General features: G+C 36.4%; 246 protein-coding genes, 3 pseudogenes and 1 riboswitch (1 of these 250 cut by a window edge). Of the genes and pseudogenes, 74 read left to right on the plus strand and 175 right to left on the minus strand.

All coding sequences use genetic code 11. From position 1 onward, the window contains the following. Window positions 1-319: 319 nt before the first annotated feature. Window positions 320-1,219: a DMT family transporter gene (locus ABH968_RS02260; RefSeq protein ID WP_370042180.1), complete on the minus strand. Its 900-nt coding sequence runs from the start codon at window positions 1,217-1,219 to the stop codon at window positions 320-322. Window positions 1,220-1,575: 356 nt separating this feature from the next. Between ABH968_RS02260 and ABH968_RS02265 the strand changes: the two genes are divergently transcribed. From ABH968_RS02265 to ABH968_RS02275, 3 genes are read left to right on the plus strand one after another with little or no spacing between them, the layout of a single operon-like run. Next, window positions 1,576-1,806: a hypothetical protein gene (locus tag ABH968_RS02265; protein ID WP_370042181.1), complete on the plus strand. Its 231-nt coding sequence runs from the start codon at window positions 1,576-1,578 to the stop codon at window positions 1,804-1,806. 54 nt (window positions 1,807-1,860) lie between these two features. Then, entirely contained in the window at window positions 1,861-2,577 is a 717-nt protein-coding gene (locus ABH968_RS02270; RefSeq protein ID WP_370042183.1) for an MgtC/SapB family protein, read from the plus strand. A gap of 15 nt (window positions 2,578-2,592) precedes the next feature. Continuing rightward, on the plus strand, window positions 2,593-3,585 hold the full coding sequence (locus ABH968_RS02275; protein WP_370042185.1) for a cation diffusion facilitator family transporter: 993 nt from the start codon (window positions 2,593-2,595) through the stop codon (window positions 3,583-3,585). A 73-nt stretch (window positions 3,586-3,658) separates the two neighbouring features. Here ABH968_RS02275 and ABH968_RS02280 read toward each other — a convergent pair whose 3' ends face one another. The 6 genes from ABH968_RS02280 to ABH968_RS02305 all read right to left on the minus strand — a co-directional run bounded on the left by ABH968_RS02280 (window position 3,659) and on the right by ABH968_RS02305 (window position 15,072). Then, window positions 3,659-4,396, minus strand: coding sequence for a hypothetical protein (locus ABH968_RS02280; RefSeq protein ID WP_370042187.1), 738 nt, complete (start codon window positions 4,394-4,396; stop codon window positions 3,659-3,661). Window positions 4,397-4,558: 162 nt separating this feature from the next. Then, window positions 4,559-5,722 (minus strand): iron-containing alcohol dehydrogenase, encoded by a 1,164-nt coding sequence (locus tag ABH968_RS02285; protein WP_370042189.1) that lies wholly within the window; start codon window positions 5,720-5,722, stop codon window positions 4,559-4,561. 66 nt (window positions 5,723-5,788) lie between these two features. After that, window positions 5,789-6,898 (minus strand): response regulator, encoded by a 1,110-nt coding sequence (locus tag ABH968_RS02290; protein WP_370042191.1) that lies wholly within the window; start codon window positions 6,896-6,898, stop codon window positions 5,789-5,791. Beyond that, the gene (locus tag ABH968_RS02295) at window positions 6,895-9,960 is read right to left on the minus strand and encodes a sensor histidine kinase (protein WP_370042193.1); all 3,066 of its coding nucleotides are present in this window, start codon (window positions 9,958-9,960) and stop codon (window positions 6,895-6,897) included. The genes ABH968_RS02290 and ABH968_RS02295 overlap by 4 nt, the downstream gene beginning before the upstream one ends. Window positions 9,961-10,098: 138 nt before the next feature. Further along, entirely contained in the window at window positions 10,099-10,296 is a 198-nt protein-coding gene (locus ABH968_RS02300; protein ID WP_370042195.1) for an S-layer homology domain-containing protein, read from the minus strand. A gap of 186 nt (window positions 10,297-10,482) precedes the next feature. After that, complete coding sequence (locus ABH968_RS02305) at window positions 10,483-15,072, minus strand: DUF8202 domain-containing protein (protein WP_370042197.1); 4,590 nt, start codon at window positions 15,070-15,072, stop codon at window positions 10,483-10,485. A gap of 243 nt (window positions 15,073-15,315) precedes the next feature. Between ABH968_RS02305 and ABH968_RS02310 the strand changes: the two genes are divergently transcribed. Beyond that, the gene (locus ABH968_RS02310; protein ID WP_370042199.1) at window positions 15,316-15,498 is read left to right on the plus strand and encodes a hypothetical protein; all 183 of its coding nucleotides are present in this window, start codon (window positions 15,316-15,318) and stop codon (window positions 15,496-15,498) included. A 215-nt stretch (window positions 15,499-15,713) separates the two neighbouring features. On the opposite strand, the gene ABH968_RS02315 is transcribed toward ABH968_RS02310, so the two are convergent. The 3 genes from ABH968_RS02315 to pruA all read right to left on the minus strand — a co-directional run bounded on the left by ABH968_RS02315 (window position 15,714) and on the right by pruA (window position 20,045). Continuing rightward, window positions 15,714-16,958 (minus strand): Glu/Leu/Phe/Val family dehydrogenase, encoded by a 1,245-nt coding sequence (locus ABH968_RS02315; protein WP_370042201.1) that lies wholly within the window; start codon window positions 16,956-16,958, stop codon window positions 15,714-15,716. Window positions 16,959-17,041: 83 nt separating this feature from the next. Next, entirely contained in the window at window positions 17,042-18,235 is a 1,194-nt protein-coding gene (locus ABH968_RS02320; protein WP_370042203.1) for an ornithine--oxo-acid transaminase, read from the minus strand. 265 nt (window positions 18,236-18,500) lie between these two features. Further along, on the minus strand, window positions 18,501-20,045 hold the full coding sequence (gene pruA, locus ABH968_RS02325) for an L-glutamate gamma-semialdehyde dehydrogenase (protein ID WP_370042205.1): 1,545 nt from the start codon (window positions 20,043-20,045) through the stop codon (window positions 18,501-18,503). A 145-nt stretch (window positions 20,046-20,190) separates the two neighbouring features. Between pruA and ABH968_RS02330 the strand changes: the two genes are divergently transcribed. After that, the gene (locus ABH968_RS02330) at window positions 20,191-21,498 is read left to right on the plus strand and encodes an AAA-type ATPase lid domain-containing protein (RefSeq protein ID WP_370042207.1); all 1,308 of its coding nucleotides are present in this window, start codon (window positions 20,191-20,193) and stop codon (window positions 21,496-21,498) included. A gap of 259 nt (window positions 21,499-21,757) precedes the next feature. On the opposite strand, the gene yugI is transcribed toward ABH968_RS02330, so the two are convergent. The 3 genes from yugI to ABH968_RS02345 form a co-directional block, all read right to left on the minus strand. Further along, on the minus strand, window positions 21,758-22,135 hold the full coding sequence (gene yugI / locus ABH968_RS02335; protein ID WP_370042209.1) for a S1 domain-containing post-transcriptional regulator GSP13: 378 nt from the start codon (window positions 22,133-22,135) through the stop codon (window positions 21,758-21,760). An 84-nt stretch (window positions 22,136-22,219) separates the two neighbouring features. Next, complete coding sequence (locus ABH968_RS02340) at window positions 22,220-23,872, minus strand: hypothetical protein (RefSeq protein WP_370042211.1); 1,653 nt, start codon at window positions 23,870-23,872, stop codon at window positions 22,220-22,222. After that, window positions 23,865-24,413, minus strand: a complete 549-nt coding sequence (locus tag ABH968_RS02345; RefSeq protein WP_370042213.1) for an RNA polymerase sigma factor — start codon at window positions 24,411-24,413, stop codon at window positions 23,865-23,867. The genes ABH968_RS02340 and ABH968_RS02345 overlap by 8 nt, the downstream gene beginning before the upstream one ends. A 228-nt stretch (window positions 24,414-24,641) precedes the next feature. Here ABH968_RS02345 and ABH968_RS02350 point away from each other — a divergent pair, with 228 nt between their 5' ends. Further along, on the plus strand, window positions 24,642-25,976 hold the full coding sequence (locus ABH968_RS02350) for a sodium-dependent transporter (RefSeq protein ID WP_370042215.1): 1,335 nt from the start codon (window positions 24,642-24,644) through the stop codon (window positions 25,974-25,976). Between the two features lie 356 nt (window positions 25,977-26,332). Here ABH968_RS02350 and ABH968_RS02355 read toward each other — a convergent pair whose 3' ends face one another. Beyond that, window positions 26,333-26,593, minus strand: a complete 261-nt coding sequence (locus tag ABH968_RS02355; protein ID WP_082337499.1) for a DUF1871 family protein — start codon at window positions 26,591-26,593, stop codon at window positions 26,333-26,335. A 72-nt stretch (window positions 26,594-26,665) separates the two neighbouring features. On the opposite strand from ABH968_RS02355, the gene ABH968_RS02360 reads away from it, so the two are divergent. Beyond that, window positions 26,666-27,838, plus strand: coding sequence for a MalY/PatB family protein (locus ABH968_RS02360; RefSeq protein WP_370042217.1), 1,173 nt, complete (start codon window positions 26,666-26,668; stop codon window positions 27,836-27,838). Between the two features lie 69 nt (window positions 27,839-27,907). Here ABH968_RS02360 and ABH968_RS02365 read toward each other — a convergent pair. Further along, window positions 27,908-28,153: pseudogene (locus ABH968_RS02365) on the minus strand (IS3 family transposase); the annotation flags it as partial. Window positions 28,154-28,236: 83 nt separating this feature from the next. Here ABH968_RS02365 and ABH968_RS02370 point away from each other — a divergent pair. Beyond that, a complete protein-coding gene (locus ABH968_RS02370) occupies window positions 28,237-29,022 on the plus strand; it encodes a MerR family transcriptional regulator (protein ID WP_370042219.1) in 786 nt (261 codons plus the stop codon). A 58-nt stretch (window positions 29,023-29,080) separates the two neighbouring features. Beyond that, window positions 29,081-29,836 carry an SDR family NAD(P)-dependent oxidoreductase gene (locus tag ABH968_RS02375; protein WP_370042221.1) on the plus strand — a complete coding sequence of 252 codons (756 nt, stop codon included), beginning with the start codon at window positions 29,081-29,083 and terminating at the stop codon, window positions 29,834-29,836. 237 nt (window positions 29,837-30,073) lie between these two features. On the opposite strand, the gene ABH968_RS02380 is transcribed toward ABH968_RS02375, so the two are convergent. The 3 genes from ABH968_RS02380 to ABH968_RS02390 all read right to left on the minus strand — a co-directional run bounded on the left by ABH968_RS02380 (window position 30,074) and on the right by ABH968_RS02390 (window position 31,222). Beyond that, window positions 30,074-30,286, minus strand: coding sequence for a hypothetical protein (locus ABH968_RS02380; RefSeq protein WP_370042223.1), 213 nt, complete (start codon window positions 30,284-30,286; stop codon window positions 30,074-30,076). Window positions 30,287-30,308: 22 nt separating this feature from the next. Continuing rightward, window positions 30,309-30,896, minus strand: a complete 588-nt coding sequence (locus ABH968_RS02385) for a peptidylprolyl isomerase (protein ID WP_370042225.1) — start codon at window positions 30,894-30,896, stop codon at window positions 30,309-30,311. Window positions 30,897-31,027: 131 nt separating this feature from the next. Then, window positions 31,028-31,222 (minus strand): hypothetical protein, encoded by a 195-nt coding sequence (locus ABH968_RS02390; RefSeq protein WP_370042227.1) that lies wholly within the window; start codon window positions 31,220-31,222, stop codon window positions 31,028-31,030. A 101-nt stretch (window positions 31,223-31,323) separates the two neighbouring features. Between ABH968_RS02390 and ABH968_RS02395 the strand changes: the two genes are divergently transcribed. Both ABH968_RS02395 and ABH968_RS02400 read left to right on the plus strand, forming a co-directional pair. Then, window positions 31,324-32,031 carry a hypothetical protein gene (locus ABH968_RS02395; RefSeq protein ID WP_370042229.1) on the plus strand — a complete coding sequence of 236 codons (708 nt, stop codon included), beginning with the start codon at window positions 31,324-31,326 and terminating at the stop codon, window positions 32,029-32,031. Between the two features lie 187 nt (window positions 32,032-32,218). Further along, window positions 32,219-34,069 (plus strand): transglycosylase domain-containing protein, encoded by a 1,851-nt coding sequence (locus tag ABH968_RS02400; protein ID WP_370042231.1) that lies wholly within the window; start codon window positions 32,219-32,221, stop codon window positions 34,067-34,069. Window positions 34,070-34,179: 110 nt separating this feature from the next. Here ABH968_RS02400 and ABH968_RS02405 read toward each other — a convergent pair whose 3' ends face one another. After that, window positions 34,180-34,743 carry a DUF5366 family protein gene (locus ABH968_RS02405; RefSeq protein ID WP_370042232.1) on the minus strand — a complete coding sequence of 188 codons (564 nt, stop codon included), beginning with the start codon at window positions 34,741-34,743 and terminating at the stop codon, window positions 34,180-34,182. Window positions 34,744-34,895: 152 nt separating this feature from the next. Here ABH968_RS02405 and ABH968_RS02410 point away from each other — a divergent pair, with 152 nt between their 5' ends. Genes ABH968_RS02410 through mnhG form a run of 7 tightly spaced genes read left to right on the plus strand, consistent with a single transcriptional unit; the run spans window position 34,896 to window position 40,654 of the window. Continuing rightward, entirely contained in the window at window positions 34,896-37,310 is a 2,415-nt protein-coding gene (locus ABH968_RS02410; protein WP_370042233.1) for a Na+/H+ antiporter subunit A, read from the plus strand. Then, window positions 37,297-37,719, plus strand: coding sequence for a Na(+)/H(+) antiporter subunit B (locus ABH968_RS02415; protein ID WP_049669152.1), 423 nt, complete (start codon window positions 37,297-37,299; stop codon window positions 37,717-37,719). The genes ABH968_RS02410 and ABH968_RS02415 overlap by 14 nt, the downstream gene beginning before the upstream one ends. Continuing rightward, on the plus strand, window positions 37,719-38,060 hold the full coding sequence (locus ABH968_RS02420; RefSeq protein WP_142510534.1) for a Na(+)/H(+) antiporter subunit C: 342 nt from the start codon (window positions 37,719-37,721) through the stop codon (window positions 38,058-38,060). The genes ABH968_RS02415 and ABH968_RS02420 overlap by 1 nt, the downstream gene beginning before the upstream one ends. Then, on the plus strand, window positions 38,053-39,540 hold the full coding sequence (locus ABH968_RS02425; RefSeq protein WP_370042235.1) for a Na+/H+ antiporter subunit D: 1,488 nt from the start codon (window positions 38,053-38,055) through the stop codon (window positions 39,538-39,540). The genes ABH968_RS02420 and ABH968_RS02425 overlap by 8 nt, the downstream gene beginning before the upstream one ends. Window positions 39,541-39,544: 4 nt before the next feature. After that, window positions 39,545-40,024, plus strand: coding sequence for a Na+/H+ antiporter subunit E (locus ABH968_RS02430; protein ID WP_370042236.1), 480 nt, complete (start codon window positions 39,545-39,547; stop codon window positions 40,022-40,024). Next, complete coding sequence (locus ABH968_RS02435; protein WP_142510536.1) at window positions 40,021-40,302, plus strand: Na(+)/H(+) antiporter subunit F1; 282 nt, start codon at window positions 40,021-40,023, stop codon at window positions 40,300-40,302. Before ABH968_RS02430 ends, ABH968_RS02435 begins: the two co-directional genes overlap by 4 nt. Beyond that, complete coding sequence (gene mnhG, locus ABH968_RS02440; RefSeq protein WP_370042238.1) at window positions 40,286-40,654, plus strand: monovalent cation/H(+) antiporter subunit G; 369 nt, start codon at window positions 40,286-40,288, stop codon at window positions 40,652-40,654. Before ABH968_RS02435 ends, mnhG begins: the two co-directional genes overlap by 17 nt. A 48-nt stretch (window positions 40,655-40,702) precedes the next feature. Here mnhG and ABH968_RS02445 read toward each other — a convergent pair whose 3' ends face one another. From ABH968_RS02445 to sat, 3 genes are all read right to left on the minus strand, one after another. Continuing rightward, window positions 40,703-41,056: a GNAT family N-acetyltransferase gene (locus tag ABH968_RS02445; RefSeq protein ID WP_370042239.1), complete on the minus strand. Its 354-nt coding sequence runs from the start codon at window positions 41,054-41,056 to the stop codon at window positions 40,703-40,705. 203 nt (window positions 41,057-41,259) lie between these two features. Beyond that, window positions 41,260-41,856 (minus strand): adenylyl-sulfate kinase, encoded by a 597-nt coding sequence (cysC, locus tag ABH968_RS02450; RefSeq protein ID WP_370042241.1) that lies wholly within the window; start codon window positions 41,854-41,856, stop codon window positions 41,260-41,262. After that, window positions 41,853-42,992, minus strand: coding sequence for a sulfate adenylyltransferase (gene sat, locus ABH968_RS02455; RefSeq protein WP_370042243.1), 1,140 nt, complete (start codon window positions 42,990-42,992; stop codon window positions 41,853-41,855). Before sat ends, cysC begins: the two co-directional genes overlap by 4 nt. A 101-nt stretch (window positions 42,993-43,093) precedes the next feature. On the opposite strand from sat, the gene ABH968_RS02460 reads away from it, so the two are divergent. Further along, a complete protein-coding gene (locus ABH968_RS02460) occupies window positions 43,094-43,336 on the plus strand; it encodes a hypothetical protein (RefSeq protein WP_370042245.1) in 243 nt (80 codons plus the stop codon). Between the two features lie 37 nt (window positions 43,337-43,373). Here ABH968_RS02460 and ABH968_RS02465 read toward each other — a convergent pair whose 3' ends face one another. Continuing rightward, window positions 43,374-44,438, minus strand: coding sequence for a sulfate permease (locus ABH968_RS02465; RefSeq protein ID WP_370042247.1), 1,065 nt, complete (start codon window positions 44,436-44,438; stop codon window positions 43,374-43,376). A gap of 12 nt (window positions 44,439-44,450) precedes the next feature. Next, window positions 44,451-45,152 carry a phosphoadenylyl-sulfate reductase gene (locus ABH968_RS02470; RefSeq protein WP_370042249.1) on the minus strand — a complete coding sequence of 234 codons (702 nt, stop codon included), beginning with the start codon at window positions 45,150-45,152 and terminating at the stop codon, window positions 44,451-44,453. A gap of 569 nt (window positions 45,153-45,721) precedes the next feature. On the opposite strand from ABH968_RS02470, the gene ABH968_RS02475 reads away from it, so the two are divergent. The 4 genes from ABH968_RS02475 to ABH968_RS02490 are packed head-to-tail and all read left to right on the plus strand — an operon-like array spanning window position 45,722 to window position 49,592. Next, window positions 45,722-46,774 carry a sulfate ABC transporter substrate-binding protein gene (locus tag ABH968_RS02475; RefSeq protein ID WP_370042251.1) on the plus strand — a complete coding sequence of 351 codons (1,053 nt, stop codon included), beginning with the start codon at window positions 45,722-45,724 and terminating at the stop codon, window positions 46,772-46,774. 12 nt (window positions 46,775-46,786) lie between these two features. Beyond that, window positions 46,787-47,620 (plus strand): sulfate ABC transporter permease subunit CysT, encoded by an 834-nt coding sequence (gene cysT, locus ABH968_RS02480; protein ID WP_370042253.1) that lies wholly within the window; start codon window positions 46,787-46,789, stop codon window positions 47,618-47,620. Between the two features lie 9 nt (window positions 47,621-47,629). Then, entirely contained in the window at window positions 47,630-48,505 is an 876-nt protein-coding gene (gene cysW / locus ABH968_RS02485) for a sulfate ABC transporter permease subunit CysW (RefSeq protein ID WP_370042255.1), read from the plus strand. Between the two features lie 16 nt (window positions 48,506-48,521). Further along, window positions 48,522-49,592, plus strand: coding sequence for a sulfate/molybdate ABC transporter ATP-binding protein (locus ABH968_RS02490; protein WP_370042256.1), 1,071 nt, complete (start codon window positions 48,522-48,524; stop codon window positions 49,590-49,592). Between the two features lie 452 nt (window positions 49,593-50,044). On the opposite strand, the gene cysI is transcribed toward ABH968_RS02490, so the two are convergent. The 7 genes from cysI to ABH968_RS02525 all read right to left on the minus strand — a co-directional run bounded on the left by cysI (window position 50,045) and on the right by ABH968_RS02525 (window position 58,082). Further along, complete coding sequence (gene cysI / locus ABH968_RS02495) at window positions 50,045-51,766, minus strand: assimilatory sulfite reductase (NADPH) hemoprotein subunit (RefSeq protein WP_370042258.1); 1,722 nt, start codon at window positions 51,764-51,766, stop codon at window positions 50,045-50,047. A 385-nt stretch (window positions 51,767-52,151) separates the two neighbouring features. Further along, entirely contained in the window at window positions 52,152-53,933 is a 1,782-nt protein-coding gene (locus ABH968_RS02500) for an assimilatory sulfite reductase (NADPH) flavoprotein subunit (RefSeq protein ID WP_370042260.1), read from the minus strand. Between the two features lie 74 nt (window positions 53,934-54,007). Continuing rightward, window positions 54,008-54,157 carry a YezD family protein gene (locus tag ABH968_RS02505; RefSeq protein ID WP_370042262.1) on the minus strand — a complete coding sequence of 50 codons (150 nt, stop codon included), beginning with the start codon at window positions 54,155-54,157 and terminating at the stop codon, window positions 54,008-54,010. Beyond that, the gene (locus ABH968_RS02510; protein ID WP_370042264.1) at window positions 54,157-54,897 is read right to left on the minus strand and encodes a sirohydrochlorin chelatase; all 741 of its coding nucleotides are present in this window, start codon (window positions 54,895-54,897) and stop codon (window positions 54,157-54,159) included. Before ABH968_RS02510 ends, ABH968_RS02505 begins: the two co-directional genes overlap by 1 nt. 12 nt (window positions 54,898-54,909) lie before the next feature. Beyond that, complete coding sequence (cobA, locus tag ABH968_RS02515) at window positions 54,910-55,686, minus strand: uroporphyrinogen-III C-methyltransferase (protein WP_370042265.1); 777 nt, start codon at window positions 55,684-55,686, stop codon at window positions 54,910-54,912. A 594-nt stretch (window positions 55,687-56,280) separates the two neighbouring features. Then, window positions 56,281-56,505 carry a hypothetical protein gene (locus tag ABH968_RS02520; RefSeq protein WP_370042267.1) on the minus strand — a complete coding sequence of 75 codons (225 nt, stop codon included), beginning with the start codon at window positions 56,503-56,505 and terminating at the stop codon, window positions 56,281-56,283. A 68-nt stretch (window positions 56,506-56,573) separates the two neighbouring features. Further along, window positions 56,574-58,082 carry a leucyl aminopeptidase gene (locus ABH968_RS02525; RefSeq protein WP_370042269.1) on the minus strand — a complete coding sequence of 503 codons (1,509 nt, stop codon included), beginning with the start codon at window positions 58,080-58,082 and terminating at the stop codon, window positions 56,574-56,576. Window positions 58,083-58,196: 114 nt separating this feature from the next. On the opposite strand from ABH968_RS02525, the gene ABH968_RS02530 reads away from it, so the two are divergent. After that, window positions 58,197-58,679 carry a divergent PAP2 family protein gene (locus tag ABH968_RS02530; RefSeq protein ID WP_370042271.1) on the plus strand — a complete coding sequence of 161 codons (483 nt, stop codon included), beginning with the start codon at window positions 58,197-58,199 and terminating at the stop codon, window positions 58,677-58,679. A 359-nt stretch (window positions 58,680-59,038) separates the two neighbouring features. Here ABH968_RS02530 and ABH968_RS02535 read toward each other — a convergent pair whose 3' ends face one another. The 5 genes from ABH968_RS02535 to ABH968_RS02555 all read right to left on the minus strand — a co-directional run bounded on the left by ABH968_RS02535 (window position 59,039) and on the right by ABH968_RS02555 (window position 64,623). Continuing rightward, window positions 59,039-59,368: a YuiB family protein gene (locus tag ABH968_RS02535; protein ID WP_370042273.1), complete on the minus strand. Its 330-nt coding sequence runs from the start codon at window positions 59,366-59,368 to the stop codon at window positions 59,039-59,041. Between the two features lie 319 nt (window positions 59,369-59,687). Continuing rightward, the gene (cstA, locus tag ABH968_RS02540; RefSeq protein WP_370042275.1) at window positions 59,688-61,481 is read right to left on the minus strand and encodes a carbon starvation protein CstA; all 1,794 of its coding nucleotides are present in this window, start codon (window positions 61,479-61,481) and stop codon (window positions 59,688-59,690) included. 118 nt (window positions 61,482-61,599) lie between these two features. Further along, window positions 61,600-62,346, minus strand: coding sequence for a LytR/AlgR family response regulator transcription factor (locus tag ABH968_RS02545; RefSeq protein WP_370042277.1), 747 nt, complete (start codon window positions 62,344-62,346; stop codon window positions 61,600-61,602). A 4-nt stretch (window positions 62,347-62,350) separates the two neighbouring features. Beyond that, the gene (locus ABH968_RS02550; protein ID WP_370042664.1) at window positions 62,351-64,102 is read right to left on the minus strand and encodes a LytS/YhcK type 5TM receptor domain-containing protein; all 1,752 of its coding nucleotides are present in this window, start codon (window positions 64,100-64,102) and stop codon (window positions 62,351-62,353) included. A 23-nt stretch (window positions 64,103-64,125) separates the two neighbouring features. After that, window positions 64,126-64,623, minus strand: coding sequence for an NUDIX hydrolase (locus tag ABH968_RS02555; protein ID WP_370042279.1), 498 nt, complete (start codon window positions 64,621-64,623; stop codon window positions 64,126-64,128). 176 nt (window positions 64,624-64,799) lie between these two features. On the opposite strand from ABH968_RS02555, the gene ABH968_RS02560 reads away from it, so the two are divergent. Beyond that, a complete protein-coding gene (locus tag ABH968_RS02560; protein ID WP_370042280.1) occupies window positions 64,800-65,303 on the plus strand; it encodes a hypothetical protein in 504 nt (167 codons plus the stop codon). Between the two features lie 287 nt (window positions 65,304-65,590). On the opposite strand, the gene ABH968_RS02565 is transcribed toward ABH968_RS02560, so the two are convergent. Next, window positions 65,591-66,034 (minus strand): MarR family winged helix-turn-helix transcriptional regulator, encoded by a 444-nt coding sequence (locus tag ABH968_RS02565; RefSeq protein WP_370042282.1) that lies wholly within the window; start codon window positions 66,032-66,034, stop codon window positions 65,591-65,593. Between the two features lie 144 nt (window positions 66,035-66,178). On the opposite strand from ABH968_RS02565, the gene ABH968_RS02570 reads away from it, so the two are divergent. Further along, window positions 66,179-66,670 (plus strand): CarD family transcriptional regulator, encoded by a 492-nt coding sequence (locus tag ABH968_RS02570; RefSeq protein WP_053484201.1) that lies wholly within the window; start codon window positions 66,179-66,181, stop codon window positions 66,668-66,670. Window positions 66,671-66,728: 58 nt separating this feature from the next. Here ABH968_RS02570 and ABH968_RS02575 read toward each other — a convergent pair whose 3' ends face one another. Both ABH968_RS02575 and ABH968_RS02580 read right to left on the minus strand, forming a co-directional pair. Continuing rightward, complete coding sequence (locus ABH968_RS02575) at window positions 66,729-66,902, minus strand: hypothetical protein (RefSeq protein WP_370042284.1); 174 nt, start codon at window positions 66,900-66,902, stop codon at window positions 66,729-66,731. A gap of 10 nt (window positions 66,903-66,912) precedes the next feature. Continuing rightward, a complete protein-coding gene (locus ABH968_RS02580; RefSeq protein WP_370042666.1) occupies window positions 66,913-67,023 on the minus strand; it encodes an NUDIX domain-containing protein in 111 nt (36 codons plus the stop codon). A gap of 435 nt (window positions 67,024-67,458) precedes the next feature. On the opposite strand from ABH968_RS02580, the gene ABH968_RS02585 reads away from it, so the two are divergent. Both ABH968_RS02585 and ABH968_RS02590 read left to right on the plus strand, forming a co-directional pair. Then, window positions 67,459-67,980 carry a GNAT family N-acetyltransferase gene (locus tag ABH968_RS02585; protein WP_370042286.1) on the plus strand — a complete coding sequence of 174 codons (522 nt, stop codon included), beginning with the start codon at window positions 67,459-67,461 and terminating at the stop codon, window positions 67,978-67,980. A 261-nt stretch (window positions 67,981-68,241) separates the two neighbouring features. After that, window positions 68,242-68,412 (plus strand): hypothetical protein, encoded by a 171-nt coding sequence (locus ABH968_RS02590; RefSeq protein WP_370042288.1) that lies wholly within the window; start codon window positions 68,242-68,244, stop codon window positions 68,410-68,412. Window positions 68,413-68,806: 394 nt separating this feature from the next. On the opposite strand, the gene ABH968_RS02595 is transcribed toward ABH968_RS02590, so the two are convergent. Beyond that, on the minus strand, window positions 68,807-69,178 hold the full coding sequence (locus ABH968_RS02595) for a HesB/IscA family protein (protein WP_370042289.1): 372 nt from the start codon (window positions 69,176-69,178) through the stop codon (window positions 68,807-68,809). 185 nt (window positions 69,179-69,363) lie between these two features. Here ABH968_RS02595 and ABH968_RS02600 point away from each other — a divergent pair, with 185 nt between their 5' ends. Continuing rightward, window positions 69,364-70,056: a DUF2225 domain-containing protein gene (locus ABH968_RS02600; protein WP_370042291.1), complete on the plus strand. Its 693-nt coding sequence runs from the start codon at window positions 69,364-69,366 to the stop codon at window positions 70,054-70,056. Between the two features lie 49 nt (window positions 70,057-70,105). Here the strand turns inward: ABH968_RS02600 and ABH968_RS02605 are convergent, their stop codons facing one another. Then, window positions 70,106-70,342, minus strand: coding sequence for a NifU family protein (locus ABH968_RS02605; RefSeq protein WP_370042293.1), 237 nt, complete (start codon window positions 70,340-70,342; stop codon window positions 70,106-70,108). Between the two features lie 83 nt (window positions 70,343-70,425). Between ABH968_RS02605 and ABH968_RS02610 the strand changes: the two genes are divergently transcribed. Continuing rightward, on the plus strand, window positions 70,426-70,761 hold the full coding sequence (locus ABH968_RS02610) for a YuzD family protein (RefSeq protein WP_370042295.1): 336 nt from the start codon (window positions 70,426-70,428) through the stop codon (window positions 70,759-70,761). A gap of 226 nt (window positions 70,762-70,987) precedes the next feature. Here the strand turns inward: ABH968_RS02610 and ABH968_RS02615 are convergent, their stop codons facing one another. Then, on the minus strand, window positions 70,988-72,052 hold the full coding sequence (locus ABH968_RS02615; RefSeq protein WP_370042297.1) for an NAD(P)/FAD-dependent oxidoreductase: 1,065 nt from the start codon (window positions 72,050-72,052) through the stop codon (window positions 70,988-70,990). A gap of 341 nt (window positions 72,053-72,393) precedes the next feature. Between ABH968_RS02615 and ABH968_RS02620 the strand changes: the two genes are divergently transcribed. Continuing rightward, window positions 72,394-72,630 (plus strand): YuzB family protein, encoded by a 237-nt coding sequence (locus ABH968_RS02620; protein ID WP_053484208.1) that lies wholly within the window; start codon window positions 72,394-72,396, stop codon window positions 72,628-72,630. Window positions 72,631-72,816: 186 nt separating this feature from the next. Here the strand turns inward: ABH968_RS02620 and ABH968_RS02625 are convergent, their stop codons facing one another. Next, window positions 72,817-73,569 carry a TIGR01457 family HAD-type hydrolase gene (locus ABH968_RS02625; protein WP_370042299.1) on the minus strand — a complete coding sequence of 251 codons (753 nt, stop codon included), beginning with the start codon at window positions 73,567-73,569 and terminating at the stop codon, window positions 72,817-72,819. Beyond that, window positions 73,566-74,018, minus strand: a complete 453-nt coding sequence (locus ABH968_RS02630; protein ID WP_370042300.1) for a DUF86 domain-containing protein — start codon at window positions 74,016-74,018, stop codon at window positions 73,566-73,568. Before ABH968_RS02630 ends, ABH968_RS02625 begins: the two co-directional genes overlap by 4 nt. A gap of 88 nt (window positions 74,019-74,106) precedes the next feature. Between ABH968_RS02630 and ABH968_RS02635 the strand changes: the two genes are divergently transcribed. Further along, entirely contained in the window at window positions 74,107-74,373 is a 267-nt protein-coding gene (locus tag ABH968_RS02635; RefSeq protein WP_370042302.1) for a DUF3055 domain-containing protein, read from the plus strand. A 174-nt stretch (window positions 74,374-74,547) separates the two neighbouring features. On the opposite strand, the gene ABH968_RS02640 is transcribed toward ABH968_RS02635, so the two are convergent. The 9 genes from ABH968_RS02640 to ABH968_RS02680 form a co-directional block, all read right to left on the minus strand. After that, window positions 74,548-74,742: a hypothetical protein gene (locus ABH968_RS02640; protein ID WP_370042304.1), complete on the minus strand. Its 195-nt coding sequence runs from the start codon at window positions 74,740-74,742 to the stop codon at window positions 74,548-74,550. A 63-nt stretch (window positions 74,743-74,805) separates the two neighbouring features. Beyond that, window positions 74,806-75,333, minus strand: a complete 528-nt coding sequence (locus ABH968_RS02645; protein ID WP_370042305.1) for a D-glycero-alpha-D-manno-heptose-1,7-bisphosphate 7-phosphatase — start codon at window positions 75,331-75,333, stop codon at window positions 74,806-74,808. Window positions 75,334-75,702: 369 nt separating this feature from the next. Then, window positions 75,703-76,056, minus strand: coding sequence for a YutD family protein (locus ABH968_RS02650; protein WP_370042307.1), 354 nt, complete (start codon window positions 76,054-76,056; stop codon window positions 75,703-75,705). 32 nt (window positions 76,057-76,088) lie between these two features. Continuing rightward, on the minus strand, window positions 76,089-77,012 hold the full coding sequence (gene lipA, locus ABH968_RS02655; protein WP_370042308.1) for a lipoyl synthase: 924 nt from the start codon (window positions 77,010-77,012) through the stop codon (window positions 76,089-76,091). A gap of 444 nt (window positions 77,013-77,456) precedes the next feature. Then, the gene (gene yunB / locus ABH968_RS02660) at window positions 77,457-78,245 is read right to left on the minus strand and encodes a sporulation protein YunB (RefSeq protein ID WP_370042310.1); all 789 of its coding nucleotides are present in this window, start codon (window positions 78,243-78,245) and stop codon (window positions 77,457-77,459) included. 43 nt (window positions 78,246-78,288) lie between these two features. Beyond that, window positions 78,289-79,398: an HD-GYP domain-containing protein gene (locus ABH968_RS02665; protein ID WP_370042312.1), complete on the minus strand. Its 1,110-nt coding sequence runs from the start codon at window positions 79,396-79,398 to the stop codon at window positions 78,289-78,291. A 38-nt stretch (window positions 79,399-79,436) separates the two neighbouring features. Next, window positions 79,437-80,804 carry a bifunctional metallophosphatase/5'-nucleotidase gene (locus ABH968_RS02670; protein WP_370042314.1) on the minus strand — a complete coding sequence of 456 codons (1,368 nt, stop codon included), beginning with the start codon at window positions 80,802-80,804 and terminating at the stop codon, window positions 79,437-79,439. Between the two features lie 97 nt (window positions 80,805-80,901). Continuing rightward, window positions 80,902-81,723, minus strand: a complete 822-nt coding sequence (locus ABH968_RS02675) for a sulfite exporter TauE/SafE family protein (RefSeq protein WP_370042315.1) — start codon at window positions 81,721-81,723, stop codon at window positions 80,902-80,904. Next, window positions 81,723-82,580, minus strand: coding sequence for a DUF72 domain-containing protein (locus tag ABH968_RS02680; protein WP_370042316.1), 858 nt, complete (start codon window positions 82,578-82,580; stop codon window positions 81,723-81,725). The genes ABH968_RS02675 and ABH968_RS02680 overlap by 1 nt, the downstream gene beginning before the upstream one ends. Window positions 82,581-82,951: 371 nt before the next feature. On the opposite strand from ABH968_RS02680, the gene ABH968_RS02685 reads away from it, so the two are divergent. After that, on the plus strand, window positions 82,952-83,776 hold the full coding sequence (locus ABH968_RS02685) for a GNAT family N-acetyltransferase (protein WP_370042318.1): 825 nt from the start codon (window positions 82,952-82,954) through the stop codon (window positions 83,774-83,776). Between the two features lie 65 nt (window positions 83,777-83,841). On the opposite strand, the gene ABH968_RS02690 is transcribed toward ABH968_RS02685, so the two are convergent. The 4 genes from ABH968_RS02690 to ABH968_RS02705 all read right to left on the minus strand — a co-directional run bounded on the left by ABH968_RS02690 (window position 83,842) and on the right by ABH968_RS02705 (window position 86,844). Then, window positions 83,842-84,444, minus strand: a complete 603-nt coding sequence (locus tag ABH968_RS02690; RefSeq protein WP_370042319.1) for a nitroreductase family protein — start codon at window positions 84,442-84,444, stop codon at window positions 83,842-83,844. Between the two features lie 91 nt (window positions 84,445-84,535). Further along, window positions 84,536-85,138 (minus strand): DsbA family oxidoreductase, encoded by a 603-nt coding sequence (locus ABH968_RS02695; protein ID WP_370042321.1) that lies wholly within the window; start codon window positions 85,136-85,138, stop codon window positions 84,536-84,538. 89 nt (window positions 85,139-85,227) lie between these two features. Further along, window positions 85,228-85,665 (minus strand): Rrf2 family transcriptional regulator, encoded by a 438-nt coding sequence (locus tag ABH968_RS02700; RefSeq protein WP_370042667.1) that lies wholly within the window; start codon window positions 85,663-85,665, stop codon window positions 85,228-85,230. Between the two features lie 120 nt (window positions 85,666-85,785). Next, window positions 85,786-86,844, minus strand: a complete 1,059-nt coding sequence (locus tag ABH968_RS02705) for an alpha/beta hydrolase (protein WP_370042323.1) — start codon at window positions 86,842-86,844, stop codon at window positions 85,786-85,788. Between the two features lie 1,226 nt (window positions 86,845-88,070). Between ABH968_RS02705 and ABH968_RS02710 the strand changes: the two genes are divergently transcribed. After that, complete coding sequence (locus ABH968_RS02710; protein ID WP_370042325.1) at window positions 88,071-88,940, plus strand: ferritin-like domain-containing protein; 870 nt, start codon at window positions 88,071-88,073, stop codon at window positions 88,938-88,940. A 90-nt stretch (window positions 88,941-89,030) separates the two neighbouring features. Here ABH968_RS02710 and ABH968_RS02715 read toward each other — a convergent pair whose 3' ends face one another. From ABH968_RS02715 to sufC, 6 genes are all read right to left on the minus strand, one after another. Beyond that, entirely contained in the window at window positions 89,031-90,389 is a 1,359-nt protein-coding gene (locus tag ABH968_RS02715) for a lytic polysaccharide monooxygenase (RefSeq protein WP_370042327.1), read from the minus strand. Between the two features lie 418 nt (window positions 90,390-90,807). Next, a complete protein-coding gene (sufB, locus tag ABH968_RS02720; protein ID WP_049669101.1) occupies window positions 90,808-92,205 on the minus strand; it encodes a Fe-S cluster assembly protein SufB in 1,398 nt (465 codons plus the stop codon). Between the two features lie 103 nt (window positions 92,206-92,308). After that, entirely contained in the window at window positions 92,309-92,737 is a 429-nt protein-coding gene (sufU, locus tag ABH968_RS02725) for a Fe-S cluster assembly sulfur transfer protein SufU (protein WP_370042329.1), read from the minus strand. Next, window positions 92,727-93,956, minus strand: a complete 1,230-nt coding sequence (locus ABH968_RS02730) for a cysteine desulfurase (protein ID WP_370042331.1) — start codon at window positions 93,954-93,956, stop codon at window positions 92,727-92,729. The genes sufU and ABH968_RS02730 overlap by 11 nt, the downstream gene beginning before the upstream one ends. Beyond that, window positions 93,956-95,263 carry a Fe-S cluster assembly protein SufD gene (gene sufD / locus ABH968_RS02735; protein ID WP_370042332.1) on the minus strand — a complete coding sequence of 436 codons (1,308 nt, stop codon included), beginning with the start codon at window positions 95,261-95,263 and terminating at the stop codon, window positions 93,956-93,958. The genes ABH968_RS02730 and sufD overlap by 1 nt, the downstream gene beginning before the upstream one ends. 18 nt (window positions 95,264-95,281) lie before the next feature. Next, window positions 95,282-96,061 (minus strand): Fe-S cluster assembly ATPase SufC, encoded by a 780-nt coding sequence (sufC, locus tag ABH968_RS02740; protein ID WP_370042333.1) that lies wholly within the window; start codon window positions 96,059-96,061, stop codon window positions 95,282-95,284. An 847-nt stretch (window positions 96,062-96,908) separates the two neighbouring features. On the opposite strand from sufC, the gene gltC reads away from it, so the two are divergent. Beyond that, a complete protein-coding gene (gene gltC, locus ABH968_RS02745) occupies window positions 96,909-97,811 on the plus strand; it encodes a glutamate biosynthesis transcriptional regulator GltC (protein ID WP_370042335.1) in 903 nt (300 codons plus the stop codon). A gap of 340 nt (window positions 97,812-98,151) precedes the next feature. Here the strand turns inward: gltC and ABH968_RS02750 are convergent, their stop codons facing one another. From ABH968_RS02750 to ABH968_RS02845, 20 genes are all read right to left on the minus strand, one after another. Further along, window positions 98,152-99,198: a glycosyl hydrolase family 18 protein gene (locus ABH968_RS02750; RefSeq protein ID WP_370042337.1), complete on the minus strand. Its 1,047-nt coding sequence runs from the start codon at window positions 99,196-99,198 to the stop codon at window positions 98,152-98,154. A gap of 22 nt (window positions 99,199-99,220) precedes the next feature. Further along, the gene (locus tag ABH968_RS02755) at window positions 99,221-100,972 is read right to left on the minus strand and encodes a polysaccharide deacetylase family protein (protein WP_370042339.1); all 1,752 of its coding nucleotides are present in this window, start codon (window positions 100,970-100,972) and stop codon (window positions 99,221-99,223) included. Continuing rightward, complete coding sequence (locus ABH968_RS02760; RefSeq protein ID WP_370042341.1) at window positions 100,969-102,834, minus strand: glycosyltransferase; 1,866 nt, start codon at window positions 102,832-102,834, stop codon at window positions 100,969-100,971. Before ABH968_RS02760 ends, ABH968_RS02755 begins: the two co-directional genes overlap by 4 nt. Before the next feature lie 5 nt (window positions 102,835-102,839). Next, a complete protein-coding gene (locus ABH968_RS02765; RefSeq protein WP_370042342.1) occupies window positions 102,840-104,276 on the minus strand; it encodes a polysaccharide deacetylase family protein in 1,437 nt (478 codons plus the stop codon). An 11-nt stretch (window positions 104,277-104,287) separates the two neighbouring features. Next, on the minus strand, window positions 104,288-105,613 hold the full coding sequence (locus tag ABH968_RS02770) for a nucleotide sugar dehydrogenase (RefSeq protein WP_370042343.1): 1,326 nt from the start codon (window positions 105,611-105,613) through the stop codon (window positions 104,288-104,290). Between the two features lie 650 nt (window positions 105,614-106,263). After that, complete coding sequence (locus tag ABH968_RS02775; protein WP_370042344.1) at window positions 106,264-107,427, minus strand: dicarboxylate/amino acid:cation symporter; 1,164 nt, start codon at window positions 107,425-107,427, stop codon at window positions 106,264-106,266. Window positions 107,428-107,929: 502 nt separating this feature from the next. Then, window positions 107,930-111,109: a hypothetical protein gene (locus tag ABH968_RS02780; RefSeq protein ID WP_370042345.1), complete on the minus strand. Its 3,180-nt coding sequence runs from the start codon at window positions 111,107-111,109 to the stop codon at window positions 107,930-107,932. After that, window positions 111,106-112,530 (minus strand): glycosyltransferase family 2 protein, encoded by a 1,425-nt coding sequence (locus tag ABH968_RS02785; protein WP_370042347.1) that lies wholly within the window; start codon window positions 112,528-112,530, stop codon window positions 111,106-111,108. The genes ABH968_RS02780 and ABH968_RS02785 overlap by 4 nt, the downstream gene beginning before the upstream one ends. Further along, window positions 112,527-113,573 carry a HEAT repeat domain-containing protein gene (locus ABH968_RS02790; RefSeq protein ID WP_370042349.1) on the minus strand — a complete coding sequence of 349 codons (1,047 nt, stop codon included), beginning with the start codon at window positions 113,571-113,573 and terminating at the stop codon, window positions 112,527-112,529. The genes ABH968_RS02785 and ABH968_RS02790 overlap by 4 nt, the downstream gene beginning before the upstream one ends. Continuing rightward, window positions 113,570-114,454 carry a response regulator gene (locus ABH968_RS02795; RefSeq protein WP_370042351.1) on the minus strand — a complete coding sequence of 295 codons (885 nt, stop codon included), beginning with the start codon at window positions 114,452-114,454 and terminating at the stop codon, window positions 113,570-113,572. Before ABH968_RS02795 ends, ABH968_RS02790 begins: the two co-directional genes overlap by 4 nt. 417 nt (window positions 114,455-114,871) lie before the next feature. After that, the gene (locus ABH968_RS02800; protein ID WP_370042353.1) at window positions 114,872-115,720 is read right to left on the minus strand and encodes a MetQ/NlpA family ABC transporter substrate-binding protein; all 849 of its coding nucleotides are present in this window, start codon (window positions 115,718-115,720) and stop codon (window positions 114,872-114,874) included. 117 nt (window positions 115,721-115,837) lie between these two features. Next, entirely contained in the window at window positions 115,838-116,506 is a 669-nt protein-coding gene (locus ABH968_RS02805) for a methionine ABC transporter permease (RefSeq protein WP_370042355.1), read from the minus strand. Continuing rightward, on the minus strand, window positions 116,496-117,524 hold the full coding sequence (locus ABH968_RS02810) for a methionine ABC transporter ATP-binding protein (RefSeq protein ID WP_370042669.1): 1,029 nt from the start codon (window positions 117,522-117,524) through the stop codon (window positions 116,496-116,498). The genes ABH968_RS02805 and ABH968_RS02810 overlap by 11 nt, the downstream gene beginning before the upstream one ends. 82 nt (window positions 117,525-117,606) lie before the next feature. Continuing rightward, window positions 117,607-117,711, minus strand: a riboswitch (SAM riboswitch). A gap of 65 nt (window positions 117,712-117,776) precedes the next feature. Beyond that, window positions 117,777-118,079, minus strand: a complete 303-nt coding sequence (locus ABH968_RS02815; protein WP_370042671.1) for a thioredoxin family protein — start codon at window positions 118,077-118,079, stop codon at window positions 117,777-117,779. Between the two features lie 16 nt (window positions 118,080-118,095). Further along, a complete protein-coding gene (locus ABH968_RS02820) occupies window positions 118,096-118,437 on the minus strand; it encodes a toprim domain-containing protein (protein ID WP_370042357.1) in 342 nt (113 codons plus the stop codon). Between the two features lie 186 nt (window positions 118,438-118,623). Then, complete coding sequence (gcvH, locus tag ABH968_RS02825) at window positions 118,624-119,004, minus strand: glycine cleavage system protein GcvH (RefSeq protein ID WP_370042359.1); 381 nt, start codon at window positions 119,002-119,004, stop codon at window positions 118,624-118,626. An 80-nt stretch (window positions 119,005-119,084) separates the two neighbouring features. Then, window positions 119,085-119,441 (minus strand): arsenate reductase family protein, encoded by a 357-nt coding sequence (locus tag ABH968_RS02830; protein WP_370042360.1) that lies wholly within the window; start codon window positions 119,439-119,441, stop codon window positions 119,085-119,087. Between the two features lie 698 nt (window positions 119,442-120,139). After that, window positions 120,140-121,924 carry an acyl-CoA dehydrogenase family protein gene (locus tag ABH968_RS02835; RefSeq protein ID WP_370042362.1) on the minus strand — a complete coding sequence of 595 codons (1,785 nt, stop codon included), beginning with the start codon at window positions 121,922-121,924 and terminating at the stop codon, window positions 120,140-120,142. A gap of 120 nt (window positions 121,925-122,044) precedes the next feature. Continuing rightward, complete coding sequence (locus ABH968_RS02840) at window positions 122,045-123,217, minus strand: acetyl-CoA C-acetyltransferase (protein ID WP_370042364.1); 1,173 nt, start codon at window positions 123,215-123,217, stop codon at window positions 122,045-122,047. Between the two features lie 50 nt (window positions 123,218-123,267). Further along, window positions 123,268-125,649: a 3-hydroxyacyl-CoA dehydrogenase/enoyl-CoA hydratase family protein gene (locus ABH968_RS02845; RefSeq protein WP_370042365.1), complete on the minus strand. Its 2,382-nt coding sequence runs from the start codon at window positions 125,647-125,649 to the stop codon at window positions 123,268-123,270. A 365-nt stretch (window positions 125,650-126,014) separates the two neighbouring features. Between ABH968_RS02845 and ABH968_RS02850 the strand changes: the two genes are divergently transcribed. Beyond that, window positions 126,015-126,359, plus strand: a complete 345-nt coding sequence (locus ABH968_RS02850) for a thioredoxin family protein (RefSeq protein WP_370042673.1) — start codon at window positions 126,015-126,017, stop codon at window positions 126,357-126,359. Window positions 126,360-126,509: 150 nt separating this feature from the next. Continuing rightward, window positions 126,510-127,013, plus strand: a complete 504-nt coding sequence (locus ABH968_RS02855) for a C39 family peptidase (RefSeq protein ID WP_370042675.1) — start codon at window positions 126,510-126,512, stop codon at window positions 127,011-127,013. Between the two features lie 55 nt (window positions 127,014-127,068). Here ABH968_RS02855 and spoIIP read toward each other — a convergent pair whose 3' ends face one another. From spoIIP to ABH968_RS02905, 10 genes are all read right to left on the minus strand, one after another. Further along, window positions 127,069-127,980 carry a stage II sporulation protein P gene (gene spoIIP, locus ABH968_RS02860; protein ID WP_370042367.1) on the minus strand — a complete coding sequence of 304 codons (912 nt, stop codon included), beginning with the start codon at window positions 127,978-127,980 and terminating at the stop codon, window positions 127,069-127,071. Beyond that, a complete protein-coding gene (locus ABH968_RS02865) occupies window positions 127,970-128,509 on the minus strand; it encodes an RNA polymerase sigma factor (protein ID WP_370042368.1) in 540 nt (179 codons plus the stop codon). The genes spoIIP and ABH968_RS02865 overlap by 11 nt, the downstream gene beginning before the upstream one ends. Window positions 128,510-128,975: 466 nt before the next feature. After that, a complete protein-coding gene (locus ABH968_RS02870; RefSeq protein WP_370042370.1) occupies window positions 128,976-129,863 on the minus strand; it encodes a 5'-3' exonuclease in 888 nt (295 codons plus the stop codon). Between the two features lie 134 nt (window positions 129,864-129,997). Then, a complete protein-coding gene (locus ABH968_RS02875) occupies window positions 129,998-130,987 on the minus strand; it encodes an agmatinase family protein (RefSeq protein WP_370042372.1) in 990 nt (329 codons plus the stop codon). A 369-nt stretch (window positions 130,988-131,356) separates the two neighbouring features. Continuing rightward, on the minus strand, window positions 131,357-132,382 hold the full coding sequence (locus ABH968_RS02880; RefSeq protein ID WP_370042373.1) for a polysaccharide deacetylase family protein: 1,026 nt from the start codon (window positions 132,380-132,382) through the stop codon (window positions 131,357-131,359). Next, on the minus strand, window positions 132,370-133,116 hold the full coding sequence (locus ABH968_RS02885) for a hypothetical protein (RefSeq protein WP_370042375.1): 747 nt from the start codon (window positions 133,114-133,116) through the stop codon (window positions 132,370-132,372). Before ABH968_RS02885 ends, ABH968_RS02880 begins: the two co-directional genes overlap by 13 nt. After that, a complete protein-coding gene (locus ABH968_RS02890) occupies window positions 133,097-134,770 on the minus strand; it encodes a GNAT family N-acetyltransferase (protein ID WP_370042376.1) in 1,674 nt (557 codons plus the stop codon). Before ABH968_RS02890 ends, ABH968_RS02885 begins: the two co-directional genes overlap by 20 nt. A 1-nt stretch (window position 134,771) precedes the next feature. Continuing rightward, the gene (locus ABH968_RS02895; protein WP_370042378.1) at window positions 134,772-135,866 is read right to left on the minus strand and encodes a glycosyltransferase family 4 protein; all 1,095 of its coding nucleotides are present in this window, start codon (window positions 135,864-135,866) and stop codon (window positions 134,772-134,774) included. A gap of 47 nt (window positions 135,867-135,913) precedes the next feature. Beyond that, on the minus strand, window positions 135,914-136,549 hold the full coding sequence (locus ABH968_RS02900) for a sugar transferase (RefSeq protein ID WP_370042380.1): 636 nt from the start codon (window positions 136,547-136,549) through the stop codon (window positions 135,914-135,916). Between the two features lie 232 nt (window positions 136,550-136,781). Then, window positions 136,782-137,225 carry an SACOL1771 family peroxiredoxin gene (locus tag ABH968_RS02905; protein ID WP_370042382.1) on the minus strand — a complete coding sequence of 148 codons (444 nt, stop codon included), beginning with the start codon at window positions 137,223-137,225 and terminating at the stop codon, window positions 136,782-136,784. 601 nt (window positions 137,226-137,826) lie between these two features. On the opposite strand from ABH968_RS02905, the gene ABH968_RS02910 reads away from it, so the two are divergent. Further along, window positions 137,827-138,534 carry an NUMOD4 domain-containing protein gene (locus tag ABH968_RS02910; protein WP_370042384.1) on the plus strand — a complete coding sequence of 236 codons (708 nt, stop codon included), beginning with the start codon at window positions 137,827-137,829 and terminating at the stop codon, window positions 138,532-138,534. 120 nt (window positions 138,535-138,654) lie between these two features. On the opposite strand, the gene ABH968_RS02915 is transcribed toward ABH968_RS02910, so the two are convergent. Next, on the minus strand, window positions 138,655-140,352 hold the full coding sequence (locus tag ABH968_RS02915) for a GNAT family N-acetyltransferase (protein WP_370042385.1): 1,698 nt from the start codon (window positions 140,350-140,352) through the stop codon (window positions 138,655-138,657). A gap of 301 nt (window positions 140,353-140,653) precedes the next feature. Next, window positions 140,654-142,342, minus strand: coding sequence for an FAD-binding protein (locus ABH968_RS02920; protein ID WP_370042387.1), 1,689 nt, complete (start codon window positions 142,340-142,342; stop codon window positions 140,654-140,656). 459 nt (window positions 142,343-142,801) lie between these two features. Between ABH968_RS02920 and ABH968_RS02925 the strand changes: the two genes are divergently transcribed. Then, entirely contained in the window at window positions 142,802-143,488 is a 687-nt protein-coding gene (locus ABH968_RS02925) for a ZIP family metal transporter (RefSeq protein ID WP_370042676.1), read from the plus strand. Between the two features lie 41 nt (window positions 143,489-143,529). Here the strand turns inward: ABH968_RS02925 and ABH968_RS02930 are convergent, their stop codons facing one another. After that, window positions 143,530-144,546 carry an S-layer homology domain-containing protein gene (locus tag ABH968_RS02930; RefSeq protein WP_370042389.1) on the minus strand — a complete coding sequence of 339 codons (1,017 nt, stop codon included), beginning with the start codon at window positions 144,544-144,546 and terminating at the stop codon, window positions 143,530-143,532. Window positions 144,547-145,011: 465 nt separating this feature from the next. On the opposite strand from ABH968_RS02930, the gene ABH968_RS02935 reads away from it, so the two are divergent. Together ABH968_RS02935 and ABH968_RS02940 are read left to right on the plus strand one after the other, a co-directional pair. After that, window positions 145,012-145,665 (plus strand): hypothetical protein, encoded by a 654-nt coding sequence (locus ABH968_RS02935; RefSeq protein WP_370042391.1) that lies wholly within the window; start codon window positions 145,012-145,014, stop codon window positions 145,663-145,665. A gap of 1,260 nt (window positions 145,666-146,925) precedes the next feature. Then, complete coding sequence (locus tag ABH968_RS02940; RefSeq protein WP_370042393.1) at window positions 146,926-147,825, plus strand: 3-hydroxyacyl-CoA dehydrogenase; 900 nt, start codon at window positions 146,926-146,928, stop codon at window positions 147,823-147,825. A gap of 378 nt (window positions 147,826-148,203) precedes the next feature. Here the strand turns inward: ABH968_RS02940 and ABH968_RS02945 are convergent, their stop codons facing one another. Then, window positions 148,204-148,404, minus strand: a complete 201-nt coding sequence (locus ABH968_RS02945; RefSeq protein WP_370042395.1) for a hypothetical protein — start codon at window positions 148,402-148,404, stop codon at window positions 148,204-148,206. A gap of 3 nt (window positions 148,405-148,407) precedes the next feature. After that, window positions 148,408-148,998 (minus strand): sigma-70 family RNA polymerase sigma factor, encoded by a 591-nt coding sequence (locus ABH968_RS02950; RefSeq protein WP_370042397.1) that lies wholly within the window; start codon window positions 148,996-148,998, stop codon window positions 148,408-148,410. Between the two features lie 343 nt (window positions 148,999-149,341). On the opposite strand from ABH968_RS02950, the gene ABH968_RS02955 reads away from it, so the two are divergent. The 3 genes from ABH968_RS02955 to ABH968_RS02965 all read left to right on the plus strand — a co-directional run bounded on the left by ABH968_RS02955 (window position 149,342) and on the right by ABH968_RS02965 (window position 150,304). Continuing rightward, window positions 149,342-149,515, plus strand: a complete 174-nt coding sequence (locus ABH968_RS02955) for a YvrJ family protein (protein ID WP_370042399.1) — start codon at window positions 149,342-149,344, stop codon at window positions 149,513-149,515. 144 nt (window positions 149,516-149,659) lie between these two features. Beyond that, window positions 149,660-149,881: a hypothetical protein gene (locus ABH968_RS02960; protein ID WP_370042401.1), complete on the plus strand. Its 222-nt coding sequence runs from the start codon at window positions 149,660-149,662 to the stop codon at window positions 149,879-149,881. A gap of 144 nt (window positions 149,882-150,025) precedes the next feature. Next, on the plus strand, window positions 150,026-150,304 hold the full coding sequence (locus ABH968_RS02965; protein WP_370042402.1) for a hypothetical protein: 279 nt from the start codon (window positions 150,026-150,028) through the stop codon (window positions 150,302-150,304). A gap of 139 nt (window positions 150,305-150,443) precedes the next feature. Here ABH968_RS02965 and ABH968_RS02970 read toward each other — a convergent pair whose 3' ends face one another. After that, window positions 150,444-150,941 (minus strand): GNAT family N-acetyltransferase, encoded by a 498-nt coding sequence (locus ABH968_RS02970; RefSeq protein ID WP_370042404.1) that lies wholly within the window; start codon window positions 150,939-150,941, stop codon window positions 150,444-150,446. A gap of 117 nt (window positions 150,942-151,058) precedes the next feature. On the opposite strand from ABH968_RS02970, the gene ABH968_RS02975 reads away from it, so the two are divergent. Together ABH968_RS02975 and ABH968_RS02980 are read left to right on the plus strand one after the other, a co-directional pair. Next, window positions 151,059-151,619, plus strand: coding sequence for a DinB family protein (locus ABH968_RS02975; RefSeq protein ID WP_370042406.1), 561 nt, complete (start codon window positions 151,059-151,061; stop codon window positions 151,617-151,619). Between the two features lie 77 nt (window positions 151,620-151,696). Next, window positions 151,697-152,032: a CHY zinc finger protein gene (locus ABH968_RS02980; protein WP_370042408.1), complete on the plus strand. Its 336-nt coding sequence runs from the start codon at window positions 151,697-151,699 to the stop codon at window positions 152,030-152,032. Between the two features lie 63 nt (window positions 152,033-152,095). On the opposite strand, the gene ABH968_RS02985 is transcribed toward ABH968_RS02980, so the two are convergent. Beyond that, a complete protein-coding gene (locus ABH968_RS02985; protein ID WP_370042410.1) occupies window positions 152,096-153,289 on the minus strand; it encodes an alpha/beta hydrolase fold domain-containing protein in 1,194 nt (397 codons plus the stop codon). A 638-nt stretch (window positions 153,290-153,927) separates the two neighbouring features. Here ABH968_RS02985 and ABH968_RS02990 point away from each other — a divergent pair. After that, window positions 153,928-154,224, plus strand: a complete 297-nt coding sequence (locus ABH968_RS02990; protein WP_370042411.1) for a hypothetical protein — start codon at window positions 153,928-153,930, stop codon at window positions 154,222-154,224. Between the two features lie 506 nt (window positions 154,225-154,730). Here ABH968_RS02990 and ABH968_RS02995 read toward each other — a convergent pair. From ABH968_RS02995 to ABH968_RS03005, 3 genes are all read right to left on the minus strand, one after another. Next, window positions 154,731-155,141: a UPF0158 family protein gene (locus tag ABH968_RS02995; protein WP_370042412.1), complete on the minus strand. Its 411-nt coding sequence runs from the start codon at window positions 155,139-155,141 to the stop codon at window positions 154,731-154,733. A gap of 188 nt (window positions 155,142-155,329) precedes the next feature. Further along, complete coding sequence (locus ABH968_RS03000; RefSeq protein ID WP_370042413.1) at window positions 155,330-155,623, minus strand: hypothetical protein; 294 nt, start codon at window positions 155,621-155,623, stop codon at window positions 155,330-155,332. A gap of 104 nt (window positions 155,624-155,727) precedes the next feature. After that, complete coding sequence (locus ABH968_RS03005; RefSeq protein WP_370042678.1) at window positions 155,728-156,576, minus strand: pyridoxamine kinase; 849 nt, start codon at window positions 156,574-156,576, stop codon at window positions 155,728-155,730. A 191-nt stretch (window positions 156,577-156,767) separates the two neighbouring features. Between ABH968_RS03005 and ABH968_RS03010 the strand changes: the two genes are divergently transcribed. The 3 genes from ABH968_RS03010 to ABH968_RS03020 all read left to right on the plus strand — a co-directional run bounded on the left by ABH968_RS03010 (window position 156,768) and on the right by ABH968_RS03020 (window position 158,455). Beyond that, window positions 156,768-157,319, plus strand: a complete 552-nt coding sequence (locus tag ABH968_RS03010; protein ID WP_370042415.1) for an ECF transporter S component — start codon at window positions 156,768-156,770, stop codon at window positions 157,317-157,319. 292 nt (window positions 157,320-157,611) lie between these two features. Further along, the gene (locus tag ABH968_RS03015; RefSeq protein ID WP_370042416.1) at window positions 157,612-157,812 is read left to right on the plus strand and encodes a hypothetical protein; all 201 of its coding nucleotides are present in this window, start codon (window positions 157,612-157,614) and stop codon (window positions 157,810-157,812) included. Between the two features lie 202 nt (window positions 157,813-158,014). Further along, a complete protein-coding gene (locus ABH968_RS03020; protein ID WP_370042418.1) occupies window positions 158,015-158,455 on the plus strand; it encodes a cell wall hydrolase in 441 nt (146 codons plus the stop codon). A gap of 139 nt (window positions 158,456-158,594) precedes the next feature. On the opposite strand, the gene ABH968_RS03025 is transcribed toward ABH968_RS03020, so the two are convergent. The 4 genes and pseudogenes from ABH968_RS03025 to pdxR form a co-directional block, all read right to left on the minus strand. Beyond that, entirely contained in the window at window positions 158,595-159,128 is a 534-nt protein-coding gene (locus ABH968_RS03025; RefSeq protein WP_370042419.1) for a helix-turn-helix domain-containing protein, read from the minus strand. 69 nt (window positions 159,129-159,197) lie between these two features. Beyond that, window positions 159,198-159,737, minus strand: a pseudogene (locus ABH968_RS03030) (hypothetical protein); the annotation flags it as partial. Between the two features lie 60 nt (window positions 159,738-159,797). Beyond that, on the minus strand, window positions 159,798-160,442 hold the full coding sequence (gene deoC, locus ABH968_RS03035; RefSeq protein ID WP_370042421.1) for a deoxyribose-phosphate aldolase: 645 nt from the start codon (window positions 160,440-160,442) through the stop codon (window positions 159,798-159,800). A gap of 578 nt (window positions 160,443-161,020) precedes the next feature. Continuing rightward, entirely contained in the window at window positions 161,021-162,451 is a 1,431-nt protein-coding gene (gene pdxR, locus ABH968_RS03040) for a MocR-like pyridoxine biosynthesis transcription factor PdxR (RefSeq protein WP_370042423.1), read from the minus strand. Between the two features lie 417 nt (window positions 162,452-162,868). Between pdxR and qoxA the strand changes: the two genes are divergently transcribed. The 4 genes from qoxA (at window position 162,869) to qoxD (ending at window position 166,659) form a co-directional block, all read left to right on the plus strand. After that, entirely contained in the window at window positions 162,869-163,708 is an 840-nt protein-coding gene (gene qoxA, locus ABH968_RS03045) for a cytochrome aa3 quinol oxidase subunit II (protein WP_370042425.1), read from the plus strand. A gap of 122 nt (window positions 163,709-163,830) precedes the next feature. Beyond that, the gene (gene qoxB, locus ABH968_RS03050) at window positions 163,831-165,777 is read left to right on the plus strand and encodes a cytochrome aa3 quinol oxidase subunit I (RefSeq protein WP_370042427.1); all 1,947 of its coding nucleotides are present in this window, start codon (window positions 163,831-163,833) and stop codon (window positions 165,775-165,777) included. After that, window positions 165,777-166,373 carry a cytochrome aa3 quinol oxidase subunit III gene (gene qoxC, locus ABH968_RS03055; protein WP_370042428.1) on the plus strand — a complete coding sequence of 199 codons (597 nt, stop codon included), beginning with the start codon at window positions 165,777-165,779 and terminating at the stop codon, window positions 166,371-166,373. Before qoxB ends, qoxC begins: the two co-directional genes overlap by 1 nt. A gap of 1 nt (window position 166,374) precedes the next feature. Beyond that, complete coding sequence (gene qoxD / locus ABH968_RS03060) at window positions 166,375-166,659, plus strand: cytochrome aa3 quinol oxidase subunit IV (RefSeq protein WP_370042430.1); 285 nt, start codon at window positions 166,375-166,377, stop codon at window positions 166,657-166,659. A gap of 148 nt (window positions 166,660-166,807) precedes the next feature. On the opposite strand, the gene ABH968_RS03065 is transcribed toward qoxD, so the two are convergent. After that, entirely contained in the window at window positions 166,808-168,274 is a 1,467-nt protein-coding gene (locus ABH968_RS03065; protein ID WP_370042432.1) for a DUF7309 domain-containing protein, read from the minus strand. A 1,011-nt stretch (window positions 168,275-169,285) separates the two neighbouring features. On the opposite strand from ABH968_RS03065, the gene ABH968_RS03070 reads away from it, so the two are divergent. The 7 genes from ABH968_RS03070 (at window position 169,286) to ABH968_RS03100 (ending at window position 173,447) form a co-directional block, all read left to right on the plus strand. Next, a complete protein-coding gene (locus ABH968_RS03070) occupies window positions 169,286-169,567 on the plus strand; it encodes a hypothetical protein (protein WP_370042434.1) in 282 nt (93 codons plus the stop codon). A 372-nt stretch (window positions 169,568-169,939) separates the two neighbouring features. After that, complete coding sequence (locus ABH968_RS03075; RefSeq protein ID WP_370042436.1) at window positions 169,940-170,242, plus strand: hypothetical protein; 303 nt, start codon at window positions 169,940-169,942, stop codon at window positions 170,240-170,242. A 180-nt stretch (window positions 170,243-170,422) separates the two neighbouring features. Next, window positions 170,423-170,686, plus strand: coding sequence for a hypothetical protein (locus tag ABH968_RS03080; protein ID WP_370042438.1), 264 nt, complete (start codon window positions 170,423-170,425; stop codon window positions 170,684-170,686). Window positions 170,687-170,982: 296 nt separating this feature from the next. After that, window positions 170,983-171,495 carry an SMI1/KNR4 family protein gene (locus ABH968_RS03085; RefSeq protein WP_370042440.1) on the plus strand — a complete coding sequence of 171 codons (513 nt, stop codon included), beginning with the start codon at window positions 170,983-170,985 and terminating at the stop codon, window positions 171,493-171,495. Window positions 171,496-171,603: 108 nt separating this feature from the next. Beyond that, window positions 171,604-172,116 (plus strand): SMI1/KNR4 family protein, encoded by a 513-nt coding sequence (locus tag ABH968_RS03090; RefSeq protein ID WP_370042442.1) that lies wholly within the window; start codon window positions 171,604-171,606, stop codon window positions 172,114-172,116. Window positions 172,117-172,532: 416 nt separating this feature from the next. Next, window positions 172,533-172,976 carry a winged helix-turn-helix domain-containing protein gene (locus ABH968_RS03095; RefSeq protein ID WP_370042443.1) on the plus strand — a complete coding sequence of 148 codons (444 nt, stop codon included), beginning with the start codon at window positions 172,533-172,535 and terminating at the stop codon, window positions 172,974-172,976. A 3-nt stretch (window positions 172,977-172,979) separates the two neighbouring features. Next, window positions 172,980-173,447: a restriction endonuclease gene (locus ABH968_RS03100; RefSeq protein WP_370042445.1), complete on the plus strand. Its 468-nt coding sequence runs from the start codon at window positions 172,980-172,982 to the stop codon at window positions 173,445-173,447. 167 nt (window positions 173,448-173,614) lie between these two features. On the opposite strand, the gene ABH968_RS03105 is transcribed toward ABH968_RS03100, so the two are convergent. Both ABH968_RS03105 and ABH968_RS03110 read right to left on the minus strand, forming a co-directional pair. Further along, window positions 173,615-174,916: a hypothetical protein gene (locus ABH968_RS03105; protein ID WP_370042447.1), complete on the minus strand. Its 1,302-nt coding sequence runs from the start codon at window positions 174,914-174,916 to the stop codon at window positions 173,615-173,617. A gap of 111 nt (window positions 174,917-175,027) precedes the next feature. After that, entirely contained in the window at window positions 175,028-176,392 is a 1,365-nt protein-coding gene (locus ABH968_RS03110; protein WP_370042449.1) for an MrcB family domain-containing protein, read from the minus strand. A gap of 776 nt (window positions 176,393-177,168) precedes the next feature. On the opposite strand from ABH968_RS03110, the gene ABH968_RS03115 reads away from it, so the two are divergent. Next, window positions 177,169-178,629 (plus strand): hypothetical protein, encoded by a 1,461-nt coding sequence (locus ABH968_RS03115; protein ID WP_370042451.1) that lies wholly within the window; start codon window positions 177,169-177,171, stop codon window positions 178,627-178,629. Window positions 178,630-179,264: 635 nt separating this feature from the next. Here the strand turns inward: ABH968_RS03115 and ABH968_RS03120 are convergent. The 4 genes from ABH968_RS03120 to ABH968_RS03135 form a co-directional block, all read right to left on the minus strand. After that, complete coding sequence (locus ABH968_RS03120) at window positions 179,265-179,531, minus strand: hypothetical protein (RefSeq protein WP_370042453.1); 267 nt, start codon at window positions 179,529-179,531, stop codon at window positions 179,265-179,267. A 287-nt stretch (window positions 179,532-179,818) separates the two neighbouring features. Continuing rightward, window positions 179,819-180,082 (minus strand): NAD-dependent epimerase/dehydratase family protein, encoded by a 264-nt coding sequence (locus tag ABH968_RS03125; protein WP_370042455.1) that lies wholly within the window; start codon window positions 180,080-180,082, stop codon window positions 179,819-179,821. Between the two features lie 371 nt (window positions 180,083-180,453). Beyond that, complete coding sequence (locus ABH968_RS03130) at window positions 180,454-181,368, minus strand: hypothetical protein (protein WP_370042457.1); 915 nt, start codon at window positions 181,366-181,368, stop codon at window positions 180,454-180,456. Between the two features lie 10 nt (window positions 181,369-181,378). After that, the gene (locus ABH968_RS03135; protein ID WP_370042459.1) at window positions 181,379-181,756 is read right to left on the minus strand and encodes an AHH domain-containing protein; all 378 of its coding nucleotides are present in this window, start codon (window positions 181,754-181,756) and stop codon (window positions 181,379-181,381) included. A gap of 48 nt (window positions 181,757-181,804) precedes the next feature. Here ABH968_RS03135 and ABH968_RS03140 point away from each other — a divergent pair. The 5 genes and pseudogenes from ABH968_RS03140 to ABH968_RS03160 form a co-directional block, all read left to right on the plus strand. Continuing rightward, window positions 181,805-181,981, plus strand: a pseudogene (locus ABH968_RS03140) (IS5/IS1182 family transposase); the annotation flags it as partial. 125 nt (window positions 181,982-182,106) lie between these two features. Next, a complete protein-coding gene (locus ABH968_RS03145; RefSeq protein ID WP_370042461.1) occupies window positions 182,107-183,036 on the plus strand; it encodes a helix-turn-helix transcriptional regulator in 930 nt (309 codons plus the stop codon). 91 nt (window positions 183,037-183,127) lie between these two features. Then, window positions 183,128-184,060 (plus strand): alpha/beta fold hydrolase, encoded by a 933-nt coding sequence (locus ABH968_RS03150; protein WP_370042463.1) that lies wholly within the window; start codon window positions 183,128-183,130, stop codon window positions 184,058-184,060. Next, complete coding sequence (locus ABH968_RS03155) at window positions 184,057-184,614, plus strand: YdeI/OmpD-associated family protein (RefSeq protein ID WP_370042465.1); 558 nt, start codon at window positions 184,057-184,059, stop codon at window positions 184,612-184,614. The genes ABH968_RS03150 and ABH968_RS03155 overlap by 4 nt, the downstream gene beginning before the upstream one ends. A 449-nt stretch (window positions 184,615-185,063) precedes the next feature. Next, window positions 185,064-185,261 carry a glycerate kinase gene (locus tag ABH968_RS03160; protein ID WP_370042680.1) on the plus strand — a complete coding sequence of 66 codons (198 nt, stop codon included), beginning with the start codon at window positions 185,064-185,066 and terminating at the stop codon, window positions 185,259-185,261. Here the strand turns inward: ABH968_RS03160 and ABH968_RS03165 are convergent. Next, a complete protein-coding gene (locus ABH968_RS03165; RefSeq protein WP_370042467.1) occupies window positions 185,250-185,576 on the minus strand; it encodes an IS3 family transposase in 327 nt (108 codons plus the stop codon). The genes ABH968_RS03160 and ABH968_RS03165 overlap by 12 nt on opposite strands. 1,407 nt (window positions 185,577-186,983) lie before the next feature. Between ABH968_RS03165 and ABH968_RS03170 the strand changes: the two genes are divergently transcribed. The 3 genes from ABH968_RS03170 to ABH968_RS03180 are packed head-to-tail and all read left to right on the plus strand — an operon-like array spanning window position 186,984 to window position 188,257. Beyond that, window positions 186,984-187,409 carry a DUF6941 family protein gene (locus tag ABH968_RS03170; RefSeq protein ID WP_370042469.1) on the plus strand — a complete coding sequence of 142 codons (426 nt, stop codon included), beginning with the start codon at window positions 186,984-186,986 and terminating at the stop codon, window positions 187,407-187,409. A gap of 17 nt (window positions 187,410-187,426) precedes the next feature. Further along, window positions 187,427-187,978: a hypothetical protein gene (locus tag ABH968_RS03175; RefSeq protein WP_370042470.1), complete on the plus strand. Its 552-nt coding sequence runs from the start codon at window positions 187,427-187,429 to the stop codon at window positions 187,976-187,978. A 3-nt stretch (window positions 187,979-187,981) separates the two neighbouring features. Continuing rightward, entirely contained in the window at window positions 187,982-188,257 is a 276-nt protein-coding gene (locus ABH968_RS03180; protein WP_370042472.1) for a hypothetical protein, read from the plus strand. 64 nt (window positions 188,258-188,321) lie between these two features. On the opposite strand, the gene ABH968_RS03185 is transcribed toward ABH968_RS03180, so the two are convergent. The 3 genes from ABH968_RS03185 to ABH968_RS03195 all read right to left on the minus strand — a co-directional run bounded on the left by ABH968_RS03185 (window position 188,322) and on the right by ABH968_RS03195 (window position 189,663). Beyond that, a complete protein-coding gene (locus tag ABH968_RS03185; protein ID WP_370042474.1) occupies window positions 188,322-188,462 on the minus strand; it encodes a hypothetical protein in 141 nt (46 codons plus the stop codon). A gap of 16 nt (window positions 188,463-188,478) precedes the next feature. Beyond that, entirely contained in the window at window positions 188,479-189,372 is an 894-nt protein-coding gene (locus ABH968_RS03190; protein ID WP_370042475.1) for a helix-turn-helix domain-containing protein, read from the minus strand. A 66-nt stretch (window positions 189,373-189,438) separates the two neighbouring features. Continuing rightward, on the minus strand, window positions 189,439-189,663 hold the full coding sequence (locus ABH968_RS03195; protein ID WP_370042477.1) for a hypothetical protein: 225 nt from the start codon (window positions 189,661-189,663) through the stop codon (window positions 189,439-189,441). A gap of 170 nt (window positions 189,664-189,833) precedes the next feature. Between ABH968_RS03195 and ABH968_RS03200 the strand changes: the two genes are divergently transcribed. The 3 genes from ABH968_RS03200 to ABH968_RS03210 all read left to right on the plus strand — a co-directional run bounded on the left by ABH968_RS03200 (window position 189,834) and on the right by ABH968_RS03210 (window position 191,212). Next, complete coding sequence (locus ABH968_RS03200) at window positions 189,834-190,040, plus strand: helix-turn-helix domain-containing protein (RefSeq protein WP_370042478.1); 207 nt, start codon at window positions 189,834-189,836, stop codon at window positions 190,038-190,040. A gap of 212 nt (window positions 190,041-190,252) precedes the next feature. Further along, window positions 190,253-190,891: a hypothetical protein gene (locus tag ABH968_RS03205; protein WP_370042479.1), complete on the plus strand. Its 639-nt coding sequence runs from the start codon at window positions 190,253-190,255 to the stop codon at window positions 190,889-190,891. A 105-nt stretch (window positions 190,892-190,996) separates the two neighbouring features. Continuing rightward, complete coding sequence (locus tag ABH968_RS03210) at window positions 190,997-191,212, plus strand: hypothetical protein (protein WP_370042480.1); 216 nt, start codon at window positions 190,997-190,999, stop codon at window positions 191,210-191,212. Between the two features lie 460 nt (window positions 191,213-191,672). Here the strand turns inward: ABH968_RS03210 and ABH968_RS03215 are convergent, their stop codons facing one another. From ABH968_RS03215 to ABH968_RS03225, 3 genes are all read right to left on the minus strand, one after another. Then, a complete protein-coding gene (locus tag ABH968_RS03215; protein WP_370042482.1) occupies window positions 191,673-192,014 on the minus strand; it encodes a YhjD family protein in 342 nt (113 codons plus the stop codon). Continuing rightward, entirely contained in the window at window positions 192,011-192,232 is a 222-nt protein-coding gene (locus ABH968_RS03220) for a WYL domain-containing protein (RefSeq protein WP_370042483.1), read from the minus strand. The genes ABH968_RS03215 and ABH968_RS03220 overlap by 4 nt, the downstream gene beginning before the upstream one ends. Window positions 192,233-192,371: 139 nt before the next feature. After that, window positions 192,372-192,851, minus strand: a complete 480-nt coding sequence (locus ABH968_RS03225) for a PH domain-containing protein (protein WP_370042485.1) — start codon at window positions 192,849-192,851, stop codon at window positions 192,372-192,374. Window positions 192,852-193,517: 666 nt separating this feature from the next. Here ABH968_RS03225 and ABH968_RS03230 point away from each other — a divergent pair. After that, the gene (locus tag ABH968_RS03230; protein WP_370042486.1) at window positions 193,518-194,396 is read left to right on the plus strand and encodes a hypothetical protein; all 879 of its coding nucleotides are present in this window, start codon (window positions 193,518-193,520) and stop codon (window positions 194,394-194,396) included. A gap of 94 nt (window positions 194,397-194,490) precedes the next feature. Here ABH968_RS03230 and ABH968_RS03235 read toward each other — a convergent pair whose 3' ends face one another. The 54 genes from ABH968_RS03235 to ABH968_RS03500 all read right to left on the minus strand — a co-directional run. Continuing rightward, window positions 194,491-195,165 (minus strand): M15 family metallopeptidase, encoded by a 675-nt coding sequence (locus ABH968_RS03235; protein WP_370042488.1) that lies wholly within the window; start codon window positions 195,163-195,165, stop codon window positions 194,491-194,493. After that, complete coding sequence (locus ABH968_RS03240) at window positions 195,162-195,566, minus strand: phage holin family protein (protein ID WP_370042490.1); 405 nt, start codon at window positions 195,564-195,566, stop codon at window positions 195,162-195,164. The genes ABH968_RS03235 and ABH968_RS03240 overlap by 4 nt, the downstream gene beginning before the upstream one ends. A gap of 78 nt (window positions 195,567-195,644) precedes the next feature. Then, window positions 195,645-195,848 (minus strand): hypothetical protein, encoded by a 204-nt coding sequence (locus ABH968_RS03245; protein ID WP_370042492.1) that lies wholly within the window; start codon window positions 195,846-195,848, stop codon window positions 195,645-195,647. An 84-nt stretch (window positions 195,849-195,932) separates the two neighbouring features. Continuing rightward, window positions 195,933-196,070: an XkdX family protein gene (locus ABH968_RS03250; protein ID WP_370042494.1), complete on the minus strand. Its 138-nt coding sequence runs from the start codon at window positions 196,068-196,070 to the stop codon at window positions 195,933-195,935. Next, on the minus strand, window positions 196,067-196,297 hold the full coding sequence (locus ABH968_RS03255) for an SH3 domain-containing protein (RefSeq protein WP_370042496.1): 231 nt from the start codon (window positions 196,295-196,297) through the stop codon (window positions 196,067-196,069). The genes ABH968_RS03250 and ABH968_RS03255 overlap by 4 nt, the downstream gene beginning before the upstream one ends. Beyond that, window positions 196,297-198,831, minus strand: coding sequence for a fibronectin type III domain-containing protein (locus ABH968_RS03260; RefSeq protein ID WP_370042497.1), 2,535 nt, complete (start codon window positions 198,829-198,831; stop codon window positions 196,297-196,299). Before ABH968_RS03260 ends, ABH968_RS03255 begins: the two co-directional genes overlap by 1 nt. A gap of 1 nt (window position 198,832) precedes the next feature. Beyond that, the gene (locus ABH968_RS03265; protein ID WP_370042499.1) at window positions 198,833-199,477 is read right to left on the minus strand and encodes a hypothetical protein; all 645 of its coding nucleotides are present in this window, start codon (window positions 199,475-199,477) and stop codon (window positions 198,833-198,835) included. Beyond that, window positions 199,474-199,776, minus strand: coding sequence for a hypothetical protein (locus ABH968_RS03270; RefSeq protein ID WP_370042500.1), 303 nt, complete (start codon window positions 199,774-199,776; stop codon window positions 199,474-199,476). The genes ABH968_RS03265 and ABH968_RS03270 overlap by 4 nt, the downstream gene beginning before the upstream one ends. Continuing rightward, window positions 199,770-200,456: a phage tail protein I gene (locus ABH968_RS03275; protein WP_370042502.1), complete on the minus strand. Its 687-nt coding sequence runs from the start codon at window positions 200,454-200,456 to the stop codon at window positions 199,770-199,772. The genes ABH968_RS03270 and ABH968_RS03275 overlap by 7 nt, the downstream gene beginning before the upstream one ends. Continuing rightward, on the minus strand, window positions 200,449-201,564 hold the full coding sequence (locus ABH968_RS03280) for a baseplate assembly protein (protein WP_370042504.1): 1,116 nt from the start codon (window positions 201,562-201,564) through the stop codon (window positions 200,449-200,451). Before ABH968_RS03280 ends, ABH968_RS03275 begins: the two co-directional genes overlap by 8 nt. Further along, window positions 201,548-201,856, minus strand: a complete 309-nt coding sequence (locus ABH968_RS03285) for a hypothetical protein (protein ID WP_370042505.1) — start codon at window positions 201,854-201,856, stop codon at window positions 201,548-201,550. The genes ABH968_RS03280 and ABH968_RS03285 overlap by 17 nt, the downstream gene beginning before the upstream one ends. A 5-nt stretch (window positions 201,857-201,861) precedes the next feature. Further along, window positions 201,862-202,527 (minus strand): phage tail protein, encoded by a 666-nt coding sequence (locus ABH968_RS03290; protein WP_370042506.1) that lies wholly within the window; start codon window positions 202,525-202,527, stop codon window positions 201,862-201,864. Between the two features lie 12 nt (window positions 202,528-202,539). Next, the gene (locus ABH968_RS03295; protein ID WP_370042508.1) at window positions 202,540-202,851 is read right to left on the minus strand and encodes a PAAR domain-containing protein; all 312 of its coding nucleotides are present in this window, start codon (window positions 202,849-202,851) and stop codon (window positions 202,540-202,542) included. A gap of 15 nt (window positions 202,852-202,866) precedes the next feature. Then, on the minus strand, window positions 202,867-203,235 hold the full coding sequence (locus ABH968_RS03300; RefSeq protein WP_370042510.1) for a hypothetical protein: 369 nt from the start codon (window positions 203,233-203,235) through the stop codon (window positions 202,867-202,869). Next, window positions 203,236-204,246, minus strand: a complete 1,011-nt coding sequence (locus ABH968_RS03305; protein ID WP_370042512.1) for a phage late control D family protein — start codon at window positions 204,244-204,246, stop codon at window positions 203,236-203,238. A gap of 8 nt (window positions 204,247-204,254) precedes the next feature. After that, window positions 204,255-204,470 (minus strand): tail protein X, encoded by a 216-nt coding sequence (locus ABH968_RS03310; protein WP_370042514.1) that lies wholly within the window; start codon window positions 204,468-204,470, stop codon window positions 204,255-204,257. Next, the gene (locus tag ABH968_RS03315) at window positions 204,463-207,303 is read right to left on the minus strand and encodes a phage tail tape measure protein (RefSeq protein ID WP_370042515.1); all 2,841 of its coding nucleotides are present in this window, start codon (window positions 207,301-207,303) and stop codon (window positions 204,463-204,465) included. Before ABH968_RS03315 ends, ABH968_RS03310 begins: the two co-directional genes overlap by 8 nt. A 150-nt stretch (window positions 207,304-207,453) precedes the next feature. Beyond that, the gene (locus ABH968_RS03320) at window positions 207,454-207,807 is read right to left on the minus strand and encodes a hypothetical protein (RefSeq protein WP_370042517.1); all 354 of its coding nucleotides are present in this window, start codon (window positions 207,805-207,807) and stop codon (window positions 207,454-207,456) included. Between the two features lie 21 nt (window positions 207,808-207,828). Further along, window positions 207,829-208,347, minus strand: a complete 519-nt coding sequence (locus ABH968_RS03325; protein WP_370042519.1) for a phage major tail tube protein — start codon at window positions 208,345-208,347, stop codon at window positions 207,829-207,831. Window positions 208,348-208,360: 13 nt separating this feature from the next. After that, window positions 208,361-209,800, minus strand: a complete 1,440-nt coding sequence (locus ABH968_RS03330; RefSeq protein WP_370042521.1) for a phage tail sheath family protein — start codon at window positions 209,798-209,800, stop codon at window positions 208,361-208,363. A 2-nt stretch (window positions 209,801-209,802) separates the two neighbouring features. Beyond that, window positions 209,803-210,108: a hypothetical protein gene (locus ABH968_RS03335; protein ID WP_370042523.1), complete on the minus strand. Its 306-nt coding sequence runs from the start codon at window positions 210,106-210,108 to the stop codon at window positions 209,803-209,805. Further along, window positions 210,092-210,586: a hypothetical protein gene (locus tag ABH968_RS03340; protein ID WP_370042524.1), complete on the minus strand. Its 495-nt coding sequence runs from the start codon at window positions 210,584-210,586 to the stop codon at window positions 210,092-210,094. Before ABH968_RS03340 ends, ABH968_RS03335 begins: the two co-directional genes overlap by 17 nt. A 3-nt stretch (window positions 210,587-210,589) precedes the next feature. Next, window positions 210,590-211,138 carry a phage tail protein gene (locus ABH968_RS03345; RefSeq protein WP_370042525.1) on the minus strand — a complete coding sequence of 183 codons (549 nt, stop codon included), beginning with the start codon at window positions 211,136-211,138 and terminating at the stop codon, window positions 210,590-210,592. A gap of 8 nt (window positions 211,139-211,146) precedes the next feature. Beyond that, on the minus strand, window positions 211,147-211,476 hold the full coding sequence (locus ABH968_RS03350; protein ID WP_370042526.1) for a hypothetical protein: 330 nt from the start codon (window positions 211,474-211,476) through the stop codon (window positions 211,147-211,149). A gap of 14 nt (window positions 211,477-211,490) precedes the next feature. Continuing rightward, window positions 211,491-211,859: a hypothetical protein gene (locus tag ABH968_RS03355; protein ID WP_370042528.1), complete on the minus strand. Its 369-nt coding sequence runs from the start codon at window positions 211,857-211,859 to the stop codon at window positions 211,491-211,493. A 10-nt stretch (window positions 211,860-211,869) separates the two neighbouring features. Then, window positions 211,870-212,934 (minus strand): major capsid protein, encoded by a 1,065-nt coding sequence (locus tag ABH968_RS03360; RefSeq protein WP_370042529.1) that lies wholly within the window; start codon window positions 212,932-212,934, stop codon window positions 211,870-211,872. Between the two features lie 12 nt (window positions 212,935-212,946). After that, a complete protein-coding gene (locus ABH968_RS03365) occupies window positions 212,947-213,318 on the minus strand; it encodes a head decoration protein (RefSeq protein ID WP_370042531.1) in 372 nt (123 codons plus the stop codon). Then, entirely contained in the window at window positions 213,318-214,379 is a 1,062-nt protein-coding gene (locus ABH968_RS03370) for a head maturation protease, ClpP-related (protein ID WP_370042532.1), read from the minus strand. The genes ABH968_RS03365 and ABH968_RS03370 overlap by 1 nt, the downstream gene beginning before the upstream one ends. After that, entirely contained in the window at window positions 214,379-215,959 is a 1,581-nt protein-coding gene (locus tag ABH968_RS03375) for a phage portal protein (protein WP_370042534.1), read from the minus strand. Before ABH968_RS03375 ends, ABH968_RS03370 begins: the two co-directional genes overlap by 1 nt. Before the next feature lie 17 nt (window positions 215,960-215,976). Then, complete coding sequence (locus ABH968_RS03380) at window positions 215,977-216,210, minus strand: DUF6148 family protein (RefSeq protein WP_370042536.1); 234 nt, start codon at window positions 216,208-216,210, stop codon at window positions 215,977-215,979. Beyond that, window positions 216,210-218,009 (minus strand): phage terminase large subunit family protein, encoded by a 1,800-nt coding sequence (locus ABH968_RS03385; protein WP_370042537.1) that lies wholly within the window; start codon window positions 218,007-218,009, stop codon window positions 216,210-216,212. Before ABH968_RS03385 ends, ABH968_RS03380 begins: the two co-directional genes overlap by 1 nt. Window position 218,010: 1 nt before the next feature. Beyond that, window positions 218,011-218,520, minus strand: a complete 510-nt coding sequence (locus ABH968_RS03390; protein WP_370042539.1) for a hypothetical protein — start codon at window positions 218,518-218,520, stop codon at window positions 218,011-218,013. Between the two features lie 218 nt (window positions 218,521-218,738). Next, window positions 218,739-218,870: a hypothetical protein gene (locus ABH968_RS03395; RefSeq protein ID WP_370042540.1), complete on the minus strand. Its 132-nt coding sequence runs from the start codon at window positions 218,868-218,870 to the stop codon at window positions 218,739-218,741. 70 nt (window positions 218,871-218,940) lie between these two features. Beyond that, complete coding sequence (locus tag ABH968_RS03400) at window positions 218,941-219,147, minus strand: hypothetical protein (RefSeq protein ID WP_370042542.1); 207 nt, start codon at window positions 219,145-219,147, stop codon at window positions 218,941-218,943. Between the two features lie 3 nt (window positions 219,148-219,150). Beyond that, window positions 219,151-219,585 carry a hypothetical protein gene (locus ABH968_RS03405; protein WP_370042544.1) on the minus strand — a complete coding sequence of 145 codons (435 nt, stop codon included), beginning with the start codon at window positions 219,583-219,585 and terminating at the stop codon, window positions 219,151-219,153. Window positions 219,586-219,688: 103 nt separating this feature from the next. After that, window positions 219,689-219,883 (minus strand): hypothetical protein, encoded by a 195-nt coding sequence (locus ABH968_RS03410; protein WP_370042546.1) that lies wholly within the window; start codon window positions 219,881-219,883, stop codon window positions 219,689-219,691. Between the two features lie 122 nt (window positions 219,884-220,005). Beyond that, complete coding sequence (locus tag ABH968_RS03415; protein WP_370042548.1) at window positions 220,006-220,530, minus strand: hypothetical protein; 525 nt, start codon at window positions 220,528-220,530, stop codon at window positions 220,006-220,008. Window positions 220,531-221,026: 496 nt separating this feature from the next. Beyond that, complete coding sequence (locus tag ABH968_RS03420; protein ID WP_370042550.1) at window positions 221,027-221,467, minus strand: ArpU family phage packaging/lysis transcriptional regulator; 441 nt, start codon at window positions 221,465-221,467, stop codon at window positions 221,027-221,029. 57 nt (window positions 221,468-221,524) lie between these two features. Continuing rightward, the gene (locus tag ABH968_RS03425; protein ID WP_370042552.1) at window positions 221,525-221,974 is read right to left on the minus strand and encodes a hypothetical protein; all 450 of its coding nucleotides are present in this window, start codon (window positions 221,972-221,974) and stop codon (window positions 221,525-221,527) included. Beyond that, entirely contained in the window at window positions 221,967-222,545 is a 579-nt protein-coding gene (locus ABH968_RS03430; RefSeq protein WP_370042553.1) for a hypothetical protein, read from the minus strand. Before ABH968_RS03430 ends, ABH968_RS03425 begins: the two co-directional genes overlap by 8 nt. 21 nt (window positions 222,546-222,566) lie before the next feature. Next, the gene (locus ABH968_RS03435) at window positions 222,567-222,920 is read right to left on the minus strand and encodes a DUF7448 domain-containing protein (protein ID WP_370042555.1); all 354 of its coding nucleotides are present in this window, start codon (window positions 222,918-222,920) and stop codon (window positions 222,567-222,569) included. A gap of 49 nt (window positions 222,921-222,969) precedes the next feature. Beyond that, window positions 222,970-223,647: a hypothetical protein gene (locus ABH968_RS03440; RefSeq protein ID WP_370042556.1), complete on the minus strand. Its 678-nt coding sequence runs from the start codon at window positions 223,645-223,647 to the stop codon at window positions 222,970-222,972. Between the two features lie 36 nt (window positions 223,648-223,683). Further along, window positions 223,684-223,857 carry a DNA strand exchange inhibitor protein gene (locus tag ABH968_RS03445; protein WP_370042558.1) on the minus strand — a complete coding sequence of 58 codons (174 nt, stop codon included), beginning with the start codon at window positions 223,855-223,857 and terminating at the stop codon, window positions 223,684-223,686. A 21-nt stretch (window positions 223,858-223,878) separates the two neighbouring features. Next, complete coding sequence (locus tag ABH968_RS03450) at window positions 223,879-224,073, minus strand: hypothetical protein (protein WP_370042559.1); 195 nt, start codon at window positions 224,071-224,073, stop codon at window positions 223,879-223,881. A 32-nt stretch (window positions 224,074-224,105) separates the two neighbouring features. Next, complete coding sequence (locus tag ABH968_RS03455) at window positions 224,106-225,389, minus strand: replicative DNA helicase (RefSeq protein ID WP_370042561.1); 1,284 nt, start codon at window positions 225,387-225,389, stop codon at window positions 224,106-224,108. Beyond that, window positions 225,367-226,143 carry a replication protein gene (locus tag ABH968_RS03460; protein ID WP_370042562.1) on the minus strand — a complete coding sequence of 259 codons (777 nt, stop codon included), beginning with the start codon at window positions 226,141-226,143 and terminating at the stop codon, window positions 225,367-225,369. The genes ABH968_RS03455 and ABH968_RS03460 overlap by 23 nt, the downstream gene beginning before the upstream one ends. A gap of 15 nt (window positions 226,144-226,158) precedes the next feature. Further along, window positions 226,159-226,383: a hypothetical protein gene (locus ABH968_RS03465; RefSeq protein ID WP_370042564.1), complete on the minus strand. Its 225-nt coding sequence runs from the start codon at window positions 226,381-226,383 to the stop codon at window positions 226,159-226,161. Further along, window positions 226,383-227,126 carry an MBL fold metallo-hydrolase gene (locus tag ABH968_RS03470; RefSeq protein WP_370042566.1) on the minus strand — a complete coding sequence of 248 codons (744 nt, stop codon included), beginning with the start codon at window positions 227,124-227,126 and terminating at the stop codon, window positions 226,383-226,385. The genes ABH968_RS03465 and ABH968_RS03470 overlap by 1 nt, the downstream gene beginning before the upstream one ends. Next, window positions 227,116-227,349 (minus strand): hypothetical protein, encoded by a 234-nt coding sequence (locus ABH968_RS03475; RefSeq protein WP_370042567.1) that lies wholly within the window; start codon window positions 227,347-227,349, stop codon window positions 227,116-227,118. Before ABH968_RS03475 ends, ABH968_RS03470 begins: the two co-directional genes overlap by 11 nt. Window positions 227,350-227,494: 145 nt before the next feature. Beyond that, entirely contained in the window at window positions 227,495-228,373 is an 879-nt protein-coding gene (locus tag ABH968_RS03480; RefSeq protein ID WP_370042569.1) for a RecT family recombinase, read from the minus strand. Window positions 228,374-228,375: 2 nt separating this feature from the next. Next, the gene (locus ABH968_RS03485) at window positions 228,376-228,570 is read right to left on the minus strand and encodes a hypothetical protein (RefSeq protein WP_370042571.1); all 195 of its coding nucleotides are present in this window, start codon (window positions 228,568-228,570) and stop codon (window positions 228,376-228,378) included. Window positions 228,571-228,589: 19 nt separating this feature from the next. Next, window positions 228,590-228,925: a hypothetical protein gene (locus ABH968_RS03490; RefSeq protein WP_370042573.1), complete on the minus strand. Its 336-nt coding sequence runs from the start codon at window positions 228,923-228,925 to the stop codon at window positions 228,590-228,592. Beyond that, the gene (locus ABH968_RS03495) at window positions 228,926-230,440 is read right to left on the minus strand and encodes an AAA family ATPase (RefSeq protein WP_370042575.1); all 1,515 of its coding nucleotides are present in this window, start codon (window positions 230,438-230,440) and stop codon (window positions 228,926-228,928) included. A 15-nt stretch (window positions 230,441-230,455) separates the two neighbouring features. Further along, window positions 230,456-230,686 carry the 3' portion of a transition state genes transcriptional regulator AbrB gene (locus tag ABH968_RS03500; RefSeq protein WP_370042577.1) on the minus strand. It continues 42 nt past the right edge of the window, so 231 of the gene's 273 nt are visible here — the last part of the coding sequence; the start codon falls outside the window, past its right edge; the stop codon is at window positions 230,456-230,458.

The following is a 230,686-nucleotide window of genomic DNA, read 5'->3' on the forward strand; positions in this document are numbered from 1 at the left end:
TTCGTCCTGAGCCAGGATCAAACTCTCCATAAAAAGAAATTTGATTAGCTCAAATTGTTTTGCTGGCATCATGTTTGATGTCCAAAATTTTGTTTCGTTCACCAACTCAAGGTTAGCTACTAAAAACTTTATTGATTACGTTTTGCTTGTTCAGTTTTCAAGGTTCATTTCGCCGCTGTTGTTTTCAGCAACTCTATTATCATAACTTGCATTCAACAAGAAGTCAAAAACTTTTTTAAAATCTTTTTTTCAAAATCTTTTTTTCAGTCGTCCTTCTTGTTAAGGACAAGTAATAATATATAATATAGCATTTTAAAAATCAAGCTTTTTTTGAAAAAAACTTAAAAATCTTTTTCTCATCAACTACAAATAAGAGAATTCCTACTATAACAATGAATCCACCAATAATTTGTGTGGCTATTAAATACTCTTTAAAAATTAAAAGAGCTAAAATGGCCGCGCCAATTGGTTCAAATAATATCGCAATGGAGACTACATTTGTACTAACGTATTTAATAGACCAATTAAATAGAGTATGACCAAATAAATTAGGAACTATCGCTAATAAAATAAACCATATCCAGTCCATAGCAGAATAAGGACCGAACGATTCCCCCTTAATAAGAACATAGATCAATAATGTAATTGTACTAACAGCATAAACAATCATCGTATATGTCACAAGAGATAATCTTTTCCGTACATCTTGTCCAAATAAAAAGTAAGCTGTAACGAGTGCGCACGCGACAAGAGCAAGCATGTCTCCATAAAATGCAGTACCGCTAAGTTTAAAATCTCCCCAACTAATTAAAATACTACCGACAATAGCAACAACTCCTGCAAAAATGGTTTTTAGAGTAATCTTCTCTTTAAAGAAAAAATATGTACCTATAAATGCAAACAATGGCTGTAATGTAACCAAAACTGTAGAACTTGCTACTGAAGTGTAATTGAGCGATTCAAACCACAAAATAAAATGGAAGGCTAAAAATATGCCTGCAACAGAAGAAAATAGCCAATCACGTATTCTTAATTCCTTTATCTCGTTAGTGTACTTCCAAAAAAACAGAGGCGCCATTATTAACACTGAAAAGAACATACGGTAAAACGCAATAACCCCTGCTTCTGCGTTTGCTAATTTTACAAATATGGCGGATAGGGATACAGAAATTACGCCAATAAAAATAGGAATGTATGGATGAATTTTTGGTTTCTCCATTAAATCCAACCTCCAATAATCAATTTTGCCACGGCATAATTACGTCTGAATTCGACTTTGCGCTCAGGCCTGCAGGTCTTTTTTGCGCGAAAGCGTAGCGGCAGCGGCAGATGTTTTTTGTGCGAAAGCGTAGCGGCAACAACAGGGTTTTGTCTGTGCGAAAGCGAAGCCTCAGCAACAACATGTTTTGTCTGTGCGAAAGCGAAGCCTCAGCAACAACATGATGCAGGTCAGTTAGCCGTTATCTCATGGATGCGATGATTTTAGGCTAACATCCTTTAAGGACTCCTTTCCAGTTCTGTGACATCTGCCGGAGGTTTTAACTTATACCCGCATTCATCTCACGAGCTATAGAGATGAGAGACTTCTGGACTTGTCGCTATGCTTTCGATACAAAAACATTTGTAGCTGACACTTCGCTTTCGCTACCAAAAACAATTGTAGCTGACACTTCGCTTTCGCTACCAAAAACATTTGTAGCTGACGCTTCGCTTTCGCTACAGAAAACATTTGCTTTCAAGAAGTTAAAAATACTTATACTTCATTACTATCGTGATGTACAATACAACAAAGTAATGTACATATAATAATGACACCTTGCATATCTCTTAGCAATACGAAATATCAGTGGAGGGTTGCGTATGGAAACCTTGGAAAATATGATTACATATGAAGTTGGCATAAAATTAGTAATTGCAGCCACATTAAGTTTAGTAATCGGCATCGAAAGGGAATTAAAAAAGAAGCCTGTAGGATTAAAAACGAGCTTAGTTATTGCTACATTTAGCTGTTTATTAACTATTATTTCGATTGAAACTGCCTACTCAACACCCCCTAGGTCAGGAATCAATATTACAATGGACCCCCTTCGCTTGGCTGCTCAAATTGTTAGTGGAATTGGATTTCTTGGAGCAGGTGTTATTTTAAGACGGGGAAATGATAGTATCTCAGGTTTAACAACTGCAGCAATGATTTGGGGAGCTGCAGGGATAGGAATTGCTGTTGGCGCAGGCTTCTATATAGATGCTACATTAGCTGTTATTATCATCGTCTTCGGAATTGAGGTTTTATCGCCTTTTCTAATGAAAATAGGGCCAAAAAGAATTCGTATGCGAGAAATATCATTGAAAGTTCAGATTAACAATGATGAAAATAGTGAATCCTTTTTGCAATTCCTAAAGGAAAATAATATTATTATCGAAAACATACGCATTCTAGATGTTCCGAATCATGATCATGTTTTTCACGAATTAGATTTACGCTTATCATTAATAATCTCTGATAACTTACTGTCATTTTATCGTTCATTACGAGCACTGCCCTATATAGAAAAAATCGAAATGGAAATTTTAAATTAGTTGGAGGATTCTTTTGTGTCAGAAATATTGAAACTATTAAAGAACGGTAATAAACCTTCCCTGTTGGCAGCGGGTGTCAATGCCTTTTTAGGAATTATTAAAGGGGCTGCCTTCTTCTTTACAGGTAATATTGCCATGTTTGCAGAAATGATGCACTCTCTAGGGGATGCAGCAAACCAATTATTCGTTTATATCGGCTCAGCGCTTTCGAAAAAAGCACCGACAAAACAATTTCCTGGAGGCTTTGGCCGAATTGTAAATTTAGTTTGCCTTTTTGCTGTTATTATTGTAGCTATCCTTTCTTATGAAACGGTAAAAGAAGGCTTGCATCATTTTATGCATCCTGCCGGAGAATCTAAAGGAATGCTCATTGCACTTGGCGTATTATTTATCGGTTTTGTTTTAGAGGGATCAGTTCTTGCAAAGGCTGCCGTAGAAATACTACATGAAGCCGGTCAGGAAAAAGCTGGAATAACATCAATTCCTAAAGCTTTTGGCTTTTTGCATCGTGCAAAACCAGCAACAAAATTAGTATTTATGGAAGACTTAGTTGCTACAGGAGGGAATGTCTTGGCCTTCGCTGCAATTTTAATCGCACACTTTACAGGCTGGACAAGAATCGAAGGACTTGTTTCAATGATTATTGGCTGTATGATGTTCTATGTAGTAGCAAAAGTTTTCCTTGATAATGCACGTGGAGTTATTGGTGAAACAGATGAAGAAATGCTGAATCATATTGCACATCTTGTTATGGATGACCCAAACATTAAAGATATCGTTCGCTTAGAGGTCATTAAAGAAGGTGAATTTTTACATGTGGAATTAGTTGCTGAAGCTGATCCCAACCTATCACTCGCTTTTCTGGATGATGTACGCGATCATTTAACAGAGGTCATTTTAAGTCAAAAGGGCGTATCCAAAGTGGCCATTTTATTTGATGAGGATGATGGAAAAATAAATTGGGTACATGTTGGCGAAAGACCTGAAAACTCAACATTCAAACAATAACATCATTATCCTAAATATTTTTTCTAAATAAGATAAATAGCCAATTGCCTTATTTCAGGCAGTTGGCTATTTTTTATACCAGCATGAGATGACTTGGTTCTTGTTTAATTGTATCTTCTATTAAGCAATCTAGAATCTCTTCATTATTTACAAAAACATGATCTGTTATCATAAAAGTTAATAACATTTTTAATGCGATCATCTTTTTTATACCTTGCTGTTGAATAACGATTTTTGAGAATTTTAATGTTGCCAATCGATTAGCTAATGCATATTCTTCTGCATTTGTAATCTCTCTTCCATCTGGATAGCAACCTAATATGAAATTACCAGCATAAGAATCTTTCAATACTTTAGGATGCATAGATTGGTAATGTACCTCTGTAATTGACTCATCATTATTCATCATTTGATGAGTCACCAAATAATGTTTTAAAGCACCTTTTAAATCAATCGCAATAGCTGTATCTGCTAGTATTGTTCGATAATAAACTAGCACTATTTCAGCATCCCCTAAATAAGGTTTCGCTTCTACTACGATTTCCCCAGAAGGACGTACAAAAACTTGTACATTTGCTTTATTTACACCATCTGTAAAGGCAATATTCGTTTGGCCACATTGTAAGCTTTTTAAAAATATACTTTGATCAACGATATATCCTGTGACAATTTGGTCATTCTCAACTTGCAGTGATTTCGTTTCAATCCCCAATACTTCTATACAATTTTGCATTTTATAAACATGCTGCTGAAATGACGTCTTTATGCAATCCGATGTGACATCGCGATCTTCAAGCATTTGTTTCAACATTTGCTCCCTCTCCATCCTAGTTTATTATTATCTTTATTTTAATAAACATAGCTGAACAAAATCTGAACAATTCTACAATTAACGAGAACATTCGACAAAGAGCTAGTTATTGGCACAACAAAAAAACATGAGACCACAACGCGTAGCCTCATGTTTTTTACATTAAAGTGAGTTTTGCAAAATAGTTCGCACATCTTCTTCCTGCAATTTGTTGAAATTTCCAAAGGGTCCATTTTGCATAGCATGCTCTACAATTTGATGGAATTTTGAATCGTCAATTTCATAATCTGCTAGGCGACTTGGAGCTCCCAGTGAAGACCAGAATGCCGATAAACGATCAATTCCTTCGTATGCAACCTCTTCTGGGGACTTCCCTGTTGCGTCAACACCGAAAACGCGTGTTGCAATGCCTGCAAAACGCTCTGGATTTACGGGTACACTTAGACGCATCCAATGTGGTTGTAATATTGCTAAACCACCTGCGTGCGGAATATCGTACACTGCAGATACAGCGTGCTCAATATTATGTGACGCCCAATCACCGCGAGAGCCAATTGATAAGAATCCATTTAACCCAATTGTTCCAGCTAATAAAATCGTTTCACGCAACGGAATATTCTCTAAATCTTCTATCAATTTAGGTGCTGTCGCAATGACAGTTCTTAATACTCCTTCACACATTTCATCTGTAATCGGTGTATTCGTCGTATTATGAAAATATTGTTCAATTACATGCGACATCATATCAACCATACCGTAAACTGTATGATTTTTTGGTACTGTCACTGTATACGCTGGATTTAAAATCGAAAATTTCGGGAATACAGCAGGGCTACCCCAGCTTAGTTTTTCCTCAGTAGCCGCATTTGTAATAACAGAGCCTGAGTTCATTTCGGAGCCTGTTGCAGCTAGCGTTAATACCGTTCCAAGCGGTAAAGCGTCCTGCACAAATACTTTACGCTTTACAATATCCCAAGCATCGCCATCATATTTTGCACCAGCGGCTATTAACTTAGAACAGTCAATTACGGAACCGCCACCAACAGCTAGTACTAGATCAATTCCTTCTTTTTTACAAAGATCAATACCAAGTCTTGCTGTTTCTACACGCGGGTTTGGCTCAATACCGCTTAGTTCAAATATTGTTTTATCCGCTTCTTGTAACTTCTCGATGACAGCATCGTATACACCATTGTTCTTAATGCTGCCTCCACCATAAACAACTAACACCTTTTTACCATGCAGAGCTAACTCATTTGATAGCTTTTCCAGTGCATTTTCACCAAAATGTAACTTCACTGGATTATAAAATGTAAATGAATCCATTCAATTCACCCCTTTCTACTTGGATTTTCTCATATTTCTGTTGATGAAAGCAAAGAATAAAGATCCCTAAACATGAATCATGTAAGCATTATAAATACTAAGAATTTTCTCTGGTACTGAAATACCAATTTCCGATAATTTTTCTTGTATCCTCTCATAGCACTTTATACAATCCTGTTTTTTGTTTTGCCCAATTAAAAATTCTAGTAGTAGAAACATATAGTTTTCGTTAAACTCATCTAGCTCTAGCATCTTTTGTAAACAGTTTAATTTTAGTAATGAATTAATAGAAATTGTAGTAGTAATATACATTTCGAGTACATGTAAGATCCCTTGCTTTAAGCGCAGCTGGGTTTGAATAGACCAAGAGTACTCCTCCTCCGCTAAAAAATCACCTTCATAGCAATTTAAAAGCTGCTGGATGGATATTTCATCATGCCTTTTCTGCTCTAGCAAATAAATAAATCTATCATAATCACTAGCAATTTCCACATTTAATTGATAATGATTATTGACCAATCGAATTGGATCTTGAATACCTTTTTCTTTAAGGTGCTTCCTTAATTGGTAAATAGACGTATGTAAGTTACTGGCCGCCTTCTCAAATTCTAAATCTGGCCAGAGCTCCTCTATTATGACAACGTTTAACATAGGCTTTTTTTGATGAAACCATAAATATAAAAATAGTTCTCGCACTTTCCTAGTACGCCACTTCATAACCTCATGCTGGGCATCCAATAAATAAAAGCTTCCAAATGTATGTGCATATAAGAGATGTTCTTTTTTTACTTTTGCTACATCTTCTTGTAATTGCAACTTCTGCTGCGCTTTGATCAACGCCTTTATGAGCCGCTTCTCATGAACAGGTTTTAACAAATAATCCGTTGCCTCTACATCAAATGCATCCACTGCAAATTGGGCATGTGCTGTAACAAATATTATTTGTGTAGATGATGATTTCCCTTTTAATTGTTTTGCTACCTGTAAGCCATGTACATCAATCATTTCTATATCTAGAAAAACAACATCAATAGATTCTTTTTCTAGAAAAATCAGGGCATCGGCTGCATTCGTAAATATTCCTTTAATAGAAATCTGAAATTGTGTAAGTCGATTTAACTTGAAACGTAAAACATCAATAGCCATTTTTTCATCATCTATGATAATAATATTCATGCTCCATCACCCTTCGGTAATAATATTAGAATAGTTGTCCCCTTTCCTTCCTCACTATTTAAACGAAGGCTCGCATTTTTCATTAATTTAAATTTTTTTAACGGATTTGTAAAACCAATACGCGAACTTTCTTCATTAATTAATTGTTGTAACTTTTTAGCGGGTATACCTACCCCATTATCTTGTATTTTAATCCGAACAAATTGTCCTTCTCTCTGGACACTTACTTCAATTGTACCTCCTTCTGGCTTTTTGGAAATACCATGAAAAACGGCATTTTCCACTAAAGGCTGTAGCGACAATGCTGGAATCATAAGTTGTATAGATTCATCAATATCATATTTGACAGTTAAACGATTACCAAAACGCATCTTTTCAATATAAAGATATGCTTTTACGAGTTCCAATTCTTCTTCAATCAACACCATACTGTTACGATAATGAACATTGAGCTTTGCACGGAAGTAAGTTGCTAGGCAGTATAGTGCTTCCCTTGTATTATCCATATCGGAATAGCTCAATCCAATAATTGTATTGAGTGTATTATAGACAAAATGAGGGGTCACTTGCGCATATAAATAATTCATCTCAACTTCGATTGCATCTATTGATGATTGTCGAACCGCTAATAATGATTCTATTCGTATAAGCAATTCATCCGTTGCTACAGGCTTTCGTAAATAATCATTCGCTCCTACTTGCAAGGTTAGCACTAAATCAGAATGTTTCATAATAGCAGTTAAAACAATGATTGGTAGTTCTAACATGTCATATTGCTTGCGCACTTGCTTACATAATTCATAGCCCGACATACCTTCCATCATTAAGTCGACTAGCATACAATCCACTTGATTCGTTTTGATGTAGTCGATAGCGTCAAAGCCATTATCAACACCAATCACTGTATAGCCCTTTAGTGCTAATACATCCGCTAAAACCTTTATATTGACATGATCATCATCTACTACAAGTATTTTTTTATCGTTTCCATTATGAATCAACGGTAGCTCAAGCTGTAATATTTTGGATGCGTTGGTACGTGAGGCGATTGCGAATGAGTTTTCAATACCCACTTGCTCTTCTGTTGCAAGAGGCATTGTGAATGTAAAGGTTGTTCCTTCTCCTAAAGTACTTTTCACATAAATATCACCATTTAATTTATCTACAATATTTTTTGCAATGCTTAATCCTATTCCAAGGCCCTCCTTCTGATGATTATTTTTCACTTGATAAAACGAATTAAAAATGCGTTCTAAATCCTGAGCAGGAATCCCTTTTCCGGTATCGCTTACCTCGATGACCATATATTTCTCTTGTTGATAGGCAGTTACAGTAATTTCTCCAATTTCGGTATGCTGGATAGCATTGTGTAACAGATTGTACAACACCTGCTTAAAGCGCAATTCATCTGTCAGCATGGGCGGCAATGTCAAATCTACTTCAACGAGTAATCGTACGTGACTATTAGTAGACATTACACTGCGAATTTCTGCTACTACTTCATTAATCACCGTTATTGCCACTGTACGAGGAGAGACACGTATTTCGCCAGACATATAATTGGATGAAAACAGTAAATCCTCTACTAAATAGCCTAAACGCTGCGTAACATTATGAATTAAAATCACTTGCTCCTGTTGGGTACGCTTCAATGGCCCCTCAGCACCTTCCATTAGTGATTTTGATAAATTCAAAATCCCATTTAACGGTGTGCGCAATTCATGGGAGGTTTTCAGTAAAAATTCATCCTTCATTTGATTGTGTACTAATAGCTCTTTTGATAATGTCTGTGCATCCGTAAAGGCCTGATTCATACGATAGTTTAGGAGTAAAGTGAAGCCAACTAATGTACAACCCAAAAATACCAATTTACTATACTCATTAGGTACTTCTGTTAAAAAATTAATGATTACTAATAACGCATAACAGCAACCTCCTGCAAAAATGATTAATATATATCGTGCACCTTCTAGTTTTTTCAAGATAACACGGATTAATATCAATTGAGTGTAGCCAGTTAACAAAATAATCAAAGCTACATATGTAACTTGTCGAATAATCATTGCTTGTGCAGTCATTTCACTTGTATCGATATAAAATGGATTATAAATACCATATAGAAAAAAAACGCAACCTAGTGAAATAACAATTGTATTGACAATTTTTTTATTCGCCACTTGTGGATACATAGTATAAAGAAAAAGTATTTGACAAATATCTATTAGAGGGATGACACCGAGCTGTAAACGTGACTGAGAAAAGGTTTCCTCTATAGGAAAAACTTGAAAGAAAATCTTGTGATTAGTAAAGGACGACTGAAAACCTATCAGTAACATATAAAGTCCGAAAAACAATTCTTCTTTCCTTTTACGACTTTGTCCATAGATAGTCAGATAAATGATGCCAAAAACGATATATCCAAAAATCACCAATACATCAATCAACCTCTTGTGATCGTAGAAATTCTGTATGTTCTCCCTTGTTCCAAATTCAACAGGATAAATAATTCCCGCTGTTGGATATTTATTGTAGCTAGCTACTTGTATTAATATATCAAGCTCTTGCTCCTTACTTTCCCCAATGACAATAAATGTATCATCGTTTTCTGATTGAAAGCTCGAGAAAGATGTACTTGGATTTCCTTTTCCCCCAACGTTGATACCATTAATGAAAACACGACTAGATGAGTGAATGTAGCGAAAAAACAAACCATACTGCCCTTCTGCAGGCACCTTTACTACGAGATGATATGTACCAACAAGAGGACCTTTTTCATTGAATTGAAAATAATCCTCCCATTTATCAGGAACTTTCATAGATATACGTCGCTCTTCGAAATCATCTAATGACTGTTGAGGCGATATCATAACATTTGGATAAAAAGACCAATCCCCATTGAGCTTAATGGTGTTATTATTTTCAAGTTGCTCATTTGAAACAACCGTCATTCCCTGTTTCACAATGCTGTCATTATTTTCTAAAAAATGATGCCTATTCCCTATCACAAAAACTATGGCAAATAGCATGAAGATACTAAACACTATTACAAAATCTTTTTTCATTATTATGTTCCTACCATTGTTTGATTTATTTATATACATTCGATTGCTTAGTCATTTATTTTAATTTTTTATGTAATGTTTTCTATTATAAAATATTTGAATAAATTCTGAACAATAATTGGGAAGCTATTTAATAGTTTACCCATTCACAAAGCCACGTTCAAACAATTCATTAACATATTCATAGTAGTCAGAGGTTGTTTTGACATCCGTAAATACTTCCTCATTTGCGGCTTTTGCCATGTTTGATGCCACAACAGTAATTGCACTTGTAGCCATAGTTGTAGCCATAGCTGCTTTAAATAGTTTGTCGTAAAGTGCTGTGCTATTTTTCATCTTTATGTTCTCCCCTTCACTAAATATCGGCTTCATGATTTTCCTATTTAGTCTATTAGGGATGCCTGAACAGAATCTGAACAGATCTTTTAAAAATATCAATTTATTACCAAAAAACTCTTTTCAACCAATAAATAACTGAAAAACAGGCTAAAAAATACTTAGCCTGTAATTGCCCATACTTATTCAATTAATCTGCTCTTGCCCCTCTTCATCGATGAAATATGCATGAGGTTTTGCAGCCTCTTCAATTTCGTTAAACGCCCAGTGAGATGCCTTTACATCTGGGAAGCTTGGTGTTGTCACGCCATGTAGTGGCCCGCGTTCAAACATACGGTTCATCATCACCACGGCTTGGGCACGTGTTAAGTGCTCATCTGGTGCGAAACTTCTGTCTTCGCGACCGTTAATAATGCCTGCATTACGATTCGCTTCAATAATCCATTGCGCCCAGTGGCCTTTTGTATCATTGAATGTAATTGCTACATTTTCTTCGATATGCAGCTGCTTATAGTTCGCTACCACCGTTGCCATTTGCGCACGTGTGATATTCTCACTAGCGCGGAAGTTGCCATTCACATCCCCATTCATAATACCGTGCTCTTTGACAAAGGCAATTGCGCCAGCTGCGAAATGATTACTTGGAATATCCTTGAATGGTGCCTTGCTAACTGCTTGGCCATCTGTATAGCCTAAGATACGCGCAATCATCGTTGCCACTTGGGCACGTGTCACGTTTTTCTCCGGACCAAATGTACCATTAGGGAAGCCTTTAATGTATGCTTCATGGTGGTGAATAGCTTGCTCTTCTTTCTTTTCTACCTGAATAATCGTAAATGTACTGAACTTATCCACTGTGAAACGTAGGCCAAGCTCACCCTTCGCCATTGTCACGACTTCAGGGAATACAACTTTTTTCTCGCCATCCGAATGTTCAATAAAGACTGCTAATTGGTCTAGGAATGCTTGTCGCTCAGCTGCCGCCGGTGGCACATTAACACCTTTCAATGGAAGTGTCACTTGTACTGGTCGACTTGGCATATTCGTTTCAATCGTCATTGGACGAGCTACGACACGTACATTATTGCTTTGCAGTGTTTCACGGACAACCTTCTCCACTCTTGCGCGTTCTTCAATCGCCTTACGCTCACTTTCCTTTTTCACAGGTACTAAACGGAAGTAGAAATTATCATTCACACCGTCCATTGAGCTGAGTGGAATTGCAATCAGTCCATTCTCTGTAGCAAATTCTAATGATAAACCATTGTCATGTAGTAATTGTAGAGATTGTTTCGGTATTTCTATCGTTACTTTATCTACTTCATCATTGACATCCGGAATGACGATACGAACAATGTTATTGCCAATTCGTTTCGCTTTTTCTACAGCTTCCTTCGAGTTCGCTTCTGTTAATACCACAAAATCTGTAATTTTACCGTTGGCATGTTTTGTGCGCTCAATTTCCACGGTTGTTTTTTCCAGTGGGTTTTCGCCATCAATTTCTAATGCCACTTGGATTTTCGTTGTAGTTGTACCAGGTTCAGTCGTTGTTGGTGGTGTTGGAGCTGTCGTCCATGTATCTCCGCCACCGCCTGAGCCTGATGACGAGTCAGCGGCACGATAAACCGTAATTGTATATTGTTTGACTCCTGTACCATCTTGAACCGTAATAACCACGGTATTTGCACCGACTTGGAGTGGAACAAGACCATTTGTCACAACTTGTCCATTCACGTTCATCGTCACTGTAGCACCTGAATTGCTTGGTAGTGCTGTAAATGTTAGTTGAGACGTTGCGTAATTCACATTCATTGTGTAATTTGTGACTTCTGATGAGAAGTTTGGACTTAATGCACCTGTTGATGGTGTTAGTGTGCCTAGACCTGATGTTGGTTGTGTAGGTTTCTTTACAAGTGCATTCTGTGCTACTGTTAATGCTTGTAGGGCATCGTCTATTTCTGTTTGCGTAGCGCTTCCTTTTGTCAATATAGCTATCGCGTCATTTAACGCTTTTTGGTAGTTTGACCAGCTTTCTGGTGTATAGCTACCTGCCGATAAGTTCGTTGATTCATTTACTTTGGCTTGCAATGCCGTTTTATCTACTGTAGGAGCAGTCGGGGCATCTATTAATGCACAACGCGCTGCAACTAATTTTTCCCAAGCTGCATTCACTTCTTCTTGGGTTGCTTCTGGATCATTGAATACATCTTGAGCATCTTTTTTTGCCGTTTCAAATGCAGACCAACTATCTTGCGTATAATTCAACTCGCTAAATCCAGTGGCAATTGTAAGCTCTTTTTGCAGATTCGTTTTATCAACTGTTTTATCCGGATCTACAAACTCCAATGCATCATGTTTTGCTTTTAAAGCATTGTAAGCTGCTTCTATGTCAGCTTGTGTTGCATTTGGATTATCCAATACAGCTTTTGCTGCACTCAATGCTGGCTCTAAGTTATTCCAACTTTCAGGAGTATAATCTTCTTTTGTTAAGCCTTCGACAATCTCCACTCGAGTCGCTAAAAGTGATTTATCTGGCGCATCGACTGTTAAAAGTTTTGATACTATGCCAGATGTATGATCATTAATTTCGGCTGTATACTCGACATTGTATATGCCGTTAGGTATATCTTTGTTCGGTGTGATGCTCCAGTTTCCATGTTCATCTGCTGTTGTTGTTAACGTTATGTTATCAGAAATTTTGATTTTTACTGTTGCACCTGGTGTTGCTGTTCCAGTAAATGTTGGTTTACCTGTACTCACCACTTCTGTTGGTGCTGTTACTCCCACTGTTGGATTTGGTACTGCTGTATCTACTGTCATATTTACCGTTTGTTTTGCTATCTTGTCGTCTTTTTTTGCCTCGACTTCGATTATGTAGTCGCCATCTACTAAGTCAATGCTTGGCGTGAATGCCCAATTACCACTTCCGTCAACCGTCGCATTCCCACTCGCATTTGGTACTTCATTGCCGTCTTTATCTTTAATCACAACTTTCACCGTTGCGTCTTTATCTACTGTTCCTTTAATGTCAGGTTTTTTAGTGCTCACTTTACCAGTTGGCTCCGTGATTTGTAGAGATGGTAAGGCAGTGTTTTTCATAGTTTCTTCAAAGCTATTTACCGGTACACCATTTGTACCTGTTAATTTCCCTTGTCCGTCATACTCTACTTTTACGGATTTACCAGTGGTATCTGTCCCTGGTAATGTAATCAGTAATTGCTTTGGATCAGCTGGATTTACTTTCACATCGGCATCAGTTAATGTAATTGTTTCAGTACCTACTGTCACTGTAAATCCACTTGCTTCAGGTGCAGTTAATTTGATGTCTTTATCAAATGTCACGATAATTTGATTTTGATTCGCTGTGATTTCTTCCACTTTCACACTTAGTGGTGCTGGTGCATCCGCTGTAAACGTGAAATATTGACCATTAGCTAATGTTGCTTTTGCAGCATAATGAGGTGCGCCATTTAAAGTAATCTCTGTTAATGTATATTCAGTTGCTAGTGCAAAATCTGTATCGCTGTTCCCTACTCGTAATGTTGCGTTTTCTGGAAGAGCACTCTTTGGAATGGCAATTTCTACTTCACCCACACTTCCTGTATTTTGTACTTTCCAAATACGTTCAGCATGATTTTTGTTAGTAGTGCCGATTTGCTTTGTGAACACTAGATCCTTGCCGTTATCGGCCCAAATCAAATATTGTCCATCTGTAAGCGTACCTTGATTAGTCAAATTTGTAGCTGTAAGTGCATCAACACCAATTGCAACCTGTGTACCTTCGTTAATGCTTCGGCTTTGCTTTTGCTCAAGTTCCTCTGCATCGTCACGACCGACACCAGCGATATTTTGTTGATACTTGGTGTTTGCATCCCACACAACCGTGTTATTCGTCGCAATGTAATTGTTAGTACCACCATTTAACGTAATCCCATATTTTACTGCTAAATACGTTTCAATTTTAGCAGCATCTGCACTTGTTTCCCCATCATACAAAATAACCTCTGCCACATCAGCATTGAGACCTGAGAAGTTACTACCAGAAGCTCCAGGTCCAGTAGCCCCAATAACAGGTGTAAATGTAATTGGTTTAATTGTAATTGTTGGTTGACCTACAGTAGTCAGCTGTCCATTTATTCTTGCTAATGCCTTTGTGCCATCATCATTCATTTCATAGTTTGCCATTTGGAATATTTTTCTGTTAGCAGGTCCAAAAGAGCGCCATGTAGAGTTTGCACCTGTCCCTACTGCGAAATAGTTTCCACCGCTTCCACCCCCACCTAAAATCTGAGTACCGTACTGGATTATTTCCGTAGAACCAACAAGTGCCCCTGCAGTCCCAGCTTCAGGCCATTTATAAACCGCATATCCAGACTGGAAAGTAATCTGTTTATCTCCTACTAATTTAGCAGATTGATTATAGTGAGCTGCTCCACTTGGGTTATCAAATTTTACACTTGGGTTAAAGTTCACACCATTTACGTTATACTTCGGTGTTCTCGCTTCTTGTCCTGTTGGAATATCAAGTGTAAAATTCACTGGTGCTACAGATCGATCGACCCAATGTGTTAAATTCCCAGCACGTTCTTTTACACCTTCATTTGATTTCAACCATAGTACTGGTTGTGTACTTACACCACCTGGACTCACAGGATCCGCTGCTTGCGCTTTTTTAGGCAATCCTGTCAGCGAAACACTACTTGTCATAAGTGTAAGTGAAAGCATAACAGTAAGTGAACGCTTCCACCATTTTTTCTGTTTCGTTATGATACGCATCCTTTTTCCTCCCACCTATTTAAATTCTGTTGTTTTCCATTAAATACTTTCTCCCTTTCAAATTTTTAACATCGTCATACTTCAATTTACTATAGTCTTCCTGAACAAAATCTGAACAGTTAGTTCTATCCATCTATACATTAGTTCCATCCACCTACACACAAATTTTATCCATATGTTTAGATTTTGTTTAGGTAGTCATTGTATAGTAGAGACAGTACATAAAATAAAGGAATCTTGCTTATGATTTTGTTAAATATTGTAATTGTTTGGTTTGTTGTTATTTTCGGTGGATTAGGGTTATTGAAATATATGCTTATACAAAAGGAGCGGAAAGAAAGAAAAGTGATGTTAGAAAAGCGGCTGGAGCATCTTATCCAAACGAATAAATACAAATCGCCCCAAGAAAAAAACGAGTCATCCTAATGATATAGGAGTGACTCGTTTTGTATTTATCTATTGAATCAATTATGCCTCGGCATAATTGCGTCCGGAATCGGCTTTGTGCTTAGGCCTGCATGATGCAGGTCAGTTAGCCGTTATCGCATGGATGTGATGATTTTAAGCTAACATCCTTTATGAATCCTTTCCGATTTCCGTGACATCTGCCGGAGGCTTTAACTTCTTTCAGCAGAAAGAAGTTAAACCCATCCACGGAAGCGTGAAGCTTCTGCAGTGCGGCGAACACCTACCATATACGCTGCTAAGCGCATGTTAATGTTACGTGTTGTCGCTGTTGTATAAACGTTTTCAAATGCATCAACCATTTTTTTGTATAGACGTTCTTCAACTTCTTCTTCTGTCCAGTAATAACCTTGGTTATTTTGTACCCATTCGAAGTAAGAAACTGTTACACCACCAGCAGATGCTAATACGTCTGGTACAAGTAAAATACCACGATTAGTTAAAATTCTAGTTGCTTCAGCAGTTGTTGGTCCGTTTGCTGCTTCTACTACGATGTTTGCTTTAATGTTGTTTGCATTGTCAGCAGTAATTTGGTTTTCAATAGCAGCTGGCACTAGAATATCACAATCAAGTTCTAGTAATTCTTTGTTTGAAATTGTGTTTTCAAATAATGTCGTTACCGTACCGAAGCTATCGCGACGATCTAATAAGTAGTCGATATCTAAACCTTCAGGATCATGTAGTGCACCATAAGCATCTGAAATACCGATTACTTTTGCACCTAAATCATGCATGAATTTCGCAAGGAAGCTACCTGCGTTACCGAAGCCTTGAATAACAACGCGCGCACCTTTAATATCAATGCCACGTTTTTTCGCTGCTTCTTGGATAACGATTGTTACACCTTGTGCAGTCGCACGGTCGCGACCTTGAGAACCACCAAGCACTAGTGGCTTACCTGTGATGAAACCTGGTGAGTTGAATTCGTCCATACGGCTGTATTCATCCATCATCCAAGCCATAATTTGTGCATTCGTAAATACGTCTGGAGCAGGAATATCTTTTGTTGGTCCTACGATTTGACTAACTGCACGTACATATCCACGGCTTAAACGTTCAATTTCATCCATAGACATTTGACGAGGGTCACAGATGACACCGCCTTTACCACCACCATAAGGTAGATCAACGATACCACATTTCAATGTCATCCACATTGAAAGCGCTTTAACTTCCTCCTCAGATACAGCCGGATGGAAACGTACCCCACCTTTAGTTGGTCCTACAGCATCATTATGTTGTGCACGGTAACCAGTAAATACTTTTGTTGTACCATCATCCATTTTCACTGGAATGCGTACTTGTAGCATGCGAAGCGGTTCTTTTAATAATTCATACATAGCTTCGTCATAGCCAAGTCTATTTAGAGCCTCTTGAATAACTTCTTGAGTTGATGTGAACAGATTTAAGTTTTCAGACATATTAAATCGCCTCTTTGTTTTTTTTAATGATAGTATATCGGCATCATTGTAACATACTTCCGAATTAAAATGTGAACATTTTGTTAAAGATTAAATACTTTTTCAATTTGTTCGATTGACCAATCTAAATCTTCTTGTGAAATTACAAGTGGTGGCGCAAATCGAATGACTGTATCATGTGTTTCTTTACATAATAAGCCTAATTCTTTAAGCTTTTCACAGTATGGACGTGCTGCCTCTGTTAATTCCATTCCGATAAATAAACCACGACCACGAACGTCTTTAATGACTGGGTTATTAATTTCTTTTAATTTCCCTTTAAAGTATTCACCAAGTTCGTGTGAACGCTCTGCTAATTTTTCATCTAGTAATACTTTAATTGAAGCAATAGATACAGCACATGCTAACGGATTACCGCCGAAAGTTGAACCGTGTGATCCTGGATTGAACACACCTAAGATTTCACGATTTGCAGCTACACAAGAAATCGGGAATACACCGCCGCCTAAAGCTTTACCTAAGATGTACATATCAGGCTCTACTTCTTCCCAATCACATGCGAACATTTTACCTGTACGTGCTAAACCAGCTTGTATTTCATCTGCAATGAATAAAACATTGTTTTCACGGCATAGCTCGCGAGCAGCTTTTAAGAAGCCTTCTGTTGGAATGACAATACCAGCTTCACCTTGGATTGGTTCAATTAAAAACGCTGCTGTATTTGGAGTAATTGCAGCTTTTAATGCTTCCAGATTACCGTAATCTACTAACTTAACATTCGGTAACATTGGACCGAAGCCACGACGATATTCTTCGTCAGATGATAAAGATACAGCAAGCATTGTACGACCATGGAAGTTACCATTACATGCAATGATTTCTGCCTTGCCATCCTCTACACCTTTTACATCATATGCCCAACGACGAGCTGCTTTAAATGCAGTTTCTACCGCTTCGGCACCTGTATTCATCGGTAATACCATTTGTTTATTCGTTAATTTCCCAACTAGCTCATACCATTCACCAAGGTTTTCGCTATAAAATGCACGAGAAGTTAATGTTACTTTATCAGCTTGTTCTTTTAACGCAGCGATAATTTTTGGATGACGATGTCCCTGATTCACAGCAGAGTAAGCTGATAGCATATCTAAGTATTTGTTACCTTCTGGATCTTTTACCCAAGCACCTTCAGCCTCTGAAATAACGATTGGTAGCGGGTGATAGTTTGCAGCATCAAAATTTTGAGTTTGTTCAATAACTTGATCTGTTTTTGTCATATAGTATTCTCTCCTTACTTTCATGATGAAAAATCTTTGGAAGACTATGCTTCTCTATAAGTAAAATCAATAGAATGATTTCAGCATTTTCTGAATATAAAAAGCAAGAATCTGCTCACTACTCCTAGGTAAGCCGCCTCGACATTAGCGCCTGCGGTTCTTGCCGGACTCACTTTACCAGGAGGAGTCTCGCAGATTCTCTTATCATTTATGCCTCAGCAAAATTGCGTCCGGAAGCATAACTTCTTCAGTCAACCTAAAGAAGTTATAGCATTTCAGAAGTTGTTTTTGCTTGCATGTGAAGTTGTAGATAGTCAGGGCCACCTGCTTTTGAGTCTGTACCTGACATATTGAAGCCGCCGAATGGTTGGTAACCTACGATTGCACCAGTACAGCCACGGTTGAAGTATAAGTTACCTACATGGAAATCTTCACGTGCTTTTTCTAAGTTCATACGATTATTTGTAATAACTGCACCAGTTAAACCGTATTCAGTATCATTTGCAATATCAATTGCCTGATCGAAATCTTTAGCTTTTGTAATGGCTACAACCGGGCCAAAAATTTCTTCTTTCATAACTCGTGCAGAAGGATCTACGTCTGCAAATACTGTTGGTTGGATGAAGTAACCAACTGAATCATCAGCTGTACCACCTGCAACAAGGCGACCTTCTCCTTTACCAATTTCAATGTACTCTGTCACTTTATTGAATGCTGCTTGGTCAATAACTGTTGCCATGAAGTTTTTGAAGTCTGATGGATCACCAACTGTTAACGTGTTAGTAAGCTCAATTACACGATTAACAACTGTGTCATAGACATCTTCAACGATAATAGCACGAGAACATGCTGAACATTTTTGACCAGAGAAGCCAAATGCTGATTTTACGATAGATTGTGCTGCAAGCTCAAGATCTGCTTCTTTATCAACAACGATTGTATCTTTACCGCCCATTTCAGCGATAACACGTTTAATCCAAATTTGACCGTCATTTAATACAGATGCACGTTGGTTAATACGTAAGCCTACATCACGAGATCCTGTGAAGCTGATGAAGCGTGTTTTTGGATGATCAACTAAGTAGTCACCTACTTCTGCACCAGAACCTGGTACAAAGTTCACAGCACCTGCTGGAAGACCAGCTTGCTCTAGTACTTCGATAAATTTATAAGCAACTACAGGTGTTGTTGAAGCTGGCTTTAATAATACAGTGTTACCTGTTACTAAAGCTGCCACCGTTGTCCCTGCCATAATTGCGAATGGGAAGTTCCATGGTGAAATGACAATACCAATACCTAGTGGAATATAGTCATAACGGTTGTATTCACCAGGACGGCTTTCTACAGGTTGACCTTCTTTAACACGTAGCATTTGACGACCATAGTATTCTAAGAAATCAATTGCTTCTGCAGTATCTGCATCAGCTTCAGCCCACGGTTTACCTGCTTCTTTTGTTAAAAGTGCAGAGAATTCGTGTTTACGACGACGAATAATTGCCGCTGCTTTGAATAGTACGTCTGCACGAATAGCTGGATCTACTTTTTTCCAAGTTTTAAATGTTTCGTCTGCAGCTTGCATCGCTTTTTCAGCTAGTTCTTTGTTTGCTTTTGATACGCGACCAATTACTTCTGTTTTCTTTGCAGGATTATATGAAACGATTTTATCTTCTGTCGTAATACGTTCGCCACCGATAATAAGTGGGTAGTCTTGACCTAAATAACCTTCTACTTTATTTAATGCTTCTAAATATGCGTTGTAATTTGCCTCTTGAGTAAAATCTGTGAATGGTTCGTGTTTGTATGAAATCATACTTTATCCTCCCTCGTGAGATGTGTTTTAAGTGTGCAAAAAACATTGACGCAAAATATCTTTGCGTTTAGAATATTCTTACACTTATTATAATGCAAAATTTCGTTGCATATTTCAAGTAAAAAATTTTTGAGGTGCACATTTTATGAAAAATTTTGAACCCTTACTCCCTTTTTATGAGTTTATTGCAACAAATGTAACTGTTGGTATTCATGCTGTAGACCTTTCTGGCAAAACAATTATTTATAATACAAAGATGAAAGAAATTGAAGGATTTCATTTTGATGAATTAGCAGATCGTTCTGTTATTGAAATGTTTTCCTTTCGCCAGCATGAAAGTACTTTAATGCGTGTATTACAAACAGGCAAAAAAGAAATTAATGTAAAACAAACTTATTGGAATAAAAATGGTCATGAAATTACAACTATTAATGATACTTTTCCACTTTTGGTTGAAAATAAACTAATTGGAGCGATTGAATTTGCTCGTGACATTACATCACTCGAAAAGCTAGTTTATCAGCCTCTTCGTCGATATGGTGAACCTTTAACATTCGATATGATAACAGCTGTTTCCGAATCGATGCGACAAGTTATCACAAATGCAAAAAAAGCAGCAGCTGTGAAATTGCCAGTATTATTAATTGGTGAATCTGGTACAGGCAAGGATTTAGTAGCAGAGGGTATACATCATGCAGCTTCGACTGACTCTGAAGCATTTGTAACCCTAATGAGTCGTCGCTCTGCTCAATCTGTTTTAGATAAATTACAGGAGCTCTTACAGGATGACAAGGCATACACTTTTTTCTTTGAACGCATTGATTTTTTAAGTCTAGACATTCAAGAGCAATTATTAGAGGTATTACAGTCTCTTCCACAGTCTAAATACATGCTTATTGGCAGTGTAGGAAGTGATCCCATTACTTTGATCGCAGAAAAGAAACTTTCAAAATCACTGTATTATTTCTTTGCCACAATGGCCATTTCCATTCCTAATTTAACAGATCGAAAAGAAGATATTCTTCCATTCGTAGATGATTACTTTAACCGCCATCAAGAACGATTTGCTTCAAATGTCGCGGAACTAGCACCTGATGTACAGGATTTATTTTTGCAATATGATTGGCCAGGAAATTTAAAGGAGCTTGAGCTATTACTAGATGAAACTATGTCGTTTATGACCACTGAATCAACAGTTACCTCAGATTTATTACCAATGCATTTCCGCTTCAAGGTACAGCAGCAAGACACAACCAATCATGAGCCGGAATTCTTTATGTTCCAGCAACAAAATGATGTTATGCCGCTCGATGCTTATTTACGTGAAGCCGAATCATATTATGTGCAAAACGTATTAAATTTATATGAAGGCAATATTACAAAGACTGCTAATGCACTTGGTATGAGTCGTCAAAATCTACAATATCGAATTCGAAAAATAAAAAATCAATAACTTTATCTATAATTGAATACAAAAAAAAAACGAGGATACCTTTCAAATTAGAAAGTATCCTCGTTTTTTTATCCAGCATTAACAGGCAGTAATTTCAGTAATTTATCTGTACCGAAAACGAAGCGTCAGGTACAAGACTCCCACCTCAATATTCAGCAAAAGCAAAGAAATTAGATAAAATAACTGCCTGTAAATGCCCGATTGGTGAAGACTAATAATCAGTGGGAATAACGAATCCCCCACTGATTAAAGTTTCACTTTATTGTCCTGACTGCTCGATCCAGTCCTGTAATTTAGATTTTAGGGAATTAAAACCATTCGCATCCGATTCATCTACACGGTCTTGCAATGATTTTCGTGGTAGTGCATCTTTTTTACGTAATGTTGCTGGGCGCTCTTGCAAAGCTCGAATCGATAAACTAATTTTTTCGGCATCTTCATCGATTTCTAGTATCTTCACTTCTACCTCTTGCCCAACTGACAAAAATTCACTAACGTCCTTTACAAAGCCGTAAGTAATTTCGGAAATATGTACAAGGCCTTGTGTATCTTCATCAAGCGCAACAAATGCACCATACGGCTGTATACCTGTAACTTTTCCGCTCAACACGTCCCCTAATTCATATTTTTGTCCCATAACCTTTGCCCACTTTCTTTTTGTTTGCTACGTAAATTCACCATAAATTATAACATACGTGTATTAGTGGGGCAAAAAATCTCCTTATTTGTTAATAGCACTAATTAGGTAATGCGTCCCGCCATTCTCAGTTATTACAGAGGTTAATTTAAAGGATAATTGCTGTCCAATTTCTCCATGCGCCACACTTTTTACAGTGGCTCTAATATGAAGTGACGAACCCTCTATTTCATGAAGAGATTTAAAATTCCCCATCCCATCAAACTGAACAACTTTATCTATATCCAAATCATCAGTTAATAGTCTTTGAGCTACTTCTCGATCACCAACCCCATGAGCATATAAAAATAAACTAACGATATTTATTGGATTTAATGTGTCAATAATTGTATCGTCCCTCGTCTCAACATACGAATTGTAAAGAGATTTAGTTTGCTCAATCCAATCAGGATTAATTGCTATACTTGTTGTCCCATCCTCCGTCTGCATATACGTGTCTTCTCGCGCATATAAAATTCCCATCCATATATCATATGTTGTTAACTGTTCTAGAGTTTTGGATTGTCCAGTTTGCTTTATTTCATCTAGTATTAATTGAGCTGTTTTGCGTATTGCCTCACCATATTCCCCATTCGCAATAAACGTTAATAAATCCATGTATTCAGGCTTGTATTGCCCAGTTTTTGTACGAATTGGATTGGTGTCAGTCCCTTTAAAAATGGCAAGCCATGTATTTTCAAACTCTCCCTTTAATACGTTAAAATTATCCTTGTCTGTAGAAATATCCGCTACAAGTGTTTTTTCATAGAGCCGTAGAATAGTTGCAGAATCCTCTATAGAATAGAGTAAATCCCCACCAACAAGTAATGAGCCTGTAGCCAAGTATTTAAAATATCCTAATACATTTGGGTGAAGACGTTCAATATATTCGGGTGCGTCTTTCCCGAATACAGGATTTGGTCGAAAACTATAACTTTGTCCATTATATTGCAATTCCAAATATTGCTTTTCAGCCGAAGCAATTAATTTATTTAGGTCTGCAGGGGGACTTTTCGTTTTTTGTGATAATACTTTTTCATACGGAGCAAGCTTATTAGAATAATAGCGTGCAATTTCTTCTACCGAGTTAGAAAATATACTATAAAAGTGATAAGATTCTTCAAATGACATAGAATCTGCGTAAGTTTCGATACTCTGTATTCGCTCACGTGGTGTTTGTAGATTATCCAATATACCGGATTCTACTCCTTTTATATATTTATCATTTGCGTTCTGTATTTCTAAAATCAACTGTTTTCTTTTAGAAAAAGTGTACAATTCATTTTCTGCACTTTGGACTATTTCACTAAACTCTTTCTCTGGTATGTCGAGCTCTTTACGCATTTGTTCACGTTTTTCTTGATATTTTTTTGTAAAATTTGAAAGCCATTCGTCATATTCTTTTTCTTTTTGTTGTTCTAGTTCTTGTTCAGCAGTTTGAACAAACGTCGACGGATTCATAACATACGACGAAACAAAGATACTTAGTAAAAGTACACTTGCAATGCTTGCTATCCAGACAGCTGGCTTTTGCCATCTTGAAGGGGGCTTTTTTGTTGTTACTGTTTCTTGCGCTTGCTGTGTTGCATTTTCTGCCTCGATTTGTGCGAAAACGGCTTCTGGATCTAGCTGTGATTCCATGCGATCATAGGATTTTTTTAGAAGCTCCATTCGTTTTTCAAATTGTCTATCATCCATTTTCAACACTCCCCTCCTGCATTAACACCACTTTGAGCTTCTCCTTTGCACGTAATATACGAACTTTGACAGTTGATAACGAAATATTTAGTACCTCGGCTATCTCCTCATACTTTAATTCATGGAAGTAAAATAATATAAGAGGATAACGATATTTTTCATCCAGTTCTTTAATAGCATTATGTAATAGCCTATCTTCCTCAAAATTAAGGACATGCTTTTCTGCTGAAGATGAGGGCATTTGTTGCTGAGCACTTAGCCTTTCTTCCTTTGCTTGCTCTCGTTGTTCTTTGCGATAATAATCACGCGTTGCATTCAATGTGATTTTATAGAGCCATGTCGTAAAACGATCCTGCTTAAATTGATGTAAAAAACGATAGAGCTTCACAAATACCTCTTGTGAAACATCTGCTAAATCATTACTATGAACGCCGCATTGAAAAGCAAATTTTTCAACTGTGCGTTGATGTATTCGGATTAGCTCTATATAGGCGTCTTTGTCTCCTTGCTGAGCCCGTTCTATTAATTCAGTTTCTGTCACAGTCATCCCCCCTTGCACATGTAACGAATCATCCCTCCTAATTGTTACATATTTAAATGAATTTTACTTTTTTTATAATAACTCCGAACACTAATTACGTCGCTAAAATTACTTCCGTTGCACAAACGAAATTATTTTAGAATATCTATAAATCATTTTCTGAAATTTGCTTGTGTTACGGGAATATTGCGGTAAAATGAAACTTTAGTATAAGGAGGATTTATTTTCGTGTCTTCGAGAGATCAATTTACATCTAAAATTGGGTTTATTTTAGCTGCCGCTGGAAGTGCTATAGGGTTAGGAGCTATTTGGAAGTTTCCTTACATGGCGGGTACTAACGGCGGAAGTGTCTTTATTTTATTATTCATTCTATGTACATTTTTCATCGGTTTGCCGGTGTTAATTGCAGAATTTATGATTGGACGTCGCGGGCAAAAGGATGCCGTCACGTCGTTCAAGGAACAAGCACCTGGAAAACCATGGTACTTAATAGGATGGGGTGGCATGATTATTGCCGGTCTAATACTTTCATTCTACAGTGTTGTTGGTGGCTGGATTCTAAGCTATTTGGGCCGCTCCATAACATTCCATCTCAATAGTTCAAATGGTAATTATGCTGATTTATTCAGTAACATCATTTCAAGCCCATTTGAAGCAGTGCTTGTACAAGGGTTATTTATGTTGTTAACTGTAGTAATTGTATCAGCAGGTATTAAAGGCGGTATTGAAAAAGCTAGTACATGGATGATGCCACTGTTATTCATCTTTTTCATCGTATTAGTTATACGCTCTTTAACATTGGACGGTGCAATGGAAGGCATCAAATTTATGTTCGTCCCTGATTGGTCCTATTTAAATGCGGAAACATTTTTAAAGGCACTTGGACAAGCTTTCTTCTCGCTAAGTGTCGGGATCGCGGTAATGATCACATATGCTTCCTATCTATCGAAGTCAGAAAAGATTGGAAATTCAGCCATCAATGTTGCATCGATGAATATCATTATTTCTTTACTTGCAGGTCTAGTAATTTTCCCAGCAGTGTTCGCACTTGGTTATACACCTGATCAAGGTCCTGGCCTCGTATTTATTATTTTACCTGCTGTTTTTGAACAATTACCTCTTGGCGGACTGTTCTTAACGATTTTCTTTGTACTCTTACTATTTGCAACAGTTACTTCTTCCATTTCCATGTTAGAAATTGTCGTGGCTATCGCAATTGGAGATAAGCCTGAAAAGCGTAAAAAAATCGCTTGGATTGGCGGTATTATTATTTTTATCGTTGGTATTCCAAGTGCACTATCATTCGGCATCTTATCTGATGTGAAAATTTTAGATCGCTCTATTTTCGACTTTGTAGACTTTTTGACCAATAGTATTGGTATGCCAATTGGTGCCTTATTGATTTCTATCTTTGCAGGCTATTATTATACAAAGGACATTTCTCGTAAGGAGCTTGCAACATCTAGTCTGATGTTCAATATTTGGTACATTTTAATTCGTTATGTTTCTCCGATAGCGATATTAATTATTTTTATTCAGGGAATTTTACCGTTGTTTAAATAAAAAAAACGAGGTTGTCTCAAAATTGAATGACAACCTCGTTTTCTATAGAAAAGCAAAAGCATTATTGAGTCCGGATTCGGCTTTGTGCTTAGGCCAACATGATGTTTTTTGCGCGAAAGCGTAGTGCTAACGCAGCGGCAGCAAAAGGTTTTATCTGTGCGAAAGCGAAGCGTCAGCAACAAAGTGTTTTATCTGTGCGAAAGCGAAGCGTCAGCAACAAGGTGTTTTATCTGTGCGAAAGCAAAGCGATAGCGGCAACAACATGATGTTGGTCACTCAGTCGTTGCCACAGTACGTGGCGTTCTTAGACTGAGTTCCTCTATTTTAAAGGATGTTTGGACACCCGCTAAAAGAAGTTAAATAATGCATTTTGCTTCAAATTTTATCGCAATAAGTTTGTAAGAAATAGCCACACAATCTTCATATGGTATCCATTCTTCAAACGAATGCTCATATGTTTCTTGAATAACCTTTGCAAGAGTAGATGGATCATCAATACCTTGCAATGCTGCTACAACATCTGCAGTTTCAGTATCATAATGATCTGGACCTAAGTGGAATGGATCCCACTCCTCTAGCAGGTGTACGGCTGCTTGATTCATTTTTATATTTTCCAAAATACTCACCTATTATCCTTTTATCATACTCGTATGATACCATAGTAAATAAAAAAGAAAAGAGTGATTTGCTTGTCTATTTTCGATCAAACTATTAAACGTTGTTGTACAAACTCGGTAAAATGGGACGCAATGGAAAACGTCTATGGGCTACAAGATGCTTCAGACATACTTCCAATGTGGGTAGCTGATATGGATTTTGCTGCTCCAGTAGCCGTATCAAAAGCGCTACAAGAGCATGCTGAAAAGACTGTTTTCGGCTATAGCTTTGTTAGCGATGAAGCCGTGCAGGCGATCGTAGACTGGCAAAATGCTCATCATGATTGGCACATTGACAAAGAATCAATTGTTTTCTGTAACGGTGTTGTTGCTGCTTTAGCGGAAAGTATCAAAGCACTGACAAATCAAGGAGATAAAGTACTTATTTCCTCACCTGTCTACCCTCCATTCTATAACATCCCGAAAAGTAATGGTCGAGAGATTGTTAATTGTCCTCTAGTAGAAAAAGATGGGACATTTGTCTATGACTTTGAAGCCTTTGAACAAGCACTTGCTCAAAACGTGAAAGCCTACATATTGTGTAATCCTCATAATCCAGGAGGCTATGTATGGGATGAAGCTACATTAAAGGAAATCGTACGACTATGTGCAAAATATGATGTAGTGATTATTTCCGATGAAATTCATTCGGATTTAATGTTAGATGGCTCAAAACATACACCATTAGCAAAAATCGCTGGTGACGAAATTGATCGTATTATTACATGCATGGCACCGACAAAAACATTTAATCTAGCTGGTATTCAAGTTGCTTATATGATTGTGACAGATAAGAAAAAGCGTATGCTACTAGAAGCAGTTCATATGGCTAGTGGGCAAGGCTCATTAAATACCTTTGCTTCTGTTGCACTTCAGGCTGCCTATACAGAGGGTTCCCCATGGTTAAATGACATGCTTGCTTACATTTCAAATAATATGGACTATGTGATTGCTGAATTAGGTCAATTACCTGGTATCCATATTAAAAAACCTCAGGGCACTTATTTACTTTGGATTGATTATCGAGAATTAGGACTTGATGAACAAGAAATCATGAAACGCTTGCTGGAAAATGGCAAACTTGCATTAGAGCCAGGGACAAAATATGGCGAAGAGGGTTGTGGCTTCCTACGTATGAACGTCGCTTGCTCATTTGACACAGTAAAAGATGGTGTTCAGCGCTTTAAGCAAGCACTACAGCAATAGAAAGTAAATAGTGAAGGATATCTCAAGTTTTTTAAAATGTACCCTTTGTAAAGGACATTTATAAAAAGGTTAGGCAACTTTTTGAAGCTGCTGTCTGTATTTTGCAGACGGTAGCTTTTTTAAATTCCATTGCCCTCGATAATGATTGTAATAAATCATATAACTCTTAATTTCTTTCTTTACTTCTTCTAACGTTTCACATGCTCTAATAGTTGTTTCATCTTTAAAATGCCCAAAGAATGATTCTTGTGGCGCATTATCCCAACAGTTTCCTCGACGTGACATGGACTGTCCTAAGCCAATTTTCTTCACTAAGTCTTAGAATCCACATAGTTTGAACTTAAATTCTATAATAGATATTATAAATCCAAATAAGATAGATAGTAGGTGATTCATTAGTGAATAATAATTTGCTTCTGATAAAGGATTTTAGCAAGTTGACGGGCTTATCACGAAAAGCTTTGTATCTGTATGATGAACATAATATTTTGAACCCTGCGTTTATTCATCCAAATAATGATTATCGATATTATGACAAGAATCAGTTACTAACTGCTAAACGAATTAATTTATTAAAACAAGCAGGGTTTGGCTTAAATGAAATCAGTAAAATCATCCATAGAAAGTTATCAGATTATGAAATAAATAATTTGATAGAAGAAAAGCTTCAATTGGAAATGAATAAGATAAAAGATGCAAATCAAAGAATAAATAAATTAAAAGACCTGAATCCAGCAATTATGATTTTAAATAATGAAGTCCAAAAAGAGTATTTAGAATCATTGTTTGTATATGAATATGAATTATTGCCAAACGAAAATATATGTGTAGCGCTGAATAACATCGAGGAATTAGTTAGCGGACTTAATATTAAAAAGACTGAAAAAATCATCAAATATAAACTGATAGATAATAAAATTCGCCCTATTCGTATCGCCTTACAATTGGAAAATCACGAATTGAATCAATTGGGAATCACAAGTTATTTTGGTTTTCAAACGCAAAAGTTTTTCTATGAAATTGATCCTTATCAAGAAGAATCAGTATTAAAAATAATTGAGATCATGAAAAATAACGAAATAGAATTATCCGAACCATATATTTATGAACGTATATTGAACCCGGACGATTATCTATATTCCTCCAAACGCCTTTCGGAATTTATTTTTCCGTCTAAGTATTAAGTAATTGACCTTCCCCTTAGGTTAACCCTTACACTCTCTTTAAAGGGAGGAATAATACATGAAAAAAAATGATTACGCATTGGTAACAGGAGCTTCTAGAGGTATAGGAAAGGCAATCGCAATCCAACTTGCAAATGATGGATTCAATTTATTATTACATTATAATCAAAATGCTGAAAAAGTTAATCAAGTCAAAGCAGAAATTGAATCAATTGGCAGACAAGCACATTTAATTCAAGGTGATTTCAATTCCAGTGAAGGGATTAAAGAATTTATCGAGAAAATCAAAAATTTGATAATCCAAGATACTAATGTATCATTGCATACAATTGTTCACAATGCCGGACATGCTACATCAAATGGATTTGGAGACGTGGACTATGATGAGTTCGATCGACTATTTAATGCAAATGTTAAAGCACCATATTTTATCACACAATCTTTAATCGGATTTATCGAATCCAATGGTAGGATAATAAATCTATCATCGGGTGTTACACGTATCGCGTTTCCACATATGATGGTATACAGTATGACAAAAGGCGCAATTAATACAATGACGTTTACACTAGCAAAAGAATTGGGTGAAAAAGGAATTACGATTAATTCCATAATGCCTGGTATCATTGATACGGATTCAACTGCTAACTGGCTGCATACTGAAGAAGGTCAAGAAAATGCAAAGAATATGAGTGCTTTAAAAAGAGAAGGACAACCCGAAGAAATTGCAAATGTTGTTTCATTTCTAGCAAGTGAAAAAGCGAGTTTTATTACTGGGCATAATATGGATGTAACTGGTGGAAGTCATCTGTAGTTAGGTAAATGGTTTAACTAGAGACCTGATTCATTTAGAGATTAAAATCATTAATTTTAAGTGTAATAAGTATTAAAAACATGCTCTTAAGATTTGTTCTCATAACAAGGTTAATATCGTTATTTAGTCAAACTTTATTACAAAGCTAGTGTTTTGCATGAGGTTCATGAGAAAGTATGATGCCCCGCAGTCCTTAATGGCTGCGAGGCATCTGGCTTTCCACGAAAAGCGTGTTTTTTAAATATTATGCTGATTGTTTGTATTATTTTTCTCTGAAAGAATACGTGCTTCGATTTCCTTTGATTTCATTTCTTGTTTCTTAGAAATCTTACGGAAAACAGTAAATACAACAATACATAAAATAAGCATGATTAAAAATTCAAAAGCTGCAGGAATATAGCCTGATTTATCTTCAGGGAAATATAAAAATTGATACATTAAATGTTTCATGTTTTACACGTCCTTACAATTATTATTCAAAAACTGTAATTGACTCGATTTTCACATCTTCTAATGGTTTATCGCGTAAGTCTTTTTCTACGTCTGCAAGTTTGTCTACAATGTCCATTCCTTCAACAACATGACCAAATACTGTATGTTTATGATCTAACCAAGGAGTTCCACCATTTTGAGCATATGCTTCAATAATTTCTTCTGGGAAGCCAGCACCTTGTAATTGGCGAAGCATATCACTTGGAAGGTGCTTCATTTGTACGATAAAGAATTGTGAACCATTTGTATTTGGACCCGCATTTGCCATTGAAAGGGCACCGCGAAGATTAAATACTTTATCAGAGAACTCATCTTCGAAAGAGTTACCCCAAATTGATTCGCCGCCCATACCTGTACCAGTTGGGTCACCACCTTGAATCATAAAGTCTTGGATCACACGGTGGAAAATGATGCCGTCATAGTATCCTGATTTTGCATGGCCTAAGAAGTTTTCAACCGTTTTTGGTGCATGCTCTGGGAATAATTTAATTTTGATGGCACCTAATGTTGTTTTCATTTCTACAAGTACTTCGCCTTCTAGTACTTCTGTTGTTAATTGTGGAAACATTGAAGTCTCTCCTTTAAATGTAAAATTTCAGTTTCAATGAAAATGATAATAATATCATTTCTGACCTTATTTTAGTCTAACATACTTCTTACTGGTTTTCTTCACCAAAGTATTGACGATTTTTTGCACTTTTAATTTTTGGGCTTATCACCATACCAAGGGGGTGATTTCCGTTCCGGCTGGGCGCTTTCCTGTAGGCGTCCGATGAGCCGCTTGGGCCAATAAGTGTTTTTTGCGCGAAAGCGGAGCGGCAGCGGCAACAGTACGATGTTGATCACGAAGGCGTTATCACAGTACTGTTCTTCGGTTAAGAAATATTCTTTCATATTAACCCCCTTAGTATATTTTTTATGATTGTTCATATATCCCCTTGATTGATAATAAAAATGGATTACATGGATAATAATAGAAAAACGGAGGAATTGAAATGAAATTCATACAAAAAATAAGTGTAATCGGACTGTCGGTATGTATGTTGAGTATCGTATTTTCATCTGCCAGCATGGCAACAAAAATCGTTACAGAAGAGCACCTGAATTCAGTAAATAATAAAAATAAAAAAGAAGTTCATTATTACAAAAACGACTCCGCCAAAATATTAGCACAAGAAACAAAAACGGTACTGATTAAAACAGTAAGAGAAGATAAATCATTATTAGAGAAAAAAACAAAAGAATTTGAAGAAAAAATGAAAATGGAACAAATAGCCTTTATTGAAGAGGAATTGAAAAAAGCAACAACGCTTCAAGATGTAGAAAAAGTAAAAAGTGAAGCAGCCAACTTATTAAAAAAAGAAAAAGAATTGTTTAAAGCAGAAAGTGAAAAATATGTAAAAACAAAGATTGATACGGAAAAAGTGAACTTTGCGATGATTTCAAGTTCATATAAGACGGTTAGAGATGACTTTTTCACCTTTAACAAACACGGATTCTATTACTATGATGTAGATAAAAATGAATTTGTTCCAAACGATAAAGTAAATAAAACAGAAGAAGTAAAAGAATTTGAAAAAAAACACAAAGAAGATACAAAAGTAAAAGATAATCCAATCAACACCTTAATCCTGTTCATTCTCCTTGGATTGTTATGTATAATTCCTCTTTTCATAAGTAACAGACAAAAAAACAAAGCGTAAGCTTTGTTGATGCTATTAGCCTTCGTACCTCTGCCTGCTCGCTCCAGGGTCTCGGGCCAACACGATGTTGGTCACGAACTTCATGGCAAAATTATTTGATGAAAACAAATAGGTCGGAACGCGTATTTGGAAACTATCCAAATTATGTTATTCTGTTGAGTGACTCATATTTAGAGTGGAGGCACACATGAAAAAGGCTTTTGGTTTTTTTATCATTTTACTATCCTTACCTGTCCTTTGGTGGATTACTACAAACATTAGGACAGAAATCAATATGGCACAAGCGCATGAGGAGCAAATTGCTAGCGCTATTCATTTACCGGAAGTACAGCCACAGCTTCCAGTAACACTTATTGATCAAAATGACAAAACATTTAGCGAGGAATATGTCGAATGGCGGCAACCTTTAACATTACAGGAAATCCCAAAAATTGCCCAGGAAATTTTCATCGCAAGTGAGGACGCTCATTTTTATGAGCATATCGGTTTTGACTTCAGTGCTATCATCCGTGCAGTTGTTGCTAACTCAAGCACAAATTCATCTTCTCAAGGTGCTAGCACCATTACACAGCAGCTCGTTCGTATGCGTTATTTATCCGATGAAAAAACATATGAACGAAAATTAACAGAGATTTTTTACTCCTATGAGCTTGAGAAAGAATTTGATAAAGACGCGATATTAACGATGTATCTAAATGAAGCCTATTTTAGCAATCAAGTTTATGGAATCGGTGGAGCAGCTACCTATTATTTTCAGAAACCACTCCAAGAATTATCTATAGCTGAAATTGCATTTATTGCTGCCATTCCAAATAACCCCTCACTGTATAATCCTTTAAAAAAATTTGATAAAACAAAGGCGAGACAGGAGCGGCTATTAGATACACTAGCAGCAAGTGGCGCTATAACAAAAGAAGATGCCATTACATATAAAGCTGAAACGATAACGTTACATGTAAAGAATAAAGCGCAAAGCTACCCAATGTACAGCACTTACGTCTTACAAGAGCTTAGATGGTTAGTTGCAGAAAAAGAAGGTTATTCAGATCGACTTGCAAATACACAAAACGAGGAAGAGAAGAAAAAAATCAAAACGCAGCTAGACAATCGACTCAATACATTATTTCAAAACGGATTAACGATTTATACCGCGCTAAATCCAGACAAACAAGCACATGATGAAAAGAAAATGACTGCAATTCTAGGTTCAGGAAAATTACAAGCCGCCGGAGCAGTTATTGATAATAAAACCCGTGAAGTTGTTAGTCTTTATGCTGGAAAAAACTATGAAAAGTTTGGTTATCATCGCGCCTTTCAAGGTACGCGTCAACCAGGCTCTGCATTTAAGCCGTTAGCGGTATATGCTCCTTTCTTTGAAACGACAGCACACACACCTGATTCTATTGTTAGTGGTGGCAGTTATTGTGTCGGTTCATTTTGTCCACAAAACTATGGAGGCTTTAAATATGGTGATGTACCAATTCGAGTAGCATTTCGATATAGCTATAATACTTCGGCTCTCCGTCTCTTTAACACAGTCGGAATTGAAACTGCCTTTAGTTACTTAGATCGCTTTCACTTCCGCTCTATCGTGGCAAAAGACCATATTTATGCTACCTCTTTGGGAGGATTAACGTATGGTGTTACAGCACTTGAGCTAGCAGACGCCTATACAAGTTTTATAGACGGCTCATACGTACTGGCCCATAGCATCCGTAAAGTTACAGCAGCTGATGGAACGGAGCTTTACAGCTGGGATTCAGAACGCGATCAAATTTGGTTACCGAAAACCGTTAAGTATATGCGTTCGATGCTTGCAGATGTTGTTACTAAAGGTACAGGACAAGGCGTTTATAGTAGAAGTAACTATGTCGGTGCCAAAACGGGAACAACTAACAACTATCGTGACTACTGGCTCGCTGGATTAAATGATGAATACACTGCAGCAGTATGGCTTGGCTACGATAAGCCACAATCTATGGAGAGTTTAGAAGCGTATAAGATTCATCACAAGCTATTTAATGTTTTACTGGAATAAAGTAAACCAAAAGGAGCAACCCTAGAGTGAAGAATTTCACTCAGGGCTGCTCCTTTCATTGTTTAACGTTACTATGTAATTTAATAAATACGTAATGTAAACCTCGGCGTTTAATGAGCAAACGGTAAGCTTGCTAAGATGCCATTATACAATTTTAAAACAACATAAACTAATAGAGATAATAGAATAGTCCACATAAAAAGTTCAAATACTAATAAGCCAATCGTTCCACCCATCGACATAAAATGACTCATTTTGTAGATAAGGTAAATAAAGTAGATAAAAACGGTTAAGACAAAAATACCTACTAAAACGTAAATAAATTGAATAGCAAAGGCTGAACATATTGCACCAACCAATAAAATAATATATCCGCCTCGTGCTTGATTAACTGTCGCACCATCATTATCCTTGGAGAAAAATAACATTCCTAGCTCATGAATAGTTTCCCCTACTAATTTTAATGCTGAAAATAGCATAAAAAAGATCCCAGCAAAGACAATTAGCAAAAAAATACGGAGCTCGAAATCGGATAAAAACTCCCGCATGCCGGAATACACACCGATTGCATGGAAAACTTGCAACGATTCACTTACAGCATACATCCCAAATGTCAAACTAAACAATAAAATCGTAATTAATGGTAGATAACCATAAATATAAGGGTTCTTCATAAAATTTTTTCCTCTATTATTATTGATAACTTCCTATTTATAATATAGCCAAAATTCTTCCACTATCGCAAGCTAAATCCTATGGGTGCATATGCATTCATACAAGAAGTGCGTTATAATTAACATACTTATCTGCATAAAGGAGGATTTTTTTGTTACAAGTACTTTATATTTTCATTCCAATGCTTGCTGCAATATTTGTGCCATTTTTATATAAAAGCATTAAAAATATTCACACAGGCTGGTTTGTTCTTGCAGTACCTGCTACACTCGCGATTATTTACGCATCATATATCGCAAAAGTAGCAGATGGTAAAGTATTTCTTCAAGAGCTTCCTTGGATTCCATCGCTTGATATTTCCGTCGTTTCTTATTTAGATGGACTTAGCTTGCTATTCTCATTGCTGATTACTGGAATTGGCTCATTGGTCGTACTTTACTCTATTTTTTACTTAGACAAACATAAAGAAAAATTACATAATTTTTATGTTTACTTATTACTATTTATGACCGCAATGCTCGGAATAGTACAGTCAGATCATTTAATTACTCTGTACTTCTTTTGGGAGCTAACATCAATTTCATCATTTTTACTGATCGGCTACTGGTATTCTCGTGATGCCTCTCGCTTTGGTGCACTTAAATCAATGATGATTACAGTCGGTGGCGGCTTAATGATGTTAGGAGGATTCATTCTTCTTTATTTAATGGGAGGAACGTATTCAATCCGTGAACTTATTGTCATAGCACCTAATTTAGTGCAGCATCCGTTGTTCACTTGGTCGCTCGTTTTAATACTTCTAGGAGCATTTACAAAATCTGCCCAATTCCCATTCTACATTTGGTTACCAGATGCAATGGAAGCGCCAACACCGGTTAGTGCATACCTACACTCTGCAACAATGGTAAAGGCAGGTATTTATTTAGTTGCACGCTTTACACCGATTTTCGCCGTTTCTGAGCTTTGGATATGGCTCGTTACAGGCGTAGGTATCTTAACGCTGTTCTGGGGTTCGTTCTTTGCAGTGAAGCAAACAGATTTAAAAGGAATTCTTGCTTTCTCTACAGTGAGTCAGCTTGGACTTATTATGTCATTGCTCGGCGCTAGTGCTTTAGCGTTTCATGGCAATGGGGCAACAGATACTATTAAATTTGCTGCCTTTGCGGCGATCTTCCACCTGATCAACCATGCAACATTTAAAGGAAGCCTATTCATGATTGCAGGAATTGTCGATCATGAAACTGGTACACGTGATATTCGTAAACTCGGTGGCTTAATGAGTATTATGCCGCTTAGCTTTACAGTAGCGGCAATCGGAAGCTTATCAATGGCTGGTCTACCGCCATTTAACGGCTTCTTAAGTAAGGAAATGTTTTTAACTGCAATGCTTGCACTGCAAAATTTTGAATTTTCTGGCTTTGATACATGGGGAGCACTCTTCCCGATTGTTGCTTGGATTGCTAGTATATTTACATTTGTCTATAGCTTTTATTTTGTTTTCAGAACATTTACTGGTAAATATAAACCAGAAAAATTACCTCATAAACCACACGAGGCACCGATTGGCATGCTAATTTCGCCGATGATTTTAGCAGCATTAGTCGTAACAATATTCTTTATTCCGAACCTAGTTGGGGATACTTTTGTAAAGCCAGCAGTACAAGCTATTCAGCCATTCTTATACGATTCACCAAAGGATATTGATATTCATGTGGCTGCTTGGCATGGTGAAATTACACCTGAATTACTCATGACATTTGGCATAGTACTTGTTGGAGTTCTATTGTTTGTAGCGTTACCGAAATGGCAGGGTATATATCAAAAATTCCCACGAGCTTTAACGTTAAATAATGCATACGACAAGATTATGCTCGGACTAGATGTTGGGTTAAATCGTGTATCACGTCTTTATATGACAGGCTCTATGCGTCACTACCTGCTGTATATGTTTAGTAGCATTGCGGCGATTGTCATCGGTTCTTTATTTGTGAAGAATGCTTTTACAGTCTCCTTCCAAGACACTGCACCTATTCGTCCTTACGAAATCATTTTAGTTGTGGTGTTAGTCATTGGAACAGCCCTTACTATTTTGGCAAAGTCACGTTTAACAGCCATTATAGGCCTTGGTGCTGTGGGCTACACAGTAGCATTATTCTTCGTTATCTTTAATGCTCCTGATTTAGCATTAACACAGCTTGTCATTGAAACGATTTCTGTTGCGCTATTTTTACTAGCATTTTATCATCTGCCTAAGCTTGGAAAACGAGAAGAGCGCATGAGATTCCAATTAAATCGCGCGATTGTTTCCATTGCAGTCGGTGTTATGGTTACGCTTTTAGCACTGTCCGCACATTCGCAAAAATTGATTCCAACTATTTCGAAGTATTATGAGGAAACAGTTTATTCAAAGGCCGGCGGTGGAAACATTGTCAATGTGATCTTAGTAGACTACCGTGGTTTTGATACATTATTTGAAATTACAGTGTTAGCTATTGCTGGAATGGCCATTTTAGCAATGATAAAGCTACGCATGAATAGAAAGGAGAAATCGCATGAAAACAAATGATGTCATTATACAATTTACAACAAAAATTGTATTCTTCATTATTTTCTTCTTCTCCATTCATATTTTTCTTGCTGGTCATTACACACCTGGAGGCGGCTTTGTTGGCGGGCTTTTAACATCGAGTGCGATCGTGCTCTTAGTCCTTGCCTTTGATTTAAATACGGTTCGTAAGGTTTTACCTATAAATTATACGTATTTAACAGCAATTGGCTTACTACTAGCCCTTGCAACAGCCGCTTTCCCAATGTTTGTAGGTAAACCGTTTTTCACACATTTCTTTGATTATTTCGATTTACCGCTTCTAGGCAAACAGTCATTACACACGGCTATGCTTTTTGATAGCGGTGTCTATTTGGTTGTTGTCGGCGTTACGATGACCATTATTCAAACGATTGGGGAGGATGAATAATGGAAATAATGATGGCGTTTGTCATAGGCTTTTTATTTATGGCAGCGGTTTATTTAATCTTATCCAAAAGCTTATTGCGTATTATTATCGGGACAGGCCTTTTAAGTCATGGCGCTCATCTTCTCATTTTAACGATGGGCGGGCTAGGTGGAGAGGCACCACCTGTTTTAAAGGAAGGGGCAAAAACTTTTGCAGATCCATTACCACAGGCGCTTATTTTAACAGCGATTGTTATTAGTTTTGGGGTAACAGCTTTCTTCCTTGTACTTGCTTACCGTTCTTATCAGGAGCTCGAGACAGATGATATAAGCTTAATGAGAGGAAGTGATGAGGATGAATAACTTCCTTCTACTACCCATTATCATTCCGTTTTTCTTCGGCATGATTTTGATGTTTGGGCAAAAAAACTTAAAATACCAGCGTTCATTCGCATTACTTGGTATAGGGCTCGCACTTATATCAGCAATTTCACTGCTTTTAAAGGTGAAAAATGACGGTATCCAAAAGGTGACATTCGGAGACTGGCCTGTGCCATATGGTATTACAATGGTTTCTGATATGGTGTCCGCACTGCTTGTCACAACAACGCTGCTTATTGCCCTCTTTGTTGTTTGGTATGGCTTTAGTTCCATCACAAAGGAACGTGAACGCTTCTTCTATTATCCTGGAATTATGTTTATTTTAACTGGGGTTAACGGGGCATTTACGACAGGCGATATTTTTAACCTTTTCGTGTTCTTCGAGGTATTGTTAATGGCCTCTTATTTGCTCATTGTTCTTGGGGGCGAAAAAGGGCAGCTTAAAGGTTCCATTAAATATATTTTAATTAATGTTATTTCATCTGCATTATTTGTTATTACAGTTGCCTATCTTTACTCTGTAGTAGGTACATTAAACATGGCAGATATTGCAGTAAAGATTGCAGAAATCAATCAGCCAGGTATCGTTACTGTTATAGCTGTACTATTTTTAATGGTATTTGGGTTAAAAGCGGCTATTTTCCCGCTATACTTCTGGCTTCCAACTTCTTATGCAGCAGCACCTATACCAGTACTAACGCTATTTGGCGCACTACTAACAAAGGTTGGTATTTACGCAATTACTCGAACGTATACATTGTTCTTTGTTCATGATTTATCGTATACACATGATCTACTGATGGCATTAGCAGTTGCAACAATTATTGCGGGCTGTATTGGTGCACTTGCCTATCATGATGTGAAGCTCATCATTATCTATAATATTGTCATTGCTGTAGGGGTTATTTTATTCGGCGTATCTCAAATGAATGAAACCTCCCTAAAAGGTGCAATGTTCTATTTAATTCATGACATGCTTATAAAAGCAGCGCTCTTTATGTTAATAGGTATAGTCATCTACATTACGGGCACATCTGATTTACGTAAAATGGGCGGTCTTATGAATAAATATCCCGCTCTCGGTTGGTGCTATTTAATTGCAGCATTTGGTTTAGCAGGGATTCCTCCACTTAGTGGCTTCGTTGGAAAGCTGTTAATTGTACAGGGAGGTTTTGAAGCAGGTAGTAAATGGAGCAGTATTTTTATTTTAGCTTCGTCTCTTCTCGTTTTATTGTCTGTTATTCGTATTTTCCTTTATGCCTTTTGGGGTGAAGAAAAAGAAACAACGGGTACTGTCGATAAAAAAGTCTACAATACACTATTTGTGCCTACCGTGCTTTTAGTGCTCATTACTGTAGCGTATGGTGTAGGCTCTGAATGGATTACTCCATTTATGGACGATGCGGCAAAACTATTAAGTGATCCATCTATTTATATAGATGCTGTAATGAAGGAGGATTAGAGATATGGCATTTCAAATTATTTTAAATGTTGTACTTGCCTTCGTTTGGATGTTCCTTTCTTCAAATTACACAGCAACTGGCTTTATCGTTGGGTTCATTCTCGGTATTATATTGCTCATTATTATGCGTAGGTTTTTTACTACCCGTCTTTACGTCTACCGCATATGGGCAATCATTAAACTGACGTTACTCTTTTTAAAGGAGCTAGTGTTAGCGAATATACAAGTTCTTCAAGTGGTCTTAAAGCCTAAGTTGGATATGCAGCCTGCATTCTTTGCCTACCCGACTGTTTTAACACAAGAATGGGAAATTACTTTATTATCGAGTCTTATTACGTTAACACCTGGTACAGTAGTAGTGCATGTATCAGATGATGCAAAAACTTTGTATGTACATGCTATCGATATGAGTGATGTCGATGAAGCGATTACAGCAATTCGAGATTCATTTGAGAAAGCGATTTTGGAGGTGAGTAAATCATGACAACGTTTATTATTGCTTCGATTGTAGTGATTTGCTTATCAATGATTGCAGTCATTTATCGAATGGTTAAAGGACCTTCTGCATCCGATCGTGTGGTAGCATTGGATTCATTGGGTGTGTCAGTAATCTCGCTCATTGGACTGTTTTCAGTACTGGTTGAAACAAGCTTCTTCCTGGAGATTATATTATTGTTAGCGATTTTATCGTTTATCGGTACTGTTGCTTTCTCTAAATTCATAGAGAAAGGAGATATCATTAAACGTGACAATTCTCGCTAATAGTTTAGTTATCTTTTTCATTTCTGTAGGGGTGCTATTTATAGTCGTGACAGCCATTGGTCTTGTCCGTTTACCTGATTTGTACACACGTGCGCACGCTGCTTCAAAGAGTGCAACGCTCGGTGTCATGTGCATACTCATTGGTGTATTCTTTCACTTTTGGCTGATTGAAGATCACTTTAATCCCCGCATTTTGCTCGGTATACTGTTCCTGTTCATCACAGGTCCTGTTGGTGGGCATATTATGACTCGTTCCTCATACATCGCTGGCGTAAAACCTTGGAAAGGCACAATACACGACGAGCTGGGACCTGAAATTGAGCGGATGAAAAAAGAACAAGGCATTAAATAACTTTTCAAAAATAGTTGGCCAATGAATAAACTTCATTGGCCACCTTTTTTAATTATTTGATAGCATAAAAAATTCCTTCTCTAAACCAATGCCTTCCCAAAAGTTTAGTGCTAAGTCATTTTCTAAATCTACATAGACATTTACTACAGTAGTATCATGTTCGTCATTAAACCAATTCACTAAATGATCTACTAGACGTTTAGCAACCTTCTGTCTTCTATATACTGGTACTACATAAACTTCGTCTATTTGACCGTAGTTCATATCGTAAATAAAATCCTTTTTGATCGATGCCAATCCAAAACCAATCATTTCATTATTTTCATTCCATAGTTCCAATATTTCATTTAATAATTTCTGGTTTACAACATCCTCAGTTAATAGTTGAATATGTATGCTCATTTCTTTCATCTCCTATAACGTTTGATGATTTAATCATCTCACAATATATGGAATCACTCTATAATAAACAGGTAAATCTACCAATTAATTATACTTCGGCATAATTGTTGCTGTCTCTTCGCTTTCGGTACAAAAAACATTCGCTGAAAGAAGTTAAAAAAATCTGCTCATCATAAGTAAGCAGATTCTTTAAGAAAACAGATTTAGTATATATATCCTTTTAAAGTTAATATGTCTGTGAGCTGTTCTACGCATTCTTCGATAGAATGGCGTTCTGTGTCTAAAATAATTTCTGGGTTTTCCGGTTCTTCATAGGGTGCACTAATCCCAGTAAAGTTTGGAATTTCCGCATTACGTGCTTTTTTATAAAGACCTTTTGGATCACGCTTTTCACATGTTTCAACAGAACACTTCACATAGACCTCTATAAATTCCCCTGCTTCTACAAGCTCACGGACAACTTGACGATCTTCACGGTAAGGTGAAATAAAAGCAGTTAGAACAATTTGTCCATTTTCCACAAAAAGCTTAGATACCTCTCCAATACGTCGTATATTTTCCTTACGGCTTGTTTCGTCGAATCCTAAATCCTTATTTAAGCCATGGCGAACATTATCCCCATCTAAGACAAATGCTTGATTGCCCCGCTCAAAGAGTCGGCGCGCGAAGGCATTCGCTGCAGAAGATTTTCCTGATGCTGATAAACCAGTGAACCATAAAATAAAGCTTTGATGCTTGTTTTGTGTACGACGCTCCTCTTTCGTAATGGACGCTTCATGCCAAACGATGTTTGAACTCACTTTAAAACCTCCTTACGCATCCCTTTAATTAGTACATCCACAACCTCTTTACGACTAAATGTACTTGGTGGTACTTCGCCATTACGTAACATTTCACGAACCTTAGTACCCGATAAAATAACATGTGCTGAGCTATCATGTGCACAAGTTTTCGTCGTTGCCATGCCTTCACATATGTTGCAATAGAAGCTATGCTCAAATTTTAAAGGAACAATTCCTAATTCATCTTCCGTAAATTGTTCAAAGATTTTTTGTGCATCGTATGTGCCATAGTAATCACCAACACCTGCATGGTCACGCCCAACGATAAAATGCGTACAGCCATAATTTTTTCGTACAAGTGCATGGAAGATAGCTTCCTTTGGCCCTGCATAACGCATTGCAGCTGGAAACACGCCTAATTGCACGCGATTTTCAGGATAATAATTTTGTAGTAAAACTTCGTAACTATCCATGCGAATTGTAGCTGAAACATCGTCTGACTTCGTTTCACCAACTAGCGGATTTAAAAATAATCCATCAATTGTTTCAAGTGCAGCCTTTTGAATATATTCATGTGCTCGATGCACAGGATTCCGTGTTTGGAAGCCAACAATTGTTTTCCAACCCTTTTCAGCAAAAAGCTTTCGTGTTTCAAGCGGATCGAATGAATAGGCAGGAAACTTTTGCTCTAGACGTTTTACTAATGTAATTTTTCCACCCACATAAATACTTGGACGTTCAAGCAACTTTTTAACACCTGGATGCTGTAAATCCTCCGTGCCGTATATTAACAATGCCTCTTTCCGTTTATTTGGCTCATAAATATCGGCAACTTCAATAACACCATAAACAGCATCACCGTATACTAGTTTTGCCTCATCACCAGGCTGCAATGTTGCCGCTACATCCTTTGCTACAGGTAATGTAATCGGAATACTCCATACCACGCCTGACGCTAAACGTGTATGTTCAACAACGGATTTATAATCTTCCTGCGTTAAAAAGCCTTCAATCGGACTATAACCACCGATAGCAATTAACTCTAAATCACTCAATGCAATGGCATCAAGCTCAATAACTTTATTTATATGCGTTACATCCTTCTCTGGATTAAAGGCTTGCACTAATAGTCCACCATGTGGTTGTAAACTCATCAAAATCTCCTCCTAGTTTTATAGAATTACTCAGTTTTATATTTAAGTGTATTTGCCTATTTTATTGATTTTTCGTCTTAGGCAAATTGAGGCTTCTGCAATTGACTGGCTTCCTTTCAAAAGTGATCGGGTACTTCTCTGATTTGAGCGGCTTCCTTTCAAAAGTGATCAGGTTCTTCTCTGATTTGATCGGCTTCCTTTCAAAAGTGATCGGCTACTCCTCTGATTTGATCGGCTTCCTTTCAAAAGTGATCGGGTACTCCTCTGATTTGATCGGCTTCCTTTCAAAAGTGATCGGGTACTCCTCTGATTTGATCGGCTTCCTTTCAAAAGTGATCGGGTAAACCTCTAATTTGATCGGATTTCCCCTAAACCAGGTATTTAAATTCCTTCACCCGCATCGTATATTGAGCGCTCTTCTTCACGCATTGTTCGCATTAAGCTAATGACACCCAGTGTTCCAACAATAATACTGCCAATTAATACGATGGCATAGAAATCTTTCTCTAAAAATAGCTGTACTAAAAAATAAGAGATGGCTAAAGAAAGGATTGGCGAGACAATCCAAATACGGATTATTTTTTTCACAATATGCTTATGGAAAATTTGTTTCCCGTCTTTGGCCATCCCCATTCCGATAATCGAAGAGGATGTTACTTGTGTTAAAGGAACAGGAAGCCCAAAGATAGAGCTTATACTGACTAGGAGTGCACCTGTACTCGATATTAGTATCCCTTCTGCCTTCTCAAAGCGCATAATTTTTTTACCGTTTGTTTCAAGCACTCGTTTTCCTAGTAGCATCGCGCCAAGCGCCACAAATGCCCCACCAAGCAATATTCCAGTTGTTACACTCATCATTCCTGCACCAACAAGAGGTCCAACTGCATTTGCAACGTTATTCATCCCTGCTGAAAAGGCTTCGAAAAATCCAGCAAACACAAGGAGAATCGTTAATATTGGATGATCTTTTAACAAGCCCTTGACTCGTAATTTATACAGCCACTTCCCAAAGACAAATGCAATGACAAACGCTATGATTGGCACTATTACCCAAAATGATGCGATGACAAGCAATGATTTAATATATAGCGCTTTATAGGCAATCCCTACACCTACAACTGCTCCGACTGTCACTTCACTCGTCGATAATGGAATACCTAAAAGATTAGCGATAAATAGTGAGCTGGTCGCAGAAATTAAAATAATTATGACAATCTTTACTGTTATGTACTCCTTTGGCATTATACCGGAGCTAATTGTTTTTACTACCTCCCCACCCCCAAGAACTGCCCCTGTAAAAACACCCACTGAGCAAATGAGCAGTGCTTGCCAAGCTTTTTTGATGGCACCTACTCCGTAAGCGACACCCATTGAGGCTGCCGCTCCACTAGCACCAATATTCATCGCAAAAAATAAACTAATCGCTATTGCTACATATTCAAGCATGGCAAAACTCCTTTACTCATGTAATCCACACTCAGTTTTACCAGACCCCTGCCATCTGCCTGAACGTAAATCATCCATTGTAAATGCTGGTTTTGTACAATGCTCGCAGCCAATGCTTGGATAGCCTTTATCATGCAATGGATTGTACGGCAAATTATGCTTTGAAACATACCGCCAGACATCCTTCCATGTCCAATGAATGAGTGGACAAATTTTAATAGATTTAAATTTATCGTCAGGATTGATAAAGTTCATATTTTGTCGGGTTGGTGATTGTTCACGACGCAAGCCTGAAATCCAAGCCTTTGCTCCCGCTAACGCTTCATGTAACGGCACAATCTTGCGAATTTCACAGCATTTATTTGGATTAGACTTCCATAATTCATCACCAAATTCAGTTGCTTGTTGTTCGAGTGTAAGTGCTGGTTTTTGCATAATAATGTTAAGCTGCGGATATTTTTCTTTTACTTTATCAATCGTTTCATATGTTTCCTTAAAATGAACATCTGTATCTAAAAAGATAATCGTAGCATTAGGCTTCACCTTTGAAATAAGGTCAATCAAGACAATTCCCTCAATCCCAAAGCTACATGCATAGACGATATCCTCACCATATTCAGCATAACTCCACTGTAAAACCTCTAGTGCAGCCTTATATGTTTCGTCTACCTGAAAATTCAATGTTGGCTCATGCCAAGTTGCATATGTTAGCATATAATCCTCCTCATAACGAAAAAGAGGCGTTCTAACGAAAGACATATATAGACATGTCTTTGTTAAAACGCCTCTAGTTTGACTAGCCAGCTTATATTTAATGATTGTTCAGTATTGCCTACATCGTTCTACAATCATTTTTCTTATTACCCAATATATACTAAAGTACACCTAGTAGTCAACTAGGTTTTCAAAAAAATTCAATTCAATGAGTCCAAATTTTTTATACTGTCTTCGATGATATTAATATCCTGGCCAAAAACAATATTTTTTAACTTCTTTCAGCGGGTGTACAAACATCCGCTGAAATAGAGGAACTCAGTCTAAGAACGCCACGTCCTGTGGCAATTTATCTGCGCGAAAGCGAAGCGTCAGCGGCAATTATGCCGAGGCATAATTGATTTCCTTGTTGACTAATAGGAAATATATGTTTAATGTATAACTAAGCTTTGAACTAACCAATATAAAATGCTGATCAGAGGATCTGAAGGCCATCTACTTATGACGATTATAAATCGTACTGGTAGGTGGCCTTTTGTATTCTCTAGAAAAAAAAGGAGCGATATTTTATGAAAAAAAGGAAACATTTTTTCCAATCGTTAGTACTTATATCTGCATTAACACTGACATTAACAGGTTGTGGTAGCAGTTCTTCTGAAAAAGATACAGGTGCTCAGGATACCAAAAAATCTGTGGAATTATTAAATGTATCTTATGATCCAACACGTGAGCTTTACGATGAATTCAACAAAGATTTCATAAAAAAATGGAAGGATGAAACCGGTCAGGATGTAACTATAAAACAGTCACATGGTGGCTCTGGTAAACAAGGTCGAGCTGTAATCGATGGTCTGAAGGCTGATGTTGTGACACTAGCACTAGCCTACGATATTGATGAGATAGCACAAGCTCGAAATCTATTAAATAAAGATTGGCAAAAAGAATTTGAAAACAACTCTACGCCTTATACATCAACTATTGTCTTTTTAGTACGCATGGGCAATCCAAAGGGTATTAAAGACTGGGATGATTTAATTAAAGATGATGTATCTGTCATCACACCAAATCCAAAAACATCTGGTGGTGCACGGTGGAATTATTTAGCTGCTTGGGCCTATGCGGGGAAATTATATAACAATGATGAGGCAAAAATAAAGGATTTTATGAAAGCTTTATATAGCAATGTGGAGGTGCTGGATTCTGGTGCACGCGGCGCTACAACAACTTTTGTTGAACGTAAAATTGGTGACGTTTTAATTGCATGGGAAAATGAAGCCTATTTATCGCTTAATGAATTGGGTGATGATGAGTTTGACATCATTACACCTTCTTTAAGTATTTTAGCTGAGCCACCTGTGGCAATCGTTGACAAAATCGTTGATAAAAAAGGTACACGCGAAGTAGCAGAGGCTTATTTAAAGCATTTATATAGTGAGCGTGGTCAAGAAATTGCTGCAAAAAATTACTATCGACCACGAAATGAAAAAATTCTAGCAAAATATCAAGAGCAATTCCCAAAACTTGAACTCGTTTCAATCGATGATTTCGGTGGTTGGGCAGAAGCACAAGCAAAACATTTTAAAGATGGTGGTACATTCGACGAAATTTATGTACCTCAATAAGGAGGCCCTATCATGAGTAGTTTAACTGTTAATAAGAAAACACGCCGCATTATCCCTGGCTTCCACCTTTCTCTTGGCTATACCATGTTATATGTTAGCTTGCTAGTCTTATTGCCACTATCGATGATTATTATTCATACAATGTCCTTAAGCTGGGCAGAGTTTATTGATATTGTGACCGACCCTCGTGCTGTTGCTTCCTATAAGGTAAGCTTCAGTACAGCGCTCGCTGCTGGTTTATTAAATGTTATTTTTGGCACAATCATTGCTTGGGTGCTTGTGCGCTATAGCTTTCCCTTTAAACGAATCATCGATGGGCTTGTCGATTTACCATTTGCTTTACCAACCGCTGTAGCAGGCATTGCCTTAACATCACTCTATGCACCAAATGGTTGGATTGGTCAATTTTTCAATTTTAAAATTGCCTTTACGCCTCTTGGCATCATTATTGCACTGACATTTATCGGGCTACCTTTTGTCGTTCGTACTGTGCAGCCTGTCTTACAAAATATTAGTGCTGAGGTTGAGGAGGCCTCTGCTAGCCTTGGTGCAACTCGTTTACAAACCTTTCGTAAAGTGATTTTACCAGAGCTTGCTCCTGCCATTTTAACAGGTTTTTCATTAGCCTTTGCCCGTGCACTGGGAGAATATGGTTCTGTTGTTTTTATTGCTGGGAATATGCCGATGAAGACTGAAATTACACCATTAATTATTATGACTAAGCTCGAGCAATATGACTACGCTGGTGCAACCGCTATTGCAGTAGTAATGCTTGTCACGTCCTTCATCCTATTATTTAGCATTAATTTCATACAATGGCTGGCAAATCGTCGCTTTGTACATTAGGAGGTATTTATGGAACAGTCTACATTTATTCAGCAAGTTGCTCTTGAAAAAAATAATGCCGTGACAAAGTCTGCTGCCTTACAAGAGCCACGCTTTGTCCGATACACGCTAACATTTATAGCGCTAGCTTTTTTAGCATTTTTCATTGTGCTCCCACTAGTATCCATTTTTTTCACAGCCTTTCAAAAAGGAGTAGATGTATATGTTGCAGCTATCACACATCCAGATGCCTTGGCTGCTATCAAGTTAACCTTAACAGTCGTCGCAATTGCAGTACCATTAAACGCAATCTTTGGCGTTATGGCTGCTTGGGCTTTAACAAAGTTCAACTTTAAAGGGAAAAATCTATTACTTACAATCGTCGACCTTCCTTTTGCAGTATCTCCAGTTATTGCAGGTTTAGTGTTTATTTTATTATTTGGCTCACAGGGACTATTTGGAGATTGGCTATTTGAACATGACATTAACATTGTTTTTGCGCTACCTGGTATTGTCCTCGCTACCATTTTTGTAACGTTGCCCTTTGTTGCACGGGAGCTCATTCCTCTTATGCAGACACAAGGAACCTCTGAGGAGGAGGCGTCCATTTCACTTGGTGCCAATGGTTTTAAAACATTTTGGCATGTGACATTGCCAAATATCAAGTGGGGCTTATTATACGGCCTTATTCTATGTAATGCTCGGGCAATCGGTGAATTTGGTGCAGTTTCTGTTGTATCAGGGCATATTCGTGGCATGACAAATACAATGCCCCTTCATATTGAAATTTTATACAATGAGTACCAATTTGCAGCAGCCTTCGCAGTTGCTTCACTGATGAGCGTGATTGCCATTATTACACTTATCGTTAAAGATATTGTTGCTTGGAAATCAAAATCTGTTTAAAGGAGACATTGCCCATATGAGCATTCAAATTAAAAATGTATCGAAAAAATTCGGTTCCTTTCAAGCTTTAGAAGATGTTTCTCTTCATATTCAATCAGGGGAACTGGTTGCCCTTCTCGGTCCATCTGGTTCTGGCAAAACCTCATTATTACGCGTTATTGCGGGGCTCGAAACCTCTGATGTTGGCGAGATTTTATTTGACAACCAATCAATTACAGAGCGCCATCCAAAGGAACGAAATGTAGGCTTTGTGTTCCAACATTATGCACTTTTTCGCCATATGACAGTTTTTGATAATGTCGCATATGGCCTTAAAGTACGTCCTCGTAAAACAAGACCATCTAAATTAGAAATAAAGGACAAAGTGATGGAGCTTCTACGACTCGTCAAACTAGAAAATTTTTCCGACCGTTACCCAACACAACTTTCCGGTGGGCAACGTCAGCGTGTGGCCCTTGCTAGAGCACTCGCTGTAGAACCTAAAGTGCTTTTATTAGATGAACCTTTTGGAGCACTGGATGCTAAAGTGCGCAAGGAATTGCGTCGTTGGCTACGAAAGCTTCACAATGATTTTCATATTACAAGCATTTTTGTCACACACGATCAGGAAGAGGCACTTGATGTTGCAGACCGAATTGTCGTGATGAATAACGGCAAGATAGAGCAAATTGGTAGCCCAGATGACGTATACACAAACCCAAAGAGTCCTTTTGTTTATGATTTTTTAGGTAATGTGAATCTCTTTAAAGGACGGTTACATAATGGTAAGCTTATGCATGGTGAATTAGCGATTGATGTACCTGACGTACAGGAACATACAGAGGATCATGCAGTAGGCTATGTACGTCCCCATGATATTCATATTGAGAAAACTAACGTACCTGGCACCGTCCCCGTCAAAGTAAGCCATATTCACTTGCTCGGACCTATCGTGCAGATTGAGCTACGTCGTGAAGATATAGATGAATTTTTAGAGGCCGAACTGACTAAAGAACAATTTACTAATCTTCAACTTAAGTTTGGTGACCATGTGTTTGTCAAACCAAAGCAATTAAAAGTCTTTATCCCCGAGGATTTTTCCATTTAAAAAAGCCGTGTAGCAAATTTCTGCTACACGGCTCTTAGTATTGAAAAACAAAATGATCAAGGAAATATTGTGAAATGTTCTGCCGCTTTAAATGATGATGATTTCCGTTCTAGGCTACTAGTCACACAACTAACATCTTGTTGCTGACGCTTCGCTTTTGCACAAAAAACACCTTACTGAAGTTCCGTTTTATCATTATAAATTAGAGTGACACGCCAGAAGATACACACTATGTTAAGTGGTTGATTGGAGTGGAGACTGGGCGACTCCTTGGGGATCAGCGTCACAGATGAGACCCTGCAGCGAAGCGAAGCGGCTCATCGGACGCCCCCAGGAAAGCGCCCAGTCGGAACGGAAATCAACCCCTCATTTTGCCGAAGACCCAGACTTTATTTAATAGGACACAACAACATAAGCCCTGTAGCAAAGAAATTTGCTACAGGGCTACTATTTTATTTATGATGAAAATCTCGTCCGTCGTGAACAGCTGTTACATAACCAGCACGAATAACAAAATCACCGAAATGCTCTCCCTCTAAACGTTCCTTCGCATAGTGTAGAAGGATTGGACGAAGCTCCGCTAAAATCTCCTCTTCACCTATATTCTCACGATATATTTTATTAAGGCGATCACCAGTAAAGCTCGCTCCTAAATACATATTATATTTCCCTGGACCTTTACCGATAAAGCCAATCTCAGCCATTGCTGCACGGGAACAACCATTTGGACAGCCTGACATGCGAATAACAATTTCTGTATCGTTTAAGCCTGCTTCATCAATGATTGTTTCAATTTTTGTAATAAGAGAAGGCAGGTAACGCTCCGCTTCTGCCATAGCTAAACCACACGTTGGTAACGATACGCAAGCAATTGAATTACGACGCAATGCAGAATAGCGTGCACCATCTGTCAGCTCATATTGCTCAATAATAGCAGCGATTTTTTTCTTCTTTTGCGGCGTTACATTACTAATCATTAAATTTTGGTTTGGCGTTAAGCGGAAATCACCCGTATGCACCTTCGCAATTTCACGTAATCCCGTTAGAAGCTCATAATTTTCAAAGTCCTTAATACGACCATTTTGAATAAATAATGTATAATGCCATTGGCCTTCTGCACCTTTAATCCAACCAAACTCATCACCTGTTCGATTAAAGGTAAATGGACGAGCCTCTTGAATATCCCAGCCTAGACGACGCGCTAGTTCTTCGTTAAACCATTCAAGTCCTCTTGCATCAATTGTATATTTAAAACGTGCATTTTTACGAACTGAACGATTTCCATAATCGCGCTGAATCGTAATAATTTTCTCCGCTGTTTCCAGTAGTTTATCAGGTGTGATAAAGCCAATTATACGAGCAAGCTGTGGGTATGTTTCATGATCGCCATGTGTCATGCCCATTCCTCCGCCAACTGCTACGTTAAAGCCTACTAGCTTATCCTCCTCAACAATTGCAATAAGTCCTATATCTTGTGAGAATACGTCCACATCATTACTTGGCGGAACAGCAATACCAATTTTAAATTTACGCGGCAAATATTGCGCACCATATATAGGTTCAATTTCTTCATCCTGAGTGTCAACTACCTTTTCACCATCTAGCCATAGTTCATGGTAAGCTCGGGTTCTAGGTAGTAAATGCTCACTTAATTTTGCTGACCAATTATAGATTTCCTCATGTAATGCGGATTGGTTGGGATTCACATTACACATGACATTACGATTCACATCTCCGCAGGCAGCAAGAGAATCTAATAACACCTCATTAATTTCCTGCATATATTTTTTGACGTTCCATTTTAAAATACCGTGTACTTGGAATGCCTGACGTGTCGTTAATTTTAAGGAGCCGTTACCATACTTTCTCGCCATTTCATCCATTACTAGCCATTGTGCTGGAGTAGCTGCTCCGCCCGGTGTACGTACACGCACCATAAATTGATAGGCAGGCTCAAGCTTTTGACGCTGACGTTCATTACGAAGATCACGGTCGTCTTGTAAGTAACTACCATGAAACTTCATTAGACGGTTATCATCCTCTGGAATACCTGAGCTTAATGGATTATTCATCGTACGCTCTAATGTTCCTCGCAGATAATTACTGTCGGTTTTAATACGCTCTACATCACTAGGCTTCCCTGGTTGTGGAGGTAGAATAATTTTCCCTGTCATTTGTTTATCGCTCCTTTAATCAATTATGCCTCGGCATAATTGCGCCCGGAATCGGCTTTGTGCTTAGGCCTGCACGAGGGCCGACACGATGTCGGTCATTTCGGTAATGCCACAGGACATGGCGTTTTTACCGATGCAGGTCAGTTAGCCGTTATCGCATGGATGCGATGATTTTAGGCTAACATCCTATGTGAATTCCTTTCCGATTCCGTGACATCCGCCGGAGGCTTTAGGGCAACACGATGTTGGTCACTCAGTCGTTGCCACAGGACGTGGCAACGACTGAGTTCCTCTATTTCAGCCGATGTTTGGACACCCGCTGAAAAGTGACTTGAAACTGCATTCATCGCTTCGCTTTCGCAACATAAGACATTCCTGAAAGAAGTTAATAAACGTCACGTTGATAGCGTTTCTGCTGTTTTAACTCATTGACAAAGGCTTTAGCTTCCTCTGGCGTTTTTTGTCCCTGTTGTTCAATAACGCGAAGTATTGTTGCATCAACATCAGCAGCCATCGATTTTTCATCGCCACAGACGTAAATGACAGCTCCTTGCTCTAGCCATTCATAAAAGGCGACAGCATTTTCCTCAATTTTATGTTGAACATATATTTTTCTATCTGTATCACGCGAGAAGGCGACATACATTTGACTGAGTGTGCCTGAGGCAAGCCAACGCTGCCAATCCGTTTGATAAAGAAAGTCTGTGACAAAATGTTGATCACCAAAAATTAGCCACGCTTTTCCTACAACGCCTAATTCCTCACGCTCCTCCAAAAATGCACGATATGGTGCGACACCTGTACCAGCACCAATCATAATAATTGGTATATCCTCATGCTCTGGCAATCTAAAGTTCGGATTTTTATGAACATATATCGGTAATGTATCTCCAATTTGAATACGTTCTGCTACACTTCCGGAGCAAACACCAAGACGTTGTCGTCCATTCGTCTCATAGCTTACTTTCCCAATTGTTAAATGTACTTCTTCACTATTTGCCTTTTGACTACTAGCAATGGAATATAGACGTGCTGGAATTTTACGTAGTAAACCTACAAATTGCTGCGCATCCCATATAAATGGTGCAAAGTCATGCACAACGTCAAGTAAATCTCTTCCTTTTGCATAGTCCTTCCAGGAATTAGAGTCTTCAAGTAGCTTTGTAAATCCCTGATGGACCGTATAGGCACCAATTTTTTGTAACAACGGCTTTGACAGTACTGTAATTTCTAGCTTTTTTTGTAATGCATCCTTTAATGGTAGCGTTTCTTCGAAGACGTTTACATCAGTTTGTGGATCAAACTGTAACGCTGTGATTAAAGCATCTACTAGCTTCTCATCATTATCTGGTTGAATACCGATACTATCTCCTGGTTCGAAATGGAAACCTGCACCTTCGATGGATAATTCAATATGGCGTGTTTCTTTGTTTGATCCGCAGCCGTTTAAATTAATGTTTTCAAGTATTTCTGCATAAAAAGGATTTTTACGAGAATATGTAGTGCCTCCTTGTGCTAACTGATTTTGTGTAGTCGATGTAGCAGCAATATCGGTCTGTTGCAACAACTCCTGCTGAACAGCAGAGAACCATTGTGCTGCCGTATCATCATAATCTACATCACAATCTGTGCGAGGGACGATTAGAGTTGCCCCTAATTTTGCAAACTGCTCATCAAAATCCTTTCCTGTTTTACAGAAAAATTCATAAGAACTATCTCCTAAGGCTAGAACCGAATAATGAAGATGCTCTAACTTAGGAGCACGCTTGCTATGCAAAAATTCGTAGAACTGTATCGCTTGATCAGGCGGATCCCCTTCCCCATGCGTGCTAACAATGAGCAAAAGATTCGTTACCTTTTTTAAATTATTTGGTTTAAACGTGGCTAACGATGAAATGGTTACGTCCACATCGTTATCTTTCAAGGCTGAGGCATATTTTTCAGCTAATCCCTGGCTATTGCCTGTTTGTGAACCATATAAAATCGTCACTGTCTTGGTGATTGTTATTGGCGTTACTTCTTCGACAACAGAATCAATAGTTGCTAGTGGTGCACTTAAATAGCCGTTTAACCACACCCTCTGTTCTCCTGTTAGTTTAGGAAGCAGCTCATTTAACAGCTTTACCTGCTCCTCATTAAATGGACTATTTACTACTTGCAGTTTCAATCTTGCCACCTCACGTATTCGTATCATTTTCTACTCTTGCTAATTTGTCTGACAAAAACAATTGCTGAAAAACGTTATCGAAGTCGTATTTTTTCCTTCTTTTCAATTTGGACCACATAGGAATTTTGCACAATCAATGTAATCGATCCGTGGTTCACAGTATTTAAAATTTGGCGAACATTATCTAATGCTAGATTTACATTTTCAGTCCTTTTATCTATCATTACAAAACACCTTCCTTAGTAAATCTTAATAATTGATAAATACGTTCCACTAAAACTTTCCTTACATTGTCGTCATAGCCTAAACTTTCACATAACATAACGTTCTTATTCTCATAATCTTGTAATCGCCTTGTTATGCTTTGGCGCAAAATCCCAGTAAACAACAAATACGGCACTATAAATACTTGATTGGTCCTATTCTTCTCTTGCTGTAGCCACTCTTCAAACGTAGGACCCATTCCATATAAAAAACATATATCTACTGCTTCATAAGCATATTTATCACGTAATCTGGCCGCAATTTTGGCTAAATCACTCTTTACTTCAGGATCACTACTCCCACGACCTATAAGTAAAACACTTGCATTGCTAAAAGTTATCCTTGCCTCTAAAATTCTAGTCTGTAGTGTATCAATTAATAGTTCATGGACACCAAGTGGTTCACCGTATGTAAATCGCACTTGTGGATGCTGTTTTTTTGCTTGATCAATCTCTCTTGGAATATCGTGCTTTGCATGCTGAGCAGCTAGCAATAAAATAGGCACGATGGCTATAGCTGTAGCCCCTCGGTTAATACAGCTTGCTATACCTTCAGCAATTGTTGGCGTCGCGAGTTCTAAAAAACTAATTTCTTGAATCGGTATTTCAATCTCCTGTTGTACGCTCTTTAGAAAGGTTACGGCTTGCTCTACTCCTGCCTTTACTCTACTTCCATGAGCGATATATAAAATGGCTTGCATGAATCCACATCCTTACACAGAAATTTCTGCTAACTGTGGCTGTGGAATGTTTTGCTCGAACCATTGAATTGTTTCCCTCAAAGTCACAACTTTTCCTACTACAATTATGCTTGGATTTTGAATATTTTCTCGCTGCATTAGTTCTTCAATATTAGCTAAAGTACCTGTGATTGTTTTTTGTTGAGAAAATGTACCCCAATGAATGAGTGCTATTGGTGTTTCTTTATCACGCCCATACTTAAGCAGTTGCTGACGGATATAGGGAAGGTTACCAACCCCCATATAAATAGCAATCGTATCAATTCCTTTTGCTAGACTTTCCCATTGGATGGCATCATCCTTGCCCTCTCTCATATGTCCAGTAACCACTGCAAAACTTGAGCTTAAGTCACGATGTGTAACAGGAATCCCTGCATAGGCAGGAGCTGCTATCCCTGAAGTAATGCCAGGCACAATTTCAAATGGAATATTATGCTGAGCTAGCACCTCTGCTTCCTCAGCCCCCCTTCCAAACACGAAGGGGTCGCCTCCCTTTAATCTCGTCACGATCAATCCTTGCTGTGCATAGCTGACAAGTGATTGATTAATTTGCTCTTGAATCATGGCGTGCTGCTGAGGTAGCTTACCGCAAAAGATAAGCTTTGCCTCCCTCTTAGCATAGGATAGTAGATTCTTATTAATGAGTCTGTCATACAGGATGACATCAGCACATTCGATACACCGTAATCCTTTTACCGTGATAAGATCAACATCGCCAGGCCCAGCACCCACTATAAAAACTTTTCCCATTTGATTTCACTCCCTCTCGTCTTTCCCTAGAGATAAAAAAGACTCAAATCATTCATAGGCAGAGCAATGTCTGTGAATAATTTGAGCCTCTAGTTTGCTAGTCAGCTACGTATTTAATTCTTAGTAATATAATAAGAATAATATATAATATAGTATATTCTGTCAACAGTTTATTTAGTGCCTAGAAAATGATTTTTATTTACTTTAACCTACTAAAGAAAAAACCAGGTGTCACTTGCTGACATCTGGTTTTTTTGAGATCTATCTTGTTTGAAATCAATTATGCCTCGGCATAATTGCGTCCGGAATCGGCTTTGTGCTTAGGCCTGCACGATGCAGGTCAGTTAGCCGTTATCGCATGGATGCGATGGTTTTAGGCTAACATCCCCTAAGAACTCCTTTACGATTCCGTGACATCCGCCGGAGGCTTTAGGCCAACACGATGTTGGTCACTCAGTCGTTGCCACAGGACGTGGCGTTCTTAGACTGAGTTCCTCTATTTCAGCAGGTGTTTGGACACCCACTGAAAAAGTAACTTAAACTCCCGCATTCATCTCATTACCTATAGAGGTGGGAGACTTCTGCTGAATTAAGTTAAAATCTACGAGGACCTCTAAATGGTGGACCTGGTCTGAAACCTGGTCTGAAACCCGGTCCGAAAAACGGTGGTCTGAAAAACGGCGGTCCGAAAAACGGTGGTCTGAAAAATGGTGGTCCGAAAAATGGTGGTCCAAAAAATGGCGGCCCGAAAAATGGCGGTCGGAAAAACGGCCCACCTACTGGCATAAAGCCTCCTGGAAAACCTCCGAAGAATGTCATAAGCTTCCTCCCTTTTTTTATTCTATCTTATGTAGGAGGATGCATTTATCACATGTCTATTGCCTATTCTATTTTTCTTCTCCCAAACGTTGCACAAAATTTGCTAGTGTACTTACCATTACTCCTGTACCACCTTTTGGACCTAGGTCATGTGCAGCAATCGCATCTGATGTTCCTGCTATATCTAGGTGAATCCATGGTGTGTCACCAACGAACTCCCCAACGAAGCCTCCACCAAAGATCATATGTCCATCACGACCAGGAGAGTTATTTAAATCAGCGACATCTGATTTACGAATTCGTTTTTTATCATTTTCTGTTAAAGGCATGCGCCACACAAATTCATCAGTCTCCTGTGCAGCTTCCATGAAAGCAGCAAAGAATTCATCATCATTTGAAAGGGCACCTGTTTTATCCATACCAAGTGCTGTAATTACTCCACCCGTTAACGTTGCAACATCGATCAGGGAAGTAGCTCCTTGTTGTTTAGCATATGTAGTAGCGTCTGCTAATACTAAACGTCCTTCCGCATCGGTATTTAAAACTTCTACTGTCTTACCACTATATGTCGTAATGACATCATCTGGCTTAAATGCTGTGCCAGATACCATATTATCGGTAGAACCAATAACTGCAACGACATTTTTATTAGGGCGTAATTCACCGATGATTTTCATGGCACCTAGCACTGCTGCCGCACCGCCCATATCACCCTTCATGCCTACCATTGCATCTTTTGGCTTTAAGGAGTAGCCACCTGTATCATACGTAACCCCTTTGCCGACAAGGCCAATTGGATCTTCAAAGTCTTCAGTCGCTTTATATTTTAATGTTATTAAACGAGGTTCTTCATGGGAGCCTTGATTGACACATAAAATACCACCCATACCAAGTTCCTCTATTTGTGCTTTATCTAAAATTTCCACTTCAAAATCGTACTCGACTGCTAGGGACTCTGCGTAATTAGCTAAGTCTGTCGCTGTCAGTAAGTTTGGTGGTAAATTAATTAAGCTACGTGCTTCATTTACTGCATTTGCATAAATAGCGCCAACTTCAAAGCTTGCTACCACTTCATCTAAATCATCAGCAGTCGTCACAAGATGAACAGCGTCAATACGTTTATCTATTTCATTTGATGTTGTTTTGTAATGAGGAATTGAATAATAACCAAGACTTGTTCCTTCACCAGCTAAAAATGCAACATCTGTTACTGTAATCGACTCTGTCGTAAACGATTCAAGCCAAATTGAATATTCTTTAACCTTTAACGCTCTTAGTTCCTTGCCAACCAATCCAAATGCTGCACGAACATCGCCTTCTGTTAAGTTTTTACGCTCATCTAAACCAATAAATAAAATGCGTTTAAGACTTGCGTGGTCCTTCAAGAATGGCAATTTCGTCATATTTTTTAGCTCAGTTGATACATCCCCTGTACCAATCCACGCATCAAGGGATTCTCCATAAAATGATGAAAAGCTTGCCCAATCCTGCACTTGCTCACGATGTTTAGAGACTCCTACTACTAACACTTCAGTAGAAATCGTTTCATATGTTTTTGCTTCTTTTACAATATGCATGTTAAATTCCTCCATTCAATATTCTATTATACCTAAGTTTCAGAAAACGCGTAATATTTGGCTTTTAGAAAATAATGAATGTTATAATAAAAGCAATTATAAGTGAAGGTTGTGATGATTATGAGTTTACTTCAAAATACCCCTTTACTCGTTGCCCTTTTTGCAGTTCTCTTTGCACAATTTGTAAAAATCCCTATTCATTTTTTAATGACAAAAAAGATTAACTGGGGATTATTTACTTCCACCGGGGGTATGCCGAGTTCACACTCCGCTTCCGTAACAGGACTAACAACCTCTATTGCCTATGAAACAGGATTAGATTCCCCAATTTTTGCCGTAGCCGCTATGTTTTCATTTATCGTTATGTATGATGCGAGTGGAGTACGCTTTCAGGCAGGTCAACATGCAGCCGTATTAAATCAACTGCGTAAGGACTTTCAAACATTGCTTCATGATTTGAAAAAATGGCCACAATTGGATGGGCAAGAAAAAATGGAAGAGCTAAAAACGTTGCTAGGCCATAAACGGAGCGAGGTATTTTTTGGGGCATTAACTGGCATTTTTATCGCCATCATCACATACCAATTTATTTTGTGAAATATAGACACATCCTCATGTTGAGGCTGTGTTTTTTTATTTATCGGAAAACTTTTGTGATTTATCGGAAAGATTTCACGGTTTATCGGAAACTTTTGTGATTTTATCGGAAGCTTTTCTAGATTTATCGGAAACATGCATAAAAAAATCAGTATTCCTCTCTTCATCGAAAGAAGAATACTGAAAGAAGATCAATTATGCCTCGGCATAATTGCGTCCGGAATCGGCTTTGTGCTTGCACAAAGAACTCCTTTACGATTCCCTGACATCCGCCGGAGGCTTTAACTTATTTCAGCTGATGTTTGGACATCTGTACCTGTCGCTACGCTTTCGGTACAAAAGACACCTGCTGAAAGAAGTTAAAACATTCGATAACCACTTTTACGCAAATAAATCATGACAATTCCCGCAACAATTGAACCGGCAAAGCCACCAGATAAGATTGAGATATCTACTAAATGCAGTGCTTGCAACTTATCTAAAAGTGCTGGGAATGCGTAACCTGGCTTGAAAATATAATCAAAAAAGCTTACATCATCGACAATAAAGATAACAACAATTGGATACACTATCGCCATTAACCATGTCATTCGCAGAAGCATATTCAATAAAAATCCAATACCAAAGAACATGATGAAAAATAACAAAATTGAAATGATTAACTGTACTAATGAAACTGGACCATCCATGTATGTATAACCTCCGTTTTCCTCTCATTAGTTTACATGATTACTACAACGCTTTCAATGAACATATCCTTGATTTCGCTTGTTCGTCATATTTAGGAAACTCAAGTAAAATCAATTATGCCTCGGCATAATTGCGTCCGGGATCAGCTTTGTACCTAGGCCTGCAGATGTTTTTTGCGCGAAAGCGTAGCGTCAGCGGCAGATGTTTTTTGTGCGAAAGAGTAGCGTCAGCAGCGGATGTTTGGACACCCACTGAAATAAGTTAAAAAACTATTGAAAACTAGTATACGACTAATTTTCAATAGTTTCTCGCTTTTCATTATGAAGCTGTTTGTGATAATAAAAACTTTGGTGACTTCCAAAGCTCTGCCCATTTTTTAAAGGCCGTTATGACGATTATTAAGCCTAAAACTAACATAATGACTGACAATACACCATTTAACACATTGTAACCAGCAGCCGCTGTATTCCAATAAACATTTTTAATCATCCAATAGCCTGCTGCATTTACTGTGACATATAAATATGCTAATGGGATAAAGCATGTTAAGGCGTAGATTCGCTTATCTGCAACTCTTAATACTATTGTTACACCACACACTAAACCGATTGTCGCCATTAACTGATTCGAAACGCCAAATAATACCCAAATCGAACTGATATCGCCTGAATACAATAAATAGCCCCACATAAAGCATGCAAGTGCACTTGCAAAGATTGTACCTGGAAGCCAATTTGTACGCTTCAACGGCTTGTATACATTGCCACCAAAATCTTGAATTAAATAGCGCGCTACACGTGTCCCAGCATCAATAGCCGTTAAAATAAAGACCGCTTCAAACATGATAACGAATTGATAGAAATAAGAAGACAGTTCAGCAAACCAAGGAATCCCCGTGAAAATATCAGTCATTCCAACTGCTAGCGTTACAGCTCCACCTGTACGCCCTTCTAAATCCATCCCAATACTTTCGGCTAATGCATGTAAATGAACCGGCTCCATTCCTAATGTAGCAAAGACTGCTGGGGCTGAATTAATCGCAAAATAATCTGCAGGATGAAGGGCCGTTGCTGCAATTAAAGCCATTACCCCTACTAAAGATTCTACGAGCATAGCACCAAAACCAACTACGCGAATATCTTCCCAACGATCAATCATTTTCGGAGTTGTCCCAGATCCTACAAAAGCATGGAAGCCAGATATAGCCCCACAGGCAATCGTGATGGACACGAATGGCCATACTGGACCAGCAATCACTGGGCCACCACCATGAATAAATTCTGTAATTGGTGGGAATTGAATGATTGGGTTAACGAAAAAGACCCCGATGATTAACGCAATAAATACGCCAATTTTCATGAAACTACTTAAATAATCACGCGGCGCTAATAAGAGCCAAACAGGTAAAGCCGCCGCAAAGAATGCATAGATAGGTAGAATAATAGCTAAAGTGTTACGGTCAAACGTTAAAAAATCACCAAATGCTGTCCCTTGAATCATCGGTCCAATAAACACACCAACCATTAACAAAATAAAGCCAACTGTCGATGTAACAAGTAAATTCCCAGTTTTACGATAGGCAATACCAACAAGCATCGCTATCGGAACAGTGATCCCTACCGCAAAAGTTCCCCATGGATTTCGTTCCAACGCACCAAGGACAACCATCGATAGCCCGGCCATTGTAATTGTAATAATGAAAAGCATTGCAAGGCCTGTACAGAATCCTGCAACAGGACCTAATTCCTTTTTCATTACCTCTGATAACGACTTCCCACCATGACGCATAGAAGCGAATAACACAACTGCATCATGTACAGCACCACCGATTACTGCACCAATTAACAGCCAAAGGAGCCCTGGCAAATACCCAAATTGTGCAGCTAAAATAGGTCCGACTAACGGTCCAGCTGCTGCAATCGCTGCAAAATGATGCCCAAATGTTACCCATTTATTCGTCGGAACATAGTCTTTACCATCCTCCATAGCGTGTGCTGGGGTGGGCGTATCATCTTTTATCTTAAGTACCTTCTTTGTGAAAAATATGCCATACAAACGATAGCTAATCATCAGTACACAAATGGAACCTATTACAATTGTAATAGCATTCATGTTATCACTCCTTTTACTTTTTCCACATCATAGCAAAAGAATAAAACAATTATTCATAAAATTCACCGAAATGTCAGAATTTTAAGTTGAAAGGGTGTTTTCTACTGTTGAAATGCAGTTATTTTGATAGCTGAAAGATCTTGCGCACATCCTTCATATAAAGCCTGCTGACAGGTATCGAATGTCTGTTATGCAAAATCAAATTGTATTTAGCGCTGCTCCAAGGCTCCAGCTCTTCGATATGTTCTAAATTGACGATAAATGCCCGATGGACACGCACAAAACCTTTTAAAGTGAGTTTTTTCTCCAAAGTAGCTAACGACTCTGAAGCAAAATATCTCCCTTTCTCAGTGACAACAATCGTCTTACTATCTTCAGATGTACAATATAAAATTTCCTGAATTTTAATAAGTAAAATTCGATCATTCACATAAACTGTCAATTTATCAAGCTTGTCCAACTGTAAATGCTTTAATTTTTCTATCGTTTTAGTCTGTGTTGCTCTTCTTTTGGCCACTAGTTTTTCAACTGCACGTTGCACACGCTCTTGCTCAAACGGTTTCAAAATATAATCAAAAGCGTTCACTTCGAATGCCTGTAGTGCATACTCATCATAAGCAGTAGCAAAAATAATTTCAGATTTAAGTATGCTTTGTTGTAGCTGTTTTGCCAATTCAAGGCCATTATTTACGCCTAGCTGAATATCTAAAAACACACAATCGATCTGCTCAAACTGTGGATCCAACAGTATTTCCTCCAGATCCTCCGATTCACCAATGATCTGAACTAGCTTTGTTTGCTCCAATAAATATCGCAATTCAGCCCTTGCTAACGGTTCATCATCTACAATATAGACATTTAACATTTCTCTACTCCCATCTTGTGGCTTTTAACGGCAGCTGGATCATAATTTTCGTGCCAACATCCAACGTACTTGAAATGTGAAAATCTGCCTCAGTTCCATAAATTTCATGAATACGCTGATAAATATTCCATAAAGCTGTCCCCGTTCCTTGCTCGGATTGCATGATCGTTTTGCCAAGCTGCTTAACCTGCTCTTTTCTCATCCCACAGCCATTATCCTCTGTTGACAGCAATAGCTTATTATTAATTCGCTGTACCTTAACGTCAATTTTGCCTTCCTTACGATTTTTAAAGGCATGATAAATGGCATTTTCAACAAGTGGCTGTAAGGTAAATGGGGGAATTTGTACGTCAAAAAGTGATTCATCCAAGTGAAATTGCACATCATAGCGATTCGGAAACCTTGTTTGTTCAATCGACAAATAAGCCTCCACATGGTCAATTTCATTTTTTAACGGAATCAGCATTTGACGAGCGCCCTGCAAATTACTCCTGAAAAATGTACTAAGCTTTATCAATAATGCTCTAGCCCCATCAGCATCCGTTCGGATCAAACTTGAAATAGTATTGAGACTATTAAAAAAGAAATGAGGATGTACCTGTGCTTGTAGCGCTTTAATTTCGGCATCCTTTAATAGCTTTCTTTGCTGCTCAATTTCAGCATATTCAAGCTGCGAAGAAAATAGTCGACTGAGGCCCTCAGCAAGTTCCTTTTTAGCCCCTGTTAACGAAGAAACATTGATAAAATATAGCTTTAAGGTACCAACCGTTTTATGCTGTACTTTTAATGGTAAGACAATCGCAGCACTTAACGGACAATCTTCATGTGGACAATTGATTTCTTTTGCGGACGTCGCTGTAATAATGCGCCCTTCTACTAATACTCGCTTCGTTAAAGCCGTCATTATTTCTTGATGGATGACATGATGATCCTCGCCTACTCCTACATGTGCTAAGATTCCATTTGTATCAGTAATCGCGACTGCATCAACCTTAATCTCTCTTTTAATAATCTCCGCAACCGTTCGGCAGGATTCTTCACTTAACCCTTTACGAAAATGGTCTATTGTTTGTTGAGCAATAGAAAAGGCTTGGTGTGTTTGTAATGCTTTTGTGCGCTCTTCCTCATCAATAAAAGTTTTAATAATAATGAAAAATATTAAAATCCCAAAGGCATTCATAAAAATCATCGGTAGCGCAATTAATGAAACTAATTGCAAAGCTTGTTCAAATGGTTTTGCCACTAGTAAAATAACAATCATTTGTAAAGTCTCTGCACAAATTCCGATGATAACAGCCTTTTTATAGGAGAAGGTTTGACGTATTTTTAATTGCTTACTTAAACCACCTGTAATGAATCCTGCTAGTATTGTTGAAACACCACAGGCAACCGCTGTAAAACCGCCAAGGGTAATACGATGAATCCCTGCAATAATCCCTACGCAAACACCTACAAGTGGCCCACCGAAAATTCCGGCAATTGCTACGCCAATTAGCCTCGTATTCGCAATGGCCTCCTCTGCATTTATAGTGCTTTGTATCATTTGATTTAAAGGATAAATGGACCCACTTTCAATTTTTATCCCTGTATAGCTGCTAACTATACTTAAAGCACTAAAAATAATAATAAGCCAAACTTTTTCCTTAACCCCTTGATCCTGAAAGAGCACTCCCCGAAAGAGGCGCCATCTTGACATTAAAAAGGCAAACACAATGATTAGCCCTACTCGCTCTAACATAAACAAAAATAGCTCCATCATCGGTCCCCTCCTCTGTCATTTTATTTTTTAAAGAACAATTTATAAGAGGAATAACCAAAGACATCTCCTGGATTAATCCCTTCAATCCCCTCTAATTGGTGCTTTTCAAATTGGTTAGATGCCATTTCCTTTAACATCACTGATGTCATTTCATCCTGTGCGAGCTCTTTAGGATACATCCACTGCGCTTCTAATAATTCATTCTCCTGAATGCAAATCTTCTGCTGCTCATCTTTCATCCGACAATAAAATATCGCCATATTATCACTAATATCACCACGAATCACACCCGTTCGAAAACCAATTAAGCCTGATACGTAGCAATCAATACCCGTTTCTTCCTTTAATTCGCGAACAACAGCTTCATCTACTGTTTCACCAGCATTGACAAAACCAGCTGGCAATGACCATCTTCCCTTTAATCCGCTATATGCCTTTTTGACAACTAGCCATTGTCCTAACTCATTTACAGTTACCCCTGCAACACCTAACCAAACTTTTCCTCTATCTTTTTTCATCATCTTCACCTCTATATCACTATTATAACGGCTTTTCCGTATACAGAAGTATTAATTCAGAATTTTATGGTTACTTCTCACTCTCAAACATAAAATATGCATGTACTCCAATTTTGTAAATATGTTATACCGGTTAAAATACATAATATTCACTCTATTTAAAGGATGGAAGTTTTATGTTAAACGAATTATCACCTAATGGGAAGCTTTTTATTTTTGCGATAGCTTTGCTTTTACTATCACCCATCATTGTTTTCATGTTGCCATTTACGATTTCCCAAACATTTTATTTTAGTAGAGATAATATCGTGCTGATCACTCCAATAAGCAACTTCACTATGCTTTTCCTAGCAATTACACTAATTATTTTAACGTTGATCATACTTGGTTTCAAAAGAAATAAATACACCTATTTGATTACGATTATAACAATCGTGAGCGGTCTGGTTTTAGGCTATTTTTCTCTTTTAAGTTATATCGCTATACAGAATACACAAATTGTTTTCAAAGAATATCTCCATAAAACTACATATGAATGGCAGGATATTAAGGAAGCCATTTATGAGTATGAAACAGGTACAGTAGGCACTTATTATTTCCAAACGAAAAATAACGAAAAGTTTGTCATTGAAGAAAACGGACAATTTGGTTTTGGTCCAGAGGAGAAAAGTGCTATTTAATGAAAATAGCGCTATATTTATAGAACGTGAGAAGGTAAAGTAACGATTATCAATTATGCCCCGGCATAATTGCGTCCGGAATCGGCTTTGTGCTAGCACAAAGAACTCCCTTCCGATTCCGTGACATCCGCCGGAGGCTTTAACTTCTTTCAGCAGGTGTCTTTTGCTGAAAGAAGTTAAAAAAAAAAGCCACTTTCGAGTAGAACGAAAGTGGCTTAAGACAGTACCCTACCTTTTCATGTTATAAGCTGTGTTCCAAACATTTTCCTTACCTAAACAACGACTACTTACGCTTCCAGCTGCTCCATATCCCAATTAAGCTTTAATATATTTTTTAATCGGTTGACCTGATCTTCTCCAATTGTATTGACCAGTTGTTTTTCTATTTCTGCTTTACAATATTGATTTTTTTCAAAGCAATCTTCACCAAATTCAGTCATACGAATAGCTTTATGTTTTTTACTATGTTCGACACTCGTAACTGTCACCAACCCTTTAACTTCCAAACTCTTTATTATTTTATGGGTTGCTTGTCTTGAAAATTTAACATTTTTAGCTACATCTGAAATCGTAAGTTGTTTTTTATAAATTATACCCAAAATATACCATTCCGAATTTGATATATAAATATCGTTATGCTTATTCCACTTCTCTTCAGCAAGTCTTCGAAGTAGTTCGTGACGCTCGCTCAACAAATCAATGACATCTCGATTCTGCAATTCGTCCTTCAACTAGTTCACCTTCATTTCCTATTTTTCGTTATTAATATACAAAAAACAGCAGCAATCGTCAACTAAGTTGACAAAAACCTTTTAATTGCTTACAATTAATTTAGTCAACTAAGTTGACAATATAGTTTGTTGGAGGGAATATACATGTACAATGTTGGCGATGTAGTCATTTATTCATCACATGGACTTTGTTCTATTGAAGATATTTGTGAACAAACCTTTAACGACATTACAAAAACATATTACGTTTTACAACCACTAAATGAACCACAATTAGTCATTCGTACCCCTATTGACAATTCAAAAAAACAGCTTAGAAACATCATTAAAAAAGAAGAAGCACTCAATATTTTACACTCATTCACATCACCTGGCGTGGAATGGATTGAACAAAGCACTCATCGATTGAGATTTCATCTAGAAATAATTAAATCCGGTAATCGCCAAAAACAAGCAAATCTTTTAAACACATTGTTACGAAAAAAGCTCGAATATAGTGCGATTGAAAAAAAATTCCCTAACCAAGAAGAGAAATTACTGCAATCTTTACAAGATACTATCTTTTCAGAGTTTTCCATAGCTCTTAATAAATCTTCCGATGAAATTTATGATTATGTATTAACACAACTTCACTAATTGTGAATTGGTTGTACATTAATAAGTCACGATTAAAGAAATCGTGGCTTATCTCATATTAAAAAGAAATATAAAAAGGTTCTGCTCCATAGTTTAAGCAATGTAATAATTCATGTTTTAAATCTTCATTATCTATTAATAACCATGCCTCTTTAACATCAAAAAAGCCGACCTCTAAACTTTCACAGCTCGTTTGTAATTCCCCGCCAATAGGAATTCCTAACCACCACATATTACAAACACTATTTTTTATTTCTTGTGAAACACCGTAAAAATTTTAGATTTTCGATTTCACTTCCAGTTTCCTCTTTTACTTCCCTGATAACTGTGTCTTTAATTGTTTCATGATTAATGACTGCCTGTTACGGTTATTAGACACGCTCGTATCGCTTCGAGGTACGGTCAATTTATCTTGTTACACATTTTCCATTTTCCTCCCAACTCAAACTCTACTATGTTATGATTTCTTTATGGATAGCATTTTAAGTTAAGGCTGTTTTCGTAAAGATTGTTGCTCTTCAACTCCCATGAAAGAACTTAATCATCTTTCATTTTCTGTGGTGAAGAGCTGATTTTTGCGCTTCATGGATGGCTAACGACGCAGTTTAGTTGAAGAGTGTGTTCAACAATCGGGCCATTTTGCGGAACAAGGATTAGAAATCACAGGGGAAAAAGAGTTAGCATTGTTGAATATTTTGTGTACCCTATTTTGAGAATTATGGAAATGATATTTGGAATGTTTTAGGCCATGTGTGAAAGTGGCTTGTCTTAGGAGAGGAGATAAAAAAATGATTGAATTACGAAAAATAACCGGGGATAACATAGATGAAGTAATAGCACTTGAAGTTGGAGAAAACCAGAAAGACTTTATACAAACTACTAACCTCAGAAGCTTTGCAGACGCTCATATGTTGAACGCAGACGGGATACCAGCGACTCCCATTGCCATTTATGCCGATGGAGTTGCGGTTGGATTTTTGATGTATATTTATGATACGTTGGATCATGAATCATTTGAGAATGAAGTTTTTTACGGGAAGAAGAGCTATTTTATATGGCATATTATGATTGAAAAGAGTTATCAGGGGAAAGGATATGGCAAACTTGCCTTTGAAAAAATGTTGATGGATATTGAAAATATGCCATATGGGGAAGCAGATTATGTAACCCTCTTTTATCGAACAAGTAATGTCATAGCTAAAACATTATACGCTTCATTTGGTTTCGTAGATACAGGAATCATTCAGGATAATTCGATGTTGGCGATTAAAAATCTAGATGGGAAAATAACAGAATCCTTAGTAGAATAGGATCTCTCGGAAAGAAATGTAAGCTATCAACGTCCCGTCCCATAATAAACACAAATATCCAGAAGAAAAAAACGATTTTGTTAACTCTGTCTTAGCAAAAATATAATATTTATACCACAATCGGGCGCGATTGTTTAATAAGCGTCGCTGTTCTTCCTAAGCTAACGGGGTGCTTTAGTTAAAGAAGATAGCCAAACGAGAAGCAACAATCTTTGAGAAAACAGCCTAAGTTAATTAAGAAATGGCAGGTGGATTTAAGTTATGAATAGTTTAAATACAGGAGATATTATATTTAGCTTTATCTCGATTTTTGGATTGTTATTTTACATAGTTCCAATTATTTTTATAATTTGGTTTGCTATTACTACAACTAAGCAATTAAAAATGCAAACAAAATTATTAGAAGAAATCAAAGAAAATTTAAATCAATAACAAGGGCTATTATCCCCTAATTCAACAACGAGAGAATTGCCCTCACACATCAATCTAGGGACTTGTGCGTAAAATTACACGCAAGCCCTTTTTGCGCTCTCACAACGGCTCCCTGCTTTCTCAGCATAAAAGCCTATAGCCTGTCTTTCTTAATCTTTGGCTATTCCTCCCCCATTGCCATTTTACCAATTGCCGTACGTTTCTTCTTTTTCAAAACCATACAAAAAAGCCTCCTCAATTCGTTATGTTTACACAACATACAAATCAAAAAGGCTTGGTATCTATAACCCTAAACTGATGTATTTGGGGTTGTGTTCACTCATTTCAAGGATTGTGTACACACCATTTTCTACTGTTATTTACAATCCCTTATCAACTTTCTTGATGAAAGTCATTAGTCACAAATCTCAGGTGTACCTTCACGTTTGGCTGTTTTGAAAGACGTGCCACAGCCGCATGATGCGATCGCATTTGGATTGTCGATCGTGAAGCCACCACCCATTAGTGATTGCTTATAGTCAATTTTTGTCCCCATTATAATCGGCGCATCTTCACGGGAAACAAGAATTGTTAAACCATGCTGTACATCTTCAAAATCATCTTCTTTTTTCTCTTTATCAAAATGCATACCATATGATAGGCCACTGCATCCGCCACCATTAACAACTACACGTAAGAATGAACCTTGCTCTTCATTGTGCTCCATCATTCCATTAATATGAAAGATAGCCGCTTCAGTAACTTCAATTATTTGCTTACTTGTCATCCCAATCACCTTCCTTCTTACTTATTATCATATCAATTTTGACTATTGTATGACAAACATTCAGCTTCAAAAGTGTTTTTAGTGAAAATTCTAATATTTTTCACATTTTTAGTATTTTTTATCCATGTTTATAAAATTCACATTGGTATAATAGTTATAATATGTTGATGAAAGAGGTATAAAATATGGAGATTTCACCTTATTACGAAAAAAAAATTCAATGTCTTAATTGCAAAAAAGAATTTCCAACATTAAAAGTACGCTCTAAATTCATAAAAGTAGATCATACAGAAACAGACTTTCATCCTATCTATGCAGACGGTGTAAATGCCCTTTATTATAATGTATTTGTTTGTGAGCATTGTGGATTTTCATTTACAGAAGACTTTTCAAAGTATTTTGCCCCTGGCACGCAAGATGAAATTCGCACGCAAATTACAGAAAAATGGGTACACCATGATTTTAAGGGAGAACGTACTGTATTCCAAGCGATACAAGCTTATAAATTAGCGTTCCTTTGCGGTACGATTAAAAAAGAAAAATTTGTCGCTATAGCTGGGCTTACATTACGTCTTGCATGGCTATATCGTTCATTAAATAACGATGGCCAAGAGCAACGTTTTATGACAATGGCCCGAGATTACTATATGGATTCTTATTCAAATGAGGATTACGGCTCAACGCAAATGTCAGATATTCGAATTATGTATATGATTGCTGAACTATCACGACGTATCGGTGATTTAGAAAATGCTACACGCTTCTTTTCAAAGGTCATTGAAAAGCAAAGTATTGGTGGAGAAGCGAAGATCATTGATATGGCTAAGGAACAATGGGCTATTATTCGAGAAGAAAAAGAACACGCTCGCCATGTTTAAGAAAAAAAGTTCTAGCCTAAATTAATCAGCTAGAACTTTTTTAGTCGTTTTAGAATACTTGCTCTACTTCAATAACACCTGGTACTTCTTCTAATAATGCGCGTTCGATACCAGCTTTAAGTGTAATTGTTGAACTTGGGCAACTACCACATGCACCTAATAAACGTAATTTTACAATGCCGTCTTCTACATCTACTAATTCACAGTCTCCACCGTCACGTAGTAAGAATGGGCGTAATTTATCTAATACCTCTTGAACTTGATCGTTAATTGTTACTTCTGCCATTTGTCTCGACTCCTTTCCTTATAATGATTATAATGTTAGCAACAGAAAAAATCCAATATAGAATCACGAGGAGTGGAAATGGAATGGGACAAACGAAACCAAAGATTGAAATTTACGGAACAGCGGTAATCTGCGCGAGTTGTGTCAATGCACCATCTTCAAAGGATACATATGAGTGGCTACAAGCAGCCATCGATCGAAAATATCCAAACCAAGGGTATGATATTCGCTATATCGATATTGAAGGACCAATTGAGAATGAGCGCGATCAAGATTATGCTACACGCATTCAAGAAGATGAATTTTTTTATCCACTTGTTCTATTAAATGATGAAGTAGTGGGCGAAGGCTATGTGCAATTAAAGCCTGTATTTACTGCACTTGAAAATTTAGGTTTCATACCTGACGAAACTGTTTAACTTATTTCAGCGGCTGTCCAAACATCCGCTGAAATAGAGGAACTCAGTCTAAGAACGCCACGTCCTGTGGCATTACCGAAATGACCGACATCGTGTCGGCCCTCGTGCAGGCCTAAGCACAAAGCCGATTCCGGACGCAATTATGCCGAGGCATAATTGCTAGAAAAACTTAGGGATTGCTTCAAAATTAAATTTGAAGCAATCCCTTTTCAACTAACACATCTAATTAATCATTTTGACGTTTGTAGTACCATAATAATCCTGATTTCATCAAGCGTGCGATACGTCCTGTTACTGTTGTATCTGCTAAATATACAAAGCCTTGTTTTTTACCAAGAGCTCCCATGAAACCTTTTAATTTGATATCAGGCATTTTCTCAGGTAAGTTTTCGCCTTTCCAACGCATGCGAAGTACTTTTACGATTTGTTCTGCTTGTTCCTCTGCTAACTGAGCAGTTGGAGGTAATTCTGAAGCAGCACAGTCGCCTACAACATATACATTCTCGTCATCAAGAAGATTAAAATATTGTGTTACAAGTGGACGACCTTGTTTATCTTTCTCCACTTCCAAATCGCGGACAATTTTGACAGGCTGCACACCAGCAGTCCAAACTACAGAATCGAGTGCAATTTCTTCTTCGTGATTGCAAATTTTACCTTGTTCAATTTTTGTAATATTTGAATTGGCAATGACTTCAACATTATGTTTTACAAACCAGTCTTTTACATATTTACTTAGCTTTTCTGGGAAGTCCTTCAGAATACGAGGACCACGGTCGAATAGCTTTATTTTTAAATCTGATCGGCTTTCACGTAACTCACTTGCAAGCTCAATACCACTTAAGCCAGCTCCTACAATTCCGACTGTAGAGCCTGCTGGTAAACCACAAAGTGCTTGGAATGTTGAACGTGATTTCGCCATTGTCTGAATGCTATATGTGTACTCCTCTGCACCTGGTACACCATGATATTTATCCTCACAGCCAAGACCAATTGCTAAATCATCATATTCAATACGTTGTCCATCTTCTAAAATGACTACCTTATCGGTACGATCAATTTCAACAACTTCTCCATATACAGCCGATAAACGTTCATGCTCTGGAAAGCTTACACGAATTTCTTTATCTGTTGCAGTCCCTGCTGCTAATGCGTAAAATTCTGTTTTTAAACTATGGAAAGGGGCTCTGTCTACTAACACGATTTCTGTGTCTAATGGAACGTTTGGTAATAATCGAAGCATGAGACGCATATTGCCGTAGCCGCCACCTAAAAGTACTAATTTTCCCATAATAGTCTCCTTTTATATCTCTTATATTAATTGTTCACAAAGTATCCACAAACGAGTATAACCGATTGTGAGAAGTTTCACAATATCAGAATGCAATTTTGTGAAAGATTTCACAAAATGAATGATAACTTGCTTTTTTCGAACGATTTTTGAATCACTTGGACTTCGATAAATTGTCGTTATTGTTCGAATTTTCCTTAAATATCGTTTTCTTCTCTTCACTTTTGTAAAGTTAATGCGCCCTACTTTACTACTTAGTATCTGCTTTTATCTCATGATCAACTCAAATCATTGACGAATGTTTTAAAAGCGAGTAGCATTACTTTGGTGAGGTGACATGTATGAATCCAATGGTTGAATTTTGTATAAGTAATTTGGCGAATGGCTCTCAAAAAACTTATGAAATACTAGAGCGCGATCCGAACATCGACGTTTTGGAATATGGCTGTCTCAGTTACTGTACAAAATGTTCTGAATCGTTTTATGCAGTCGTCAATGGTGAATTAGTTGAGGCTGATTCTCCTGAAGAGTTGACGAAAGCCATTTATCAATTTATCGAAGAAAATCCGTTATGGTAATAAAGGCGTAATAGCTCGTTCATATAATGATAAAACGCTTACTATACTAAATTTGAACATATAAAAAGGATGTTATGCCAAAAAAATCGACATAAGCATCCTTTTTTTATTTGTGAATTATTCAATTATGCCTCGGCATAATTGCGTCCGGAGGCTTTAACTACTTTTAGCTTTTGCTGAAAGTAGTTAAATTAAGGCTTCCACCATATAGGTAGGTTGCTGCGCCTTATCAAGTACAACCTTTGTTGGTGTAACACCTGTATTTACATGGATTGTGTCACAGCCAAAACGAATCCCACACATAATGTCTGTGTCATAATTATCGCCAATCATCACCATTTCATCTTTCGTAAAGCCATGCTCTGTCGCAATGACTTCAAGCATTGCAGGTGATGGTTTACCAATATAGATTGGCTCAACGTCTGCAACCTCACCTACTAATCGGGCAAACGACCCATTACCTGGTAGAAATCCATGTTCTGTCGGGAATTTAATATCTTGATTCGTTGCTATAAACGTCGCACCATTTTGCACAGCAACTGTCGCCTTCGCAAGTGCCATATAATCTAGATTTCGATCGATCCCCATAACAAATACCTCTGGCTCATCCTCGGTAGGTTCAATGCCTTCATTAAATAACGCTTTACGAATACCATCAGAACCTAACATGGCTACTTTTTTGCCAGGGAAATTCAGGGCTACATATTTCGCTGTAACTAATGCACTAGAGTAAATATGCTCTAATGGTGCATTCACACCTATAGCGCTTAAAGCTTCCTGCAGCTGCTCTCTTGTCTTAGAAGAATTATTTGTTACGTAAAATGGCTCGATTCCTGCTTGTTGTAACCGATGAATAAAAGTAACCGCAGAAGGAATGCCTTCCTTTCCACGGTACACTGTACCATCTAGATCAAAGCAATATGCCTTGTAGGTTTTCATTGATGATCCTCTGGCAAAAATGCTGAAACAGGGCCAAGTTCATTTGTTAAATAACTATTCACAGCTGGTGAAAATTGCTTTAACGCTGGTAAAGTCGTTGTTAACACATTTACAACTTCCTGAACATCTACATCTGTAAATTCACGAACAAGCATTTTACGTAAGCCAACTACTTCTTTTAACGGTGCTTCCATTTCAGTAGATACGACTTTTTCATCGATTAAAATATCAATTATATCCTCATAGCTTCCTGGATCACGCATAATGAAGCCGTCAATCATTAAATTTCCTACATCCATCATTGACTCCATCACATTGTGACCAATTCGCTCGATTGCTAATTTCTTAATATCATTTTCTAGCCAGCTATCTTCTGACTCTAAAATAGCTAATAGTCCATCTAAGTACTGTAAATTTTTTGTGATTTTATTACGATCTACAAAATACACAAGGAAAGCCCCCATTCAAATCTTTAAAAGTTGATAGTCATTTCTCTTCTATAGTACCATATCTATAGGACTGGAAGGAGATTAAAAGATGGAACGTTTTTTTTTATATGATGATGTAGAAGATACGAAAACACGCTTTGTTAGTTTTGCTGGGGACAAGTTACGTTATGATTTGGCCATTTTGCAATCGGGTCGTTTCTTTGGAAAAGTGCTTGTCATGGATATCCAATTTGGACGCTTTGCTATAATTGGTCCAGATGATGTAGAAGAGCCTGGCTATCTTGAACACGTATACAATCGCACAGAGGAAGATACTGTCGAACTACGTGAATATTTACGTGAAATATTAAATTAACACCCTTCAAATTGGGTGTTACAGACTACCATGATCACAAATAAGAATGTAATACAAAAAAATTCCGCTTTTCTGCAGACATAGGAATATACTTTGCGTACTGTTCAACAGAAGGATGGCGGAATTTTTTTGTAAGTATCTTAAGTATCAAGTATGCCTCGACGGATCGTGCCCCTACTTTTCATTATTTAATTTAGCAGGATTATCCTTATTGTGAGGCTTGTCTTTGTTTTCATTGTCGTTTTGTTTTTTGGCTTGTTGATTTTGCCCAATTACTGCTAAGTCATCAACACTAATATCAAAGCCAAATCCATATTCTTCTCGATCTAACGATTTTTTATTTTCTTTAGTCAAATTAATCACCTCCAATAAATAAATTATCCTTTTTCACATAATTTATACGCTTTGTCACCTACCTCAACAATACTAGCGTTATGCTGTTGCATCCTTAATAATCCAGTCAGCAGCACTAATTAAATCTGGAAAAACCGCATCTGCCAGTGGATCTTTCTCACCTAAAAATACTCCCTTAGTTCCTGCTCGTTTGCCTGCTATGATATCTGTATCCGTATCTCCCACCATGTAGGATTTTGCCAAGTCTATATTATATTTTTCACCCAGATCAACAATTAACTTACTATTAGGTTTACGGCAGGCACAGCCCGACTTTGGTTTATGGGGACAATATACGACTTCATGAATAGTGGCCCCTTCCTTCTTCAATTCTTTTACCATATGCTCATGTATTTTTTGTAGCTGCGTTTCTTTCATATACCCCAATCCAACGCCGCCTTGATTGGTTACTACAAATATATAGTCGAAGTATTTATTCAATTTTTTTATAGCTTTCGGAACATGCGGCAGGAAATAGAGCTCCTTTGGTTTATTTACAAATTTAACGCGATCCGTTAATACTTCATTGATGACCCCATCACGATCCAAAAATACAGCTTTTTTCATCTAAACAACACACACCTTTAATATAAAATAAGTAGGTTAGTATAATAGCCAAATATACAGGTTCATCTCCATAGTGTGAGGTTGATTTCCGTTCCGGCTGGGCGCTTTCCTGGGGGCGTCCGATGAGCCGCTTCACTCGCGATGCTCGCTCCAGGGTCTCATCTGTGACGCTGATCCCCAAGGAGTCGCCCAGCCTCCACTCCAATCAACTTATATCAATGGAATATGTTTTATCAGTGTCATCCCAACTTTGGTGAAAAGCCAAAAATAAAACAATTTTTTGCATTCACTTTTATTATTACCAAATTTTAAAAACCTATCACTACAAAGTAAAAACCTGATGCAAATTTCGCATCAGGTTTTAAAAGTTTATTCTGCTATTTGTTCATCCTCAACAAGCTTTGTCACTTCATGATCTTCATTTACTTCAGCTTCTAGCTGTTGAGTAGATTTACCGGATTTGCGCAAGACGAAATATGCACAGCCAAAATTACAATACTCGTATAAGTAATCTTGTAGTGTACTAATCTTCGTATCGAAAGAGGCTTTCTGATTTTTATCGTCAAAAAAGCCTTTTAAGCGTAATTGATTATAGCCCCAGTCTCCCACAATATAATCATATCTGGCTAAAATATCTGAGTATCGTTCCTTGAATACTTCCTCTTGAAAAGCTTCTTTGTAATCTTCAATAAGCTCGTATTCATATCCTTCAATATTGATCAAAGTGACACCAACTTCCATTTCAACATTTGCTTTTACAGTTCTGCTTGTAATTGACGTGCTTTTGTTGCTTCATTAACTTGTTCATCAGCATGATAGCTACTACGTACAAGTGGTCCTGCTTCACAATGATTAAATCCTTTTTCCATTGCGATTTTACGCAGTTTACCAAACTCTATTGGAGAATAATACTTTTTGACAGTTAAATGCTTTTTCGTTGGCTGTAAGTATTGACCAATTGTCATAATATCTACGTCATTTGCTCGTAAATCATCCATAACTTCTAAAATTTCTTCATGTGTTTCTCCTAAGCCTATCATTAAAGATGACTTTGTAGGGATGTCTGGCTGCATTTCTTTTGCCAAACGAAGAAACTCTAATGAACGCTCATATTTTGCGCGTGCACGTACTCTCGGCGTTAAGCGACGTACCGTTTCAATATTATGATTTAAAATATCTGGCTTCGCATCCATTAAAATTTGAAGGTTCTCTTTCAGACCACCTAAATCGGACGGTAAAACTTCAATCGATGTAAACGGACTTTTACGACGAATCGCACGCACTGTTTCAGCTAATACTTGCGCACCGCCATCCTTTAAGTCATCACGCGCTACCATTGTAATAACAACGTGCTTTAAGTTCATAATTGCTACAGAATCTGCTACGCGTTCTGGCTCAGCTAAGTCTAATTCATTTGGTAAGCCTGTTTTAACAGCACAGAAACGGCAAGCACGAGTACACACAGATCCAAGAATCATCATTGTTGCTGTACGTCGTTCACCCCAGCATTCATGAATATTAGGACAGCGTGCTTCCTCACATACCGTATGCAGATTTTTTTCACGCATGAGCTTCTTTAGCCCTTTATATTCATCATTTGTGTTTAATTTAATTTTTAGCCAATCTGGTTTTCTTAAATATTCTTCTTTTTCCTTACTCGTAGGTTTACAAGATGTCATACGGATATCGCCCCTATCAAATATATGCAGTTTTTCTATTACTATCTTCACTGTTGTCAATGTAACATAATAAATGAACTCCAACAACTATCATAATCAATTTTGCCTCGGCAAAATTGCGTCCGGAATCGGCTTTGTGCTTTGGCCTGCACGAGGGCCGACACGATGTCGGTCATTTCGGTAATGCCACAGGACGTGGCGTTTTTACCGATGCAGGTCAGTTAGCCGTTATCGCATGGAAGCGATGATCTTAGGCTAACATCCCCTAAGAACTCCTTTTCGATTCCGTGACATCCGCCGGAGGCTTTAGGCCAACAGATGTTTATTGCCACAGGACGTGACGTTCTTAGACTGAGTTCCTCTATTTCAGCGGGTGTTTGGAAACCCGTACCTGTCGCTACGCTTTCGGTACAAAAGATATTCGCTGAAAGAAGGCAAACATTTCTACTTTTTAGGAGAGACAGGTATTTGAATTGAAGGTACCTCTGAACTACCATTTGAATAAACATCTGGAACTGCCCCCCTTACTAAGCCCATTGCCACCGGAATATCCTGAGTAACTGTTGTTGTTTTACTAGCAAATGGGACAATAATTTGAACATTTACCTCTATATGAATCCCTACCGACATATATGCGCTATTAATACCAAATTCTTCTATTGAAGAAGTAACTTCACTATGCACATTGCCAATGACATGAAAGCGTATTGGAATTTTAGGTCCTAAATTCCCAATTAAAGGGATATTAGCCGCCTGACTCAATGGCATATAAAAAACTACCCCATTACCTTCATTAATCTTGTTATAATCATATTCAACATTATCAACATTTGGCAAATGCGACAACTCCCCTTGCTCTGCCTGCTCTAAATACAATTTTACTTGATTGACTGTTTCAGTTCGAACTCGATTAATCGTTTCTGTATTAATTTTCAAATCAGCATGGTTGCCAGGAGATACTTCTACAAGAACATCATTAACATCCATAACACTTGATGTACGAGAATCAATCGCTTTACTCACAACGGAGGATGCAATCTTACCCGTTTGTATTTCAGCATAATCTAAGTAGGTCGGCATAAGCTTCGCATTTAAATAATAAATAAATAAAAAAACACCGCCAATAATGCATACAACTACTAGGGTTAAACGATTCAACCGTTTTCCCTGTTTTCTATAGTTACCATTATTACTATATGATCGTAATTTCATCCTTTTTCGAGGGAAAAACAAAAAATCTCCTCCTGTTCCATAACGTATGAACAGGAGGAGATTTTTATTCGATTTTCGATGGTACAACATAATCCGCTTCAACGCTTTCAATTGTTGCGGTTGGGTAGTCCACTAAATTAATTTCATATGTAGCTGCTAATAATTGATTTTGCTCCTCAAAAATACGAATCCACGGTAATGCTGCATTCAATGTATTTTGTCTTGATACAATACCTCGGCGTCCATCCGATAATTTTAAAATAACACCGTTAGGATAATGTACAACAGACCTTTTCAATGCTTTCACAATACGTGCATCATATATAGTTCCAGAGCCTGCTTCTACGATTGCTAGGCCCTGAGAAGGTAGCATTTTTTCACGATAGACACGACTTGTAGTCACTGCATCAAAGACATCTGCTACACCGATAATTTTTGCAAACGGATGGATTTCAAAATCAACTAAGCCCCGTGGATAGCCACTCCCATCAATCCGTTCATGATGTTGGAAGGCACAATGTGCAACAATCAATGATATGGAATGTAAATTGCGTAACAAATCAAAACCATAACGAGTATGCTGCTTCATCGTTTCAAATTCCTCACACGTTAGGCGCCCAGGTTTTGTCAGGATCTCTTTTGGTACCATAAGCTTCCCTATGTCATGTAACAAAGCGCCAATCCCAATTAAACGTAAATCCTCAGCTGAGTATCCAAGCTCTTTAGCAATCGCTATCGAATAAAGAGTAACTTGAAAGGAGTGTTGATATAAATATTCATCAAATAAATACGCATCTGTTAGTATTGTTAGAATTTCATCATTGCCACTAACTGCCGACAGTAACTCATCTACAATTGAGACAATTGCTTTTGATTGTTGGTCAAGCACATAAGAGGCATTTACTGGATTTAAACCATTGATTGATTGGAAAGAATCTTTAATGGTTGAAATTGCTTTATTTCGAATAACAGCTGGCACTGTTTCCTGTACCTCAATACCCTTAGAAATTTCATCGTCAATATATAAATAATGCGTATTTAATTGTTGAAGTCTTTGTATGATACGTTCATTAATGACAACATCTTTCTTTAAAAGAGGGTGTCCCGCCTCATTCCAAATAGTTCTTGCTAATACCATTCCTTCTTTTAATACATCGATTGAAATTAATCGCATGACCTTTTCCCCAATCCGTTCTAAAAGCATTTTATCTACTATTGCTGAAAGAATTTTTGCCCATAATCTATCATAATGTTTCGTAAAAATTCTGGTAGAATATATTTTTTCTTAGCATATTTAAAGCTTGGATAAAAATAACCAAACGTAAACAAATCAAGTGTTACTAATCTATAAATACGATCGTTATCTGCAAGCTTCCCATTAATAAGTAATTGGCGATCTTCATTCATTGAAAAGCCATAAGTTAACATCTTCCCAAAGATAACGCCTCTAAACCCTAATCCCTTTAGCTCAATATAGGGCCATTCTTCATTTTTAGATTGCTGAAAAATTTCTTTCATTTCAGCAACTGATAATTCAATCGTACATAAATTTATAGGATGTGGGAAAATTCTATGCAAATCTAGTGCCGTCACTGTTCCCTTAGGTAAACCATCTAAAAAAATTCCCGCGTTAAATAACGCACAATCCGCTCCACTTTTCTCTAAAATGGCCCGCGCAAACAAATCGGATAATTGTGAATAATGGAACCATTCCTTATTGTACGATTTTTTCGTAGTGAATACTGGAGTATCAAGTAATTGTTTGCCTTCTTTTTCTAAAGACTGAACGATTTCATTTTCATTTTTAACCGTAGGCAAATCTTTATTATGAATTAAAGTATCCTTTTTTTCAACAATTTTCCTAGATCTTTTATCATATTCTAACAAAAGATGGCCAGTATATTGTCCAAATTTCCCTCCACCTGTTAATAAAACGCCATTAATTAGCTTTCCATTTGGAAGAACATGGTGTGTATGTGAACCGAATATAACATCTATTTCTGGACATTCCTCAGCTAAAAGCTCATCCTCTGTTATTCCTAAATGAGACAAACAAACAATAATATCTACTTCTTTACGAAGCTGATATGCTAAGCGAATAAGTGTGCTTCGTGCCACGTCTATCTCCCAATTTAATTCCTTGTAATAAATTTCAAACATAGCAGTTGCTGCAATAACCGCAACCTTTGTACCATAAGCAGTCGTTAACACAACATATGGCTTCATCCACGCTGGATTTGTTCCATGTGAAGCATTTACATTGGCAACTACTACGTCAAAAGCTGCTTCATCATATAGATGGTACAGCTCCTCATGGGACAATGTTATCCCTTCATTATTACCAAGTGTCACTACGTCGTAGCCAGCTTCATTCAATAACCTCACATTGCCCTTACCTACTGTTGCTTCTGTATAAATATTTGAACGATCTAAATGATCGCCGACATCAAATAAATAGCTTGTTTCTCCTATGGTTGTTAGCTTAGAACGCATTTCTTTCACATAACTTTGCATTCGTGGCCAATACTTAAAATGACTGTGCAAATCATTCGTGTGAAAAATATGAATTTTTTCCAGCAATTAAGCCACCTCTTCTTTAAAATAGCTTCTATGTCTGTAGAAGACTTGCTATCAAAGTCCCTTTACTTTTCGAACCTATAGACATCTAAAATCAATATTACAATAAAGCTTCGATAATGGAACGAATTCCTAATAATAATAAAATAACTCGAAGTGCTACTACAAGAGTATCTGATTTAATTCTTTTATTTAATGCTGCCCCCAACTTTGCTCCAATATAAGCTCCTGGAATAACCGGAATCGTAAAGAGCCATGGTACATGTCCTAAATAAATATGGCTCGCTGAATTGACTATCGACGATAAAAAAACCATGAACATCGATGTTGCCACTGCAACGTGTGGTGGGAATAAAAATAAAATAATCATGGCAGGCACGATCATCGAGCCTCCACCGATACCAAATAATCCAGAGGCAAAGCCAATGGCAAATGTTAATGCGATGGCAAACCAAATTGGATACCCATAGACAAAGGTATTTCCTTCTTTATCTTCGAATTTCAATCGCATACCATTTTTTACAAACCATTCTACAGGTTTCAATCGATCACGTACAAGTAATATCGTCGCCAAAATGATTAGTAAAATACCAAAATACAAATTAAATGATGGTAAATCTAGCCCCTTATTTACCCATGCGCCCAACATTGTTCCAGGAATACTTCCTATAAAAAATATCCAACCGCTTTTATAATCAACTGTTTTAGATTTCATATAGCTTAACGTAGAGGCAAGTCCAGTAAAAATCATCATGACAACAGATAAACCAACTACTTTTTGAGGTGTGATATCTGGAATCATCCCTAGATTTAACCCAACGTATAATGTTGCTGGGACTAAGATAATTCCTCCACCAAGCCCAACTAATGAGCCAATTAATCCAGATAATAATGCAATAATGACTAAAACAAAAAATTCCATTATAGTTCCCCTTCAAACATGTTTAATTGTTTAGGTGCTAACCCTACATCTTTAATCGCTAAAATTCCTTGTAACTCCTTTGCATTTTTCGCAGCATGAAGTCCTGAATTATTATTAAATAATACATACAGGTCCTGTACTTCTGATTGGAGATGTTTCAAATGCTGTCCAAGCTGCTGCAATTCTTCACTATTATAATCATATAAAAAGCGAACCTTCCGCCAGTTTTCGGCATTACCAGTATTGCGCCATCCATGAATGTTACGTCCATGAATACGTACGAGTGCCTTATCCGCAGTAACAGTAGGATAAAATGGTATAGAACCTACGCCAGCCTGTGGTTCATCACAAATTGTATGAATGAATTGATGTTCTCGTAAAAAATCCATTGTTTGCTGCACTACATTGTCCGCATACCAAGTCTGATTGCGAAACTCAATCGCTACGTCAAAGCCCTTGAGCTGTTGTCTAATATACAAAAGATATTGTACATTTTTTGCCTGACAATCAAACCATGGCGGGAATTGTGCTAGTACCATTGCTAGCTTCCCATGACGTTTAAATTCACTGGCACATTCGATAAAGGCATTAAACATGTCATTCTTCGAGTCAAACGGTATGTCACCACGTAAATGACCAGTCATTCCCTGATAGGTCTTCACAACAAAACGAAAATTTCCGGGTGTATCCTCACACCATTTCCGTACATTTTCTTTAGAAGGTATGGCATAAAAAGAAGTATCTACTTCAACCGTTAAAAAATGACCTGTATAATCGAATAATTTGTCCTTTGAGGCAGTCACTTCACTATAAAGCGAAGGATGATCACCCCAACCAGTTAATCCAACTATAATCATGTGACTCCCTCCTCTATGTACATTTATCATAGCACACACCTTCTAATGAAATATGAACGTATCGTAAAAAACATAGCTCATAAACAAGGTAAATATGAATATTACTATTATTTACCTTTATAATGAAATGTAGGATTATCATCAAAACGTGGGGTTGATTTCCGTTCCGGCTGGGCGCTTTCCTGGGGGCGTCCGATGAGCCGCTTCACTCGCGATGCTCGCTCCAGGGTCTCATCTGTGACGCTGATCCCCAAGGAGTCACCCAGCCTCCACTCCAATCAACCTAAGCACATGGTATACGTTTTAATAAATGTCATTCCAAACTTTTAGTCAAAATATAGCAAAATTAATGCGAAAGGATAGTGATATAAATGATTACTGAGCTACAGCAAAATGAATCTTACAGGTGTAAAGAGCTGTTGAATAAGCAAGGCCAATTAGAAGTTCAAGCAGTTGTAGAGGGAGTAAATCCTGGACGAATATTTGTGGATAGTTTCGACACACCACGTACAGCACTTATTTGGTTAGGCAACAACGATGGATTTTTATTTATAGGGAATGAAAATAATGAACAGTTTAATAATCAAATAAATGATTTTATTGATCAGGTAATTGTACCAGAAGCGAAAAAAGTGGGATTGCATTACTTTGAAGGCATTGGTAACCATCCGAAGTGGAATCAAACGATTGAAAAAATATTTAAACATCGTGAACTTGTTAGTTGGAAGCAAAGAGTATATAAGCTTCATAAAGAAAACTATAAAGCAAATAATGAGCTAGATATTAAAGAAGGCTATACTGTTTTAAAAATCGATAACACTCTGTTTGAAGATAACACCATTAAAAATCCCGCATTTTTACAGTCTAAAATATTATCGTGTTGGTCTTCAGTTGAGTGTTTCTTGAATAAAGGAATTGGGTACTGTGTCGTTTACGATCATCACATTGTTAGTCTTTGTTTTTCAGGCTTTGTTGTTGAAAATGTCCACTGTATAGATATTGAAACATTAGAAGCTTACCAAGGAAATAAATTAGCTCAAAAGTTAGCTCACCATTTTGTAAAAAATTGTTTAGCACAAGATTCGATTCCATATTGGGATTGTATGGACTCAAACAAACCATCTATCGCTGTAGCAGAAAATATAGGATTTACTAATGTTTTTAACTATGTAGGATACGAGTTTTCATTTAACTAATAAGGTGAAACCCCGTTAAGTGAATCATGTCCACTTAACGGGGTTTCATTGTAGTTAGATGTTAATTAATAAAACTTCACTACATCTTCAAAATGTAAAGAAGTTTTTTCTCCTGGTTGTTCATCTGGTTCACCGAATGGCATTTGAGCTACAAGGCTCCATTCTGCAGGAATATTCCAAGTTTGTTTAACTTCTTCGTCAATAATTGGATTATAGTGTTGAAGAGATGCGCCAATTCCTTCAGTAGTTAAAGACATCCATGTTGCATATTGTAACATTGCATTTCCTTGATGAGACCAGAATGGGAATTGCTCTTTATAAGAAGGAGCGTTTTCTTGCATTTGTTTGATTGTAGCTTGGTCTTCAAAGAACAAGATTGTTCCTACGCCATCTTTAAAGCCTAGTAAACGCTCTTCTGTTGCAGCAAAATTTTCTGCTGGAACACGTGCGCGCAATGTTTCTTTAACAATGTTCCAAAACTTTTCGTGTTCATTATCCATTAAAACTACTACACGTCCACTTTGCATATTAAATGAAGATGGTGCATGTACACTGATTTTTAATAGCTCTTCAATTTTTTCTTTTGTAATTGCTTCGTTCTTTTTCACCTTACGGATTGAACGACGATTAATAATTGCTTCTTTTAGATTAGTTGTTGTTACTGACATTTGTATTTCCTCCAAATATTAATTATTTATATACATAGACTTTTACATGCAGCTTCATTTTATACGCTACTGATTAAATCTAGTATTTACGTTACTTATTTTTTAATTGCTGATCGATGACTTGTGCTATTCTTTCTTTACTAGCTAATCCTTGGATCATTTCATCACCAATAATTAGTGTAGGAACAGCAGTAATATTTGCTTCTTCATATGCATGCTTTAAAGCCTCTTGATGTGCTTCACGATATTTACCTGAAAGCAAGGCTTCTTTGAATTCTTCTTTTGGCAAACCTACCTCATTCGCTAATTGAGTTAACACTTCGACATCCTCAATATTTTGTTCCTCCTGGAAAAACGCTGTGAAAACTCTATGATGAAATTCATTACCTTTTCCATATACTTTAGCGAATTGATATCCTTCAAAAGCTGAATTTGTATAAGGATGTGGAGATACACGCGGTAATCGCATATCAATCCCTAGCTTTTTGGCTGTAGGGAGAATATAGGAATCCCACGATCCCAATTTAGCAGGCTCTTTCCAAGGATCAATTTTTGGATATGGTTTAGGTCTTAATTCAAACGGCATCCATTCTATTTCAATATCCTTTTCTTTTGCAATTTCATCTAATGGCCCTTTCCCTAAAAAACAGAAAGGGCAAATAAAATCCGAATATGCTTTTATTTTAAGAGTCATCCAATAAAACCTCCATTTCTCTTTTTCGTTGTAACCATTTCAGTTACAACTAAGTCAAATAAATAATGCATTCAGTTAAAAGAATGCATTTATTGTGATTGTTGAATTTCATGGATTAAAGATGTAATCACGTGTTCCATAGTAATGTTAGCCAATACTTGCTCCATTGCTTCTTGTGCTTGCACTAAAATTAGTTCTAACACAGCCTGTATATTTGCACCTATAGGGCAATCAGGATTTGGATTTTCATGTAGATGAAATAACTGATCTTCTTCTACAACTTCTACTGAACGAAAAACCTCTAGTAAAGTGATAGCATCTAAATCTTTTACTAAAGAAGCTCCACCTGTTCCCCTGCGCACTTGCACGATACCTGCCTTTTTAAGATAGGATAATATTTTCCTAATCACTACTGGATTTGTATTTACGCTTTCTGCCATAAATTCCGATGTGCAAATGGTCGATGGATTTTGTTTGATGATTGATAAAATATGGACAGCGATTGTAAAACGACTGCTAATTTTAATCTTCATCACCTCCAGCTGTAACCATTATAGTTACAACTAGAAAATAAGTCAACTTGTTTTTATAAAAACATCAGACATGTTGACTATTCAACATGTCTGAGAAATATATTATTTCGGTGTTCACTCGCTAGATGAAGTAACTTCCTTCAGAAACTCCCTTGTTTGCTTTAGGCTACTTATGCTAGCGGGGGAAGCCATATCAAACTGATAGCCATGACCTACCTTCATCTCAGCAGGATCGAAAAACAGAGAGTTGACCAAAACATCTTTTTCTTTAAGTACATCTACGAAAGTTCTTGCTTGTGATTCAAACGAATTCGTATTGCCATCGGTCACAAATGCTGGTGGAAAATCTTTTGTGACGTACTTTGATAGATTTAAAACATCTAATTCCGAGTTGTTCATCCAGTATTTATCGCCCAAAATACCCCAGCCCATACGTTTGAGTATAAATTGGTACGAAGACATTATCTCACCATCCTGAAATTCTGTGATATCGTATGGAGCGCTGTATAACAATAATCCTTTGATTGTGTTGGTCGGCATCAGTTGTGGAATTTCCACTAGCTTTGCATATTCAGTATTGGATTGGATTAGGGCAAATTCTCCCGCCAAAAAAGCACCCGCTGAGGAACCAGCTAAAATCACTCGTGATGGGTCCAAGGGATATTTCGAAGCCAAGTGCTGCAAATAAGACCATACTTCCCCGACTTGTTTCGTCTGATCAAACAAAGTTGCTCCAGGCGCTAACTCGTAGTTCATGGATACCACAGCGTAACCATCAGTGGCCAAAGCTCTTGAATAGTTTGCGGCCATAAACTTATCGCCCGTAATGAAGCCTCCTCCGTGGATAAAGAGGATAACGGGCAGCGGCTTTGAATCGTCTTGAGGGAGATAAAGGTCGAGTTTATTTTCCTGATACTTGGATGGATATGAGATGTCCGAGATCACCTGAGCTTGCGCCATGAGCGCAGGTAAATCGGATGGATCGGAGCCAAAATTTTCAGGATTATTCTTGCTAGCCAGTAGTTGCATCACCCAAATCGTCGGCTGCGGCGTCCAAATGGCAAAGGCCGATGTGATCAGAATAATAGCAAAAAAAGCCATCAGTATAAGCTTAGTTAATTTGAGAATTTGCTTTTTTCCTAATCGTTGACGGGATTCTTGTATCTGCGACATAGATAATGCTCCTTTATAGTATTTTTGTCTACTATACTACATATTTATTATTTTGCAATTTTCAGATTTTTGAACAAAGAATTCAAAGTTATAAAAAAACGCCATAAACATTAATGTAGTAGGATTTCCAACTACCTTCTATTGAAGTTTATCAATTTATGGCAAAATATATGAAAACATTGATAAATAAGCAGGATAAAAATATACATTTTTAACCAAAAATACAAATAGATTTAAACAGACGGCCAAAAAGTGAGCTTCCCGAACGTTTCGGCGACTCCCCCTTTCTTTATGATGTTCTATCCGTCTATTCGATGGTTCTATCAGGTGGTGAAAAGCAACGTTTATCACTGGTGCGCTCATTTTTAAAAGATTCTCGAATTTTAGTAGTTCGATGAAAAGAAGAAATTAGGAACTGCCTGAAGAATGGTTTATAAATACTGAAAAATAATTTGTTTCATTTGTTCTCTTAGTTAACGATACTCCTTTTTATTTAGATACTTAAGTCTTGTTGAATTAACACCCAACCTAGGCAACACAAGAAATGACTTTGCACAATTACCTATACACAAAGCATAAGATAAGTTGATGGATCAATTTTGCCTCGACATAATTGCGTCCGGAATCGGCTTTGTGCTTAGACCTGCAGATGTTTTTTGTGCGAAAGCGCAGTGTTAACGTAGCGGCAGCAACATGAGGGCCGACACGATGTCGGTCATTTCGGTAATGCCACAGGACGTGGCGTTTTTACCGATGCAGGTCAGTTAGCCGTTATCGCATGGATGCGATGATTTTAGGCTAACATCCTTTAAGAACTCCTTTCCGATTCCGTGACATCCGCCGCAGGCTTTAGGCCAACAAATGTTTTTTGCGCGAAAGCGAAGCGTCAGCGGCAGATGTTTTTTGCGCGAAAGCGTAGTGCTAACGCAGCGTCAGCAACGTGTTTTGTCTGTGCGAAAGCGAAGCGACAGCAAAAGGGTTTTATCTGCGCGAAAGCGAAGCGGCAGCGGCAACAGCACGAAGTTGGTCACTCAGTCGTTGCCACAGGACGTGGCGTTTTTAGACTGAGTTCCCCTATTTCAGCAGGTGTTTGGACACTCGCTGAAAGAAGCTTAAATCCGCATTCATCTCACCACCTATAGAGGTGGGAGACTTCTGTACCTTTCGCTACGCTTTCGGTACAAAGAACATTTTGCTGAAATAAGTTAAACAAAAGGAGGACAATGATGTATCCAAATCAATACTATTATCATTATGCTCCACAGCATAATAGTACTTATCCTATTCCAAATGATGCTCAACTTGCAAATGATATCCAGAAGGCAATTAATGCTGAGTATAGTGCTGTTGCTTGTTATGAAAAGTTAGCTAAGATGGCGCCTACTGAGGATGAAAAGAATAGAATACTTGAGATTCAAAAGGATGAACTACGCCATCTCGAGGAATTTAGCAAAATTTATACGAATTCAACAGGAAGAAAGCCTTCTTATCAAATAATTGAGGAATGCCCGGACAACTATAGGGCCGGAATCGAATTTGCTTTTAAAGATGAACAAGAAACTGTTGATTCTTATTTAGATATAGCAGATAAAGCATATGATTTGATGATTAAAGAAAGATTTCGACGTGCAGCAGCGGACGAGCAAAATCACGCTGTATGGTTTTTGTTTTTTTTTTCAAAAAGCCCGGACATAACACATAAGCAAACTCAAAATTACGGTCATCCAGATCTATTACATCCTCCTACATTGACATCTCCTCAATTGTTGGGTGAAAACTTGACTCAATCAATTTTTGATAATTTTCTAGGAAACTTTAACTTAATTAATCATACATTTGGGCATATAAATGCTTTATTACCGTTTTTCGGACATAATTGGGTACCGTTTTCTAATGATGAATCGCAGTTATTCGTAACAAACTCAGAAAACAATAAAATAGCTTATGTGACTAGGAGTCGTAGGGAAAAAGACAATATTTCTATGTATGAATCGTTTATGGCATTTAATATTCCTACTGATAATTTTCCAACCGTTTTTACTCAACTTTATAACGACTCTTTGAACCACCAAAATAACATTAGGTACTTACCTTGAAGAGCAAAAGAAGGAGACGAATTTTAAAGTTCGTCTCCTTCAATCTAAACGCTCCGTACTCTTGCTTTTCCCACAGGAGTCTACGCAAATTTATTTAATTTCTTTCCATAAAGACAATGCGAATATCCAATTTGGATCTCCATATCCTTGATAGCTTTGAACAGCTTCATATATTTTACCTTGGTGCTCTACTTTATCACCTTTTGTGTATGCCTTGATTGGACTCCATTGTTCATAAGACGACCCTTGCTCTTTTGTAGTTACAGTGAAAATGGAACTTTTAATAGATTCATTTCCAGCTGTATCAACTGCAGTGACTGCATACTTATAAGTTGTATTTGATTGAAGATTCTTGTCCATAAAGGATGTAGTTTTCGATGTTCCAACTACAGTCATTTGTCCTACTGATGTCCCTCGATAGATAACATAATGGTCAACTGCTACATTATCCTCTGATGCACTCCACATTAAGTCCACACTTGAGGATGTTACGCCCATCGTGTGCAGTGCAGTTGGTTGCGTTGGTGCTTCTGTATCTGGAACTGCAATCATTGTCTCTACAGCTATAGACTCACTTTCTTTAGAAACATTTCCAGCTGCATCCACTGCCTTTACTGTATATGTATATTTTGTATTCGCTTTTAAATTTTTATCTGTGAATGTAGTTCCCGGTACATTTCCAACTACTTTACCATCACGGAAAACTTGATATTCTTTTACACCCACATTGTCCGTAGAAGGATTCCATTTTAGCTCAGCACTGTTAGAAGTAACTTTCGTTGCTTGTAATCCATTTGGTTGAGATGGAGCTTCCTTATCTACATCCACATTATTCACCAAATTAACATCAATTACATTATAGAAAGCATTTGCAGTATTCGATACATCCCAAACAGCTAAAATAACGTGGTAGCCACTACGATCAGTTGGTACGTTAATTGTATGAGTTAGATTAGTTGATGCTTCAGTACCGTTATGTTCAACAGTTCCAATTGGCTCAAGATCAGCACGGGTTAATGGCTTATTAGGATCCCATCCCTTTTTCGTAATATAATAGTGCCATTTACTTGTTAAATGCGACTGAGTGTACTTCCATGTAAAGGTATTTGGTCCTCCTGTAATCGTATTCTTAAACCAGCGATTTACGGATTGTTGATCTAGGATGCCATCAAACTGACCTCCTGCAGATGCAATTTTACCATCAACTGGTCCACCTTGTGGAAATCCTTTTTTGGCCTCTAAGCTCTGTGGCTCATACATAACCCTTCCACAACTCAAGTTAAGCGCGCCATAACTTTGGCTACATAAAGCAGCACGGCTAGCTGGTTTTTCAACAAACCCATGTGCAGATGCATTTGGTGCCATTGCAATCCCCATGATTCCCGCTGCTAATATGGCAGCACTTAATCCCTTTTTACGTTTACTTAATTTTGTGAATTTAGTGTTCATTTAAGTAGTCTCCTTATCACTGAAAATGTATTTCTACTGTATGATAGCTATGGATTAAAAATTAAGCAAACTATGTATAAATATGATAAAAGTCGCATTACATTGTTATGTTTTTTTGCAAAAGGTGTATATTAATAGCGCTAAATATAATAAACATCTTATAATTATGTGCCTTTTCACTTAAAAGAGATATAGATTTTAATAAAGTGTTCATAAAATATTCAAATTAAAATTTGTCGATTTATGATCTTCTCCATATTTTTTTATTCCTCGTAGAATAGGTCTTTAAGCTATTACAACAACATCTGCATAAAAAAAATCGAGCGCAATGCACTCGATTTGTATAAAAGGAATTTGTGGGCAATAAGGGTTTTTGGCCTTAGAGCAAAACCCTTATTTACCAACGTTTATCGGCGTATTATCCGATTGAACCTTCCATTTCAAACTTGATAAGGCGGTTCATTTCTACTGCGTATTCCATTGGTAATTCTTTTGTGAATGGCTCGATGAAGCCCATTACGATCATTTCTGTCGCTTCTTCTTCAGAAATACCACGAGACATTAAGTAGAATAATTGTTCCTCTGATACTTTTGAAACTTTCGCTTCATGCTCTAAAGAAACATTATCATTTAAGATTTCGTTGTATGGAATTGTATCTGAAGTAGATTGGTTGTCCATGATTAACGTATCACATTCAATGTTAGAACGTGCACCACTTGCTTTAGGGCCGAAACGAACTTGACCCATATACGTTACCTTACCACCTTGTTTTGCAATCGATTTAGAAACGATTGTTGAAGATGTGTTTGGTGCCATATGAATCATTTTCGCACCTGCGTGTTGGTGTTGCCCTTTACCTGCTAATGCGATTGATAATGTCATACCACGAGCGCCTTCACCTTTAAGGATACAAGCTGGATATTTCATTGTTAACTTAGAACCGATGTTACCATCGATCCATTCCATTGTACCGTTTTCTTCAACAACTGTACGTTTTGTTACTAAGTTGTAAACGTTGTTTGCCCAGTTTTGGATCGTTGTATAACGGCAGTATGCATCTTTACGTACAACAATTTCTACTACTGCTGAGTGTAAAGAGTTTGTCGTATAAACAGGAGCTGTACAACCTTCAACGTAGTGTACGTGAGCGCCTTCATCTACAATAATTAACGTACGTTCGAATTGACCCATGTTTTCAGAGTTAATACGGAAGTAAGCTTGTAATGGCGTTTCTACTTTTACACCTGGTGGTACATAGATGAATGATCCACCTGACCAAACAGCTGAGTTTAGCGCAGCGAATTTGTTGTCAGTGTAAGGAATCACTTTGCCCCAGTATTGTTTGAAAATATCTTCGTTTTCACGTAAAGCTGAGTCAGTATCTTTGAACACAATACCAAGGTCTTCAAGGTCTTTTTTCATGTTATGATAAACAACCTCAGATTCGTACTGAGCAGATACACCTGCCAGGTATTTTTGCTCTGCTTCTGGAATACCTAATTTATCAAAAGTAGCTTTAATTTCATCAGGTACTTCATCCCAAGATTTTTGTGTAGCTTCTGATGGTTTTACGTAATACGTAATTTCATCAAAATCTAAATCTCCTAGGTCGCCACCCCATTGCGGCATTGGTTTCGTATAGAAAGTTTCAAGTGCTTTTAAGCGGTATTCAAGCATCCACTCTGGCTCTTGTTTCATATTAGAAATTTCACGGACGATTTCTTCAGTTAAACCACGTTTTGAACGGAAAATTGATACGTCCTTGTCATGGAATCCGTATTTGTAATCGCCAATATCAGGCATTTTTTTAGCCATCGTTTCTCCTCCGTTCATGCATTATTGTTATTTTGTTTAAAGCTCACAATCTTACTTTGAGTGAAAGCACACATCGTAGCTTTCACTCAAAATTAGGATTTATTTATTGCTTTACACCTTTTTCCATCGCTTTCCAAGCTAATGTCGCACATTTAATACGTGCAGGGAATTGAGAAACACCTTGCAGTGCCTCAACATCCTCAAGGTCATATTTCTCGCTATAGTCTTCGCCCATCATCATTTTAGAGAAAATTTCAGCAAGCTCTAATGCTTCCTCAACCTTTTTCCCTTTAATGAGCTGCGTCATCATGGAAGCAGAAGACATCGAAATCGAACAGCCTTCACCGTCAAACTTCGCATCCTCGACAATACCGTCAGTCACTTTTAGCGTTAAGTGAATACGGTCTCCACAAGTCGGATTGTTCATATCGATCGTTACAGCATCGTCTTCAATAGATCCTTTATTACGAGGATTTTTATAATGATCCATAATGACTGAACGATATAGTTGATCTAAATTATTAAAAGACATCGCCAAAATACTCCTTCGCAGAACGTAACCCTGCAACTAGGCGGTCAATATCTTCCTCTGTGTTATACAGATAGAAGCTTGCACGCGCTGTCGCTACTTGTTGAAGACATTTCATTAGCGGCTGTGCACAATGATGTCCTGCACGAACAGCAATACCGTTCATATCAAGAACCGTTGCCACATCATGTGGATGTACATCGTCTAAGTTAAACGTTACAAGGCCACAACGCTTCATTGGGTCACGTGGGCCGAAAATTTTAAGTCCGTCAATTGTTTCAAGCTGATCCATCGCGTAGCCTGCAAGCTTATGCTCATGCTCCGCAATGTTATCTAGCCCAATTTCAGTTAAGAAATCAATAGCGGCTCCTAAACCTACTGCACCTGCAATAATAGGAGTTCCACCTTCAAATTTCCACGGTAGTTCTTTCCACGTTGAATCGTAAAGTCCAACAAAGTCAATCATTTCGCCACCAAATTCAATTGGCTCCATCTTTTCAAGGTGTTCCTTTTTACCATATAGTACACCTATTCCAGTTGGTCCGCACATTTTATGACCTGAGAACCCTAAGAAATCTACATCCAAATCTTGTACATCGATTTTCATATGTGGTGCTGCTTGTGCACCATCCGCTACCATTACAGCACCGTTCGCATGCGCGATTTGAGCGATTTCTTTAATTGGGTTAATCGTTCCAAGGACGTTTGACGCCATTGACACCGACACAATTTTTGTTTTAGGTGTAATTGTCGCACGAACCTTTTCTAAGTTAAGTGTGCCATCCGCTTCAAGCTCAATATATTTCAGCGTTGCATTTTTTTCCTTCGCTAGTTGTTGCCAAGGAATAATATTAGAGTGGTGCTCCATATGAGTAATGACAATTTCATCACCTTCAGCAACATTAGCACGACCATAACTTGCTGCTACTGTATTTAAAGCAGTTGTAGTACCGCGAGTAAAAATAATTTCTTGTGTTGATGTAGCATTAATAAAATTACGAACCTTTTCACGTGCACCCTCATATTTGTCAGTAGCACGATTACCTAATGTATGCACACCACGGTGAACATTAGAATTATCGAATTCATAATAATGTTTCATCGCTTCAATCACTTGAATAGGTTTTTGAGAAGTTGCTGCGCTATCAAGGTAAACAAGCTTATGACCGTTTACTTCCTGATTTAAAATTGGGAAATAGCTTTTAATGTCTTTATTCATCATTAGCGAACTTTCCTTTCAATAACCTCCGTCAGTTGCTTTTGTACGCCTTCGATTGGTAATTGCGTAACAACTGGCGCAAGGAATCCATGGATAACAAGGCGCTCTGCTTCTGCTTTCGAGATACCACGACTCATTAAGTAGTAAAGTTGTAGTGGATCCACTCGACCAACAGATGCTGCGTGTCCTGCTGTTACATCGTCTTCATCGATTAATAGAATTGGGTTTGCATCGCCACGAGCTTTTTCAGAAAGCATTAACACACGTGATTCCTGCTGTGCATCCGCTTTTGTCGCACCGTGTTCGATGTAGCCAATACCGTTAAAGATTGATTGTGCTGCGTCTTTCATTACACCATGCTTTAAGATATGACCATTTGAGTTCTTACCCCAGTGACGAACTTCAGTAGTAAAGTTAAGTTTTTGTTCACCGCGACCAACAACTACTGTTTTTGTATCAGCATGAGAACCGTCACCGATTAGATGTGTAATGTTTTCAGAAATAGTATCTGAATCATTCATTAAGCCAAGAGCCCAATCTACTTTCGCATCACGAGCTAGACGTGCACGACGATTTACATAAGTAGTATATCCTTTCGCAAGCACATCAACCGCACCATAAGTAACTTGTGCATTGTCTTGAACTACTACTTCTGCAATAATATTTGCTTGACCTTTTGCTTCTTCAACTGTTGAAATATAAGTTTCAACATATGTTACAGCTGAATTTGCTTCAGCAACAACTAACACGTGGTTATATAATGAAGCTTCTGCGTTATCATTTAAGAATACTACTTGAAGCGGCTGTTCGATAATGACATTTTTAGGTACGTATACGAACACACCACCGTTAACAAGTGCCGCATGAAGCGCTGTTAATTTATGCTCATCAACTTTTACAGCTTCTGTCATAAAGTACTTTTTAACAAGGTCGCCATGTTCACGAACCGCTGTTAAAATATCTGTAAAAATAACACCTTTATCAGCTAGTTCTTGTGATGTTTTAATGAAAGCTGGTGTGTTATTGCGTTGAATATAAAGATTTTCTTGTGCCTCAAAATCAATTAAACCTTTTGCTTCTTCTGGTAATGCATCCAGTGAAACGAATCCTTCACTGTCAACTGTGTGAGTTGGGAAATTTACAAAATCCCATTTTGTAATATTTGTTCTGTCTGGTTTTGGCAAATCTAAACCAGTTACTTTGTCTAGTGCTGCCGCGCGAAGTTCTGTAAACCAAGCCGGTTCTCCATTCGCTTCTGAGAACGAGCGCACGTCCTGTACTGTTACAGGCAAGTTAAGTTCCACTGTCATGCTAGTTCGTCCTCCCTCTTATGCTTGTTGTTCTTCAGTTTCTTCTTCGATACCTAATTCTTTTTTAATCCAGTCATAGCCTTCAGCTTCTAAACGTTGTGCTAATTCTTCGCCACCTGATTTAACAACACGACCTTGCATCATTACGTGTACATGGTCTGGTGTAATGTAGTTAAGTAGGCGTTGGTAGTGAGTAATCATTAAGCAGCCGAATCCTTCTCCACGCAATGCATTGATTCCTTTTGAAACAACTTTAAGTGCGTCAATATCAAGACCAGAGTCAATTTCATCTAAAATTGCGAAAGTAGGTTTAATCATCATTAATTGAAGAATTTCGTTACGTTTTTTTTCACCGCCAGAGAAACCTTCATTTAAATAACGTTGTGCCATATCCTCATGCATTTCAAGGAATTCCATGTTTTTATCTAATTCACGGATAAATTTCATTAGAGAAATTTCATCGCCCTCTTCACGGCGTGCATTAATAGCTGAGCGTAAGAAATCAGCATTTGTTACACCAGCGATTTCAGAAGGATATTGCATTGCTAGGAATAAACCTGCCTGAGCACGCTCGTCCACTTCCATTTCAAGTACATTTTCGCCATCAAGTTCTACTGTACCAGAAGTTACTTCATATTTAGGGTGACCCATGATTGCAGAAGCTAGTGTTGATTTACCTGTTCCGTTTGGTCCCATGATTGCATGAATTTCATTTGTATTAATTGTAAGGTTTACGCCTTTTAAAATCTCTTTCCCATCGATTTCAACGTGAAGATCTTTAATAACTAAAGTTGACATGAAAATACCTCCATAGTGTGTTCAGTGAATGGTGTACCATTCCTTAATTATCATCATTCTAATCTTAACTGAAAATCGTTCTCTATGCAAACCATTTCAATCACTTTCATTTTTCTCTGAAACAATCCTTAATAACAAAGAGTTTGTAAGCATTTTCAGATTATTGCTAATCGTTATTGACAATGAGAATCAACTTTCCTCATTTTCAATGAATTAAAACTAATTGAGAATGAATTTCATCTACCTACATAGTGAAAACCCCGCAGAAAGCGCTAATTGTAGCGGTTTTGTGACAGAAACGTATAATTAACAATACCAATACTATAACCTTTTTTATTAGAATGGAATCAAATAAAGGAAAGAAATTGAGTAGGTAAGATTTTATTTGAATTGTATTTTGCTTATTACCCAAATTTAGGATGACATTAATTAATTAAAAAGTATGCCATGCAAATAAGTTGATTGGAGTGGAGGCTGGGCGACTCCTCGGGGATCAGCGTCACAGATGAGACCCTGCAGCGAGCAAACAGAGGAACGAAGGCTAAAAGCATCACGTCCTGCGATAACGCCTTCGTGACCAACATCGTGTTGGCCCAAGCGGCTCATCGGACGCCCCCAGGAAGCTCTGCTCTGCGCGAAAGCGAAGCGTCAGCGGCAAATGTTTTATCTGTGCGAAAGCGAAGCGGCAGCAACAAAGCGCCCAGACGGAACGGAAATCAACCCCACGTTATGATGATTAGCCTTAATTGATTTAGACACCTGTTTTATTTCAATCATTTTCATCTTAAATAGTATATAATTGGGGTATAATCAATCGTATTTTTCGATTAATAGAGGTGAATATCTAGTGGAGTTACGTCAATTACGTTATTTTGTTGAAGTTGCTGAGCGGGAACACATTTCAGAAGCTGCCGAACATCTTCATGTTGCTCAATCTGCAATAAGCCGACAAATTGCTAATTTAGAAAATGAATTAGGCACACCACTTTTTGAACGTGTAGGACGAAATGTTAAATTGACACCGATTGGAAAAATATTTCTCGAGCACACAATTACCGCTTTAAAAGCCTTTGATTTTGCCGCAAAGCAAGTTGAAGAATATTTAAATCCTGCTAAAGGTACGATAAAAATCGGTTTTCCAACGAGCTTGGCTAGCTATGTATTGCCAACTGTTATTTCAGCCTTTAAGCGTGAATATCCGGATTTGCAATTCCAGCTCCGTCAAGGCTCCTATCGTTTTTTAATTGATGCAGTCAAAAATCGCGAGTTAAATTTAGCTTTTTTAGGCCCTCTTCCACCAAAGGACGAATCGATTCATTCAACAATATTATTTACTGAAAATATCGCTGCATTACTGCCAGCAAAACATCCATTAGCCAAAAGGGAAAGTATTCAGCTTGCCGATTTACGTAACGATTTATTTGTGTTATTCCCAGATGGATACATATTACATAAAGTAGCTATGGATGCATGTCGAGCTGCCGGCTTCTCGCCAAACGTCATCTCTGAAGGGGAAGACTTAGATGCACTTAAGGGTCTTGTCGCTGCAGGCATTGGGGTCAGCTTATTACCAGAAAGCTCACTGTATGATTCAGCAGCCCGCTTCACCGTAAAGGTACCAATTAAATCACCTGCGATTCCAAGAACAGTCGGTATTATTTCACCTGTAAACCGTGAAATTGCACCATCAGAAAAAATATTTTTAGACTTCGTTACAAATTTCTTTTCACGTCTTTCTCAATTCCAATAAAAAAAATCGCCGTAGCTGGCGATTTTTTTTGGCTTAAGGTGAGTCTATCCGTCAGATTGGTGGTTCTATCCACGACTTTGGCTGTTCTATCCATCATTTTGACGTTTCTATCCACGACTTTGGCTGTTCTTTCCGTCGCTTTGTCGTTTCTTTCCGTCGCTCTGATTTCCATCCGTCACTTTGGCTCTTCTTTCCGTCACTTCGGCGCTTCTTTCCGTCGCTCTGGTTTCCATCCGTCACCTTGGCTCTTCTTTCCGTCGCTTCGGCTCTTCTTTCCGTCGCTCTGATGTTTCTACCACAACTTTAGCTGCTCTATCCGGCGCTCCAGCAATCCTATCCGTCACTCCTCTGATTGTTCGTTAATCCATTGTAACGTTTTTGAGCCTAGACCTCCGGCGCGCCATAAAACAACCTCATTGTAGCGTCTCTTTTGCACGTACGCTGTCCATTTTTCAAGTGTTTCCTGATCGGCGTACCAAACTTCATGCTTAACATTTTGTTCATCTAAATACGTGAAATATGCAGCACCACTTGCTTGATCGCGATATTTAACCACTTTCGTTTTGTTTAGTAATTCCTCTGCCTCTACTTCCGTTAAAGCAACCGTTTTGCCTTGATTTACCCATTGGAATCCGCCAGTTGCAAAAGCAATCGCTAATTTTTGATTAGACTTCCTAATTTTTTTTGTTAAGTCACTTAAAAATGAAAAGGTTGCCTTTGCACCTGGACCACTATGATATCCGTGCACATTATAAGCCATCACTGTATATTTAGGTCCATTTGGCAATTTAACATTAAATGGGAAACTAGACTCTAGTACGACATGTAATGAAATATCCTTTTTTGATAGCTGTTCATAAAGTTCCTCTAAGAAATGTACGTACTTAGGGAGATCCTCTTTAGCAATCTTTTCATAATCAATTTCGATACCATTCACATTGTATCGTTCAACAACCTGCATAATATTATCGATATGTCGCTGCCTTGATGACGCATCTTGAAACAATCGATGCAATAACGTACTATCCTTCTGAACTGATGGGGCGTTATCTGTAACATAATCGTTAATTAACGTGAGTATAACATGATGTGATTCATTAAATTGTTGCTGTGTTTGTTTCAACATTTCTATCGTGTCTTCACTTAATAATAATTGGTCATTCTCATTAAAATAAGCACCAAAAACGCGAATGTCTTGTAAGCCCTGTTGTGAACTTTCCACATCCTCGATGGCAGATTTGTTTTGCCATTCAGGTAACCAAATAGACAATTGAAGTTTGGCTTTGTTCTTCAACCCTTCTCTAGCCTTAACAGGTGCTTCTATGCTATTACTACAAGCTGTGATAATTAGTATTGCTAGACAGATAAACAAAAAAAATTTTTTCACTTGAATTTAGTCCCCCCCCGTTTTAGAAGGTTTCAATAAAGAAATCAACAACGTTATTAAATAAAGTCATTGTTTTGTGCTTTACTTTATCGAAATTCGTGTATTGGTTAGTAAAAAGCGTATGATCGTTAACATCTGTAATCAAAATATCTTCGATGAATGTATCATAAATATCATCTGCATACTGTTCATGCGATGTTTCTTTTTTGCTGAACAACGCACCAAATCCAATTTGAGATCCTTGAATGTCAGGATTTACTTGAATTGTCTTGGATAATACCTTATCTACATCTATCTTTATTTTATCCTTATTGACAGAAATGTTAAATACTCTTGTTTTTGTTAGGTTTCGTGGATACTCTTCCTCGTCAATTCTAGAGCCTTTTTGCGTATCCTGGTAATCGTATACGGTAGCCTTATTAAATGCATACTCTTCTTCATTCCACTTTATTTCATTTAACAGGAAACGCTCCTTCTCAACTACGCTTGATTCCGGTGATTTTTCAGAAACAACAATCTCATTATCTATTAATGCCACCCGAATATAGCTATTATTTTTTTCATCATAGTTTAAATAAATAGATTGTTGTCCAACGACATTCCCTTTAAAAGCAAAGTTTATATTATATTGCTTTGGGAGAGTTTCCTTCAATATTACCCGACCTTCACTGGAAGGTGCTGATGTTATAGTAATCTCATTATTTTGAAATTCTGCTGCACCATTCATTACTGACCATTCTTTTGCCCTTTGATGATCTCCGACTTCAAATTCTACATTTTGCTTACTAGCTTGGCGGATTTTCATCATCACATGATTGGTAGACCAATAGGGGGATACTTGTAATCTGCTTAAGTTGTAGCGATCAGCATCCGCATCATTATATGCCCCTAGCTCCAAATTGAAATGCATTTTAAATATATCCTTAATTTCTTTATTATTCGCACTTTCAACTAATGAATCCATATTATTAAAAAGTGAGTTGGCATGCATAATAGCATAGGCCTTAGGAACTTCTCCTAATTCCTCCTTATAAATATCATGCATTAGCTTGTAATCTTTTTGGACACGTTTTTCCATTTCTTGTCGCGTTTCACTTGGAATCATGTATTGATTGCGAATGAAGTCCATTAAATAATGATTATAATATTCGATAGTCGTTTTATCCGGCACATTATTTTCATCTACTATACCTAACGACTGTCCTTTATCGTTATAAATATTAATATATGTCAGGCGGTACCCATTAGAGCCCAACTCCCAATAGCCACTTTTTTCCATAAGCGATAAGTCTTTCGGCTTTAAAAATTTGTTGTCCCGTGTATCCATTTTATTGGCATACGTAAACATGGTAGCTTTATAATTTAGATCCTCCATGATGTTTTGAGCAAATATACTAGAATCTGTGCGTCCATCTTCAAATGATAAATACAACGCCTTTTCCGGCAATGGTTTGTTTTTCTGATAAAAATCTAAAATATCCTGCTGAGTAATTGTTTTATAGCCTTGACTTTCAAGCAGTTCTAGTTGTTTTCTCAAACTCTCTTTAGATACATATTTAGGAGATTCACCCCTGCTCACACCAAAATATGATAATGCGATGAAACCATCTTTATTTACTAAAGGAATCGTTTCTTCTACTCTTTTTTCTGTTAAAAATACTACACGTATTAAAATAACAGCTAAAAATATAACGATAATCGTTTGAACAATGGATCGTATTATTTTCCTTCGATTCTTTTTAGCTGAATTTAATACAACATTTTTTTCACTCATTCCTTCTCACCCATTTTTCTAATTTTTAGAATCGAAATTCGGGATTTTCGTAATTTTTGTTTTTCTAATTTCTTTTCTTTGGCTATGACATCTTGAGGTGTTTCTCTCGTACCCCACGTTGATTTCCAAAATGTAACCCATGCAACAGGCATTTGCCACAGCAAAATAAATTCATAGAAAAGTACAAAGATAAAACCAAATGCCCACAATTTACTTTTTCTAAAGAAAAGATGGGCCAAGCTCATTAACATTGCCATCAATAACAATCCCATTAAAAATGTAGTTGGAAAAATGCCATGCATAATTGGCACATAAACTAAATTGTAAACAACAACAATGGGGGCTGCTATTGGTACGATTAAACCTATAATGAAGAAAAGAAACATAAAAGGTTCCTTCTTCCACATAAATAAAAATGCTCGTAACGATTCGCGTAGCCATGATCGTTTCCATCTCATTTGTTGAGATAAAAAGACTTTTGTGTCTGATGGAACAATTGTAGAACATACAGCATTGTCCTGATATCCCGTTCGATGTGTTTTCAAAATATAGTTTGTCATACTACGGTCATCCCCGAATGTCGCAGGCTGTCCAAGAAATTTTTGGTTTAACCATGCTGTCTCGTTCTTCAAAATAAGCTCTTTTCGATAACATGCTAAAGGACCAGATAAACAAGTTACTGTATCAAACCAAGATTCAGCAGCTTTCATGATTCGAAAGGCTATATAATAGCGAACTGTTTGCAATTTTGTCAGAGCATTTGTAAACTTATTTTCAACCTCTGTTCTTCCAGCCACACCGCCCATTTTAGGATCTTGGAAAGGCTGCACTATATTTCGAATAGCATGAGGTTCTAAAAAACTATCTGAATCTACGAAAACGACTAAATCGTGTTTAGCAAGATGTACTCCTGCCACTAAAGCCTCACGTTTCCCTCCATTTTGAGGTAGCTTATGGAAGCTTAAGCGATTCTTTGTTTTAAATCGCTCACCCTCGCTATGAATAAGGTCAATCATTTCCTTTGATTTTTCCTCAGTTCTATCTGTCGAATAATCATCTACAACAATAACCTCTAATTTGTCTACAGGATAATACTGATTAATACAGCTTAAAATTGTTCTATGAATCCATTCTTCTTCGTTAAACACTGGAATAATAATAGAAACGCCCGGTTCAAATTTAGGATTTATCGGTACATTCCTATAGAAAATACCGAATAAATATCGACTTAAAAGAAATGTTGCAGCAATAATACTATATAGATATAAGAATTTATTGAATCTGAAATAAATAACACTTTCAGCCCGCATTAACATAACGATTAAAGAAACTACCAATAAAAATATACTTGCCATAAAGATTGATAGTCCCCAGCGTTTTTTTGTCATATAGTCATTTAAAGGCTGTAAAAATTCACATGCATAATAATATCGAGTTTCTCCATCTACTTCTTTTATAAAGTGACGAACAATTTTCGCTTTTACCTTTACTCTAGATTCGTAGCCCTCCGGCATCGCACCACCAGGTATGGTGAATTTCATCGTGATAATTTTATCTATTAAAAAATTTTCAGGACTATTTGAATAGACAAGGATACCTGTTACTGAAATATCCTCTGCGTAATGTTTTTCCTTAACCTTTTGCCTAGCTCTTTTAATTTGTACTTCAAAATTGGTTTCATAGCGTAAACTTAACAGCTGTAAACGGTATATTTCATTGACATCTGTAGGATCGATTTCCTCTTTTTGATACGAAGCACCTCGACGATTAACGAGACTTCGTACATTTTCTGGGTCAGGAATATTCGATAAAATGCGTCGATCAGAGCGTGGTATCGTTAAAATCTCTTTTTTCTTATTCATGATTATCAATTCACTTTCTTATTTGAATCTTCTTCAATCCAAGTCGACATTTTCGCAAAACTATACCCATCTTTTTGTAGCTTTTCAATGATTAATGGCAATGCTTCAACTGTTTTTGTACCATCTAAAATATGCATAACAATTACCTTTCCTGGAGCTACTCTAGTCATCACACGATTATAAATATCTCGAGGGGTATATTCTAATTTCCAATCGAACGATGCAATATCGTACATAGCAATCAATTTGACACCTGTAGCGGTAATAATTTTCGCTGATTCTTCATCAATTGTCCCTTTATGAGGTCTGAAATATAGCAAAGGCTCTTCCTGTAAGGCATATGTTAGAGCCCTATGTGCCATCACGACATCCTTTTGGAGTTCTTCCGGTGTCATTTTCGTAACATCAAGATGATTGTAGGAATGGCTTGCAACTTCATGTCCTCTCTCAACCATTAATCGTGCTAATTGCGGATCCTTTTTCACACCTTTGCCAATTAAAAAGAATGTGGATTTAACATGATACTTATCGAGAACATCCAAAATCTCTTTAATTCTCTCCTCACTTGCCCAATCATCAAAGGTTAATGCAATTTCTTTTTTGGAAGTATTTTTACGATAGAACATATTTGGTTTAACATTTTCATAATCCGGATTCATTTTAATAGCATCATAGCCTTCAATTTCCTCTAAAGATTTTCCTAAATATTGTTCATCTAATATGTCTGTTAATGTAGAGAAAACATATCCTTTTTCTTTCCCTAATTGAGACAATAGTGGTACAACATCAATAATCGCAGGATTAATGTACGTGTTTAAATGAATGACAGATCCACTATTGATAAAGCGATGAATATAATCCATTATTTCCTCAGCACTTTGCATATTTCGATCTTTAGGATTAATGGAAGATTCTACGACTCCCTTCATATTGAGCGTTTTAGTTGCTAAACGCATATTGTCAGTTGAATCACCAGAACGACTACGAACGAATTTTGGTGTATAACCTAGATGCTCTTCAAAAACTTGATTGGCTAAGTAAATTTCTTTATATGTTTCTTCATAATTTAAATCAGTCATTTCAGGAAACGTTAACGTACCATTTTCTACTTCATGACCTTTAGCTAAAACGTCCTTCACTAACTCAGGATCTTGCGCCACTCGCGTACCTTCTACAAAAAATGTTGCCTTCATGTTAAATTGTTCTAATACCTTTAGTAATTTCTGCATTGTTTCATTGTCTGCAAGTCCATTAAAAGTTAATGCTACCTTTGGACTAAGAATGCTTGGGTGTCTATAAATTTCACTCATCGTTCCATCCGGTTCCTTTATGTCAATTGCTGAATCAACTGGTTTAACCTGATTAGTTTGAGCGGACGATTGACATCCAGCTAAAAACAAAATGAATAATAGACTACATAATTTTAGTCGCCTCGTGTTCACAGAATCCCCCTCTATAATTTGTGATATTTTTCATTTTCAAACAAATAATGGGTATTACGTGTGTCAAAAATTAAAGCAGCATGTTGATCAATCAATGAATAATCAATAGTTGTATGATTCGTTAAAATGACTACAGCATCCGCTTTTTGAATTAATTCTTTTGTAAGTGAAACTGTGTTAAACATGTCATTACCAACTGTAAATGTTTCAATAAATGGATCAATAACTTTTAGACCACACTGCTTTTCTTTTAATTTATCAATGACATGTAATGCTGGCGATTCCCGAAAATCATTAATATTTGGCTTATAGGAAACTCCAATCACTACAATTTCTGCCTCATCTATCTCTTTTTCATGTGCATTTAAATAATTTTCTAATCTTTCAACTACAAAGCTTGGCATAGAATCATTAATTTTATCTGCCGTCTCAATTAATGTTGCTGAAACACCATGCTGCTGGCCAGCCCATAATAAATATTTAGGGTCTACTGGTATGCAATGACCACCTACCCCAGGGCCCGGTGTAAATGGCATAAAACCATAAGGCTTTGTCGAAGCCGCTTCAATAACTTCCCACACATCGATATTCATTTTATGGCAAACCTGACTTAATTCATTGACAAGGGCAATATTAATTTGTCGAAACGTATTTTCTAGTAACTTTTCCATTTCAGCAATCTTTGGACCTGTTACAGCAAACACATCTGTATTGATCACTGTTTCATAAAAAAGCTTGGAAACTTCTAAACAAGTTGCTGATATTCCACCAACTACTTTAGGTGTATTCGAAACTGAAAAATTTAAATTTCCAGGGTCCACACGTTCAGGAGAATATGCTAAAAATATATCTTGCCCAATAACGAAGTTACCTTTTTCTAGGATTGGTTGAACTACTTCTTCTGTTGTTCCAGGGTAAGTTGTACTTTCAAGAATAATTAAAGTATTCGAGGACATATTCTGTTCGATTGCATTAGCTGCATCAACAATATACGAGATATTAGGTGTTCCATCTGAAGTCGTAGGCGTCGGTACACAAATAATAATGATATCTACATGTACAAGTTTAGAAAAATCACTTGTCGGCTCAAATTTCTGTTCATTAACTGCTTTCTCGATGATTGCATTAGACATATCAGCAATATAGCTATCACCACTTTTTAATTTAGTAATTTTTTTATTGTCTTTATCGAAACCAATTACTCCAAAACCTTTATTGACGATTTCCAAGGCTAGCGGGAGCCCCACATAACCAAGTCCAACAACTCCAATCGTGGCACTCCTTGTTTTAATTTTTTTTGATAAAGATAATATCGGTGACTCAATTTTTGTTCCCATAAGCAATTACTCCTTGTCTAAGTTATTTTAAATTCAAAGACTACTTCTACAATTGCTATTTCTTTTACGCTTCATTTTTTGTATATGAATTCCACTCATTCTTGCACACATATAGTACTAAATTTAACTAAACATTTTCTAAACAAATTCCATACAAAACGAAAAAATAACTATCTTATCGCACTTTTTTCTAACTAAATCTCTAATTCACTTCTTTAGAACTATATTTTTTTCGATAATTCCCTACATAAACATGAAATTTTATTAAATTTTAGTAAGCACAAACTGTAATTATTTGTAACAAAAAAAATTACACTATTCTTTTTAAAGCTATTTAATTAACTATTAAATCCATGAGAAACGCTTTATTATCAAAACTTGGAAAGTAGCACTCTCTCATTAATCTTTAAGAAAACTCCAACATCTGTATACTCGGTTAGCAACTAACATCCTAAGCAAAAAAAAATCGCCATAGCAGGCGATTTTTTTGCTTAGATGATTCTATCCATCAGATTGGCTGTTCTATCCGTCGCTTTGACGGTTCTATCCACGACTTTGACTCTGTTCTATCCGTCACTTTGACGTTTCTATCCACGACTTTGGCTGTTCTAACCACGACTTTGACGTTTCTATCCACGACTCTGCCTGTATTAACTAGTTTTTCTGTTGAAACGATCGACAATCATAGCTAGTGCGCCATCTCCAGTTACATTTGTAGCTGTACCAAAGCTATCTTGCGCTAAGTACAGTGCTATCATAAGTGCAACCATTGTTTCATCGAAGCCGAGCATTGTTTGTAGTAAACCAATTGCTGCCATAACTCCCCCTCCTGGGACACCTGGTGCAGCAACCATCGTAATACCTAGCATAAAAATAAAGCCTATATATTGTGCAAAGCCTATATCCATACCGTTCATCATCATAACACCTAAAGAGCATGTCACAATTGTAATCGTACTACCCGATAAATGAATCGTAGCAAACAGTGGGATTGTAAAATTCGTTACTTTTTCAGAAGCTCCTGTTTTTTGCGCTTGTCGCAATGTAACTGGAATAGCTGCCGCTGAGGATTGTGTGCCCAAAGCTGTAAAATATGCAGGTAGCATAGTTCGAAGCAATATGAGTGGATTTTTCTTATTTAAAATTCCCGCAGTTGTGTACTGTATTAGCAATATTACCCAATGCATCACGATTATTAATGCGAAGACAATCGCGAACACAGATAAGATTTTTGCTACTTGACCACCAAATGTCATGTTCAAGAAGATACCGAAAATATGGAATGGTAAAAGTGGAATAATAACAAATGAAATTAACTTTTCAATGATTACATTAAACTCTTCAAAACCACGTTTCATAACATCACTTTGAATGGCAGTCATACCAATCCCTACGATAAATGCAAAAATTAATGCTGCCATGACATCCATTATTGGAGGCATTTCAACTTTAAAGAATGCCTGTGCTAAAAATTCCTCAGGGTTTTTCATGCTTTCCATAGCACCATTTGAAATGAAATTAGGCAACACATTGCGCGCTACAAAAAAGGCGAGTATACCTGCAATGATTGTTGAGAAATAAGCAAAGAATGTTGCTAAACCTAATAATTTTCCTGAGCCTTTCCCAAGCTGAGCAATGCCCGGAGCAATAAATGCAATAATAATAAGTGGTACAACAAATTTCAAAAAATTACCGAATAAGCCATTGAATGTTGCAAATATACGTACAAATGGCTCTGGCATAAAGTTTCCGAGTATTACCGCTAACAAAATAGCGACAATAATTTTTGCCAATAGACCAAATTTAAGTTTCATTATTTTTGTCCTCCTTAAAAATACAACTGTCTTTCCAGAATGTAATATTAGTAATTTAACATAAACAGTCGAGAGAATATACAGTTCGCGAAATAGGCGGAATTGCAAAACTCTTTTTTATTTTCTAATACAGAGACTCGTCACTATAACGTGTGGTTGGTTTCCGTTCCTACTGGGCGCTTTCCTGGGGGCGTCGGGCTAACACGATGTTAGTCACGAAGGCGTTATCACAGGACGTGATGCTTTTAGCCTTCGTTCCCCTATCCGCTGCGCTCCAGGGTCTCGGGCCAACACGATGTTGGTCACGAAGGCGTTATCACAGGATGTGATGGTTTTAGCCTTCGTTCCTCTATCGCTAATCCCCAAGGAGTCGCCCAGTCTCCACTCCAATCAACTTATATAAGTGGCAAACGTTTTAACACATCCATAACTTTTGGGGATGAGCCAAAAAAAAAAACAAAAAACTTAGAATAGGCAAAAACTCACCTATCCTAAGCTCCATTTAATACGCTTTAAATAATTTTTGTAAAATATAATATGATTGTTTTAAACGCTCTTCATATTTAGGAGTTTGCCATTTTTCCCAAGAATAAGCTGAAAGAGCAGGCAAGACATGGCCGTTTGTCTCTGGTAGAGATTTTACCACACTGCCCTCTTTATCTACAAAGACAGCACCAATATAAATATTATCGACTTTAGACGAAGTTTCCTTTCCATCCTTATATAAATCTCCCATAAACTCACGCTGACTTGGATCTTTTGCTTGGATTAGTAGCCAAGGAATTCGTAGCTCAATAACATTATCATCCGTCCATGTATAGTCTACTAACGAATTATAGTCTTTTGCTTTTGGATTGGCATTCCCTTGAAGAAGCTTCCCTGTTTCATAAAAACTAAAGTCGGTAGTAATGTTTTGCTCTGGTAAGAATAGCTGTTTATTTAACACATAGTTAATCGGTGCAAACTTACCGCTGTTTTTTGTAGGAACTGCCATACGAGGCGGAATCATATTTAAATTATGACCGTAAAAATAATCATAGAAATCATAGTATTCATCTATGACAACTCGAGAGTCTCCACTTTTATTTAATTCAACTATAAAATCTACACCATTTGAAAACGTCATATCTTTTATTGATGTTGCCGAAGTATTTCCCTGATTTGGTACTACATCAAGTAAAATATGAGGTGAAGCTTTTTCTAAAACATCACTTTTTAATTTGAAATACAAATATTTTTCATCGTAATCGACAGCAAAATCGGTGGAAGCAGAAGGTGAGGTATTGTACATTTGTGTACCTTTCCACTCCTTTGTATCGCCGTCTACTTTTACTTTAAATCTATCAAAGCTTAGTACGCCAAATTGTTGTTCGTTCGTTTGTGCATTGGACCAAAATGGTCGACGATTTGGATCATCGTAATCCATCGTATTCCACGTTCGCTTAAACCACTCGTCCTGCCATGTAAAGATAAGACCTCCTAGCAAGCCTTCATGCATAATATCTTCATATAAATGTTGAAGTGTTTCACCCTGCTGTTGTTCGGACATATGCCCCTGATTCCAGCCGTAAACATTTTCATGTGTCATACCACGCGCTGCAGGAATTCCAAATTCCGCAATAAGAACAGGCATACGATGAGCTTGATGTAAGTCTTTTAAATATCCTGCATAACTATTTTTATTGCCCCGGAAATCTTTATAATTTAAATATTTTTGGTCGAAGTTAAAGAAGTCAGGATAATATGGATAAACATGATAGGAAGCAAATTGTCCTGGTGCCTGCATCTCACCTTTTGTATAGATGACATTTGGATTGACTCCTACCAAATCTTCATCTTTAGAAGGTTCAGATGGATGGTCTAGTAAGTCGGTTGTTACCCAGTTTGTGAAACTCATTGGACGGATCCAATTGTATTTATCCTTCTCATAAACAGTAATAAGATCCATTTGCTCCGCTAACCAATGCTCAAATGGTGCAGCATTTTTCGTTTCAAAATACTTCCCATTGTATTCGCCTATATTAGCGTGTTTTTCGTTCGTACCGACAACCATATGCGGATACCATTCGATTCCAAGTACCCAGCCAATAACATATTTTGAAACGTCAACATCATATAATCCTGATGCATGTCCTGCTACTGGTTTCACATAAGTATTACCGTGGATGACATCTACCATGCGCTTCATTTCACTTTGGAAATCCTTTAAAGTAGCTTCATCATAGGCATCTAGTGAATCAGCCAAGCCTTCCTCATTAATCCATACACCATGCAATACATACAGTGGTTTATCTGGATTTTCTTCATTGTATTTAGCAAGTGCCCGATAAAAACCTGGTGGGTGTAATGTATATACACGAATCGTATTGGCATTCATCTCAGCAATTTGACGGAACCATCGATAATACTCTTCTTCGGTAATAGCGGCCTCACCAGGGAATGCTCCCGGTTTACCCATACCAATATTAACGCCCTTAAAAACTAGTGGCTCCCATTTTCCATCGCGTAAGACTTCAAACGACTCGCCCTTAGTACGTGCATTATAATTTAATTTTTCATGATTAACGTTGTCATGAACCTCTTTTTGCTCAAACGTTTCGAAAATTTTATGCATGGCTGGTATATAAATCGACCAGTAAAATGAACTATCAGCATACTTCTCAGCGTATTTATAAATAGTCGGTAATCCCTTTATTTTGTAAAGAGACGGAACACGTGACATATCGTTAAAGTCTCCAGCAAAATAATAGCTTGTCGTGTAGCGTTTATCCTGTGAAACGATAGCCGTAAATTGCTGTGGAATATCGTTGTCCTTTAATAGTTTTGCCCCATCTTTTGTTAAGTCCCATTTATAATTAGCGAGTGCATCCTCCGCATATTTAGGTGTGATAATATCAAACCAATAGCCATACTCTGCACTAGCAGAGGTATTAAAGAATTTTTTTCCTTCTTCAGTAAATTGCACCTGAATGCCCTCTGTTTTTACATGCTTGTCCATTTCTAGCACAATAAGCTTTTCTGTATTTTCATTAAATAGAAGAAAGCCGCCGCCCTTATATGGCCAATTATCACCATGTTCATCTATAACCCATTGTGGAATTTCTGAGTTTTTATGATAATCAAGTTCATCAAAATAACGCCCAATCCATCCAGACCATGAAATTCCTAAATAATCCTGTAGTTCTTTTCTAACTGCCTCTGATGTGGGTGACGCAAAAGTATTGTATTCAGCAATTAGCATACTTTTCTTGTTGCTTGCTAAACGAGCTACTATAGACTGCCATTCATCCATTTCTAAGCCGCCGACAATTTTTTCTGAGCGTTTACCTAGACGCTTTTCTTCATTTAAATCATCCTTATAAACACCATACGTATCTGCCAAATAAATAACATCATAATTACTATAGTCAGTCGGAAACTTTTTTTCTGACACTTTTTTCGTTTGATCATTCGGAATCGTACCATAGTAATTTTTTTGTACATCATATGGATGATGATCGATTGTATATTTATAATGGTTTAAAAACCAGTTCACACCTAAATGCTCTCGATATGTTTCATTCGGAACCGTTTTATCTAAGATCGCGACGTTCAGCGGTTTTTCAGCGCTCAAATACCACCATGCAATAGGTGTGAGTATGAGAATTAGAATAGCTATAACCCCTATATATATTCGCTTCATATACTTTTCTCCTTTTCAGCGATGCCGACACGCTTCATATTACCCCAATCGCTTTTTCTTAGTACAAACCGAACTAATCCCTCACAGCGCCATAAAAGAGTGAGTGGTCGATACCAAAAAATTTCAGTAAATGCTAAAAGTATCATCCGTAATAGCTCTCTCTTTCTCGGATAAGTATTCATGGTCCATGCTTCGAATAGAATAGATGCTACTGAAAAAATAACGCCATAAATGACGAAGAGCAGCAACAGTATTATTGCCACTTCATAATAGATTTTCCCTAAGAAAAATGCTACAACAATATAAATATAACCACCTAGCTCAACAATTGGTCCTAGGCATTCTACAAGCCAAAAATAAGGAAATGCAATAAACCCTATCAAGCCATATTTCGGATTAAACGTCATCGTTTTATGCTTCCAAAGACTTTCAAATAATCCTTGATGCCAACGTCTACGTTGATTTCGCAATACCCCTAATGTCTGAGGTGCTTCGGTCCAGCACACAGGATCTGGTACAAATTCAATACGTTTCTTTTCTTTTTTCTTTCTTATCAAACGGTGAATATTCACGACAAGCTCCATGTCTTCTCCGATAATATTCGTCGAGTAACCGCCCGCTTCTACAGCCCATTCCTTCGAAAAGACACTAAATGCTCCGGAAATAATAAGCACAAGATTGAATTTACTTAAAGCTATGCGTCCCATTAAAAAAGCTCGCAAATATTCTATTATTTGCATGATTACTAAGTAGTTATTTGGTAAGTGTGTCTCAGTAACGGAACCAAGCTGCATTTTCGCTCCATTGGCTATTCGAATATTTCCTCCTGCCGCAATCACTTCACCATCAGATAAAATAATCGGCTTCATCACACGAAGCAATGATTTTTCATCTAAGATTGAATCACCATCAATAGAGCAGAAATAAGGATATTGCGATACATTAATACCTACATTTAATGCATCTGCCTTCCCACCATTTTCTTTATCTACTAAAATGCAATTCTTATAAATTTCAGATTCATAAATTTGTTTAACTTCTTTTGTAGGGATATTTGCACGAACAATTTTATCAACGGGCTTCATTCGGAAATGCTCGATAACGGTTTGTAGGGTAGTGTCAGTAGAACCATCGTTAATAATGATAATTTCCGTTTGCGGATATCGTAAATTCAACAATGAATAGACTGTATCTACAACTCCAACCTCTTCATTGTAAGCAGGGACTAATAAGGATACTGGTTTTGAGTAAAAGGCATCGATATGAGCATCATCATACTCTGAGGGATCTAATTTATAGCGTTTTCGCAAATCTAGCATAGCAATTACAAACATTGCGCAATATGAAATAATAACAAACAACATATAAAACAGAATAACGCAACCAAAGAACCACATACAATAATCTAAAAATACTTTCATTTGTTCCCCTGCTTTCTGACTACTGTTTCCTGCGCCATTTCAATTGCATATTGGTCGTTTGAGGACTCCATAAATTGCTGTAATTTTGCAATTCCTTCTCTATTTTCTGCAATTGTTTTAGCTGCCTGTGAGCGTACCCACCAATTTTCATCTTCAAGTAGCTGTTCTAAATAAGCATAGGTATAGTTTAGTGGCACATGCTTAAAGATTTTTGCAACCATTAATCTTACTTCCCACATATCAGATGTCACAAATGGAACATAAGGATCGATTTCATCAATTACACCAATTTCATAAAGACCCTTTAATGCTCTTATTTTTATTTCTGGAATCTCATGGGTTAATAGCTGCTTTAACTTATCTATATACTGCATATTTCTTTTTACAGCCGCAGTGTCAATTACAGCGAATTGGATATTTTTCGTCCAGCTGTCAAAGTCTTCAAATAATCGAATAAATACGTCATCCTCTAACAATACAAATAATCTTCTATATTCGCTTTCAGAATAATGAACGCACGATTCTTTCATTTTTTCGATAAACAATTCTGGTTGGAAGAGAGAGTATATTTTTAACAGCTGAAAATATTCTTCTTCCGAAATTTTGGTTTTCTCGAATTGTTGACAAGTATCTAATAAATCCTCTATCCGCAAATCAGCAATACGATATAAAGCATTCATCCTAATGCTCCAACGTTTACTTGCTAAATCTTTTTCATAAAACCGTTTTAAATAGAGATTAGAAAACTCTTTGATTTTATGTTCAACTTTGTCATTCATTATATTTTTCAAATACGATGAAAAGATTATTTCTATAGCTGCTACTTGAGCTCTTTTGCGGGGTACAAGCACCATAGAGAAAATTTCATCGTTGATTAAATAGTTGTACCAATGCTGTGAATAGTTTTCTAAAAAAATATCACGCGTTTCTGCAAAACGAATCTCCCGCTGGCGCTGAAAAAGTAGATATATCGTAAATATAAATAGAACTACTAATAAAACAACGATGACCGTAAAAAGAAAAGAAATCGACAGCTTAATCATAGCCAAAACCTCGCAAAAGTTCGCCTAATTTTTGCTTCTAACAAACGTAAATTAAATGGTTTTACGATATATTCGTCGACGCCACCTTCATAAGCATTCAGTGTCGCCCCTTCAGAGTTTCGTTCTGACATCATATAAATGATGAATTTTTTCTCATTCGGCATTTCTCGCAAAATGTGCAAAATTTCTAAGCCATTTTTACGTGGTAAAATATCGTTCATTACAACTAAATGCATATGGCCAGTTTTATAGCTATCAGACTGTAAAAAACTATAGCCATCTTCATAGGTAGCCACGTCTAAAGTAAAGTGAGGAATGTCTAAGTGATTGATCGTTGTTTCTAGCACTTTTCTAAAAATTGCATTTTGTTCAATAATGCTTACCTTTACTTGCTCCGTTGGTTGTACACTATAATCTGTAACCTGTTCTATTGACCAAGTCGGCTGTTCGTCATCTGCTAGTTTTTGCTTATTTTCGTCTAACAAAGTTTCAAAGGTGACGCTATTATTTCTTATTTCAGTAATGGAGGCTTTTAACGTTATTTGCTGAAATTCCCTTTCTTGCTTTAGAATTGCAAAAATCCGTTTTAAAAACGCCTTTACCTCTACTTCACTACTTTGCAGAAAAAATATTCCCCAATGCACGCCATCTGCTAATTGGAAAAGTAAATCTGTTTTTCGTATTTTTGATTTTAGAAAAGATGAAATTTGATCATTCACTTGATTACGTTCTATATCAATTACTTGTGAGGAATTAGCTAATTTAAAAAAGACTGCAGTCATTGTTAAACGTGAGCGAATAACACTCTCACGCAAAATTTCAAAATAACCCTTCACCTCATGCTCCTGCATGATGTCTTCTGCAATGATTAATTTATTCATTGGTGTTCACTCCAGTTGATGTAAGAGGTTTTTCATTCTCTTTCATTATTTTTCTATCATTCTCTTGATTTATAAACACAACAACTATAGTAATAAAGATGACTTAACAATATCTATACAAAATTTATGGTAAATCGACCACTTTAAAATATTATTATATTTTTGCTGTAAACTACAGAATAATAACTCTTTTGTTAAAAAGTTATATTTTTCTGATAAAAGATAGCCTTTTAAGTCGACGTTTTACCATAACAGGTGTTTGGACACCTGCTGAAAGAAGTTAAAGCCAAGCCCGCGGAAACTACCAACTCGGAGTGTAAATCAACCTTTGTTTATCGATACAAATTATTTATATTTTTCTTTTGATGACAAAATAAAAGGGTATGTAAGCTTTGACACTTACATACCCTTTTTGAATTATTTAACTGGTACAACTGAGCCTTTCCATTCTTCAATAATGAAGTCTTGGATTTCTTTAGATTTTAATACTTCTATTAATTTTTTAATTTCTGATTTTGTTTCATCACCAGCACGTACAGCGATAATGTTTACATACGGAGATTCTTTATCTTCAAGAGAAATAGAATCTTCCATTGGATTTAGTCCGTTGTCGATTGCGTAGTTAGAATTGATAAGAACTGCATCACCTTCATTATTTTCATACATTTGTACAAGCATTTCAGGAGCTGTATTTGCATCGAATTTGAAGTTTTTTGGATTATCTTCAATATCTTTAAGTTCAGCAGATGTTTTATCTACTCCATCCTTAAGTTTAATTAAGCCCTTAGCTTCTAATAATGAAAGCATACGCCCGTGGTCTGCAACAGAGTTAGAAAGTAAAATTGTTGCACCCTTTGGTAAATCCTCAAGAGATTTATATTTTTTAGAGTAGATACCGATTGGCTCAATGTGAATACCACCAGCGTTTACAAAATCATAACCCTTTTCTTTAATTTCCTTCTCTAAATAAGGGATGTGTTGGAAGTAGTTTGCATCAAGTTCGCCAGATTCTAAATCTTGGTTTGGTAATACATAGTCTTGATATGTTTCAATTTTAAGATCGATACCTTCTTTAGCTAAAATTGGTTTTGCTTTTTCCAGAATAACCGCATGAGGTGTATTCGAAGCACCTACTGTTAACGTTACGTTTTCTTTACTATCACCAGATGATGAGTTTGAGCTTGTATCTTCTTTTTTACCAGCACCACAAGCGGCTAAAGCTAGTACTAATACTGATAAAAATAATCCTGCTAATAACTTCTTCATTTTATTACTCTCCCTTTTTACTTATTTAAATATGTTAGCGGTATAAAACCGAGATAACCTCTTAGATGTTCGTAGCGAGATACTCTTTTTGTCACTACAATTTTTATTAGCCCCTCTTTAGCGTTTATCTGTTTTGATCGTAATCATGTCGCCAATCCATTGAATAATAAATACTACTATTAAGATTAATATAGTCGCCATTAAAGTTACATCTTGGCGATTACGTTGGAAACCATCTAAGAATGCTAAGTTTCCTAGACCACCTGCACCGATAATACCTGCCATCGCAGTATAACCGACAAGTGCTACAGCTGTTACAGTAAGACCAGAAATAAGCGCTGGTAACGATTCTGGAATTAATACTTTCCAAATAATCGTTGACGTTTTGGCACCCATTGAACGAGCTGCTTCAATAACACCTTTATCAATTTCACGTAAAGCAATTAATACCATTCGTGCATAGAATGGTGCAGCTCCAATAATTAGTGCTGGTAAAGCCGCATCTGCGCCACGAATTGTGCCAAGTAAAAATTTCGTAAATGGAATTAATAAAATAATCAAAACGATAAATGGAATCGAACGGAAAATGTTAACGATTGATCCTGTTAAAAAGTTCACAATTTTATTGGCCCATAGTTGGTTGGGACTTGATAAAAACAATAAGATTCCAATTACTAATCCAAGTATAAATGTGATGACCGTAGAAATTGTTGTCATGTACAACGTTTCATACGTAGCGTCCCACATTTTTTCCCAGTCGACATTCGGAAAAAGACTAGTTAGCATTTGTAATCACCTCCGTTTGTACTTCGACTGTATTTAAGTAGCTCAGTGCAGCAGCAACATTTTCCTCTGAGCCAACAATTTGTACAACAAGTGTACCGTACGCTCCATTTTTCGTTTGCGAAATATTACCATGTACAATACTTACTTCTACATCAAACTGTTTCACAAGATGTGAAATGACAGGCTGCTCTGTTTTTTCTCCTACAAAGATTAGCTTAACAAGTTGTCCATTAGGGTAATTTGCTTTAATTTGTGCCACAGTTTCTTGTGTTTCCTTCGTATCTGTAATTTGAGAAACGAATTTTTTCGTAATGGCAGCTTGTGGAGCTTGGAATACTTGTAATACTTCACCACGTTCTACAATTTCTCCAGCTTCCATAACCGCTACACGATGACAAATTTTGCGAATAACGTGCATTTCATGTGTGATTAACACAATCGTTAGACCTAATCGTTCGTTAATATCGACAAGGAGATCAAGGATAGCATCTGTTGTCTCCGGATCGAGTGCGGATGTTGCCTCATCACATAACAATACCTCTGGATTATTAGCAAGCGCACGAGCGATACCTACACGTTGCTTTTGTCCCCCTGAAAGTTGTGATGGATATGCTTTAGCGCGCCCTTCTAAGCCAACTAAAGTTATTAATTCTTTCACATGTGCTTCACGTTTTGCCTTTGGAACACCTGCGATTTCTAGGGGGAAAGCGATGTTTTCTTCAACAGTTCTAGACCAAAGTAAATTGAAATGCTGGAAAATCATACTAACCTTTTGTCTAGCATCTCTGAGCTTTTGCCCCTTTATGGATGAAAATGCTTGATTGTTAACCGTCACCGTACCAGATGTAGGCTTTTCTAAACCGTTTAACAAGCGAATCATTGTACTTTTACCAGCGCCACTATAGCCGATAATGCCAAAAATTTCACCTTTATTGATAGAAAGGTTGACGTCTTTGACTGCAGTTAATTCGCCATTCGCGGTTTTGTATTTCTTCGTAATATTTTGAAGCTGAATCATAGCGAATTCTCCTTTTCTCATATAAAAAACCCCTTCACTTATAGACAAGTAGAAGGGGTCACGTAATATACGCTAAACCGTTCTCTCATCTTTCAAAGATAAATCTTTGGGTGATTTGGCACCTTTTCACGATTGTGATGGTTGCCGGGCTTCATAGGGCACTTCCCTCCGCCGCTCTTTATAAGAGTTCGATATATTTAATTGTTTTTTTAATATATTTGTTACTTTACCACGCGAGTAAAGTTCAGTCAATTAATTTTTTAATAATTCGTATAAATATGGTACGGATTGGAAGGCATAAACCTTTTCTGTCACTTTTCCGCCTTCACATACGAGTAAACATGGTACACTTTCGATTTTATGATCAAAAGCTATTTGCTCTATAAAATTAATATTCGCTTTACCAACCTGTAGCTGTGGCAGCAATTGCTCAATAACCATCATCATTTTCGATGCAACTGCACACGTTCCACACATAGGCGTATATAAATAAAAGGCAGCCTTTTCACCTGACAGGACAACCGCGTCCCACTGCTCTTTTGACCATTCTTCCATCATTTTTCACGCAACCTTACAAAATATATTCATTATGGATTGAGAAATGTGCACGAAGCAATATCGCCGCTAACACTTTCCTCGGAGTTGTCTCAACTTCCTTATATGTTGGCATCGTACGTAAATGCTCAGCCTCTGGATAATGTCTGTCCATTAATGCTCGTAGTTTATCACCCGATGTATCTGCATCAAAAAACGTATAAAGCTCACAACCCTCGTATGGATCAAGTAGCTCTTCTAATTGATGCACACCAATTGTACCATTCGTACAAAGTATTTTAACATCTTCATTTAAAATAGGTTCAATTTGAAGCTTATCCGATCGACCTTCGACAATTAAGCATTTTCCCTCGACCATCACGCCACCCCCATTTAGACATATCCCTTATAATCCATTATATCAATAAACTTTATCGTTGATACAGTTAGACACCTATTGATAAAGGAATATACTTACATTCACCTCACTTACTATAGGAGCAGGATGAATGAAGATAATAAAAAACGTCGGTAGTTTCCGACGTTTTTCTAATACAGGCTTGTCTTATTCAGCAATCATTTCTTCGTATTGCTCAGCTGTCATAAGCTTTTCAACTTCTGATGCATCAGCAGGCTCTACAACGACCATCCATGCTTTTTCATATGGTGATTCATTAACGAATTCTGGGCTATCTTCTAAATCTGCATTTACTTCAACTACTGTACCTGAGATTGGTGCGTATAATTCAGAAACTGTTTTTACAGATTCTACGCTACCGAATGGATCATCAGTTTTGATTTCGTCGCCAACTTGTGGAAGCTCAACGAAAACGATATCTCCAAGTTCAGATTGTGCGAAATGAGAAATACCGATACGTACTTTACCATCTTCTACTTTTACCCATTCGTGCTCTTCAGAGTAACGTAAGTCTTTAGGTGTGCTCATGCAAAAAACCCCTCCATAAATATGTAATATATTCATTTTCAGTGTGCCATACTTCTTCCATAAAAACAAGATTAAAAGCGTTATTTCCAAGCTTGCTCAAAATCTGATTCTTTAAACCCTAAAGTAACTTTTTTTCCATCGGTTACAATCGGACGTTTAATCAACATACCATCTGACGCAAGCAGTTCAAGCTGCTCCTCTTCAGTCATTTCTGCAAGTTTATCCTTCAAGCCAAGCTCTCGATATTTCATACCAGAAGTATTAAAAAATTTCTTTAACGGTTGTCCACTAGCTTGCCATAAGTTTGATAATTCGTCCTTTGTAGGCGGTTGTTCGACAATGTGTACCTCTTCGTATGAAACCCCATTGTCATTTAGCCATTTTTGAGCTTTTTTGCAAGTAGTACATTTCGGATATTGAATAAATTGAATCGTCATTTATAGGCTCCTCTACTATCATTTTAGGACACTACATTTTCGTGTCCCCCTCATTTTCTGTAGTATACCATCATAACCGTTGCGAACCAAAATGAAACAATATTATTCCATAGCGTGGGGTTGATTTCCGTTCCGGCTGGGCGCTTTCCTGGGGGCGTCCGATGAGCCGCTTCACTCGCGTTGCTCGCTCCAGGGTCTCGGGCCAACAGATGTTTTTTGCGCGAAAGCAAAGCGGCAGCAGCACCGATGTTGGTCACGAAGGCGTTATCACAGGATGTGATGATTTTAGCCTTCGTTCCTCTATTGCTGATCCCCAAGGAGTCGCCCAGCCCCCACTCCAATCAACCAATTCATATAGCGTGTTTCTTACATGTTTCTCTGATTTTGAGTAATAAAATCAAACTTTAGCAACCAGTGTTTTTTGGTACGAAAGCAAAGCGGCAGCCACAACAGATGTACAATCGCCGACACTATTCTGATTGATTATGATGAGTAGCCCCAGCGTTCTCCTTTGACATACTTAAAATTTATTAAAGTTCTACGATATTGTTGATTGGAGTGGAAGGCTACTCGACTCCCGTGGGAAAGCGAGTAGCCTGGAACGGAAATCATCCCCCTCATTTTGCAAGAGCTATACTTTTATTTTCAACAAAAAACCTAGCTATCACATCTCGGATAGCTAGGTTAAGTTTGCTATATTAAACTATATATTTTTCTGCTTCAATTAATTTAACAGAAGCTTCGCGTTTCTTCGCGATTAAGTTGTATGGGTTGTTGCGAGTTAACTTACGTAGTGCAGACAATGTCATGCGTGCAGCATCGCCGTCTGCTGAAGCAAGAATCGTATCTTTTGCTTCTTTTTCAATTTCTGCAAATGCTTCTTGGCAGAAGATTTGAGTGTATAGTAATTTTTGATGAGCTTTTTCAGCACCGTCACGAGCAATCGCTTTTTCTGTACGCAATACAGCTGATTCCATAGCGAATAGTTGGTTTGCGATATTTGCAATATTCACCAATACTTCTTGCTCTTGATCAAGCTTCGCGCCGTAGCGTTGTGCTGCTAAACCTGCTGCTAATACAGCAATTTTCTTCGCATTTTTCACAAGATATTTTTCCTGTGCTAGAGGCTCTGTGCCTACATCTTCAGGCATTAGCATCAGAAGCTCCTGTTGTAAATTTTGAGCGACTTGAAGTAATGGCAATTCACCTTTTAATGCTTTCTTCATAAATGTACCTGGTACAATCATGCGGTTAATTTCATTAGTACCTTCAAAAATACGATTAATACGAGAATCACGATAAATACGCTCTACTTCGTATTCAGCCATAAAGCCGTAACCACCGTGTAATTGAACCGCTTCATCTGCAATGTAATCTAAAGTCTCAGAACCAAATACTTTAGCAATAGAACATTCAATAGCATACTCAGCAATTGCACCAGCAATCACTTTTCCTTGCTTTTGCTCTTCTGGGCTTAGCTGACTTAAACGGTCTTCAAATAAACCAACTGTACGATAGTTTAATGACTCAGACGCATATAATTGTGAAGCCATTGTCGATAATTTTTCTTTTGTTAGATTGAAATCAGACAGCTTCGTTTTAAACTGCTGACGTTGGTTTGTGTATTGAATGGCTAACTCTAATGCACGCTTCGAGCCACCAATTGTTCCAACCCCTAATTTATAGCGACCGATATTTAAAATATTAAAAGCAATAACGTGTCCGCGACCTACTTCACCTAAAAGGTTTTCTACAGGTACTTCTGCATCTTCAAGGATTAATGTACGTGTCGATGAAGATTTGATACCCATTTTTTTCTCTTCTGCGCCAACCGAAACGCCATTGAAGGCACGCTCTACGATGAATGCTGAGAATTTATCGCCATCAATTTTTGCATAGACAACAAATACATCTGCAAAGCCTGCATTTGTAATCCATTGCTTTTCACCATTTAAAATATAATGTGTCCCTGCATCATTTAACTTTGCAGTTGTTTTTGCACCTAATGCATCAGAACCTGAACCTGGCTCAGTTAATGCGTAAGCAGCAATTAATTCACCTGACGCAAGCTTGGGTAAATACTTTTGCTTTTGCTCTTCATTTCCGAAAAGTACGATTGGTAAAGAACCAATACCTACGTGTGCACCATGCGTAATAGAGAAGCCACCAGCAACTGACATTTTTTCTGCGATTAATGCAGAAGAAACTTTGTCTAACCCTAGACCTTCATATTCTTCAGGTACATCTGCGCTTAGTAAGCCGAGCTCACCTGCACTTTTTAGTAGACGAACCGAATGCTCAAATTCATGGTGTTCTAAATTTTCAACGACTGGTAACACTTCATTTGCTACATACTCTTCAGTTGTTTTAGCAATCATTTTATGCTCATCTGTGAAATCTTCTGGTGTAAATACACGATCTAATTCCACATCTTCAATAATAAATCCGCCGCCTTTAATGAAATCCGTTGTTTTTTCTGTCATTCTAAATTCCTCCCTATATATCTATTGTTAATAGCTTTTATCCCCAATATATAGAAAAGCTTGAAGCACTGTGTTCGGAGGCAACCGAAAACGCTGCACTCCAAGCTGATCTAGCAAAAATTATAGAATTTCAAATACTCCTGCAGCACCCATTCCGCCGCCAATACACATTGTCACGACACCATATTTCTTACCTTGACGCTTCAATTCATGGATAAGCTTTAATGTTAAAATGGCTCCAGTTGCACCAAGTGGGTGACCTACGGCAATTGCTCCACCATTGACATTTACTTTGTTTTGGTCGATGCCTAAATGACGTACGACCTGTAAAGATTGTGACGCAAATGCTTCGTTAATTTCCCATAAATCAATGTCATCAATTGCTAACCCGGCAATTTCAAGTGCTTTTGGTACTGCCACGATTGGTCCAATACCCATCACTTCCGGAGGTACACCACCAACTGCAAAGCCTAAAAACTTCGCCATTGGTGTAAGCCCTTGCTTTTCTGCTTCCTCACGATCCATCACAAGTACTGCTGCTGCACCATCAGAAGTTTGAGAGGCATTACCAGCTGTAACACTACCCTTTACATGGAAGGCTGGACGAAGCTTCGCTAAACCTTCTACAGATGCACCTGGACGTACACCTTCATCCATGCTAAACGTGAATTTTTTCACCTGTGGTTTGTTGTTATCGTCTACATAATGCTGTTCCACTTCGATTGGTACGATTTCATCATTGAATTTACCTTCTTTAATCGCTTTTTCTGCAAGCTCATGTGAACGCACAGCAAATGCATCCTGATCTTCTCTACTTACATTGTATTGACGTGCCACTTCCTCAGCTGTATGCCCCATCCCCATATAATATTGGGGCGCAGTTTCTGCTAGCGTTGGATTTAAACGAGGTGTATTGCCAACCATTGGCACCATACTCATCGACTCGACTCCACCAGCAAGAATCGCCTTAGAATGTCCTAGCATAATACGCTCTGCTGCAAAAGCGATTGCTTGTAAACCTGATGAACAGAATCTATTAATTGTCAGCGCTGGCGTTGTATCTGGTAATCCAGCAAGCGCTCCAATATTACGTGCTACGTTCATGCCTTGCTCAGCTTCAGGCATTGCACACCCTAAAATTAAATCGTCAATCGGACCTTCATAGCCCGCTCTTTTTAATGTTTCTTTGACAACAACCGCTCCAAAATCATCTGGTCTAACTGTTGCTAAAGAACCCTTTTTTGCTTTTCCAATCGGAGTTCGTGCTCCTGCTACAATAACGGCTTCACGCATCGTATTAATCCCCCTTTGTTTCATGTGCAAGTATGGTCACAGTCTTGAAATTAGTTACGCAGTGGTTTTCCCTTTAAAAGCATGTGCTGCATTCTTTGTTGAGACAACGGATCTGCAACTAAGCTTAGGAACGCCTCACGCTCAAGGTTTAATAGGTACTGTTCATCTACTAATGTGCCATATGGAACTTTACCACCAGCAATGACATACGCTAATTTTTTAGCGATTTTTAAATCGTGTTCACTAATATAGCCTGATTCAAACATTCCTTGCGCACCGATTAGTAGTGTACCGTAGCCTGATGCACCGACTACAGGAACTTTCGTAGGTACAGGTGCTTGATAGCCTGCCTCATAAAGCGCTAGTGCAGCTTGTTTTGCATCATATAGTTGGTGATCTGGGTTAACAGAAATCCCGTCAGCAAAGTTCAAGAAGTTATTTTCACGTGCTTCTTCGCCAGATGTTGCAACTTTTGCCATCGCAACTGTTTCAAATACTTTATTAGCAATATGTTGATAGTCTACCTCAACGCCATTTGGTAACCCTTTGATGAATTTTTGGTATAGTGCCTTATTACCGCCGCCGCCAGGAATTAATCCTACGCCGACTTCTACTAAGCCCATATACGTTTCCATCGTTGCTTGAATATGTGCAGCTGGTAAACAAACCTCTGCTCCTCCACCAAGTGTCATAGCGAAAGGTGCTGCCACAACAGGCTTGCGAGAATATTTAATCTTTTGCATTGCATCTTGGAATGCTTTAATAACGAAATCTAGCTCAAAAATATTATCATCCTGTGCTTCTACTAAAATCATTCCTAGATTCGCACCAACACAGAAGTTTTTCCCTTGGTTACCGATGACTAAGCCTTTATAGTTAGCTTCTACTTCATCGACTGCAAAGTTAATCATTTGAATAATGTCTAAGCCAATTGCATTTGATTGGGAATGGAATTCAAGTAATGCAATTCCGTCACCTAAATCTATTAAGCTAGCACCTGTATTTGATTTGATAACACCGTGCTTTTTCTTATAGCGTTTTAAGTTAATTTCCTTTTCATTAACTGGCACTTTTACATATTCAGAGCCATTATAATAGGCTAGGTCGCCGTCAATTTCCGAATAGAAAGTTTCAAAGCCGCTTGCTAACATATCTTTTACAAATGCCGGCACTTCACGACCCTCAGCCTCCATTTTAGCTACAGACTCTTTCACGCCAATTGCATCCCATATTTCAAATGGACCTTGCTGCCAGCCGAAGCCCCATTTCATAGCATTGTCAATCGCAACAATATCATCAGCAATTTCACCGTGTAGCTGTGCAGAGTAAATGAGTGTCGGAGCGAAGATACCCCATAATAACTCTCCTGTACGATCTTTTGCATATGTTAATGCTTTCACTTTATTTGCTAATCCACGAGTTTGTTTTGCCATTTCAATAGAAGGTGTTTTTAATTTTTTTGCTGGGCTATACTCTAGTGTGCCTGGATCAATTTCAAGGATCTCTTTACCTTGCTTTAAGAAGAACCCTTGACCTGATTTTGCTCCTAGCCAGCCGTTTGCAACCATTTTCTGTAGGAATTCTGGTACTGCAAATACTTGCTGCTCTTCACCAGTTGTTTGATCATAAACGTTTTTCGCTACATGGATAAATGTATCTAAACCAACAACATCCAACGTTCGGAAGGTTGCAGATTTTGGACGACCGATTAATGGACCTGTTACAGAATCCACCTCACCAACTGAATAGCCCTTCATCATTTCTTGTAAAGTAATTAGTAAACCGTACGTTCCGATACGGTTGGCAATGAAGTTTGGTGTATCCTTAGCAAGTACAACGCCTTTTCCAAGCACATCTTCGCCAAATGTTTTCATAAAGTTTACAACCTCTGGCGCTGTTGTGTTTGCCGGAATGACTTCAAGTAATTTTAAATAGCGTGGCGGGTTGAAAAAGTGAGTTCCAAGGAAATGCTTTTGAAAATCTTCTGAACGTCCTTCTGCCATTGCATCGATACTTATGCCAGAGGTGTTTGAACTAATAATTGTGCCAGGCTTACGTACAGCATCAACTTTTTCATATAGGTTTTGTTTAATCGCTAAATTTTCAACGACAACTTCTATAATCCAATCTACATCTTTTAATTTCTCTAAATCGTCCTCAAAGTTACCAACCGTTAGTAGTGATAAATTTTTCTTAGAAGTAAGTGGTGCTGGCTTTTGCTTTAATAGCTTTTGAAGAGCTCCGTTGACGATACGATTTCTTACAGCAGGATGCTCTAAGGAAAGACCCTTCGCTTCTTCCTCTTTTGTTAGTTCCTTCGGCGCAATGTCTAATAATAATGTTGGAATACCGATGTTTGCTAAATGTGCTGCAATTCCAGAGCCCATTACCCCAGAACCTAGAACAGCTGCTTTTTTAATGTTGTAAGTCACAAGCAATTCCCCCTTATTCTCCCATTGAATGAATAGCCATTCATTTTTTGACCAAAAAAATATCAAGTTTGCCTTAGCGTATTTTTGTCCAGATAATTTTAGGCATAATCTGTGACATACGACTGAGGCTTATCTCCGTCCAGCTACCATTGTAGTTTTTGAGGTAAATATTTTCCGCTGAATGAAGATAAAACTACTTTTTCTGTTTTTAGTGTAGATTATTTTGTTTAATTTAGCAATCATTTTCCTCCAATTATTTTTGCAATATATAACTTTTTTTGTTTTTTACGAGCGAAAATAAGACAATAAGTAGATATCGATTATTCCAAACAGAAAACTTTCAGGTTGCGAGAAAAATGTGTAGAATGGAAAGCAAGGAGAGTGAAATACTTATGAAAACAATTACAACTGCTGAACAATTTAATGAACTGATCTCTGGTGATCAAAAAGTTCTAGTGAAATTTTACGCTGGATGGTGCCCAGACTGCACACGCATGAATATGTTCATCGATCCAATTATCGAAGAGTACAACCAATTTGACTGGTACGAACTTAACCGCGATGAGCTTCCAGAAATTGCGGACAAATATGATGTAATGGGTATTCCAAGCCTACTAATTTTCCAAAACGGTGAAAAATTAGCACACTTACATAGTGCTAATGCTAAATCACCTCAACAAGTTACAGAATTCTTATCTGCTCAACAATAATTAGCTAGGCTAAAATAGCAAAGTTAATGTAGAAGAGTTACTAATCTGTGGCGAAAGCGAAGCGTCAGCCGCAAGTTACAAAATTCTTATCTGCAAAAACAGAGCTGCATTTCTTTTGGAAATGCAGCTCTTTTTAGAAAGGAGATTATGATGCGCCAGCCATTGTCGCTACTTGGAAAGTCCCAATATGATGCAGCCATTTCACCAAACTATCGTAATTCTGCATGTGGACCTACAACTGTACACGTAATCTTAAACTATTTTGAAGATCAAGCTCCTTCGGTAAATGTGCTTTATAAACTTCTCGGTGGCACGAAAATCGGATTATTCAAATGGCGTCTAATTCGCAATCTTCGCCGGCTACGTCCGACATGGAATATTCGCGATTGTACATTAAAGGAGGCTATGCAGGAAATCGATGCAGGTCGCCCTGTTGCCATACGCTTTGACCGCTATTTTAGCTTAAATTGGTGCGATAAAAAATCTGCCTTCGCCTATCATTGGGTGCCTCTCATTGGCTATGAAATACGAAATGATGAGTTATTGTTAATGTTCCATGATAATGGCGGTCCTAATCGTGAAAGTAAAATTCGAACGGCTCCTTTTAAAGATAATGAGAAAGTATTGAGCTTCGTAAAAATTACACCGAACTAAGTTAGGACGTGCCTGCAATGTTAGACACGCTCTTTTTTCATCAATAATTCAAGGCTTATTTACTGTTCTCAAGAATATCTTTTAGAATTTGTGCAAAAACATCTATTGTTCTATACGTTTCTTCCAGCGTATTTTCTATACCTCCAACTTCTAATAATACTGAATTATCGTGGAGATCTTGATTATAGGTATTTTGGGGATCGACCCCTTTTTCTATTACACCTATTGATAGTCCTGGATATAATTCTTCTAGTTGTTCATGAAGCTGAGTGGCAAATGTTTTATTCGTTTCATAGTTTCCACTCGTTTTTGATACGACAAATTTAATTCTTGCGTATTCTATCCCTTTAATTTCAATTGTGGAATCTCGTCTTTTTATAGAATCTCGATGTATATCAAAAACCATGTGAATACTGTCATTTTCAGCTAAAACTTTTTGTAAATTTTCCCGTGACACTTTATATGAATCCGGAAAATATAAACCTCTTCTTGCTAAGATTCCGGCTATATCAGTCTCATCATGTATCGAATTAATTTGCATTTCTTTTAATGCCCTACTTAACTCTTTACCTATCAATGTTACATTTTTAGTATCACTATACGGCGGCTGCTCTCTATACGCCTGCTGTTCAGGAAGCTCCGGGAAAAATGATTCCCTGTTATGTGATTGATAAATATATACCACAGGTTTCTTTTCTTCCATTGCATAAGACAATGACGCCCCTCCATCACTATGGGCTACCTCTGAAACTGTGCCACTTCCATTTAAGGAGATTAACCATGAAAAAATAAATGCACAAACTAAAACACTACTTGTAATCACAGAGAATTTTGTGAAGATTCTTTTTTTACCCATGCTTCGTGCTCGTTGTCTAAGAGTACTCTCAGTTGCAGAAACAAATTCCTTTCTAGGATGTTGAGGGTACATTTCTTTCAACATATCAAATAAGTCTTTTTCATTTTGCATTTGTCAAAACCCCCTCTATTTCAATATTCAGTTTTCTTTTAAGCTCTTTTAGGGCTCTGTGATAATCAACTTTTACTTTCGCCACACTACATTGAAGAATTTCCGAAGTCTCGTTTATGGAAAATTCATTAATACCTCGAAGAATGACTACTGCTCTGTAATTAGGTTTTAATTTAGCAATAGCTTCATGAATAAATTGTTTTAATTCTGTTACCTCAAATTCCTCATCAGGCTTCTTTTCATTCGAAGATAACTGATTAAAAAAACCGTCCTTAAATAGTGAGGCAAACCTTTTCTTTCTGTAGTGATCTATTGCTACATGTTTTGCGATTGAAAAAATCCATGTTTTTAAATGATAGTTGCCATTAAAATTCGATAACCCTTTTAATACCCGAATGAATACTTCTTGGGTCAAATCTTCAGCATCATTTTGATTTCCCGTAAAACAAACAAGAAATCTATAAACGTCTAAGTAATACAAATTGTAGATTTCAACTATTCTTGATTCTAAGTTATTTGAATCAATCAAGCTTTCCCCTCCTTTTACTTATTTGCTTATAATTCGTTTGAGGTTAGGAAAAGGTTACAAAAATGTATAAAGGTTCATCACCATAACGTGTGGTTGATTTCTGTTCCGACTGGGCGCTTTCCTGGGGGCGTCCGATGAGCCGCTTCACTCGCGTTGCTCGCTCCAGGGTCTCACCTGTGACGCTGATCCCCAAGGAGTCGCCCAGTCTCCACTCCAATCAACCTATATACATGAATACGTTTTAACAATGTCATCCCCAACTTATGGTGATGTGCCATTAAAAAAGCAGAGCATATTTCTATACTCTGCGTTGACGACCATGATGTTTGTTAATCAATTATGCCTCGGCATAATTGCGTCCGGAATCGGCTTTGTGCTTGCACAAAGAACTCCTTTCCAATTTCCGTGACATCCGCCGGAGGCTTTAACTTCTTTCAGCGGATGTTTGGACACCCGCTGAAAGAAGTTAAATAAGAGAATACAGTGAGCGTGCCTGCTTGGCGATTAATGTGTAGCCGCGTTCTTCTATTTCTTTGAACATTTGAGGCTCGTAATTAGGTAATACTAGGCTCGATAATTCTGCTTCGATTGGTACGTTCGTTTGAATTGTTGCAAGCTCGTGTGACAATTTTAGCATATCTAGATTCTCTTTAATTTTCGTGCGTTGACCAGGCTTTAATTCGTCTAATGACGTAAGAACTTTTTCGATAGAACCATATGTTTGAATTAACGTAAGTGCCTGCTTTGGTCCAATTCCCTTAACACCCGGGTAACCGTCACTCGTATCCCCCATAAAAGCTTTGACCTGTGCAAATTGAATAGGTTCGATGCCATATTCCTCTTGAAAGCGTGTATGCGTATAAACGTCATACTCTGTGTAGCCTTTTTTCGTAAAAGCAATTTCCGCGGACGGTCTTAAAAGCTGCAGTAAATCCTTGTCTCCACTAATTACTGTAATGTCTGCCTCATCCTGAAATTTTGTAACCATTGAGCCAATTAAATCATCTGCCTCCATCCCTTTAACACCGAAATTTTGCCAGCCAATTTGTTGAGATAAATTTTTCGCCATATCAAATTGTGGTAGCATTTCCTCTGGTGGTGCTGGACGATTAGCTTTATAGCCATCAAATAATTCGTTACGGAATGTATGTGCACCCATATCCCAACAAACAGCAAGATGGGTCGGCTTCATAATAGATTGTGCCGTCAATACATGACGCACAAATCCTTGGGCACCATTAGAAGGTGTCCCGTCCGTAAGGCGAATATAATGCCCCATCGCAGCAGACGCAAAAAATGAACGGAATAATAGCGCCATACCATCAACAATTAATAGTTTTGGTTTTGTTGTCATAATAAATAATCCTCTCTATAACAATACAATGATGTATTCATCATAATATATTAAGCATTGTTCTATTATAGCAAACTATCATCAAACTTCATTGTAAATATATACAAGCCATCATTCCACGTCTCATTGTATAATTATCTACTTATAGCGTTGCCTTTCTTTGAAATACGATTGCGGTAATCCAGTCGAATACCTGTTAGCCATTGTAAAAATGCTGTCACGCCCATCTTTACTGTTTCAGGGCGTAGGTCCCCCTCCTTTGGATCGGCGTAGACAAAGTCAATATGGCGGACCCCTTCATTTTCTCCAATGAGTTTTAGGATATCAAATAATTCATAGGCGGTTAATCCACCTGGTGATGCTGCAGGTACATCTGGGGCGAATATAATATCGAGTGCATCCAAATCTACTGATACATAAATACGATCCACCTCATACATAAGCTGACGAAGCATTTCGCGAATTGTTAATTGTATGCCATCACGACGCATCTGCTTTAACGTAATCATATGAATCCCTTGTTCTTTCGCGTAGTGAATCATTTCTGGCGAATTAAAAAAGCCATGTAACCCGACATTATAAACATGTTTCCCCTCTACAATCTCCGCTGCAATGAGCTGCTGTATTGGAGAATCCATAGCTAAACCAATTTCCTCCTGATTGCGGGCATCCAAATGCGTATCAATTTGAATAATCCCTATTCGCTCCTTTGGAAAAGCATTCTTTATCCCTTTTAGGGAGCAAGCTGTAATCGCATGATCTCCACCTATAAGACAGGTGAAGCTTTTAGAATATGCGGTGCTTAAGCTTTCTGCCGCAGCTTCTACAGCTGACTCAGAAAGCATTCTATCCGTCTCGTGGATGGCTACATCACCTACATCAACGACTGCCAACGAGCGCAAATCTACTTGCTCATCTAAATTATAGGATTGAAAGCTTGGCCAAGCCTTTCGAAATGCTGTTGGATACAACGCTTTTTGGGAGGGTTTACTAGCATACGATAATAAAGCACCATACAAAATAATATCTACATCATTTGGAAGTGGATTTTCTTTTTGCTTAATCCATTGATGCATAGCTGAACCATTTTCTTGCTTATACTGCCATTCTGGTTGAATAAACATGTTAACCGACCACCTTCATGCTATTTTTCTATAACTACTATAACGTAGGGTTGATTTCCGTTCCGACTGGGCGCTTTGTTGCTGTCGCTTCGCTTTCGCACAGAGCAAAGCTTCCTGGGGGCGTCCGATGAGCCGGATCGAAGTAAATTGCCCTATACTACTTTATTGTTCCTATAAATATACCTAGAGAAATATCTTCCACATTAATAGTACCATTAGTACATACATTTTCGTCAAAGTCCGGTATTTTCCCTCTTAATTTCTTAAAAAAACCACATACTCCATTTACCCCTTTAAACACAAAAAGTAGCAAACTAGGCAATTTTCTAGTTCGCTACTTTTTGTGGGTTTTGTTCACCCCTCTGATTATTAGTCTTCACCAATCGGGCTTTTGCGGGATAGAGTTTGGCAAAGCTCTGCGACCTCGTGCATCGTATAGCTTCGAAAATTATATTGATTACGTAATTCCTGATAATACTGTAAAAGTTCCTCAAGCATAGCTAAATTTTTTTCAATGTTCTTGCCAAAATTATGGGGGTGCCACCATAAATGATAAAAAGCTTTAGACCTTGCAGCTGCATGCATTCCCTCTTTAATACGTTTGATCTTTAAGCCTTCAAAAAATCGTAATGGACTACAATAGGGTCTTAAAAATGCACTTGAACGAATGTTAATAAAAGAATCCATTTGCATTTCTTCAAGCGTTACAAGATGATTTCCTGTTACATTAACATAGGTATCCAGCCATTTTTTTGCACCTAATAGACGACCTTTTTTCGTGAATTTTTGAGGATCGTACAACGGATGTTTTTCATTTCCTCGATAACATACAAATCCTACGTCCTGACATGCTGAGAAATATGCTTCGTTCACTTGATTACGCGGAAATACAATCGATTTCATCGGTGCGATATTTTCTTCACAAATCATTGCAGTAGCATGTAAATCTGCACGAAAATTTGCTTCAGTTTGTCCATTTTCTAAACAGTAAAAATGTGAAAACGTATGACTTCCTATTTCTTGATGTGGCGTACATTTAATCTTCTCAATTAAAGATTTGCCGAAATGTAAGAGATCCTCCTGCTCATTTTCTCCTACTTTTGCAAGTTGTGTATGAGCTGCATAGTGCATGTTTTTATATTTTATTGGGATACCTCTTAAATAGTGAGCCATTTCTGCTTTTGTATCTGCAAACAATAGACCCACTGTGGCCCAAGTCGCATGAATGCCATATAATTCAAACAACTCTAGTATTTTAGGCAACGCTTCACGTACGCCATATAAATTTTTATTGTATTGTCCGTACTTAAATACATCGTGGACACCCCAATTTAGCTCAAAATCCAATGATATGACAAGACCTCCACGATTTACTTCAATTACTACTTCCTCCATTTTTGCACGCCCAGTAACAGTGCACGTATTTTTGATTGGGTAATGTAGCCGGAGTATACATCGACAACTTGTCCACCGAAGCCTTGCTTAAATGCACGAACATTTTGATCATCTGTCAGTTTCCCCATATCATATAAAACAAAGCCTTGCTCCTTTAAATGCAATAAATTGTGCCAAAGTAAGAATCGATTTGCATAACGAACTGGTCTTTTTAAATGCTCTGGCATCGATTGTGAATGACAAGTCGCTACATAATAGGACATCGCTTTATTAGCGTATACAATATCGAGTCTATAGCATAGTGTTTGTCCACAAATACTGCGAATCTCAGACAACCATAGCGCTCCTTTATTTTTTAAGAGCGTAATAGCTTCCATTTGAGACTTACTAATTAGCTCGAGTTTTTTCCTTTTTGCGAAGTTATTATAAAACTGTTGAAAGGCTCGTAAATTTTCATCTGATGGTTCTTTATAAATAAAAACTTGATAGGACTCTTTTTGTGCACGACGAAGAATTTTTCGATTACTTTCTGAAAGAGCAAGATACAATGACGATTCACTATCTGTAAGGTGAATATGAACCGTTTCACTTTTGACAAGCTTACGGCTCGGTACAAGTGAATTTGTATATCCAATAACCTTCATTGATTTTCTAACATTTGCTGGCTTCTCTACAAAATAAAAATGCTGCATTGCGATATTCCATCGCTTACTTTTAATGGACAGAATGAACATCGCCCCCACTCTCTGTGTATTTTTCTACATGATTTCGCTCATAACGAGCACATTTAAAATGTTTCATTCGAGAAATACGTTTATAGCCTAGCTGCAATAATCGTTTACGCTTTCGCCATTGCCAAAAGCTTGCAGTAACCCAAAGTGTTTGTGCAGGTTTCATTTTTTGGAAAAAGGCTGTGATAATATCGATATTTTTATAAGCATCATAGGTTAAAAAATATGTCTGCTTTGGCAATGCTTCAACAATTTGCAATTCATCTACACGCCAGTTCATCGCATGTAACGCAAACGCAGGCTTATTCGTTGCTGCAAAAGAATCTTTATAAATGGTGTATCCCTTATAAAATAAAGAAATAACCTCTTCCTCATCGAGTTGCATCGCCTCCTGTATCGACAGCTCCTCAAACAAATCTCCTACAGGTCGATGCGGTGTAACACTATCTGACGGGGATAATTCATACAAATCCACTTGCTTAAAACGAATAAATTTTTCTACGAATAGTTGTCCATATTCTAGCCAATCTTTTACTTTTCCATACTTTACTAAGTAACGTAATTGACCTAAAGTATTGCGTTTCCATTCCACGACACGATGATTGCCTTTTAAAAATTCCTTGAGTCGTTCCTTCAGTGTAAAACGACCCGCCAATAGCTTTGCACGCTTCGTTCCACTGCTTACGAGCATACGCCTTGTAAAATCAATATTAGAGCGCCAATCGAACTTATACGGCTCATAGCCAATACTCATATCGAACAAGTGATAGTTTTCTGAATAAGTTCGTTTGATGATTTCCTGATTCACTAATCTACCCGGTCCAAATATATTAAATGTCGGCTCATGGGCAAGTGCATAAGTTACATAACGTCCTCGACAGCATATTCCGTAGGTGAAGGCAATCCATTGGTCTTCAAAAACAAGTGCATCTACCTCCACTTGTAATGCCTCCCCTTTAAGGAGCGCTAACCGTTCGAAAAAATCCTTTTTCTTACCTTTCGTAAAATCACTTGTGTCTATCTTTTTTGCCCATCGTCGATCAAATAATCTAAACATTTGCCAAAGCTCGCCTTGCGAAGGGATTTTCCTCATTAATGAGCCTAATTTTCGTAGCTTCCGTTCTCTTCTATCTACACCATGCATTTTTCTACGTTGATTGAAATAGTTATGGAAATCTATTTCGTGAAAGGCAAGATACGGAGTCACTACACGAAAAATACTCGGGCGTAACTGCCTTTCAACAAAATATTGCTCAATGACCTTTGTAGAGTCTTTGCTTTCCAATAATCCATGAAACGAAAATAGTAGATGTTTATACTTTTCAATGAGCTGATCAAAAACAAAGTTCGTAGCGGGCAACAGCCATTCTTTTTTCGCTACAACACCTGAATAATTCGCAATATTTTCTCCCGCAAAGGCATAAATTCGTACTCCCCATCGAAGTCGAACTAAAAAGGGGAAAAAGGCAATAATAGTACCTTTTTCTTCAACAGCATAGAGCTCAACACGCTCTCTTCGCCCAACAATTTGCCACCAGTTATAAAACCAAGCAAATTCTATAAATGGATTATCATTGACCTCCGCTGCTAAAATTTCATCCCAAATATCCTTATACCACATAAGCTCATCATCAGTTCGAATGCGAATTAATTGCAAATTAATCACCTTTCTTAGCCGACTTTAATACAGCCTGTTCGTAGACAAATAAAGTTTTCTGATACATTGGTAGAAACGTAAAATTCCTTAAAAAGCGACGTTCACTTGCGTCCCCCATTTTTTGACGTAAGCTCTCATCCATTAACAATTGTTTAAGCCTTTTCTTTAGTCGATCTTTATCATCTCGATTAATTAAAAATCCATTCTCATTATCAGAAACTAATTCATTGACACCACCTACATTCGTGGCGATAATTGGAAGTCCCGCTCGCATTGCTTCAATAATGGAAATCGGTAAGCCCTCCCAATCTGATAACAAGACAAATAAATGACTTTCCTCAAGTAAAGATGTGACATCTAATTGATTGCCCAAAAATGAGACACGATCCGTTAAGCCTTTATCGGCAACGAATTTTTCCAAACTAGGACGAAATGAGCCATCACCTATCAATTGCAGGCGCCAAGGTACATCAGAAAGCTCCGCTAAAGTCTCTAGCAATAAATCCTGTCTTTTTGGCACTTCAAAACGAGCAACCATCACAATTAATGGATGCTCCTCATTCTCTTTAATAGGTGCTTCTCGCTTCTCTATTTGGTCGATGCCATTATGAATCGTCAACATTTTATGAGCAGGAGCAATTTTTTTCGTTAATGCTAGCTTGCGATCATATTCAGATACCGTAATAATTTTAGCTGTTAGCGGCTGAACCGATTTTTCCATTCGACTATACAGCCTCTTTTTTTTATGCGGTACGCCTTCTGTAAAACTCCAACTATGGGCCGTAAAAACAGTTGGAATGCTTAAAATCCTACCAACTACACGACCAATTGCGCCCGCCTTCGATGAATGTGCTGCAATAATATCTGGTTGTATTTTTTTAAATGAAGCTCTTAATTGCCAAAAGGTTTGTAAATCCTTTTTTAGGTGAATCGCTCGCTGCATGGCTGGGATACTGATCACATCAATTTTTTCTTCTTGAAAGCGCCACAGTGAAGGATCATAAAGGCCTGTTACAATGGTTACCTCGTGCCCATCTTGCTTTAATTTTATAGCAAGTGCCTCCACATGCTTTTGCGCTCCGCCAATTTTATCCATACGTGTAATAAGCTGAACGATCTTCAGTACCTAACACTCCTTAATTTTTAATAAGCACCTGTTCTCGCTAACACTACGTAAAGTGTTTTGATGATAATCTTAAAATCCATCCAAATGGAATGATTATCAACGTATTCTAGGTCATATGAAATTTTTTGCCCGTGAGAAATATTAGAGCGGCCGTTAATTTGAGCAAGCCCTGTTAAACCTGGCTTTACTTCTAAACGTCGTGCCTGTAAAGTGTTATAAGCATTTGTGATGGTTGGAACTTCTGGTCGTGGTCCAACAATACTCATATCTCCTTTTAAGACGTTAATGAGCTGTGGAATTTCATCAATACTTAACTTCCGAAGAACGGCCCCAACCTTCGTGATTCTTATATCCTGTTCAGTTTTAAAAAAATAATCATCCGGAATTCCATCTGCACACATAGTAGGCATATTCACTGGAACTGCCTGTATGGTCATTGTCCGTAGCTTCCAAATAACAAAGCGCTGATGATCCTGTCCAGTACGGATTTGTTTAAAAAAAACAGGGCGGCCTGTGCCAATAAGAAGAATGAGGAATACTACCAACATAAGAGGAATGGTTATGAAAAGTAATAGGAGTGCCCCCGCAATATCAAAAATTCTTTTTCCGTACTGACTATAAAATTTAATAGTCTGAGCTGACTGCCCGTGCAATACATCATCCTTTGCATTTTTTTAGCACTTAATTTTATATATTCATTTGGGACATTTATAGAACTACTTTTGATAAAGCAATTTCATAATAATATGTAAAAAAAGAGGCATATCTCCATAACAAATGTCGCCCCTAACTTTTAGTGATGAGTCAAAAAAGGAGTTATTTCAAAATCATTTTTGAATAACTCCCAATATTATTATATTCAGCCATTAATGGAAATGTTCCTTTTTACCCTTGTATAATTTGCACATCGCATGTAATTTGAACATTTCCTTTTAATGCCTTACTAATCATACACGTTTGTTCTGCCTTCTCAGCTAGTCGATCAATTCTTTTTTGTTCTCGCTCAGATAAATTTTGTACAACAATTCTTGGCTTATGTACGATTTTCTCATAAGTAAAAACACCATTCGTGACATCAACAAAACCTTCAGCTTGCATAGACAAATCCAACACAGCAATCTTCGAATTTTCAAGTAACGTAGCCAATGTAATCAAATAACAAGTTGCTGCCGCTCCAAGCAGCATTTCATCAGGATTTGTCCCAATCCCTGGTCCATTCATTTCTTGGGGAATAGAAATTTTCGTATTTAGATTGTCCGCAACAATATTCCCCGTCCCATTTCTCCCCTCCGACCATTGTAAATTCATACTAAATAAATGTTGAACCATAATTAAACCCTCCTTTTGATTATGTGGTTATGGATTAGAGCGGTTGCCTGGCGACCTGAGCAGTTCTGCACCATATCCGAGCAGTTTTCGGGGCTACCCGAACAGTTCTCCACCCTACCTGATCAGTTTTCGGGGTTACCTGAGCGGTTCTACGCTCTACCCGATCAGTTTCATGGTTACCCGATGAGTTCTCCACCCTAGCCGATCAGTTTTCAAGGTTCCTGAGCGACTCTACGAACTACCTGATAAGTTTTCGAGGTTACCCGAGCAACTCTTCGCACTACCTGAGCAGTTTTTGAGGTTACCTGAGCAGTTCTACGCTCTACCCGATCATTCCTCAGTCGGAACGGAAATCAACCCCAAGTTATGGCGATGAGGCATTTACCATGAAAAACAATTAGTACTTACAAAATTAAATAATACTTTAATTTTACCATTTTGAAATTTAAAAAATTGATATGTTTATATAGTTAAAAAACACCTTTCTTCCCACGGCATAAAGAATTATCAATGCAATAATGAAACAACAATTATTTAAGAAAAACAGGAAAACTGATTTTATGGTAGAATAGAAAAAACAATTCTTTAGGAGATTTTAAAAATGATTTTAACAAAGCAACAAGCAATACAAGCACTTAAAAAGAATAAATTTATCGGTTTTACTATTAAAACAGGAAATATTATTATAAAAAAAATGAATAAAACCGATTATAATATTTTCGTATTTGAAGAGGGCAAAGATAAACCAGTGCGCTATGTAGGTTCTATTATGAACGTGATGTCGACAATGAGCGACAAAGCTTCTAATAAGGATTTTGTCATTGTGGAGACTCTAAATAAAGATGAGGCTAAATCTGTAGAGAAAGATGCAGTCAAAGAAGTAGCTGAATCTGTAGAGAAAAATGCAGTCAAAGAAGTAGCTGAGTCTGTAGAGAAAAATGAAACGAAAGAAGCTGCTAAGCCTGTAGAAAAAGATGCAGTCAAAGAAGCAAAGAAAGAAAAAGCAGAAAAAACAGCTGACTTCGATGAAGAAAGACGTGCCATTTCAGGTTACGAGGGCTTATATGATGTTACAGCGAGCGGTCGAATCATTACAGTGCGCGAAAATCGTCCATTAGCTCGATGCAACGATGAATATGGTTTCCATATTGTTCGACTAACAAAAGAAGGTACTGCTTCAAGTCACAATGTATTTGAACTTTGGAAGCAGGCATACCCAGAACTTGAACAAACTAATTTTAAAGGTGCCTTAAAAGCAAAATATGGTACAGGCTGCAAGCTAACTGATAAACCAGGTGTACACTTTTAATTTCTTTCAGCAGATCTCTTTTGTCCCGAAAGCGTAGCGACAGGTACAGGTGTCCAAACATCCGCTAAAAGAAATTGACATAAAAAATCCTCAGCGTCACTTTATAGACGCTGGGGATTTTTAAGTAAACATTGGTAAAAGCGCTAATTGCCATAGATGGTCAATATTTTGCCCTTGTGATTGAAGGTATTTTAACCAATTGTTTTCTTGGCGATATACCTTTTTCTTGTTAAATAATTGAATTATTTTTATTCTCTCTACCTTTTTAAATCCTAACTTTACTAGCTTTCTACGTCTTTTTCCTTCATACCAATGAACGGATGTACAGACGGCTCTTCCTTCCTCCTGCACTTTAGCAACGATATCGGACAATTGACAATTATTTTCTTTAATGTAGGAAACATCAGATCGAAGTTTGTGTGTGAATCCAATTTCTTCTTCATATAATAGTTGATCATGTCTTAAAAAAGCTATTTCGTTCGCGCTATTTCTAAAGATCCGATAGCCCTTATGATAGTTTGAAACATAATTAGCACGCCCCCTATATGTCATCACGTCCTGAATAAACATTTCATTAAAACTGGATGAATTTTGACCTTGATCTTTCTCGGAAACATAAATATCAAAAATATGAACAGCTATCAAACGATTAATTCCCTTTTTGAAAGAATGAAACCAATCCTTTAGACGAGCATTTTTTAAAAAATAGCGTAGTTCCCCTAATCGATCTCGTTTCAATTTTACGAGCTGATGATTATTCGTTAACTGACCTTTCAATCTGTCCCGCAAAATTATTATCAGTCGTAAAATACGTTCTCTTTTACCTTTTGTACTCATCACAAATCTTCTTGAAAAATCAATATCTGTATACCACTCAAACTTGTAGGGCTCATAACCACTGCCAAAATCATAGAAACGATAGTTCGAAGCATGTGCTTTGAGCATATTTTCTCGTTCTATTAAACGACCGGGTCCAAACATATTGAAATCAGGTTCATGTCCCATCGCTTGACAAAAGTTTCGATCTCTACAGCAAATATCGATAGTAAAGCCAATCCAATATCCCTCAAATTGGAGACTATCTACTTCTACTCGTAACGCGTTACTTTTCTCTTTAATCAAACACTCAAAAAAGCGTCTCGTTTGTTGTTCTGTAAACCCACTTTTATCGATTTTCTTCTGCCATCTTCTCTCAAACAAGTCAAACATGCCGGCTATTCTTTCACGATGTACCTCTTGAAAAGTTACGAACCCAAGCGCCTTTAACTTTTTTTCACGCCGGTGAATCGATTTAAATTTTTTTCTATACTTATGAAGAAAATCCTCAAGTTTTATAGAATAAAAATCAATATAAGGAGTAACCGTACGTAAAATAGAATGAGGCATCTGATGCTCTATTGCATATTTTTCTAATATTTGAGATGTATTTTTACTTTCTAATAAGCCATGTAGGTCTAAAATAAACCGTTCATATTTCCAAGAAAGCTCCTTTAGTAAATATTCAATCGATGGTTCCTTCCATTGCTTCAATGCTATTACTTCCATATAAGTAGCAAACCCCTGTCCTAAAAAAGCAAAATGATGTATACCACCAATTCGTTGACAACGAACAAATGGGAAAAATGATACTGCCATACCTTTATGTTCGACTATGTAAATCTCTACATTGTCATTCACACCTAATGTCGTCCACCATGTCGAAACCCATTCAAACTCAATGAACGGATTATTATTTTTTTCACGTTCTAGTATCTCTGACCAAGTACTTTTATAGGACTCTAACTCTTCCATCGTTGTTACGAGTCTATAAGATAGCACGTGCATAATCACTCCTTTTTATAACTCATAAAAATTATCAATTTAACGCTCATCAACATGACCCTGGGGTTGATTTCAGTTCCGACTAGACACTTTCCTGGTGGCGTCAGCCTTCACTCCAATCAACTTATATACATGGCTTACGTTTTTAACAAATGTCTCCCTCCACTTTCGGTGAGGAGCGAATTTAACACTTTAATAGCTACTATATTCATAGCTACTTATCATTAGACCCCCCTAAAATCATCCAACTAAAAAACCTTAGTCTAGAAAATTACTAAACTTAGGTCGTAGAACATCTTTATACCTCTAGTATTGTCAATTCTTCCTTTTTAACTACATTTGCCATATGCGTTGTAGCAATATAGCTTAATGTCATACCAGGTCCTAATGTTGCACCTGGTCCTGGATAGGTTTCGCCCATTATAGAGGCTGAACAATTTCCCGATGCATACAACCCTTCAATTGCCGTACCGTCTGCCTTTACAACGCGAGCATGCTCATCTACCACTAAGCCCCCCTTAGTCCCGATATCTCCCGGATATAAACGAAGTGCATAAAATGGTGCATTATTAAGCTCTGCTAAGTTTGGATTCTTCAATGTAGGATCTCCATAATAATTATCATAGGCACTATCTCCTCGGTGGAAATCTTCATCACGACCATTACGAGCAAAGGTATTGAAGCGTTCTACAGTTTCCACTAAGTTTTCTGGGGGAACATTCATTTGCTCTGCAAGCTCTTCAAGTGTTTGTGCACTTTTCACGATGCCGTTATCAAACCAACTTTTTGGAAAAGCTTGTCCTGGGAATAGTCCTGTGAAAATGTAACGACTTTTTGCCGTTGCATCGATCAATATCCAAGAAGGTATAGCGTTGTTTGTTTTTTGATAGTGAATATGCATATTGTCTACAAATTCATGATAAGGTGCCGCTTCATTTAAATAACGTTTCCCAGCACTATCCACAACCATCATATTAGGAACTCCGCGGTCTGCAACAAGGAAGAAAGGTTGCCCTTGTGGATCAATAACAGAAGGTGCTCCCCATACTTTATCCATTAAATCTAGTATCGCCCCTATTTTCACGCTTGGCTCGATAATATCTCCTGTTTGTCCTTCTGGTGTAGAAGTCCATTTTGCGTTTGTTGGTGCTGGCAAATATTTTTCACGATATGCTTGATTATGAGAAAAACCACCTGAAGAAAGGACTACCCCTCGCTTTGCCTCGATACGCATCTCCTGTCCATCTCGTTCAACTAGGATACCAGTCACCCGATTATTTTCAACGATAAAATCTTTAAATGCAGTTGAGATCCACAGCTCTCCATTCGCTTCTGCAAGTGATATCCGTAAACGGGCTATTAGTGCTTCCCCCAATGCAACAGGCAGACTTCCTGTAACTTTCGACTTCACCATTCGTATGCCTAATTTTAACGCAGTTGTTTTCCCTTTTGTCGTGCGTCTAACCATATTTACCTTATGAAATTCATAGCTATTCATCGTAAAGCCTTTAGTAGACATTGTTGAACGACGCATCGTATCTGCTAATGCCCCCATTTTCTTTAAATCAAAAATAAGTGGCTCAATTGACCGTCCTTGAGGTAAGCCACCTGGTTTTTCAGGATAATAATCTGAATAACCTTTAGCATATTGGAAACGCATATGCCTAGTATGATTATTTAAAAACTTTAACATTTCTGGTCCTCGTTTAATATAAGCTTCCTTTAAAGCCTCTGGTACACGATCACCAATGGTTGAATCTAAGTATAAACGCGCTAGTTTATGTGTATCAGGAACACCCTCACCCTTAATCACATGATTATTTGGAATCCATAGTGCTCCGCCGGACAAGGCAGATGCCCCACCATAACGCTCTGTCTTTTCAATGACTAATGATTTCATACCCTGTAACTTTGCTGTCAGACCTGCTGTTAACCCTGCTGCCCCTGAACCTACTACTACCACATCATAACTCGCATCCCATTTCATACTTACATTCCTCACCTTCATTAGTAGTTACTAAATCAATGAATCTGGTATTACTACTAAAGAGTATAGAATTTAACTAATATTCAGTCAATTTAATACCACTGTAATTTGTGGTTGATGTCTATTCCGTTTCGATTACCCAGATTTCGATAATAAAACCCCTAAAAAGTAATTAATACAATAGACTTTTTCCTAAAACTTACGATTATCATATTCGTTTCTACTTAGCATATATTTTATCAATTATGCTTTGGCATAATTGCGTCCGGAATCGGCTTTGTGCTTGCACAAAGAACTCCTTTCCGATTCCGTGACATCCGCCGGAGGCTTTAACTTCTTTCAGCGGGTGTCCAAACACCTGTACCTGTCGCTACGCTTTCGGGATAAAAGAGATCTGCTGAAAGAAGTTAAAACGGCTTAAAGAATATATAGGGTGGAGGAATTTTGCAGTTGAGTGCAATGATACTTGGTGGTTTTCTTTTTTTAAGTGCTAGCATAGGAGGAGCCCTAGCTTGGGTATTCTCTAAGCTATTTCAGCATACAACCCATGGATTATCATTACTATGTGGTGGATTTTTAGTTGGCTTACTTGTAGTAGACGTCATTCCTTCTTCTTTTCAAATATACAAATCATTTGGCCTTTTACTTGGAATTTTGATTGGCTATCTAATATTTGAAATACTCAATAGTTTATTTCACGCTTCCCATACACAAAATCCCTCTGTATCACTACTCGCAATCGCTATAATTATCCACACTATTCCAATGAGTCTTACTGTCGGACAATTACTAGGGAACTCCGCATTAAGTATTGCAATAACAGCTTCCATTATTCTGCATCATCTACCAGAAGGCTTTGCACTTTCAACAGCATTACTATCGCAAGGAGAAAGGCTATGGAGACTCTTTATTTATTTTATAGCGTTTTCGATTTTCTTTAGTATTTTTATACAGATTGGCCAATATTGGGAGTTATCTGATAAGGCACAAGGAGTACTAATGGGCGTATCGATTGGGTTAATCGCAACCGCCAGTATTTCAGAATTTATTTTGCATCATATTCGTTCAGTTTCACGAAAATCCTTTATAGCATATATTTTATTAGGTTATTTATTAAGTCACGCATTTCATATGCTGGTCGAATAAAAAAGCAATCCACCCAATATTGTGGATTGCTTCTTTTTTAATTATTTATCGTCACCAACTAACATTAATGTTAGTGTTAAGATTTTAGAGAACTGTGCACGTGTAAGATTACCTTTTGGATTAAATTGACCGTTTGCTCCATCAATAACACCCAATTGCTTTAATAATCCGATTGCTTCAACAGTTTCCTGACGCATTTGGTTTTTGTCTGTAAATGGGTTATTTTTGCTAACCTTACTTACATCAAAGTCCATTCCTTCTAAGTATCTTGCTGTTACAAATGCCATTTCCTCACGTGTAACAGGTTTATACGGCTCAAAATTAACACCATCAAAAATATCGATTAAGCCATATTCCTCTAAAATTGCTACTTCCTTTGCACCCGGGAAATTTGCTAAATCTTTATATGTAGCAGGACTTTCATAATCTTCATTCACATCTAAAGCAGAAGCACGGAAAATCATAGAAACTAATTGTCCACGTGTTACTTGTCCATTTGGATTAAATGTTGTAGCAGATGTACCATTAATAATGTCACCTTGGTAAAGTAATTGGATGTAGCTCTCAGCCCAATGCCCGATAGTATCTGTGAAGTAACCACCTGGTTTCAAGTCAAAATCGTCTTTGTTAATTGCTGCAAATAAAACATTAAAATGTTTTTCACCTAAAGCTTGCCATTTCCCTTCAGCCAAAAGTTCTCCTTTAAATGAATTCCCAGATGGAGTAAATCTTATTTGCATAGTGTCACCGAACAGCTCTTTAAATTCCTTTTGTTCCTGTTCACTCATTTTAGACTTTAGCGTTTTTAGAGAATAATTTAGTGTAATACTATTTTTTGTTGTTACTACACCATTTTCCTCAAAAGCTAGATCAGAAATTAGTAGTGTTTTATAGAGTTCTTGGTAGGTCATTGATTGCACTTGCTTAGTCGCTGCAACTACCTGTTTTGGGTGGATAAAGCTAGCAATATCTATATTTTCTTGTGCATTTGCTTGGATCCCAAAACCTCCTGTAAAACATGCAATACTAAGTGCGCCAGCTAAAAGTGTCTTTTTCATGATTCTTGCCCCTTTCAATTCATAAATTTAGTGTACTAAAACAACTGTTAGTAAATCTATAAAAATATGTAAGTTATTCAAAATTATAAGAAAGTCCTATTTTTCGCAACGTAAAAAATTACTAAATCTTCATAGAAAGTCAGGAAGTATATTACATAATTTCTACAATGTATTAGGTGGTTTTTTCAATAAATTCAACGAAATGTGCCATTATCTCTTACTTTGTAAAAATTTCATGTTATAAATATGCTTTATATCTCTTTTTATTTATGTAGAAAAAATAGTAAATCTGTTTATTCTTTAGTAGGTATAAAGTAGATAGTAGCGGACACCAATTTATGCTCTTTAAGTTGAAATAATCAAGGAATTTTCTTTGTGCGGAAAAAAATTCAATGCCGATTGTAGTTCTATATATTAAAATATTTGATATAGAAGATTTCTATCTAAAGAAAGGAGTTTCAGTACTTGGTAAATACACTTGTAAATATATTAGTCCTTATAACTCTATTCAGTATCGTTATAGCAATTGTCTTTCTTCTTCTTGCAATGTTCAATTTCATAAAGATGGATCGAATTAAAGCACTAAAAATGCTAAAATTAACCGCTATCCCCATTATCATTATGATTTTTTGTATGATAGGCTATTGGGATATTTCACCTGAAGATAAAGCAAATAAAGCAGAGGTGGATATTACATATGAAGAAAAACCAGTAGCTAAAGTAGAATCAACAGATGATGCAACTTGGCAAGAGAAAGTAAAAGAGGTTGCTTCTCTTGATAGCCCTTCTCCTAAAAAGTTCGATACAGTTGTTGCTTACGCTAAAAAGTATCCAGCTACAAAGGCTGAAATCAAAGAATTCGAGGATTATATCATTGCTGAATATAAAAATAAAAAATATTTAGCAGACGTACAAAATGATGAATATATGTTAGGTAATATTTTTAAGGCATATGTAGTGAATAGATACTATGGAGAAGAAGAAACGCCTATCAACGATTTTGTCTTTGGGTTTTATCAAAACTCTAATTATACTTTTAAGGGACTCGAATCAACTAATAGTAATGCAATAAAATATAATGAACGCCAAATGGATAAAGCATTGACAGTTATTAATTAATGAAAAGCGAGATTTAATCATCCAACAAGAAGAATTGTTGAAAAAATTAACCCACCAATTAGAAGAAGTAAGAAAAGCTTTTGGCAGAATTTATTTTCAAAATAAATTCTTATTTGTACATTCCTATACAGTTCAAGTTAACATAACATTAAAAAAGCCAGTAATGACAAAGGACAAACCCTTGTCATTACTACCTTTTCATGTGAATCACTTTTTATTGTGTATACAAAAGTTTATACATTGTTGATTTGACAACGTTTTTTAGTTCAACTGCTAACTGCATCATGTATAGATATTGCATAAAACTAAAAACAAATCCTCTTCTACCAAACGTAGAAGCCACTTCTAATCCAAGACCTAATTATTTAGCAACTCCCTCAGACTTTGCCATTTATATCTTCCACTTTTATTTTTTGTCTTTCTAATTCGATTCTTTCGAATTCCACTTCTAGTTCCCTATGCTTAATCAAATAATCTTTTTTTATTTGATAAACTTTAATGAAGCTGAAAACCACAATAATAAAAGCAAATATCAACATTAAAATTTGTATATCCGAGAAATACAAACAACACACCTCACATTCTATATATATTCTATATATCCATTATACATCCGCTCGGATATTATGTATAATACAAGAAATAATGTATTCATTTATCCTTAATTGTATTATTTTTACAAAAATAAAAAAGGAGGATTACTGTAATGAAAAGGTTAAAGTTTTTATTTGCGGTTTAATACTGGTGCAAAATTCGGTAAAACTGTAGATACAAAATCAGTATTAAATAACTTTAATACAAAAAAATTAGAATTTGATTAAGTGGCTGCTAAGGAAATATATAATTTCACAGTTGAAGAATTAAATTAAATGAATTATATGAATAGATGTTTCGATCAGCATGGAAACCCAATAATTGACTCAAGAGATACAGCTGATTTAAAAGGACAAACTAGTGCAACGGAAGCTGAAAGAATTGGTGGATAAAATTTTGCATGCGAAAAACCAAAAAAGACCAAGGCAGTTAAATTAAATGTCACTCTCTCGGGTGACATTTTTTTATTGTTATTCGTCCATACTTGAACGAAGTTATGCTTTTTGAGAAATTCAATTCAGCACTGAATTCTTTATATCATTATAATAATAGAGGCTTTCATTTGATTTTTCAATATCGAAAGAAGTAGTATGGAGTTGTTATAAGGGATACATTACATATCCATACAATTATATTGATGTAATAATTTCGAAGGAGGAATTTAAGATGAATTATCAAAATATTACAGTTGCAGGTAGCGGTGTTCTAGGTAGTCAAATTGCTTATCAATCAGCTTTTAAAGGATTTAATGTAACGGTATACGATATTAATGATGAGGCATTAAAAAATGCACAAGATCGTATCACAAAATTAAAACCGTTATACCAACAAGATTTAGGTGCGACTCAAGAAGAAGTGGATGCTGCATATGCACGTTTATCATTTAAAAGTGATTTATCAGAAGCGGTTACAAATGCTGATCTTGTGATTGAGGCGATTCCTGAAGTTGTTAAAATTAAAACAGAATTTTACACAAATCTTGGAAAAGTAGCCCCTGCTAAAACAATCTTTGCGACAAACTCATCAACGTTATTACCAAGCCAATTTGCAGAAGCAACTGGTCGTCCAGAGAAATTTTTAGCGCTTCACTTTGCAAATACGATTTGGAAAAACAACACAGCCGAAATTATGAAACACCCAGGCACTGATATGAAAGTGTTCGATGAAGTCGTAGAATTTGCACGTGCAATCGGCATGGTTCCACTTCCATTATATAAAGAACAACCAGGTTATATTTTGAATTCATTACTAGTTCCATTTTTAGATGCTGCTGAATCACTATTAGTAAAAGAAGTAGCAGACCCAGAAACAATCGACAAAACATGGATGATCGCAACAGGCGCACCACTAGGTCCATTCGCCATCCTTGACATTGTCGGTATTAATACTGCTCTCAACATTGTAGAAGCAAAAGCAGCTGCTACTGGTGATGAAAACTTGAATAAACTAGCCAACCTCTTAAAAACAGAGTATATCGAAAAAGGCAAACTAGGCCGCGCAACAGGCGAAGGCTTCTATAAATATCCAAACCCAAACTTCGCAAAGCCTGATTTCCTAAAAGGCTAATTAATCAATAAAACGATGTACATAGTGTCTTTGCTATGTGCATCGTTTTTTATTTTTTCAATGTGTCGACATCGGGTTGCAATTCGAAGTGTTCCTGTGGTTACTCAATCTGCTCGGGTATGACGTGAAAATGATCAGGTAGTAACTCAAACCGCTCGGGTTGGCTGCGAAAGTGATCGGGTGGCTACTTAATCTGCTCGGGTTGGCCTTGAAAGTGATCAGGTAGTGCCTCAACCTGCTCGGGTATGCTGAGAATGTGATCGGGTGGCTACTCGATACGCTTGGGTTTACTAAGAATGTGATCAGCTATTAACTCGACTGATCAGCTTTGCCAAGAACTTAATTAGGTTTCCAGCTCGAGCCACCTAGGTATACAGTTCACGAGAAAAAATCCCAAAAACTAGGTGCATCCTGAAACCTTACAGTTGCAAGCTTTTCTATAATTTTTAGTTTAATTTCTTGTTCCAAGTCTTCCCTTTCTTGATAGTCTGTATTGTGTAAACAATGTTTAATTTTAGGTATGAAATTCTCTATAATGGTTAGAGTCTCTTCGTTATGTTGATTTCCGAAATTCGCCATAAGTCATTCCCCCTTTTTTCTGAGTGTATTATTGAGTTTATTTAAAGCCTTCCTGTGAAGGTTTGATATATTTTGTGGTGTTGTTTGTAATGTTTGAGCGATTTCTTTTATAGAAAGCTCTTTTACATAAATCATCTCTAAAATTTGAAGTTGTTTAACCGTTAGTTTTTGTAGGGACTTTAAAAGCTTTTCATCTTCAATATTGTCCAACAACCCTTCCCCAACTATATTATCAAGTTCCGTATCATTGCTTGCATCTTCTATTAACTCTTTTGCAGTCTTGCCATCCTTTTCTGATAAGCCCTTATCTAATATTAATAAAGTGCGATTTTGCAGCCTTCTTCTTTTTTTATCAAAATCTAAGCTAAAGAAATAAATTAAATTACTGACGTATTTGGTCTTCCTAACATTTTTATAGTGAGATTGAAAAGAATCATCAACGAGTTTCTTATTAATATCAGTTGGATATAAAATTGCTTTTTGCACCAAATAAAGATTTTGGGAATCCGACAAAAAGCTTTTTATAATTGGATTGTTAACCTGCTCATTATTTCTATAGAAGAATTCCTCTATTTTTTGATTATCTTTCTCCATTTAATAATCCCTCCTATATCCGCCCTCTTTCTATATAAAGTGAATGTAGTATCTATATTATAAACCAAAACAAGAACAAATGTTCTTATAAAGAAATAAAAAATCACCTTTATATACAAAAAGGTGATTTAATTTAGCTTTATTGGTATTAAATGGACGAATAAAACAGCAGTTTTTCTTGCTTGAAACCATCACTAAATATTTTTTGACTGTAAGATTGTTTTTATTAAAGAAGGATTCTCTTTACATATTACAGTATATAGCCAAGGCAGATTGATCCCCGATTCGAATCAGAGGAGCACCTTATATACTATTTTGGAGTAAGAAGGAGTGTGTTTACATCATGACACCGGAAAATGTACCAATGTGGATAAGCTTAATAGGAAATTTTGGGTTCCCAATTGCCGTAACAGTCTATCTATTCATTCGATTTGAAAGGAAAATAGATAAATTAGAGGCTATCATCATGGAGTTATCTGAAGTTATAAAATATCAGAAATACAAAAAAGGTGTGTGATCCACATGTTGTTACTGTAAAGCGAGAGAAATTCAATCATTTTACACCCACTGAAAGAAGTTAAATTTCATTGTGACCCGGATGTAATTTATTGCTAAAAGGTTTATCTCTTTTGTATGATTGTAATTAATAGGAGGGGAATTTATGATAGCCTACAAGAGAATTGCTGTACTATATTTTCTTATTATGTTCCTTAGTATTTTTATTGCTACACAAGTGAACAGTATATTAGCTGGTGTATTGGTTCTTGCTTTTTTGTATTGGTCTTTTATTGGTTTTCCTTATTTATTACAAGAAAAGGTGAAGTTTTTCGAGATATGTTGGAGTTGGTTAACAAAAGGTGAAAGAATAGGTCCTAGAAACTGAAGATTTATCCACAGAATTCACTGAATATTCAAACTAACAACGAGTGATATAATCAAATCCGGGAAGCTTAAATTCTTTATCAGATTTTTATTTCAAGCATACTATACTTCAATAAAAGGATCGATTGGAGGCAATAATGCAATTATGATTAGCAACAATAAAATTGCAACGACCAATATTGTGCTGGCAATTTTACTTGTTTTAGGTATCACTTATAATTATTTTTACAATCAATCACCAATTCAAATTGAACGCTTAGGTAATTTAGGGTTTTGGCTAGCATTCCCATTATCAATAATCAATATAGTACTGAGCATAAAGCTACTGAAAAATAAAACGGGTAACGCCAGTAGCTACGTCACTTTTATGATTGCTGTAATTATTTTAATCATTGCTTTAATTTCATTATTTCATTGGGGATAGCCATAAAAAACTACAAACTCCAAAGGCTAAAAAGCTATTGGAGTTTTTATTAATCAATTATGCCTCGGCATAATTGCGTCCGGAATCCACCGGAGGCTTAACTTATTTCAGTGGATGTTCAAACATCCACTGAAATAAGTTATAGATACAAAACCATATAATCCTCATCAAAATATTGCTGACCTATTTTTAATGCCCTCTTCTCCGTTCCAAAAACCTCAAACCCTAAAGAAGAATACAGACTTTTTGCTGAAGCATTCGTTGACACAACCGTTAGAGTAAGTTGTTCAACTCCCTTTAGCTCCCTCGCCTTATTAATCGCTTCGACCATTAAACGCTTACCAATGCCAAACCCTCGCTTTTTCGGGGAAACATAAACAGCAAAGATGCTCGCTTTATGCTTTAACTTAAGCTTACTTTCCTGAACTAACGTCGCAACGCCTACTAATTCTTCATGATCAAATACCCCTATCGTATAAGAACCCTGTGATTCAAATCTGTTGGCAAACAGCTCGATCGAATAATCCTTTTCCTCCTCAAAGCTAGAACCAAATGCCTCTGTATTATTTTGTAGACCCTCTAATCTTAAATTCCGATAGGCTTCAGCATCTGCAGCTGTTAAAAGTCTACTATCCATTCATTCCCCTCCTACGATACTTTTCATTTTTATCGACAATTACTAATAGTGTTTTATGTACTTTCGCAAGATAGTTTCCTAAAATGGAAATAAAATCATGAAGGAGAATGTTTAAATATGAAATCTAACAGTATAGCAAATCATTTTCATACATTACAGGAGCAGCGAACTCATTACCTACCTTGCATTCAATCACTCTCGCAGGAACAACTATGGCATCGTGAGAAAGAAGGTAAATGGTCAATCGGTGAACACTTCTATCACCTTTATCTAATCTTAAAAATGCTTAAAACAGCAACGAAGTTTTCCTTACTGCTGACGCCTTACGCGAAAATGCGAAGAAACAAGCCATTTGCCACTGAAATAAATAATATATACGAGGAATATAAAAACAAAAAAGGACGAGGCATGCGGGCTCCCGGAATATTAGTGCCTCCCTCAAAAATACGTTTCACACTAAGCGGTGACGAAATCGAACAATTACTAGTGAACGAAACGAGCGCAATGCAAGAATTAGTAAAAAATATTGAGGAGGATATTGCCGGGCATATTGTCTTCCCAGACCCTATCGCTCACTATCCTAACCTTATTCAATCTATCCAGCTACTTGCGATCCACGAAAAGCATCATTTTAGAATAATGACGGAGCAATATAATAGATTGGTTGCATCTAGCTAATTTTTAATCTAAGCGTTTTAAAACGAAAAAACTATGTCCATTTAAGTAGATTTCATTTATGAAAAGAGGTTTGAAATATGAAGATTCTAGGAAATGTTATTGATGATCAAGGAAGATGCAAGCACTATTCTAATAAGGTAGATACTATTTCAATTAAATTTAAATGTTGTGGAGAATATTATCCTTGCTATAAATGTCATGAGGAAAATGCAAATCATAAAATTCAACCTTGGAAGAAAGAGGATTTTGATGAAAAGGCAATACTTTGTGGCGTATGTAAAAAAGAATTAACTATTCGTGAATATATGAATAGCACTAACTGTAAGCATTGTAATGCTCTTTTTAATCCAAATTGCAGTAAGCATTTTCATATATACTTTGAGACTGATAATAATCCTACATGTACTTTCTAAATAGAATAGCCTTTGAAGGGTTAATGCCTTCAAAGGTTTCCTATTAGAAGCTATGCGTAATGATTATTTATTATATTTTTGAAGAAATGCTTTTACTTTCTCCTTGGCAAATTGTGTGCTCAAACTACCTGGATTTGCATCAAAGCCATGATCGACCTTTGGAAGAAGATAAAGTTCATGCGCTACACCACTCTTAGTCAGTTTCTCATCCAATACAGTCGCCTGCTCTACAGGAACAATACGGTCGCTCGTTCCTAAAAACGTAATAGTCGGTGGCGTATTTTCCTGGATGTAGCTTATAGGGGAAAGCATCTTATAACGCTCAGGGTAATCGGATGGTGAGCCTCCAATGTACTTATTCATAACATCTTTGACATAACGCATACTTGGATTGTTCTTATAAAACAATGTCATATCTGACGGTCCATACATGTTAATCACTGCCTTGACTAGTACATCAGGAACATCCGTTGATGGTGATAAATGTTTATCACCCATACTATACGCTGCAAGCATTGCTAGATTCCCTCCAGCAGACTCTCCCATTAAAATGATTCTGTTCGGATCAATCTTATACGTATCTGCATTTTGCACGATCCAACCTAACGCCGATTTAACATCCCCTACTTCATCTTTCCAACCTGCTTCAGGAGGCATACGGTATTGGACATCAAAAACGGTGTACCCTTGATCATTCATCCACTGATTCCAGTCTTGAACTTGGCCTTTATCTCCACCTACCCAACCACCCCCATGCACTTGAACAATGACAGGTGTTAAAACATCTTCTGATTTTTTCTTTGCTGGCCACACATCGAGTTTTAATTCAATGCCGTCCGTAGTTTTCCCATACACCACATCTACACTAGGCTTAGTTGAGATATCTTGTTTATAGAAAAAATGTGGGCTAAGAGAAACCAAAACATTCTCGCTTTTAGCATAGCTTTTCATATTACTAATTGGCTGCACAATTAAAAAGATTAATAACAACAAAATAGGAATTAGAACTGTAAGAGCAATGAAGGTTTTCTTCCAAAAAGAAAGAGCTAATAAAACTATTATTATTAATGTTGTTACTACTAGAATAATCGGAAATATAGAAGTCCCCCATGCAAGCAGACTCATTATTTTATCCATATTACTTGGATTTAAAATATAGTAAGCCACTATAATGACAATAAAACATACTATCACAGAGAGGAATGTGAGCAGCCACTGAAGAAAACCTCTAGGTCGCCAATTTGTTGTCTGATTCATCTTTTTAAACCTCCCATATTACACCATATTTTTATACTTCCTTTTATGCATAAGATTTCAAGTAATCATTTAAAGATCTATACTTTAATATAAATGATGCACCACATTCTCACGCACAAAGTCAAATATTATCTTTATATCTCACAAACTTCAAAGTTAAACTAGTACCACATTGCTAATAAAAACTATAGAAATAACTATCTCCATTGTTCAAAGACTCCGTTGTGGTCACCTGGAATCTGCATGTTTAAATCACCTTATTCTGTATGTAACGTGCGTGAATGCCAGAGTTGTAGCTGATCGCTCTTTAGTTTTCGGAATTTATAGAAAAATCAACAAAAAGTGATTTTGAAACTTTATAGCTGATGGTTTTGTACTAACATAACCAAAAAAAGAAAAGCAGGAGAGCAATGATGAAAACAAAAAAATCTAAGAAAAACCCTTTGAATTGGATATAAAGCATCATCCCCTTTTTAATCTAATTTGAACATCACTTTAAAACATTAAGGAATAAATTAAGTCAAGTTATCAGAATTATCAATTTTTATTAACAAAATAGCAAAAGTTGATTTTAAAACTTTTATAGCAAATGGTATGGTATTCACATCACAAAAAAGAAAAAAGCTCCTATTGAAGGAATGAAATTAGAACCAGTTCCCTATAATACTGATGTTGATATAGTCAAAATAGATGAAAAAGGAAAATCTTCTATATTAATAGAGCAAGTAAATGTTAAAAAAAACAAACTAACATATATTTATTTTGATGCTCAACAATTGAAGGAACTACGTACGTCTAAAGACAAAAATTATTTACTAATCCTAAATAATAGGGAAAAAGAATTGCTTTCAGATGCGAAAGCTGTTGATCTAGGATTAAAACCTTTCCCTACCTCATTTCAAGCAGTTATAGAATTTTACAAAGAGAGTAATTAATCAACAATTATGTTTTGGGTTTAGTAATGTTTAAGTTCGTTTAAAAAATCATTGATTATAAAATATTTCATAAATCTAAAGGAGTTAGAAAATGAAGATAATAAAAGTAATAATCTTTTTTATCATAACTGTATTATCTCTTGTGATTTCAGAACGGGGAATCATATATTTTTTTGATGTCAACTCCAAAACCTGAACCGGTAAATCCATATCCGTTATCTGAATTATCACCATTTGTACGCCATGGTATCGCAGCGGTTATTGTGCTAGTAGTGCTTTGGATTACTAATAAAATGATGCATTGTTTCTCTTTCATAAAAATGAAATTAATAAAAAATCCTTCTTAGCCTTGAAGTTTGCCTTCAAGGCTATTTCTCTTATAGTGGCAATTAGTTCGTCTCATGCTTACTCGGGATGTGAAGGGTAATAGATTTTTCACACTCGTTTCACACTGCTGCGCTACCTCATTTTTCCACATGCATTTAATTTTCAAATTACTTTATTGCTTAACTGTCTTCAATTTCAGAAAACTCTTCTAGCCACTCTGTCATTCTACTCTTAGCATAATCCTGTTCAAATTGGTACCAATGATTTTCGACGCCTAGTTCATTAATTTTTTCCTTAAACATTCGAAAAGGCTTTTTTCCGTTAAGTACGTTTATTAAATGAATCGTAATCGGATCTGATTGCTTTTTAGCAAAACTGGCCATGACATCATACATCTCAGACGATGTAACATTTGGAATCATCACTAAATCCGCAGCCACTTCCTCATCATCCCAATCAATCTCAAGTTCGCCAGTTATAAATTCTGGTGCATCCAAAAGAACTTCACCCGTTCGACGATTTAACACATACGACATGTTATTATCATTTCCATTTAAAAATGCATCCACAAGTTCATCTAGTAGTTTCAATTCCGTCACCTCATTTTAATTCTACACGCACAAATCACACTTAATATTACAAAAAATGCCCGCAACCATCAATCGTGGCTACGGGCTGTTCACTATTTCATTAAAAAGTGCCATGTTTTAGAAGGGTAGAATGCTTAAGCTCAGTCGATAACTGCATAAAAAAGAATCGAAAAGATTCGATTCGGCATTTATTCAAACGTTCCTATACTGAGCTCCCTACAAAATGATTCTATCGTGTCACGCTCTTCTTTTGGCAATGCTTCGTACTCAACCAGATATTGTGCTGAAAAGTCTTCTAGCTCCTTATAACTGACTTCTCTTGTCAGGACGATTCCATTGACCTCATTAGCCAACTGGTTTGCAGCCACAATATCCGTAAACGCAAAGGCCTGTTCTTCATCATCCGTAAATGTTAGAAGGTCAATTTCCCCCTGGTAATAGCGCTCATCTACTTGCACTACGTAATATCTAATTGAATCCATTATACACCTCCCTAATTCATGATTTTAATTATTTACTTAATAAACTGATGAATACCCATGCAATATCGCAAAATGCTCAAAACGTGATTAAAACGCTGAGAATTCTAAAGTAACATTCGTAAAAACTTTTCAAAATTCACGCCTGCCTCACGCGGAATTTGCTCCTTTGATGTAGCTTCAATTGAAGCTGCTAAAAACGTCTCGGCAAGCTTCATCGACTCAACTAAATCTTGCCCGCGCATCATGCCACCCATAATGACGGATGCAAACAAATCTCCTGTGCCTGAATAGCTCTCGCCGTTGTATTCTCGGATGCTAGAAAATGAACGATGTGCATCGACATACATATTGCCTACATAGCGCTTGTTCGCCTCTGCTGAAGGCGGATTTAAACCGGTAATAATGACGTTCGTCCCAGTTTCCTGCTGTAGCTGATGACCCGCTTCCTCTACCGCCTGAATATAATCTGCATCGTCTTGATAGTCCTGTAGCTTCTCGTATGACAAACCTGTAAGCAAGCAGCATTCTGTAATATTTGGTGTAATAATATCTGCACACTTCACTAGCTCTTTCATACGATCGAGCAACTCGCCTGTATACATTTTATACACCTCGCCCAAATCACCCATTACCGGATCTACAAGCAACGTCGTTTCACTAGAATGAAACAAGTTTAAAAATCGAAAGATGTTATCGATTTGCTCCTTCCCTGTCACGAAGCCTGTATGAATGCCATCAAAGGTCGCACCAAGCTTGCTCCACTCATCTACAAAGTAGTCCATCTTTGACGTTAAATCCTCACAATAAAAGCTCGAATACCCTGTTTGCGCCGTTAAAATTGCAGTTGGTAATGGCACCGCCTGAACACCCATCACTGACAGCACAGGCATCGCAGCTGTTAACGAGCACTTCCCAAAGGATGACATATCCTGAATTACAGCAACTTTTTTCATCATACTCTCCACCTAACTAATCCTGCTTGTATTCTCTTCATCGTATCATAATTAGTAAGATGCGAAAATGCACTCACTTATAGAAAACCAAACTGACCTTTAATATTTTTATCAAATTGGCACTTTTACGATAGTCAGTCCTTTGCTAAAGTTAAAATTATCGAAAAATTCATCATAGTGAGGATATGCAGATGCAAAATATACAAGGTCAATCCTATACAAAATCACGCACGAAAACATTTGATTTGGTCATTACATCCATTCTTGCAGCACTTGTTTTCGTCGCAACAATGTTCATCAATCTTAAGCTACCATTCGGGCAAGGTGGACTTATTCACTTAGGGACATCCATGCTTTTAATCACGTCGATTTTATTTGGTCCTAAAAAAGGGGCACTTGCTGGAGCAATCGGAATGGGCTTATTCGATATCGTAGGTGGCTGGTTAATTTGGGCGCCAACCACAATAATCTCCCGCGCATTACAAGGCGCCATCGTTGGGAAAATCGCTTGGTCTAAAGGTCATAGAGGCGACAATATTGGGTTAAACATTTTCGCAGCAGCTGTTTCAATGCCTGTGATGATGGCGGTCTACTATATCGGGCAAGCGATTATGTTCAAAAGCTGGGTTGCCCCTTTAGCATCCATTCCAGGAGACGTAATCCAAAACGTTGTCGGTTTAATTATCGCTATTCCTGTATGTATCGTGATGAAAAAAACACCGTATTTTAAAAAGAATTTTTAATACTACACCATAAACACGCCATCTTGTTGTTTTGCTGACAGCATAGATGACGTGTTTTTTGGTTGGCGTTTCGTTTAAAATTTCAAGTCGCAATAATGGAGGATTTTTTCCATACTATATCTTTAGGGCGAAAATGCCACGAGTAAAATTGAATTAACCTAAGGAGTGGTTAGGAATGAACGGAGATGCTATCGTTTAGAACGTTCTATTACTATCTATTGTAGTTTGTGATTATTTAGCAGCCTATTTATACAAAAATAAGAAGATCCCTATATGGGCTTCTGCAATTGGCATGGCGGTTTTAATCCCAGTAATAGTCGGAAGCTTTGTGTATTTAGGGGTCAGTTATGCTAAAGCCTTTGAACCAGATAACACAAGAGAAGGGATTGCTTTTGCAGGAGGATTTATAGCGGTGATCCTTGCATTAAATGCAATAATTATGTTCGTTATAGGAGTTATTTTAAATATTTATACATTCGTTAAAAAGCATTAAAAAATCATGTGTTATAAAGCATAACTGCTTGTACTTGGCGTTTTCAATATAGAATGCTCAAAATCTAAAGCTAAATTAAAGGGAATTGTTAGCTCACTTTCACAAAAGTATGTCGAAATGACTTTTCAACCTTTTCTGAATGAATAAATTTGATTTTCAATAATGAAGGCTTTTTTTCATACTATATGGTGGAGGTGAAAAAATGCCAAGAGTAAAATATATAAATTCTGACGTTGACTTAGTGGCAAGGATGATGAGAGCAGAAGCTGTAGGTGAAGGAAACCAAGGAATGCTATATGTTGGCAATGTCATTGTGAATCGTGTTATAGCAGAGTGTCCAGACTTTAAAGATTTAAGAACCATTAATGATGTCATTTATCAGGTACAGGGAGGAAATTATTCTTTTGAAGCTGTTCAAAAAGGTAATATGTTTTACCAAAGAGCGCGACCTAATGAAAAAAGATTAGCAAAATTGACTCTGGATTATTGGCGAGATCATCCAGCGAAATACGCACTTTGGTATTTCAATCCATACGCACCATGTCCTCCAACATGGTACGGTCAACCTTTTACTGGTCAATTTAAAAATCATTGCTTCTATGAACCAGCACCTGATACATGTGAAAGTGTTTATCAAGGATAGGTAGCTATTTTCCTTTTTTGTTACAGTTTTTCTGTTGAGCCTTTTACAGTCTCAAAATATTAAAGTCTATAAATAAAAAAAAGACATTCTACCCAAGTAGTTTGTCTTTTTTGTATCAATATTTTTTTGTAAATATTATTTAAAAATCTACCACGCCATTCTTGTGCTTTAGTTCAAATATTGTTTGTGATTTAATTTTATTTGTATTTTTCAGGTATGCGTTCTCCATTTCTAAATGCTCAATTTTTGCTTGTAATGTTTCAAGAGAGCCTTCAGCTTCTCTTACATTTTTGGATTGCTTCTTATTGGTTTCTTTTTTCTTGGGAGAACGTCCCCTTTTCTTTGGCTCTAGAGCTGTTAGTCCTTGTGTTTTTAATAGCTTTGTCCACTGATATATTGTACTCGGAGAAGATATATTAAATTTACTTGCTGTTTCTAGAAAAGAAGCACCTGTTTCGTTCATAAAGTTTAGTACGTCTAGTTTAAACTGAACAGGATACGTTGTATAACTTTTTTCAAAACCTTTAATCCCTTGAGCCTTAAATAATTTTACCCATGTGATAATTTGATTTTGATTTGAACCAATACTTTCTGCAATCTCTTTATAAGTCTCTGTTCCATTTAAATAACGATTCACTGCGTTTAATTTTATTTCAACTGTAAATTTAGACATATAAACACCCCATTAATGTTAGTTAAGACACATATTTACGGGTCATATCAAAATAAGAAATTTTCTTTCTTATTGCATTCTCTTTTTATTTCTCGTCATTTCCCATTTTTTAATGGCCAACACGGAACCAAAGAAAAATACCGTGGCAACCAATGTACCTACCGGAAGACTAGTCACAATGTCTGCAGGTAATACAAAAGTAAGCAGAGGGAAAGCATACACAGCTGGTAAACGGATGCCAACGATATGCAACAAAATAAACATTAGCAACATAGCTAAAATCGTAATGAGTATCCAAGAATTAATATTCAAATACAAAAGCGTTCATACAGTTGTTGATATGTTCAGTAACAATACTTGCTTAAACGCCATTTTGCTACTGTACATTGGTTTTTGAAGCACTTCATACACGGCGACAAGGATGGGAGGGATGACCGCAAGCTGCACATAACCAACAATCGTGACTGAATCAATCCAAACCAAATTGAGGAAAATAAAAACCAACATATAATTATACTGAATTGGCACTTTCTTTTCCAATCCCTTATTTAATCTAAATAGGAGAACACCAAGCATTAAGAGGAGCGTGAAAATGAAAATCGCTATAATAATTCGACCTCTCCATAGCTTAGTTGCAAAGAATTTTGCAACCTTGGAGACGATTGCTAACTATAAATCTAATATTCTTACAGCAGAACTAGTGCCTATTCTAGATGCACCAGCATCAACCATTAATTTTATATCATCGATGTTACGTACTCCGCCCGATGCTTTGACCCCAACATTTGGTCCAACTGCTTTTCTCATGATCGCAACATCTTCAACAGTTGCTCCGTGCAGAGAACAACCTGTGGAAGTTTTAAGATAGTCCGCACCCGCTTTTACAGATATTTCGCAAGCACGTACTTTTTCTTCATCCGTTAATAGACATGCCTCTATAATAACTTTTACTAGGGCCTTTCCTTTTGCAGCGTTTACAACTCTACTAATTTCTTTTTCAACTAGCATATTGTTTTTATTTTTTAATGCCCCGATATTAATCACTACATCTATTTCCGTAGCCCCGTTACCAATTGCATTTAGAGTCTCAAATACTTTTGTCTCAGTCGTGCTCGCACCTAAAGGAAATCCTATAACTGTGCAAATATTAACATCTGTTTCATGTAAAAGATCTGCAGATAAGCTTACCCAAGCAGGATTCACGCATACAGACGCAAAGCAAAATTGTTTTGCCTCTTGGCATAAATTAATTATTTCTTTTTCGGTAGTACAAGGTGAAAGTAATGTGTGGTCTATTAATTTTGGATAGTCCATAAATTTATCAACTCCATCTTCAAGATATGTTTAGTGAAATTAGGTGATCTGCGTTTTTTTTACCTCAAGAGCTTTTTATGATAGACCAAGAGGATTTTCATTTAATGCTACTTTTTTCAAGCCTAATCCATTTGTTTTCATTTCTAAAACCATTATGTGAAAAGATAATTGTGAATTGTGAATCATTCCACATATTTAATTTATAAACCATTTATTTTAGCCTATATGGATGTTAAATTACCCATGTCTCTTATAATAAAGGGTTTATCATTTTTTTGACCATCCAGTACATTTGTTTTTTACCCATCCATTTATAATTAAAAAAAGAGACAAAACTGATCAAATCCTAAAAAAAAGCGAGAAATCAATTTTAGAAACTTTGATTTCTCGCGCTTTTCTGATGTGAAATTTTCATAGTGTTAAAAAATAAAATGGTTAAGGTTCGCACCAAAATTATCTGTTGCTGTCACTTCTTTAGCACTACGTAAATCAATCCCTCGTTTTGCCAGAGAGTCATACTTAACTGACACCTAAATTTCATTAGTTTTTCAATAAAAAGAATCAAAATAGTTTAAAGTTTAAAGCGAATGAAGTGCTTCTGCAAACCTTTTGATTCCTTCTTCAATTGATTTTTCATCTTCCCTTGAGAAAGTAAAACGCACAAAATTCTTTTTAGACCCAATTGTAGAACCGGGGACATAAATTACTCCTCTTTTAATGGATGTCTCAAGTAATTGGACTTCATTAAAGTCTTTTAATATTTTACACCAGATATGAATCCCCCCTTGAGGAACAAAAAATTCCACCTCATCCTTTAAATAATGAGTAAGACTTTTAACAATTTGATTTCTTCTTTTTTCTAATTCCACAACTAATTTATTCATATGAGATTGGAAATTTTCTGATTCTAAAAAATCATTAGCAATCCATTGTGTAAAGCTTGAATGACCAAAGTCTATTTGCTGTTTTGCATCGGATAATCTTTCTATTACTGATTTGGGCCCTATAATCCAGCCAATTCTTAGTCCTGAGGCAACAATTTTGGACAATGAGCTAATGTATAAAACATTTCCGTTAACATCCATTGATTTAAGTGTAGGGATTTTTCTCCCTGTAAAAGCTGTTAAACTATATGGATCGTCTTCTACTACTGGGATTCCTAGTTCGGAGGATATGTCTAAAATATCTCGTCTTTTCTTTTCATTCATGACAGAACCTGTAGGGTTTTGAAAATCAGGATTTAAAAAAATCATTCTAATTCGATGTTTTTTATATAATGAGCGTAAATCTTCTGGTTTGATGCCATCCTTGTCCACAGATAAATAATGTATTTGAATGCCTGCTGTTTTGAAAATTTGAAGATTATAACTGTATGAAGGCTCTTCTAGCGCAACTGCATCTCCTGGTTTTAACAAACACTGCACGATTAAATGTATGGCTTGTTGTGCACCAGATGTAATGAGAATGGAAGCGGGATCGGTTTCTATTTGACGATACTGTCTCATATGTTTCGTTATTGTTTCTCTAAATATCTCATTCCCTTGTGGATGATCATATCCTAAGCTCCCGATAAAAGAACGGGTAAAAGTAATCTCCCTTAAATAATCCAACGGGAAAAGATCCTCTGACAATTCTCCACTAGCTAAATTGATTAGTTTATGTTCAACCGCTTCTTTTCTTATTCTCTGCGTTACAGGTTGATTAGGTAAAAAAGGCCCCGCTTCAATATATCTATTCCAACTAGGAATGCGTTTATTTGTAATTCCCCAGATGTCTTTACTGATTGTTGTACCGCTTCCTCTATTTCTTTCAATCAGTCCATTGGATTCCAACTCATCATATGCACTTACAACAGTGCTTCTGTTTATATTAAATTCTTTAGCTAAAAACCTTTCAGACGGTAAGGATTTATCAGCCGGAAATGTGCCATCTGCTATCCCTTTTTCAATATATTCGGCAAGTTGTTTATATATAGCTTTCTTTGATTCTCGATCTGGTTTCCAATCCATAAAAACTCTCTCCTTAAAATTCCTAATTGTTCCTATCCCCAAAAATGGGGGTTCAATAGAATTATCCTGTATTCTCTTTTATCAAACTGCAATAACTTCCTCTAATCTTTTCGATTAAAAAGAATTATTTTAAATAAATCACACTCATAATAAACCACCCATTTAACCTTTAATTTAACCATCCACTTTGTTTATCAAACCACTTCTTGCATTTTAAAAGCTTGATATAATCCCTTTTTTCACAAAAAAATTATATCAAAATATTTTTTTCATTTGAGAACGTTTTGTGATAGATTTCATATTTTCTTGCCTTTCGATTTTTATGCAACTAATATGAAACTCGAATTGTGAATCAAATTCCGCACAAACCCTTATTAGCCTTTAAAACATACAAGAATAATTGAAAGGGGTTTGTCTATGAAAAAGATGTGGATCAGTTTCATTAGCTTTTTCACTATTGCCACTATATTAACAGGGTGTGAACCGTTGTTAGTATTGGATCCAAAAGGGCCTCAGGGTCAAGTACAAGCTAAAGATATAATGCTATCGATTTGGATTATGTCCGTTATCCTTATCGTTGTGTATGTCATCTTAGCTTATATGTTATTTAGATTTCGCGCGTCTAAACAAAGCGCAAACTATAAACCTCCCTACATTAAAGGAAGTACACTAGTTGAAATAATTTGTGTTGGTATACCTGTATTGATCGTTATATTCCTATCAATTGTTTCAGTTCAAAGTAACAATAAGGTTGAATCAACACCTGCAGAATATAAGGACAAAGAACCTCTTGTCATTTATGCTGCAACATCTAACTGGAAATGGCACTTTAGCTATCCAGCAGAAAACATTGAAACAGTTAACTATCTGTATATTCCTGTTGACCGTCCAATTGAGTTTAAACTCTACTCTTACGGACCTATTACAAGTTTCTGGATTCCGCAGCTTGGGGGGCAAAAATATGCAATGTCAGATATGGTGAATACATTGCATTTAGGTGCTAACACACCAGGTGAATATATGGGACGAAACGCAAGTTTTAGTGGTAAAGGATTTGCTGAAAATACTTTTAGAGTCGAAGCAGTACATCAGGAAGAATTTGATAGCTGGGTAAAGGACATTAAAAATACTTCTCCAGAAATAACGGAAGAAAAATTTGATAATTTACTAAAGCCAGGTCATGTGGATGAAGCTTCGTTTAATGGGACTCACTTAACATTTTATCCGGCACCAGACAGTGAACATGGTGAACATTAACACAGGTTTCTAATTCATTAGAATAGTGTTCATTCAAACACCACTAATTCTTATGATGAATCATTTAATTATTAAAATTCCACTATTTTACTATAGAACTCTTGAAAGGAGTATTAATCGTTATGGAATTCTTTGAACGATTTGCTATACCTCATCCAAGTGCTGCGATTTACGGATCAATGGTTGCCATTGCACTAACGATTATAGCAATCATTGTCGGATTAACTTTTTTTAAAAAATGGGGCTATTTATGGCGTGAATGGTTAACGACAGTTGATCATAAGCGAATTGGGATTATGTATTTAATCTCTGCATTACTAATGCTTTTCCGCGGTGGAGCAGATGCGATTATGATTCGTGCTCAACTAGCTGTACCTGATAATAAATTACTTGATGCTCAGCACTATAATGAAGTATTCACTACTCATGGGACTGTGATGATCATCTTTATGGCAATGCCCTTCATTATGGCATTTATGAACTTCGTTGTACCTTTACAAATCGGGGCTCGTGACGTAGCTTTCCCAAGGTTAAACGCATTAAGTTTTTGGTTATTCTTTATGGGGGCAATGCTCCTAAACATTTCCTTTGTCATTGGTGGTTCACCTGATTCAGGTTGGACAAATTACTTCCCTCTAGCGAATAACGATTATAGCCAATCAGTAGGTACTAACTATTATTTATTCGCTCTACAAATTTCTGGATTGGGCACATTAATGACTGGTATCAACATGATCGCAACGATTCTTAAAATGCGAGCACCTGGTATGACATTAATGAAAATGCCAATGTTTACATGGTCTGCTTTAGTAGCTAATGTTATTATCGTTTTCGCTTTTCCTGTATTAACAGTAGCACTTGCTATGGGGACTATGGACCGCTTATTTGGAACTAACTTCTTCTCAACAACAAGTGGTGGTATGGATATGCTTTGGGCCAATTTCTTCTGGGTCTGGGGACATCCTGAAGTATATATTCTAGTGTTACCAGCGTTCGGTATTTACAGTGAAATTATCTCCACCTTTTCTAAGAGAAACCTTTATGGATATAAATCTATGGTTGGCTCAATGGTGATTATCTCCTTCCTATCATTTTTAGTATGGACGCACCATTTCTTTACGATGGGACAAGGAGCTTTAACAAACAGTGTCTTCTCTATTACAACAATGGCGATAGCCGTTCCAACCGGAGTTAAGCTTTTCAACTGGTTATTTACACTTTGGAAAGGAAAAATCGAATTCACGACTCCAATGCTCTATTCATTACTATTTATCCCCACTTTTACAATTGGTGGAGTAACCGGAGTTATGCTCGGAATGTCAGCTGCTGACTATCAATATCATAATACGATGTTTCTAGTGGCTCATTTCCATATGGTTATTATTCCTGGTGTTGTATTCGGTATGTTAGCCGGTTTACATTACTATTGGCCAAAAATGTTTGGCTTTATATTAAATGAAAAAATCGGAAAATTGACAGCATGGATTATCGCTATTAGTACGCTTGTGGCGTTTATGCCAATGTTCTTCTCAGGTCTCGATGGACAAGCACGTCGTATGTACACATACACTGAAGAAACTGGTTTTGGCATTTGGAATATGATTTCGTTTGTAGGTGCAATTGGCCTAGCAATTGGATTTGCCTTAATCGCCTATAACGTTTACTACAGTATTCGTTACGCATCAAGAGATATTGGCTCAGATCCATGGGATTCACGTTCACTAGAGTGGGCTACGCCAAATCCTGTACCTCATTATAACTTTGCTATTTTACCGCATGTTAACTCTACTGAAGCTTTCTGGGATTCAAAGTATAATAATCATGTTTTATTCCCAGATAAATATGAAGAAATTCATATGCCAAATAACAGCGGTGTCCCATTTATATTAAGCTGTATTTTCTTTGCTTGGGGCTTTTCTTTTGTATTCGGAATGTGGATTCCAACGATCATCACTACCATTGGGATATTTATATGTATGGCTTTACGTTCTTTAGAAAAAGATCACGGACATTACGTATCTGTAGAAGAAGTAATAAAAACAGAAACGCAATTGCGAGGTGCTAAATAATGAAGATTGATAAAACACTTCCACTCGAATATAGTACACAACAGAATCAATTAAACATTCTCGGTTTTTGGATTTTCCTAGGCGCTGAAATTATGCTTTTTGGAACGCTCTTTGCAGGTTACTTCGTTTTATTTAATCGTGTTGGTAACGGTCCAACTGGGGCAGAGATTTTCGAACTCGCGCCTGTCCTATTTGAAACATTTATACTCCTAACAAGTAGCTTTACGATCGGGTTAGGAATACATGCCATGCGACATGAAAACAAGAAGGCCATGATTACATTCTTCGTGATCACACTACTTCTTGGTCTAGCATTTATAGGTTTTGAAGTTGCTGAGTTTGCTCACTACATTCATATTGGTGCAGGACTACAAACAAGTGCTTTCACAGCTATATTACTAACAACACTAGGAACTCATGGAGGTCACGTAACATTCGGTGTATTCTGGGGATTCCTTATTGTCCTACAACTAATAAAACGTGGACTGACTCCACAAACAGCTAATAAAGCTTTTATTTTCTCCCTATATTGGCACTTCTTAGATGTCGTTTGGATCTTTATATTCAGCTTCATTTACTTGAAAGGAATGGTATAAAATGAGCAATTTATTCCCTCTTAAACAAGTAATAGGTTTTGCACTTTCAATAATCCTAACTTTAATCGCAGTTAGTGTTTATTTTCTGGATGTATCCTTTCCCATTATTATGACGATTTTACTTGTCACAGCATTTATTCAGGCAACCCTTCAACTGATTGTGTTTATGCACGCAAGTGAAACGAAGGATAAAGGAGCAATCTTTACAAACATTTACTATGCTTTAATTATTGCCCTTGTTACAGTATTCGGGACAATATTATGTATGGTTTGGGGATATTTATAATATCATTATATAAGCAGACAAATACTCTGATAGAAGTATTTGTCTGCTTTATTACATACGAAATTAATTAATAAATTATATATTTGTGTACCTTTTATCTGTTCAAGTAAAAGTAAATTTACTATATAATGTTGAGAAAATATTTGCGCTATTCTCCAAATAAATTCATTGGTACGGTTTTCAAAAATTCTCTCACTTCTCGAATGCCAGGAAGTTCACTTTCTACAAGCTCCACCCCGACAATTTTTGCTAGTGGCTGAAGCATCGGTCTTAATTCTTTAGAGACAAATATTTTACTTGGTCTTACCTCTAAGCCTTGTAAAAATGCCCATAACATGCCTTGTGCAATTGGTGGCGTTTTAGGCATAGAAAGCATTTCGTGTTCAATAACCAAATTGCTTCCTCGTTCAACAAGCATACCAGAAATCGGATAAACAGTGCGGTTCGTTTCTTCCGATTCTACGCCAAAAGGCATATAAAATAAATCATATTCTAATTGTAATGCACTTTTAGGTTTTTTCTTATATTTTGCTTTTTCAAACATTGAAATTTCCTCGTAGCACTCATACGTTGGCTTCGTCATATTTATTTGCAAAATATAGATTTCTTGTAACTCACCATCCATTTGCACTTTAAACGTTGGATATTGATGTGCAGCTAGCTGTGGATATTCCCAGCCATCCTTCCGAGCTTCTGTAATATTAATCATCCTACTTACAACATCAATTAAAAGCTCTACCTCAAGATAATTTGGTCTTTCAGGATGCGTTCCCTCCAGATAGCTACGGAATTGAATCCAGTTCTTCTTCCCTCTATACGACAGCCCAAAATCTTTAATTAGCAGATAATCTGCTGTATCTAATTCTTCTCTATCAACAAAATTCACAGTTAAAGCATTTAAACCATAGGAAAAATCGCTCGATAAATTTTTCTCAAATAGAATTTTTTCTAAGCTATTATAGCCAAGCTCCATGTCAAAAATCATTAATCCAAACTCTTCACCACCAGCTCCCATAACAGAAACAAGTACTTTGTAATCTACATCTTCAAAGTGAATGGCTACGACTTCATCATCCCTTAAATATTGCCATGGTTTTAATTTTTTTAGGTCATTAGTAAGCTCCAATAAAGTAAGATAATCTGGCTCCAGGTTTTCTAGTAAACTATTTGCCTCTTCATCCTCCCGTATCAGTTCATTAATTTCCTCCAAATCAATCTTGTCCATTTTACCTGTATGAATATTGCCTGCTCCAGCAATACATAAAGGAGTTTCTGAGCTCATCGGTAAATCCTCATTGCTCTCTAATCGAATAGTAAATGATGCACTATTATCAATTACATGTGCAATGGCTTCATCACCGGATTCTCGAAGCCATTTATCGACCAACTCTTCATCTGTATCTAATTCCTTATCATTTTTAGGTAAAAAACAAATCTTTTCTTTAGATACTCGTCCATCTTTTTTAACAATTTCAAAATCAAAATAGTCCGCCCCATCCAAATCAAAACTTAGTAATATAATCTCATCTAGCATGGAAAAACTACTGTTCTTCGGTAACAATAATTTTCGATAAATTTCCGGTTTTTTCTTACTTTCAATATGCAACTGTATCATTGTATAACCTCCTTCTTCTACTTGTTAATGCGATGCTGATGAAGCTACTGCTTAATTTAAATTCATCACATGTGCAATAATCACTTACTCCATCTCTTCATTAAATATTTCTACTTTGTAGCTATTCTCAAAGTGAACCACTTTCTATTCACTTTACTAACAACCTATCCGTTCTGCAATACTTCAAAATCTATTCCTCACCAATGTTACACACCTCAATACTTGCCGTGTTAAAAAGCAAAAGATAGTTTCCTGACTTTTTTCAATTTTTGTTCAATTGTTGACAAAAGTTGATTTTGAAACTTTTATAGATTGGTGGCATAGGTTTCTCTATAGGACTTTATAAGTACTTTGATACCTCTAATACAACCATCAAAAGTCGTGGGTGACCAGCATCGATGCCTTTTGAAACAGAAAAATGAGGCAGTTTGATATTTTTAGGAAATTAACTTTATAAATGTTTGCTTCATACCAGACAAACTCCACTTTTATGAAAGTGGAGTTTGTCATATTTAATACATCTTACCTCGAAAATCAAATTGGAAATGACCCTCTCCATTCTCCACCAAATCGCACACACCTAAATATCTGCCTCATTAATTGTTCAAAACACCCTAAGTATTGTTCTAGCAAAAGCTCCCTATTGTAATTTCGCAAATTCATATTTTAGAAAGCAGAGTTTTATTTTCTGACTTTTATCAATCTTTGTTCAATTTTCAACAAAACTTGATTTTGAAACTTTTATGGATAATGGTATTGTACTACTTAAGAGAGGGATTTTTAAATTTCAAGTTAAATTTAACATTGATTAATATATAGATTGATAAAATTTCTTTCCAAATTCACTGGTGAATAGCATGTTTAGAGACTGCTAATTTAGTTGTGATTTTTAATTATTTTTGAGGGGTACAATGTTTACCTATCATAAGTATTCTTAATATTTCCCTGTTTTTCTCCTGATAGAAGGATTATCAAGGTAATTTAGAAAAAATCAGGAGGTAGATAGTAGAGATGAAAAAATCATATACAATTGTTGTTGCTATTCTATTTAGTATTATTACCTTTTCTTTAATTACATTTTTAGGAACCATTGCTATTATGCTATTTAAAGTAGAATCTTTTAATTTTCAACCTACGATTTTGGGTCAAGATATTGTTTATGTTCATATACAAAATAATGTATTTAAAGCTAACGTACCATGGACAGGTGTAATTATATTTGGTCTTTTAGGTGGTAGTATTCAACTTCTAATTAATAAATTTAGTAAGCCAGATAAACAAGCGTATAGATGAATCTAAATATCTAGTTTTCATTCGTAAAGCGTTTATGGGACTACCATAGGCGGTCAAGGAATTGCATATAAAAGAAAGGTTACTTATAAAGGACCATTTTAGATAACCCTCATATTTAAAGGAGGTAATAGCGATGAGTGTGGTGAATTACCTTGATATTTTTTTACAATAGGTTTTATTGCTTTTTGGACAATTATCATCGTTTTGATTATGAAATTCTTTAAAAATAAGAAGTCAAAGCTTAATAATTATTAAGTTGCAGCAGGTTTCGGTAATAGAAAAAGAAAGAACGCGAGAACGAGGAAACTCACTCAAATGTTCTTTCTTTTTTCGCTTTCGGCCTCGCAGAAGAAATAGTTAGAGGAGGATTTAATGTTGTCTATGACTACAAATAAGAAAAAGTTAAATGAATCTGGAGTTCTAGGTCCATTGAGTAATGGATTTTTTGTAGCATTAGTATACGTAATGTTATTCGTTTCTTTAATGCTCGTAACAGGCAAAGAGCTTACAACTAATGTTTTAGCTATACCAGCTTTAGTTTTATTTTTGGTTGTTAGAGTTACTGAATATTTTGTGACGAGTGGCGGAAAAAAAGATACACCACAATGGATGATTGTAGGGGCATTTGTTATCGCTTTTCTTACTGCAATAGGAATGACGGTTATTTTAAGCTAAAGGTATGTGTTTGTTGTTTTTTAATACGTGATTGCTAAACGGAAAATTGTTTGGCAATCATTTTTTTCTAGATGCGTGCACTATAGATGAAGTGGTATAGAAAAATTTAATTCTATAAAAAAAGGTATCAATAAAGGGTATCAATTCTTTGATATCTTTGTTTAAAAGAAGATGAAAACATTGGGTTATGTATTAATACGTATATTTATTCTTTTACTTATTCTTTTACTTATCATTTTATTTGCTGAATCATTAATGTATTTAATTACAATAAAAAATACAAAATTAAAAAGCATTTTAACTTATATAGTAATGGCAGTAATAGCGTTTATCACCAGTCAATATATACCTAATGATTATAAGGAATTTACAAAAACATTTGCTAAAGCATTTTTACTTTTAGCATTAGTATCTTTATTTAAGAAAAATTCCAGTTTTGATTAAACAATTTAAAGTAGTTTTAAATTCAATAATTGGTTTGGCAATTACTCATTATCTTAGCATTAGTGATATTACTTATGAATAAGGTTATTTCGCTATCACTCTTCATAGCTATTATATCGGAAATAGTTCTCTTTTCTATCATTCCTGATACGTTAATAAAAAGTTTTAAAAAAGAAAACGACTAAAAATTTGTAGGAGAAGAGCAATAAAAAATCAAATTTATATTAATTGCCTTACTCACTCAACAGAGTCATTGTATCTCCTTGGTGAAACTATTCGAAAAAAGGTGATTCAGTATGTCAATTGAATTAGTTTTAACATCTTTAAATAAACGATTAGAAAAAGAGAAGACCATAACTCTACAAAGAGAGAATGGGGAAATCCTAAATGTTACATGTGATTGGAACAAACCAGTAACTGACCAAGAGTTAAAAGAATTTTCTTTAAAAACTAATCATATTTTGCCGAAAGACTTTTGTGCATTTTTAAAATTATGTAATGGTGGAAAATTATTTTCTGATGGCGTGGATTACTTTGAACTATTCAGTATAAAAGGAATACTAAATTATTTAAATGAATATGATACAAATTTAAATTATAAAAGTGCGTATGATAATAATTGGTATATGATCGGATATTATAAAGGATATGGTGACTATATGTTCATTGATTCAGAAAAAGTTGCTAATGGGGATGACGACTATCTAATATATGTTCAAGTTGGAGATATTCAAAGATTATCAATGAATTTTGAAACATGGCTTGATCGATTCATCGTCGCACAAGGAGCTAGATATTGGTTATGGTGATTAGTTTAACTTATTGTATTAACTGAAAGTCTCTGAATGCAAAAAGCTAAATAGCTCTTCTGTATCGGAAATGCCCGATGATAACTAGTAGTTGAGGAGGAGTATAATTTGGACAGTATTATTACTAAATCAATAGATGCTTTAAAAAGCCGATTGGATCCTGAAAATATATTAGTAGTTCAAAGAGATGAAGGTTATCTATACAATGTAAAATTTGAGTTTAACAATCCGGCCACAATCAAAGATGTAGGTCGTTTTGTTAAAAAAACTGGATTTTTTCTTCCAGTTGACTATAAAGAATTCCTGCTTAAACATAATGGAGCGTTACTCTTTTCAGATGTTGAATATGGCGGAGGATTTGAACTGCTTAGTATTGAAGAAGTTCATAAAGAATATCTTGAGTACCTTGACTACTTCCCTAAAAATTGGTACCCCATTTCTGTAGATAATGGAGACTATATTATTATTGACTCCTCTCAAGTAGAAAAAGGACATCAAACTTATTTGATTCGTTATCAAGGCGGAGAACCTGTTGAATATGCAATAAAATTAAACATGAACTTTACAACTTGGTTAGATAGACTTATTGTTAGTCAAGGATCTGAATTTTGGTTGTGGTAGATCACTAAAGCATAACTGGTTTCTTTGCATCTTTATTAGCATAGGAATAAATTGACATTTAAATATGGTGTACCCTTGATGTTCATAGCTAGTCTATACCTACTAATTATCAAAATAGGCGAAAGTCTAGAAAGTCTATTATCTACTATTTGCTTAAGTATAGCTGTAGTCTGGTTTGGCTTGATGTCTTTATTAAATATAAAAAGAAAATAAAAAACACCTTAACTGAACGCAAAAAGCTCGATAGTATTGGTCATCACTGCCATACCTATTGAGCTTTTTAAATATGTCTCATAATTCTCAGGTTTTATAACTTATATATTTTCCTTATAATCTAACATTATGTCCCATATCTTATCCAATTATCGTAAAATAAAAATATAGACTTTAAAAATTAATATAAAGGCGTGACTTACTTGCAAATACCTACTTATGAACAATTTATGTATCCCTTTTTAGACTATCTAAAAGATGAAAATGAGCATACATTAAAAGAATTATATGAATTTTTACCTCAACATTTCAATTTATCAGAAGAACTAGTAGAAGAACTCCTCCCTAGTGGGAATCAAACAGTTGTCGTTAATCGAATAGGTTGGGCACGTACTTACCTTAAAAACGCCGGTCTAATCAGTAGCCCCAAACGCGCTGTATTTAAAATTACACCAGAAGGATTAAAACTTCTTCAAGATTCGTCTGTTAAAGAAATCAATCAGAAAGTATTAGAACGGTACGCCCAATTTTTAGAATTTAAAAATCGTACAAAACCTTCCACAGATTCTGATATAAAAACAGTTATTTCTGAGGATTCCAGAACCCCATTAGAAATTATGAATGAAAGCTATCTAATCTTAAAGTAGTCATTGCAAACTGAACTATTAGAAAAAATTATGGAATGCTCGCCTCAATTCTTTGAGCAATTAATTGTAAACTTAATCGTCGCAATGGGTTACGGGGGATCAATTTCAGATGCTGGAAAAGCAGTAGGAAAATCTGGCGATGGTGGAATCGATGGCATTGTGAAAGAAGACGTCCTAGGATTAGATAAAATCTACTTACAGGGAAAACGTTGGGCCAATCCAGTTTCAAGACCCGATATCCAAGCATTTGTTGGAAGCTTGGTAGGCTTTAAAGCTAACAAAGGAATTTTTATCACTACATCTCGCTTTACAAAAGAAGCAATTGAATATTCCGGGAGTATCGATAAATCTTTAATTTTAATTGATGGGATGAAACTTACAGAGCTAATGTTTTTATACAATGTTGGTGTGTCGAATGTTCAAACCTTTACAATAAAGCGGATGGATTTAGACTTTTTTGAGGAGAGTTAATAACCTAAAAGAGTGTTTTGGTACTACTTTTTCATCTTTAAAGTGATCATAAAATCCAGTACTTAATTTCGAATTCAAATTTGAAAACTAGTATATAAAATTCGAAAACGTCAAAACCTTAAATTTGTAATGGTTTTGACGTTTTTATTTAACTCCAACATTTTTTACTATGAAAGTTCAATCTCATCACCTATTGCTTCAAAGGCGATTTTAATTTTTTCTTTTAAATCCTCAAGAAACTGATTTCGTTGATCTAGTTTACTAGCTTCTTCACGTGTCCACGTATATTTCATTACGAAACCTGGACAAACATTTAAACGGTCATAATTCTTACATAAAATCTTTTCTTGTATTCGATGTTGATCTTCAGGTAAAATCATGCCACTGTTTTCGAATGATTGGAATAAATCTATAAACTCTTCTCTTTTTGATTGACGTAACGTTAGCGCATTCTTTTTCCAATATTGAATATACTCTTCAAAAGTTAATTTTCCATCAAACCACAACAAGTTACTTGAGCGATAAGATACATGAAAATTACTTGAAAGTTTAAATCCTATATTAAATAAATCCTTTACCTTTTCAATATCTAAGTTTGAATATGTATTCTTAGAAGAATACATTGTATCTCCAGCATAAAGCCATAAATGAATACTCCAGTCATCTCCTTCAACACTAGAATCAAGAGCAATTTGCTTCACTGTATTTTTCTTACTTTCCGCATAGTGCTTCCATCCCCGATGATAATCTACAACTGCATTTTCTCCGTTAATCTTCATCGCTTCTAATATAGCCACACAACGTTTATTTAATAAATATTGATTCCCTTTACATACTGCAAATTGAGTATATGGGTTCAAATAAGAAAATTCATGATCGACATACTCAATAAAGTCTTCAATAAGTTGTTTTTCTAAGCCAGATACCATCGCATTTTGTACTATCATATTAAGTCTCTCTATTACTGTACGCCAAGATAAAGCACAAACCTGCTCTACTATTTTCACTCCCACTTCTTCTAAAAATGAAGGGTTGAGCTGACGTAACCAAATATTATCTCGAAGTGGTTTATTTTCAACGATGAACAGCCACCCTGGATCAGCAAAAATAACCCCATCATAACGAGCACCACGACTATCATTTTCGACTTTAGTCTCCATATTAAGTTTGTCATCAGAAATAATAATTGATACTACTTTACGACCTTCAGTAGCGGCACCTCTAAATAATTCATTCGTATTTCCTAGCTGTGTACTTACTGACTCAACAGTTAAATCACCGATAGCAATCGACTCGATTTGCTCATCTCGTTTTAAATCAAAATTTAATAGTTCCTGACGAACCAACTCTAAAAACATAATTTGTACTGATGGGATATTTTTAACTAATATCAAAAATGTTCTAGTTAGTTCATCCTCATGATGATGCGCTTTATTTTTGTATGCATTAAACACGTTCAAATGATCCATAGGAAAGACCCCCAATAATCCTTTTATCAATTAATATAACAATCTTCAGTGGTGGATTGAGTTGATGTCTGCTTTCTTTTTCATAAGTCGAATAATCTTTATGTATTTGAATCACTTTGTTGAAATACCATAAAACTCTTTTAATTGGGGCATCGTAACCTCTATACCTACTTTTTCTAATCGTTTTTTAATTTTTTGATACAGTGCTTCAATCATTGGCAAACGAACTTCATCTACACCATGATGAATTTTGCGGTGACATGTCGGGCATAAACAAACAATATTGGCTGCACGATCAAGGTCGACTTCTGGAAATTTTTTATGATGTGATATGCCTATAAAATGATGTGCTTCAGCGTATTGATGGTTTGTTGCCTTACCAGTAAATGTTTCATGCTTCGGGTCAACTTCACATTTATAGTTCGCGCGTAATAAGGCATCCGCCGCTTCTTTCGCACTTCTTGGGTAGCGCTCCTTCCCCCCTTCATCAACAACTGCATCTTTAGGTGGACGTGGCTCCTCCTCTGGTGCAAAAAGGGGCATAAATTGACCGTTTGCAATTTCATTCGCTTTTGCTTGGTAGTTTTCTTCATCTATTTCTAAAAATTTATGATCATCTTGTAATAATAAATAATCGTTAAATTCTTTTACAGATCGTCCATTCATTAATGTAACGATTTTTTGATATAACCCTAAAAGCACCTTAAAATCAGCAATCAATTCATTTTCTGAAGGAATACTACTGGCATCATAGTACTTACCATAAATGTGGCCTTTTTCGTAACCAATAGCTAAGCCACGATTTGAGCCTAAATCGATATGTGTTAAATTATATTCTGCTGGGACGGCCACTTTTGATCGAATCAAGTTGGCTGTATGTTGAATTTTAATCCGCCCTTCTTTTGCACCATATTTTTCACGGAAATATGTATAACCTTGGTTCAAGCTTATATAAAATCCTGACATATCTTCTTTAAATAAATAAACCAGATAATAGCCATTTGTTGCAGATACTGTTACTGAGCGATCAAAACAGCTTATCCAAGGAATTGTTGCCCATACACCTTGTCCAACTGATCCTCCTACATAATATTTACTTTCATCTAGTGACATTGTTTCATTAAGGATTTCTACAAAATCATTTCGAACAAAATGCCCTAAATCATTGCCTTTAAACGATTTTTCTTTTTCTTCTAGATATTCATCAAGAACTCTTTTAAAAGCGTTTAATAAATCACCTTGCGAAAAATTCATTATATTTGCATCCTGTAACTTTAACGTCGGATTAATAAAGTAATCCGCTGGGACACCAAAATAGTCCACTACTTTTTCTAGCGTCTCCATATCAGGGCTCTGAGCTCCGTTTTCAATTTTATTTAATACAGTGTGATCTACTTTTATAACTCCTGCTAAATCTCTTAAATTAACTTTTCGACTTTCACGTAATTTTTTTAATTTCTCACCAAATATCCCCAAATGTAATACCCCACTATAGAATGTTTCGATTTTTCAGCTATGCTTGTTTCTATTTTATATAACCATTATTTACATATAATAAATACAATTACAACCAAAAGTTTATACCTTATCAATTTATCTCTCGAAACCGCGCCCATATGTAGTTTTAATTAAAATAATACCTAATGTTTCAGAAAGAATTATGGTGATTTTACTATTTACTAAAACTATTCCAGGAAGGAGTTCTTTGCAATAAACAATTGGAATGTACATGGTTAAAAGAGTGTTTTGTACGTTCGTAAAACAGCATTTACACATATAAAGTCATGACATTTTTAAAGAACGTTAGGTTTATATCTTGAATATTTAATTTGATGTAAATATTTTGAAGGTATCGTTGAATTAAGTGGAACATATTTCTTATTTAGATAATTTGGTAAAAAATAAGCAACTCTAATAATTCTTTAATAAACAATAGATCTAATTTTTTTATACAATTCTTCTTCTATCTATTCGAATTTGACAAATCGACTGCTATTATATATAAAAATACAGCATTTATTTCTTCAAAAGGCACTACATCCGACACAAGAGAACCACAATCTAAGCGAAATAATGGATCATGACTAAATGGTTGCTTAAATCCTTTATCGTTGGAATACGCTCTACAATCGAATAATCTGTGATTGAATCATCGCACCATAGTTTAGTTTATGTGGGCACCACGTAATGTCCTTTTGTTTTAGAACCCTTGATACTAAAGGGATTAAATTTTATTATTAGGAGATGTTTTAATGAATGGAGGTCGTCATGCTTCAAGGGGTTTATACTTGCAAGCATTAATAAGTGTCTTAGAATCTGTTAGGATAACAGCATGGAAAAATATTTTAGTAGAGCCTGACGAAGAAAAAGTAGATATTGAAATCACTTTTATAGATAACAGCATTAAAGTAATACAAGTAAAATCTACAAAAAATGATTTTAAACCATCAAATATCGATAAAGTTATAAATTCGTTAGTAAATGCTAATACAAACGCAAAGGAATATGAAGTTGTATTCATTGGTAATTTTAGTCCTACAGCACAAAAAGCGTATCTAGAATCAGATTTGGATAATATTACTACTGAAAATACAAATATTAAGATTACACAAATAGAATTCAACTTAGAACTCATTAATAATTTAGTCAAACAAGAATTAAATAAATACTTAGGTGAACTAGGATTAGAAGTGAATAAAGATAAGTTAAATTTAATAAATGGTAATTTAATTTCGGATACTCTTCTTGCATCAACAGAAGGAAAAATATTACTTAAAGAACAATTCAATGATCGATTACGAGGATTCGTAGAAATTCTAAATGAGCAAGATGAAAAGCAAACAAATAAGATAAAAATATCTTCAGAAGCTATTAAACTTGCAAAAAAATGGAGAATTATTAAATTTACTGGCTTATTATTAACTATTATTTTTTTGATTAGTCCTATAATAAAATATTCTTTTGAGGGTCTTGATATTATTGATTTATTAGGTGTTCTAGTGTTTTGGATAAGTATTATAAGTGTTTTTTCATTTTTTAAAATTAGTGATGTTAAATATAAACAAATAGAGAGTGAAGAATATCGAGACTATAGTAAAAATAATAACAAAGCGGAGAACAGTATTTTAAAAATAGAAGTAAGAGATAAAATAGAATTCCTAAATGGTAATAAAAAAGTTTTCAGACAAATTGTATTGCATAATTTAGGTGACAAGAAAATAGACTTTATACAATTCGATATATTTTTTTATTATAGTAATAAAAGGATGTATAAACAAGAATTCGCGTTCGATAATATAAGACCATTCGAAAGTATAACTGTTTATGAAAATTACTTAGTAAAACAAAAATCCAAAAAATATTGGACTAAATTTATCTTAAAAGTTACTAATACATCAACGGAAGAATTAATTGACAATGAATTATATAGTTCCAGCATAGTTAGATCAGATTATACCTTGCTTAATAGTTATTACTTGCCTGTAATTAAAGAATTATTTTTTTATGAATCAACATGGGCTATAGAAAAGTTGAATGATTATTTTCGAAAAATAAAGTTCTACTGTAAGGAAAGAACTCTTAAAAGAATATCGTTAGTTATTTTAAATATTTTAATAATTAATTTTATTACTATTTTTTTGATGGTTGGTATATACAATTCTCTATACTTAGTAATTAAATTATTAACACATATGTACCTCCTTAATAATTAACAATGAAATCGACTACGATTTTTTATTACTCAATGCAATTACTTGAAATAAAAAAACGCCAAAATCCTTAGTAAATAAGGGTGAGATTTTAAGTATATCTTTGCCAATTTCTTAGCGATATATTTGCCAACATAGTAATACCAACCCTTTCAAGCTACTTGGTTTTAATACCCAATCGAATTAAAAGTGTTATATTGATTTAAATTGAATTTACCTATAGCTTTTGGCATTATTTTGATTAATTTTTTTACTTTTGGCATATGTATGATTAATGATTTAAGATTAACTGTTTACAATAACAACTAGTAAGTTCATTTGTCACTTTTGAAAAAAGATTGATTAAAATTTGCTGGTAATCCTCAGTTTCCTGATTAAATTATACTTCGTATTTTGAACAAAGTTTGATCAAAATACGAGGTTTTATCTGTTTGTTGCTATTCATTTTTATAATAAAGATTGATTATTCCGGAACGCGAATCTTCAACTAAAGCACCACTATAGTTAAAGAAACATTTTTATTTATATTTTCTCTAATTTACAAATTATGTAATTATGTAATTGGTAATGTAACAAATGTAAGACAAACAACTATGAGCAAGGGTTAATTTTCTATGTCTTTACTATCTCTAAAATTGTTATATTAGTTCTGAAATAACACTTTGGTTTGTACTCTGAAGAAAATCTGGAATATCATTACGCATTGACTTCAATCCTAAATAAAATATCTTGTCTGTTTCATCATATTTTTTAAATCGTAAAATGTCCTTATTTCCTGAGATAGCATCCATCAGCATTTCATAAAATTCTGCTTGTTTCAGCATATCAATCGAACCTAAGTGAAATATTCCCTTAAGATTATTTTCAATTATAAACATTAGTTGTTTAGCTAACTGAGTATCCAATAAATTGTTACATTCTACATTACTATATACATCAATAAATTAACTATTATTTCCAATACCTTGCTTAACTTGATTCATTCTTAAGGAATCTTTACCCCAAATGGCTGGAATTCGGATAATAATTGCACGTTCACCTAACATTTGTTTCAACATATCTTCACACTCTATTTCGAATCTTCCGTATTTTAATTTTGCAGTAGGTATATCCGTTTCAAAATGGAGTTTTGAAACATCAGCGTCAAATACATTTGCCGTAGAGAAATAATATAAAATACATTTGCTATTTTTTAATTCAAGCCCAATTGCTTATGGAACTCTAATTGTTGTTTGAAATCTCCCCTTAAGCAAGATATTACAATATCAGGATTGATTGTTCTAAGAATTCCCTTAAGTTTATCGATCTCTGTTATGTTTATCTGGAATTGTTGTTCCCTATACAAGTTTGTAGTAGAAGAAGAATATGTACCGTAAAGATCAAAAACATCTTTATATTCTTCAATTAAGGCTTTACCTATAAGACCACTAGCTCCAAGAATCAATACTTTATTCACTTTAACTTCCTCCACCCTTTTAATATTAGATATACACCCACATTACCACAAAAACCCATTTTCATAAAAGAACATTCCATTCTTCTTCCACTAACCTGCACCCAACTTTATTTCATATCTGCAATTAGCTTTTCTAGAAATTCACAATGCGATCTTATCGAACTTAATTTCAAATCAACATGAGGAACGGATACAAGAAAAATTAGGCTACTTAACGCCCATTGAATATGGGAATCAAGCAGCCTAAAAGTGTTTATATGTGTCTCAAATACAGATTTTGATTGGAAGTTTGACACAGCTTTTAATATTTATGATTGTCAAAGGCTTCAAATTGTAGTTAATTTTCCGAATTGTTTCTGCACCGGTGCAGGTCACTTCTTTAAAACAAATCCATTTTTCCAAGTCCCAATAAATATCAGTTCATCATTATTAATATATTCAGCAAAACATACATATTCGATTGGCACCGAATTAATCAGTTCAAGTTGTTCTATTTGTACTAAATATAAGATATGGTTGTAAATTATTAGAACAGAGTCTTCTAGTTTAGAAAGGTGGATACTACCTGCCATTAAATTTGGATTTTCATTGGGTAATTTTATTTTATTTTCAATAATACTTAAATTATTATTTACTAATAAAATTTCATTTCCTGAGACAATAAGATATTGGTCCTTTGTTTTTATATAAACAATCTTATCCCAAACAAATTCGGTTTTAATTAACTCATGTTGGATGTTATCATTCTTTATATCTAATACAAGTAAATTAAACATGAAACGTTCCGTCTCATTACATAGGCTTAGGATTGTAAAAATGTACTTACCCTCAATTCGTTGATTACAGGTGATAATTTGTTGTATACCCTCATTAGGAATAGATAGGATTGGAGAAATCATCTTCGTTTCCAGATCTAGTGCGACAATTTGTTCAATTCCATCCATTTTAACAACATCCACTATTTTATTTTGTTCATGATTAAACAAAAATTTCCCCTCAATCATTTCGATGGATTTAGTATTTTTAAAAATCGAAACAACTTCAAAATTAATAGTTTCGTATACATAAATATTTCCTAACGTATTTTTTACTATAAGAAATCTTTCGTCATCTGAAAATAATACTTGTGATGGATGAGCCGGTTTTTTTAATCTATGTGTTTCTTCCCCTGAATGAAAATCATGGATCATAGTGCTCCCCGCACATCTGGCTATCAATCCCTTTTTCTTCGCATATGATAATGAGTAAGATGTTTTAAATTTATAAATAAGGTTCAGACCTAACATAATATCCCCCTTAAAATGGTGCCCAGGCATTAAATTTACCTAACCAAATCTTAATTAGATTATACATAGCTTTTACACTTTTTAAGTTGTCATTTTTCTTTTTTTTAGTACTGTATGATGACTCCATTAGTACATTAATTGCACCATAATACAGTTTTGTGTGAAGACGTCTGTGTAGACCTGTTTTTAACTCAATTAAATTAATTTTATCATTAATTTTTATATCAACATTTTTTATAATATTTCGGGCAGCTTGTGCAAGAGGTGCTGTTTGCGCTACTATATGATGAATCTCAGTTTTTGATTTATATTTTGGTTTTACTTTTACTTTGGCAAAGCTAGCTTTTATAGCGGGCATTATTGCATCTAAAGACTTTACCGCTTGCAAAATCAAACTCACTACTAAAAGACCATATAAAGGGGCATATGAAAGTAGGAACGAAGTGCCGTTGAGCGCGTAAAAGCCTATCTTAAAGGTTATTTTCTATTGAATCAGATTTACCATTGTACAGGGAAGAAAGCTAAAGTCCATTTTGATTTGGTTCATCTTGCGTACAACGCCTGCAAACTGGCAGTTGATCGGCTTTCCCAACTACAACTTTCTGTAGCATAATTAGCTATTTCATTCGTTTTTTTAAGAAATCATCGAAATTCTGTTTCTTTATGATTTTTTAAAAGTGCGTATTATGAAATTGATTCTACTACATAATAAAAAAATATATTTTTAAGGAGAACAAGATGAAAATAGAACGTATGTTAACCATTATTGTGATGTTACTTAATAGAAATCGTGTAACAGCAAATGAATTGGCTGAGAAATTTGAAGTGTCGGTCCGGACTATTTACCGAGATATTGAAACAATCAATCTAGCTGGTATTCCCATCATTTCCCATTCCGGAAACAATGGTGGATTCAGCATTTATGAGAGTTATAAATTAAATCATCAAGTACTAACTCTTAATAACCTGTCCTCCCTTATTTCTGTTCTCAAGGATATTAATTTCACAGTTGACGACATTGAGTTAGAATCATCCATAGAAAAACTACAAAATATCATTCCTAAAAACAAGGTAGATTATCTAAAGCTGCATATGGAACAAATCATCATTGATTTACATCCTTATGGAGACTCTCCAAATCAAAAAGCATTAGTTAAGACGCTAAGGAAAGCTATTACACAGACTAATTTACTGACTATTGACTACAGAAATTATGATAATATCGTCAGCAAAAGACAAGTTGAGCCTATGTCGCTCATATTTAAAAATTATACTTGGTATTTATTTGCTTATTGTCTTTTAAAAGAAGACTTCAGAATATTTAGAGTTTCCCGTATAAGTGATTTTCACATTGAAAATCAATCATTTGAACGTCGAGAAAAATCCTATCACGAGATTATGGCATTATTAAATGAACAAACAACAATGACAACAATTGTCTTAAAAGTTTCCCCTCAAATGAAGTCTCGTGTGAAGGATGTTTTTAATAAAGAAGATATTGCGGTGTTAGAAACAGGTGAACTTCTTGTTACAGCTACATTCCCCGAAAAAGAATGGTTGTTCTCTCTCATATTTAGTTTTGGAGAGCATATAGAGGTCTTAGCTCCAAAAGAAATGCGCAAAAAAATTGCTTCCAAACTCAGATTGATGGCTGACAAATATCATTAAGTGAGTTTCTCAAAGCTGACAGACCGTTGTCAAACGTCCATGATAATATTCTCATTGTAAGATACTTTTATTTTAATTAGGAGGATGTTAAATGACAAACAATTATGAATTTCCAACACCAACACTTATCTCAGGTAACGGTGTGGAGCTAGAGGTTTTTGAAGCTGGACAAAAAAATGGGGGGCAACCTATCGTTCTCTGCCACGGATGGCCAGAGCATGCCTTTTCTTGGAGACATCAAGTGACTCCTCTTGTAGAAGCAGGTTATCACGTTATTATTCCTAATCAACGAGGGTATGGAGAGTCTTCTTGTCCAAAAGAAGTCACAAAATATGATATTGAACATTTAACGGGTGATCTTGTTGCTCTTTTGGATCACTACCAATACAAAGATGCCATTTTTATGGGCCATGATTGGGGCGCAAGTGTTGTTTGGAGTATGGCTTTGCTGCATCCAGAACGTGTTAATAAAATGATTAACTTATGCTTGCCCTACCAAGTTCGAGGAGAGAGACCTTGGATTGATTTTATGGAAGAAGCTTTTGGCGATGATTACTATTTTGTTCACTTTAACAAACAACCAGGTGTTGCAGATGCTGTATTAGACGAAAATGCAGCCCAATTTCTTCGTAACTTATATCGAAAGAATGTTCCATCACAAGGCTCTGTTGAAGGAATGGAAATGATTAATCTAGCTAAAGCAACCCAGCCGTTAGGTGAACCTGTTATGAGCGATGATGATCTTTCTGTTTATATCACAGCCTTCAATAAGACAGGTTTCACTCCAAGCATCAATTGGTACAGAAATTTAAATCGTAATTGGCATTTATTAGGTGGCGCATCTCCTATTCTTCATCAGCCAACATTGATGATTTATGGTGAGAAAGATATTATTCCGCCGCTTCCAAATATAAAAGATTTTGTACCTAATATAGACATTAAGAGTTTAAACACTGGTCATTGGATTCAAGAAGAAAGACCTGAAGAGCTTAATCAAATGATTTTAGAATGGCTGGAAAAATGAGTGAAGTGCTATTTTTTAGTAATCAAATAGAATTTATTGATTGGTTGGATATTCATCACCAAACAGCTAGTGAAATTTGGGTAGTTTTTTTTAAGAAAAAGACCAATAAAGCAAGTCTCACTTGGTCCGAATCAGTAGATTGTGCACTGTCATTTGGTTGGATTGATGGGATACGAAAAACAGTTGATGAAGATTGCTATAAAATTCGCTTTACTCCACGTAAGCCTAATAGCCTCTGGAGTAAAGTTAATGTGCAAAAGGTGCATAAACTGATAGAACACAATCAAATGAGGCCTGAGGGATTGACTGTTTTCAATCAAAGAAATGATCAAACAGGTTATTCTTCCGTTCATAGGAACGTTACTTTAACGAAAGAATATGAGGATGAAATTAGAAAACATCCAAGTTCTTGGGAATTTTTTAATCAGCTTCCACCTTCGTACAGAAGAGATTCTATTTGGTGGGTAATGAGTGCTAAAAAAGAAGAAACTCGGCTAAGAAGATTGAATCGATTAATTGTTTCATGGGACAAGGGAGAAATGTTAAGACCCTAGATTTTCATTTTGCTTCATTGTCGCAAAGAGAGTATGTAAGGGGTTATGCATTTCGCTAATCAATCAAAAAAAGAAACGCCGTTAAATGTCAAGCCCGTTAGAATAGACACTGAATAAAATCCTTAAAAGGCATGAACCCTAAATTCTAACAGAAAGCATGTCTTTTAGTTTCCTTTGAGGCATATCTGTATTGTACTTAATTTGACAATTCTATTGAATAAAACAAACAAAGAAGAATAACAGATGAATGTAAAGAACCTAACTAAGGAAATCAAAGATTATACGATCGGATTAAGACATCATTTTCACCAGTACCTTGGAACTAGATTAGTCGCAATGTTACAAGACAATAAAGACCATCCAATAATTAGGTTAAGAACGGACATTGATGCACTACCAGTCAAAGAAGACACTGGATTACCTTTTGCCTCGAAATATAAGAAAAAGTCATTGCAGGTATTGCAAGAATGGCAAAGAAAAATCAAGTTCCTGCCATTGCTGTTGTTGGTGAAAATATAGAATCACTTTATGATAATGGTTTAAGTGGTATTTTCAGTATTAATAGAGGTGCAAAAGATTTTCAAATTACTAAGAAAAATAGCAAAGTCGATTTAATTCTAACAATCGAATCAATTTCATATCTCTGAGCCCTTGGGGCTCGGTTCGAGTACGTTTTCACGTTCTTCCACGGGCTTTTGTGTTTGCGTCGAACGGTACTTTTTTGTGATGTTCGAGCGAATACCAGCTTTTTTCATGAGTCGCTGTACGCGTTTAATACTAACCTTCACGCCTTCCCGGAGTAACTGTGCATGGATTTTTGGCGCACCGTATCGTCCATCACTATTTTTGTGAATGGCACAAATACGCTCCGTAATTTTTTGATTTTCAACTTCATAGACACTAGGTTTCTTGTGGATAGACTGGTAATACTTACTTTTGGGTACCTTTAAAACGCGACACATTAGTTGAATTGGATAATGTTCGCTTTCGTTTTCAATATGGTCAATGAGTTCTTGTTCTGTTACTTTTTCTCGAATATGGTCATAGCCTTTTTTAAGATTTCAATCCCCTGCTGCTTTAATCGAAGATTTTCTTTTTGGTTCGTAGAAACTTCCGCTGCAGTTAATTCTTCTGCACCTTCAATTGGGGAGTGTAACTTAATCCATTTATAAATAGTTACTTCAGAAACACCATATTCGCTAGACAGTGTTTTTTTGTAATGATTGTTGTTAATAATAATTAATTTTTGGTTATTAATCCACTTTTATTTAGTTAAATATTGTTACATCCAAGTAGCAATCTGCTTAATATAAAGCATATACTCGAAGATTATGCTCAATTTGGCTTAAAATCACAATTATTGAACAGAAAAAGAGAAAGAAAATGACACAAGCAATCTAGAGTGAACTTCTCGATTGCTTGTGTCTAATTTTTTAGCATATAACTTTATTGTAAAATATACATCTTTTTTTATAGGGTATATATCTTTTTTGCAACTCAACAATATTAATTATAATTTTTGCTGTAATATTCAACTATATATGTTATGTACCTAATAATTTAAAAACATTTTAGAAAAAACATAAACCCTGATACAGAACGACTAAATAGCCGTTTTATCTGAATTATTTTTAGATAGACAGCTATTTTGTACATGTAGATTGGATATTTTTCAACCAAGGCATGTAATCATTTAAAATTTTAGGTAGCTGTTTCCGCTAAACATAAGAAGATTACATTCATCTTAGTATCAACTTCGTTCACAAAGAAAATCCAATTTTTACGACCAATGACATTTGGGCGCATCACGTACCTTCATTTGATTCATCTATCAATCGTATCGTAGATGACAAGTTATTTATATACGTAATTTGATTACAGGCTTACTTTTTAAGTATAAACTTGCCTAAAATAAAATTAAGTATATCTTTGCCTACGTGGCAAAGATATACTTAAAATCACAACCTTCATTGATTTCCATTGAAATCGTATTATGGAGACGGCGGGAGTCAATAATCAGTATTATTTTTATGTTTAATTGTTTGCAAATACGCTAAACAACTGCATTTATAAGAATGCGTTAATAACATTAATAGCATAAAGATTAAATAATTTGTTACCAAAAGTGTTACCATGAGACCGCCGATAATAAGGTGGTCTTTTTCATACTCAAAAAGACAATTTAATTAAATTAGGGTTAAAAATCCCGATAAATATTAATAAACTCCATCATAGAACGGTTTTGTTTTATTTTGATAAAAATGAGTATAAGAGTTTATATGTCACAAAAACAGGGAAAATACTACCAATAAACCGTGAAAAGTTATATACTTTGAGTGTATAACATACATATTAAGGAGAATGTTGATATGAAACCTATAATTAGTAGCTTTATGTTTTTCGATGACAGCCAACACATACCGAATTCAGGTGCACCAGGAATGTCCATGCATTTAATCAATCCTCAAAACACTATTAAAACTCCTTTTATTCCAAGTAGTTTTTCTTTTGCAGTAGCATTCGGTATTGTAAGTATTGATACAGAACAAAGTCATGTCTTATCTTTTCAACTTATAGATCCAGAAGGAAATTTTGTTGTTGATACTTCCGAAATCCAACTTAATGCTGAACCAGGAAATAATGATAATATACCTATCGAGGCTCGTGGTTATAACTTTAACTTAAACTTAAGAAATGTCCAATTACAGTATAAAGGTAAATATACAGGGCGAGTAACAGTTGACCATGAAATTATTGGCGAGTTTCCACTATTCGTTTATCCAGTAAATAATTAATAATGGAGTTGAGTCATTTGCAACAGGGCACATATATTTCTAATCCTATCTCAATTAGTTTTAAAGAAGTACAAATGACACTTGTTATTGTAGGTGCACTGTTTACTCCCAATGTTAATTCATTTACATATGAGCAGACAATTCGCCCTAATTCTTCATATAATATTTCACAAAGCAACAAAACTAATACTGACAAAATTTCAACCTCAACTTCAACTGCCTTAACATCGAAGTCTTTCGAATTGGATAGTTATGGTATTAAATCCGTGGAAATAGCTAATACTGACATTAAGTTATCTTATTTCAATGCTGAACGAGTTATTGAACCTAACAGTTATATCCCAGAAAAAGCAGAGGAGGCAATGTCAATGTATGAGAAACTTATTATGCATAGAGATAAAGTTGAGCATACAGGCTTGGTTGGTGGAACATTATTAGGGTTAGCAACTATAGCAGTTCCATTATTATTCGATATCCAATGGCAAGCGGCTATTCCAGCCACATTATTATTTTTCTCAATTCCTCTCACTATTCTTTATAGAAAAAACTTATTTACCGGAGGTAATTGATTAATGCAGCCTGAAAGTATATTAAATTCCCAAGTGGCAAATACTGTTGCAAAAAAACTATGGCCATCAATGTTATTCATTGTTGTTATGTCAATTATGGCTTGTACTGGATTAACTTTATTTAAAGATTCCTTATCTCCCACTTCTTTTACTTTTGCCTTTTTCACGTGGTTTATTGCGATGATTATCATTACTGGTTTTGGCACATATATATTCGTATTAGATGCAAGGGTTCAGTTATATGGAACAAACAATTCAAGTACAGCTGGTACACCGTAGTCTGTTATCTCCATAGTACTTTACACTGGGTTTTGACCGCCAAAATATGGCGGTCTTTTTCTTATTATCTCCGCACAATACACACTCTTATACGAGACTCTATTACGGCGTTCTCCTTATCAACAGTTTTATTAACAACTGTGGAAGGTTTTTTAATTGGTTGTTCTATAAAATCATACATAGTCATTTGTTTTTGTTCTTTCATATCTTATATCCCCTCTCTACCATTCCAGCCAATTTTCTATATTTGGTCTGCTATTTATTTGTGTGCGATTATCACGTTCTTCTAACCAGTTATAAAACTGTACTGCTCGTTCTCTATTTGGTGTTTCTTCTATATATGATGATTTATCCGATTTATTACTTAATCGCTCTACAGCCTTACTATATGCCCCTACAAATACGGCTCTTAATGCACTTGTAACTGTCAGTACACCTTCTTTTATATCCATAGTTATTTTGAATAGAACGTTCTTAGCTTTTATAAATTCATCCACAGAATTTACTTGTGAAGCCATTACACATTTATGTAATTCATCTTTTAGGTTATCTGCTAACGGCAAGCTATTCATGAAATCAAAAAGCATTACCTGGTACTCATTCATGTACTCTTTTTTCTTTTCAGCTTGCAAAGCCAATTCATTTTCTAAATCACATAAATTATTATTTGCTTGTTTAGATCTTAAAAGATTAAAAGAGTTTAAAGATAGGTTTTCAGATTGTTGCTCTTCGCCCTTACTCTCACAAGGATTTTCAGCGTTTTCACGCTCGGACATTGACGCTGGGACATTGTAAGGCAAAATAATATAAATGCTTGCGCCTTGTCCACCTTTGCTTTTTACAGTCGTTTCTTTTTTGATGATTCCTAATGATTCCAGTTTCGAAATAGCACGATAAACTGTCTTAGTGCTGATTTCCAATGATGCAGCAATTGTAGAAGCCTTTAAGTGACAAGCTCCTGGATACTCCAATGAATGGGATGCAAGGTTGAAAACGATGGCACGTTCACTTTCTGTTAGGTCATAGTAGTGTGCTGCCATATGATTCTCAACAGCTGTATCCATGTCGGCTATTGATTCAAATGTTTTGTAAGTTGCTAAGTATTCAAATGCCATCGTTTTCACCTCGCTTTCCAATTCACGAACATTCCGGATCCTTAAATGTTAGTTTTGTTCGTTATTTCATTTTTGTTCAGGAAACTTATCTTCTACAGCCGCTAATCCATCTTCAATGCGTTTCAGCAGTTTAGTAGCGAACGCTTTAACTTCATCCGAAACAACATTATGCTCAGACTCTGCATAAGCCTCTAAATGCCCTATTGCTTCACTCAAAACTAGTGATTTCTCCCAGTACTTTTCTGCACGTTCTTGTTCAAACTGAAGTCGTTCAAATAGGAAATCGTTCATTTTAGCTCCTCCTCAAAAGTAATTTAATAAAACTTATTAGTTATAATATAAACCTTGAAATTTATAAATGCAATTCTTTTTATAACTTTTAGGTTATTTTTTATTTCATTATAGGTTTTAATCATATATAATAAGTTCAAGGAGTAATTACAAAGTGAGGTGTGTAATTTATGATGGCTGAAAAAATCCGGATGTTATTAGCTAAGAAAGATATGAAACTTACACAATTAGCAGAATTGTTGGGGACATCTCAACCAAACCTGTGGAAGAAAATGAAGCGTGATAATTTTAGCGAAAAAGAGCTGTTGGAAATTGCTGAAGTACTTGGAGTTAAATACGAAGCGAGTTTTATCTTAGAGGATGAAACGAAGATATAAACGAGGAAAATTAAGTGAACAAATTAGAAGAAACAACAACTGAATTACTTGAAGCTGGATATACCATAGAGGAAATTAAAGCAGCCTTTGAGGAAGTAATTGAAAACGCTAAAGATGATAAGACAGATAACTAATTACAGTTGTCTGTTTTTTTGTATGTACTTTTATATTCCGATTTCCTAAAATGGAAATATAAAGGGAGGAATTTTGAAATGAAAAGATTAATCTACATAGGTGCTATGTCAGCACTACTACTTGCTGCTTGTGGTGAAGATAAAGTCCAAGAAACCGATAAGGCTCAAGAAGAATTAGATAAAGCGAAAGAAAAAGAGGCTGAACAAGCTAAAAAAGATGCTGAGTTAAAGGCTAAAGAAGAGGAAGAACAAAAAGCTAAAGAAGCGAAAACACTAGAAGATGAAAAGGCGAAGTTGGCAAAAGAACAAGAGGAAGTCGATAAAGAAGAACCTACTACCGCTGAAAAATCGAAACGCATTATTGATACATCTGTTTTTGAATACGCTCAAGCCGTTGATGTGACAGATGCCATTGACTTGAACAATCATGTTACACTGATTATCAGTATGAGCGAAGCTATTACTCCTGGCTTAGCTACACAGCACGTCGTGAACCAAATGTATGATTTCGTACAACAAGTCGATGTAAAGGGTGCCAAAACTATCGGAATAAACGTTAAACAAGGCGCTAATAAAATTGCGCAGTTCACTGTTTACACAGATAAATTCGTGCCCAATGACGATGAACCTATGTCTGACGCTGTGATTGCGGCTTCCGAGATTGAATTTATGACGGATGAGGTGAAGAATTTCGGCAAAACAATCGGTTCTTGGTAAACACAAAAAGGTCACTCAAATGAGTGGCTTTTTTCTTTTGGTATAAACATCATTTGATTTATATTTCAAATGATTTATAATGTAATTAAAAAAGGAGTATCGGACATGAAACTTACAGAAAAAGTAGAAGCAGTTATTAAGGCTGCACAGGCTGCTAAAAATGGTGATGGCGAACATACATCGTATCGAATTTTTAAAGAGTGTGGGCTTACACAAGGGGCAATCAAACGCTATGTAGATGGTGTAAGTGACATTAGTCGTATGGGATTGGGCGTAGCTGAAAAGCTTGGTGAATACTACGATAATCATCTAGCAAAATAAATAAAAAAACTTTTATAAAACACTTGATTTATATATCAAGTGATTTATAATTAAAGTATAGAAAGGAGGTGAACGAGGTGGATGATTTAAGAAATGTCGTCCTCATCATTGCAGGAATCATCGCTAGTATCAAGGGGTCACTTGATATTATTGACTGGATGAAACGCAAAGACGAGAACGACAACGAAAAGTAAATAGCAGAGGGGGCTTAGCTCCCTCGCTATAAAAATTATATCATCCTCCATTACTTTATGAAAAGAATATCATCGACTGATTGGTTAGTGTTTATCATTGTAGCTATTTTTTTAGTGGATTTGGATTTTGAATCAATGAGTACGATCAAGTGGGTAGGCTTTGCAGTTTCGATGTTATGGCTAGTGTTGTTTATTCTAAAACATGTAATAAAAAAGAAATGAATAAATAAAAAATAACCAGGTACTCACATTTTATGAGCGCCTGGTTATTTATTTTGATGACTAATTAATAAATTTTCTACCTGCGTTTTTAGTGCCATATTAGCATATCGTAGAATCACATCATTGCCGGGTGTAGCTATATGCACATCACTAAAATACTCGTCTATCTTTTCCACCTTCACCAATCTTATCTTGTCTTTTGCCAGCAACCTTTTTGAATCGTAATAATCTTGGGTTATGTCTTTTAGTAACCTTTCAAGGACTGGTAAATAAACTTTACTCATTTTCAAATTTTCAATTACTGAGAAATCACGTTGCAATGATTGGACGGCCATTTTGAGAATCAAGAATTTATGAAATAGTCGCCGTTGTTCAGGATTCATCATACAGCTGATCGTTCCTTGTGGATGATTGGAACAACCGCCAATACCCTATCAATCATGAATGTGCGTTTAGCTTGCCTTGTAAAACAATACGCCTGAAACGAATTACCAACAATTTTAATAATCTTGATACGCCTTTTTGACACTGTGCCATCTTTGGCCATGTACATCATATTTAAAAATTGGTTACGCTGCATTGCTTTAATTAGTTGTTCTTTCATCATTCCACGCCTCTCCATAGGAACACTTGTTTGTAATTATATTAGAACAACAGTTTGCGTTTTGGCAAGAAAAAAATAATGGAAATAAAAAAAGACTAGGTGCTCATTTGAGTACCTAGTCCCTTGTAAGTTGCGTTTTCTATTTAATTTGGTTTAATGCATGATCTAATTCATTTATCCAATGCTTCCCACCATAAACAACAAATGTTGTTTCGTTTTCTTCTTCATCAAAAATATGAATTCTTTGCGTTATAAGCAGATTTAAACCGAGTTCAGTTCGATCTACTTCATCTAAATGTACTTCCCAATATAAATTAGGATTTATATTTATAGCATGGGCGCAAAAAATTAGACGTTGATTTGTCAATAATAAACGACCACCATCAGATTTAGTTGCACTGTAATACATATTCGCTACACCTGAGCGTATAGGAAATTCATTCTTATTCATTTCAATTTCATGGAAGAAGATTTTTTTATTTGTGAGTTTGAAATCATCCGTATCATAAGTAACTTGTTTTGCTTCTGATGTAATGATATAACTACCGCAGTATTCACAAACATTTTGCATTGGGTCAAATGTTGCAGCACAGTTTGGACAATTTAAAGCTTTAACCATCGCTTCATCGCTCCTAATTATGTATATATTCTTTAATATAGTATACTTCCAATTACTAAATATACCAATAAAGACAAACTAAAAAAGCCTAGGCTCAAAATTTGAATAACACCCCGTAAAGGTGGACAATGGAAATAATAAAAACGCGTTAAAAAGCTTGATCTCTGAATTCTAAAGAACTCAAGCCTTCTCCTTGTTAACAGATTCCCTCTCTTATAATTCAACAATCAATGTGAAAAAAGGAAAAAAGACACAAAATGGTTAGTAGTGTGTACCCATAGTTAAATAAAGTAAATTAAGTTAAAATAATGTCTAATATCGCTATTCAAACTTGCTGATTTCCATAAATATGTTATACTGGTAATTAATTGGATGATGCATAAGGAGGGACAAGGTTTTATGACTGAGGAAAAAATAAAAAAATTACAAATACCATCCACTATTATTTTAGTTTTATTTGGTTTTTACATGGTACTTAGAAACAATATATTACTATTCCCCTACTTTTTAATTTTACTTTCTCTAAGCTTATTTTTGATTAGCTTGCGATTATATTTTAAAAAATATAATCCAATTCTTCGTTCATTTATTATAATCATTTGTTTTATTCTGATTATAATAGCATTCCAAAATATTTTTGAATAATTGAAATAGGAGATGAAACTAATGAAAACTGCAAGAAAATTATTATTTTTATTAACTTTAATTGTATCATTTGCACTTTATTCTGAAGGTACATCCGCTGCAAGTATTGATAAAGAGGATGAAATCGAAACTATTAGAAACTATATAGAAAATTCTGTTGATGAATTAAATTACAAGTTTAATGAATTAAAATCACATCAGATTGTTACTTTAGAAGAAATTCAAAATTTGATTGATTTACATTATAAAGAAAATCCTGCGCCGGAAGAAATGTTACAGTCTAATTCACTTGATATACAAGATGTATTTCCAGAACTAACAAAAGAAAATAATAAAGCGCATGAAGAAAGTAAAGGGAATTTAGGAGTCTTCATTAATTCTCAAAAAGAAACTAACGAATTAGGTACTGTCTTCACCTATAAAAATGATAACTCAGATTATATTGATGTTTATCTAGGTAAAACGGGCGATATTAGTATACTAGAATTTAAAACTGTTGGGCAAAGTCAAATAATCCAACCATTATATGCCCAACAATATACTCCAATCAAAAGAACAACAGGTATCGCTTATAGTGCTTTAGGTGCGAAATTATTCAATCTTTGGGCAGAAGCAAGCTTTAAATACAACGGCTCAACTGTGGCATCGGAAAATATTGATGGTAGTTATTCAAGATACCTTGCTGGCGGTACTTTAAATCTTATTCCTGAAGCAATGCCAAAAACAAGAACAGTTAGCTTAGAGGGATATAAATATGCTGAAGTTTATTCACGTTTAAGATATCAAGATGGTATTGGTATTCAATGGGCTCAATTCACTATAAAAGAGGCCGTATTAGAATCGATGGTTGGTTGTACAGTCGACGGCAGTGTTTATGGTGGACTAAAAGTTGTTGATTAATAGTATTTTTTTCATAAATAAAAGAGGACAAAATTTTATTTGTCCTCTTTTATTTATACAAGATATTTTACACTTAATAAAATACAGAATTTTATTATTTTCCTTTACGATGTTGAATCGTAATGTACAGTCCCATTAAACGGTCAGTGGTCATTATACCATTCTGCAAATCCTTCAAGTGAGAAGCTTGAATAATACCATCCTTAACTGCCTGTGCGATATAGTTCTCTGCTTCTGTTTGCATAGTTGGTGAACCTGGATTCCAATTTGTATTTGTCATTTTGATTTCCTCCTTAGGTTTGTCTTCCACAATTAATTGAACTTGCATTTTGCTATTACTTGGAACGATTACTTGTCCTTCTAATTTATAACCTGTTGGCACCTTCCAAGTTGTTTTAACTTCAAAGTGAGGACGGTCAATGCTGCCTACCCAATCACCACCCCATGTAATACCAAGCTTACGAGCGATAGCCCCTATCCGATTTAATGTTGTCACATCATATAATGATTGTGGAGGGCCAACAGCAATATCCCAAGCTAATCGTGATTTATGATTACTGTTTATCGTCCAGGTAACAATTTGTCCGGGTCGTGTTCGTCCTTGTGCATATAGGTAGTTTTGTCGTTCCTGAGAACGATACGTTTCCGTGATGAAGATATTTTTAATACCAACTTTGAAACACTCTTGAAATAGTAATCGACATGCTGTTTGTGCAGATGGTAATAGTTCAGCTAAGTCTCGACATGTAGTAGTTACGCTTATACTCATTTCACATTCCCCTCTCCTGATTTATCCTTTACAATCGATAAAATATTTTTAATAAAGTCCGGCATTGGTAAGCCCATCTTTGTACCGTTTTCTGTGATAGAAATAAATTCGAGTACACAGAATGCAATGGCTGCCCCATCACCTGCGTACTCGATACCTGGAATTACTAGTGACAGTAAATACACTGAACTGACTAGCATTAGATAATAGATTTTTCGTATGATACCGTTGAAACCTACTCGGCTGTTTAGGTTTTGATTAACAATCCCACTCATAAGACCGGTTGCATAATCAATAGCCATAAACCCAATCAATACAGTTACTGCTATTCCTAAACCGTCAACCGAATATGACACCAACGTGCCAATTGCTCCACTTACTGCAGCAATCCATTTTTCCATTAGAACACTTCCCTTTTTCCAATATAAACAGGACACGTCATAAAGACGCATCCTTCATAATCCCAAACGCTTGGGATTTTATGATTCCTTTAATTTTTGCGGAATCCCAGCTACTATGACCTCTAAGATAGCAATAAATAATGTTAACTTTAGCGCATATTTAGATACAAATGCTGACAGTACATCGTTGTCACATGTTATTTGTACATAAATTAACATAGCAAGACATCCATACGAGCTTGATCTTAAAAAATTAATAAAAGCCATAAATTGTTGGTTCATTTTGCGTCCACCTTTCGAATTTTTAATATTCTACTCGATGGAAACTCTTATTTTAATATCTGTTCCCAAGAAAACCTGTTATTTTTAAAAATCTTTATTGGTGATTTCTCTATATTCCTCTGCAGAAATTTCTCCATATGGATTACCTTCGGTTTTCACTGCTAAACGTAATTGTTCAGCTGAAACCCACTTCATGTTGTACGCTAGTTTCCAGAAGTTCATCCTTTCTCACCTCCTTTCAATGCAATCAATTCAAGTTTCATTTGAGCAACTTGTGCACCTAGATCATTGATAAGAGCATCCTTTTGTATATTGTTTTGCATGTTGGCCAGTTTCTCTTGTGTTAGCTGCATCCCAAGCGCTGCTATTTGTGTTTCAAGATCCGGTGTTGATCCAATGTGAACAACCTCACCAGGTTGGCCATTTTCGTCACGAGGTTTATAAAACATTACTCAATCGCCCCCGATATTAAATGTATTTTGTGATTTACAGTTGCATCCGGTCTTGTAGTAAAGAGTTTCAAAATGATATTGTCCTTTGACTCTGTAGCTTCATAGAAATAGGTATCTTCTACAATTCTAACAGTGTTAGGCATTGGTGCCGTGTTGCTAGGTGTGAGTGTTTCATATTGCTCTTGCTCGCCAGCCAGAGTCATCGATAATTCGACTTTTAAATCCATTTCTTCGTCTCTTTCAATAAATAATAAAACGCCCTTTGCGGATCCGGCTGGAGGTGAAATCTTATACCTCGCCACAGAATGCAAAATAGGCGTTTTAACGTTATTTTTATTGAGTTTTATTGTCTTGCTAGTTTTAGCACCATAGTTATCGATTACCTCTATAACAACCGTATTCTCACCGATTTTTAGTTGTCCAAGTGAAATATCAAATTCCCACTCTCCACCTGGTCCACTGTAAATTTCAACTGAGTTTCCAGAATTGATACGTCTTGTCACTTTTACGCTTGAATTAGCATCTTCGTCGGATGCTTTACCGGTGATTTTAAATTTGTCGTTATCAACGACACCAGACGGCACAACGGCATCCACGGATAAAAGTGGCGCTCGGTTAGGCACTACATAAAATGATTTTTCAACAATAGCTGAAGATGCTTTTTCGCTATCCTCTGCCCAAATCTTTAATTTGTGGGCTACTCCATCAGATAAAATCCCTGTAATAACCGTATCACCGTCATATAATTTTCCACCTTTAAACGTAAGCTGTTTAGACAAGGCAATTTGCATTTGGCTTAGATTAGTCGCTAGGACCTTTTTTGGTTCATTATTTATTTGATAATAAACTGTAACAGCTTGGTCTGGATCAGCATCATAACCAGTGCCTGTAATATTTAATGTGTCATTTTCGTAAAGCGTTGAATTATCACTAGGACCAGTTAATGACACTGTAGGAGCCACATTGTGTTCAATTTCAAACGATTCTGAGTACACGTAATCCGAATAAACATTACTTGTATTTTTAGCACGCACACGCAATTCTATTGTTTTTAATGATTTGATCGTTGTAATAGTCCAACTACGAATAAGCGTGTTGTTGTAAGGTAATTGCGACCATGTGCCGGTGCTGTTGTATCTGAAATCTACCTCATATAACGACAAGTTAGCTGCATTAGAAGCACCAAATGCAATATTAGTAGTTTCGCCTGGCTTGAATTTCTTGCCTGATACTGGCTCTGTAAATGGTGATGGTGGTGCAATAGACTGACTAACGCGTGAACCACGTACATACCAATATCCGTCTGTATGTTTTCCGTTTGCCGGATAAGTGCTAATACCTGCAGAAATACCGGATTGTACTAACGATCCTTTTGTATAGTAAGTATCACCGCCGCCTGTTTGTATCTGTTTATACGTACACGACGATACATAAAGATAGGCATCGCTTAAATTCGCTACGTATTTATAAAGTGTGCCACCACTAACTTTGTATACAGTTCCGGCATTGAAGTTACCTTGTATAGTAATATAACTACCAGAAGTGGTAAACTTACCAGTAGCCTTGTCTAATTTGTATGATGTGTAACCAGATGCTTGATAATCACTGCCATAGCTCTCACTCGACCATACCTCTTGATATTCGTAAGTAGGCGGAGATGTGTTTGCTATCGCTGTAAATTTGTCGTAATAATACTGTGGTGGTTGCACGGTGTACAAACTACTTTCACGATATGCACTCTCTAGCCCTGCTGCATCAACTGCTTTAACACGTATTTTAAGACTCGTTGCCGTTGGAACTGTATAAGGGAAACTATTGGTTGTTGGTGTACCGATTTGCGTAAATGCTCCGCCGTTTATTGATGCCTCTAAAATGTACTTCGACAGATCGTTATCAATATCTGTTGACGCTCCCCACGAAATAACTTTAGAGTCGCCAGTTTCAAGCGTACCAGATGGCTGTGTGAATGCTCCAGGTTGTGTTGGCGCTGTATTCCCTATTACAACACCATTTTCTACATTTGCTGTTGGTTTTAAGGTTAATGTAGGACGTACAGATCGTACATCCTCATAGAATTTTGATGGGTGACCTAAATAGCCGTCGCTATCCACCACCCATATGCTTAATTCTCCGAAATCTACCTCGTCTCGTTGTGTCAATGTCCAAAAGGTACTGATAGGTTTACCGATATATTTTTCGTAAAGGGACCATTCTGAGTAGGCTAATAAACCGATGTTAGCAACTACTTGGATACTACTCTCGTTGCGGTTATTCCCTACGTTCCATAGCTTTGAATTAATCAGCGACTTATCTGTATTTGACAAAGTATTGTAGTAATTAGTGTTTAAATAGTAACCGATATTGTTAGGATCACTAGGATCAAAACGTCTTTTGGTTAAAGTTGTATTAAAAACACGGCTAGATAGGGTACTATTTGCAATAACATACCCTATAGACGGCTCCAACAGAATCCAACTTGTGCCGGCGAATTTAATAATACTTCCTTTCGACATTGCATTTAATTTAACCATCTTATACCACCTCCACTAATTCAACTTTGTACGTTTGCCAATTACCTACACCCATCTCAGAATTGACAGTATCAATAACAACATTACTACGAGCCACTTTAGCGCCTTTCTTATAAGCATTTTTAAGTGCTTGTACTTTAATAGAGTCTGGACCTACTACTGTAATCACAACATCTTCGCTATGCACATCATCAAAAATAGTGACTTGCGTGAAGGCTGTAAATCCTTCTACACTAGCCACTTTTAAAGTAGTTGTTCCTATTGCGACAGCCTCAATAATATCCGTTAATGCTTTGTCTAATGTGATTTTATTTGTGCTGCCATCAAGTGTATCTGCAAAAGTTCCACTGTTCCCTGGCACACGACCATCGAGCTCCATTTGTATTTGCATTCTACGGATCATCGCATTTATTTGAACAATAAATTCATGTGCTAAATAGATACCTTCATCCATATGATTTAAACGTTTGGCATTCACACGAGTACCATCTTCTAAAAATTCATATTCTGGCTGTCCAGTGAGTGGATGATACATAATTTTACCATTCTCATCTGTCATAGGAATCAATTTACCATCCGGACCAATCTTCCAAATACGGTCTTTCCAATATAATAACTCGTATTCATTAGAGACTATTAAACTCACACTTGTACATCTCCTTTCAACGTGACAGATAAAGTAAAGACAATCATTAAACCATCCTCACTTGGTTCGATTGATGTTGTATATTGGTCCAATTCAATTCCTTGCGCATCTACCAACTTGGCTGCAGATACTTGACCATGACCATCATCTAAATATACATAGGTTTTTACTGTATCCTTTACTACTTCCTGTGAACGAAATGGTACGGTAATTTCCTGGCCACTCATTGTAACCACAGCTTGTTTGGCCATTTCTTTCAAAAATTGTAATGTACGATCAATAACAATACGCGTTACCATGTATCTATCACCTCATTTGTATAAATTTCACCACATATCGGCAGATAGACTGGATACGTGTAATTTTCAGATTTAATTTCAATCGTTTTATCAGTTCTAACACCAGGCATACCCTCACATGTAATTTCACCACATATCGGTAAATAAACAGGGTAGTGATATTGGGTTGAATCGAGTTCAATATGTTGTGTTTGTGGCAATTTAATAGCTATATATTCAAGCCATGAGCGCTTGTTTTTTGTCGCTTCTACCAATTCTCGTAGACGTTTCATATCCTTACTTGCTATAAAAGGTTCATTTACTTCAATTTTGAAACGATATTTTTCTCCGTCGTATTCAAACCATTCATAAACATCTGCATTAGGATAAACAATTGAAACAACCCGTTCCACTGCCCAACGAGTTCCTTTTTTACGATGCCAACTTATCGATGCTTTAATGAGCTCTCGTTTTTGGACAATTGTTAGTTGGTTATCATAAAAATCAACATGCTTTTCGAAAGCTAACAGATCGAGTAAAGGTTCTGGCAAATTATCGATATTGACCAAATCAAAGAGCAAATCAGCTTCATCATAGGCTTCTTTAAGCTGTATAACCAAAGCTTCAAACATCGCTACCAGTACAGGATCTTGAGAAAGACTATAGGGCAATAACTTGTTATACATTTTCATATCAATCATCAGCTAATCCTCGTAATGTCAATGATGTTAAAGTAGGATGCGCCACTTCTATTTTATTTACCTCGATAAACATTTCAGAATTAACTGCTACACGCGAAGCTCCTGCTTGTTTTAATCGTGCTATCAATTCTGATAAGTCTACATCACGCCCCATTTTCTCACGCTGCCATACCTGGTACTTTTGAAATGCTGAATTCACTTGTTCCTCAATAATTGTTGATATTGTAGCGTTTTTACGAGCAATCCAATACTCTACAACTGCCTCATATTCAACTACATTTGGTGCACCAATAGCTACCTTATCTGTAAGAGGACGTACTTTTTTAGATGAAACAGTTTCTTCTACAAGCTTTATTTCTTCTTCAGTCGGTATACGTCCATTTCTCATTAAAACACGTATGTCAACCTCACCTTCAACAGGTGAATCAACTGTTGCATCCACAATTTCCTGGCTAGCAGATTTAGCCCAATAAACATAAGCCAACTCTGAACCAGCCACTGAAAAACTTTCTGGTGCTAAGTGAATACGCTCTGCATATGCATCATCTGATTCTTCTTCTACTCCGTCACTGGAAATCGTAGTATTTTGAACAGTTTTTACATAGGCAACAGGTTCAACAAATGTAGTTATCTCACCTGGTAAAAAGCCGTTACCGATTTCGCCTTTTTCAACACAAGTAGCTCCAACTGTTACTATCGTTTCGCCTAAAGGAACAATAACATCATCGTCTAACTTAAAGAATGGTTCCTCACCTACTAGAGAACCTGCTTTAATTATGAAAGTACCTGGTCTATCTTCTTCTAAAATGATGACCATTGTTGTTACAGCTGCTTTTGCGCCTAATCTTTCGGTAGACATTTCAAAGCCCATATGTAACAATGCATCATCTTCCGCATATGCAAGACGATTTTGTTTTAATTTATGATCTAATCGATTACGTTCTATTGATATAAACGGTATTAATGATTGTAAAAACTTTCGTCTTGGATCGGCACGCTGCAGCGTTAATCCTGTTTTTTCTGCAACATGGAATAACATTTCACGTTCAATCACATCTGGATCTTTATCGAAAAAATTTAAGTCTGGTAAATTAAATCGATTCGTCATTGATTCTCACCTTCGCTCTTGGTACTAATTTACCTTGCAATCCATCACCTTCAACTTCCACAGCTGCAATAATAGCGCGTGGTTCAAATCTTGCTACTGCTTCTGTAACCTCATGCACTATTTTCACTTTTCGAATTTGTATAGGATCATCAAGACCTGTTTTCCAACCAAATTCACGATCCAAAGGGCAACTCATGACAGCTGAAGATAAAATAAAAGCGACATTCTGTAAAATTTCTTCTACACCTGTCGCTCCAAATTTTATATTTTTCATTGGTTCTACTTCATACACTTACATCACCCTTTCTTGAACGTAGAATAGCTTCCATTAGCACTGATGTACTTTCCTCCACCTAATGAGTACCAACCATCTTTTTCTCCATATACCGTCAAAGTATCACCTTTCATGGCATATCCAATCACTTTGTTATTCGTTCCTGGACCACTTCTAATGTGCACAGATTTTACTGTTATCGACATTGTTCCTGTAGCTTTATTAGATGTTGTAGAAGCTTGATTGGTTTGATTAGACGACATTGTTTTTTTAGTTGCAGAATTGTCTGTTCGATTTACATATTCCTTTAAGTCTAAATCAACTTCAATTGTTAATACATTTCCTTGATTGTCGATATGTCTGTGTTTTTCAAGTAGATCAGTAATAACCCAATAATTCGTTGAAATAGGTTTATTTCCGCGTATAAAAAGAGCTTTTTGCCCCCAACGAGCAAACTTTCTTAACTTTACTAATTGCTCCTCTGGATTCACTCCAAGGTCAGCGCGGAGTAGGACTTTAAAAGAGATTGTATCAACTCCAGGTCCTTCAAACTCTAAAATAGGTTTCTGGCCAATGATTTCATGCTCCTGCCAACGTGGACTATTGGTTCTTTGAAAATCATTAAAGGTTTGAATTTTCTTAGGTGATACTTCGAATACAATCTCACCATAACTCCCTATTATCGCCATTAATAGTACCCCCTAGCCTGTAAAAACATCTGGACTTGATACAACAATCTTTCCACTACCACCTGGATATGTTACTACATCACCTAAACGAGCAATTTTTTTGTCATTGACAAATACAGTTTCCGAACTAGCCACAATCCAACCTGTACCACAGTGAGGGCAATCATGGTGTACTAAATCACCATCTCTTGCCTGTTGCAACCCATTTGTAAAAACATCTGGACTACCTTCAACAATAGGCCCTGAAACATTATGTGGACAGCATGGTTCACCATGACCACATGTTCCTTCATGTCTATCTGTTACTCGAGCAACATTAATCACTGTATCATCCCTTTCCTAATTCAACAGAATTTTTTCACCTTGCACAATCACATTACCTTCGCATTTAATCGATAACACCTTTTCAGCTAAATCATATTCGACAAATGTACCATCCTCAAAACGTATATAATGTTTGTTTTCGTCTTGTACTGGTGGCATTGTTGCTTCACTATAGAATGCTCCAATTACATATCCTACTGAGTCGTTAAAAATACACATGACATGCTCCTCGACCCTGGGCATGGAATAAGTTTGATTTTTTAAAGTCCATTGAAATACTATTGGAAGTTCACCTGAAATCATGCCATCAGATTGCACACGCTTTACTCGTACAGTTCCGCGTTCTGGATATACGGAGGTCACAATACATTCTTCCATTTTCATTTAATACCCCTCCAAACAACGTCTTACATCAAGTGTTACTGTAAATTGTGTATATACGACTCTTGTTGCAATATATTTCCCATTTAACTTGCCAAAATCAACAAGATTAAAGGTCATTCCAGCATCGATATGCATCTCGGAAATGACCTCTAATGTCAAGGTTGTAGAATCTTTATTTTTCTCGCGTAATTTTTTCTGAGCTAAACGTTGGGCTTCAGCCACATTTTTCACATCTTCTTTTACAACGAGTGTACGCCCCACTTTAGGTGCTTTTGGAGGTGTGAAAGTTGCTGAAATAGTTTTCTTTTTCGTAGCATTATGATTAGTTACACGACACGCTCTATACGTATCGGTTAACGTTGTTTTAAAAGATCGATCAATTACTTTGATAACATCCGTGCCTTTACTGTTCCTTCGAATAGTTTCTACTGTAGGTTGTTTTTCATAATCCTTTTCATCTAATACAACGATTGTATTTGATGAAAGTTTTAAACAAAGTCCTTCATCTTTGCAAAGTCTAAATATAAATTTTAAGTCTGTTTCATTTTCTTGTTCATAGCGATCATTTTTTGGATTCTCACTTGTTTGCCAAACAAGCTTTAATTTATTTGCTTTGGCGATATCGCCAATGACTTTTTTTAGGGTAGCTTTTTCCCAAGCTTTACACTTTTCCTCACCTCGAAGGCTGTTTGCTTCTGATGTCGCTAATGCACTAATAGTAATGACAGAGTTCTTTCCTGATATTTCATCAATTTCAAACTTTCCGAGCTTTGTTTTAATCGGCTTATCAACCCAATAAGATCTGATTAACGTTGGAACTAATAAAGATCCTTTAGTGGGAAACCATTTACCAATCCAAAGTGCATCGGTATCCTCTAAACGTATATTTAAATCGTCAATTTCACCTGATAAATTATCGGTGAAAGTCCAATCAATTAAATGTCTTTCAAGTTCTTCGGTAATGTTTTCGTGGTTATAGTCTAGATCTAAAAATGTCCGTTTCGCGGTCAATACATCGCTTATAGGTCATCATCCTCTCCAAGCCATACTGGACGTGCAGTATAAATAGCTGTATCAATCTCAGGAACATTTAATACAACATCACCTGAAAAGAATAAAATATTTCTATGCTTCGGATTTGCTTCAAGTAAAAGAGGGAGCAAATACTCGCTCCCCCATAACTTGTATGCAATTAGATCCCACGTATCTCCTTGGATAGTCGTATAACTATTCATATTGCGTCCTCCTTGATGTAGCCCCGCCACCACTTGGAATTTGTGTACTATCGATACGTACTTTGAGACTGTTTAAAGCAGCTATTACATTTTGAGCAGCCGATTGAATACCTTGTATTGATGCAACCCATCCAGATGCCTGTCCAATTGTTGATGCTAAAGTAGACATGTTCGAACTTGATAGATCAGTTGATGTTTTCAACGAGTAAAAGGACGTGAAAAAGTTTGTACTTACTTGTCCTGAATACATCGTCAAATTATTCAAGTTAGCAGCTGTTGTACTGGTACTTGTTTGAAGTGTTGTAAAAGCTCCAAGGATAGTTGTACTTGCTGTACCAATACCTGTCGCTAAGGTAGTCATATTTTGACCAACCAACGGTGCACTTGTAGATATTGTTGTAAATGCTGTATTAGTGGTTTCTAAAGTCGTTGCAAGTTTATTGGCAGAATCATTTAACTTTGTAGTATCGATGGATTTAGCAGCTTCAGGACTTGCCTGTTTTGTTGGTGCAGATACTGGTGTCGGTTTCGGTGCCAGTGCCCGCGCTGGTTCTGGTGTAACTTTAGCAGCCTCGCCACTATCTCTTGCTGTATCTACAGCTTTTCCACCTAGCCATTTGCCACCGAAATATCCAGCTGCACCACCAAGTACGCCTCCTATTGCTGTGCCAATACCAGGAGCGATAGCTGTACCCAATGCAGCTCCTGCCTTTGCACCACCCCAGCCACCAATAGCTCCTCCTGCAGTTTCTCCGGTTGTTTTAACCTTATCACTTGATTTAAAAATGTCGCTTACACCCATAGCAATTCCTAATGGGGCGATCCCTTTACCAATCCATTTACCTGCAGAAGATACAGCTTTTCCACCGCCTTTGAAAAGACCTTTTCCTGTATCCCAAATTGATGAAAAGACTGATTTTTTGCCTCCATTACCACCTTTTGGTGTCTTTACAGATCCTTTATTAGTACCATTTTTAGTTCCTTTTTTCTTCTTGGATTCTGTTGGTTCAACAGAAACACTGGATGAGTCGTTATCTTTTGATGAACCTTTGTTGGTACCACCTTTTTTGCCTCGTCTCTCCATAGCCCATCTACCTGCACCAATACCACCTTTAAGCAGTGTGCCACCGCCCATCATCATAGCAGCTCCACCTAACCCAATTGCACCACTAAAATTCCCTTCTAAAGCACTTGATACTGCTCCACTAGCTGCACCAGTTAACCCAGCAAGCCATGCTTTTCCTGCAATGGTGCCAAGCTTTGTAAAGATTCTACCCATAGCTTCGCCACCTGGTCCACCTAACCAAGATTCTGCCTTTTGGATAGCTGTATCTAACATGTATTCAACTTTGTCGCCAAAGCCCATATCATTAAACATGTTGTATTTTTGTAGGTCTTTGCTGTATTGCACCATCATCCTTTGGGCATCAGCAGGATCCATATCAGGTGTGATTTTTGGTTTAATTGGCTTTTCAGTGCTGAATGGTGCTGTAATTTCACTTAAGATTTTTGCTGTAGCTTCACCAGCTTTTTCAATACTGCCCATATTTTTATCAAGGGTTCCTGTTATACCACCGAAAAACTTTTGAAACACAGGTAAAATAGGTTCCATGAACTTGATTTGGGCCCCCTCGATACTACTCTTTAATAGAGTAAGGGAACCAGCATAGTTGTCTACCATCGTTGCCGACATTTTTGCTGCAGTTCCATCTGATTTCTCTAATGCCGTTGTCATTCGTTGAAGTTCATCTGAACCAGTCGAAAGTAAAATAGCCCAATGTTTAAATGCTTCTGCACCAAATAGTGTTTGTAGCGTATTAACTCGCTGCTTATCACTCATCCCTGCTGTACCTTTTTCTATCTCTTTTATCAAGGCAGGCAGAGACTTCATTTTTCCTTGAGCATCAAAAAACTCCATGCCTAATTTTTTTGTTTTTTGCGCTATTTTACCTTTGTCCTCAGCTAATCGACCCATTGAGCTTGCAAATGCTTGACCTGCAACCGAACCCTTCAAACCTTGGTTAGCAAGTGCCATCATTGCTGCAGATGTTTCTTCGAGTGACCATTTAAACTGATTTGCTGTGGGAGCTGCATATTTCATAGCTTCACCAATCATCTCAACGTTTGTATTAGCGTTAGCTTGAGCATAAGCAAATACGTCTGCAGCATGTCCGGCTTTATTTGCGTTCATGCCAAATGCTTGCATCGTATCACTCGTTATATCTGCTGCTCGACCTAAATCCATAGAACCTGCTGCCGCAAGATTTAGCATACCAGGCATCGCACTGATAATTGCATCTGTTTTCCAACCAGCTAATGCGAGGTATTCCATTCCCTCTGCTGCTTGAGTAGCAGAAAATACAGTCGACTTACCAAGATTTTGTGCCTCAGTGTTCAATCTGCCAAAATCTGCGCCAACGGCTCCAGATATTGCAGATACTTTTGACATCTGCTGTTGGAAATTTGCGGCTGTATTAAGTGATGACATAGCTACACCTGCAGCTGTAGCAGCTGCTCCAACAGCTCCTACGCCTGCTACTGTTTTAGCTGTATTCATACCACTTGAAAAAGTGGATTTTAACGCGCTGATACGTCGTTGGCTACCCTCTAACTGTTTTAACTCGCGAGAGAGTTTTGCTGTGCTTTCTGCATATTGAGATTGGTGAATCTTCCCGTTTTTAAAATCGCGCCCTAATCGATCTAGTTCGCGTTGTGCTTCTCGAGCACGGCTTTTTAAATCACCTAAATTTGTTGTAGCTTTTGAAAAGATATTGTTGAAGGAGCTACCGACTTTACCATTTATCTCAAAAGTCATATCAAAGCTTTTAGCCATCGTCTTTCGCTCCTCCCTCATTCATCACTTCTGTCCATTCTTTCAACGACGAAAAGGGTTGTTTTTCCCAATATTCAATTGATGTAAAGGAATTAGATGCTAAGGATAGTAGTAACCTTCTTATTTCTTTGCTCCCACCATCTACACCTACTATTGGAAGAAAAAATTTCGAGCTGAGAATGTTACTTCTGCAAAGTCTACTAATCCTAATCGCTCTAAATCATCTACTAAAATTCCTGATGCTCTGGAAGCGATTCTGACACAAACTTGCTGATCTCCAACTGAGTTAAATCCATCTGCATGACCTTCTGCTTTTAATTCCTTATCAATTTTTAATACATCGGCGCCAGTCATTTTTCCAAAATCCAATTTAATTTCATTTAAAAGAGCCCTATCAATTTTGATAGGACTCTTTAAAGTAATAATTTTTAAATTTGGATTTTCAACAACTGCTGCTTTTTCTTCTTTTACCTCTACATTTTGAATTTCTTGATTTTTTTCCATTTTAATTTGCTCCTTTATGTTTTATAGTCCTAATGCTTCTCGTAGTCTTGCACCATAATCTATACCATCAACTCTATAAATGTAATTATGACGATCATATTCATAAAGTATCTTGCCATTATCTTCAATCTTAATATAATGAATCTCAACTTCGGATGAACCATCATATGGAGATCCTTTTTCAACTTTACCAAGAGAGTTTTTGGTTACTGACCCTTGAACTAGTACTCGTGAAGGAGTAAGTTCATGTTTACGATTTTTTGTATTGAAGTGTTGATTAGCCATACGACAATCCACTTTGATTCCGTCAGGTTTGTAAAAGTCAATTAATTCATTCGTAATAACACGCCAATTGATTTTTAGCTGCATTGATTCTAAATGGCCGAAGTTAGGTGCCTCATACTCACCAAAAATACCGCCACCGTTAATCGTTTCTGACATGAAATTTAATTCAGGTAATTCAATATCTGATACACCTAGTAAATCAGGTTTATCATTAACGTAGACCCTAAATTCATTTAATTTTTCAGGAAAAAGCATTTATTTTACCCCCTTAATCACTAATGAATAGTGTTTTATAATAATTTGCATCGAATTCTAAGATGTTATCAATATCTTGGGCTGGAGTTGGTTCTGCCACGTAATAACGAAAACGGATTATTCCACTATTCAAGTCTGTTATAGGGTTATCTTCTTCCCTAAATTCAACTCGTGCTCCAATGAGAACACCTTCACCTTGTAGACCGTTCAACCACATACTCATCGTGTCCAAAACGTTGTCTCTCAATCTTTTTCCTATTGGACCATCTACCTTGTTCCAAGTTGTTAAAATGATTGTATTTCCTAACCAATTGTGTGTGATTCTTACTGGGGTAAAAATATCTTTAACGTCAGTGTTAGCTGGATAAGCACCTGTATAGTTGCCCCAAGCTCGCCAACCGCCAATAAAATTCAGTGCTGTTGTGATACCTTGGTTATTCAGTAGTTCTGCTTGATCAGGCCCTAAATCAACCTCATCATATCCATCCTTTGTTTTAACTAACAATTTTGTCATTGGTAATGATTTATTGGATGGTGATTCGTGTGGAAAATCACCGTTTTCATATGCCGTTTTCATAATTCGACAAGCAATATGAGTCGATAAGTGATATACCTTATCTCCTAATCCAGCAAGTGGCCAACAAACAACCTCATTTTCACCTGTGTAGTTGTTTTTATTTTTCCATTCATTAACCTTTGTATAAGTATTTGCTTCAAGCGTATTCACATCGTCTAAGGATTGCGCTTTAAAGTACGTATTAATAGAGGATGCTTTTGCTTTCATAACTGCAGCTACTGTTGGATCCTTTGAAAACCCAGGAGCAAGTACAAGGCCTGGTACCATACTAAGTTTAGGAAACACCGTATTGAGTAATTCTAATCCTGTGTTTTTTCCTGTATTAATGTCATACCCACCAATAATATGGTTGTTTGTAATTGATTCAGGCGTTAATTTATCGTATTTAACCTCTAATGTTGTTACATTATCAATCAATAGTGCTATGACTACTTGGCCATCTTCATTAAATGATGCAATATAGTCTTTATCGCTTTTTAATTCGGTATCATTATTAAGAACCTCTAAAGATTTTAATAAAATACCCTCAGTTTCAATAACACCTTTTTTATTTTCTACCTTTAGTGATGCGTTCTCGTTTATTTTGTGTTTATCAGGATCTAAAACGTTAACAAACACAACTGGACCTACATTAAATTGTCTAAAGGCTAAATCAGCCATTTCACCGAGCGTGTAGTTTTTCCAGTCATCCGAATATCCTAACGCTTTTGCATACTCACCGAACGAATAGGCTAAAACAGGTTTATTTACGTTTTCAAGCGTTTCAGCTAGATTGATTGGTGCTGTACCAAAAACAACTGGAAGTGTTGCTGTAGCTACCACTGGTACTGATAAAGAGGTAGGATTTTCTCTTACTCTTGAACCATGTCGTGCCATTTTTATTTCACCTCGCTAAAATATTCTTCTGTCTTTTTAAATAACATCGATTCAACTGAATAAGCATCTACCATGTTATTTTGAAATTCATTTAATTTTTCTGGTAGAATGAACATTTTTTTAAATGCTGGTGATTGTTCCAGGTGCTCTTTAAAATGTTCTGGATATCCTCCTACAAAAGAGCTGAATCGTTGTAAACCTTTGATTGTTGGCCCAACGTACAAAAGGATTTCATGTTTAACACTTTCCTCTAATACCTCGCCAACTTGTTTTGCATCTGCTTGTTGTTTTTTAATAGTTGAAGTCATCTCCTAATACACTCCTATCTAATTGAACTGGTGGTGTTGCAAAGTCTACCTCCATGACTCCATGCCACAATGGTTTTGGTTGCTCTTCAAAAAGGGCTGATTCAATTTCCCCCGTCAAAAGACCAGGACCCACGCTAACTACCTCTTTTAAAGCAAATTTAATGTGATTCATCACATCTAAAGTTTCACGCCATCCTTGGCGCTCATCTTTGCTATAAGTACCTATTACAAATCTAAATTTCATGACGTTTTCATCTTTTAAGTTATCTTTTTCAAATAAAAAACGGACAATTACAAATGGGTAATCGTCCTGTTCTGTATCGTCTTCACCACGTCTTACATTCTTTTTCGGCGGTGAATAACCGTCATATACAGTTGGTGCTTTTAATATATTTTCATCCTTTGTTGGTAAACGTATATCTGCTAATGAATCTGTTAAAAAAGTAACCAATTCATCTGTCATGTTTAGTGAATCCATTAATTATCCTCCATATAGTAATCGATTCATTTCATGCTCCATACGCTTATCAAGCGTTTCTTGGGCATGAGTAGCAATACTTTTAATCACTGTATCTTCACCCATCATTTGTGCTATAGATGGTCCGTATAGCCCCTTAATCGGCAATCTACTTTTACCTACACGTGTAAATACATTAGTGTGTGAATTACTCATCCCGGCAATGAATCCATGTGTAATCGGCTTTCTTCCACCACTTTTTTTAACACGTGCACGAACTATTGCATTATTAGGTTTTGTAGGTGTTACATCGAACTTCATCAATGGTGTAACAGGTCCACTTGCACGAACTTGTGCAGAAAGTTTACTTGCGTTTGCTTTATTTATTTTAATAGCACTTTTTGCATCAGAAGCACGAATAATATATTTCGCTCTAATTTCTTGACTTGCCTTTGATCGTGCAGTCACAGCCGATCTATTAATGGCCCGAGCGAATACTGTTCGTGCCTCTTTTGGTGTTTTGGAGAACAATTCTTCTAATCTTTCTACATGATGCAATTTTAATTCAATCATATAGACACCTAGCTTTCATTTGCGCTGATTACAATACGAATAATACCCATATCTTCTGCGGATTCTTCTACATAATATTCATTCCCGTCTAAAACTAAAATACTGCCGACTTTCGGGACGTAAAAATCACTACTTCTCACAAAAATTGTTTTGAAATGTGAAAACACTTCTTGTGCAGCACTTAATTGATCTTTCCCATAGCCTTTCAGTTCTTCAAGACTAGAATCTTCAACTACTAAGCCTAACGCTTTCCCCTCTAATTCATGTTCTTCTGCAAATTCATTGGCATTAAAAAAAACACTAGAAAGGTCTTTTTCTAATGCTTCCTTAAAATTCATATTTCCACGCTCCCTTAGTCCTCTAACTGATCTAAGAAATATGCCGTTTTATCATTTTCCACAATTAAAGCAATAACGTTTGACTTGCTAATATTACCTTTCCAATCTAGACCTTGTTTTTTAGCACCATCTTTTAACTCATCTAATTCAAAGTTAAGATCCAATGTCTTTTCGATAGGTTCATCTTCATGTACATTAGTTTCAGTTGGTTCTTTAACAGTTGGAATTACTGTTGCATCCTCTTTTACAACTGCAGTAACAACACCTAATTTTAAAAGCCTAGCACTCTCATTTTCTGTTATTGCCGATTCTTCGAGAAAATCATCAATATGATATCGTTTACCATTATGACGTAAAGAAGATAATACTTTGTATCCTTTCATACAAACCCTCCTAGACTACTTTTGAAGTTAACCATGCATCTACATTTCCTGGCTTCGGAATAGGACGAGATGCAAGGCGAACCATTTTTTGCTCATTCTGATGATCCGCCCAGATTTTAGGAACACGCTCACCTTCATAAGTCATGAACTCATCATTCTTTTCCATTTGTGTAATAGCACCATATGCAAAGCCAGCAAAATTTTTCTTCGCTAGAATAGCCGTATCTACAGGGATGTATGGTTGCTCTTTTCCATCATCATCTAAATACCAATCATCATAAGTATAGATTTCGACACCTAACCCTGGTAACTTGCCGATGAAAGTTACAGCATCACTTTTAATACTAGGTTCAATATTACCGAAATTCATATTCTTTTTATCAAACATTTCTTTAATAATTGGATGGTTTATAAATGCCTTTTCTGCATTTTCTCCAAGAATTAATGTGTCAGGTGCCACACCTGATTTTTTTGTTACTTCTTTACGCCATTCTTTAATATCTTGGTACGGATTCGAAACATATTCTCCCTCGGATTTTTCAGTGTAGTTATCCCACTTGTCAGTACCTGATAAAGTGACACCTTGAGTAAAGTTAAAATCAAGTTCCTGTTCCACAAAACTATCCGGACCTTCACCAGTGTGACCCTTCATGATAACTTTACCGTTAATCAATGTTTGAGCTGCAAGCCACTCCTCACGACGGCTAATCATTTCATTTAATTCGATCAAATCATTTGCTAAAAGCTCACGTGCTCGTTGGGCAGGTGTTTTTGTACTAACTATACTTTCACCAGCTAAACGCTTTGTAATATCATCAATCGTTAATGATTTTTGTGGAGCAATACGTGGAGCAGTATATTTTTCAGTACGATAACCATTTCGTTTAATCGTTACACCACCCGTGCGTGGTGCAACAAAAGGTGCCATTTTACGTTTACCCTTTGTGTAATCGATTAGAACATCTTCAGTTGGGAATGTTTCTACTGAATTAAAAAAAGTGTCACGCAAGAATGTGTGCACTTTTGGCATTTGGGTAATAGCTTTTAATATTGTAAGAGTTTTATATAGTTCCATGTTTGTTCCTCCTTAAATTGAAGCCTTTAAATAAATTCCTTTAGTGCGTAAAACATCATAATGAACAGATACTTTATCTGTCCCATCTGTAAGTAAAGCATCTGAATTAAATGATCCTGAAATATAAGTTTCAGCAAAAACAGACTTACCAGGCTCACTACCTGTGTCAACGTCATCCGTCAAAATGGCATCTGCAACGATTGGCGTTGTAGCAGTTGTACTAGCTACTAAATATTCCCCTTCACTGTCTTTACCAATGATTGTTCCTTGTAATAAAAGACCTTGACCAGCTTTTAATTTAGCTGCTCCTGTTTGAATGGGAAATGAAGTATCATAGATTAAATTGTTTGGCTCATAAGTGCCTACTTGTCCATTTAACTTCATTATTGTTTTCCTCCTTTTGCAAAAATATTAGCTAACGCTTCAGCTTCTTTTTCTACATCATCCATAGGATCGGATTGAACCGGCGCATTAGAACCAGGAATTTCGTTTAATGGTGCAGCATCTTTTTGCATATTAATTAATTGATTTTGAGCTTGTTCTTTTTGAGCCTTTAAAGCATTAATTGCAAATTGTGCAGCTGGAATGGGATTTTCATATTTCGCGTTGTTAACTAATGCTTCATTCCCTGGCACTGAAATATCTTCAATTGCTTTGATTCTAGAGTTTTCAGCTTTTACACCTTCTGCGTACCCCATATTTTTCACTTGCTCAAATAGTTCCGGATGTTCATTTTGTAACGTCTGTAAGTCCATAACATCATTTCCCCCATTATCTTTATTTTCATTTATTAAATTGTTAGCTTGATTTACAACATTCGCTGCAGGGTCTTTTGCCATTTGTTGCCTTACTTTATCAATGACTTCTTGAGGTATTACGCTGTTAATGCCTAAATCAGCAACCGCACCGACTTCTTTTTCAAACATAATTGCATCGATAAAACCATGCTCTTTAGCTTGTTGAGCTGTCATCCATGTTGTTTTATCCATCATAGTTTTCAGCTCATCACTAGACTTACCTGTTTTTGCAGTATAGGAATTGATAATAGAAGCATTTACATTTTTCAAGAACTCACTATTATCATCCATTACTTGATAATCACCCTGCGCACCATTTGCTGCATTATGGATCATCATTTGTGCAGTAGGCGACATGACAACACTCGTTCCTGCCATTGCAATTACAGATGCAGCACTTGCAGCAACCCCGACAATTTCGACATTAACTGTACCTCCAAAAGATTTTAGTGCTGTATAAATTTCAGAAGCACTAAAAACAGAACCGCCTCCACTATTTATCACAACTTGTAACTCTTTATGGTTGTTTTTAATAGCCTGGTCGATAGAGTTTAATACCTTCCCAGGGCTCACAGCTGGAATACAAAAATAATCGTAGATCCATTGATCACCATCGTTAATAACAGGTCCTTTAATTTCCACTCTCATTATTCTTTCTCACCTCCTTCATCTGATTTATCAGATTGAATATTTATATTTACAGGTGCATTAAAACCTGCTTCGTTTCGCAACTGTTCCTCACGTTTTCTTAATTCATGATTACGGAAGAAATCAGTTCCTGTTAATTCTTGTGCTTCTCGAGTACGAGTGCTCAAATCCGATTCAATTCGTAAAATTGCCGCTTCTACTTCTTTTTTAGGATCTAATTGACCTTGTGTTGGTCCATTCCATTCTGCACTACAATATGCTTTTCGAATTAAAGGATCATCAAAAAAGCCTGGTGCATGTATACGTCCTTTTAAAACTGCTTCCGCAAGAAACTCTTCATAAATAGGCTGGCAAAAGTTTTTAGCTAACCATATTCGACGCTTTTTAAACATTTTCCAGGCTTCAAGTAATGCACCTCTAGACGCTGAATAAGAAGAAGTAAAATGTTTCATTAATACTTCATAAGGTATCTCTAAAGCAACCCCTATTTGACGAAAAATAGCAGTTGTAAAAGCATCAAAATTTGGATTTGGTCTACCAGGGTTCGATTCTTGAATTTTTTCTCCTTCACGAAGAAATGTGACAGAGCCATTTCCGATATTTATTTTTGAATTATCTTCCTCGTCGTCATCCGCTTCTCCAAAACCTCCACCAAACTCGCCTTGCTGTGAAGCTTCTGTTGTAATAAATACTGAATACATACCACTTATTACCGCTGCCATTAATTCAGCATCAGTATATCGATCAATTTGTTTTAAGCCTTCGATAACAGGTGCTAAAATCGGTATTCCACGACGTTGTTCTGGACGTTCAATATCTAATAAATGAATAACATTTAAACGTCCAGAGAGCTTTCCATACTTTTCAATTCGCTTCCAATCATTTTGACCAGTCAAAGAGCTGTTTGGATGTTTATCTGCAATATGATAGGCAATAACTTCGCCTGTTGAATCTATCTCTACGCCGTTTATCAACCGTTCTTCATAAAATGTATTGATCACTGGATTACAAATTCTATCAGCTTCAATTAATTTCACTGTAAGTTCATACAGTGAACCAACTCGTTTTTTATAAGGTAGAATGGCAAAACAGTCCCCAGAAGCTAAAGTTGATAAAAGTGCCAATTGTTGCAATTGACCGAAGTCACACATGCGATTTGCATCACAATTTTTAGAATCAGCCCAATATTCAAATTCGCGCTCAATTTTATCCTCAATAGCTTCGGCTTCTTCTTGTGAAAGGCCTAAAAAATCGCCGTCAATTTGAGCATTTAATTTCAGCTCATAACCGACGACGTTGGTTACTATTGATTTTAATGATCCACTAGCGATAGGTGCACCCATATACAAATCTCTGGAACGTTCACGCATCGTTTCGACATTGCGCTCTATATCGTCAATTGGATCACTTAAAGAACTAATCCAACCAACGACAGAACGTTTTGTACTACTTGCAGCATGATTGCCATAGCCAGTAGAATTTACAGGTTCATTTTTTAAAGTAGCGTTCTCTGTAGCGTTCTCTCTTTTGCCACTTATAAAGTTTTTAACTTTTTTTACACCTTGTTTAAAACTATTCATTATTCTCACCTACCTTTTTAACAATCACGTGGAATAAATTGTTTTGTTCTGCGCATTCTTTTTCCCTTTTGAGTCATTTCAAGCTCAGAAACTTTATTTTCCCAATAGGAAATTCGTTTAGCGACTTCAGATAAATTGGCTTTTGTTAAACTTCGATTACTTATTGTATAACTTTGTGCATTTGCAATAGCACGCTCAGCCTCTAACCATATCCTTAGATTTTCTTGAGCTTCCTCTAATGTAATAGCCATTAATAATTTACCTCCCTTACTCTTTTTCTTTTTTTCTTAACACCATAAGTACCAGCGTATTCTTTTTCAAAGTTCGGATTTACTATTTCGATTGCTGCTGTATTATAGACACGTAAATCAAATGGTTCGTTCCGAGCTCGTTTCTTGACCCATATATGATAAGGTCTCCCTTTTTCATGACGTGTTTCCAGCTTCTCAGCTGTTAAACCAAGAAAAAAGTTTAGTTCATAGCCTTGTCCTTTTGGAAAATGACAATAGTTTGGACCAGGTTCATCTACCTGAAGACTGGACAAAACACGAGCCTTCCCATCATTAACACCGAGACGAACAAGTAGTGTTTTCAACGGTTTTGGTCTTGATGTACCTGCTAAAAGTGGAATGTATTCGCCTTTGACCGCGCTGGCACCCTTAACAGCATAAATTCGCCGTGCTTCCCTAACTTTCGTAAAACGGTAGACCTCCTGTGTGAAGTGACCACCTGAGTCGATGCAAGTACAGGTAATACCAAATTGCTTACCATTTGCTTTGCTCCAACGTTTTTGAAGCCATAAGTCAAGCTGCTGCCATGTTTCTTCTCGCTTCAAGTCTCCATATAAAACATGATATTCAATCCCCCATGACTCTCGACCAGCTCCCCATCCAACTACTTCAATTTCAAATCGATCGTCTTGGACGTCGACAGCAGCTGTGAGTACTTTAACTTGCTCAGGCACTTCGGCATCGTACTTTTCACGACGTTCAAATAATATTTCTTCATCAACCGTCGTTCCTTGTTCTTCCCATGACTCACCTAAAACTGTGTTCTTCCATGTTTTCAACTTTTCCAGTCCGTCACGTTTCGCTTCTAAAAAATCTCTCACGATTTTCTCCCACGTTACCCATGGACTCGCGAATTGGTTCAAATGGAAGCCACGACGACGCGAATGTTTCTTTTGTGCAATCCATTTACCTTCAGCACGCTTCCATTCACGTTCGCTATGTAAACAGCCGCATTCACTACATGCATGATTAACTTCATCAACAATAAATTCGTTATCATCTGTTTTGTGATATTCGAATTTTATTTGCCCCCAATTAATTGGCTGGAATGTGCCACAAGACGGACAAACCAATGACCATTGCTCCATCGTACTATCTTCATAAAGTTGTTCAATACGTGAAGTACCTTTGTCAAGTGGCGTCGATACATAAACATGCTTTCGGTTAGATGGGAAAGTTGTTGTACGCATTTTTGCTAAATTGATTGGATCCCCTTCCTTACCAGCTGATACTGGATAACGGTCTACCTCGTCACATAGCAAAATTCGAATTGGTCTACTTGATAAAGATTTAGCTGCATTTGCACCAACAATCGCAATTGAACCACCCAAAAAGGCTTTTTCGTCGATTGTGTTACCTGCGTTTTTTGCTACTTTATCTCGTAATGCTTCGCTCGCTTCAATCATTGTGGAGAGCCTTGTTGTTGAGAAATATCTAATTAATTTTTTGTTTGGCAGCATGAACATAATTGGACATGGATCATAATCAATATGATAACCAACCATATTCAACATAAACTCTGTTTTACCAACCTGAGCCGATGCCATAATTGCTACTTCTTCAATGTTTGAATCTGTAATACAGTCCATGATTTCTCGCATATATGGTGCACGACTTGTACGCCATGGACCTGGCTCAGCAGATGTATCAGAAGTTAAAATACGATAATTATCAGCCCACTCTGAAACTGTTAAATTCGGACGTGGAGACCACAGTTGCGCTAAATCTTTAAATAAATCGATCGTTTTTTCCGCAACCAACTTATTCGCTACTTTCTTTTTTGAAAAGTTTTGGCGAATAATCTACTAAAACGCTCAAGGCATCTGCGATTTCTTGATTTAAAGTTTGTTCAATCGTTTTAGCTGATTCACCATCCAACTGTGGGCTAATCCGTGTTGGCAATGACAATAATTTCGATTTAGCGCTTAAAATCATATCACCCATTACCAGGCGGACATCCTCTGCCGCGTGTAATTGTCCTCGTAATTGCCGTACTTGTAATTCTGTTTTTTCTTTCTTTAAAATTTCATGCTCAGTTTTAACATCAACATGACGTAGTTTCCCATCTTCCTCTTTACCACCTGAAGCATACTCAATATAAGCAAGTATATTTTCTGCCATATTATATTTTCCACGGCCGCATTGTGTGAGTACACCATCACGTGTTAACTGACGAATCCATTGCGGCGTTTTCCCTACCAATTTTGCAAATTCGCTTGTTCCAATTTCCAAAGTAGCAAGGTCTTCTACTTTCGCTTTAGATTTTGTCATATCTCACACCTCACTTTCGCTTTTTTTACATTTATCCTTACTTCAATTCTCTAAGCATTAGATGAAAGATTTTTTTCAAAGTTGTAACTTTTAGCTCCCACAAGCGAAAGCGAAAGTGAAATTTTTTGAATAAAAATAGACCACTTTTGGGGCTCGCAAGCCCCGCATGCAATAAAAGTCCTAGAAGAACCTATTCTTTTCCTTCAACTTTTTTGTTTTCATCCTTCTTCAGTTCGTTTAGCAATCTTCTTTAAAGCATTGGCAACACGCGTTGAGCTTTTACTTGTTGTTGCACCTAATGCCCTAGCACCTTCTTTTAACTCCTTGAACTTATCAATGTATTCTTTCATTGTTCATCCCTCCACAATTCATAGTTAAAAACATAATAAAAAGCCATGTCGTAATGACATGACTAAGAATTTATTTTAAATCTTCTATTTGTTTCCCTATTTCTTTAATCTGTTTTTTTATATATTCATCAAAGGCTTTAAACTTATTATTTCTCTCTTGCGTTAAATTGCTTAATCGTAGTAAATTATCCGGTTTCAATGAATCAGGAATATGCTGAAACCCTGTAATATCAATATACAGATTATAGACACTTCTGCTAAATAATAAATAGTCCACACTTTAATCTTCCTTGAGAATTTCGTAGTTAATATTATTAATATTATTTACTATCCAAAGAAGATCGCTTTCACTAATTTTTAATTTAACAATCCTTTCTCTATTATATGGTTTAGCGAACTCTTTAATAAAATATTCTGTGAAACTTATAACTTCGAGGTTTAATCGTTCTAATACTTTTAAAGTTTGTTCAATGTTTTCTTTTCTTTGTATTTCTTCTTTTTTCTTTTCATGTTCTATTTGTTTATTCATTTGATAAGTAGCAACAATATAAGCACCCAAAGCCCCTATGGCTCCACCAATCATACTTAAGATACCTCCAATAATTGAAGCTTTATTGGAACTATCTTCTCCAATTACCTGAAAAGTGATGGCCATTATTCCAAATAGAAATATTCCTACAAATATACAAAGTATAGCTTCTAATATTCTCCTCATTTCGTTTCCTCCAGATTTTACTAGGAATATCTTATCACGGAGAAATTCAAATGAATACTGACATTTATAAAAAGCCACACCTCGTTTGATGAGACCTAATGCATTAATTCAAGAAAATATATACTTCAACAGTATTAAGTTCTTCTACATATACAAAGTCCCGTCTCTCTACTTTGTAAAATGAATTTTCCAACCCTACTTTATCTCCTACATTAGGCAATACAGGTATCGTGTTAGTAAACGTTTTAAGATGACATTTACCATTTGCTTCACAATAAGTTATGGATAACTTTTTCATTAGTAATCACTCCTTCTACATTAATCATATTGTAGATGGATACCAATAATACAAAGAGACTACCAACTTAGTAGCCTCTCATGCTTGTTTTTAGAAACACACGTACAAGCGAACGTGCTTATTTATTTGAATAATGCAATTGCCGAAATAATAGTTGCAATAATAGTAATTACTATAGACAATCTGTCTTTACTATCATTTGAGCTGTTTTTTATGATATTTTTTATTGCTTTGCAGAGCTTAATAATCTCATAAAAAATTGAGATCCATATTAAAAACAAGTAAGTTATTAAATAAAAACTACTTAATTCTTCTAGAAGCCTATTATTATTGCTAAAATCGTAAAACCACCAAATAAATGCATATGTAATTATATATGGGAAAAATATAATAAGATTTTTTGTTTTGTAAATAATTTCGGGTTTACTATAAAAGTAGATTCCTTCAATAAAGAGTATTAAACCCAAAATTAATAATATCATTTCAATTGGTGTATAGATTTCAAAAATATTAGATAAAACATCGTTATGTGTTATTACCCATTTAGAAGATATTATTGAAAATGCAATTGATATTCCAATTAAAAAATAATATCTCCCAAATTTTTTTGCGTAGGATTCTTTAAATTTTTCAGATCTTTTTTCCATTATGGCCCTCTAAACAATAGTTTTATTCAATTGTAAACTATTTGGAAGATAAACAAAAGACCGTACTATTTGACGATCTCATGCTGAAAGGAGGATTTTCATGGCTTGTGATAACTCTATTAGTTTCCTTTAAATAAATTGAGATTTACCCTAGCAAAATGCATTTGCTAGTTAGTTTTCTTTATTGTTTTCTTTATTGTTTTCTTTAGGCATTTTGCATATATAGAAGAAACTCGTTTAAGTGTACGCTAATTAGCGTATAGTACTGTATGCTAATTAGCGACACTACTGTATGCTAATTAGCGTATAGTGAAGGTGTATGCTAATTAGCGTACAGTCAATGTCATGACAATGAAAAAGGAATCAACTAAGGTTTCCCTTAATCAATTCCCGATGATATTAATTTAACATGTATAAAACCAAATGCTTCATTTTTAATTGCTAATATTTTCATTTTATTTTTCTATTATTTTTCTACTTTTTTTCTACTTTTTTTCTACATAGTGCGAGCAATGTTTAAATCCAATGCCAGTTTGTAGAAAGCTTTCCAACGTATTTTGTCATAAGTAGTTGCAGAAATAGGCGGTTGAAACTTAAAACAATAGACTTTCATATCTGTTAAGTATTCAGCATCATCAGCCATATATCTTGTTTCAATCAAGAATCTTTCCATTGGTGGCAATCTCTTTACAGCACGTTCTACACGCTCACAATATCTTCGCCTAGCGCTTTGTTCATCAACGTTGTAAATGGCTACTGAGCCTGTTTGGTCACTCGTTAAATTACCCTTTCCTCCACCAATGTCATTAAGCTGTGATGTGGTAGCTGCTTCTTTTTCCTCAAATGTTAAATGCTTAAAAATACGGTATTTTTCTAATTCATGCTCAACAGCTGCTTGTGTTGCTTTTCTATCTAATTCAGGTAATTCAAAATGCAAAGTCGTTCCTCCTTCTGTTCAAAAGGAATGCCCTAGAATTAACTAGGGCAACTTGTATTAATCTAGTAGATCATCCTCATTTTCTTTTTGAGCTACATCATCTATGTTCATTTGCTCTACTACCTCTGTAGTTCCATCACCATTCACTTTATATTCGAGTCCTTCGTGATGACCTTCTTCATCGTCTATATCCTCAATGCTCATTTGGCTTTGCTCAAGCAATAATTTAATGTTAAAGCCTGCCTTTGGATATAGTTTAATAGTTTTTTCTTCACTATCACCTTTAGCTTCAAATTTGAGTACAACTTTCTTGCTGTCACGTTGAATTGATTTAAACTCTGCAGAAAGCTTAACATCACCAATTTCAATTATTACAATGCTGCCTACCATGCCAATTAATTCAGATTTATATTTAACATCATCACCCAGGATATGAAACTCTAAAATTTCTTTTTTATCATCCTTTTGTATCTTTTTAAATAAAACGTCTAATTCAACTTTAGCCATTTTTCACACTCTCCATTTCAATTGTTTTATTTCCTAATATCGATTTAACTACTTCTGCTTGATAGACAGGACAACCAATAAAATCAGGTCTATTAAACTGGTACATGATTCTTGCAATTTGAGCTAAAATATATGCATCAACAACGTTGTCACTTTTATGTGAAAAGCCATAATGATCTTTTACTGCTTTCATAACGACTTTCTTTTTTTCTACACCAGTAAGACGTTTTTTGTTCCCAACTTCACCCGTGAAGCCTGTTACATTTACGAATTTCTTTACAGCATTAGGAGCAACTTCATAGTATTTAAACCCTCGTCTAGTTAGAGACATTCGCATACCCCAACCAATCCCGCCAAGTTGTATACCTTGCTGTGTTGCAAATCCAAATCCTTCAACAGTAATGAAGTCGCCTTTTTGCATATGGGCCATAACTTCGTCAATAAGGGTAATCATTCGAAAAGGATCTTTATCACCTATGCCAGTTAATTCTTTGGCTCTTAGTACCTGGCCACTTTCATCAATTGCAACAAATCCTGTTTTAGTTGATGGGTCTAAACCGATGAATCTCATAATGTTCCTCCAAATCTATTATTAATTGACTTTGCGAAAATCTACAGATTCAGAATAATAACCGTTCGATTCACCAACCCAACGTAAAGTCACATAACCTTTAATAGTAGCGAATTTATAGAATGTCCAAGTGGCACTTTCGTAATTTTCGCTTTCTGGCGGACTTTCTATTATCTCCTCAGCCATCAATAATGGATTGCCTATTAAATCTTCTAAATCCCCGACAGTTTCTTCTAACCAAACACTTTCGCAACAATCTTGTTCATGATACATCTTGAATTTATCTCCTTCGGTTGTTAGGAAATAAAGTTCATCATTGCCGACCTGCTCAATTGATATAAGTGTTTTGTTTAATAATATTTCTACTGAGTCCATTTTCTCGTCCCCTTTCTTTTGCTCAAATTCTCAAAGTGTACAATACCTACTACCACCCGAATTCCATTGGCATATATCCCTGTTGTTGCGTTCGGATAATATCTCGTAAATCTGTTTTAGGTTGTTGAATATCTGTTTCTGTTACTCGAATTAAAAATCTCCATTCATGACTTTTTGCTGGAACGCCAGTATGCATTTCCCACCAATCCCACTTAACCGCTGTACAACTAGGTGCTTCAAAAGTTGTTAACTCTTTATTTGCGATTTTTTCATTCATTTGATGCGAAATAGTTTTATACAAAAGAGTGCTAGGCTCTTTTGGTACTCGTAAATCAAAATTTCGTTCTTTAATAAATTGGGTTAAACAAGATTCACCTGTTACAAGTAAATGAAATATAGGGCTGTCCATTTCCTCTTGAGCATGAATGTTAGGAGCTTGCTTCACCGTTGGATCTAGCGCGTTCCCTCTAGGTACTCCATCTGTGTGCCAACCTGGAATAGCCGGACACATACCAGGCGTGAGCATATGAATTTTTGTATCAACAACAATATATTTTTTTGTAAAAGTTAGATTCATTGCACCAATAGCAGCTCTTGTTAAATCACCACCATATTTTAAAGCGTCTTCCAGTGACGCATTGTGTAAACCTAATGTATTTTTAATCAACTCTTGTGAAGGTTGTTCAATGCGATTTCCATATACTAAATTTCCTCTGTTGAATTTCATAAATAACCCTCCCCTTTACTACACGATCAATTTTTATCAAAAACGGTAACGTTCACGCATTAATTCGATTTCATCTTTAATTTTTGCTAACAATGCTTGTTCGCTCTTTTTATCATTTTCAGTGATACCTTCACGCTTTAAATATTGCTGTAGCGCATGTTTAATCGTTTGCAAATTTTTATATGATAACTTAGGAAATGATCCTCCCAATTTTGATCCTCCTAATAAACCTCAATGATTGTGGATATACACCTTTGTTATTGGGACACTAGCGAATACTAATATGGCCATTAATATACCTGACATAATAAAAGCTGCTGCTAGAATGTATCTTGAAGGTGTATAGATATTAAAAAGGACTAATAATCCTAAGACAATCCAATACATAATACATAGAATTTGAAACAAAACTTTTGCTGTATTCAATGCTTCCTACCTTCCTTCTGAGCAAAATCTATCTACTGCTTATCTAGTTCAACAAACTTCTGTTTCCAACCCATAAATAGCAATTTAAACTCATTCATGCCTATGTCTCGTCCTTTAGCAAAAAACTGTTGAATGACTTTCCCCTGTTGCATTTTGTCAGCTGGATCATGCCATAAAAACTCAACAACATCTGCATCTTGCTCAATGGATGATGATTCTTTTAAATGTGATAGCTGTGGCTTTTTAACATTGTCGCTTTCCCTGGTCATTTGCGATAACATCATAAAACAACAATTCATATCACGCGCTACCTGTTTGGCTGTGGTAGTTACATTTCCGATTGCTTGCGCCCTGGTCTCGTTTTTACGTTGAGGAATGTTCATAATTTGCAAGTAATCAACAGCGATCATAGCTAGTTGTCCATAGCGTTTTTTAAATCGTCTTGCTGTTGCCCTCACTTCTTCAATTGTGACACCACTCGAATCTTGAACGAAAATCGGCAATTTCTCCAGTTCTTTATACGCATGTTCAATTACTCCCAATTCTTCTACTTTAAGCTCTTTGTTTTTTATACGACCATAGGCAATACCTGTTGAATTTGCTATCAAACGATCATACAATTGAAACTTGTCCATTTCCTGACTAAAAACAATTACTGGCCCACTTTTGGCAACTCCCATAATTCTTTGAAGTAGCATAGCTGTTTTACCAACACTAGGACGCCCAGCACTTACAAACAACCAACCTCTCCAAAGACCGTGCGCCCATTTGTCATATAGTTTAAATCCAGTAGGAATAAATTCAGCTCGTTTTAAAAGATGTTCAAAATAGCCTTGCCGTGTATCTTTCAAACTTTGCATTTTCCCATCATCTTCGGGCCTTACTTCTGAGGCTAGTCTTTCGATTTCAGCAAAATAATCATCATCCGTTTCAAAATCCTCATGTACGAGATTCATAATTTTTTGCCCTACGTCTGTTCCACGTCTTCGAATTGCTCTTGAACGAACAATATTTGCGTAATGAACAACATTTGATGCAGTTGGACACGAAACGGCTAATTCAGTTAAGTAAGAAATGCTCACTTCGTCCATCTTGTTGTGCTGCATGTACAGCTCAGTAACTGTTGTAATATCTATAGGTTGATTCTTATTATCTAACCATTTCATTACTCTATATATTTGTTGATGCCGTGGACTAATGAAATCTCTTTCTTCAAGAAAAACAATGTCATCAATCACACTTGGTTCAAGAAATATTGCACCTAACACCGATTGCTCGGCTTCAAGTTCATATTCAGTTGCTCCAATCAAAGTCATTTGGATCATTCCCGTCTTGTATCCAGCGTTGGAACTCTATTTCTTTGTCTCTAGGATCGTATTGTGGTTTTTGTTTTGGTTGAACAGGTTTCTTTTCAGCATTCATTTTTATAGCTAATTCCATAAATTTATCCCGAAGTTTTTTAGCCGATAAAACATTGGTACGCCAAAATGAATCCTGTGTTACCCAATCCATAACTTGTTTGGCCAAGTGCTTATCCACTTGATCTATTTCAATTAGCTTTCGCATATCATCAGCCCAAGTTTGCATGTTGGATTTTTTAATTAAATGAGATATTCCTGCCTCATTTGCAACTGCAGCGACTTTTTCATGAAAGTAGACTGCCATTTTGTAATAAGTATTTTCTTCATCGTATTTTAATTTTTTTACTTGTTTAGGTTTATCAGGGATTTCAGGATCTACTTCATTAGACGGCAGCTGTTCATCCCACTCTTTATAATTTTTATTAAATCCCATGATTCTCGCTCCTTTTGAACCAATCCCAATAACTGAGATTATGTTTCTATCAATCAGCGTTACTAATTCTCTATTTAACTGTGTTCTATTAACATTGACTACTTTTGCTAAAAAGCTTATGGACATTTCATTGGTTTTTCTCTGAAAACCATATGTGTACCTCCAAATGGCCAAAACCAAACGGAATTGTGTGCCATTGAGATTGGTCTTCATGACATGATCGAAGATTTCATTGGCAATCCGTGTATGCCCATTTTTGAGTTGTGGACTTGCCATGATTACTCACCCTATTCATGCTTTCAATTGGATGCTCATGTATTCTATGAGTTCCTCTGAAAATTCCTCAATATCTTTTCGACTACTACCTGTGTATGGTCTGTTTAACCATTCATCTATGCGATCCGCAACTGATCCAGTAACATTTTTAGATTTAATGGACGCTAGCTGCTTTTTTAGCTCTATGTTTTCCAATTGTAATTTCAACAAAGCAGTTAAAATTACCTCATAAGGATGCATTAAATGACCTCCAATTCGTAGTGTCTGCCTGCTTGGTATCCTTTTTTCAATAACTCTCTTTTAACGGTCATTTCTGCAAGCGTAGGAAGGTTGTTCTTGCTACTTAAATGTGTAAGATATATTCGCTCGCCTTTACCTCTTACAAGCTCTTTAAGGGCTGTTGCCGTTTGTTCATTTGATAAGTGGCCAACGTGACTCAATATCCTCGCCTTAACGCTGTTAGGATAATCAGACGCTTCAACCATTCGTGGTTCGTGGTTGGCTTCAATAATATAAATATCTGAACCTTGCATGTGCTGTAGCATTTCTTTATCCACCTTGCCAGTGTCTAAACAAATAGATACTTTAAAATTATCTAAAGTCCATACAACGTATCCCTTCGGATCGATTGCATCGTGATGAACATTAAAATGACTTACTATTAAGTGGCCACAACCAAAAATACCACCAACACCAATCGGCCTAATTAATTCATCTTCAACGGTAGTGATGTTTTTCCATTCACGCTCGCCAGCATAAACAGGAATTTTATATTTATTGGCCAATGGCAGCCCTTTAATATGATCGCTATGTGCATGTGTAACAAAGATTGCTTTAACGCTATTTGGCGTTATACCTACTTCCAATAGCCGTTTCTCTATCTTTGTTTTAGCAATGCCTGCATCGATTAGAATGGTAGTTTCATTAGTTGTTAAAGCTATACAGTTGCCACTTGAACCACTTGCTAATATGTCAACTTTCATGTGAGTCACCAACATATAGAGGCGGAGCTTTTCGCATAATGTTTGCAAAAAAACCAATACCTTCACCTAATTTATAAACATCGATACAATCTCTATCCAATCCATAACGTAAAGCTATGAGCGTATCGTCCGCATTTCTGTAAGTTTCAAGGCGTTCGTTCTTTTCAAAAGCTTCTTTGGCTTCTTCCATAAAATCAAGATGCTCCCTATAAATTTGAGTCATTTCTTCCCCTCCAACTCCTTATGGCACCGTGAGCATATTTCTAGCCCACGGTACAAGTTGTATTCATTTTCATTCATTTCTTTCCCACACAGCTTACAATCCTTATTTCTCTCATAAACTATTGTTTGTGGTAGTTTCATAGTTTTTACTCTAGTAAATCATCACTACTTTGTTGTGAAGCTAGCATTTCAATATTCATATCTAGCAATTCAATCAATCCAACCATTTCAGCCTCTGTTGCTGTTGCAGGATCAATATTTGGAGCGTTTTTATCCAGGTATTCTTGTACAGCCTTTTTCGTTGTAATGCCAAGCTTCTTTAACCTTGTGTTAATTTCCTTGCGTAACTCGTCAGCGCGAGTTAGTACAGGCTGTTCAACTGGCGGCTCTAACTGCTCCTGATTAGGTGTAATATCTTTACGTGGTTGCGTAACAGGTTGAGGTCCATCATTTTGTGTTATCGTTACATCTTCAAATGACAATCCGTATTGCTTTTTCAATGCACGCTGCTGAACATGTTTGCCAAACATATCACTCGTCCATTTATTCCAGTTATCTTTGTTTTGACCAGTGAACATATGAGATACTTCATCGATGTCCATAATGACCGTGACAGGCGGATAGCCTTCACGATAAGCAACTGAATAGGCTCCAATAATCTTTCCGCGCGGGAAGCCGATTTCGTGTTGAATCACTTCCATTTGCTTTGTTTCTTTATTCATAGCGATTTTAAATTCATCGTTCTCATGCACCATTTGTGTATCAGGTGGTATAAAACCCTCCTGTTCTCGCGCTTTTGAAAGATAAGCCTCAGCTGCAAATTGAATACGTGCTTGGCTACCATATTTAATAAAGAAAATTTCATTTTTGAATGGATCTAAGCCATATGATGCCGCCTTGTGAGCGAATAATAGAAATTCTTGATCATTGGCTGTTGGGGCAATTGAGTTTCGAATAACCTCTAATACTGCAGGTTGAAAAGCTTCTGTAATTTCAGGTGTTAAAGTTGGTAGGTTTCTGTTCATAATTAACGTGCCTCCGTAAATTTATTTAGGCCATTTTTGACCTGTTTCTTCATACTTTCATATGCTTTGCTGTAGAGTTCATCCTCATTTTGTCCAGGCTCTACCGAAATTGTTACAGCTGCATCTACTTTCACATTTTCAAAGTTTCCTAGATTTTTGGTATATGTGTAACCAACAGTGATTTCTTTAACATTCATTCAAATGACCTCCCTTTAATCAATCTTCACTTACTCGCAATTGATTACTTGTTATTTTGCTGCCACCAAAACATAAATTTCCGCCATCACAAATTAATAGCAATTCATCTGTAGTAAGATTAGGGCCATTTTTAATGACATTGTACTTAGAGTGTGCATAACCTGGCTCTCTACCAATGACAACATCATACTTTTCCAAATCAACATCAGGAGTAAACCTAAGATCATGTCTGTAAATCTTGTACTTTTTCATTAGTTCATCATGGATTTCACGGTTTATTTTTCCCTTCTCTCTTTCATTAGCTGTAAATGCCCAGCCATTATAAATTCGTTTTTCCACTTGATTTACACTCATTTATTTATCCTCACTTTCAATTGTTAGGTCTTGTCCAGCAACAACGCGGCTTATTATTAGTTGCCCATTCGGTTCCTTGAACTTAGTAATGGTTTCTGCGTTATCTACAAAGCAAGGTACGATAAGATCACTTTGCTCTGACAACACATCACGAATTTCAAGCCCTACTCTTGTTTGTTCACTAAATGAAAGCTTCATATAGTCTTTGCCATCCATTTGAACAATGAAAGTCGGTTTATTCTCACCTGTTGTTTTCACTTCTTCGAACAGTTTTATTGATAAATTTTTAAACAAGACTTGAACCTTCTTAACTTGTAATTCTGCCTCTTTTGCCTTGAAATCCTTGATAGCATCTAGGATAAAGATTGATTCATTAAGTGATTCAAGCGTTTCTTTCTCATTCGCTTCTGCAGCAATAACCTGTTCCTCTAAGTACTTATACTCCCTATGCTTAGAGATCTCATATTCTATTGGATTAATCTTTTCTTGAAGTAAACGTGCTTTTTCCATTTGCTCAGATACGTCCACGTATTCAAGTGTTTTAAGTTCTTCCTCCAACGCTTTTCGTTCATCTACAACTTCTTGGAATTTCAACTTTACTTGTTGAATACGTTGCTCTTTTTCAGCCTCTACAGCATTGATAGCTTCGTCTTGTAACGTTTGGTGACAAACACGGCAAGTATCTTGTATTGATTCACTTTTGAGCTGATTAAAGGTTTCTTTTATATGATCACGCTCTGTTGTCAAAAGATGAATTTTGCTATGAAGCCTGTTAATTCGGCCATTTATATCCTGTGCTTTATCTGTCACTTCTTCTATAGCGTTTCGTTCTTTAACTAGCTGTTTCAGTTCCACATTTAACGAATCTAATGGAACTGTTGGAGCATTTTGTTCTAACTGCTCTCTTAACGTCTTGGCGCGGCTCTGAGCGGCTATATATTGTTTGTCCAACTTAGTTTTATTGGATCGATGGATTTTATCTAAATCCTCTAAAGAATGCTTTTTAACTAGTGTGGCCAACTTGTCCGATTGTGGCTTAGGTAGCTCTTTTAGTACTTCTTTATTTGCAGGTGTAGTCGTATATTTTAAAATCATTTGACGCTGCTTTTCCCAATATAACGTGAAGAAGTAATTCGGATTAAACAGCGATAAGAATAAATCCTTATCAAATAGCTTCTCTACAACCTCATTAAATTCAGTGGCTTTGGAAGGTACCTCATTTACATAAAACTTATTACGCCCTTTCACAATTTCACGGCCTAAAAGCAGTTCTCCATCTTCAACACTTAAATGTAGGGTTACGAGTGTGTTGTCAGCCTGATATGTTATTGGTGTAGGATCTAGTTTGCTCCCCACCAAGTCAGTACCGTATAATAAGAATGTAATTGCTTCACCTATGGAGCTTTTACCTTTTGCATTATCCGCGAGGATCTTAGTCATGTCGCCAAACTTAACTACAAGATCCTTGTGGCTTTTAAAATTCTGCAAGATTAATTGATTGAATTTGATCTCCACTTACCTTTTCCTCCCCTACTTGGATTGCTCAATTTCAGCAATCAACTTTTTCGCACCTTCCGGACTTAAAATTAATTTGCCACCTAGTAAACTGATATTATTATCTGAGACTTCACCAGTAACGGCACATGTCATATTAGCCATGTATTTTTTGAGAATGATTCGATCCCCATCGATAAAGATTTCTAAAGCATCCTTTTCACCAATCCCTAATGTGCGGCGTAGTTCGATTGGAATCACCACACG

The organism is Lysinibacillus sp. RC79, from assembly GCF_041262405.1.
Lineage (GTDB): Bacteria > Bacillota > Bacilli > Bacillales_A > Planococcaceae > Lysinibacillus.

Coding starts and splice junctions, on each gene's coding strand:
- ABH968_RS02260 (WP_370042180.1), bottom strand. CDS start 1,219: ATGGAGAAACCAAAAATTCATCCATACATTCCTATTTTTATTGGCGTA.
- ABH968_RS02265 (WP_370042181.1), top strand. CDS start 1,576: ATGAGAGACTTCTGGACTTGTCGCTATGCTTTCGATACAAAAACATTT.
- ABH968_RS02270 (WP_370042183.1), top strand. CDS start 1,861: ATGGAAACCTTGGAAAATATGATTACATATGAAGTTGGCATAAAATTA.
- ABH968_RS02280 (WP_370042187.1), bottom strand. CDS start 4,396: ATGTTGAAACAAATGCTTGAAGATCGCGATGTCACATCGGATTGCATA.
- ABH968_RS02285 (WP_370042189.1), bottom strand. CDS start 5,722: ATGGATTCATTTACATTTTATAATCCAGTGAAGTTACATTTTGGTGAA.
- ABH968_RS02290 (WP_370042191.1), bottom strand. CDS start 6,898: ATGAATATTATTATCATAGATGATGAAAAAATGGCTATTGATGTTTTA.
- ABH968_RS02295 (WP_370042193.1), bottom strand. CDS start 9,960: ATGAAAAAAGATTTTGTAATAGTGTTTAGTATCTTCATGCTATTTGCC.
- ABH968_RS02300 (WP_370042195.1), bottom strand. CDS start 10,296: ATGAAAAATAGCACAGCACTTTACGACAAACTATTTAAAGCAGCTATG.
- ABH968_RS02305 (WP_370042197.1), bottom strand. CDS start 15,072: ATGCGTATCATAACGAAACAGAAAAAATGGTGGAAGCGTTCACTTACT.
- ABH968_RS02310 (WP_370042199.1), top strand. CDS start 15,316: ATGATTTTGTTAAATATTGTAATTGTTTGGTTTGTTGTTATTTTCGGT.
- ABH968_RS02315 (WP_370042201.1), bottom strand. CDS start 16,958: ATGTCTGAAAACTTAAATCTGTTCACATCAACTCAAGAAGTTATTCAA.
- ABH968_RS02320 (WP_370042203.1), bottom strand. CDS start 18,235: ATGACAAAAACAGATCAAGTTATTGAACAAACTCAAAATTTTGATGCT.
- pruA (WP_370042205.1), bottom strand. CDS start 20,045: ATGATTTCATACAAACACGAACCATTCACAGATTTTACTCAAGAGGCA.
- ABH968_RS02330 (WP_370042207.1), top strand. CDS start 20,191: ATGAAAAATTTTGAACCCTTACTCCCTTTTTATGAGTTTATTGCAACA.
- yugI (WP_370042209.1), bottom strand. CDS start 22,135: ATGGGACAAAAATATGAATTAGGGGACGTGTTGAGCGGAAAAGTTACA.
- ABH968_RS02340 (WP_370042211.1), bottom strand. CDS start 23,872: ATGGATGATAGACAATTTGAAAAACGAATGGAGCTTCTAAAAAAATCC.
- ABH968_RS02375 (WP_370042221.1), top strand. CDS start 29,081: ATGAAAAAAAATGATTACGCATTGGTAACAGGAGCTTCTAGAGGTATA.
- ABH968_RS02380 (WP_370042223.1), bottom strand. CDS start 30,286: ATGAAACATTTAATGTATCAATTTTTATATTTCCCTGAAGATAAATCA.
- ABH968_RS02385 (WP_370042225.1), bottom strand. CDS start 30,896: ATGTTTCCACAATTAACAACAGAAGTACTAGAAGGCGAAGTACTTGTA.
- ABH968_RS02390 (WP_370042227.1), bottom strand. CDS start 31,222: ATGAAAGAATATTTCTTAACCGAAGAACAGTACTGTGATAACGCCTTC.
- ABH968_RS02395 (WP_370042229.1), top strand. CDS start 31,324: ATGAAATTCATACAAAAAATAAGTGTAATCGGACTGTCGGTATGTATG.
- ABH968_RS02400 (WP_370042231.1), top strand. CDS start 32,219: ATGAAAAAGGCTTTTGGTTTTTTTATCATTTTACTATCCTTACCTGTC.
- ABH968_RS02405 (WP_370042232.1), bottom strand. CDS start 34,743: ATGAAGAACCCTTATATTTATGGTTATCTACCATTAATTACGATTTTA.
- ABH968_RS02415 (WP_049669152.1), top strand. CDS start 37,297: ATGAAAACAAATGATGTCATTATACAATTTACAACAAAAATTGTATTC.
- ABH968_RS02420 (WP_142510534.1), top strand. CDS start 37,719: ATGGAAATAATGATGGCGTTTGTCATAGGCTTTTTATTTATGGCAGCG.
- ABH968_RS02425 (WP_370042235.1), top strand. CDS start 38,053: ATGAATAACTTCCTTCTACTACCCATTATCATTCCGTTTTTCTTCGGC.
- ABH968_RS02430 (WP_370042236.1), top strand. CDS start 39,545: ATGGCATTTCAAATTATTTTAAATGTTGTACTTGCCTTCGTTTGGATG.
- ABH968_RS02435 (WP_142510536.1), top strand. CDS start 40,021: ATGACAACGTTTATTATTGCTTCGATTGTAGTGATTTGCTTATCAATG.
- ABH968_RS02445 (WP_370042239.1), bottom strand. CDS start 41,056: ATGAGCATACATATTCAACTATTAACTGAGGATGTTGTAAACCAGAAA.
- sat (WP_370042243.1), bottom strand. CDS start 42,992: ATGAGTTTACAACCACATGGTGGACTATTAGTGCAAGCCTTTAATCCA.
- ABH968_RS02465 (WP_370042247.1), bottom strand. CDS start 44,438: ATGCTTGAATATGTAGCAATAGCGATTAGTTTATTTTTTGCGATGAAT.
- ABH968_RS02470 (WP_370042249.1), bottom strand. CDS start 45,152: ATGCTAACATATGCAACTTGGCATGAGCCAACATTGAATTTTCAGGTA.
- ABH968_RS02475 (WP_370042251.1), top strand. CDS start 45,722: ATGAAAAAAAGGAAACATTTTTTCCAATCGTTAGTACTTATATCTGCA.
- cysT (WP_370042253.1), top strand. CDS start 46,787: ATGAGTAGTTTAACTGTTAATAAGAAAACACGCCGCATTATCCCTGGC.
- cysW (WP_370042255.1), top strand. CDS start 47,630: ATGGAACAGTCTACATTTATTCAGCAAGTTGCTCTTGAAAAAAATAAT.
- ABH968_RS02490 (WP_370042256.1), top strand. CDS start 48,522: ATGAGCATTCAAATTAAAAATGTATCGAAAAAATTCGGTTCCTTTCAA.
- cysI (WP_370042258.1), bottom strand. CDS start 51,766: ATGACAGGGAAAATTATTCTACCTCCACAACCAGGGAAGCCTAGTGAT.
- ABH968_RS02505 (WP_370042262.1), bottom strand. CDS start 54,157: ATGATAGATAAAAGGACTGAAAATGTAAATCTAGCATTAGATAATGTT.
- ABH968_RS02510 (WP_370042264.1), bottom strand. CDS start 54,897: ATGCAAGCCATTTTATATATCGCTCATGGAAGTAGAGTAAAGGCAGGA.
- cobA (WP_370042265.1), bottom strand. CDS start 55,686: ATGGGAAAAGTTTTTATAGTGGGTGCTGGGCCTGGCGATGTTGATCTT.
- ABH968_RS02520 (WP_370042267.1), bottom strand. CDS start 56,505: ATGACATTCTTCGGAGGTTTTCCAGGAGGCTTTATGCCAGTAGGTGGG.
- ABH968_RS02525 (WP_370042269.1), bottom strand. CDS start 58,082: ATGCATATTGTAAAAGAAGCAAAAACATATGAAACGATTTCTACTGAA.
- ABH968_RS02530 (WP_370042271.1), top strand. CDS start 58,197: ATGATTATGAGTTTACTTCAAAATACCCCTTTACTCGTTGCCCTTTTT.
- ABH968_RS02535 (WP_370042273.1), bottom strand. CDS start 59,368: ATGGATGGTCCAGTTTCATTAGTACAGTTAATCATTTCAATTTTGTTA.
- cstA (WP_370042275.1), bottom strand. CDS start 61,481: ATGAATGCTATTACAATTGTAATAGGTTCCATTTGTGTACTGATGATT.
- ABH968_RS02545 (WP_370042277.1), bottom strand. CDS start 62,346: ATGTTAAATGTCTATATTGTAGATGATGAACCGTTAGCAAGGGCTGAA.
- ABH968_RS02550 (WP_370042664.1), bottom strand. CDS start 64,102: ATGGAGCTATTTTTGTTTATGTTAGAGCGAGTAGGGCTAATCATTGTG.
- ABH968_RS02555 (WP_370042279.1), bottom strand. CDS start 64,623: ATGAAAAAAGATAGAGGAAAAGTTTGGTTAGGTGTTGCAGGGGTAACT.
- ABH968_RS02560 (WP_370042280.1), top strand. CDS start 64,800: ATGTTAAACGAATTATCACCTAATGGGAAGCTTTTTATTTTTGCGATA.
- ABH968_RS02570 (WP_053484201.1), top strand. CDS start 66,179: ATGTACAATGTTGGCGATGTAGTCATTTATTCATCACATGGACTTTGT.
- ABH968_RS02575 (WP_370042284.1), bottom strand. CDS start 66,902: ATGTGGTGGTTAGGAATTCCTATTGGCGGGGAATTACAAACGAGCTGT.
- ABH968_RS02585 (WP_370042286.1), top strand. CDS start 67,459: ATGATTGAATTACGAAAAATAACCGGGGATAACATAGATGAAGTAATA.
- ABH968_RS02590 (WP_370042288.1), top strand. CDS start 68,242: ATGAATAGTTTAAATACAGGAGATATTATATTTAGCTTTATCTCGATT.
- ABH968_RS02595 (WP_370042289.1), bottom strand. CDS start 69,178: ATGACAAGTAAGCAAATAATTGAAGTTACTGAAGCGGCTATCTTTCAT.
- ABH968_RS02600 (WP_370042291.1), top strand. CDS start 69,364: ATGGAGATTTCACCTTATTACGAAAAAAAAATTCAATGTCTTAATTGC.
- ABH968_RS02605 (WP_370042293.1), bottom strand. CDS start 70,342: ATGGCAGAAGTAACAATTAACGATCAAGTTCAAGAGGTATTAGATAAA.
- ABH968_RS02610 (WP_370042295.1), top strand. CDS start 70,426: ATGGGACAAACGAAACCAAAGATTGAAATTTACGGAACAGCGGTAATC.
- ABH968_RS02615 (WP_370042297.1), bottom strand. CDS start 72,052: ATGGGAAAATTAGTACTTTTAGGTGGCGGCTACGGCAATATGCGTCTC.
- ABH968_RS02620 (WP_053484208.1), top strand. CDS start 72,394: ATGAATCCAATGGTTGAATTTTGTATAAGTAATTTGGCGAATGGCTCT.
- ABH968_RS02625 (WP_370042299.1), bottom strand. CDS start 73,569: ATGAAAACCTACAAGGCATATTGCTTTGATCTAGATGGTACAGTGTAC.
- ABH968_RS02635 (WP_370042302.1), top strand. CDS start 74,107: ATGGAACGTTTTTTTTTATATGATGATGTAGAAGATACGAAAACACGC.
- ABH968_RS02645 (WP_370042305.1), bottom strand. CDS start 75,333: ATGAAAAAAGCTGTATTTTTGGATCGTGATGGGGTCATCAATGAAGTA.
- lipA (WP_370042308.1), bottom strand. CDS start 77,012: ATGACATCTTGTAAACCTACGAGTAAGGAAAAAGAAGAATATTTAAGA.
- ABH968_RS02665 (WP_370042312.1), bottom strand. CDS start 79,398: ATGCGATTAATTTCAATCGATGTATTAAAAGAAGGAATGGTATTAGCA.
- ABH968_RS02675 (WP_370042315.1), bottom strand. CDS start 81,723: ATGGAATTTTTTGTTTTAGTCATTATTGCATTATTATCTGGATTAATT.
- ABH968_RS02680 (WP_370042316.1), bottom strand. CDS start 82,580: ATGATTATAGTTGGATTAACTGGTTGGGGTGATCATCCTTCGCTTTAT.
- ABH968_RS02685 (WP_370042318.1), top strand. CDS start 82,952: ATGATTACTGAGCTACAGCAAAATGAATCTTACAGGTGTAAAGAGCTG.
- ABH968_RS02690 (WP_370042319.1), bottom strand. CDS start 84,444: ATGTCAGTAACAACAACTAATCTAAAAGAAGCAATTATTAATCGTCGT.
- ABH968_RS02695 (WP_370042321.1), bottom strand. CDS start 85,138: ATGACTCTTAAAATAAAAGCATATTCGGATTTTATTTGCCCTTTCTGT.
- ABH968_RS02705 (WP_370042323.1), bottom strand. CDS start 86,844: ATGTCGCAGATACAAGAATCCCGTCAACGATTAGGAAAAAAGCAAATT.
- ABH968_RS02710 (WP_370042325.1), top strand. CDS start 88,071: ATGTATCCAAATCAATACTATTATCATTATGCTCCACAGCATAATAGT.
- ABH968_RS02715 (WP_370042327.1), bottom strand. CDS start 90,389: ATGAACACTAAATTCACAAAATTAAGTAAACGTAAAAAGGGATTAAGT.
- sufB (WP_049669101.1), bottom strand. CDS start 92,205: ATGGCTAAAAAAATGCCTGATATTGGCGATTACAAATACGGATTCCAT.
- sufU (WP_370042329.1), bottom strand. CDS start 92,737: ATGTCTTTTAATAATTTAGATCAACTATATCGTTCAGTCATTATGGAT.
- ABH968_RS02730 (WP_370042331.1), bottom strand. CDS start 93,956: ATGATGAATAAAGACATTAAAAGCTATTTCCCAATTTTAAATCAGGAA.
- sufD (WP_370042332.1), bottom strand. CDS start 95,263: ATGACAGTGGAACTTAACTTGCCTGTAACAGTACAGGACGTGCGCTCG.
- sufC (WP_370042333.1), bottom strand. CDS start 96,061: ATGTCAACTTTAGTTATTAAAGATCTTCACGTTGAAATCGATGGGAAA.
- ABH968_RS02755 (WP_370042339.1), bottom strand. CDS start 100,972: ATGAGTGAAAAAAATGTTGTATTAAATTCAGCTAAAAAGAATCGAAGG.
- ABH968_RS02760 (WP_370042341.1), bottom strand. CDS start 102,834: ATGAATAAGAAAAAAGAGATTTTAACGATACCACGCTCTGATCGACGC.
- ABH968_RS02770 (WP_370042343.1), bottom strand. CDS start 105,613: ATGGGAACAAAAATTGAGTCACCGATATTATCTTTATCAAAAAAAATT.
- ABH968_RS02775 (WP_370042344.1), bottom strand. CDS start 107,427: ATGAAACTTAAATTTGGTCTATTGGCAAAAATTATTGTCGCTATTTTG.
- ABH968_RS02780 (WP_370042345.1), bottom strand. CDS start 111,109: ATGAAGCGAATATATATAGGGGTTATAGCTATTCTAATTCTCATACTC.
- ABH968_RS02785 (WP_370042347.1), bottom strand. CDS start 112,530: ATGAAAGTATTTTTAGATTATTGTATGTGGTTCTTTGGTTGCGTTATT.
- ABH968_RS02790 (WP_370042349.1), bottom strand. CDS start 113,573: ATGATTAAGCTGTCGATTTCTTTTCTTTTTACGGTCATCGTTGTTTTA.
- ABH968_RS02795 (WP_370042351.1), bottom strand. CDS start 114,454: ATGAATAAATTAATCATTGCAGAAGACATCATGCAGGAGCATGAGGTG.
- ABH968_RS02800 (WP_370042353.1), bottom strand. CDS start 115,720: ATGAAGAAGTTATTAGCAGGATTATTTTTATCAGTATTAGTACTAGCT.
- ABH968_RS02805 (WP_370042355.1), bottom strand. CDS start 116,506: ATGCTAACTAGTCTTTTTCCGAATGTCGACTGGGAAAAAATGTGGGAC.
- ABH968_RS02810 (WP_370042669.1), bottom strand. CDS start 117,524: ATGATTCAGCTTCAAAATATTACGAAGAAATACAAAACCGCGAATGGC.
- ABH968_RS02815 (WP_370042671.1), bottom strand. CDS start 118,079: ATGGAAGAATGGTCAAAAGAGCAGTGGGACGCGGTTGTCCTGTCAGGT.
- ABH968_RS02820 (WP_370042357.1), bottom strand. CDS start 118,437: ATGGTCGAGGGAAAATGCTTAATTGTCGAAGGTCGATCGGATAAGCTT.
- gcvH (WP_370042359.1), bottom strand. CDS start 119,004: ATGAGCACACCTAAAGACTTACGTTACTCTGAAGAGCACGAATGGGTA.
- ABH968_RS02830 (WP_370042360.1), bottom strand. CDS start 119,441: ATGACGATTCAATTTATTCAATATCCGAAATGTACTACTTGCAAAAAA.
- ABH968_RS02835 (WP_370042362.1), bottom strand. CDS start 121,924: ATGACAGAAAAAACAACGGATTTCATTAAAGGCGGCGGATTTATTATT.
- ABH968_RS02840 (WP_370042364.1), bottom strand. CDS start 123,217: ATGCGTGAAGCCGTTATTGTAGCAGGAGCACGAACTCCGATTGGAAAA.
- ABH968_RS02850 (WP_370042673.1), top strand. CDS start 126,015: ATGGAAAGCAAGGAGAGTGAAATACTTATGAAAACAATTACAACTGCT.
- ABH968_RS02855 (WP_370042675.1), top strand. CDS start 126,510: ATGCGCCAGCCATTGTCGCTACTTGGAAAGTCCCAATATGATGCAGCC.
- spoIIP (WP_370042367.1), bottom strand. CDS start 127,980: ATGCAAAATGAAAAAGACTTATTTGATATGTTGAAAGAAATGTACCCT.
- ABH968_RS02870 (WP_370042370.1), bottom strand. CDS start 129,863: ATGACAACAAAACCAAAACTATTAATTGTTGATGGTATGGCGCTATTA.
- ABH968_RS02875 (WP_370042372.1), bottom strand. CDS start 130,987: ATGTTTATTCAACCAGAATGGCAGTATAAGCAAGAAAATGGTTCAGCT.
- ABH968_RS02880 (WP_370042373.1), bottom strand. CDS start 132,382: ATGGAGGAAGTAGTAATTGAAGTAAATCGTGGAGGTCTTGTCATATCA.
- ABH968_RS02885 (WP_370042375.1), bottom strand. CDS start 133,116: ATGTTCATTCTGTCCATTAAAAGTAAGCGATGGAATATCGCAATGCAG.
- ABH968_RS02895 (WP_370042378.1), bottom strand. CDS start 135,866: ATGGATAAAATTGGCGGAGCGCAAAAGCATGTGGAGGCACTTGCTATA.
- ABH968_RS02905 (WP_370042382.1), bottom strand. CDS start 137,225: ATGGTTCAACATTTATTTAGTATGAATTTACAATGGTCGGAGGGGAGA.
- ABH968_RS02910 (WP_370042384.1), top strand. CDS start 137,827: ATGATTTTAACAAAGCAACAAGCAATACAAGCACTTAAAAAGAATAAA.
- ABH968_RS02920 (WP_370042387.1), bottom strand. CDS start 142,342: ATGAAATGGGATGCGAGTTATGATGTGGTAGTAGTAGGTTCAGGGGCA.
- ABH968_RS02925 (WP_370042676.1), top strand. CDS start 142,802: ATGATACTTGGTGGTTTTCTTTTTTTAAGTGCTAGCATAGGAGGAGCC.
- ABH968_RS02930 (WP_370042389.1), bottom strand. CDS start 144,546: ATGAAAAAGACACTTTTAGCTGGCGCACTTAGTATTGCATGTTTTACA.
- ABH968_RS02940 (WP_370042393.1), top strand. CDS start 146,926: ATGAATTATCAAAATATTACAGTTGCAGGTAGCGGTGTTCTAGGTAGT.
- ABH968_RS02945 (WP_370042395.1), bottom strand. CDS start 148,404: ATGGCGAATTTCGGAAATCAACATAACGAAGAGACTCTAACCATTATA.
- ABH968_RS02950 (WP_370042397.1), bottom strand. CDS start 148,998: ATGGAGAAAGATAATCAAAAAATAGAGGAATTCTTCTATAGAAATAAT.
- ABH968_RS02955 (WP_370042399.1), top strand. CDS start 149,342: ATGACACCGGAAAATGTACCAATGTGGATAAGCTTAATAGGAAATTTT.
- ABH968_RS02960 (WP_370042401.1), top strand. CDS start 149,660: ATGATAGCCTACAAGAGAATTGCTGTACTATATTTTCTTATTATGTTC.
- ABH968_RS02965 (WP_370042402.1), top strand. CDS start 150,026: ATGATTAGCAACAATAAAATTGCAACGACCAATATTGTGCTGGCAATT.
- ABH968_RS02970 (WP_370042404.1), bottom strand. CDS start 150,941: ATGGATAGTAGACTTTTAACAGCTGCAGATGCTGAAGCCTATCGGAAT.
- ABH968_RS02975 (WP_370042406.1), top strand. CDS start 151,059: ATGAAATCTAACAGTATAGCAAATCATTTTCATACATTACAGGAGCAG.
- ABH968_RS02980 (WP_370042408.1), top strand. CDS start 151,697: ATGAAGATTCTAGGAAATGTTATTGATGATCAAGGAAGATGCAAGCAC.
- ABH968_RS02985 (WP_370042410.1), bottom strand. CDS start 153,289: ATGAATCAGACAACAAATTGGCGACCTAGAGGTTTTCTTCAGTGGCTG.
- ABH968_RS02990 (WP_370042411.1), top strand. CDS start 153,928: ATGAAATTAGAACCAGTTCCCTATAATACTGATGTTGATATAGTCAAA.
- ABH968_RS03000 (WP_370042413.1), bottom strand. CDS start 155,623: ATGGATTCAATTAGATATTACGTAGTGCAAGTAGATGAGCGCTATTAC.
- ABH968_RS03005 (WP_370042678.1), bottom strand. CDS start 156,576: ATGAAAAAAGTTGCTGTAATTCAGGATATGTCATCCTTTGGGAAGTGC.
- ABH968_RS03010 (WP_370042415.1), top strand. CDS start 156,768: ATGCAAAATATACAAGGTCAATCCTATACAAAATCACGCACGAAAACA.
- ABH968_RS03015 (WP_370042416.1), top strand. CDS start 157,612: ATGGCGGTTTTAATCCCAGTAATAGTCGGAAGCTTTGTGTATTTAGGG.
- ABH968_RS03020 (WP_370042418.1), top strand. CDS start 158,015: ATGCCAAGAGTAAAATATATAAATTCTGACGTTGACTTAGTGGCAAGG.
- ABH968_RS03025 (WP_370042419.1), bottom strand. CDS start 159,128: ATGTCTAAATTTACAGTTGAAATAAAATTAAACGCAGTGAATCGTTAT.
- deoC (WP_370042421.1), bottom strand. CDS start 160,442: ATGGACTATCCAAAATTAATAGACCACACATTACTTTCACCTTGTACT.
- pdxR (WP_370042423.1), bottom strand. CDS start 162,451: ATGGATTGGAAACCAGATCGAGAATCAAAGAAAGCTATATATAAACAA.
- qoxA (WP_370042425.1), top strand. CDS start 162,869: ATGAAAAAGATGTGGATCAGTTTCATTAGCTTTTTCACTATTGCCACT.
- qoxB (WP_370042427.1), top strand. CDS start 163,831: ATGGAATTCTTTGAACGATTTGCTATACCTCATCCAAGTGCTGCGATT.
- qoxC (WP_370042428.1), top strand. CDS start 165,777: ATGAAGATTGATAAAACACTTCCACTCGAATATAGTACACAACAGAAT.
- qoxD (WP_370042430.1), top strand. CDS start 166,375: ATGAGCAATTTATTCCCTCTTAAACAAGTAATAGGTTTTGCACTTTCA.
- ABH968_RS03065 (WP_370042432.1), bottom strand. CDS start 168,274: ATGATACAGTTGCATATTGAAAGTAAGAAAAAACCGGAAATTTATCGA.
- ABH968_RS03070 (WP_370042434.1), top strand. CDS start 169,286: ATGAAAAAATCATATACAATTGTTGTTGCTATTCTATTTAGTATTATT.
- ABH968_RS03075 (WP_370042436.1), top strand. CDS start 169,940: ATGTTGTCTATGACTACAAATAAGAAAAAGTTAAATGAATCTGGAGTT.
- ABH968_RS03085 (WP_370042440.1), top strand. CDS start 170,983: ATGTCAATTGAATTAGTTTTAACATCTTTAAATAAACGATTAGAAAAA.
- ABH968_RS03105 (WP_370042447.1), bottom strand. CDS start 174,916: ATGGATCATTTGAACGTGTTTAATGCATACAAAAATAAAGCGCATCAT.
- ABH968_RS03115 (WP_370042451.1), top strand. CDS start 177,169: ATGAATGGAGGTCGTCATGCTTCAAGGGGTTTATACTTGCAAGCATTA.
- ABH968_RS03130 (WP_370042457.1), bottom strand. CDS start 181,368: ATGTTAGGTCTGAACCTTATTTATAAATTTAAAACATCTTACTCATTA.
- ABH968_RS03145 (WP_370042461.1), top strand. CDS start 182,107: ATGAAAATAGAACGTATGTTAACCATTATTGTGATGTTACTTAATAGA.
- ABH968_RS03150 (WP_370042463.1), top strand. CDS start 183,128: ATGACAAACAATTATGAATTTCCAACACCAACACTTATCTCAGGTAAC.
- ABH968_RS03155 (WP_370042465.1), top strand. CDS start 184,057: ATGAGTGAAGTGCTATTTTTTAGTAATCAAATAGAATTTATTGATTGG.
- ABH968_RS03165 (WP_370042467.1), bottom strand. CDS start 185,576: ATGTGTCGCGTTTTAAAGGTACCCAAAAGTAAGTATTACCAGTCTATC.
- ABH968_RS03170 (WP_370042469.1), top strand. CDS start 186,984: ATGAAACCTATAATTAGTAGCTTTATGTTTTTCGATGACAGCCAACAC.
- ABH968_RS03180 (WP_370042472.1), top strand. CDS start 187,982: ATGCAGCCTGAAAGTATATTAAATTCCCAAGTGGCAAATACTGTTGCA.
- ABH968_RS03185 (WP_370042474.1), bottom strand. CDS start 188,462: ATGAAAGAACAAAAACAAATGACTATGTATGATTTTATAGAACAACCA.
- ABH968_RS03190 (WP_370042475.1), bottom strand. CDS start 189,372: ATGGCATTTGAATACTTAGCAACTTACAAAACATTTGAATCAATAGCC.
- ABH968_RS03195 (WP_370042477.1), bottom strand. CDS start 189,663: ATGAACGATTTCCTATTTGAACGACTTCAGTTTGAACAAGAACGTGCA.
- ABH968_RS03200 (WP_370042478.1), top strand. CDS start 189,834: ATGATGGCTGAAAAAATCCGGATGTTATTAGCTAAGAAAGATATGAAA.
- ABH968_RS03205 (WP_370042479.1), top strand. CDS start 190,253: ATGAAAAGATTAATCTACATAGGTGCTATGTCAGCACTACTACTTGCT.
- ABH968_RS03210 (WP_370042480.1), top strand. CDS start 190,997: ATGAAACTTACAGAAAAAGTAGAAGCAGTTATTAAGGCTGCACAGGCT.
- ABH968_RS03215 (WP_370042482.1), bottom strand. CDS start 192,014: ATGATGAATCCTGAACAACGGCGACTATTTCATAAATTCTTGATTCTC.
- ABH968_RS03220 (WP_370042483.1), bottom strand. CDS start 192,232: ATGAAAGAACAACTAATTAAAGCAATGCAGCGTAACCAATTTTTAAAT.
- ABH968_RS03225 (WP_370042485.1), bottom strand. CDS start 192,851: ATGGTTAAAGCTTTAAATTGTCCAAACTGTGCTGCAACATTTGACCCA.
- ABH968_RS03230 (WP_370042486.1), top strand. CDS start 193,518: ATGAAAACTGCAAGAAAATTATTATTTTTATTAACTTTAATTGTATCA.
- ABH968_RS03235 (WP_370042488.1), bottom strand. CDS start 195,165: ATGAGTATAAGCGTAACTACTACATGTCGAGACTTAGCTGAACTATTA.
- ABH968_RS03240 (WP_370042490.1), bottom strand. CDS start 195,566: ATGGAAAAATGGATTGCTGCAGTAAGTGGAGCAATTGGCACGTTGGTG.
- ABH968_RS03245 (WP_370042492.1), bottom strand. CDS start 195,848: ATGAACCAACAATTTATGGCTTTTATTAATTTTTTAAGATCAAGCTCG.
- ABH968_RS03250 (WP_370042494.1), bottom strand. CDS start 196,070: ATGAACTTCTGGAAACTAGCGTACAACATGAAGTGGGTTTCAGCTGAA.
- ABH968_RS03255 (WP_370042496.1), bottom strand. CDS start 196,297: ATGTTTTATAAACCTCGTGACGAAAATGGCCAACCTGGTGAGGTTGTT.
- ABH968_RS03260 (WP_370042497.1), bottom strand. CDS start 198,831: ATGGTTAAATTAAATGCAATGTCGAAAGGAAGTATTATTAAATTCGCC.
- ABH968_RS03270 (WP_370042500.1), bottom strand. CDS start 199,776: ATGGTAACGCGTATTGTTATTGATCGTACATTACAATTTTTGAAAGAA.
- ABH968_RS03275 (WP_370042502.1), bottom strand. CDS start 200,456: ATGATTGATATGAAAATGTATAACAAGTTATTGCCCTATAGTCTTTCT.
- ABH968_RS03280 (WP_370042504.1), bottom strand. CDS start 201,564: ATGACGAATCGATTTAATTTACCAGACTTAAATTTTTTCGATAAAGAT.
- ABH968_RS03290 (WP_370042506.1), bottom strand. CDS start 202,527: ATGGCGATAATAGGGAGTTATGGTGAGATTGTATTCGAAGTATCACCT.
- ABH968_RS03300 (WP_370042510.1), bottom strand. CDS start 203,235: ATGAAAATGGAAGAATGTATTGTGACCTCCGTATATCCAGAACGCGGA.
- ABH968_RS03310 (WP_370042514.1), bottom strand. CDS start 204,470: ATGAATAGTTATACGACTATCCAAGGAGATACGTGGGATCTAATTGCA.
- ABH968_RS03315 (WP_370042515.1), bottom strand. CDS start 207,303: ATGGCTAAAAGCTTTGATATGACTTTTGAGATAAATGGTAAAGTCGGT.
- ABH968_RS03320 (WP_370042517.1), bottom strand. CDS start 207,807: ATGGAAAAAAATCAAGAAATTCAAAATGTAGAGGTAAAAGAAGAAAAA.
- ABH968_RS03325 (WP_370042519.1), bottom strand. CDS start 208,347: ATGCTTTTTCCTGAAAAATTAAATGAATTTAGGGTCTACGTTAATGAT.
- ABH968_RS03330 (WP_370042521.1), bottom strand. CDS start 209,800: ATGGCACGACATGGTTCAAGAGTAAGAGAAAATCCTACCTCTTTATCA.
- ABH968_RS03335 (WP_370042523.1), bottom strand. CDS start 210,108: ATGACTTCAACTATTAAAAAACAACAAGCAGATGCAAAACAAGTTGGC.
- ABH968_RS03340 (WP_370042524.1), bottom strand. CDS start 210,586: ATGGATTCACTAAACATGACAGATGAATTGGTTACTTTTTTAACAGAT.
- ABH968_RS03345 (WP_370042525.1), bottom strand. CDS start 211,138: ATGATTGAATTAAAATTGCATCATGTAGAAAGATTAGAAGAATTGTTC.
- ABH968_RS03350 (WP_370042526.1), bottom strand. CDS start 211,476: ATGAATTTTAAGGAAGCATTAGAAAAAGACCTTTCTAGTGTTTTTTTT.
- ABH968_RS03355 (WP_370042528.1), bottom strand. CDS start 211,859: ATGAAAGGATACAAAGTATTATCTTCTTTACGTCATAATGGTAAACGA.
- ABH968_RS03360 (WP_370042529.1), bottom strand. CDS start 212,934: ATGGAACTATATAAAACTCTTACAATATTAAAAGCTATTACCCAAATG.
- ABH968_RS03365 (WP_370042531.1), bottom strand. CDS start 213,318: ATGAAGTTAAATGGACAAGTAGGCACTTATGAGCCAAACAATTTAATC.
- ABH968_RS03370 (WP_370042532.1), bottom strand. CDS start 214,379: ATGAGAGTGGAAATTAAAGGACCTGTTATTAACGATGGTGATCAATGG.
- ABH968_RS03375 (WP_370042534.1), bottom strand. CDS start 215,959: ATGAATAGTTTTAAACAAGGTGTAAAAAAAGTTAAAAACTTTATAAGT.
- ABH968_RS03380 (WP_370042536.1), bottom strand. CDS start 216,210: ATGGCTATTACATTAGAGGAAGCTCAAGAAAATCTAAGGATATGGTTA.
- ABH968_RS03390 (WP_370042539.1), bottom strand. CDS start 218,520: ATGACAAAATCTAAAGCGAAAGTAGAAGACCTTGCTACTTTGGAAATT.
- ABH968_RS03395 (WP_370042540.1), bottom strand. CDS start 218,870: ATGAAAGAATACATTGATAAGTTCAAGGAGTTAAAAGAAGGTGCTAGG.
- ABH968_RS03405 (WP_370042544.1), bottom strand. CDS start 219,585: ATGAGGAGAATATTAGAAGCTATACTTTGTATATTTGTAGGAATATTT.
- ABH968_RS03410 (WP_370042546.1), bottom strand. CDS start 219,883: ATGAAAAAGTTATCCATAACTTATTGTGAAGCAAATGGTAAATGTCAT.
- ABH968_RS03415 (WP_370042548.1), bottom strand. CDS start 220,530: ATGGAAAAAAGATCTGAAAAATTTAAAGAATCCTACGCAAAAAAATTT.
- ABH968_RS03425 (WP_370042552.1), bottom strand. CDS start 221,974: ATGGCTAAAGTTGAATTAGACGTTTTATTTAAAAAGATACAAAAGGAT.
- ABH968_RS03430 (WP_370042553.1), bottom strand. CDS start 222,545: ATGAGATTCATCGGTTTAGACCCATCAACTAAAACAGGATTTGTTGCA.
- ABH968_RS03435 (WP_370042555.1), bottom strand. CDS start 222,920: ATGGACTCAGTAGAAATATTATTAAACAAAACACTTATATCAATTGAG.
- ABH968_RS03440 (WP_370042556.1), bottom strand. CDS start 223,647: ATGAAATTCAACAGAGGAAATTTAGTATATGGAAATCGCATTGAACAA.
- ABH968_RS03455 (WP_370042561.1), bottom strand. CDS start 225,389: ATGACTTTGATTGGAGCAACTGAATATGAACTTGAAGCCGAGCAATCG.
- ABH968_RS03460 (WP_370042562.1), bottom strand. CDS start 226,143: ATGGCAAGTCCACAACTCAAAAATGGGCATACACGGATTGCCAATGAA.
- ABH968_RS03465 (WP_370042564.1), bottom strand. CDS start 226,383: ATGCATCCTTATGAGGTAATTTTAACTGCTTTGTTGAAATTACAATTG.
- ABH968_RS03470 (WP_370042566.1), bottom strand. CDS start 227,126: ATGAAAGTTGACATATTAGCAAGTGGTTCAAGTGGCAACTGTATAGCT.
- ABH968_RS03475 (WP_370042567.1), bottom strand. CDS start 227,349: ATGACTCAAATTTATAGGGAGCATCTTGATTTTATGGAAGAAGCCAAA.
- ABH968_RS03480 (WP_370042569.1), bottom strand. CDS start 228,373: ATGAACAGAAACCTACCAACTTTAACACCTGAAATTACAGAAGCTTTT.
- ABH968_RS03485 (WP_370042571.1), bottom strand. CDS start 228,570: ATGAATGTTAAAGAAATCACTGTTGGTTACACATATACCAAAAATCTA.
- ABH968_RS03490 (WP_370042573.1), bottom strand. CDS start 228,925: ATGAGTGTAAATCAAGTGGAAAAACGAATTTATAATGGCTGGGCATTT.